Origin of the sequence: Lactobacillus sp. ESL0677 (genome assembly GCF_029392875.1) — a bacterium.
GTDB lineage: Bacteria > Bacillota > Bacilli > Lactobacillales > Lactobacillaceae > Lactobacillus.
The window spans coordinates 692,058-922,743 of record NZ_CP113946.1; the positions used below are offsets into that span (position 1 = coordinate 692,058).

202 protein-coding genes, 3 tRNA genes, 1 other RNA gene and 1 pseudogene (2 of these 207 only partly in view) are annotated in these 230,686 nt (G+C 37.8%); 175 read left to right on the forward strand and 32 right to left on the reverse strand.

Annotated elements, in window-relative coordinates; all coding sequences use genetic code 11:
• The 10 genes from asp1 to OZX76_RS03460 all read left to right on the forward strand — a co-directional run.
• On the forward strand, window positions 1-967 hold the 3' portion of the coding sequence (gene asp1, locus OZX76_RS03415) for an accessory Sec system glycosyltransferase Asp1 (protein ID WP_277180964.1). It extends 530 nt beyond the left edge of the window; only the last 967 of its 1,497 coding nucleotides appear in the window; the start codon falls outside the window, past its left edge; its stop codon occupies window positions 965-967.
• The gene (gene asp2 / locus OZX76_RS03420; protein WP_277180966.1) at window positions 964-2,514 is read left to right on the forward strand and encodes an accessory Sec system protein Asp2; all 1,551 of its coding nucleotides are present in this window, start codon (window positions 964-966) and stop codon (window positions 2,512-2,514) included. The genes asp1 and asp2 overlap by 4 nt, the downstream gene beginning before the upstream one ends.
• Before the next feature lie 603 nt (window positions 2,515-3,117).
• Entirely contained in the window at window positions 3,118-6,747 is a 3,630-nt protein-coding gene (locus OZX76_RS03425) for a pectate lyase-like adhesive domain-containing protein (RefSeq protein WP_277180968.1), read from the forward strand.
• Between the two features lie 626 nt (window positions 6,748-7,373).
• Complete coding sequence (locus OZX76_RS03430; RefSeq protein ID WP_277180970.1) at window positions 7,374-18,341, forward strand: SLAP domain-containing protein; 10,968 nt, start codon at window positions 7,374-7,376, stop codon at window positions 18,339-18,341.
• Window positions 18,342-18,467: 126 nt separating this feature from the next.
• On the forward strand, window positions 18,468-18,734 hold the full coding sequence (locus tag OZX76_RS03435; protein ID WP_277180972.1) for a hypothetical protein: 267 nt from the start codon (window positions 18,468-18,470) through the stop codon (window positions 18,732-18,734).
• Window positions 18,728-19,099 carry a type II toxin-antitoxin system PemK/MazF family toxin gene (locus tag OZX76_RS03440; protein WP_277180974.1) on the forward strand — a complete coding sequence of 124 codons (372 nt, stop codon included), beginning with the start codon at window positions 18,728-18,730 and terminating at the stop codon, window positions 19,097-19,099. The genes OZX76_RS03435 and OZX76_RS03440 overlap by 7 nt, the downstream gene beginning before the upstream one ends.
• Before the next feature lie 432 nt (window positions 19,100-19,531).
• Window positions 19,532-21,295: an oligopeptide ABC transporter substrate-binding protein gene (locus OZX76_RS03445; protein ID WP_277180975.1), complete on the forward strand. Its 1,764-nt coding sequence runs from the start codon at window positions 19,532-19,534 to the stop codon at window positions 21,293-21,295.
• A 50-nt stretch (window positions 21,296-21,345) separates the two neighbouring features.
• Window positions 21,346-22,530, forward strand: coding sequence for an amidohydrolase family protein (locus OZX76_RS03450; protein WP_277180977.1), 1,185 nt, complete (start codon window positions 21,346-21,348; stop codon window positions 22,528-22,530).
• A 195-nt stretch (window positions 22,531-22,725) separates the two neighbouring features.
• Complete coding sequence (locus OZX76_RS03455) at window positions 22,726-24,135, forward strand: DHA2 family efflux MFS transporter permease subunit (protein WP_277180979.1); 1,410 nt, start codon at window positions 22,726-22,728, stop codon at window positions 24,133-24,135.
• Between the two features lie 3 nt (window positions 24,136-24,138).
• Window positions 24,139-24,558 carry a MarR family winged helix-turn-helix transcriptional regulator gene (locus tag OZX76_RS03460; RefSeq protein ID WP_277134012.1) on the forward strand — a complete coding sequence of 140 codons (420 nt, stop codon included), beginning with the start codon at window positions 24,139-24,141 and terminating at the stop codon, window positions 24,556-24,558.
• 48 nt (window positions 24,559-24,606) lie between these two features.
• Here the strand turns inward: OZX76_RS03460 and OZX76_RS03465 are convergent, their stop codons facing one another.
• Entirely contained in the window at window positions 24,607-25,188 is a 582-nt protein-coding gene (locus OZX76_RS03465; RefSeq protein ID WP_277180981.1) for a TetR/AcrR family transcriptional regulator, read from the reverse strand.
• A gap of 11 nt (window positions 25,189-25,199) precedes the next feature.
• Complete coding sequence (locus OZX76_RS03470) at window positions 25,200-26,525, reverse strand: ABC transporter permease (protein WP_277180983.1); 1,326 nt, start codon at window positions 26,523-26,525, stop codon at window positions 25,200-25,202.
• 147 nt (window positions 26,526-26,672) lie between these two features.
• Between OZX76_RS03470 and OZX76_RS03475 the strand changes: the two genes are divergently transcribed.
• The 5 genes from OZX76_RS03475 (at window position 26,673) to OZX76_RS03495 (ending at window position 38,691) form a co-directional block, all read left to right on the forward strand.
• Window positions 26,673-27,899 (forward strand): ArgE/DapE family deacylase, encoded by a 1,227-nt coding sequence (locus OZX76_RS03475; RefSeq protein WP_277180985.1) that lies wholly within the window; start codon window positions 26,673-26,675, stop codon window positions 27,897-27,899.
• A 130-nt stretch (window positions 27,900-28,029) separates the two neighbouring features.
• Window positions 28,030-28,773, forward strand: coding sequence for a threonine/serine exporter family protein (locus OZX76_RS03480; RefSeq protein ID WP_277180986.1), 744 nt, complete (start codon window positions 28,030-28,032; stop codon window positions 28,771-28,773).
• An 18-nt stretch (window positions 28,774-28,791) separates the two neighbouring features.
• Entirely contained in the window at window positions 28,792-29,229 is a 438-nt protein-coding gene (locus tag OZX76_RS03485) for a threonine/serine exporter family protein (protein WP_277134021.1), read from the forward strand.
• Between the two features lie 351 nt (window positions 29,230-29,580).
• A complete protein-coding gene (locus tag OZX76_RS03490; protein WP_277180989.1) occupies window positions 29,581-38,331 on the forward strand; it encodes a Rib/alpha-like domain-containing protein in 8,751 nt (2,916 codons plus the stop codon).
• Window positions 38,332-38,544: 213 nt separating this feature from the next.
• On the forward strand, window positions 38,545-38,691 hold the full coding sequence (locus tag OZX76_RS03495) for a VanZ family protein (protein ID WP_277181485.1): 147 nt from the start codon (window positions 38,545-38,547) through the stop codon (window positions 38,689-38,691).
• A 95-nt stretch (window positions 38,692-38,786) separates the two neighbouring features.
• Here the strand turns inward: OZX76_RS03495 and OZX76_RS03500 are convergent, their stop codons facing one another.
• Window positions 38,787-39,440, reverse strand: coding sequence for an NAD(P)H-binding protein (locus tag OZX76_RS03500; RefSeq protein WP_277180991.1), 654 nt, complete (start codon window positions 39,438-39,440; stop codon window positions 38,787-38,789).
• A 104-nt stretch (window positions 39,441-39,544) separates the two neighbouring features.
• Window positions 39,545-39,970 (reverse strand): YjdF family protein, encoded by a 426-nt coding sequence (locus OZX76_RS03505; RefSeq protein WP_277180992.1) that lies wholly within the window; start codon window positions 39,968-39,970, stop codon window positions 39,545-39,547.
• Window positions 39,971-40,189: 219 nt separating this feature from the next.
• Between OZX76_RS03505 and OZX76_RS03510 the strand changes: the two genes are divergently transcribed.
• The 7 genes from OZX76_RS03510 (at window position 40,190) to OZX76_RS03540 (ending at window position 46,250) form a co-directional block, all read left to right on the forward strand.
• Complete coding sequence (locus tag OZX76_RS03510; protein WP_277180994.1) at window positions 40,190-40,426, forward strand: hypothetical protein; 237 nt, start codon at window positions 40,190-40,192, stop codon at window positions 40,424-40,426.
• Window positions 40,427-40,563: 137 nt separating this feature from the next.
• Complete coding sequence (locus OZX76_RS03515; protein ID WP_277180996.1) at window positions 40,564-40,935, forward strand: cupredoxin domain-containing protein; 372 nt, start codon at window positions 40,564-40,566, stop codon at window positions 40,933-40,935.
• Between the two features lie 10 nt (window positions 40,936-40,945).
• Window positions 40,946-42,850 carry a copper-translocating P-type ATPase gene (locus OZX76_RS03520; RefSeq protein WP_277180998.1) on the forward strand — a complete coding sequence of 635 codons (1,905 nt, stop codon included), beginning with the start codon at window positions 40,946-40,948 and terminating at the stop codon, window positions 42,848-42,850.
• Window positions 42,851-42,980: 130 nt separating this feature from the next.
• Window positions 42,981-43,178, forward strand: a complete 198-nt coding sequence (locus tag OZX76_RS03525; RefSeq protein ID WP_277181000.1) for a hypothetical protein — start codon at window positions 42,981-42,983, stop codon at window positions 43,176-43,178.
• Complete coding sequence (locus OZX76_RS03530; protein ID WP_277181002.1) at window positions 43,175-43,768, forward strand: zeta toxin family protein; 594 nt, start codon at window positions 43,175-43,177, stop codon at window positions 43,766-43,768. The genes OZX76_RS03525 and OZX76_RS03530 overlap by 4 nt, the downstream gene beginning before the upstream one ends.
• 241 nt (window positions 43,769-44,009) lie before the next feature.
• The gene (locus OZX76_RS03535; RefSeq protein WP_277181004.1) at window positions 44,010-45,383 is read left to right on the forward strand and encodes a glycoside hydrolase family 1 protein; all 1,374 of its coding nucleotides are present in this window, start codon (window positions 44,010-44,012) and stop codon (window positions 45,381-45,383) included.
• A gap of 9 nt (window positions 45,384-45,392) precedes the next feature.
• Window positions 45,393-46,250 carry an ROK family protein gene (locus tag OZX76_RS03540; RefSeq protein WP_277181006.1) on the forward strand — a complete coding sequence of 286 codons (858 nt, stop codon included), beginning with the start codon at window positions 45,393-45,395 and terminating at the stop codon, window positions 46,248-46,250.
• A gap of 56 nt (window positions 46,251-46,306) precedes the next feature.
• On the opposite strand, the gene manA (OZX76_RS03545) is transcribed toward OZX76_RS03540, so the two are convergent.
• Window positions 46,307-47,272, reverse strand: coding sequence for a mannose-6-phosphate isomerase, class I (manA, locus tag OZX76_RS03545; RefSeq protein WP_277181008.1), 966 nt, complete (start codon window positions 47,270-47,272; stop codon window positions 46,307-46,309).
• A gap of 239 nt (window positions 47,273-47,511) precedes the next feature.
• On the opposite strand from manA (OZX76_RS03545), the gene OZX76_RS03550 reads away from it, so the two are divergent.
• The 7 genes and pseudogenes from OZX76_RS03550 to scrK all read left to right on the forward strand — a co-directional run.
• Entirely contained in the window at window positions 47,512-47,961 is a 450-nt protein-coding gene (locus OZX76_RS03550) for a fructose PTS transporter subunit IIA (RefSeq protein WP_277181010.1), read from the forward strand.
• Window positions 47,962-47,963: 2 nt separating this feature from the next.
• The gene (locus OZX76_RS03555) at window positions 47,964-48,287 is read left to right on the forward strand and encodes a PTS fructose transporter subunit IIB (RefSeq protein WP_277181012.1); all 324 of its coding nucleotides are present in this window, start codon (window positions 47,964-47,966) and stop codon (window positions 48,285-48,287) included.
• Window positions 48,287-49,387: a PTS fructose transporter subunit IIC gene (locus tag OZX76_RS03560; protein ID WP_277181014.1), complete on the forward strand. Its 1,101-nt coding sequence runs from the start codon at window positions 48,287-48,289 to the stop codon at window positions 49,385-49,387. Before OZX76_RS03555 ends, OZX76_RS03560 begins: the two co-directional genes overlap by 1 nt.
• 79 nt (window positions 49,388-49,466) lie before the next feature.
• Complete coding sequence (locus OZX76_RS03565; RefSeq protein ID WP_277181016.1) at window positions 49,467-52,136, forward strand: glycoside hydrolase family 38 C-terminal domain-containing protein; 2,670 nt, start codon at window positions 49,467-49,469, stop codon at window positions 52,134-52,136.
• Window positions 52,137-52,145: 9 nt separating this feature from the next.
• Window positions 52,146-54,767 carry an alpha-mannosidase gene (locus OZX76_RS03570; RefSeq protein WP_277181018.1) on the forward strand — a complete coding sequence of 874 codons (2,622 nt, stop codon included), beginning with the start codon at window positions 52,146-52,148 and terminating at the stop codon, window positions 54,765-54,767.
• 41 nt (window positions 54,768-54,808) lie between these two features.
• Window positions 54,809-56,734, forward strand: a complete 1,926-nt coding sequence (locus OZX76_RS03575; protein WP_277181020.1) for a PTS sugar transporter subunit IIA — start codon at window positions 54,809-54,811, stop codon at window positions 56,732-56,734.
• A gap of 15 nt (window positions 56,735-56,749) precedes the next feature.
• Window positions 56,750-57,613 (forward strand): annotated as a pseudogene (scrK, locus tag OZX76_RS03580) (fructokinase ScrK); the annotation flags it as partial.
• Between the two features lie 56 nt (window positions 57,614-57,669).
• Here the strand turns inward: scrK and OZX76_RS03585 are convergent.
• Complete coding sequence (locus OZX76_RS03585) at window positions 57,670-58,515, reverse strand: LysR family transcriptional regulator (RefSeq protein ID WP_277181022.1); 846 nt, start codon at window positions 58,513-58,515, stop codon at window positions 57,670-57,672.
• 117 nt (window positions 58,516-58,632) lie between these two features.
• Here OZX76_RS03585 and OZX76_RS03590 point away from each other — a divergent pair, with 117 nt between their 5' ends.
• From OZX76_RS03590 to OZX76_RS03650, 13 genes are all read left to right on the forward strand, one after another.
• Window positions 58,633-60,099: an FAD-dependent oxidoreductase gene (locus OZX76_RS03590; RefSeq protein WP_277181024.1), complete on the forward strand. Its 1,467-nt coding sequence runs from the start codon at window positions 58,633-58,635 to the stop codon at window positions 60,097-60,099.
• 196 nt (window positions 60,100-60,295) lie between these two features.
• Window positions 60,296-60,727, forward strand: coding sequence for a PTS sugar transporter subunit IIA (locus OZX76_RS03595; protein ID WP_277181026.1), 432 nt, complete (start codon window positions 60,296-60,298; stop codon window positions 60,725-60,727).
• Window positions 60,711-61,184 carry a PTS sugar transporter subunit IIB gene (locus tag OZX76_RS03600; protein ID WP_277181028.1) on the forward strand — a complete coding sequence of 158 codons (474 nt, stop codon included), beginning with the start codon at window positions 60,711-60,713 and terminating at the stop codon, window positions 61,182-61,184. The genes OZX76_RS03595 and OZX76_RS03600 overlap by 17 nt, the downstream gene beginning before the upstream one ends.
• On the forward strand, window positions 61,181-61,957 hold the full coding sequence (locus OZX76_RS03605; RefSeq protein WP_277181030.1) for a PTS sugar transporter subunit IIC: 777 nt from the start codon (window positions 61,181-61,183) through the stop codon (window positions 61,955-61,957). The genes OZX76_RS03600 and OZX76_RS03605 overlap by 4 nt, the downstream gene beginning before the upstream one ends.
• The gene (locus tag OZX76_RS03610; protein ID WP_277181032.1) at window positions 61,954-62,769 is read left to right on the forward strand and encodes a PTS system mannose/fructose/sorbose family transporter subunit IID; all 816 of its coding nucleotides are present in this window, start codon (window positions 61,954-61,956) and stop codon (window positions 62,767-62,769) included. The genes OZX76_RS03605 and OZX76_RS03610 overlap by 4 nt, the downstream gene beginning before the upstream one ends.
• A 5-nt stretch (window positions 62,770-62,774) precedes the next feature.
• Window positions 62,775-63,824 (forward strand): tyrosine-protein phosphatase, encoded by a 1,050-nt coding sequence (locus tag OZX76_RS03615; protein ID WP_277181034.1) that lies wholly within the window; start codon window positions 62,775-62,777, stop codon window positions 63,822-63,824.
• 13 nt (window positions 63,825-63,837) lie between these two features.
• Window positions 63,838-65,742 (forward strand): HTH domain-containing protein, encoded by a 1,905-nt coding sequence (locus OZX76_RS03620; RefSeq protein WP_277181036.1) that lies wholly within the window; start codon window positions 63,838-63,840, stop codon window positions 65,740-65,742.
• 20 nt (window positions 65,743-65,762) lie between these two features.
• Complete coding sequence (locus tag OZX76_RS03625; RefSeq protein ID WP_277181038.1) at window positions 65,763-66,560, forward strand: ChbG/HpnK family deacetylase; 798 nt, start codon at window positions 65,763-65,765, stop codon at window positions 66,558-66,560.
• Window positions 66,561-66,897: 337 nt separating this feature from the next.
• Window positions 66,898-67,293 carry an MFS transporter gene (locus OZX76_RS03630; protein ID WP_277181487.1) on the forward strand — a complete coding sequence of 132 codons (396 nt, stop codon included), beginning with the start codon at window positions 66,898-66,900 and terminating at the stop codon, window positions 67,291-67,293.
• A gap of 119 nt (window positions 67,294-67,412) precedes the next feature.
• A complete protein-coding gene (locus tag OZX76_RS03635; RefSeq protein WP_277181040.1) occupies window positions 67,413-68,018 on the forward strand; it encodes a permease in 606 nt (201 codons plus the stop codon).
• 350 nt (window positions 68,019-68,368) lie between these two features.
• The gene (locus OZX76_RS03640; protein WP_277181043.1) at window positions 68,369-69,337 is read left to right on the forward strand and encodes an ABC transporter substrate-binding protein; all 969 of its coding nucleotides are present in this window, start codon (window positions 68,369-68,371) and stop codon (window positions 69,335-69,337) included.
• 27 nt (window positions 69,338-69,364) lie between these two features.
• Window positions 69,365-70,282: an ABC transporter permease gene (locus tag OZX76_RS03645; RefSeq protein WP_277181044.1), complete on the forward strand. Its 918-nt coding sequence runs from the start codon at window positions 69,365-69,367 to the stop codon at window positions 70,280-70,282.
• Window positions 70,260-71,063 (forward strand): ABC transporter ATP-binding protein, encoded by an 804-nt coding sequence (locus OZX76_RS03650; protein ID WP_277181046.1) that lies wholly within the window; start codon window positions 70,260-70,262, stop codon window positions 71,061-71,063. Before OZX76_RS03645 ends, OZX76_RS03650 begins: the two co-directional genes overlap by 23 nt.
• A 232-nt stretch (window positions 71,064-71,295) precedes the next feature.
• Here the strand turns inward: OZX76_RS03650 and OZX76_RS03655 are convergent, their stop codons facing one another.
• The 8 genes from OZX76_RS03655 to OZX76_RS03690 form a co-directional block, all read right to left on the reverse strand.
• Window positions 71,296-71,742, reverse strand: a complete 447-nt coding sequence (locus tag OZX76_RS03655; RefSeq protein WP_277181048.1) for a GNAT family N-acetyltransferase — start codon at window positions 71,740-71,742, stop codon at window positions 71,296-71,298.
• A gap of 2 nt (window positions 71,743-71,744) precedes the next feature.
• Window positions 71,745-72,464, reverse strand: a complete 720-nt coding sequence (locus tag OZX76_RS03660; RefSeq protein ID WP_277181050.1) for an antibiotic transporter permease — start codon at window positions 72,462-72,464, stop codon at window positions 71,745-71,747.
• A complete protein-coding gene (locus OZX76_RS03665) occupies window positions 72,464-73,195 on the reverse strand; it encodes an ABC transporter permease (protein ID WP_277181052.1) in 732 nt (243 codons plus the stop codon). The genes OZX76_RS03660 and OZX76_RS03665 overlap by 1 nt, the downstream gene beginning before the upstream one ends.
• Window position 73,196: 1 nt before the next feature.
• Window positions 73,197-73,961 (reverse strand): ABC transporter ATP-binding protein, encoded by a 765-nt coding sequence (locus OZX76_RS03670; RefSeq protein ID WP_277181054.1) that lies wholly within the window; start codon window positions 73,959-73,961, stop codon window positions 73,197-73,199.
• A gap of 287 nt (window positions 73,962-74,248) precedes the next feature.
• A complete protein-coding gene (locus OZX76_RS03675; protein WP_277181057.1) occupies window positions 74,249-77,029 on the reverse strand; it encodes an ABC transporter permease in 2,781 nt (926 codons plus the stop codon).
• Between the two features lie 15 nt (window positions 77,030-77,044).
• Window positions 77,045-77,746: an ABC transporter ATP-binding protein gene (locus OZX76_RS03680; RefSeq protein WP_277181059.1), complete on the reverse strand. Its 702-nt coding sequence runs from the start codon at window positions 77,744-77,746 to the stop codon at window positions 77,045-77,047.
• 28 nt (window positions 77,747-77,774) lie between these two features.
• The gene (locus OZX76_RS03685; protein ID WP_277181061.1) at window positions 77,775-78,587 is read right to left on the reverse strand and encodes a Cof-type HAD-IIB family hydrolase; all 813 of its coding nucleotides are present in this window, start codon (window positions 78,585-78,587) and stop codon (window positions 77,775-77,777) included.
• Between the two features lie 130 nt (window positions 78,588-78,717).
• Window positions 78,718-80,367, reverse strand: coding sequence for an amino acid permease (locus OZX76_RS03690; RefSeq protein WP_277181063.1), 1,650 nt, complete (start codon window positions 80,365-80,367; stop codon window positions 78,718-78,720).
• A gap of 227 nt (window positions 80,368-80,594) precedes the next feature.
• Between OZX76_RS03690 and OZX76_RS03695 the strand changes: the two genes are divergently transcribed.
• From OZX76_RS03695 to OZX76_RS03760, 14 genes are all read left to right on the forward strand, one after another.
• Window positions 80,595-81,323: a YebC/PmpR family DNA-binding transcriptional regulator gene (locus tag OZX76_RS03695; protein WP_277134054.1), complete on the forward strand. Its 729-nt coding sequence runs from the start codon at window positions 80,595-80,597 to the stop codon at window positions 81,321-81,323.
• A gap of 115 nt (window positions 81,324-81,438) precedes the next feature.
• Window positions 81,439-82,413 carry a competence type IV pilus ATPase ComGA gene (comGA, locus tag OZX76_RS03700; RefSeq protein WP_277181065.1) on the forward strand — a complete coding sequence of 325 codons (975 nt, stop codon included), beginning with the start codon at window positions 81,439-81,441 and terminating at the stop codon, window positions 82,411-82,413.
• The gene (locus tag OZX76_RS03705; RefSeq protein WP_277181488.1) at window positions 82,391-83,383 is read left to right on the forward strand and encodes a type II secretion system F family protein; all 993 of its coding nucleotides are present in this window, start codon (window positions 82,391-82,393) and stop codon (window positions 83,381-83,383) included. Before comGA ends, OZX76_RS03705 begins: the two co-directional genes overlap by 23 nt.
• Window positions 83,384-83,393: 10 nt before the next feature.
• On the forward strand, window positions 83,394-83,741 hold the full coding sequence (gene comGC, locus OZX76_RS03710; RefSeq protein WP_277134058.1) for a competence type IV pilus major pilin ComGC: 348 nt from the start codon (window positions 83,394-83,396) through the stop codon (window positions 83,739-83,741).
• Window positions 83,725-84,153 carry a prepilin-type N-terminal cleavage/methylation domain-containing protein gene (locus OZX76_RS03715; RefSeq protein WP_277181067.1) on the forward strand — a complete coding sequence of 143 codons (429 nt, stop codon included), beginning with the start codon at window positions 83,725-83,727 and terminating at the stop codon, window positions 84,151-84,153. Before comGC ends, OZX76_RS03715 begins: the two co-directional genes overlap by 17 nt.
• Window positions 84,143-84,421, forward strand: coding sequence for a hypothetical protein (locus tag OZX76_RS03720; protein ID WP_277181069.1), 279 nt, complete (start codon window positions 84,143-84,145; stop codon window positions 84,419-84,421). The genes OZX76_RS03715 and OZX76_RS03720 overlap by 11 nt, the downstream gene beginning before the upstream one ends.
• Window positions 84,405-84,908, forward strand: a complete 504-nt coding sequence (locus OZX76_RS03725) for a ComGF family competence protein (RefSeq protein WP_277181071.1) — start codon at window positions 84,405-84,407, stop codon at window positions 84,906-84,908. Before OZX76_RS03720 ends, OZX76_RS03725 begins: the two co-directional genes overlap by 17 nt.
• 185 nt (window positions 84,909-85,093) lie before the next feature.
• Window positions 85,094-86,098, forward strand: a complete 1,005-nt coding sequence (locus tag OZX76_RS03730; RefSeq protein ID WP_277181073.1) for a class I SAM-dependent methyltransferase — start codon at window positions 85,094-85,096, stop codon at window positions 86,096-86,098.
• 42 nt (window positions 86,099-86,140) lie between these two features.
• Window positions 86,141-87,325 (forward strand): acetate kinase, encoded by a 1,185-nt coding sequence (locus OZX76_RS03735; protein WP_277181075.1) that lies wholly within the window; start codon window positions 86,141-86,143, stop codon window positions 87,323-87,325.
• Window positions 87,326-87,384: 59 nt separating this feature from the next.
• Window positions 87,385-87,752: a transfer-messenger RNA gene (gene ssrA, locus OZX76_RS03740) on the forward strand.
• A 327-nt stretch (window positions 87,753-88,079) separates the two neighbouring features.
• Window positions 88,080-89,048 (forward strand): mannose-6-phosphate isomerase, class I, encoded by a 969-nt coding sequence (gene manA, locus OZX76_RS03745; RefSeq protein WP_277181077.1) that lies wholly within the window; start codon window positions 88,080-88,082, stop codon window positions 89,046-89,048.
• A 27-nt stretch (window positions 89,049-89,075) separates the two neighbouring features.
• Window positions 89,076-89,471, forward strand: a complete 396-nt coding sequence (locus OZX76_RS03750) for a hypothetical protein (RefSeq protein ID WP_277181079.1) — start codon at window positions 89,076-89,078, stop codon at window positions 89,469-89,471.
• Entirely contained in the window at window positions 89,468-90,199 is a 732-nt protein-coding gene (locus OZX76_RS03755; protein WP_277181081.1) for a response regulator transcription factor, read from the forward strand. Before OZX76_RS03750 ends, OZX76_RS03755 begins: the two co-directional genes overlap by 4 nt.
• Entirely contained in the window at window positions 90,196-91,647 is a 1,452-nt protein-coding gene (locus OZX76_RS03760; RefSeq protein WP_277181083.1) for a HAMP domain-containing sensor histidine kinase, read from the forward strand. Before OZX76_RS03755 ends, OZX76_RS03760 begins: the two co-directional genes overlap by 4 nt.
• Before the next feature lie 47 nt (window positions 91,648-91,694).
• Here the strand turns inward: OZX76_RS03760 and OZX76_RS03765 are convergent, their stop codons facing one another.
• Window positions 91,695-92,555, reverse strand: coding sequence for an SPFH domain-containing protein (locus OZX76_RS03765; protein ID WP_277181085.1), 861 nt, complete (start codon window positions 92,553-92,555; stop codon window positions 91,695-91,697).
• 38 nt (window positions 92,556-92,593) lie between these two features.
• On the reverse strand, window positions 92,594-94,786 hold the full coding sequence (locus OZX76_RS03770; protein WP_277181087.1) for an LTA synthase family protein: 2,193 nt from the start codon (window positions 94,784-94,786) through the stop codon (window positions 92,594-92,596).
• 142 nt (window positions 94,787-94,928) lie between these two features.
• Between OZX76_RS03770 and OZX76_RS03775 the strand changes: the two genes are divergently transcribed.
• From OZX76_RS03775 to OZX76_RS03795, 5 genes are all read left to right on the forward strand, one after another.
• Window positions 94,929-95,552 carry a VanZ family protein gene (locus OZX76_RS03775; protein WP_277181089.1) on the forward strand — a complete coding sequence of 208 codons (624 nt, stop codon included), beginning with the start codon at window positions 94,929-94,931 and terminating at the stop codon, window positions 95,550-95,552.
• 82 nt (window positions 95,553-95,634) lie between these two features.
• Window positions 95,635-96,978 carry a glucose-6-phosphate isomerase gene (locus OZX76_RS03780; RefSeq protein ID WP_277181091.1) on the forward strand — a complete coding sequence of 448 codons (1,344 nt, stop codon included), beginning with the start codon at window positions 95,635-95,637 and terminating at the stop codon, window positions 96,976-96,978.
• 108 nt (window positions 96,979-97,086) lie between these two features.
• Window positions 97,087-97,617, forward strand: coding sequence for an ECF transporter S component (locus tag OZX76_RS03785; RefSeq protein ID WP_277181093.1), 531 nt, complete (start codon window positions 97,087-97,089; stop codon window positions 97,615-97,617).
• A 102-nt stretch (window positions 97,618-97,719) separates the two neighbouring features.
• Window positions 97,720-99,111, forward strand: coding sequence for an MFS transporter (locus OZX76_RS03790; protein ID WP_277181095.1), 1,392 nt, complete (start codon window positions 97,720-97,722; stop codon window positions 99,109-99,111).
• Window positions 99,112-99,335: 224 nt separating this feature from the next.
• Window positions 99,336-99,521 carry a hypothetical protein gene (locus OZX76_RS03795; protein WP_277181097.1) on the forward strand — a complete coding sequence of 62 codons (186 nt, stop codon included), beginning with the start codon at window positions 99,336-99,338 and terminating at the stop codon, window positions 99,519-99,521.
• 47 nt (window positions 99,522-99,568) lie between these two features.
• Here the strand turns inward: OZX76_RS03795 and OZX76_RS03800 are convergent, their stop codons facing one another.
• Window positions 99,569-100,579 (reverse strand): serine hydrolase domain-containing protein, encoded by a 1,011-nt coding sequence (locus tag OZX76_RS03800; protein ID WP_277181099.1) that lies wholly within the window; start codon window positions 100,577-100,579, stop codon window positions 99,569-99,571.
• A 99-nt stretch (window positions 100,580-100,678) separates the two neighbouring features.
• Between OZX76_RS03800 and OZX76_RS03805 the strand changes: the two genes are divergently transcribed.
• Window positions 100,679-100,750 (forward strand) — tRNA-Glu (locus tag OZX76_RS03805).
• Window positions 100,751-100,759: 9 nt separating this feature from the next.
• Window positions 100,760-100,831 (forward strand) — tRNA-Gln (locus OZX76_RS03810).
• Window positions 100,832-100,918: 87 nt separating this feature from the next.
• On the opposite strand, the gene OZX76_RS03815 is transcribed toward OZX76_RS03810, so the two are convergent.
• The 8 genes from OZX76_RS03815 to OZX76_RS03850 all read right to left on the reverse strand — a co-directional run bounded on the left by OZX76_RS03815 (window position 100,919) and on the right by OZX76_RS03850 (window position 107,235).
• On the reverse strand, window positions 100,919-102,013 hold the full coding sequence (locus OZX76_RS03815) for a tyrosine-type recombinase/integrase (protein WP_277181101.1): 1,095 nt from the start codon (window positions 102,011-102,013) through the stop codon (window positions 100,919-100,921).
• A gap of 288 nt (window positions 102,014-102,301) precedes the next feature.
• A complete protein-coding gene (locus OZX76_RS03820; RefSeq protein WP_277181103.1) occupies window positions 102,302-103,654 on the reverse strand; it encodes a hypothetical protein in 1,353 nt (450 codons plus the stop codon).
• Window positions 103,655-103,855: 201 nt separating this feature from the next.
• On the reverse strand, window positions 103,856-104,155 hold the full coding sequence (locus OZX76_RS03825; RefSeq protein WP_277181105.1) for a hypothetical protein: 300 nt from the start codon (window positions 104,153-104,155) through the stop codon (window positions 103,856-103,858).
• Between the two features lie 13 nt (window positions 104,156-104,168).
• Entirely contained in the window at window positions 104,169-104,864 is a 696-nt protein-coding gene (locus OZX76_RS03830; RefSeq protein WP_277181107.1) for a hypothetical protein, read from the reverse strand.
• 35 nt (window positions 104,865-104,899) lie between these two features.
• A complete protein-coding gene (locus OZX76_RS03835; RefSeq protein ID WP_277181109.1) occupies window positions 104,900-105,550 on the reverse strand; it encodes a hypothetical protein in 651 nt (216 codons plus the stop codon).
• An 88-nt stretch (window positions 105,551-105,638) separates the two neighbouring features.
• Entirely contained in the window at window positions 105,639-106,046 is a 408-nt protein-coding gene (locus tag OZX76_RS03840) for a M48 family metalloprotease (RefSeq protein WP_277181111.1), read from the reverse strand.
• A 4-nt stretch (window positions 106,047-106,050) separates the two neighbouring features.
• Entirely contained in the window at window positions 106,051-106,392 is a 342-nt protein-coding gene (locus OZX76_RS03845) for a helix-turn-helix transcriptional regulator (RefSeq protein ID WP_277181113.1), read from the reverse strand.
• Window positions 106,393-106,806: 414 nt separating this feature from the next.
• A complete protein-coding gene (locus OZX76_RS03850; RefSeq protein WP_277181115.1) occupies window positions 106,807-107,235 on the reverse strand; it encodes a hypothetical protein in 429 nt (142 codons plus the stop codon).
• Window positions 107,236-107,317: 82 nt separating this feature from the next.
• On the opposite strand from OZX76_RS03850, the gene OZX76_RS03855 reads away from it, so the two are divergent.
• The 59 genes from OZX76_RS03855 (at window position 107,318) to OZX76_RS04145 (ending at window position 144,183) form a co-directional block, all read left to right on the forward strand.
• Window positions 107,318-107,521, forward strand: a complete 204-nt coding sequence (locus tag OZX76_RS03855) for a helix-turn-helix transcriptional regulator (RefSeq protein WP_122025102.1) — start codon at window positions 107,318-107,320, stop codon at window positions 107,519-107,521.
• Window positions 107,522-107,536: 15 nt separating this feature from the next.
• On the forward strand, window positions 107,537-108,262 hold the full coding sequence (locus OZX76_RS03860; RefSeq protein ID WP_277181117.1) for a phage antirepressor KilAC domain-containing protein: 726 nt from the start codon (window positions 107,537-107,539) through the stop codon (window positions 108,260-108,262).
• Between the two features lie 143 nt (window positions 108,263-108,405).
• The gene (locus tag OZX76_RS03865; protein WP_277181119.1) at window positions 108,406-108,549 is read left to right on the forward strand and encodes a hypothetical protein; all 144 of its coding nucleotides are present in this window, start codon (window positions 108,406-108,408) and stop codon (window positions 108,547-108,549) included.
• Between the two features lie 15 nt (window positions 108,550-108,564).
• Window positions 108,565-108,864, forward strand: a complete 300-nt coding sequence (locus tag OZX76_RS03870) for a DUF771 domain-containing protein (protein ID WP_277181121.1) — start codon at window positions 108,565-108,567, stop codon at window positions 108,862-108,864.
• Between the two features lie 6 nt (window positions 108,865-108,870).
• Window positions 108,871-109,029, forward strand: coding sequence for a hypothetical protein (locus OZX76_RS03875; RefSeq protein ID WP_277181123.1), 159 nt, complete (start codon window positions 108,871-108,873; stop codon window positions 109,027-109,029).
• Between the two features lie 71 nt (window positions 109,030-109,100).
• Window positions 109,101-109,454, forward strand: a complete 354-nt coding sequence (locus tag OZX76_RS03880) for a hypothetical protein (RefSeq protein ID WP_277181126.1) — start codon at window positions 109,101-109,103, stop codon at window positions 109,452-109,454.
• Between the two features lies 1 nt (window position 109,455).
• Entirely contained in the window at window positions 109,456-109,686 is a 231-nt protein-coding gene (locus OZX76_RS03885; protein WP_277181127.1) for a hypothetical protein, read from the forward strand.
• Complete coding sequence (locus OZX76_RS03890) at window positions 109,679-109,936, forward strand: hypothetical protein (protein WP_277181129.1); 258 nt, start codon at window positions 109,679-109,681, stop codon at window positions 109,934-109,936. The genes OZX76_RS03885 and OZX76_RS03890 overlap by 8 nt, the downstream gene beginning before the upstream one ends.
• A 1-nt stretch (window position 109,937) precedes the next feature.
• The gene (locus OZX76_RS03895) at window positions 109,938-110,600 is read left to right on the forward strand and encodes an AAA family ATPase (RefSeq protein WP_277181132.1); all 663 of its coding nucleotides are present in this window, start codon (window positions 109,938-109,940) and stop codon (window positions 110,598-110,600) included.
• Window positions 110,593-111,939, forward strand: a complete 1,347-nt coding sequence (locus tag OZX76_RS03900) for a DEAD/DEAH box helicase family protein (protein WP_277181135.1) — start codon at window positions 110,593-110,595, stop codon at window positions 111,937-111,939. Before OZX76_RS03895 ends, OZX76_RS03900 begins: the two co-directional genes overlap by 8 nt.
• 11 nt (window positions 111,940-111,950) lie before the next feature.
• Window positions 111,951-112,484, forward strand: a complete 534-nt coding sequence (locus tag OZX76_RS03905; RefSeq protein ID WP_277181137.1) for a DUF669 domain-containing protein — start codon at window positions 111,951-111,953, stop codon at window positions 112,482-112,484.
• 3 nt (window positions 112,485-112,487) lie between these two features.
• The gene (locus OZX76_RS03910; RefSeq protein WP_277181139.1) at window positions 112,488-114,845 is read left to right on the forward strand and encodes a phage/plasmid primase, P4 family; all 2,358 of its coding nucleotides are present in this window, start codon (window positions 112,488-112,490) and stop codon (window positions 114,843-114,845) included.
• 363 nt (window positions 114,846-115,208) lie between these two features.
• On the forward strand, window positions 115,209-115,370 hold the full coding sequence (locus OZX76_RS03915; RefSeq protein ID WP_277181141.1) for a hypothetical protein: 162 nt from the start codon (window positions 115,209-115,211) through the stop codon (window positions 115,368-115,370).
• A gap of 4 nt (window positions 115,371-115,374) precedes the next feature.
• Window positions 115,375-115,635, forward strand: a complete 261-nt coding sequence (locus OZX76_RS03920; protein ID WP_277181142.1) for a hypothetical protein — start codon at window positions 115,375-115,377, stop codon at window positions 115,633-115,635.
• Complete coding sequence (locus OZX76_RS03925) at window positions 115,622-116,062, forward strand: helix-turn-helix transcriptional regulator (RefSeq protein WP_277181144.1); 441 nt, start codon at window positions 115,622-115,624, stop codon at window positions 116,060-116,062. The genes OZX76_RS03920 and OZX76_RS03925 overlap by 14 nt, the downstream gene beginning before the upstream one ends.
• Window positions 116,055-116,231, forward strand: coding sequence for a hypothetical protein (locus OZX76_RS03930; RefSeq protein WP_277181146.1), 177 nt, complete (start codon window positions 116,055-116,057; stop codon window positions 116,229-116,231). Before OZX76_RS03925 ends, OZX76_RS03930 begins: the two co-directional genes overlap by 8 nt.
• Window positions 116,232-116,233: 2 nt before the next feature.
• Entirely contained in the window at window positions 116,234-116,635 is a 402-nt protein-coding gene (locus OZX76_RS03935; RefSeq protein ID WP_277181148.1) for a hypothetical protein, read from the forward strand.
• Window positions 116,628-117,008, forward strand: a complete 381-nt coding sequence (locus OZX76_RS03940; protein WP_277181150.1) for a VRR-NUC domain-containing protein — start codon at window positions 116,628-116,630, stop codon at window positions 117,006-117,008. The genes OZX76_RS03935 and OZX76_RS03940 overlap by 8 nt, the downstream gene beginning before the upstream one ends.
• Window positions 116,998-117,186 (forward strand): hypothetical protein, encoded by a 189-nt coding sequence (locus tag OZX76_RS03945; RefSeq protein WP_277181152.1) that lies wholly within the window; start codon window positions 116,998-117,000, stop codon window positions 117,184-117,186. The genes OZX76_RS03940 and OZX76_RS03945 overlap by 11 nt, the downstream gene beginning before the upstream one ends.
• The gene (locus OZX76_RS03950) at window positions 117,170-117,664 is read left to right on the forward strand and encodes a hypothetical protein (protein ID WP_277181155.1); all 495 of its coding nucleotides are present in this window, start codon (window positions 117,170-117,172) and stop codon (window positions 117,662-117,664) included. Before OZX76_RS03945 ends, OZX76_RS03950 begins: the two co-directional genes overlap by 17 nt.
• A gap of 16 nt (window positions 117,665-117,680) precedes the next feature.
• On the forward strand, window positions 117,681-118,178 hold the full coding sequence (locus OZX76_RS03955; protein WP_277181157.1) for an ArpU family phage packaging/lysis transcriptional regulator: 498 nt from the start codon (window positions 117,681-117,683) through the stop codon (window positions 118,176-118,178).
• A gap of 144 nt (window positions 118,179-118,322) precedes the next feature.
• Window positions 118,323-118,396, forward strand: a tRNA-Gly gene (locus OZX76_RS03960).
• Between the two features lie 59 nt (window positions 118,397-118,455).
• The gene (locus OZX76_RS03965; protein WP_277181159.1) at window positions 118,456-118,725 is read left to right on the forward strand and encodes a hypothetical protein; all 270 of its coding nucleotides are present in this window, start codon (window positions 118,456-118,458) and stop codon (window positions 118,723-118,725) included.
• A gap of 2 nt (window positions 118,726-118,727) precedes the next feature.
• Entirely contained in the window at window positions 118,728-119,105 is a 378-nt protein-coding gene (locus tag OZX76_RS03970) for a hypothetical protein (RefSeq protein WP_277181161.1), read from the forward strand.
• Between the two features lie 33 nt (window positions 119,106-119,138).
• Entirely contained in the window at window positions 119,139-119,582 is a 444-nt protein-coding gene (locus OZX76_RS03975) for a terminase small subunit (protein ID WP_277181163.1), read from the forward strand.
• Complete coding sequence (locus OZX76_RS03980; RefSeq protein ID WP_277181165.1) at window positions 119,572-120,822, forward strand: PBSX family phage terminase large subunit; 1,251 nt, start codon at window positions 119,572-119,574, stop codon at window positions 120,820-120,822. Before OZX76_RS03975 ends, OZX76_RS03980 begins: the two co-directional genes overlap by 11 nt.
• Window positions 120,813-122,246, forward strand: a complete 1,434-nt coding sequence (locus OZX76_RS03985; protein ID WP_277181167.1) for a phage portal protein — start codon at window positions 120,813-120,815, stop codon at window positions 122,244-122,246. The genes OZX76_RS03980 and OZX76_RS03985 overlap by 10 nt, the downstream gene beginning before the upstream one ends.
• Entirely contained in the window at window positions 122,227-123,636 is a 1,410-nt protein-coding gene (locus OZX76_RS03990) for a minor capsid protein (RefSeq protein ID WP_277181169.1), read from the forward strand. The genes OZX76_RS03985 and OZX76_RS03990 overlap by 20 nt, the downstream gene beginning before the upstream one ends.
• 12 nt (window positions 123,637-123,648) lie before the next feature.
• Window positions 123,649-123,858: a hypothetical protein gene (locus OZX76_RS03995; RefSeq protein ID WP_277181172.1), complete on the forward strand. Its 210-nt coding sequence runs from the start codon at window positions 123,649-123,651 to the stop codon at window positions 123,856-123,858.
• A gap of 9 nt (window positions 123,859-123,867) precedes the next feature.
• The gene (locus tag OZX76_RS04000) at window positions 123,868-124,143 is read left to right on the forward strand and encodes a hypothetical protein (RefSeq protein ID WP_277181174.1); all 276 of its coding nucleotides are present in this window, start codon (window positions 123,868-123,870) and stop codon (window positions 124,141-124,143) included.
• Between the two features lie 115 nt (window positions 124,144-124,258).
• A complete protein-coding gene (locus OZX76_RS04005) occupies window positions 124,259-124,825 on the forward strand; it encodes a phage scaffolding protein (protein ID WP_277181177.1) in 567 nt (188 codons plus the stop codon).
• Window positions 124,812-125,816 (forward strand): capsid protein, encoded by a 1,005-nt coding sequence (locus tag OZX76_RS04010; protein ID WP_277181179.1) that lies wholly within the window; start codon window positions 124,812-124,814, stop codon window positions 125,814-125,816. The genes OZX76_RS04005 and OZX76_RS04010 overlap by 14 nt, the downstream gene beginning before the upstream one ends.
• A 3-nt stretch (window positions 125,817-125,819) precedes the next feature.
• A complete protein-coding gene (locus OZX76_RS04015) occupies window positions 125,820-126,215 on the forward strand; it encodes a hypothetical protein (RefSeq protein ID WP_277181181.1) in 396 nt (131 codons plus the stop codon).
• Window positions 126,212-126,574, forward strand: a complete 363-nt coding sequence (locus OZX76_RS04020) for a hypothetical protein (protein WP_277181183.1) — start codon at window positions 126,212-126,214, stop codon at window positions 126,572-126,574. Before OZX76_RS04015 ends, OZX76_RS04020 begins: the two co-directional genes overlap by 4 nt.
• Entirely contained in the window at window positions 126,571-126,972 is a 402-nt protein-coding gene (locus OZX76_RS04025; RefSeq protein ID WP_277181185.1) for an HK97 gp10 family phage protein, read from the forward strand. The genes OZX76_RS04020 and OZX76_RS04025 overlap by 4 nt, the downstream gene beginning before the upstream one ends.
• A complete protein-coding gene (locus OZX76_RS04030) occupies window positions 126,969-127,379 on the forward strand; it encodes a DUF6838 family protein (protein WP_277181187.1) in 411 nt (136 codons plus the stop codon). The genes OZX76_RS04025 and OZX76_RS04030 overlap by 4 nt, the downstream gene beginning before the upstream one ends.
• Window positions 127,360-127,569: a hypothetical protein gene (locus OZX76_RS04035; RefSeq protein WP_277181189.1), complete on the forward strand. Its 210-nt coding sequence runs from the start codon at window positions 127,360-127,362 to the stop codon at window positions 127,567-127,569. The genes OZX76_RS04030 and OZX76_RS04035 overlap by 20 nt, the downstream gene beginning before the upstream one ends.
• Complete coding sequence (locus OZX76_RS04040; RefSeq protein ID WP_277181191.1) at window positions 127,570-128,934, forward strand: phage tail sheath family protein; 1,365 nt, start codon at window positions 127,570-127,572, stop codon at window positions 128,932-128,934.
• A gap of 10 nt (window positions 128,935-128,944) precedes the next feature.
• Window positions 128,945-129,421 (forward strand): phage tail tube protein, encoded by a 477-nt coding sequence (locus OZX76_RS04045; protein WP_277132479.1) that lies wholly within the window; start codon window positions 128,945-128,947, stop codon window positions 129,419-129,421.
• Window positions 129,422-129,432: 11 nt separating this feature from the next.
• Window positions 129,433-129,846: a hypothetical protein gene (locus tag OZX76_RS04050; protein WP_277181194.1), complete on the forward strand. Its 414-nt coding sequence runs from the start codon at window positions 129,433-129,435 to the stop codon at window positions 129,844-129,846.
• Between the two features lie 230 nt (window positions 129,847-130,076).
• On the forward strand, window positions 130,077-133,142 hold the full coding sequence (locus OZX76_RS04055; protein ID WP_277181196.1) for a tape measure protein: 3,066 nt from the start codon (window positions 130,077-130,079) through the stop codon (window positions 133,140-133,142).
• Window positions 133,142-133,834 carry a hypothetical protein gene (locus OZX76_RS04060; RefSeq protein ID WP_277134341.1) on the forward strand — a complete coding sequence of 231 codons (693 nt, stop codon included), beginning with the start codon at window positions 133,142-133,144 and terminating at the stop codon, window positions 133,832-133,834. The genes OZX76_RS04055 and OZX76_RS04060 overlap by 1 nt, the downstream gene beginning before the upstream one ends.
• The gene (locus OZX76_RS04065; RefSeq protein ID WP_277134342.1) at window positions 133,831-134,859 is read left to right on the forward strand and encodes a late control protein D; all 1,029 of its coding nucleotides are present in this window, start codon (window positions 133,831-133,833) and stop codon (window positions 134,857-134,859) included. The genes OZX76_RS04060 and OZX76_RS04065 overlap by 4 nt, the downstream gene beginning before the upstream one ends.
• Complete coding sequence (locus OZX76_RS04070) at window positions 134,832-135,212, forward strand: DUF2577 domain-containing protein (protein ID WP_277134344.1); 381 nt, start codon at window positions 134,832-134,834, stop codon at window positions 135,210-135,212. The genes OZX76_RS04065 and OZX76_RS04070 overlap by 28 nt, the downstream gene beginning before the upstream one ends.
• Window positions 135,213-135,324: 112 nt before the next feature.
• Window positions 135,325-135,675 (forward strand): DUF2634 domain-containing protein, encoded by a 351-nt coding sequence (locus OZX76_RS04075; RefSeq protein WP_277181490.1) that lies wholly within the window; start codon window positions 135,325-135,327, stop codon window positions 135,673-135,675.
• On the forward strand, window positions 135,662-136,810 hold the full coding sequence (locus OZX76_RS04080) for a baseplate J/gp47 family protein (RefSeq protein WP_277181198.1): 1,149 nt from the start codon (window positions 135,662-135,664) through the stop codon (window positions 136,808-136,810). The genes OZX76_RS04075 and OZX76_RS04080 overlap by 14 nt, the downstream gene beginning before the upstream one ends.
• A complete protein-coding gene (locus tag OZX76_RS04085; RefSeq protein WP_277181201.1) occupies window positions 136,803-137,354 on the forward strand; it encodes a putative phage tail protein in 552 nt (183 codons plus the stop codon). Before OZX76_RS04080 ends, OZX76_RS04085 begins: the two co-directional genes overlap by 8 nt.
• Window positions 137,355-137,369: 15 nt before the next feature.
• The gene (locus OZX76_RS04090; RefSeq protein WP_277181203.1) at window positions 137,370-139,358 is read left to right on the forward strand and encodes a hypothetical protein; all 1,989 of its coding nucleotides are present in this window, start codon (window positions 137,370-137,372) and stop codon (window positions 139,356-139,358) included.
• An 11-nt stretch (window positions 139,359-139,369) separates the two neighbouring features.
• A complete protein-coding gene (locus OZX76_RS04095) occupies window positions 139,370-139,756 on the forward strand; it encodes a hypothetical protein (RefSeq protein WP_277181205.1) in 387 nt (128 codons plus the stop codon).
• Window positions 139,750-140,097 (forward strand): hypothetical protein, encoded by a 348-nt coding sequence (locus tag OZX76_RS04100; RefSeq protein ID WP_277181207.1) that lies wholly within the window; start codon window positions 139,750-139,752, stop codon window positions 140,095-140,097. Before OZX76_RS04095 ends, OZX76_RS04100 begins: the two co-directional genes overlap by 7 nt.
• A 70-nt stretch (window positions 140,098-140,167) precedes the next feature.
• Entirely contained in the window at window positions 140,168-140,431 is a 264-nt protein-coding gene (locus OZX76_RS04105) for an AbrB/MazE/SpoVT family DNA-binding domain-containing protein (protein WP_277132499.1), read from the forward strand.
• A complete protein-coding gene (locus OZX76_RS04110) occupies window positions 140,431-140,763 on the forward strand; it encodes a type II toxin-antitoxin system PemK/MazF family toxin (RefSeq protein ID WP_277181209.1) in 333 nt (110 codons plus the stop codon). The genes OZX76_RS04105 and OZX76_RS04110 overlap by 1 nt, the downstream gene beginning before the upstream one ends.
• A gap of 93 nt (window positions 140,764-140,856) precedes the next feature.
• A complete protein-coding gene (locus OZX76_RS04115; protein WP_277181211.1) occupies window positions 140,857-141,225 on the forward strand; it encodes a hypothetical protein in 369 nt (122 codons plus the stop codon).
• Window positions 141,225-141,407 carry an XkdX family protein gene (locus tag OZX76_RS04120; RefSeq protein WP_277132503.1) on the forward strand — a complete coding sequence of 61 codons (183 nt, stop codon included), beginning with the start codon at window positions 141,225-141,227 and terminating at the stop codon, window positions 141,405-141,407. Before OZX76_RS04115 ends, OZX76_RS04120 begins: the two co-directional genes overlap by 1 nt.
• An 11-nt stretch (window positions 141,408-141,418) precedes the next feature.
• Entirely contained in the window at window positions 141,419-141,778 is a 360-nt protein-coding gene (locus OZX76_RS04125; protein WP_277181213.1) for a hypothetical protein, read from the forward strand.
• Window positions 141,779-141,790: 12 nt separating this feature from the next.
• Complete coding sequence (locus OZX76_RS04130; protein WP_277181215.1) at window positions 141,791-142,096, forward strand: phage holin, LLH family; 306 nt, start codon at window positions 141,791-141,793, stop codon at window positions 142,094-142,096.
• Window positions 142,096-142,641, forward strand: a complete 546-nt coding sequence (locus OZX76_RS04135; RefSeq protein ID WP_277181218.1) for an N-acetylmuramoyl-L-alanine amidase — start codon at window positions 142,096-142,098, stop codon at window positions 142,639-142,641. Before OZX76_RS04130 ends, OZX76_RS04135 begins: the two co-directional genes overlap by 1 nt.
• A gap of 125 nt (window positions 142,642-142,766) precedes the next feature.
• Window positions 142,767-143,105, forward strand: a complete 339-nt coding sequence (locus tag OZX76_RS04140; protein WP_277181220.1) for a hypothetical protein — start codon at window positions 142,767-142,769, stop codon at window positions 143,103-143,105.
• The gene (locus tag OZX76_RS04145) at window positions 143,098-144,183 is read left to right on the forward strand and encodes a HigA family addiction module antitoxin (RefSeq protein ID WP_277129830.1); all 1,086 of its coding nucleotides are present in this window, start codon (window positions 143,098-143,100) and stop codon (window positions 144,181-144,183) included. The genes OZX76_RS04140 and OZX76_RS04145 overlap by 8 nt, the downstream gene beginning before the upstream one ends.
• A gap of 63 nt (window positions 144,184-144,246) precedes the next feature.
• Here the strand turns inward: OZX76_RS04145 and OZX76_RS04150 are convergent, their stop codons facing one another.
• Both OZX76_RS04150 and OZX76_RS04155 read right to left on the reverse strand, forming a co-directional pair.
• Window positions 144,247-144,996 carry a hypothetical protein gene (locus OZX76_RS04150; RefSeq protein WP_277181222.1) on the reverse strand — a complete coding sequence of 250 codons (750 nt, stop codon included), beginning with the start codon at window positions 144,994-144,996 and terminating at the stop codon, window positions 144,247-144,249.
• Window positions 144,997-145,753: 757 nt separating this feature from the next.
• The gene (locus OZX76_RS04155) at window positions 145,754-147,106 is read right to left on the reverse strand and encodes a Mur ligase family protein (protein WP_277181224.1); all 1,353 of its coding nucleotides are present in this window, start codon (window positions 147,104-147,106) and stop codon (window positions 145,754-145,756) included.
• A 145-nt stretch (window positions 147,107-147,251) separates the two neighbouring features.
• Here OZX76_RS04155 and OZX76_RS04160 point away from each other — a divergent pair, with 145 nt between their 5' ends.
• From OZX76_RS04160 to OZX76_RS04245, 18 genes are all read left to right on the forward strand, one after another.
• The gene (locus OZX76_RS04160) at window positions 147,252-147,863 is read left to right on the forward strand and encodes a thymidine kinase (protein ID WP_277132518.1); all 612 of its coding nucleotides are present in this window, start codon (window positions 147,252-147,254) and stop codon (window positions 147,861-147,863) included.
• A gap of 6 nt (window positions 147,864-147,869) precedes the next feature.
• A complete protein-coding gene (prfA, locus tag OZX76_RS04165) occupies window positions 147,870-148,958 on the forward strand; it encodes a peptide chain release factor 1 (protein ID WP_277181227.1) in 1,089 nt (362 codons plus the stop codon).
• Entirely contained in the window at window positions 148,951-149,799 is an 849-nt protein-coding gene (gene prmC / locus OZX76_RS04170; protein WP_277181229.1) for a peptide chain release factor N(5)-glutamine methyltransferase, read from the forward strand. Before prfA ends, prmC begins: the two co-directional genes overlap by 8 nt.
• Complete coding sequence (locus OZX76_RS04175) at window positions 149,800-150,804, forward strand: L-threonylcarbamoyladenylate synthase (RefSeq protein WP_277181232.1); 1,005 nt, start codon at window positions 149,800-149,802, stop codon at window positions 150,802-150,804. It abuts the gene before it with no gap.
• Window positions 150,805-150,889: 85 nt separating this feature from the next.
• Window positions 150,890-151,519 carry a uracil phosphoribosyltransferase gene (upp, locus tag OZX76_RS04180; protein ID WP_277181235.1) on the forward strand — a complete coding sequence of 210 codons (630 nt, stop codon included), beginning with the start codon at window positions 150,890-150,892 and terminating at the stop codon, window positions 151,517-151,519.
• A gap of 119 nt (window positions 151,520-151,638) precedes the next feature.
• Complete coding sequence (gene atpB, locus OZX76_RS04185) at window positions 151,639-152,352, forward strand: F0F1 ATP synthase subunit A (protein ID WP_277181237.1); 714 nt, start codon at window positions 151,639-151,641, stop codon at window positions 152,350-152,352.
• A gap of 19 nt (window positions 152,353-152,371) precedes the next feature.
• Complete coding sequence (atpE, locus tag OZX76_RS04190) at window positions 152,372-152,596, forward strand: F0F1 ATP synthase subunit C (RefSeq protein WP_277132528.1); 225 nt, start codon at window positions 152,372-152,374, stop codon at window positions 152,594-152,596.
• Between the two features lie 44 nt (window positions 152,597-152,640).
• Window positions 152,641-153,150, forward strand: coding sequence for a F0F1 ATP synthase subunit B (gene atpF, locus OZX76_RS04195; RefSeq protein WP_277181239.1), 510 nt, complete (start codon window positions 152,641-152,643; stop codon window positions 153,148-153,150).
• Window positions 153,150-153,698 (forward strand): ATP synthase F1 subunit delta, encoded by a 549-nt coding sequence (gene atpH / locus OZX76_RS04200; protein ID WP_277181241.1) that lies wholly within the window; start codon window positions 153,150-153,152, stop codon window positions 153,696-153,698. The genes atpF and atpH overlap by 1 nt, the downstream gene beginning before the upstream one ends.
• A gap of 14 nt (window positions 153,699-153,712) precedes the next feature.
• Entirely contained in the window at window positions 153,713-155,224 is a 1,512-nt protein-coding gene (gene atpA, locus OZX76_RS04205) for a F0F1 ATP synthase subunit alpha (RefSeq protein WP_277181243.1), read from the forward strand.
• Between the two features lie 10 nt (window positions 155,225-155,234).
• On the forward strand, window positions 155,235-156,197 hold the full coding sequence (locus tag OZX76_RS04210; protein ID WP_277181245.1) for a F0F1 ATP synthase subunit gamma: 963 nt from the start codon (window positions 155,235-155,237) through the stop codon (window positions 156,195-156,197).
• Between the two features lie 23 nt (window positions 156,198-156,220).
• Window positions 156,221-157,660 carry a F0F1 ATP synthase subunit beta gene (gene atpD, locus OZX76_RS04215; RefSeq protein WP_277132537.1) on the forward strand — a complete coding sequence of 480 codons (1,440 nt, stop codon included), beginning with the start codon at window positions 156,221-156,223 and terminating at the stop codon, window positions 157,658-157,660.
• Between the two features lie 11 nt (window positions 157,661-157,671).
• Window positions 157,672-158,109 (forward strand): F0F1 ATP synthase subunit epsilon, encoded by a 438-nt coding sequence (locus OZX76_RS04220; RefSeq protein ID WP_277181247.1) that lies wholly within the window; start codon window positions 157,672-157,674, stop codon window positions 158,107-158,109.
• 70 nt (window positions 158,110-158,179) lie between these two features.
• Entirely contained in the window at window positions 158,180-158,410 is a 231-nt protein-coding gene (locus OZX76_RS04225; RefSeq protein ID WP_277132539.1) for a DUF1146 family protein, read from the forward strand.
• An 82-nt stretch (window positions 158,411-158,492) separates the two neighbouring features.
• Complete coding sequence (locus OZX76_RS04230; RefSeq protein WP_277132540.1) at window positions 158,493-159,482, forward strand: rod shape-determining protein; 990 nt, start codon at window positions 158,493-158,495, stop codon at window positions 159,480-159,482.
• Between the two features lie 18 nt (window positions 159,483-159,500).
• The gene (yidD, locus tag OZX76_RS04235; RefSeq protein WP_277132542.1) at window positions 159,501-159,794 is read left to right on the forward strand and encodes a membrane protein insertion efficiency factor YidD; all 294 of its coding nucleotides are present in this window, start codon (window positions 159,501-159,503) and stop codon (window positions 159,792-159,794) included.
• An 8-nt stretch (window positions 159,795-159,802) separates the two neighbouring features.
• Entirely contained in the window at window positions 159,803-160,030 is a 228-nt protein-coding gene (locus tag OZX76_RS04240; RefSeq protein ID WP_277181249.1) for a DUF2969 domain-containing protein, read from the forward strand.
• A gap of 12 nt (window positions 160,031-160,042) precedes the next feature.
• On the forward strand, window positions 160,043-161,236 hold the full coding sequence (locus OZX76_RS04245; RefSeq protein WP_277181252.1) for an FtsW/RodA/SpoVE family cell cycle protein: 1,194 nt from the start codon (window positions 160,043-160,045) through the stop codon (window positions 161,234-161,236).
• A gap of 65 nt (window positions 161,237-161,301) precedes the next feature.
• Here the strand turns inward: OZX76_RS04245 and OZX76_RS04250 are convergent, their stop codons facing one another.
• Window positions 161,302-161,763 carry a universal stress protein gene (locus tag OZX76_RS04250; RefSeq protein WP_277132548.1) on the reverse strand — a complete coding sequence of 154 codons (462 nt, stop codon included), beginning with the start codon at window positions 161,761-161,763 and terminating at the stop codon, window positions 161,302-161,304.
• Window positions 161,764-163,115: 1,352 nt separating this feature from the next.
• On the opposite strand from OZX76_RS04250, the gene OZX76_RS04255 reads away from it, so the two are divergent.
• Complete coding sequence (locus tag OZX76_RS04255) at window positions 163,116-179,384, forward strand: SLAP domain-containing protein (RefSeq protein WP_277181254.1); 16,269 nt, start codon at window positions 163,116-163,118, stop codon at window positions 179,382-179,384.
• A 799-nt stretch (window positions 179,385-180,183) separates the two neighbouring features.
• The gene (locus OZX76_RS04260; RefSeq protein WP_277181257.1) at window positions 180,184-194,235 is read left to right on the forward strand and encodes an SLAP domain-containing protein; all 14,052 of its coding nucleotides are present in this window, start codon (window positions 180,184-180,186) and stop codon (window positions 194,233-194,235) included.
• A 60-nt stretch (window positions 194,236-194,295) separates the two neighbouring features.
• Here the strand turns inward: OZX76_RS04260 and OZX76_RS04265 are convergent, their stop codons facing one another.
• The 3 genes from OZX76_RS04265 to rpsD all read right to left on the reverse strand — a co-directional run bounded on the left by OZX76_RS04265 (window position 194,296) and on the right by rpsD (window position 196,744).
• Entirely contained in the window at window positions 194,296-195,597 is a 1,302-nt protein-coding gene (locus OZX76_RS04265) for a replication-associated recombination protein A (RefSeq protein ID WP_277181259.1), read from the reverse strand.
• Window positions 195,597-196,061: a YueI family protein gene (locus OZX76_RS04270; protein ID WP_277181261.1), complete on the reverse strand. Its 465-nt coding sequence runs from the start codon at window positions 196,059-196,061 to the stop codon at window positions 195,597-195,599. The genes OZX76_RS04265 and OZX76_RS04270 overlap by 1 nt, the downstream gene beginning before the upstream one ends.
• A 71-nt stretch (window positions 196,062-196,132) precedes the next feature.
• The gene (gene rpsD / locus OZX76_RS04275) at window positions 196,133-196,744 is read right to left on the reverse strand and encodes a 30S ribosomal protein S4 (protein WP_277181264.1); all 612 of its coding nucleotides are present in this window, start codon (window positions 196,742-196,744) and stop codon (window positions 196,133-196,135) included.
• Window positions 196,745-197,087: 343 nt separating this feature from the next.
• Between rpsD and ezrA the strand changes: the two genes are divergently transcribed.
• From ezrA to mreD, 10 genes are all read left to right on the forward strand, one after another.
• Window positions 197,088-198,803, forward strand: coding sequence for a septation ring formation regulator EzrA (gene ezrA / locus OZX76_RS04280; RefSeq protein WP_277181267.1), 1,716 nt, complete (start codon window positions 197,088-197,090; stop codon window positions 198,801-198,803).
• Window positions 198,804-198,943: 140 nt separating this feature from the next.
• Window positions 198,944-200,101, forward strand: coding sequence for a cysteine desulfurase family protein (locus tag OZX76_RS04285; RefSeq protein WP_277181269.1), 1,158 nt, complete (start codon window positions 198,944-198,946; stop codon window positions 200,099-200,101).
• A gap of 3 nt (window positions 200,102-200,104) precedes the next feature.
• Window positions 200,105-201,322 (forward strand): tRNA uracil 4-sulfurtransferase ThiI, encoded by a 1,218-nt coding sequence (gene thiI / locus OZX76_RS04290; protein WP_277132563.1) that lies wholly within the window; start codon window positions 200,105-200,107, stop codon window positions 201,320-201,322.
• Between the two features lie 272 nt (window positions 201,323-201,594).
• Window positions 201,595-204,234, forward strand: coding sequence for a valine--tRNA ligase (locus tag OZX76_RS04295; protein ID WP_277181271.1), 2,640 nt, complete (start codon window positions 201,595-201,597; stop codon window positions 204,232-204,234).
• 1 nt (window position 204,235) lies between these two features.
• The gene (locus OZX76_RS04300) at window positions 204,236-205,513 is read left to right on the forward strand and encodes a folylpolyglutamate synthase/dihydrofolate synthase family protein (protein ID WP_277181273.1); all 1,278 of its coding nucleotides are present in this window, start codon (window positions 204,236-204,238) and stop codon (window positions 205,511-205,513) included.
• Window positions 205,494-206,174, forward strand: coding sequence for an HAD family phosphatase (locus OZX76_RS04305; RefSeq protein WP_277181275.1), 681 nt, complete (start codon window positions 205,494-205,496; stop codon window positions 206,172-206,174). The genes OZX76_RS04300 and OZX76_RS04305 overlap by 20 nt, the downstream gene beginning before the upstream one ends.
• A gap of 35 nt (window positions 206,175-206,209) precedes the next feature.
• Window positions 206,210-206,833, forward strand: coding sequence for a JAB domain-containing protein (locus OZX76_RS04310; RefSeq protein WP_277181277.1), 624 nt, complete (start codon window positions 206,210-206,212; stop codon window positions 206,831-206,833).
• Between the two features lie 97 nt (window positions 206,834-206,930).
• Window positions 206,931-207,935, forward strand: coding sequence for a rod shape-determining protein (locus OZX76_RS04315; RefSeq protein ID WP_277144893.1), 1,005 nt, complete (start codon window positions 206,931-206,933; stop codon window positions 207,933-207,935).
• Between the two features lie 49 nt (window positions 207,936-207,984).
• Window positions 207,985-208,836 (forward strand): rod shape-determining protein MreC, encoded by an 852-nt coding sequence (gene mreC / locus OZX76_RS04320; protein WP_277181279.1) that lies wholly within the window; start codon window positions 207,985-207,987, stop codon window positions 208,834-208,836.
• A complete protein-coding gene (mreD, locus tag OZX76_RS04325; protein ID WP_277181281.1) occupies window positions 208,836-209,369 on the forward strand; it encodes a rod shape-determining protein MreD in 534 nt (177 codons plus the stop codon). The genes mreC and mreD overlap by 1 nt, the downstream gene beginning before the upstream one ends.
• 32 nt (window positions 209,370-209,401) lie before the next feature.
• Here the strand turns inward: mreD and OZX76_RS04330 are convergent, their stop codons facing one another.
• Window positions 209,402-209,539, reverse strand: coding sequence for a DUF4044 domain-containing protein (locus tag OZX76_RS04330; protein WP_277132575.1), 138 nt, complete (start codon window positions 209,537-209,539; stop codon window positions 209,402-209,404).
• A gap of 92 nt (window positions 209,540-209,631) precedes the next feature.
• On the opposite strand from OZX76_RS04330, the gene OZX76_RS04335 reads away from it, so the two are divergent.
• From OZX76_RS04335 to mnmA, 23 genes are all read left to right on the forward strand, one after another.
• Entirely contained in the window at window positions 209,632-209,958 is a 327-nt protein-coding gene (locus OZX76_RS04335; RefSeq protein WP_277132576.1) for a DUF3397 domain-containing protein, read from the forward strand.
• 171 nt (window positions 209,959-210,129) lie between these two features.
• A complete protein-coding gene (gene mraZ / locus OZX76_RS04340; protein ID WP_277132578.1) occupies window positions 210,130-210,561 on the forward strand; it encodes a division/cell wall cluster transcriptional repressor MraZ in 432 nt (143 codons plus the stop codon).
• A gap of 3 nt (window positions 210,562-210,564) precedes the next feature.
• Window positions 210,565-211,512, forward strand: coding sequence for a 16S rRNA (cytosine(1402)-N(4))-methyltransferase RsmH (rsmH, locus tag OZX76_RS04345; protein ID WP_277132580.1), 948 nt, complete (start codon window positions 210,565-210,567; stop codon window positions 211,510-211,512).
• A gap of 12 nt (window positions 211,513-211,524) precedes the next feature.
• Window positions 211,525-211,887: a cell division protein FtsL gene (ftsL, locus tag OZX76_RS04350; RefSeq protein WP_277132582.1), complete on the forward strand. Its 363-nt coding sequence runs from the start codon at window positions 211,525-211,527 to the stop codon at window positions 211,885-211,887.
• Window positions 211,887-214,052 carry a penicillin-binding protein gene (locus OZX76_RS04355; protein WP_277132583.1) on the forward strand — a complete coding sequence of 722 codons (2,166 nt, stop codon included), beginning with the start codon at window positions 211,887-211,889 and terminating at the stop codon, window positions 214,050-214,052. Before ftsL ends, OZX76_RS04355 begins: the two co-directional genes overlap by 1 nt.
• Before the next feature lie 7 nt (window positions 214,053-214,059).
• On the forward strand, window positions 214,060-215,022 hold the full coding sequence (gene mraY / locus OZX76_RS04360; protein WP_277132585.1) for a phospho-N-acetylmuramoyl-pentapeptide-transferase: 963 nt from the start codon (window positions 214,060-214,062) through the stop codon (window positions 215,020-215,022).
• 10 nt (window positions 215,023-215,032) lie between these two features.
• Window positions 215,033-216,412 carry a UDP-N-acetylmuramoyl-L-alanine--D-glutamate ligase gene (gene murD / locus OZX76_RS04365; RefSeq protein ID WP_277132587.1) on the forward strand — a complete coding sequence of 460 codons (1,380 nt, stop codon included), beginning with the start codon at window positions 215,033-215,035 and terminating at the stop codon, window positions 216,410-216,412.
• 1 nt (window position 216,413) lies between these two features.
• Entirely contained in the window at window positions 216,414-217,520 is a 1,107-nt protein-coding gene (murG, locus tag OZX76_RS04370) for an undecaprenyldiphospho-muramoylpentapeptide beta-N-acetylglucosaminyltransferase (protein ID WP_277132589.1), read from the forward strand.
• 21 nt (window positions 217,521-217,541) lie between these two features.
• Complete coding sequence (locus OZX76_RS04375; RefSeq protein ID WP_277132592.1) at window positions 217,542-218,396, forward strand: FtsQ-type POTRA domain-containing protein; 855 nt, start codon at window positions 217,542-217,544, stop codon at window positions 218,394-218,396.
• Between the two features lie 56 nt (window positions 218,397-218,452).
• Window positions 218,453-219,814, forward strand: coding sequence for a cell division protein FtsA (gene ftsA, locus OZX76_RS04380; RefSeq protein WP_277181284.1), 1,362 nt, complete (start codon window positions 218,453-218,455; stop codon window positions 219,812-219,814).
• A 15-nt stretch (window positions 219,815-219,829) separates the two neighbouring features.
• Complete coding sequence (gene ftsZ / locus OZX76_RS04385) at window positions 219,830-221,152, forward strand: cell division protein FtsZ (RefSeq protein WP_277181285.1); 1,323 nt, start codon at window positions 219,830-219,832, stop codon at window positions 221,150-221,152.
• A gap of 15 nt (window positions 221,153-221,167) precedes the next feature.
• Complete coding sequence (sepF, locus tag OZX76_RS04390) at window positions 221,168-221,608, forward strand: cell division protein SepF (protein WP_277181287.1); 441 nt, start codon at window positions 221,168-221,170, stop codon at window positions 221,606-221,608.
• Window positions 221,608-221,913, forward strand: coding sequence for a YggT family protein (locus tag OZX76_RS04395; RefSeq protein ID WP_277181289.1), 306 nt, complete (start codon window positions 221,608-221,610; stop codon window positions 221,911-221,913). Before sepF ends, OZX76_RS04395 begins: the two co-directional genes overlap by 1 nt.
• Entirely contained in the window at window positions 221,910-222,719 is an 810-nt protein-coding gene (locus OZX76_RS04400) for a YlmH/Sll1252 family protein (RefSeq protein WP_277181291.1), read from the forward strand. The genes OZX76_RS04395 and OZX76_RS04400 overlap by 4 nt, the downstream gene beginning before the upstream one ends.
• Window positions 222,686-223,462 (forward strand): DivIVA domain-containing protein, encoded by a 777-nt coding sequence (locus OZX76_RS04405; RefSeq protein ID WP_277181293.1) that lies wholly within the window; start codon window positions 222,686-222,688, stop codon window positions 223,460-223,462. The genes OZX76_RS04400 and OZX76_RS04405 overlap by 34 nt, the downstream gene beginning before the upstream one ends.
• Window positions 223,463-223,688: 226 nt before the next feature.
• The gene (ileS, locus tag OZX76_RS04410; RefSeq protein WP_277181296.1) at window positions 223,689-226,478 is read left to right on the forward strand and encodes an isoleucine--tRNA ligase; all 2,790 of its coding nucleotides are present in this window, start codon (window positions 223,689-223,691) and stop codon (window positions 226,476-226,478) included.
• Window positions 226,478-226,699 (forward strand): cold shock domain-containing protein, encoded by a 222-nt coding sequence (locus tag OZX76_RS04415; protein WP_277144928.1) that lies wholly within the window; start codon window positions 226,478-226,480, stop codon window positions 226,697-226,699. Before ileS ends, OZX76_RS04415 begins: the two co-directional genes overlap by 1 nt.
• Window positions 226,700-227,263, forward strand: coding sequence for an NUDIX hydrolase (locus tag OZX76_RS04420; RefSeq protein ID WP_277181298.1), 564 nt, complete (start codon window positions 226,700-226,702; stop codon window positions 227,261-227,263). It abuts the gene before it with no gap.
• Between the two features lies 1 nt (window position 227,264).
• On the forward strand, window positions 227,265-227,615 hold the full coding sequence (locus tag OZX76_RS04425) for a hypothetical protein (protein ID WP_277181299.1): 351 nt from the start codon (window positions 227,265-227,267) through the stop codon (window positions 227,613-227,615).
• Between the two features lie 26 nt (window positions 227,616-227,641).
• Window positions 227,642-228,337 (forward strand): 5'-methylthioadenosine/adenosylhomocysteine nucleosidase, encoded by a 696-nt coding sequence (locus OZX76_RS04430; RefSeq protein ID WP_277181301.1) that lies wholly within the window; start codon window positions 227,642-227,644, stop codon window positions 228,335-228,337.
• Window positions 228,338-229,486, forward strand: coding sequence for a cysteine desulfurase family protein (locus OZX76_RS04435; protein WP_277181304.1), 1,149 nt, complete (start codon window positions 228,338-228,340; stop codon window positions 229,484-229,486).
• A gap of 48 nt (window positions 229,487-229,534) precedes the next feature.
• Window positions 229,535-229,876 (forward strand): DUF1831 domain-containing protein, encoded by a 342-nt coding sequence (locus tag OZX76_RS04440; RefSeq protein ID WP_277144938.1) that lies wholly within the window; start codon window positions 229,535-229,537, stop codon window positions 229,874-229,876.
• Window positions 229,877-229,882: 6 nt separating this feature from the next.
• On the forward strand, window positions 229,883-230,686 hold the 5' portion of the coding sequence (gene mnmA, locus OZX76_RS04445) for a tRNA 2-thiouridine(34) synthase MnmA (RefSeq protein ID WP_277181306.1). It continues 321 nt past the right edge of the window; 804 of the gene's 1,125 nt are visible here — the first part of the coding sequence; its start codon is at window positions 229,883-229,885; its stop codon lies off the right edge, out of view.

Genomic DNA, 230,686 nt, shown 5'->3' on the forward strand with positions numbered 1-230,686 from the left:
TTGGCAGCAACGATCGCGCTTTCAAAAATCTAATTATACTGATTTGGCAGAAGTTGAATATGAGTTTGCACTGCCTCATTTAACCGGTAAGCAGCAAGTATTAATTGAGCCAAGTAAGGAAAGCCTTGATTTTCGTCATTTTTTATTGCAAGCTCAGGTTTATTATTACTTTACGAATGATACTCAAGTTGTTGATATCGATTGCCAAAATCTAATGCGTGATGACCAATGCTTGTTTCAAAATGAGACATTGGCACAAATTTTTATAAATAAAATTAAGCAAAATGGCATTGATTTTGTTCCTGTTTGGCAGGTCATTCCACCATACTTTAGCGATTTTTCTTTAGGAACTAGTATGGAACAGGAGCAGCAAATTATTTATTGGCATATTGGGCAAATTAATAGTGATGACTTGATGCAATATTTCAACCAATTAATTGACTTGTTAAAGGAAAATAAAGATTTAAAAATAATGGCAGATGCAACTTATCAGTCCGCAGCATTACTTAAAAATATTTCGGCAAAGTTTATTGCAGAGTTTAAAGAAAAGGTCAGTAAGCTAGATGATACAGCTTCGTTAGATGAAATTAATGCAAACGACTTTGATGTTGATCAAATGGATGCACTTAATCGTTTTTCCTGTCCTGAAAATTTAACTCATGATCAAAAGCTGCAGGTACTAGGACAATCGCATATTTTTGTTGATACTGATCCGTTAACAGACTATACTTTGCAACTTGAGGCAGTCAAAGTCGGCATACCACAAATTGTTTATCAAAGTAATGACTTAGTTAAAGAGGGCAAGAATGGTTTCTTAATTAAGGACAAAGCAATCAGGGAACCAGCAGATGTTTTTTTGACTAATCTGGATAAATGGAATATTGCAGTTGTTGAAGATGTCCGTTTAATTCAACATTTGTCGCTTAAAGCGATTATTAATAAATGGAAGAGGGTACTTCAGGGATGAGTAGAAAGACATATCTTATTCATAGCGGTGAGCAACCAATAGAAAATTTTGATGATTCCTTATCAAAATGTACTTATATGTGGGCTGATCCAGTTAATTTGAATAAGCATAAGTTGGCTCCAGTTTTTAAAAATAATATTTTTAATCATGACTACTTATTTACTTACTTCTTTCTTGATAAAACTTCACCTTGGTTAAAAGATGTGAAGCTGTTAATGCAATTGCCAGCGTATAGAGTTCTTTATAGTGAAGATGCTGATGTACCAGCAAGTATCTTACAAGTTTTGCAGTTGCGCGGGGCCTTTAAAATTAAGCAGACCAACTTAGCTGCTACTATTAATAATTATTTTTTTAATACTGATTTTGGGTACCGAGTAAGTATTGATCAGTTTGAAATTGCTCCAGCATTGCAAAACCGAATTACTTATTACGGTGACAGCTATTTTAATGTTGAAGCAAATTTTGATGATCAGTGGCATTATTTAAGTAAGATGGCGTATAGTGTATCGGTAGTCAAGCGGCATGTCACTACATTAACTGTAGAGATGCAAACAACAGGTAGTGCAGAATTAAAGGTTGAAGTTAAGTGCTTTAATTCCAATAATCAATTAATAAAGACAATTGTCAAAAGTGGTGCAGAACTAAAAGCTGATAACGGGACGGTTATTGTAACTGGAATTGAAGAGTCGTTCTTTTATAGTATCTATTATTACGTGCGCGGACAGGGAAACGTAAAAATTGGTACTTTACATCAGCGTCGTTCACGTGGTAAATATGGTTTTTTGGAGCTAGGCGGTAAGTCACTTGTTGATCGCAATGGACTTAATGGTGAAATCGGTTATTTGTTTAATCCTGGTAATATGCAGCCACCACTTACAGTTTATTTTGCTGGGTGGCATTCTGCTGAAGCTTTTGAAGCGCGAGCAATGTTGCATTCTAAGGGTGTACCATATTTGTTAATTACAGATTTACGTGTTGAGGGAGGTACTTTTTATCTTGGCGATGCAGCTATTGAAAATAAGATTATAACGGTAGTTAAAGATTGTTTGGCTAAACTTCATTTTAAGCCTGGAGATCTTATTTTGTCTGGTATGTCAATGGGAACATATGCATCATTGTATTATGGTGCTTTACTAAGCCCTGGAGATATTATCATTGCTAAGCCATTATTTAACTTAGGAACTGTTGCTGAAAACCTAAGAATTAACCGGCCAAATGAGTTTTATTGCGCAACAGATATGGTATTAATGCTTGAGGGAGATGACGATCATGCCTCTTGTCAGAAAGTAGACAATATCATGTGGCAAAGGCTTCAAGAGGGTAATTTTAGTAAGACAGATTTTGTTCTAGGATATATGCGTAATGACGATTATGATCGATATGCCTATACTGAGTTGCAAGGTTTTTTACAAAAATATTATCCAGATCGTCATGTGATTTCTAAAGGGTATTATGGCCGACATAATGATGACAGTGCAACGATTGCTGCTTGGTTTGAGCAACAGTTATTCCATGTTTTAAAAAATAAATATGGTCAAAAGTTTTAAGATTTAACTATGTAAAGCAGCTCTTTGACAAACATCCTATAAGAATGCTGTTGATGAAGATAATTAGCGAATTAGATGCACTTTAAGCAGTGATGCTTAAAGTGTTTTTCTTTTAGTACAGCATTTTTGGCTTCTAAGTCAATTTTGGCAACTGCATTTGAAAAATTGCGATGACTATAAGTTGGGCGTTGAATTTGCTTAATTCTGCAATCAAGGTTTTGGAAAGTTTGAGACGAAGTTATGGCCTCTTTTTTGTACAAAAATATCCTGTTAAGGAATACTACCCATCAACAGGGTAAAGGGTACAGACACTTTTTAATATCAGAATAGTATACAATTTATTTTCATGATTTAAGGAAAAATTGATTTTAAAAAAGGTCGAAAGGAGGAAAGTTTGTTATTAATTTTTTGGCTAGATAATAGAGCTTAGATATGATAAAAAATTTACCTATTATAAATTTGTCGTTATTTTACATAATTGTTATTTTAAAATTCAGTTTAGTATTTGTGAATATATTTACATTGAAGATTAAATACTTTAAAATTCGCTTATGTATAAAGTGCGAAGTATGTTGCTGAAGGCGATATACGGAAAGGAAAATTATGGTAGGTAAGAATAATTTTGCTAAAAGAATTAGGCAAGACGAGTCACAAGCAAAACGTGAACGCTTTTCCATTAGAAAGTTAAGTGTTGGTGTGGTATCGGTGTTATTAGGAGTGACTTTTTTAGGGCTGAACAATCAATCGGCGAAGGCTGATACAATTGCCGCTCCAACTCAGGATAAGGAAGAAACAACTAATAATCCGCAAAAGTCGGCTGAGCCGACTAAGAAGGAAAATCTTTCTACTTATAAGGGGCTGAAGGGATTTTTTAGTGATAAAAAGTCAGCTAAGTCCAGCAGTGTAGATCAGACTAAAACTACAGTAAAGCAGCCAGCAACCATACAGGACACTACAAACCAAGTCAAAGCAGCTGATGCAACGTCAACTGAAACGGCGACAGCGTCATCTACTGTACCTGCTGCAACTGAACAAAATTCGGCACCAGTTGTGACAGCTAATCAATCGGTAACGCCATCAACTTCAACTAAGCAGCCATCAGTAAGTGCGGACAAGGCCAGTCAGACCGTCAATCAGCCAGCAATCGCATCAACCCAAACAACTGCTGAACCACAACCTGAGCCACAACTAGCAGGATTGGCTCGTCAGGTAACAACTTGGCAAGAGTTTGTTAGTGCGATTCAAGATGCAAATGTTAGTGAGATCGATCTTGAAAATAATATTGCGTCCAATGTCACAGGTGGTAAAACTAACCTTAATTTTCCTGAACGACAATTATTAATCCAGTCGGATCCGACAAAGAACCAACGCTTCATCCTTGACTTGCATTATTCTGGTCCACGGCCAGATGATAGCTTGACTGATACTGCCAATCGGGGAACTACTGATTTAACTTATCGTAATCTAGATATTTATTCACAAAGTTTTTATGGTCTTGATAATTCGGTTGATGGCACATCGACGCCATGTAAGTTAACACTTGATAATGTTAATTTTGTTGGTTCGCAAGTTACTTATAGTGGTCAGTACTCCGATATTTATATTAAGGGTACGGTTAATGGGGATGCTGTTCAGTCGTATGTCAGTCCAATTGATGGTAAGAGTTATAGTTGTGATGGTGGTGGCCAGCAATTATTTGAGTTGTATCAGCCAGGACAAAATTTGATTTTTACTAAGGATTGTAAGTTCGTGGGTTCGACAAGTGACGGTAATGTGCTCGAGCTTGACAATGGAGTCGATGATAATGGTGGTCCTAACGGAAGAAGTCGGACGAATAACATTCTAATTGACAGTGGTGCAGATGTTACCCTGAATCCACGTAAAGATGATGGTAATAATGGCGATAATGCTCAACATAGTAACAAAGCTAGTGGAATTGCAATTATTAATGGTATTGGTACCGTAACAGTCAATAAGCGAGCTCAATTAACGATTAATGTGGGCACGGATGATTATACTGGAGGCTTGGATAAACGCAGAGCCGCAGCCATTATGATGACTAGTCAAAGCGGAAATAAAGCTAAGCTGATTGACAATGGTACGATTAACATCAATACTAACGGTGATATTAGTCAAAGTGCGGGCGGTTCAACGAAAGCAGGCACATTAATTTATGACCAGGGGAGTTTAACTATTGGCCCTGGTGCTGCTTTGAATGTCTTTGGCAAAAATATGCAGGACTATTCAGGTACGTTAATTTATATCACTGGTAAAGCTGACCTAAACAACGGAACGTTAGATATTGAGCTGCAGAATGATCCGAATCATCCTGATAATTCTGGTTATGGTGCTGGTAATAAGAAAATAATCTTGGTTGATGTTGCCAGCAGTGATGCTTTGACGGTTAATAACCCGCAAAAGTTGGTGTTAAACGCTTCTAATAATAAAGTTCCTGGTACAAGTATTATTGGTGATAGCGAAATCGACATTAAGAATGTGCGGCAGGTATTTAACTTTGATAAGCTTAACCCAATTACACTGCCACCATTTCATATCTTAAATGTACAGAAAAAGTCCGTCGGCAACCTGCAAACAATTGGCGTTAATAAGATTTCGGTTTTAAATGGAAATCAGACTATTTCAGATGATGCAATCAAAGCTATTAAGGGCTTAGTCGCTGATCCAAATAATGCGGCAATTGTGCAAATTTTGCAGAAAGCCTTTAAGACAGACGATATTGTGTCATACTTGCAAGATTCGCAAACTAAAAATATCATGCTTGATACTATTTTTAGTCAAGTAATTAGTAATGCGTTTTCTGACCAGGGAAATCCGGGTTACAACAATATCATGATGGTATCTCCTAACCAAGGAGGATTCTTGGATATTGAAGATGACAATGGCGTATTAGGACAGGCATCATATCACCAAAATGCGGATGGCTCAATTACAGTTACAGGTAAGGTAGATAACTTTAACGCTGATACAGATGGTCCAATACAGCCAAACAATGCCTTCAGTAAGCTGATGACTTGTGGGATGTATCCTTACGTAAAGGCGCAAATTAGGGGCTTGCCGAATATCTATACTAACGGTCAAGTCACAGATCCATATAATTTAACCAATGATGTTAATGGCGATTTGGGCCATGTATACAGTGCTATGGCTAATCCAGACGGTAAGTTTAGTATTACTTTCCCAGTTGACACGCCGGGTATTCACAGTGGCGCCGCAATTGACTTAACGCCAGAGGCCAACTTTATTGGCTTTAATCCTGAAATTGCAGGTAAATCAGCAACGGTCTATATTGGCAATATTATGGGTTTGGACCAGATGAAGCTGACTACGGAAAAAGAGCTGGATAGTGGCTTGGAAGCTGCAAATGCTCGCGTTAAGGCTTCAGGATTAAGTGTCGATGACCAGCAGCCATTCTTGACTAAGATAAAGACGGCACATGATGATGCAGTTTACTATATTGACAAGGCAACCGACTTTGATACAGTTAATTATTATCGCGGGAACGCACTTGATAGCTTTAACCATGAATCAGCCAAGTCTGAGCTGAAAGCTTATGGTCAAAATTGTGTTAATACGCTTAACATTACTGATGCGGCTACAAAAGCGCAGATTGATGCTCAAGTAGTTAACGGGAATGGTTATATTGACAGTAAGTTTGGCTCTAATCGGGTTGAAAATCGGGATGATTATACACCAACTAATCAGGCTCGGGATTTTTATACTGAACAAATATTGAATGTCTGCAAGTCCTGGCTGAATAGCTTGCTAAAAGATCAAGCAAGTAGTGCCAAGGCTGGACTTGATCAACATTCTGAACTGACTAATGTTCAGCAGCTAAAAGATCAGATTGATAGTATGGCCGATATGGTTAGTCACGGTGTGGTCTTAGCTGCAGACCTTGATAAATTGAACGCGGCATATCAAGATGCTAAAAGTAAGATCAATACCCTTGTAACGCAGCAACTAAGTGGAGTTCTGCAACAAGAGGCATTGGAAAATGTTAAAAATAAATGGCTTAGTTCCAGAGCAGCGTTGATGAAGCTGACTAAGCTAACAATTACCCGACAATCAGCTTATCGTGCTGAATTAAATGGTGAATTGTCTAAGGCAGCTGCGGCAATTAGCGCAGCAACTGACCTAGCTAATAGCTATCAAAATTTTGCAACTAAAGCAGATGCAATTGTGGCCGCAGCAACTGCAGAGAATAATCAATAATTATCAGAATAAAGTATCCTAAGTTATTTTAAAAAGTGACTTAGGATACTTTTTATTTAATACGATATATAAATATTATAATTTATGAGTATTTATATATAATTTACAAATATATTTAATCATATATTATATTGATAATTAACTGGAAGGTGAAAATCTTAAGATATCGTTAAGTTTAATAAAAGTAATGATATTTTTGCTACTTTTTTAAATTATTGCTGATTATTTTTATTAATTATAAGCAATAAGGTTATTTAATTAGAATCGTGTGTTTATTGACTTGCCCCTGAATTCTATTAAATAAATAACCAGTATATATAAATCGCTAAGTGTAATTTGGTTATTATTACTAACAATTATTGTGTAAAAAGTACCATTGAATTTATAGAAATAATTATTATAATAGTTACAACTAAGCCGCTAGTATTGCGACTTGTATAGTATAAAAAGTGTGTGTTAGAAAAGAACTACTATTAGTTATTAGTAGTAAGTGTAATTTTATTGTTATTCAAGATAGCAATGTAAATTGCTTTCTCAGGTCTAGTTGGAGTTAATCGAATTTAGCGCCAAGTAACGGGTAACCGTCATGAAATCTGAGTTATCTATTATTAAGTTAGGTGTATAAGATGGTAAATTCAGATCAAAACAAAAAGTTAGAGAAAGAGTTAACAAAAAAGAAAAAAATAGAAAGGATGCGGTCGCTAGAGCGTAATTTGTTAGCTGCGAGTACAGCCGGAATTGGCGGTATTTTAGGCGGCTTATTGAATTCGCCGCAAGTAGCTCATGCGGCAACTAATGTGCCGAAGGTTAAAACAACAAATTATGAACATTTGCTCGTTAATGCTAATTCAGCAGTAATTCCTGCTTCTCAGAGTGCCAGTGCAGCCGATTATGAGCAGACTACGCAGGGCAATTCGACTAGTACGGCAGAAGCACTTAGTCAAACACAATCTAAGGTAATACCTAAACAATCATCTAGTACAAACATAAAGTCATCTGTTGATAGTCAAAAAGAACCGCAGAGTTCAACAGTAGTTAAATCACAGTCTACTGCCAGTGCAGCATCGACTACTGAATCAGCATCAACAAGTGCGACCAGTCAGGCGAGCCATGTTAAACCGCAATTGCAACAATCGCAGACAACTAAAGAGACGACTTTAGCGCCAAATTCATTGGTTAACTTGCAAGATAATTTTGATGCTAATTCAGAAGCTAACTCGATTGCCAATGATTTTAACAATACTAGTGCCAATCATTCATCGTTAACTGATTATGTGTCACAGTCAGAATCTAAGAGTTGGGCCAGTAACAATCATGATTCGTCTGGTTCAGCCAGTTTACATGAAAAAGGCTCACAAGCTGCGTCACTTGCTAATTCGTATGCCAGCAGCTTAGCATCTATGCAAGATTCAAAAGTGAATGGCGACGATGATGATACTTTTAATAGTTTAATCATCGGTGGCGGCTCCGATAATGCTTCCAATAATTCAGCCATTGCTTCCAATAATATTTCTGTTGCTAATAGTGACAGCGCGATGCTGCAGTCTTATATCGCTAATAGTCAATCCCGCTCAGCTAGTGTAGCTAGTGACCATGCTCAAAGCTTTGCCAATAGCATATACGCTTCAAGCAATCTTAGCTTGCTTAGCAGTCAAAGTCTTAGCTTGTCTGCTTACAAGAATAGAAGTTTTAATGATTCAAATTCTCAAAGTAAGGTAATTAGTCAGGCTGAAAGTAAGTCGGCATCGCTAGTAAGTGAAAGCAGCAGTGCTAATTCAGTAAGTACTGCTAACAGTGAGTCTACTAGCACCTGGTTTGCTTCTACAAGTAAGCAAGTAACAGATGAGAGTAATGCTGCATCACTGGCAAGTGCTAAAGACAGCAATGACACGTCGCTTGTTACTTCACAGATTAATTCATTTTCAGTGAGTTTATGGCAAAGACAATCTGCTGATATGAGTTTATCGAACTCGGCAGCAACTTCAGCGATTATTAGTATGAAGGCTGATATTATCAGAATGAGCAAGTCAATTAGTGTCAGCAACTCACTGAAAGACTCGCAATTGACTAGCTTGAGTCATGTTTCGCTTAATGCTTCTGAAAGTTTGTCAGATAGTATTATTGCTAGTTTGAGTGCATCGGAAGTTACCAGTAAAAATTATTCTTCAACGGTTTCACGTTACTTAAATCTAAGTAAGAGTAATTCTTCAATGCATGAAGCAGTTTCAAATGAAAATTCGAATTATGAAGCAAGCGCCTCAGCGCAAAATTCTTTATCGATCAGTGCAAGTTTGTCAGCTTCTCAAAGTAAGTTGAATGCAATTTCTAATATTAATTCACAAAGCCTAGCAGCAAGCTCGCAGGCTTCAAGTGCAGCGCTTTCTGCATTAAATCAGAGTGTAGCCGACTATAATTCGGCATCATTATCGGCCTCACGTTATATTGCTTCGGCAAGTGAGTCAGCAAGTAATAATAGTGACAGTATGAACCCTAGCATGACTTCGGAAACCAGTCGACTCAATTCCTCATTGATATCGCAAGGACAGCAGCTTTCAGCTAGTGTTCAGAATTCACTGTCTGAAGCTGGTAGCTTATCTGATGCCGCAACGCACTCAGAGATTGAAAGTCTACTGGTTGATAATTCACAAATGAGTCAGTCAAGTTCGGCTAGCTCACTGTCATTAAGTCAAAGCAAGAGCCAGTCAGCAGTTGACAGTGCAAGTATTAGCAGATCTCTTAGTGATAGTACTAGTAAAGTAATTGCTGACAGTAAGAGCGAGAGTTTTAGTACTTCAATTAGCAAGAGTAATTCAATCGCTGCCAGTGCGAGTGAGAGTTTTAGTACCTCAATTAGCAATAGTAATAATTCTGCCAGTTTGAGCAATTCCACTAGCAAATCAACTGCTGATAGCTTGAGTGACAGTACTTCTGAGAGTTTACAAAATTCGTTTTCATCGGCAATTAATGCTTCTGGTAATTCGAATGCCAAGGATAGCTTGAGTTATAGTGCATCACTAAGCAAGAGTAATTCAATCGTTGCCAGTGTAAGTGAAAGTTTTAGCGCTTCGATTAGCACGAGCAACAATTCTGCAAGTACAAGTACTTCTACAAGTCAAAGTACTAGTAAGTCAGCTGCAGACAGTGCGAGCGAAAGCTTTAGCGCATCACTAAGCAAGAGCAATTCAATCGTTGCCAGTGCAAGTGAGAGTTTTAGTACCTCAATTAGCAATAGTAATAATTCTGCCAGTTTGAGCAATTCCACTAGCCAAAGCATGAGTAAATCTATTGCGGACAGTGCGAGTGAAAGCCTTAGCGCATCAATTAGTCAGAGTAATTCGACAGCAATCAGCCAAAGTGACAGTACTTCTGAGAGTTTACAAAATTCATTTTCATCGGCAATTAATGCTTCTGGTAATTCGAATGCTAAGGATAGTTTGAGTTATAGTGCATCACTAAGTAACAGTAACTCAATCGTTGCTAGTGCAAGTGAAAGCTTCAGCACTTCAATCAGCAACAGTAATATTTCTGCAAGCACAAGTACTTCGATCAGCCAAAGTGATAGTAAATCTATTGCGGACAGTGCGAGCGAAAGCTTTAGCGCATCACTAAGCAAGAGTAATTCAATCGTTGCCAGTGCAAGTGAGAGTTTTAGTACCTCAATTAGCAAGAGTAACAGTTCTGCCAGTTTGAGTACTTCAGCTAGCCAAAGCACTAGTAAATCTATTGCGGACAGTCAGAGTGAAAGCCTTAGCGCATCACTAAGCACGAGTAATTCAATTATTGCTAGTACAAGTGAAAGCTTTAGTGCTTCAATCAGCAACAGTAATATTTCTGCAAGCATAAGTACTTCGACCAGTCAAAGTACTAGTAAGTCAGCTGCAGACAGTACGAGCGAGAGTTTCAGCGCTTCAATTAGCAAGAGTAACAGTTCGGTTAGTTTGAGCAATTCCACTAGCAAATCAATTGCTGATAGCTTGAGTGAAAGCATTTCAACAAGTGTACAAAACTCAATTGAATCGGCAATTAATGCTTCTGGTAATTCAAATGCTAAGGATAGTTTGAGCTATAGTGCATCACTAAGTAACAGTAACTCAATCGTTGCCAGTACGAGTGAAAGCTTCAGTGCTTCAATCAGCAACAGTAATATTTCTGCAAGTATAAGTACTTCGACCAGCCAAAGTGATAGTAAATCTATTGCGGACAGTGAGAGTAAGAGCTTCAGTGCATCATTAAGTACGAGCAACAATTCTGCAAGTGTAAGTACTTCGACCAGCCAAAGTACTAGCAAGTCAGCCGCAGACAGTGCGAGTGAAAGCTTTAGTACCTCAATTAGCAAGAGTAATTCAATTATTGTTAGTGCAAGTGAGAGTTTCAGTACTTCAATCAGCAACAGCAATATTTCTGCAAGTGCAAGTACTTCGACCAGCCAAAGTGATAGTAAATCAGAAGCTAATAGCTTGAGTGTCAGCAACAGTGCATCATTAAGTACGAGCAACAATTCTGCAAGTGTAAGTACCTTCACAAGTCAAAGTGCTAGTAAGTCAGCTGCAGACAGTCAGAGTGAAAGCTTTAGCACATCAATTAGCAAGAGTAATTCAATCGTTGCCAGTGAGAGTGAGAGTTTCAGTGCTTCAATCAGCAACAGCAATATTTCTGCAAGTGCAAGTACTTCGACCAGCCAAAGTGATAGTAAATCTATTGCGGACAGTGAGAGTAAGAGCTTCAGTACTTCAATCAGCAACAGTAATAATTCTGCAAGTGCAAGTACTTCGACCAGCCAAAGTGATAGTAAATCAGAAGCTGACAGTGAAAGTGTTAGTCATAGTGCTTTGATTAGTGGTAGTAACAGTTCCGCTAGTTTAAGTACCTCAAACAGTCAAAGCGAGAGCAAATCTATTGCAGATAGTGCGAGTGAAAGCTTTAGTACCTCAATTAGCAAGAGTAATTCAATCGTTGCCAGTGCGAGCGAGAGTTTCAGTACCTCGATTAGCGGCAGTAACAGTTCCGCCAGTTTAAGTACCTCAAACAGTCAAAGCAATAGTAAGTTGGCTGCAGATAGTGAAAGCCAGAGCATCTCTACGAGTTTACAAAGTTCATATTCATCAGCAATTAGCGCCTCGGGCAATTCAAATTCATCCGCAAGTTTGAGTAATAGTTTAAGCAACTCAGGGGTAATTAGTCAGAGTGAAAGTTATAGTAATTCAATTAGTGACAGTAATTCAGCTGCAGAAAGTGCTAGTCAAAGTTATAGCACGTCATTAAGTAATAGTAATTCTGTGGTGGTTAGCGCGAGCGAAAGTTACAGTAAATCTATTAGTGCTAGTGATTATATCGCAAGCACTAGCCAGTCAACAAGTCAGAGTCAAAGTCGCTCAAAGGCCGAGAGTGCCAGTCAGAGCTACAGTAATTCTGTTAACAATAGCTCTTATTCAGCTAGTCTAAGTGCTTCTGCGAGTGAAAGGGACAGTCAGTCTGCCGCTATCAGCGCAAGTGAGAGTTACAGTAATTCGTTGAATAACAGTAATATTTCTGCTAGCCAAAGTATTTCAACAAGTCAACGTGATAGTAAGTCAACTGCTGATAGTAGTAGTCAGAGTTACAGTACATCATTAAGTGAAAGCAACTCTACAGCGGTTAGTGCCAGCCAGAGTTTCAGCGCTTCAATCAGCAACAGTAATAGTTCTGCCAGTCAAAGCATCTCAAAGAGCCAAAGTGATAGTAAGTCAATTGCTGATAGTAGCAGTCAAAGCTACAGCACATCACTAAGTAACAGTAACTCAGCAGCAGTTAGCCAAAGTGACAGTATTTCTAAGAGTCTGCAAAACTCATTTGCATCAGCAATTAGTGCGTCAGGCAACTCTACTGCATCAGAAAGCTTGAGTAACAGCTTAAGTAACTCAAAGGCAGCTAGCCAAAGTGAAAGCTTCAGTAATTCCATCAGTGCTAGTGACTATGTGGCAAGTACGAGTCGCTCAACCAGCGAGAGTCGCAGCAAGTCACAAGCTGATAGTAATAGTGAAAGCTATAGTAACTCACTTAACAACAGTTCTTACTCGGCAAGTTTAAGTGCTTCAGCTAGCCAGCGAGACAGTCAGTCAACAGTAATTAGCGCAAGTGAGAGTTACAGTAATTCGTTGAATAACAGTAATATCTCTGCCAGCCAAAGCACTTCAACTAGCCAAAAAGATAGTCAGTCGACTGCTGATAGTAGTAGTCAGAGTTACAGTACATCATTAAGTGAAAGCAACTCTACAGCAGTTAGTCAAAGTAAAAGCTTCAGTAACTCAATTAGTATGAGCGATTATATTGCAAGCACGAGTCATTCAGCCAGCGAAAGTCGTAGCAAGTCACAAGCAGACAGCATTAGTGAGAGTAATAGTAATTCACTTAACAACAGTTCATACTCGGCAAGTTTAAGTGCTTCAGCTAGTCAGCGAGACAGTCAATCGTTGGTCAACAGCATTAGCGAAAGTTACAGTAAATCATTGAATGATAGCAGTACCTCAGCCAGCTTAAGTGTTTCTGTTAGTCAAAAAGACAGTCAGTCAGCTGCAGCTAGTGCTAGTCAGAGTTACAGTACATCATTAAGTGAAAGCAACTCTGTAGTAGTTAGTGCCAGTCAAAGTTATAGTACGTCACTAAGTAACAGTGATAGTTCCGCAAGCCAAAGCACTTCAGCTAGTCAAAAAGACAGTCAATCAGCTGCCGATAGCGCCAGTCAAAGCTACAGCACGTCACTAAGTAACAGTAACTCAGCAGTAGTTAGCCAGAGTGAAAGCTTCAGTAATTCCATCAGTACTAGTGACTATGTGGCAAGTATGAGTCATTCAGCCAGCCAAAGTCGCAGTAAGTCGCAGGCAGATAGCATTAGTGAGAGTAATAGTAACTCACTTAACAACAGCTCTTACTCGGCAAGTTTAAGTGCTTCAGCTAGCCAAAGTGATAGTAAATCAATCGCTGCTAGTGCGAGTCAAAGCTATAGTATGTCACTAAGTGACAGTGATAGTTTTGCCAGCCGAAGTACTTCAAAGAGTCAAAGTGATAGTAAATCTATTGCTGATAGTGCGAGTCAGAGTTTCAGTACATCATTAAGTGAAAGCAACTCTACAACAGTTAGCGCGAGTCAAAGCTACAGTACATCACTAAGCAATAGTAACTCAGCAGCAGTTAGCCAAAGTGACAGTATTTCTAAGAGCTTGCAAGATTCATTTGCATCAGCAATTAGTGCGTCAGGCAACTCTACTGCATCAGAAAGCTTGAGCAATAGTTTGAGTAACTCAAAAGCAGCTAGCCAGAGTGAAAGCTTCAGTAACTCAATTAGCATGAGCGATTATATTGCAAGTACGAGTCGCTCAACCAGCGAGAGTCGCAGCAAGTCACAAGCAGACAGTATTAGTGAGAGTAACAGTAACTCACTTAACAACAGTTCATACTCGGCAAGTTTAAGTGCTTCAGCTAGCCAGCGAGACAGTCAATCGTTGGTCAACAGCATTAGCGAAAGTTATAGTAATTCATTGAATAATAGTTCATACTCAGCCAGCTTAAGTGCTTCAGCTAGTCAAAGAGACAGTCAATCTGTCGCCGATAGTACCAGCCAGAGTTTCAGTGCATCATTGAGTAAGAGCAATTCTGCAGCAGCTAGTGCGAGTGAAAGTTACAGTGCTTCAATCAGCAATAGTAATAGTTTTGCAAGCCAAAGTACCTCAAGGAGCCAAAGTGATAGTAAGTCAATTGCTGATAGCACTAGTCAAAGTTTCAGCACATCATTGAGTGAGAGTAATTCTGCAGCCGCAAGCCAAAGTGAAAGCTTCAGTAATTCACTTAGTGCAAGCGATTATATTGCAAGTACGAGTCGCTCAACCAGTGAAAGTCGCAGTAAATCGCAAGCAGACAGCATCAGTGAGAGTAATAGTAATTCACTTAACAACAGCTCATATTCGGCAAGCTTAAGTGCTTCAGCTAGTCAGCGAGACAGCCAGTCAACAGTAATTAGCACTAGCGAAAGCTACAGTAATTCGTTGAATAACAGTAGTACCTCTGCCAGTCAAAGCACTTCAGCTAGTCAAAAAGATAGCCAGTCAGCTGCTGATAGTACGAGTCAAAGCTACAGCACATCACTAAGCAACAGTAACTTAGTGGTAGTTAGCCAGAGTGAGAGCTTCAGTACTTCAATTAGTGCCAGTGATTATGTGGCAAATACGAGCCGCTCAACCAGTGAGAGTCGCAGCAAGTCACAAGTAGACAGTATTAGTGAGAGTAATAGTAATTCACTCAACAACAGTTCTTACTCGGCAAGTTTAAGTGCTTCAGCTAGCCAGAGAGACAGTCAATCGTTAGCAAGTAGTGAGAGTCAGAGCTATAGCACATCAATCAATAATAGTAATGCATCGGCAAGTTTGAGTACCTCAGCTAGCCAGCGGGATAGCCAGTCAGCTGCTGATAGTGGCAGCCAGAGTTATAGCACATCACTGAGTGCAAGCAATTCTGCCGCAGCTAGTGCCAGCCAAAGTTATAGTACGTCATTAAGTGAAAGTAATAGTTCTGCAAGTCAAAGTACCTCAAAGAGCCAAAGTGATAGTAAGTCAATCGCTGATAGCGCCAGTCAAAGTTACAGCACATCACTAAGTAACAGTAACTCAGCAGCAGTTAGCCAAAGTGACAGTATTTCTAAGAGCTTGCAAAACTCATTTGCATCAGCAATTAGTGCATCAAGCAACTCTACTGCATCAGAAAGCTTGAGCAATAGTTTGAGTAACTCAAAGGCAGTAAGCCAAAGTGAAAGCTTCAGTAATTCCATCAGTACTAGTGACTATGTGGCAAGTACGAGTCGCTCAACCAGCGAGAGTCGCAGCAAGTCACAAGCAGACAGTATTAGTGAGAGTAACAGTAACTCACTTAACAACAGTTCATACTCGGCAAGTTTAAGTGCTTCAGCTAGCCAGCGAGATAGTCAATCGTTAGCAAGTAGTGAGAGTCAGAGTTACAGCACATCACTAAGCAACAGTAACTCAGCAGTAGTTAGCCAGAGTGAAAGCTTCAGTAATTCCATCAGTGCTAGTGACTATGTGGCAAGTCTGAGTCATTCAGCCAGCGAAAGTCGTAGCAAGTCACAAGCAGACAGCATTAGTGAGAGTATTAGTAATTCACTTAACAACAGTTCATACTCGGCAAGTTTAAGTGCTTCAGCTAGCCAGCGGGATAGTCAGTCGTTAGTAAGTAGTGAGAGTCAGAGCTATAGCACATCAATTAATAATAGTAATGCATCGGCAAGTTTAAGTACTTCAGTTAGTCAAAGCGATAGTAAATCAATCGCTGATAGTAGCAGCCAAAGCTATAGTAATTCGTTGAGCGTAAGCGCATCTGTAGCTACTTTAAGTAGCTTGAGTATGAGCAGATCATTAAGTGAGAGTAATTCAATAGTTGTCAGCCAAAGTGAAAGCTTTAGTACCTCGATTAGCATGAGTGATTATGCAGCAAACACTAGTCGCTCAACTAGTGAAAGTCGTAGCAAATCACAAGCAGATAGTAATAGTGAAAGCTATAGTAACTCACTCAACAACAGTTCTTACTCAGCCAGCTTAAGTGCATCGGCAAGCCAGCGAGACAGTCAATCAAAGGCAATAAGTGCCAGCGAGAGCTATAGTGCGTCACTGAGTGCCAGTGATTATCTTGCAAGTACAAGCCGTTCAACTAGTGAAAGCCGTAGTAAATCGCAAGCAGATAGTGCTAGTGAAAGCTATCGTAAATCATTGAGTGATAGCAACTATATTGCTAGTTTAAGTAGATCTACCAGCCAACTAGCTGCTAACAGCATCAGCGAGAGTTACAGTAGATCGTTAAGTGAAAGTGATTCAGTAGCAAGTGCAGCAAGTTTGAGCTATAGCAAGTCGCTAAGCTTAAGTAATTCGATTGTTGTTAGCCAAAGTGAAAGCTTCAGTACCTCGATTAGTAACAGTGACTATCAGGCAAGTACAAGTCGCTCAACGAGCACCAGCCGTAGTAAATCGCAAGCTGATAGTAATAGTGAAAGCTATAGCAACTCACTCAACAATAGCTCATATTCAGCCAGCTTAAGTGCATCGGCAAGTCAGCGAGACAGTCAATCAAAGGCAATAAGTGCCAGTGAGAGTTACAGTAGATCGTTAAGTGCCAGTGGTTCTGTAGCAAATGATGCAAGTTTGAGCTATAGCAAGTCACTAAGCTTAAGTAATTCAATTGTTGTTAGTCAAAGTGAAAGCTTTAGTACCTCAATCAGTAACAGTGATTGGTCTGCATCTCTGAGTCGGTCAGATAGTCAGAGTGAAGGTAAGTCAATGGCTGATAGCTTCAGTCGCAGTTTTAGTACTTCAACTAGTGAGAGCACATCAATTGCTAATAGTACTAGTGAAAGTTACAGTAATTCAGTCAATAACAGTTCATATTACGCAAGTTTGAGCACTTCAGTAAGTGAGCGGGACAGCAAGTTCGCGGCCGATAGAGCTAGTGAAAGTTACAGCACATCGCTCAGTCTCAGCAACTCAATCGTTGTTAGTGCCAGCGAAAGCTTTAGCATTTCAATTAGTGACAGTAATAATTCGGCAAGTCGCAGCATGAGTCGCAGCAATTCACTTGTAGATAGTGCTAGTGAAAGCTTCAGCACTTCAATTAGTGATAGCAACAGTTCGGCAAGTCGCAGCATGAGTCGCAGCAATTCACTTGTAGATAGTGCCAGCGAAAGCTTCAGCACTTCAATTAGTGATAGCAACAGTTCGGCAAGTCGCAGCACTTCAACTAGTCAAAGTGAGAGTACTTCGGTAGTTGTCAGCACCAGTATTAGCACTAGTGCCTCAATCAGCAATAGTTCTAGTGCAGCCAGCATAAGCATGAGTAACAGTAAGTCGACCTCAATTGTTGCCAGTCAGAGTGAAAGCACCTCAATTAGCAAGAGCAAGTCGATTGCTAATGACTGGGATAACAATGGCGGTGGTGGTAACTATGTACCATCTAATACACCATCTGCTTCAAACTCGGCTTCTACATCAACTTCGGGTGCTGCAGATAATAACGCGATAATTAAGAAGCTGCGTCACAATGCCTATGTTTACGATAAGAATGGCAGCCGAGTAAGCAATCTTGTTATTGCAATTGACACACAGGTTAAGACTTACGGCGATAAGCAATTAATAAACGGTCGTTACTACTATTACATCGGTGATGATCATTATGTAGTTGCGCGCAACTTCGTTGGCTTTGAAGGTAAACTGCGGCACAACGCTTATGTTTATAATTCAAAGGGTAAGCGAGTTGGCAAGACTGTCTTGAAGCGTGGCAAGAAGATGAAGGCCTATGAGACAATTTATATCAATGGTCGCAAGTTCTATAACACGAAGCACGGCAGATATATTGCAGCCGGCAACTTCAAGGGTAGTGAATTACGCTTAAAGCATAATGCCTATGTTTATGACAAGAATGGCCATCGTCTCAGTGATAAAAAGCTGGGCAAGGGCCAAAAGATTAAGATTTACAGTACCAAAATAATTAAGGGCAAGAAGTATTACCATACACGTCATGATCGCTACATTTTGGCCGCAAATTTTAAAAAGTTAAAACTATAAAACACAGCAAATAAAGGCTAAAAGATTATTACCCACAAAAAGTTTACACTAATACAAGAACTGTTTTTATTTACGAGAGTATTAACAGGTGTTAACATGTATTTAACTTTATTAGGAGGTAAAACAATGATACAGGCAAATAATTTAAAAACCCGAAAACAAGGACATTCAGTTTCAATTACTATTCCAGCAAAAGCAAACGTTAGTGTGGATGAGTATTATAGCTTTGAGCAAGACGAGAATGGAAGATTAATTTACACCCCTATAAAAAAACAAAATAACTTTTGGGATGAAGTTGAAATGACACCTCAAGACGTTGAAAGAGATATTAAAGACTTAGGCTTTGACCCTTCTGACCAGAGTGAGCGTTTAGGAGAAAAAATAGAATGGTAAATTCTTTTCCAAAACAAGGCGACTTGGTTTTTATGGATGCCGAACCACATAGTGGTAGTGAAATTGGTGGACATTTGCCTGAGAAGGGCAATATTCGCAGACCATTTCTGATATTAAGCCGTGATTCTTACAATTCTAAAACGGGAAGAGTTTATGCAATGGCAATTTCCCATGTTCATAGAGAAGGTATTTCTTGGCGACGCCGCTTCGTTGATTTCGATAGTAAGATAAATGGTGATTTGATTTTAAATCAGGTACCAATGTATTCGTATCATTCACGCCATGGAGAAATAGTTGGTCAATGTAAGGATCGAAAACTGATGGAAGAGTTATGTAAAATTGTTTCAAGTATTTTCGATTTATGATTATGTTTAAATGTAAAATATAGATAGGAGGGCGATAGCTATTTTAGCTATTGTCTTTCTTTTTTTGCTTAATTGGCTTAATAGCTAAAAGATTATTACCCATAAAAAGTTTACACTAATAATATTGAAATATGAGTTGACTATACGTTAAAATTTTGTTAATATGTTAAATATAAATTAGATAAAAGGAGATGGCTCTAATGAAAAATACAAATATTATTAAGAAAATTGCTGTTAGAGCTATTTCTGCATTAAAATCATTAGCCTTGTTGTTGAACATAAAGGACTTGACCTAGATAATTACTAAAAATTGGTAATTGATTGTAGTTAAGCCCTTATTCGCGTTCTAATGAATGGGGTTGAACTACAAGATGAAAACCTTATTCATTAAGTTGAATGAGGCTTTTTTTATTGGTAATGAGAGGTACAAGAATGAATTTTCAATTTAAGAAGTTAATGCAGTCAGCCGCAGTTATTGGTACAGCAGCGATTGGGTTGACTGCTTGCGGCGGTAATAACAATAACACGAAGGTTAGTGAAAAGTTTCCAATTAAAACACCGGTTAAAAAAGTGAAACAGGGTGGAACGCTTAAAATTGCGGAGGAGACAGATACACCCTTTACCGGGATTTTTTCTAACGAAATTAAAAATACTGCTGTTGATAATGATATTGCTAGTCCTGGTAATGAAAGCTTGTTTGATACTGACGATCATTACAAGTTTAATGATAAAGGTCCAGCTACGATTCGCTTAGATAGGAAAAACAATACGGCAATAATTAATGTTAAGAAAGGCGTTAAGTGGTCTGATGGCAAGCAGGTGGTAGCTAAGGATATTGAGTACGCATACGAGATTTTGGCTAACAAGGGTACACAATCGCAGAATTATTCCAATTCCTTTGAAAATATTAAGGGCATGAAAGCTTATCATGAAGGCCAAGCTAAGACAATTACTGGGATTGAAATGCCTGATGGTGAAAAGGGGCGTCGGGTAATAATTCATTTTGACGAATTGAAGCCGGGAATGGAATATTCAGGCAACAACTTTTTCTGGGAAACAGCTGAACCATACCATTATCTAAAGGATGTACCGTTTGATAAATTACAGTCATCTGACAAGATTAGAAAATCCCCGTTATATTTTGGGCCGTTTAAGTTAAAGAAAATCGTTCGTGGTCAGTCAGTTACTTGGGTACCGAATAAATACTATTGGCGAGGTCGACCAAAACTGGACAAAATTGAAATTTCAGTTTTAGCTACTAATTCTGCTTCTCAGGCTATTAAGAGCAAGGTTTATGATGTTGCACAAGTAATTAATTCGCAATGGGAACAAGTTAAAAACACTAAGGGTGTCAATTTTGTTGCTAAAGTTCCATTAGGCTACAACTTTATCGGTTTTAAGGTCGGTAAATGGGATGCACAAAAGAATAAAAACATTATGGATCCCCATGCCAAAATGAATAATAAGGCTTTAAGACAGGCAATTGGCTATGCAATGAATACTGATGAAGTTTACCAGCACTATACTCATGGCTTAAGTTTTAGAGTTCCAACGTTAATTCCCGCACAGTTTGGCGATGTATTTGATAAAAACGCGCGTGGTTATTCCTACAATTTGAAAAAAGCTAATGAGTTGCTGGATCAGGCTGGCTATAAAAAGAAGGGTAAGTGGCGGGTCCAACCTAATGGTAAGCCGTTAACAATTCGCTATATGGCAAGGCAAACTGACCCAACTCAGGAGCCAATCCAGCAAAATTACCTGCAGCAGTGGCATAAGATTGGCTTAAACGTTAAATTAATCGGAAATCGTCTGACAGAATTTAATTCCTATGTAACTAAGCTTGAGGGCGACAGCCATGACTTTGATATGTGTGAGATTGGCTGGCATCTGGATAGTGAGGCATCGCCAAGCAGTCTTTACTCCGATAATTCTCCTAAGAATTACACCCGTTTTGTTACCAAAAAGAATAATGAACTGCTGGCGGCAATTGATTCGCAGAAGGCCTTTAACCATAAATATCGGGTACAAAAATTCCATGAATGGCAAGAATATATGAATGATGAGGCATATGCAATCCCAGAGTTTAATTCGTACTCTGTTTTTGCCGTTAATGATAAGGTGACCGGATATTCGCTTAAGCCAGCAGATAATAATAATGACCACCAATTATGGTACAAGGTCGGCTTCATAAAATAAGGATATGATGATTTTTAATAATCGGAAAAGTAAGAAGGAGAACATTTAAAATGACACAAACTGTATATCAAAACATGAACCTTTATGATGGTGAAGAAGAAAAAGTTACAAGTAATAGTTACTTTGTTGTCGATGACGAAACAGGCAAGATTATGGCAATGGGAACTGGTTCTGCACCTGCTGGTGACAAGGTGGTGGACCTAGAAGGCAAGTTCGTGATGCCAGGGTTGATTAATTGTCATACGCACATTAACAATAGTTCAACTGCGTATGATGGCGATCCAACTGCCAATGTTGTCGAGACGACTGTCCGTGCAGTGCAGCACCTGCATGATTTTCTTAAGTCTGGCGTAACCTATATTCGTGAATGTGGGTCTACTTATGATATTGATATTACACTAGCGCGAATGATTGAAGAAGGTAAGATTACCAAGACACCCGAGATTATGCCGTCAGGGATGGCTTACTCAATGACTGGTGGTCACGGCGACTCACCGCATTTTGCTCATCTGGTAGACTCTCCTGATGAGATGCGCAAGGCTGTACGTCAAGGTTTGAAGAAGGGTGCTAAGAATATTAAGGTTATGGCCACAGGTGGTGTAATGACCAAGAACGACTTTATGGATGATCCGCAATTAAGTGTTGCTGAAATGCGTGCAGCAGTCGAGGAGGCTCACCATAAGGGCTTGATTGTTGCGGCTCATGCAGAGGGCAATGTTGGGATTGGTAATGCAATTAAGGCTGGGGTAGATTCAATTGAGCACGGCTTTTATGTTGATGATGACCAAATTGACATGATGCTTAAGCAAGGTACCTATTTGACAGCCACTGTGGTTGCCGATTGGGCCTTTCCTACTTATGCGGTAGGAATAATGCCGGATTGGGAAGTAAAGAAGGCTAGTGATGCCCTAGACGACTTGCGTAAGAATATTACGCACGCTAAAAATCGCGGCGTTAAGATTACTTTGGGTACTGACGCGGGAACACCATTTAATGATTACTTCCAAACGCCAACTGAATTGCAATTGCTAACAGAACAAGGCTTCACTAATTATGAAGCCTTACAAACCAGTGTTCATTCCGCACAATTGATGAAGATTGATGATGAGTATGGTACTTTAGCAATCGGCAAGTATGCTGACTTTCTGGTTTTGGATGAAAATCCGTTGACTGATGTTAAGGCTGTGGCCCAAAAGGACAAGGCAGTCTATAAGAAGGGACAACGAGCATATTAATTATTAAAATTTTAGGCAGCAACAAGTTTAGATGCTTGTTGCTGCTTTTAATTTGGCCGATTTACTTGCCAAAGTCTGCTTATAAAGATTGGAAACGATTACTTTTATAGAACCCTTTGCATTTGATGAAAAATTGTTATAACATAGCTATTTGTAATAGTTAGCAAGCTAACTATTTTATTTAGGAGGAATTAGATGCAAAGAAAATTAGACGCAAAATTAATCTTATCAATTCTTGCAGCAGGCCTGATGTCCTTTTCAGGTGTGTTAATTGAAACGGCAGGTAACATTACCTTTCCTGTTTTAATGAGAGAGTTTAACGTAAATATGGCAACGGTGCAGTGGATGACGACAGGTTATCTTTTGATTGCTGCAATTATTATGCCGCTGTCAGCTTATTTAAAGAAGAATTTTAGTTCTAAAAAATTATTCGTGACAGCCGCAATCTTATTTATTATCGGGTTACTGATTGATTCATTGACCACAAAGTCGATGGGCTTTATCTTTTTAGTAGTTGGTCGGATTGTGCAGGGTGCCGGCGCTGGGATTGCACTACCGTTGATGTTTAACATTATTTTGGAAAGAACGCCACTTGATAAAGTTGGTCTCTTGATGGGCATCGGCACAATGATTACGGCGGTAGCCCCAGCCTTAGGGCCAACGTTTGGCGGTCTAGTTGTTAATACCCTCAGCTGGCGGTATATTTTCATCCTGATTATTCCGGTAATGATTATTTCCTTTATCATGGGTGTTCTGTGCATCACCAAGGATCCATATCCTTTAAGTCATACCAAGCTTGATTGGTCAGGTTTTATTGAAATTGCCCTAACTTTTGTTGGCCTAATTTTAGCTTTCAGTAATTTATCAGGGATTTTAGTACGGCCACTAGAATTTGTTGTGCCGCTAGTTATCGGTTTGATTGCCCTAGTTGTGTTTATTGAGCACTCACTTAAGGTAAAAGAGCCACTGCTAAATATTCGCTTACTGAAGAACAGCAAATTTACTGCTGGCATTATTGCCTACTTTATTTTCCAAGTTAATACAGTTGGACTGTCGTTTATTTTGCCGAATTACTTGCAAATTGTAAATGGTGTTTCAGCAATGGTTGCAGGGTTGCTACTTTTGCCGGGTGGTGCTATTGGTGCAATTGCATCACCAGTCAGTGGACGGATGCTTGATAATTATGGCCCCAGAAAGCCAATTATGACTGGTGCTTGCTTTGAACTATTGGGCAGCATTATGTTTTGTCTGTTCGCCCAACGTTTTACAGGTGTTAACGTTTTGATTTCTTACTTAGTAATTATGACAGGAACTGGTTTAATTATGGGTGATACTATGACTTCATCTTTGAACCTGCTTACTAAGGAAGAAAATGCTGATGGTAATGGCTTGTTCAACATGGTGCAGCAATTTTCCGGAGCCGTTGGGACGTCAATTGTTTCTGCTATCATGCAATTTGTTCAGCAAATAAGTTCAAAAACAGCGACGGCTGGCAAGCTGATTGATGGTGCTCAAGTTGGGCTAATTTTCTTATTAATTTTGGTTGTGATTGGCGTATACTTATTACATAAAGCAACAAAAAAGGACAATTTAAGTGAGAATTAACTAATGAAGAGAAATTTTGGTTTAGCTTTGCAGCGAGCACAAAATACCTTTAATCGCAATGTTGATCGTTATGCGCGGACGATTGGTCTAACAGGTACGCAAATGGTGATTATTCAGTTTTTAAGTGCGGTACCTAAGGAACAGAAGGTTTATCAAAGAGATATTGAGCATGAATTTAATATTCGCAAGTCGACGGCAACTAATATTTTGAAGTTGCTGGAGCAAAAAGATTTAATTGCTAAAAAAGCCGACGCGCATGATAGTCGCCTAAAGGAAATTATGTTAACCACAAAGGCAATTGGAATTAAGCGAGATGCGGCTGCTTATGTTAAACGTTCAGAAGCAAGTGTTGAACGCATTTTAGGTAAAAAATTGTGTGCTGAGGTAACACAAGCTTTGCTTAAGCTAGATCAAGAATTATAATTATGTAAAAAAGGCACACAGCCGAAACGCTGTGTGCCTTTTTGATTGCTAATTTCTTAAATGACTAGTAAAAACTTTGATGTTTTTAGTCAAATAATCTTGATCAGAAATTTGAAAATTGGGTCCTGAGTAAGCTAATTTAAAGACGCTGTGACCAAAGTTAAGCAGTAAAAAGTTATTGACTTCAACCGCAATGTTGATATTATCCGCAATCTCACCGTGTTGGTGCATCTTTTCAAATAATTTGGTATATAAGTTACGTTGCAGTGTGATTAGCTGTCCAATTGCTTCCATTAGTTCAGGAAATTGTCGATTTTCACGTAAAGCAATTAAGAAAATACCCTTATGTTGCTCAATGAAATATTGGTAAATACTGACAACACGTTGAATATCTTTTTCGGAATTGCCGGTCAAAGTAAAGTCGTGACTAACTTTGGTAATTTCATTGGTATATTGCATAATTAATGACCTTAAAATACCTTTTTTGTCGGTAAAGTGACGAAAAATCGTGCTTTCATTAATCCCTGCCTCTTGGGCAATTTTACGAGTAGTCGTACCCTTATAACCGTAAATTCCGGCTAATTTGGCGAATGCTGCAATAATTTTTTGGTCAACGTCACTCTTACTCATGCTGATCGCTTCTAACTAATTTCTTCAAACTTTAACATTGGTTGTTTTTTCATTATTGTAACAATTATTAGACTTATTAGTAAAGTGATTATATAAATTGCTGCAAGACCAAGGACGGCAGTTGTAATGCTTGGTCCACCATAAAAGTTGGTATAATCACCTAGAATGCCGTAATAAAGTGGGATAATATAGTGGATTGCTTTAAAGAATGGGTTCATCGTGACTACTGGCATCATGCCAGCACCAGCGACAATTTGTAACATTGTAATAATGACGTTAATAACTGCGCCGATCTGTCCTAGTAAGAAATAGAAAATTCCGGTAAAGTTAAAACTGGCACAGACTAAGAGAAAATGTACAAGCCACAAGTTCATAAAGTTAGTGGTTGGCACATTGACAAATTTCATGGTAATAAAGGATGTAATTAGAGTTGAAAATGCTGCCACTAAAATGTAGGTGATTTCCAAGTTAATGAATGATTTGAAACGGCCAATTTCTTTAGCGAATTTGGCGTAAGTACCATATAGGGTTAATGAGGCCATCATGGTACCGAGATAGAGTGCTAAAATAGCGAAAAATGGTGCCATAGCATAATTAATTCCTGTTGGTAATTTATGTTGGCGGTGTAGTTGCTCACTTACAGCTTCTTTAGTTGGTTTTGCCTGAGCTTTCGCTTGAGCAATAATTTGTTTTTCTTGTTGTTGGGCTTTTTTGCGAGTTGCTAGCTTTTGCCCCGCGACTTTTTGCTTTAATTGAGCAGTAAGCTTTGGTTGCATAGCAGCTGGACTAGTGGCAATTTGTTGTTTAGCTTGGGCTATTTCAAGTTGTGCTTGCTGCTCTTGCTTGAGCAAGTTACGCTTGAGCGTTTTTAATTTTGGTGCAGCGATTTGTATTACTGCCTTTTGGGTACTAATTTTTTTGTTTAACGAAGCAGCAACAGATTGAGCCGTTGATTTCATCGCAGCGGTGACCGTTGACTGGTTAGAATCATTGATGTAGAAATGCAGTTGAGCCGAACGATTTTGACTGGCTTTTTTAGCAAAATCTCGAGGAATATCAATAATTAGGTAGGTAGTTCTCTGGTCGAGATCAGTTTTTGCTTGGCTTAAATTTTTAGTTTCATTAATCGTATCAAAAGGTAAATTCTTTTTTAATTGGCGAGCGATTGTCTTACTGTGTGTATCTTGATTAACAATCGTGATTGGCAATTTATCAACGTTAGTTGGCATGGCGTGATAGCCAAAAAAGTAAATGGCAAAGACCAAAATACCATAGAGTAGGGTAACTAAAGTCGCAAGTAGTGGTCCGCGACTAGTAATAAATTTTTTGAATTTCATTATAAAAATCTCTCTTTCTAAATTGTATTTGTTGATAGTAACATGATTTTTATCAGCGTGCAAGTACTTGCTTGCAAAATTGGTTAAATATGCTTTAATAAAAAAGTAAGTTATAATTAAGTAATAAACTTACAGGAGGTATTTATCATGGAACAAGAACAAAAGATGCAAATTTTGCAAGACTTAGTAGCTTTGCATTCCGTTAACGGGGATGAGTTACCAGTTGCCAAGTATCTAAAGAAATTGCTTGATCAAGCAGGGATTAAAAATAAGATTTTACCATTAAAAGATGATGCTAATCGGGCTAACTTGGTAGCTGAATTGGGAACAGGTAAGCCAATTTTGGTTGTTTCTGGTCACATGGACACGGTTGACGTTAACAAAGATAATTGGCAGACTGATCCATTCAAGGTTACTAAAAAAGGTGACAAGCTATATGGCCGTGGGACAACTGATATGAAGGCTGGTCTTGCCGCAATGGTGATTGCTATGGTGGAATTAAAAGAGAGCGGTGCAGAAATTCCTGGGACCATTCGACTTTTAGCAACTGCGGGTGAAGAAGTTGGTCAACCAGGTGCTGAGGAATTGCAAAAGCAAGGCTATGTTGATGATGCCGATGCTCTACTGATTGGTGAGCCATCTGGTTTGTTTAGAACGGTTTTTGCTAATAAGGGTGAATTGGATCTGACGATTTCTTCAGAAGGTAAAACTGCTCACAGTTCAATGCCATTCTTGGGTAATAATGCTGTTGAACATTTACTTAATGTCTTAGATGCGATTAAGAAGCGGATTAAGGAATTAACTGCTGGTGTTAAGAATGACGTCTTGGGTGAAACCGTCTTTAACATTGATACGATTAAGGGTGGAAACCAAGTGAATGCCATTCCTAATCATGCCGAAGCTGAACTTAACTTGCGGACAATTCCAGAATTAGCTAACCCGAAGATCTTGCAAGAGTTCCAAGCAGTAATTGATAATTACAATAATTCAACTAATGGTCACATCAAGATGAGTGTTGACATGGATATTATTCCAATTATTGGTGACCGTGATTCTAAATTATTGCAGGTTGTCCAAGCTGCTGGTCAATCTTATGTGGCTAAGCAGGAAGTGCCAAAAGAGCAGTTAGCCTTGATGCAAAAAGAAGCCCAAATGGCTAATACTGAATACCATGAAGGTGGCTTTTTAACTGAAGGTGTGTCTGGCGGGACTGATGGTTCCAAATTCTTGATTAACCACCCAACTGGCTTTGCATACTTAATGTATGGGCCGGGTAGTGATACACCGCACCAAGATAATGAATATGTTTCTGAACAAATGTATTTGGATTTCGTGGATATTTACAAGCAGATTTTTACTAATTACGGTAAATAATGATTATTAAACAGTACAGGCAGTTGCTTGGACTGCTTTTTTTGTCTAAATCTTAAGAAAGTTAATCGTTTGGGTTGGATTATGCTGTAAAAACAGTAGTGGTCTGTTACACTGCTATATGGTGATGAAAATGGAAAATAAGGCGATTGACGTTGGCGTTTTAGCCGCAAAAATTTTAATCGAATCTGGCTCAGAAATGTGGCGTGTGGAAGATACTACTAAACGAATTATTGATCATGCCGCTAGTAGTAATGCTGAAGCCTTTACTAGCCTGACAGGTGTGCTAGTTAGCTTAAAGAACGCGTCGTATACGCGGTTTATTCAAATTGAAAAGCGTGGCATTAACATGTTGCGGATTAACGGGGTAAACCGGCTTTCACGGCAGTATACTGCTGATAAAATTACATTAGATGAGCTTGAAGCGGGGTTAATTAAAGTTCAAAATGAAAAGCCACAATTTCCTATCTGGGTTCAGACACTTGCTGCGGGATTTGAAGGTGCCTTTTTTATGTTTATTTTCACGCAAACGTATGATTGGCGTGATTTCCCGTTAGCATTTGTTGCTGGTGCTTTGGGTTATTATGTGACGCTGTTTTTGTCGTCGCGTGTGCGCATTCGTTTTATTAGTGAATTTTTTGGTGCGTTAGCAATTGGCTTGTGTACAGTAATTGGCGTTCATTTTCATTTAGGTTTTAACGTGCAGAATATTATTATTGGGGCAATCATGCCGCCGGTGCCGGGGATTCCAATGATTATTTCGGTGCGTGACATTTTTGAAGGTAACTTACTCTCAGGGCTTGAACGCATGATGGAATGTTTAATCACGTTGAGCGCTTTGGCGTTTGGCATAGGTGTTGTGCTGCATTACATGTAGCGGAAAGGACAAACAATAATGACTTTTTATCATTTTATAATTCAAGTTCTTTTCAGCTATTTAGGAACGGTAATGTTTGATCTTTTTATCAATTTACCCAAAAAGGCGCTTAACATTTCAGGTGCAATTGGCTGTGTGGGCTGGCTCGTGTATTGGTTTATCTATGAATTTGGTCTGGGGGCAATTTTAGCGAATTTTATCGCTGCCTTTGTCGTTGGCAGTTTAGGAATTATTTTTGCTGTTAAAAAGAAGATGCCTAGTACGATGTTTGTTAGTGGGTTAGTGCCGCTCGTCCCCGGGGCTAGCGGTTATCAGGCCTTGGCAGCGATGATTGGTCACTCGCCAATGGTTGCCGTACAAAAAACAATTCATGTTGGGATGGTTGCTGGGGCAATTGCTTTGGGTTACGTTTTTTCTCAAGTAGTTGTAGAACTAATGCATCAAAAAAAGCGCTAAGTAATTTTGTTTACAAAAAAGATGATTGTATATTATTAATTTATTTTAATAGAAAATATTAATTTTTGTAATTTTTAAAATAATTGTTAATTATTAAAAAAATAAGCATTATTTCGGTTAGAAGTAATGCTTATTTTTTGTTCTGTACTTAGAGCCTCAAGGAATCTTTTGAATGTTATTTTTTATCTAACTAAATACATGTGAGAGTTGGAATAAGGGTAATATTACTGTTGTCTAATTTTGTTATATATGAGCATAGTGTTTGTATAAAGCTGATTTAGGGTCTACTATTAGTTTTGTAAGCACTATCAGATAGAAACTAGATTTTCTAATAAATAAGAGGGTAGAAATATGCTGGGAAAAAATAATTTCAAAGAAAGACTAAGAAAAACAGAGATGCAGGCCAAAAAGGATCGCTTCTCAATACGGAAATTAACTGTGGGAACAGCTTCTGTATTACTTGGTTTTAGCTTTATGGCGATGAGCAGCCAAACTACTAAAGCAGATGTGATTTCTTCGAAGTCTGAAACTGAAGTTCAAACAAACAAAGATATTACTACTACTTCGGAAGACAAGCAGGATACTAAGCAAAACTTAGCTACTTATTCAGGCTTGAGCTCGTTTTTAAAGAGCAGTGATACTAAAGAAAATGAGCAAAAACCGACTGAGTCAGCACAGACCACGCCGACAGCTAAACCAGCTGAAACTGATACTTCGACTGCTCAAGCAACAGCTAACAAGGAGCCAGCAACTACTGATACGGCTGCACAACCGGTACAGTCTGACGCGGCAACAGCTAAGCCTGTTGTTACAACTCCAACTAAAATAAAGCCAGCTGCTCAAGGTGATGACACAGATGCGGCCACCTGGGAAGACTTTACAAATGCTTTGAAAGATGAAAATATTACAACGATTAATCTGACGGCTGATATTACAGCAACAGATAATAATCAAAAATATACGATTACAACTGATAAAGTGATTAATGGGGCTAGCCATACTTTAAATATTGGCTCAAATATTATTCAGGATGATTACTATCAATATGGGATAACTTTTAACGACTTAAAGTTAATGGGAATGAAGCCGAATGATGATCCGGCATTATTTAACTTTTATGGTTACGACAACAATAAGGCGGTCACATTAAATAATGTTGAAAGTGATAATGTTAGTTACGATGCCTTAATTAATTTTATAAATAACGTTACTTTGAATTACAACACAGATGGCAATATCTTTAGTGATTATGCGGAACCAACTGCTAATGATGGTTCAAACGTCAAAATTAATTTTGCACCGACTGTTGAAACATCTTCCAGTTTTATCTGCGATATTTTTATCATTCAAGATAACGCAACTGTTAATGCTGAAATTGCCAACACTAATAGTGCGTTGCGGGGAACAGGAACAATTGATGATGGTCGAATTGAAGTTGGGGCTAATTCAACGTTTAATCTGACAATCGATCCCACGGTTAACTTTCTTTATCGCGTTGATGAGGGCATTCCACCGTTAGACTTGAAGCTATATGAAGGCTCTACCACAATTATTAAAAATAATGCTTCTGATAATGGCGTTAATCCAGGAGAAGATAATCAATTAAATTTAGTTGCTGATACACCAAAATTATTTGAGTTAATTAGCAGTGGCGGTGATGTCAATAACTTTAACTTCCCAATGACCGATATTTCGGGTGCTAAGATGGGGATGATCACTGATCATTACAAGTGGATTATCCAAGATTCAGATAATGCTAACATTATTGATCCTAATTTGACAGATAAGCAAATGAAAATCTTGGCTAACCCAACTTTGCCAGAGAATATTCTGCTGGAAGGTAAGGCCGACAAGACTTTTCAAGATTTAAGTACTAAAGATGATTTCCAAACGGTTATTCAAAGTCAAGGCGGCTTTAATGGGTCGGCTGGATTTGCCTTAGGAACAGACCTCTATGATGGCTGGAAGAAGACTGATGCCGGCCGCTACAATATTTCTAGTAATAAAATTTCCATCCACCAAGGCCAAACAAGTGCAGTTGGTGGTGCCCAAGATAAGTTAAATGCTGTTGATGGCAAAGATAATACTGCGACCACGATTGCTAGTTTGCTAGAGCTTGATGATAGTATTAGTTCCGGTAACAAGACGATTACAGGAGTTGCTTGGGTGCCAAATATGGCGATGGATAGTCAAGGCAATTTAACTAGCGGCGGTCTCATTAAAGATGATGCTGGTAATTTAGCTGAAAGCATTAATCCAGTTGGTCCAGAAGATAATCAGTTGGGCAATGCCGTCATTCGGGTAACTTATGGCGATGGCACAACAGATGATATTCCGGTAACTTTAGATGTGGTTACTGCTATATCTTCTGGTGATGTGCAGCAGGTTGCACACGGCGAGCTGCCAACTGCCACTCAAGCTGAGGATGCCGTGGCTTTTGACGGGGATGCTAGCAACTTAGACCCAACTTATGAATGGTATAAGGCAGATGGTTCAGGACCGTTAGAGGTCAGTGACTTGACCCCAGGAGCAATTAATGACGTTAAAGTCTTGGTAACTTATCATCATCGTGATGGCCAAGCTGATGGTACGCAGTTGGTAGATGCTAAAGTGGCAATGGGCGATACACAGGCCAACTCATCTGGAGTTACTGCTGGAACCGGTCCAGTTGTGGTCCATGCTGCTGATATTCCTAGCGAAAATGATCCGCTTGTACCTGATTTTACCGATAAAACTAAGTGGAGTTCATACCTAGCTGGTGACTTAACTAATGTTACTAGTGTTAACTGGGATGATGAGACTGATGTTGCAAGCATTATTAACGGCACAACTGGTGAAAAGACTGGAAAGCTGCGTTTAACATTTAGTGACGGTTCAACTAAGGAAATTGATGATATACGAGTTAACGTGCTTGGCGGTGAAAAAGACACTACTAAGACAACTACAACACCAAATGGGCTTGTTCCTTCAGTTGACCAGGCTAAAGATGCACTTAAAGACGCCGCAGATTTAACTACTAATTTAAATGATGCTGGTTACGACGTTGATTATTCTTGGGCAAAAGATGACCAGGGTACGCCAATGGACAATGGTTATGTTACTTATAGCGAGCAGCAGCCAAATAAGACAGTTCCAGGTTATGTTGTTTTAACTTATTACAAGAAGGGAGCAGAACATACCCCTGAAAATGTTGACGGTAAGCAAATTATTCCCGTTGATGTCACAATTAATAAACAAGAAACCAATTTATATCACGCCCAATTAGCTGGCTCTGGTCAAGATTCTCAAGGAGTTGCGGTAGCCAAAGGGACAACTTTAGATGCTAAAGATGCTATTCATAAGCCAGAAGATTTCCCAGCAGATGCAAAATTTGAGTGGGAAAGCCCAGTTGACACTTCAACAACTGGTGATAAGCAAGCCTGGGTTGCTGTAACTTATTCAGATGATTCGACTGACCGCATTCCCGTTTTAGTTAATGTTTATGATACGGCTTCAACTGAGTATCCGAAAGCTAAGACACAGACAGCTGACTTAAACGGTACTGTCCCTGATGCCAAGGCTTCAATTGTAAATAGTGCTGACTTCCCAAGTGATACTACATATGAATGGGCTAATGAGCCTGACTTAAGTAAGGAAGGTTCTGCTATTGGCACGGTTAAAGTTACTTATCCGGATGGCTCTAGTGACTACGTTATTGTCCCAGTAATTGTGGGTAATGCTAACCCAACGCAGGAGAATGACCCACAAGGTCAAAGAACCGATATTGCTTATGGTGCTGGTAAGACTGCATCGTACGATGATGCTAAAGCCGCAATTAGTAATGCAGACAGTATGCCGCAAGGTACAACTTATAGTTGGCAAACAGCCCCAGTAGTCAATGATTTGAATAAATTAGGTGTTCAGGCAGCTGTTGTTCAGGTCACTTATCCAGATGGCACATCGAACAATGTCCCAGTAGTTGTGGACGTTGTTAGCGATGCCCATTCGGCATCACGACCGCGGGCTAAGAATGTTTGCTTAAATGTTGGAGATGCAATTCCTAATGCTAAGGATGCCGTAATTAATAGCGCTGATTTAACTAATGCCACTAGCTTTGAATACGAAACGACACCTTCAAGTGCTAATGCTGGTGTTACGCAAACAATGATTAAGGTGACCTATGCTGATGGCTCAACTGATGAGGTCCCAACGCAAATTATCGTTGATGCCCCGACAACTGAAACCTCAACTGAGGCCGAGAAAAATAATCCCCACGTTAAAACGGTGCGGACTAATGTTAACAGTAACGTTGATGCGTCTAGTGTAATTGATAACTTTACGGAATTAAATGGTAATCCGAAAGCGGAATGGGTTGATCCTGACTTTGGTAAAAATGCCACCAAGACTGCAGGCTTGAAACAGTCGCAAGTTAAGCTGACTTTTGATGATGGTTCAACTAAAATTGTGACAGGCTATATTCGGGTAATTTCTGATGGTGAAAAGCATACCGATTCAGTTACTGGTAAGACAGTTACTAAGAAGATTGGTGCCGCAATTACCGCTGCTGAAATGGTAAATGATTTGCCAAGTGATGCCGAAGCTACATTTGCATCAACAGTTAATATTAAAGATGGTAAAGTAGAAAATCCGGGTACATACATTGAAACTATTCATATTAAGTTCCATGACGGCACTGAAAAGGATGTTTCATCGGTCTTAACAGTGCCAAGACAGAGTTCACAAATTAACTTTGTGCAGAACCACCGGGTTGTCTTACACGTTGCTAACGTAGGTAGTGATGTGTCACAAGCGCCAGATGAATTTAAAGATCCAAGTTCATTCTTAGGTAATACTGAAGACGCTAATATCGCTAAGATTGAGTGGGCAACAGATGGTTTTCCTAACGTAAGCGAAGCAAATGAACAAACCAAAGCTAAGATTAAGATTACCTTTAAGGATGGTACGTCAGTTACTGAGAGTATCAATGTTAAGGTAATTGGTGCAAGAAAGGCTGACACTCCAACTACCATTACAGCTGGTGATAATAGCAAGTTGGATGAAGGCCGGGCTAAGTCAGCCTTGAACCCTACAGATGTGATGGCAATTGATTACAAGTTCCCTGGTGCTAAATTTAGTTGGGCCGCAAATGCAGATGGTACAGGTGATGTTGATATTAGTAATGCCGGAGAGCAACACCCATATGTTATTATCAGTTATGATGATGGCACTAAAGAAGCTGTTCAGGTTGACTTAACAGTTAACGAGAAGCCGACAGCAGGTGCTACTTATAAGCCAGAAGCAACTAGTGGTTCTGTCACAACACACATGACAACTAATGGTGTTACAATGCCACCAGAATTTAATGATCCGTCAAAGATGGATGGCTTTATGCAAATCCCTGGTGTTGATGACCTTAGCAGTGTTGTTGATCACTTAACTTGGGCTAATGATGCCCCAACAACTGCTGGTGATAGTCAACAGTTCCAAGTAATTGCGCACTACAAAGATAATTCAGTCAGTGATCCGTTCACAATTAACGTTAATGTGTTAAGTGCCAAGAAGACAGACACACCAACGACGATTGCGGCAGGTGATAAATTAACGGGTGTTATTGCGGAAGCAGCTTTGGCCCCAGCAGAAAATGCTAATATTAAAGCTAAATATCCTAATGTTAAGTATAGATGGGCAACTAGTGCCGATGGTTCAGGAACCGTTGATACAAGTAAAGTTGGCAGTTCACAACCTTACGTTGTTGTTGACTACGGCGACGGCACCATTCAGACTGTTCAAGTTGACTTAACTATTAAATCACAAGCTGATGCCAATACTGGCAATATTGATGCAACTCAAGCTGCAACTATTACAACTCACTTAGCTAATGGTCTGCACAGTGAAGTTAAGGTTCCTGAATTTACTGATCCAGCTTGGATTAAGGACAACATTAAGCTCAATGATGGCAGCGATGATTCGAGTGCCAAGATTGATCATTTGAGCTGGGAAGGCGCGCAACCAGATACGATTGGTGATGGCCAGTCACTTAACGTTGTTGCTCATTACAAGGATGGCTCAACTAGTGCACCATTTAAATTGCCAGTTAATGTAATTGGTGCTGAGAAGAAGACTGATAAGCCAACAACTGTTAAAGTTGGCAGCGAACCTGGTGAAGCAGAAGCCAAGAACGCTTTGATTCTGGAACAAGTTCAGAAGATAGACGCTCAATATCAAAATGTTAAGTATTCATTTGCTAAAAATAGTGATGGTACTGGTAAAGTCGATACAAGTACTCCAGGTACTAGTTCAGCCTATGTTGTAGTTGATTATGGTGATGGTACCAAGCAAACTGTGAAGATAGACCTGAAGGTTGACAATGAACGTGATGCTGATAAAAATAATCCAGTTGCAGCAACTGTCAACGCAACTGAGCCAATTAAAGCGCACCTAATTCATGATTATGGTACTGGTAACCCGATTACCAAGTATCCAGCTGGCTTTACTGATCAAGCTAAGATGAAGAGGATTATTACTGGTATTAATGATTGGAACCAAGTAGATTACTTAACTTGGGCAGCTGCGTCACCAGATAAACCGGGTGAAAATCAAGATGTTAAGGTAATGGTTCACTACAAAGACGGTTCAGTTAGTGACCCAATAACTGTTAAAGCTAATATTTATGGTGTTCAACACTTAGATGTTGCTGGTGTAACGACCCCTGCAGAAGTTACGGAAGGCGAGCAACCGACTGCTGACCAGGCAATGGAAGTTTTAGGTCAGAAAGACTTAGTTAATAAGATTAAAGAGCAATATCCAAATGCTAAGTTTGGCTGGGCTAACAAGCCAGATGGTACTGGAACTCTTGATACAAGTAAACCTGGGCAAAGGGATGCCTATGTTGTAATTGATTATGGCGATGACAGCAAGCAAGTACTGAAGGTTCCACTAACTGTAAATCCAAAGACGCCAACTGGAGATAACCATACGCCAGAAAAGACGGATGGTTCTGTCACAACGCACTTAACGACTACCGGTGTTGCAACGCCTACTGAGTTTAATGATCCTACAAAATTCAATGACTTTATGCAGATTTCTGGTGGTGGCGATCCAGCTGACCTAATTGATCATGTAGATTGGGCTGACGGTACAGGACCAACAGCAGTTGGTGATAATCAACAAATTGAAGTTATCGCTCATTATAAGGATGGTACAAATAGTAAGCCGTTTAAGATTAATGTCAACGTCCTTGATGCACGCAAGAGTGATAAGCCGACAACAGTCTGCAAGGATAGCACTCCAGATGCAAACGTGGCAAAGAGTGCGCTAAACGATGATGACGTTCAGAAGATAGTCGAGAAATATCCAAATGTCACGTATTCATTGGCAGGAAACAGTGATGGTACAGGTACAGTTGACACAAGTACTCCGGGTAAGAAGAATGCCTTTGTAGTAATTGATTATGGTGATGGCACGAAGCAAATTGTACCAGTTGAACTGAATGTTGCTGGTAGTACTATGGCTGATGATAATCATCCAGTTAAAGCACCTGTCAACACAACTACTCCGATTTTGACACACCTAGTTCATGATTCTGGCACTGGCAATCCAGTCGCTATGGAACCGGCTAGCTTTAGAGATCCAGAAGCTATGAAGAATATTATTACAGGTGTTGATTGGGACAAGGTAAAGAACTTAAGTTGGTCTGATAAAGTTCCAAATAAACCGGGTGACGGTCAAGATGTTGAAGTTGTCGTTCACTACAAAGACGGTTCAGTTAGCAAGCCAATAACAGTTAAAGCTAATATTGTTGGTTCCGAACACTCTGATGTCACAGGTAGCACTACTTCTCCTGCAGAAGTAGCACCTGGTAAACAGCCAACTGAAGACCAAGCTAAGAATGCTTTAGGTCAAGGCGTAGCCGATAGGATTTTGAAAGAATATCCAGACGCTAAGTTTAGTTGGGCAAGTAAGTCAGATGGTACAGGTACACTTGATACAAGTAACCATGGGCAGAAGGATGCTTATGTAGTTATTAAGTATGGTGACGGCACTAAGCAAGTCGTGAAGGTGCCACTAAACGTTACGAATAATGGCTCTAGCAACAATAACGGTTCATCATCAAGTAACGATTCGCAGCCTGTTGGTGGCAGCGTTACAATTCCGCAAGGTAAAGACTTGAGTAATGATACTGAATATGCCGAACAAGCAATCGGTAACTCAGCAAGTTTGCCAGCAGGTACCACTTACAAGTGGCAAGAAGTTCCAGACACATCAGTTGCTGGTAAGACGCTTTCTGCTTCGGTATTGGTAACCTTGCCTGATGGCACAAAGCTAGTTGTTCCAGTTTCAGTCACTATTGGTACTAAGAAGGGCGAAACCGTAACTTTGCACCACAATGCATACCTCTACAACGAGGCAGGTCAACGGATTAACGAATTAGTCTATAAGACAGGTTCAGTTGTTCCAGTATATGGTATCAAGACGATTGATGGCAGAGACTTCTACATCTTGGATGATAACCACTACTTAGCTACTGGCAATGTCTTGAGTACTAAGCAAAAGTTGACTCACAATGCCTATGTTTATAACCAATATGGCACGCGGGTTACTAAGAAGGTATTCAAGCGCGGCAAGACAGTTAAGACTTACGGTGAACCAATTAATATTCGGGGTAAGAAGTACTACAAGCTTGATAATGGTTACTTCTTGAGAGCCACAAACTTTAAGAAGCCAAAGCGTGATTTAACACCAGTCCAAGCAATTGTCGCAGATCCAACTAAGGATCGGGTAATGCACAACTCTTACTTGTACAATGAGAATGGTAAGCGCGCTAATGGCATTATCCTGAATGCTGGCACGCGGGTTAAGATTGACCAGACGGTGCACAGTATTGCTGGTAGAAACTTCTATAAGACTGATAAGGGTTACTACATTGCAGTTGAAAATATCACGGGCACCAAGGTAAGCTTGAAGCATAATGCGTATGCCTATAATAGATATGGCAGTCGCGTTAACAAGAAGACCTTGAAGCGTGGCAAGAAGATTACTGTTTATGGTGATCCAGTCAAGTTGCACGGTGCTTCATACTACATTGTTGGTAACAAGACTTATGTTAAAACCGCTAATTTTTAGATAAATTAGTGTAAATAAAAAAACTGTTTGATGAAAATCAAGCAGTTTTTTTGTTGGTATTGTAATTAATATTAATTTTACATGGACGAGAATAAACATTTCTAATATATTAAGTAAAAGGTACAAAGGAAGATTAAAGGTGACGAGATGTTTAACGCTAAATATACCAAGCTTTAGAACAATCTTGGATTAATGTTTTTAAGCTAGTTATTAATTGAGAGTACACAATTAACTCTAAGTTTTTTCTATCTTGGAAATAGAATTTTTGATATTAACGACCTGTTATTGAACACGTTGGGCTCTTTGCTTGGCTTCGCCTTCTTTAAACTTTGCAACAAAATATTCAAACCTATATTTTGAAAAATAACTATAAACATTCAAAAAGTGCCCCTAATTGCCGACTTGACGTCTAACAATTATGGAGCACTTTTAAATTTGGCTAAAATAAATTTAGTCTAGCCATTAGCAACAGTAAAGCGTTCCTGATGGTGCTTAGGAGTTAAAATTTCTTGAACTAAAGCCGTAGCCATTGTACCGGCAGTAGTAACTGATTCGCCTTGCTCGTTATACAGCAGCTCATCTTTGCCAGTAAGAATTTTAGCAGCTTTTTCTCCAGGGAGGAATAGATTAGCTGGCGAGATATCGAACCAATTAACATTATCGACGTTTTGCAGGAATTGGTACTCAAAGTATTGGTTCTTTGGGGTGTTGCGCCAAGGTTTAGTTGACTCGTCCTGTTCAATATCTTGCAAAACGCGGTGATGGTCAGCACCGGTAATTAAGCTGCCGGCACCAAGAATAAAGGCCAATCGCGGACTAGTAGTTTCTCTGAATAAACGAATTAAATGAGCAGCTAAATCAGTGTGGCGATATGCTTGTGCTGGGGCCGTTGAAAAGGCATCAACAATCACATCACAGTCACCGAAATCATCTTTGGTTAGCGTGAAGGCATCTTGAGCGACAGTTTGAATACTGGGCACTTCAGCCTTTAACTTGGCCAGCTTATCAGTTGAACGACCATTAGCAATAATTTTAAGATTGTTTTTAGCTGCTTCTTTGACAAAAGCGGAGCCTGCCATACCAGTTGCTCCAATTACAAATACTTTCATAATTTTCCTCCATACTTACTTAAAACTTCATCTAATGAAGTTTGTAATTCCTTCTTTAGCACCGATTATCTGCCATTAAAATCTGCTCCTTTACTGTTAACTAATTAATGACCTTTATGTTTTTCTAGTTTCTTCTTTTGCCGTAATTTAAACTTCTCTTGCGCAACTTGGGCTTTTTGCCGCCGATTGGCTGTTTTCTTAGATAATTTAAATTGCTCCAGTTGTCTTTGTAAAGCAATTTGAGCTTTAGTGCCGAGACCGCCATTTTTAATTGCCTTTTTGGCTAAGCGTTGCCGTCTTTTAGGATTAATTCTTTTGGTTTTAACCTCTAATTCAGGACTATCTTGCCGAAAAAATTTGATTTCATGCCAGTGATTAATAATCAGCGAATAAATTCGGGTAGTCTTGGGTTCAGAAGTCCCCAGATTGACTTTGGCAACTTCATAACTTGTGCCAACACGGCGCTCAAAGATAGCTTGATAAAATGGCGCTTCAAAGATGATGGTTAAAGAACTATAAACAATTGACATAATGTCATCCTCCTTAAAATTTAAGAAAGATGGACAACCAAGGAGGCAGGTTACTGATGATCGCATGCGACCACGTCCGGACTACCAGCCGAACTGTGTTTTTACTTTCTGATATTAATATAGCATAAACTGCTCTAGAGAAGCGCAAAAACCTTGCACTAACGCCATTTTTTGCTTAGAATGATTTCTTGCAGTATAACTTGGAGGGAAAGGATTAGGATGGAAGAATTTAAAATGAATGAACAATTAATTTCGATAAACTTGGACAGCAGTGCACTTACTAAGGCACAATTAAGAATTGATAAATTAGGTTTGTCACTAGCTGAATATTTGAATTTGGTTTTGACTAACGTACCTACTAGTCGCACGCAGCTCAAGCATATTCTGTCTGAAGTTGGCAGCCAACCAGCAGATCGATCGTTGGCAATGTGGCTTAATCGCGTTGATGCAGACTAAAGATTTACTCGTTAATTAAATTTAGCGAGTATTTTTTTACCCAAAAAGCGTTAATGTTTACAAATGTAAATTTAGGATATATACTAATTATAGTTTACAAATGTAGACATTAAAATGAATTTAACGAGGTAAATAACATGACTAAAATTATTATTTTTCTGATTGGTATTGCTTTAATAGGCTTTATTGCATGGTGGTTCTTTGGTCAACATCAAGTCCAGGCGGAACAAGCCGTAGTTAACGATGACCAACAAAATGTGGACATCGAAGTCAAGGGAGGTTACTCGCCTGAACGTGTTGTCCTTAAAAAAGGTGTGCCTGCAACTTTAAAGTTTAAGCGCACGGATGCATCAACTTGTCTTGATCATGTTATTTTTTCTGACTTGGGCATTGACCAAAAATTGCCTCAGGGTCAGGTTAAGGAAGTAAAGATTGATACAACTAAGCCCGGTGTTTATGATTGGGCATGTGGTATGAATATGTTCCATGGTCAAGTGATTGTTAAGTAGGAGCTACTAAATGAAAATTACGACGCGCTTTTGGACAGCACTAGTTCTATCCTTACCAATGCTAGCAGAAATGGTGCTTCATCCATTTACTGGCTGGATGCTTCCTGGCGGTGAATGGACCATGTTAATTTTGACAACCTTTGTGATGTTAATTTCGGCGAAACCATTCATTAGCAGTGCATGGGCATCATTTAAAAAGCATCATGCCAATATGGACACGCTCGTTGCATTGGGGACACTAACTGCTTATATTTACAGCATTTATGCCATGTCCAAGCACTTGCCAGTTTTCTTTGAAAGTGCAGCGTTTGTAATTACTTTTGTATTGCTCGGGCAAGTTTTGGAAGCAAAAATGCGCAGCAATGCGTCAGATGCTATTGGCAAGTTGGCTAATTTGCAGGCAAAGGATGCACTGGTTAAACGTGCTGGCAAGTTTATCAGTGTGCCAATCGCGGAAGTGGTGGCAGGCGATTTAATCCAAGTTAAGCCGGGGCAAAAGGTGCCAGTTGATGGTGTCATTGTTTCTGGTACTTCAAGTGTTGATGAGTCGATGGTCACAGGCGAAAGTATGCCAGCAAGTAAGAAGCCCGGCGATCAAGTTGTTGGTGCGACGATTAATCAGAATGGTACTTTTGAATTTAAAGCGCAAAAGGTTGGGCGTGACACGATGTTGGCACAAATTGTGGCCATCGTTAAAAAGGCACAAAATAGTCACGCACCAATCCAAAACTTAACTGACCGTGTTGCCGATATTTTTGTTCCCACGGTTTTAATCATTGCAATTGCTACCTTTTTGGTCTGGTTTCTTTTGCTTGGTAAAAGTGCAGGAACTGCCTTAGTTTTTGCAGTGTCAGTATTAGTCATTGCTTGTCCGTGTGCGCTTGGGTTGGCCACGCCGACAGCCTTAATGGTGGGGACAGGTTTAGGTGCCAAAAAGGGTATTTTAATTAAAAATGGTGAAGTGCTGGAAGCCGCAAATAACTTGAATACAATTGTCTTTGACAAGACGGGAACAATTACAGCAGGGCATCCTCAAGTAACTGATGTTGTTGGTGATAAGCAGGTTTTAGCAGTTGCGGCTAGTTTAGAAAAGTTATCGGAACACCCGTTAGCGTCAGCGGTTTTGCAAGCTGCTAAAAAAACGCAGGTTCATTTGCAAACTGTCAGCAACTTTCGGGCAATTGAAGGTCAGGGTGTAACTGGCATGATTGATGGCAAAGAAGCATTTGTTGGTAGCCCAGCAAGTGCGACTGCTGGCACAATCTCGAATGAATTAACAAAGCAGATTGCGACGTTTGAGCAAGAAGCAAAAACAGTTGTAGTCGTTGGCTTAGTTGGTAAAATTATTGGCCTAGTTGCTATTCAAGATGTACCTAAGAAAAATAGCAGCAAGGCAATTGCGCAACTTAAGTCAGCAAGATTAAAGACGGTCATGTTGACGGGGGATAATGCACAAGTGGCTCATGCAATCGCCCAGCAGGTAGGAATTGATAAAGTAATTGCCGGTGTGTTACCAACAGGTAAGGCAGCTGCAATTCAAAAATTGCAGCAAACTGATAAGGTTGCCTTTGTTGGTGACGGGATTAATGATGCCCCCGCATTAACTCAAGCTGATGTCGGGATTGCAATGGGTTCCGGCACAGATGTCGCAATTGATGCTGGTGGCATTGTTTTAGTAAAAAACGACCTGATGGATGTTGTTCGTGCGTTAAGATTAAGTCGTAAGACTTTTAACCGCATTAAACTTAATTTGTTCTGGGCATTTATTTATAATGTTCTGGGAATTCCAATTGCGGCGGGCTTGTTTGCAGGCGTTGGCTTAGTACTTAGCCCCGAGTTAGCGGGACTTGCGATGGCCTTTAGCTCATTGTCCGTAGTCACTAGTTCGGTCTTACTAGGAAAAGCAAAAATTTAGTTAAGTGCTTTTTTGATTGAATTTGTTTTAGTTAGATTGTGATAATTATTAAGGTTAAAAACTAAGTTTAAGGAAACCTTGTGATAAAATTAATTCCGTAAACGTTGATTTATAATTCGGGGATACTTCAATGAAAAAAAGCAAAATGAACTTTAAAGAAACTAACGATTTAGATAAAAAAATTGTCAAATTAAATGAAGATGAAATAATAGAACGTATGGCAGAATCAACTAACCCAGAAGATAAGAATTTTTGGAATACTATTTATAACAGAGCATTACAGTTACGACAACAAAAAGTAATTAATACGAAAGAATTTATAAGATGAGCTTAGATTTGTACATGTATGCAGGAATTAATGGTGCAGGGAAATCATCATTATATAGTTCTTCGACAAGTGCTGAAATTAAGAAAAGCAAACGGGCTAATGCTGATGAAATTGCAAAGGATAATAATTGGGATTGGCATGACCAATCCAAAAATTTTAAGGCAATGAGGTTGGAAGTTGAAAATATCTTTTCATTTATTGAAAATAAGCAGAGTTTTAATATGGAAACAACCTTTGCTTCTTCTAAAAAGTCATATTTGAATATTCTTAATAAGGCAAAAAAGCAAGGCTTTACTACTCATCTTCTTTATGTTGGACTTAGCGATCCAGAGCTAGCTAAGAAAAGAGTTCATGCTAGGGTAGCTAAGGGTGGACATGGAATACCAGATGAAATAGTTGAAAAGCGTTATCCAAAGTCTTTAAAAACTTTAGATCAGGTTATATCATGTTTTGATACCGTTGATATTTATGATAATACCAACAGATATAAGCTTATTTATAGTAGAAATGGTAATAGAATCAATTTTACAAGCCATTCAGTATTGTGGGCAAAAGATATAATCATTAAAGACGAAAGTAGATATAAGTAGGTTGGTAGAATTGATACTGACTAAATGAAAGAATTAGGAAAGGCAAAGATTTAATCGTGTGAAAGGGCACTTAACGTGGTAGTTAGGTGCCTTTTTTATTGATAAAATTACACAGCTTAATTGTGCCAATGCATGATTAAGATAAAAAATTTCCAAGTTAGTTGGAAAAAATATATCTTTACACTCAATATGTGATTTCTATAGTTATTATTAATGGTTTATATAATTAAAGGAGATCAATATGTGTAAAAAAATGATGCCTAAGGAGTTTTTATGGGGAAATTCCACGTCTAGTATGCAAACAGAAGGAGCAACTAAAGAGGGTGGTAAAGGTGCTTCTGTCTATGATACTTATGAAGCAACACCAAACAGTTCTGATTGGAATGTCGCAATCGATGAGTATCATCGATATCCAGAAGATATTGCATTAATGGCAAACCAAGGTATGAATTGCTATCGCTTTCAAATTTCTTGGAGTAGGGTGAATCCTACTGGTGATGGAGGATTCAATGAAGAAGGAATAAAATTCTATTCTGATTTAATAGATGAACTATTAGATCATCATATTCAGCCAATGATTTGTCTGTATCATTTTGATATGCCATTAAACCTAGCTAAAAAATATAACGGATTTATTAATCGTCATGTTCTTGAGGCTTTTATCGAATATGGTAAAAAAATGATAGATTTATTTAGTGATCGAGTTAAGTATTGGATTACCTTTAATGAACAAAACTTATATTTTACACCAGAAGCTTTTAAGTATTCTGGCTATTTAAATGGCCTCCAAACGTTATCAGAGCTGTATACAATAGCACATCATGTAATGACTGCACATGCTGAATTAGCCAATTATCTGCATCATAATAGTGATGCAAAAATAGGTGGTATGTTGGCCTATAGTGAAGTTTATCCGGCAAATTCACAACCGCTGGATGTGTTATATGCAAGGCAAATAGACGAATTCCTAAATAAAAATCTTTTAGATGCATTTGTTTATGGTACATACTCTAGTGAGGTTATAAACTTCGTTAAAATACATAATTTAAAAGTTGATTATACTCAAAATGATTTAAATGTTATTAGTAAAATGAGCAGTGACTTCATTGCTTTCAGTTATTATCAAAGTACAACAATTAGTAGCGCGGTTGTTCCTCAAGGTACAGCACCTAACTATTATTTGCAGTATGGTCAAAAAGAAAATACTTTTTTGCACGTTAATGAATGGGGCTGGAGCATCGATCCTTTAGGCTTTAGAGATATTTTGGATAAAACATATAATCAATATCATGTGCCAATGTTTCCAATTGAAAATGGTATTGGTGTTAGAGAAAAGTATTGTAATCAAGAGATTCAAGATGATTACAGGATAAAATATCATCGTGTTCACATACAAGCGCTAAAAGATGCAATGTTCAATGATGGTGTCCTAGTTTTAGGATACTTAGGCTGGGGTCTGATCGATATTCCAAGTTCTTCAGGTAACATGGATAAACGATACGGCATGGTTTATGTTAATCGAACAAACCATGACTTAAAAGATCTTAAACGCATTCCTAAGAAAAGCTATTGGTGGTTTAAAAACGTAATTGAAAGTAATGGGGCAAATTTATAGAGGTAAAAAATGAAACTTGCAGCTTTTGATATTGGTGGAACTTCTGTAAAAACTGGTATTTTTGAAAATAATAAAATAGGTAAACTGGATAATTTTCCGGTTCCTCCAAATTTTTTAGAATTAATTGCGCATATGCATTCTGTTATTGATAACACTAAAGTAGATGGCATTGCTATTAGCTCCCCAGGAAATGTGGATAGTAAAAATAGAATAATTAGGGGAGTTAGTGCCGTACCTTACTTACATCATCGACCTATTTTTGACGAACTTGAAAATGAGTTTAAGCTTCCAGTAGCAATTGAAAACGATGCTAACTGTGCTGGGATTTGTGAAATGAGAATAGGTAATGGTAGACCCTACAAAAATGTAGTCTTTGTAGTCGTAGGCACGGGAGTTGGTGGTTCTATTTTTATTAATCGCCAAATTTATAAAGGTTCACATTTGTTCGGTGGTGAATTTGGACAAATGAAAGTAAAATCTGGTCAAACATTAAGCTTTACTGGAACGATAGTTAATGCAGTTAGGCTGTATCGAAAAAAATCAGGTCAACCGTGTCTTGATGGGCAAAATCTCTTTGCTTTAGCCGCTTCTGGAGATTCTATTGCTAAAAATATTATTGATTCTGTTTATGATAATTTGGCTATATCGTTATACAATTTACAAGTATCATTTGACTTTGAAGCAATTATAATTGGCGGAGGAATCTCAGCTAGACCTGAATTTTGTCTACAAATAAGTAAACGTATTAAGAATAAGCTAGATGAGTGGGGAGCATTAGAAATTATGCCTAAAATTATAGCTTGTAAATATCATAATGCTGCAAACTTATATGGAGCATGCTTTAACTATATGGACCAAATAAAATAATTTAAAAACATGTAATACAAAAATAACGTTAGCTTTCTAAACTAACGTTATTTTTATTATTCATCAACTGGAGCTGAAATAATTAATTGCATATCACCCTTAAACCTGAATTCTTTTATACCATTCGGAATAATAAAATTACTACCTAAGTGTAGTTGATAGTTATTTTTTTCAGTTAATAGTTCGCCATCTCCTTTGATGACTGAAAGTAATAAGTAGGGATGATTATTGAGTCCTGTTTTCCAAGTGCCATTCAATGAGATTTGCCATAAGTAAAAGTGTGGTGACAAAGGCGGCTTAACTAAAGTTTTTACTTTGGCATCTGGAGTTACTTGAACTTGTACGTCAACTTTTGGATCTACATGGGGAACAGTTGTAACTTCAAGTGATTTTTGAGTGTGTAACTCTCTTGGCTTTCCAGTATTTTTATCAATCCGGTCATAGTCATATAACCGATAAGTAACATCGCTGGATTGTTGAGTTTCAATTACTAGGATACCTTTAGTTAATGCATGTATGGTTCCTGCAGGAACGTAGAAGAAGTCACCAGCTTTTACAGGAACTTTGCGCAATAAGTGCTTCCACTCACCATTTTTAACCATTAGTTCTAGTTCCTGTTTTGTTTTTGCAGTATGACCATAAATTAAATATGAGTCTGGGTCGGCTTGTAAGACATACCAGCTTTCAGTTTTACCACTATCATGTTCGACTCTTGCTGCATAATCATCATCAGGGTGGACCTGAACAGAAAGATTATCTTCTGCATCTAAGAATTTGACTAAAAGTGGAAATTCTTTTGCTTTTGGTTTTCCAAAGATGTTTGGATGATCTTTATAAAGTTCTCTTAAGCTTAACCCGGCATATTTAGTATTAACGACTGTTGACGCATCGTTTTGATAGCCGGAAATAATCCATGCCTCACCAACCTTACCTTGAGGAATATTGTAATTGAAAATGGTATTTAGTTTTCTTCCACCCCATATTTTGTTTCTAAAATATGGTTTAAAAAAAATCGGTTCCATAATTATACCTTTACCTTTCTTAATAATAATTTGAATATAAAAGATTTTGTGATTCTTTTCAATTAGGATTAGTTTGTGTTATTAAGCATAATTGCGGTAAGAGAGCCACTTTTAAGCAATTAAATATTAAATTTCCAACTTAAATGGAAATAGTTGGTAATTACAGTAATTGGTTTAAATAATAATATATTTAGTGTAAAGGTTTTCAATAATTCTTAAGAACGGAAGTGAGAAAGTAAATGAAATTTAATGCGAATGACGTATTTCTTGGAATAAATGCCAAAAGTGTTAATTCCTTTTTAGAAAAAGCTTCTGAGGCAGCTCAAAGTGTTGGCTATACTGATAATGCCAAAGAGTTAACTCAAAGTTTTTTAAATAGAGAAAAAGAATTTTCAACTGGTTTAGAGGATGGCTTCGCCATTCCACATGCTAAAACAAATGTCGTCAAAAAGTCAGGATTTTTATATTTTAGATTAAGTGAACCGCTAGATTGGGAAACTTATGATGATAAACCAGTTACAGATGTGTTTACTTTAATGGTACCTCCAGAAAATGCAGGTAATGAACATTTAAAGATGTTAGCAAATTTGTCAACTGCTTTGTTGGAAAATGATTTTAAAACTGGACTTAGAAAATTGAATTCTAAGGAAGAAATTGCTGACTTTATTAATAAACAGATAGGAGCATAAAAATGAACGTAGTAGGAGTTTCTGCTTGTCCAGCCGGAATGGCCCATACACCAATGGCTGCAAAAGCATTAGAAAAAGCAGGTAAAGAACTTGGATGGAACGTCAGAATTGAGCAACAGGGAATGATGGGACCGGTTAACCCAATTACTCAAGAAGAAGCAGACGCTGCAGATTATGTCTTAATTGCATCAGATCAAAAAATTACTAGTATGGAACGCTTTGAAGGAAAAACTATTATACGAGTTGATATTAATACTTGTATCAAAGCACCAAAAGCAGTTTTGAAGAAGTGTGCTGCTGCAGTTGCTAAGAAGGAGGGTAAATAATGAAGAAACTACTGAAGGAATGGGAAGGAGCTATTATGAGTGGGATCTCATATATGATCCCAACCGTTATTGGTGGTGCCTTAGTCGTTGGGGTTCCACAATTAATAGGAATGTGTTTTGGTTATGGTGACTTATCAAAATTTGCTAAAACAAATGATTTTTTCCATTATTTATATCAAATTAATCAAGTAGGTTGGATTGGTATCGGTTTAGTCAACTTAGTTATTGGTGGTTATATTGCTTATGCTTTAGGTGATAAACCTGCTTTAGCTGGTGGTTTTATTGGTGGTCAATTAGCAACTAATAATCAATTGGGATTTATTGGTGCAATCGTTGCTGGTTTGATAGCAGGATATGTTGCACGTTGGTGTCGTAAAATCAATGTGCCTGATAAATGGAATTCTGCAATTGAATTAATTGTAATGCCACTTTTGACTGTAGGTTCTGTTGCACTTTTTGTCGGTGTAATCTTAACCCCACCTCTTGCTTGGATTAATAACGGTTTAACATCTTGGGTTAAGTTTATGGTTAACCAAAAGACTAATGCTGTATTACTAGCTGCAATTATGGGCGGCATGATTGGCTTTGACCTTGGTGGTCCAGTTAATAAAGCTGCTTGGGGTGTAGGTAATTTCTTCTTCCTAGAAGGAGTTTATCAACCATGTTTGTACACTAACATTGCAATTTGTGCGATTCCTCTTGGTTACGCAATCATGAGTTTTGTGTGGCCAAAAAGCAGATTTTCTGATGAATTATTAGAAATGGGTCATAACAACTTGATAATGGGTACTTTTGGTATTACAGAAGGTGCTATCCCATTTATGATGAAGGCGCCACAATTAATTTTTGTTAATGTTATTGGTGGTGCTCTAGGATCGGCAACCGGTGCCTTCTTAGGAGTTAAATCACATATTCCTCCACTAGGTGGGTTACCTGGTATTTTAACTGCAGATAATATTGTTGCATACCTGGCTGGTATCTTTGTCTGTGCTCTGTTTATCGCTGTTGTAGCTCCTTTAGTTGCTAAATTCACGAATGATGATAATGCAAACGGTGAAGAAGATATTAATGATGATGATATTGAATTAAATATTCAATAGTAAATAAGTGACAAAAAACTATAGTCCAGAAATCAAATTTAAATTTCCAACTATAGTTTTTTTATTTTAGGAGCAGGGCATGGTCAAGCAAGTTTTTGTTGTCCCACATACACACTGGGATCGAGAGTGGTTTTTTACATCTTCAAAAGCAAAAGTATATTTAATGAAAGACTTAAAAGATGTAATTGATAAATTAGAAGAATCTAGTCAATATGGATCATTTTTATTAGATGGTCAATCTTCTTTAATTGAAGATTATCTTGCATGGCGACCAGAAGATAAAACCAAAGTACAACAATTAGTAAAAGAAAAGAAATTGTTTTTAGGTCCATGGTATACCCAAACTGATCAGTACCTCGTTTCTGCTGAGAGTATTGTTAATAATCTTAGAATTGGGATGAAGGAATGTGAAAAGTTGGGCGGCTATATGGATATTGCATATGTACCTGATTCTTTTGGTCAAGAATCTAGTATGCCGCAAATTTATCGCGAACTTGGGATAAAAAATGCTGTATTGTATCGCGGCTTTTCAAGTGATACTGCTAAAAATTCGGAATTTATTTGGCAAGGTGAAGATGGGTCAACAGTTAATGTTTATCGAATGGCATGTGGCTACTTTATTGGTGGAGTTGTTGATGAGTCTAAATTGACTACGTTAATGGATGAAGAACCATTTAAAACGGTAGTAAGTCAAGCTACTACAAATAATGTTTTGTTTCCAAATGGCTCTGATATGGCACCAATCAGATTCGACTTGCCTGAATTTATTGCTAAATTAAATCAATCAAACCTAGGTCGCTTTAATTTTAAAGTAAGCTCTCTTGAAGACTATATAAAAGAGGTTAATCAGGATAAACCTAAATTAGCTGTTTTAACAGGAGAACAAGATTTAGGAAAGGATATGCGAGTCCATAAATCAATTTATTCTTCGCGTTCAGATTTGAAAAAATTAAATACAAAGTTACAACATTATTTAAGTAATGTGATGGAACCAGTATTAATGATGGGTAGCTATTTTGGCTTAAGCTATCCCATTGCAACTGTTCATCAGATTTGGAAGTTAATGTTTGAAAATTCTGCTCATGATTCAATGGGAAATTGTGTGTCTGATACAGTCAATGAAGATATTAATATGAGATATAAGCAAGTGAAAGATATTGCTACAAGTCTAGTTGACGTTACTTTGAGACAAATTTCTACAAAAATAAATGACGAGGGACACAAGATAACTTTAACTGCTTTTAATACGTTACCGTATAAACGCTCTTGTGTATTAAATAAGACAATCTATGTACCTAGTCGTGATTTTAACTTGGAAGATAAAGATGGAAAACAAATCAAGTTTCAAATCAATACGATTAGTGATGTAACAACGGAAGTTAAGGGCGCAACAATTCAGCTTGACCCGAGTAAAAAGATATATTTACCAGAAAAAGTTTTTAAAGTAAATATTGATCTACTTCTAAAAAATATACCTGCCTTTGGCTACAAAGAATATTTCTTAATTCCTGCTAAAAAAGCTAATCAAGAACCAGTTTCTGATACCAATGGCAGAGAAATAGAGAATCAATTTTATAAAATTAATGTTAATTTGGATGGTTCTTTGAATATTTTAGATAAGGAAAATGGTCATCTTTATCGTAATCAAGGAATTCTAGAAGAAAATGGTGATGGTGGAGATTCATATAACTATTCACCGGCTAAAAAAGATTTAATTATTTATTCAACTAATCAAAGAAATAATGTTTATGTGAAACAAGGGATGCTAAAAAAGACCATTCAGATAAAATTTGAATTTAATGTACCAAGCGATTTGACTAAACGTGCGCAAGGGATTACTGATTCACTAATGCCAGTTATCCTTGAAGTTAGTTTAGATAAATTATCTAAAATTATTAACTTTAAAATTAATATCGATAATCATTATGCTAAAAGTCATCGTTTATGTATTGATTTTGATAGTGATATTGTCACTAATACAAGTATTGCGGATATTCAATTTGGTAGTATTAAACGACCTTTGATTAAAGAAAAAGAATTAGCCAATTGGCAAAAAGATCCAAGTAAATGGCAAGAAAAGCCAATATCTATTAACACCATGCAAAGCTATGTTGCACTTTCTCAAAGAGATCGGTTAATGGCGATAATTGCTAATGGAGTCCGTGAATATGAATGTATAGGACGAGACTATAGCACCATTCGTTTAACAGTTTTTAGAACTTATGGAATGTTAGGCAAAAAGGATTTAATTTATCGTCCTGGACGTGCTTCTGGGGATGATACTGTGGCAACATCTGCAGCTCAGCTGAATAAGAATCTTTCATTCGATTTTGGCTTGATTTTAGGTCATGTTGATTTTGATAAAAGTAATTTAGCTAATGAAGTAAAAGAGTTCGAAACTCCAATTCAGATTTATGAATATTCAGAATTCTTAAATGGACGTTTAATATTTCCTTTTAATCCAGTTTCAAGAAATTATGATCCACTTTTTAGTTTATTTGAAATAAAAGGTGAATTGACGGTAAGTACAATTGAAAAAGCACAAAATCGTCCAGGATATGCCATTCGATTATTTAATTCAACTTATCATGATGTTTTAGAACAAATCAAATTTAAGAAACAACTTAAAGTTGTGCAATTAGTTAATTTAAAAGAAGAAAAAATTACAGATTTAGAAGTAAAAGAATGTAGGGCACGATTACCTAAAATAGGACATTCTAAGTTTTTAACAGTTTACTTTGAATTATAGGAGATAATTATGGTTAAAGCATATTTTGTAAATCATACTCATTGGGATCGAGAATGGTATTTTACTACTCAAGATGCTCAAGTATTAAGTGATCAATTATTTACGCAGGTTTTGGATGAACTAGAAGATCATCCTGAAGCTAATTTTACTTTGGATGGGCAGATGTCAATTGTAGATGATTACGTTGAAATACATCCCGAAGCCAAAGAGAGAATCCATCGACTAGTTAATCGTAAGCAACTGTTTATTGGTCCATGGTATACACAAACTGATGCAATGACACCGAGCGCAGAGTCAATACTTCGAAATATTATTATTGGTATTCTAGATGCTAGAGAAAATTTTGGTGAGCCAATGATGCTTGGTTATTTGCCGGATACTTTTGGATTTAATGCTAATTTACCAATGTTACTTAATCAAGTAGGAATTCATGATTTTTTGTCTTGGCGTGGTACTAATTTCAAGCGACAAACAAAATCAGTTTATTTTAAATGGAAAGCTTTAGGAGGTAAAGCAGTATTTGCTGCTAACTTCCCTTTGGGCTACTATACAGGTCAAATTGATCTAAAATCTAAACAAAATTTGAAAGAATTTGTAAAGAATCGCTTGGACAAGGGAATTGAATTTGAGGCTAATCATGGAGATAATCAAGAGGTTTTAATTCCTTCTGGGATTGACCAAATGAATATTATTCATGATATTTCTAAAACTTTAAATAAGGTAAATGAGTATTCTGATAATGATGTTGTAATTAGTAATTATCCTGAATTTATGGCTACATTAAGAAATAAAAAATTGCCTGAATATCAAGGTGAGTTACGTTATCCAACTTATTCTAGAATTCATCGTACAATTACTTCAGTACGTTCACGCAATAAACGCAAGAACTTCCAACTTGAACAAATGGTTACTAAACGATTAGAACCTTTAATGGTGATTGCTAAGTATGCGCAAATTCCTATTTCTAATGGAATTGTAGTAAAGCTCTGGAAATTGTTATTTGACTTGCAGCCACATGACACAATGGGTGGTAGTGTTACTGATAATGTTGCAGTTGATATTAATCAACGTTTTAAGCAAGCCTTTGAGATTGCTGAAGGCGTGGAGAATTACATTAAGAAGCGGCTAGCACAAAGAATTGGTCTGACAGATCACGATGTAATCGTATTTAATACTGATCCGTATAAATTTAGTGGTCGTAAGATTGTAGAAATTATTAGTCGAACAGACCAAATCAAGTTTCCTAACAAATATCATGCAGTAATTATTAAAAAAGAAAAAGTACCAACAAGACCTCATATTATGCAGCTAACACCAAATGGCTTTGAGTTTAAAGATGAGCCAGGTTACTTTAAATTACAGATTAGTTTGCAAATGGATATGCAAGGACTAGGTTATCAAGTAGTTCATTTTGAGGATAGTACGAGTATATTATCAACGTTAGAAAATAACACTGGCAACACGATTACAAATAAAGATGTAAGTTTGTCATTTATAGACGGAAAGTTTACATTAACGGCTAATGGTAATTCTTTTGATGATGTAATTAGTATCTATGATCAAGCAAATGATGGGGATACTTATGATTATTCACCATTAGCAGGTGATGAAGAAAAGAGATTACCTTGGAATGGCACTGTTCAAAAATTTAATTGTGATGATATTGAACAGTTACAACTTATTGGAGTTTGGCAAGTACCATATTCACTTGATGATCGAAAATCGGGTTCAAATCAAAAATTAGTGTCAGTTAACTACAATTTGATTCTTTCTTTGACTAACAACACAGATGTTGTTTCAGCCAAGCTGAAGATTGATAACCAGGCATTGTCACATCGCTTAAGACTTAGAATTAAAACGGGAATCACTAGTGATTATGCGCATGCACAAATTCAAGGTGGCTTTAGGAAAACTAAGAATGAAGCAATTTCTGATAATTGGAACGATGAGTTTGTTGAAAAACCAGTAAATATTTATATCTTTGACCGTTTAGTAGGGCTTAGAGATAAGGAAAAAGGATTATATTTCCTTGGTACTGGACAGAAAGAATACGAAAAAGTTGATGATTGTTTATTTATTACATTGATAGCGACAACAGGCCAATTAGGGAAGCCTAATCTTTTATGGCGACCAGGAAGAGCATCTGGTGATACCACTTCTGTGGGTCATATTATGATGCCAACTCCAATGGCTCAAGAATTAGGCGAAAACGAATTTAATTTTGGTATTTACGCGCCTAGTAAAAAAGATACTAGTGAGGAAAGATTAACAGAAATCATAAGAAAATGGTATTCAACAGCTGTTAGTTATCAAAAGCAGGAATACAACTTATTTGTTAATCGTTTAGATAATAAGCTGTGGGATATAGAGTTTGATAAGAATCTTTCAAAGCTAAAACTGAATGAATCTTGGCTAAATATTAAAGATAATCTAGAAGTTTCTGCTTTATATGCATCGTATACGGCTAAGGATAATCTGGTTTTACGATTGTCTAATTTAACTAATCAAACAGTTGATGTTTCTTATTTGAAGGAACAAGGCTTTAGAGTGGTTAATGGTCTAGAAGAAGCAATTAAGCAGGATTTTTCAGTACCGCCTTATGATATGTTGACAATTATGAAACATATTTAAAGCAATAGTAAAGTTTTATGGGACAAGGTAAGTGTGTATGCATGAAATTATCTTATAAACGTCTCAGCGATATTCTTAGTGTTTTACTTAGGAATACTACCAATAAATATCTTTCAGCATCTTATATTGCTAAAAAATTTAATGTTAGTACAAGAACAATTAGATCAGATATTAACGAACTAAATAAGGAATTAGTTGACTTTGACGTGGAAATCAAAAATAAACGTGGAGCTGGTTTTTATATTAAAAATCTAGATTCTGAAAAACGTTCAAAGCTATTAGATATTGTTCATAATAATGTACCGGCTACTAATTTTGTTGAAAGAATTAATGAAGTAGAACAATTTTTGTTAGTTAACAATCGTTCTAACTTACTAGATTTAACTACTAACTTATTTATTAGCGATAATACTTTTTTTGCCTATCTTGTAACGATAAAGAAAGATTTTGAGGACTTTAATTTAAAGATAAGTAGGAAGGGCGATGTCTTTAGTGTTATTGGTACAGAAGCTGCAAAACGTAATTTTATTATTTCAAAATTAGTTAATAAGAAATCAAATTCATATATCATTGATTTTACAAAACAAGAAAGAGCAATTTTTAAGAATGTAGACTTAGAAAAACTTAAAAACCTGATACATGGTTTTTTACGGCATTATAGTTATCGTATTCCAGATATGAATACCAAAAATATTATTTTACATACTGCATTGACTATCTCTAGGGATAAAATGGGATTTCATTTAGAGGCAGCAGCAAAAGTTAAAGTTAAAAAAGTTGTCTTGTTGACTTTACAGAAATTAATTTCACAAATTGAAGCAAGTTTTTCTGTGTCTTTTAATGAATACGAAAAGAAAGATTTAATTTATCATTTTGCAATGAATTACCCTGAATGTATGGAGATAGATGAAAATACTCAGAAGGGAATAAAAGATAGCGTTGATACCTTTTTACTTAATATAAAAAAAGAATTCGCTGTTGATTTAACAAAAGATACTGAATTACATATAAATCTAATACAGCATTTAAGTAATTTGGTTAAAATCAAGGATTCTAATGGTAGTCGTAAAAATCCTTTACTAAGTGTGATTTTGTCAACTTTTCCGTATGCTTATGAGATTACGGCTTATGCAACACCAATTTTAGAACGTCAGCTGGATTTAAAGCTAAATGATGATGAAATATCATTTATCACACTTCATATTGGTGCGGCAATTGAGCGACAAGATAAAATTTCAACGAAAAAAAGAGTTGCTTTGATTTGCGGTACTGGTGTCTCTACAGCGGCATTGGTTAGAGCAAAACTACAAGCTCAATTTTCATCATTTTTGGAAATTACAGGTACTTATACTTACGATGAGTACTTAGAAGGTAATGCTTTAGGAAATGACTTTTTGATTTCAACAATACCAATTAATGATTCAAAAATTCCAGTAGTTCAAATCGACCTGACTAACTTTCATAATGATATTATCCAATTATCTGATTATTTAAAGTCACTAATTAATCCGTATCGAGCTATTGATAAGTTGTTTGATGAGGAAAATATTTATCTTATTGATCATGTAGTGACCAAAGAGCAGTTGCTTAATATGCTAATCAAGCAATTGGAAAGTAAAAAGATAGTAACAAAAGATTATCTTTCTAAAGTGTATGAGAGAGAAAAGATGTATTCAACTGCTATTGGTGGAAAAATTGCAGTTCCACATTCATTAGGATATGCTACTAATATTTCGAAGGTATCTTTTGCCAGATTGAGTAAACCGATTAAGTGGGATGATAAGAATGAAGTTAAGTATGTGTTTCTACTTGCAATAGCTCGAAAAGATTATCTAAGTGTACAGAAATTATTTGATTTTATTGTAGATTTACAAACTAATTCTACGTTTCGGCAAATAATAGATAAAAGTAATAAATCACAAGATATTAAAGAAGCGTTTAGTTCTTTAATAAAGTCAAGCTATTAATAAAAAGAGGGAAAAATATTATTTGGTTCAATTGAAGCAGGCGGTACTAAATTTGTTTGTGCTGTTGGCAATGAAAATTATCAGGTTAAAGATTCAATTACGATACCGACTACTGGTCCACAAGAGACGCTAAATAATGTAAAAGACTATTTTAGTCAATTTAATCTTGACGCATTAAGTATTGCCTCATTTGGTCCAATTGAAATTAGGAAAAATGCAGTTAATTATGACTATATCACAACCACTCCTAAAAAAGGTTGGGAAAACACTAATATTGTTGGGAGTCTTAGTGAAAAAATAAAAGTTCCAACTTTCTTTACTACTGACGTTAATGGCTCGGCTTATGGTGAATATGTTATGTCTAAATTATTCAATGAGGACATTGATTCTTTGGTATATTACACAATAGGTACTGGAGTCGGTGGTGGAGCAATTATTAATGGAAATATTGTTGGAACATTGGGACATCCGGAAATGGGTCATGTATTAGTTAAACGACATCCAGACGATTTAGATTTTGCAGGTATTTGTCCATATCATAAAGATTGTTTAGAAGGATTAGTTTCAGGACCAACCTTTGAAGCTAGGCTAGGTAAAAAAGGAGCAGATGTGCCACTAACTGAACCCATTTGGAATATTATTAGTTACTACATAGCTCAAGCTACTTTACAAGCTACATTAATTTTAAGACCAGATAAAATTGTTTTTGGCGGCGGTGTAACTAGCGAAGAATTATTGAAAAAAGTTAGACTAGATTTTGAAGAAATGTTGAATGATTATGTTAAAGTTCCACCTCTGAAACATTATATTACAGTGCCTGAAGTGACGGGCAACGGTTCAGCTACAGTAGGTAATTTTGCCTTAGCAAGAAAGTTATTACTAAGTGAAATTTATTTCTATCAAAAGAACGATGTATTTCTCAACATCGTTCTTTTTTATTGTTTACTTTTTAGATATTTTTTAATTTTATTGTAAAGTGATGAATTTTCTCTACGAATATAAAAACCATAGCTAGCTTTCATTGGCCAGTCAATATTTTTCTTAATGTAAGGTGCACATAGATCAGCAATTGATTTAGGTACTAATAAATAATAATTATTAAATTGACATTTATTGATTTGTGCTCGATCTAAAATCATGTAGGTTTTTAAGGAAATATCATATTTAGACTGCATTATTAGATTTTTGAATAATTGCATGTCATTGGTTACATTTGAAGCGGGAATTGCAACAGTTTTATGATTTAAGTCTTTAAGGGTGATTACTTCGTTAGACTTTAATGAATCTTGAGCAGGAATAGTTAGTACATAAGGTACTGATGTAACTTTTAAAAAGGAAAATCCTTGCTTTTCAATCGGTTCTTTACTATAGAGCATTTCAAGTAAATCAATATTATTAGGTATGTGATTATAATCTAGAACTTCTTTGAAAACTAATTTTGTGTCTGAAGAAAAAATAGTATTGCTAATTGCTTTTAAAAGCTTTTGCTTATTCAGATATCCTGAGCCTACTACTATTTGGAGATGAAAAGCTGCTAATTTTTTCTCAATACTAGTACACAGCTGAACAATTTTGTGAGCTTCGGCTAAAAATACTTTGCCTGCTTCAGTTAAACGAACACCATGAGAAGTTCTGCTAAACAATTTTAAGCCAAGCCTGTTTTCAAGATTATTAATTTGTTGTGCAACAGCAGCTTTTGAGATATATAAGTTTTTGGCAGCTTGTGAAAAACTACTGGTTTGGGCGACTTCAATAAAAGTATCTATTTCGTGATTATACATACAAAAATCTTCTTTGCGTAAAGTATAACCTATTCGCTGTAGGTACTCAATCAATTCTTCAGTAATAAATAAAGCGCATAAAATAAATACGTGAATAAAAACACGAGGAGGATAATTATGGATTTTGATATTGTTGTAGTTGGTGCAGGTGCCTCAGGGATTAGTAGTGCTTTAAGTGCTGCTCAAAGCGGTGCTAAGGTTGCTTTACTAGAAAAGGGTGAAAAATATGGTGGTGCTGGAATGTTTGGAGCACAAGGCCTATTTGCAGTTGGTAGTAAGGAACAGCTTAAACGCGGTGAGGAATATACTATTAAAGATGCATATAATGAAATCATGAATTATACGCACCATTCATCTAATGCTCGTATGGTTAAAGCAATTTTAAGAGAATCAGCATCTACGATTGACTGGATGAAAGAAAATGGCCTTGATAGTGAGTTAGTTACGAATACTCAGGAAGTGCATCAAGAACATCCTAGAACTTACCATCAATTTATTGACAAGTTTAATGGCTTTAAGAGGATTATTGACAATTTCATCAAGTCTGGTGGCATTCTCATGACAAATACTAGTGGGCAAGAATTGATTCAGCAAGATGGCAGGATTATTGGAATTAAAATTGTTAAGAATAATAAAGAAGAAATTTTAAATACTAAAGCAGTTATTTTGGCTGACGGCGGTTTTGTTGGTAATGATGCCGAAGTTAAGCAATATGCTAAGATTGATAGTCAAAAAATGTATTCAATGGGCGAGCGTAAGGCTGTTGGCGATGGTTTACGCATGCTTAAGGAAGTTGGTGGTGTTAATAATTATAAGAGAATTTTTGAAAACCATGCAGCTACTGTATATTCAGAGAATAATCCTAAGTGGCATAACAATACGATCTTTACATTGACAAATTTACCTAGTTTATGGATTGATGCCGAAGGCAAGAGATTTACTAATGAGGACATTGTTTATGACTTTGCTCTTTGGGGTGATACAGTTTATCAAGCAGGCGGTTGTTATTACTTTTTACTTGATCAGAAGTTAGTTGACTATTTAAAGTTGCATTCACTCGATTGGACTGATTCATTTGAAAGAACATTTAGACTACTTGATGGTCAGAAAATGACGTATCAAGTTGGTCCATTCCCACAAATTGACAGTGATTTGCAGGAAGCTATTACTGAAGGAGTAGGGGTTAAGGCGTCAGATCTTGTTGAGTTAGCCAAAAAGATTGATGTTGAGCCAGCTACTCTGAAAAATAGTGTAACTAGATATAATCAATTAGTTAAAAAGGGTGAAGATACTGATTTTTATAAAGACAGTAAATTTATGGATGTTGCTGTTGAACAAGGCCCATTTTATGCAATTCGTTCTAATTCTACGACACTCGGTACTGTTGGTGGCGCCTTGGTCAATGAAAGCTTCCAAGCATTGACTAGTAATAGAAAAGTTATTCCAGGCGTATATGTAGTTGGAAACAATGCAGGTGGTCTTTTTGATTCTTCTTATCCAACAATAGAAGGATTAAGTAATGCATTTGCGTGGAATTCAGGAAGAATTGCTGGTCTTGTTGCAGCCCAGTCTATTAAGAAATAATTGATTAATTAGGATAATAAAGTAGGTAGAGTAAATAGCTCTATCTATTTTTATTTATAATATTTTTAATATTATATAGCTTTAATGCACTATTAATGGTGCAAAAGTAATGGTAGAAAGCGCTTGCTAGATATAATAAACTGATTTCTAAGCAAATGCTTAATTTAATATTTATTTTTAAAGGAAGATGATGCGAATGGAAAAGCAAGTTGCACTATTCATTATGACACATGGTAACTTTGGTAAAGCTGCATTAGAAAGTGCGGAGTTAATAGTAGGAAAGCAGACAAATTGTGCTGAGCAGAGCGTTTTTTTAGTTGATAATGTTGATGAACTAAAAAAACAAGTATTGGAAAAGATTAAAACCTTGGATACTGATAAAGGACTGCTTATTTTAACTGATATTGTTGGTGGCACACCAACTAATCTAGCGAGTACATTACTAACAGATGATAATGTTCTGTTAGCATCAGGTTTAAATTTACCAGTTTTATTAGAAGTTTTAATGAACAGAGATAAAGATTTGCAATCATTAAAAGCAATAATTTTAAAAACTTATTCTAACGGGATGACCATTAGAACTTATCAAGATTTACAGGAGGATGATGAAGATGAGTATAGTCTTTAGTCGAATTGATGATCGTTTAATTCATGGTCAGGTAGTGACAACTTGGTCAAATACATACAATATAGAACAAATAATTGTTTTAAATGATAAAGTTGCTAATGATCAAACGCAAAAAAATATTTTAAAGATGGCAGCACCAGCTGGAATTAAGGTACAAACATTTCCAATTAAAAAATTTGGCCAGATTATTAAAACAAATAAAATTACTAGACGAACTATGTTGATCTTTACTACTAGTGAAGATGTACTTACTGCTGTTGATGCTGGAATACCAGTTAAAGAATTAAATGTTGGTGGCATGCGTTATCAGCCAGGGAGAGAAAAGATAACTAAAGCAGTCGCAGTAACGCCAGACGAAAAGGAAGCTTTTAAGCAATTAATTGCTAAAGGAGTAAAGATTACAATTCAAATGGTTCCAAATGACGAAAAGATTGATTTAGAGGAGGTTATCAAATGATTCAAGCACTTTTAGTTGCGTTATGGGCAGGAATTTGTGCTGTTGATGATGAGACAACCCAAATGTTACGCCGCCCGCTGATGGTTGCACCAATGGTGGGAATAATTATGGGTGATTTAAGAACATCTTTATTAATAGGTTCAACTCTAGAAGTTATGTGGATGGGTGTAGGTAATGTCGGTGCTTACGCCGCTCCAGATATGATTTCAGGAACAGCTATTGGGACTGCATTAGGAATTATGTCGGGTGGAACGGCCACAGCAGTTGCTTTAGCAATTCCAACTTCATTATTAGCACAACAGTTATTGGTTCTTTATCGTTCCGCAATGGTTGCAATTAATCCTTATGCTGACAGGATAGCTGAATCTGGGGACTTTTCAAGAGTATCTCATTTGCAATACATTCCTATGATCTGTTTGTTTTTGGTTCGTGCAATTCCAACTTTCATTGCTATTTATGCAGGTGCAGGTGCGATTACAAAGATTGTTGCGGCTCTTCCTAAACCAATAATGACCGGATTAACAGTTGCAGGTTCAATTATACCTGCAGTTGGAATCGGCTTATTGATGCTAATGATGGTTAAAAAAGACAACTTATGGGCTTTCTTAATTGCTGGCTTTGCTCTTGCTGTTTATTTAAAACTTTCAATTTTAGCAATCACATTAATTTCTTTACCAATTGCTGTTTTGTTTGATATGGCTTCTCAAAAAGAAGAATCCAATCAAAAAGCAACTACAGAATCAGATTCAGAAGAAGAGGAGTATGACCTATGAGTGACGAACACAAAATTACTAAAAAAGACCTAAATAAAGTATTTTGGCATGTTCAAACTTTAAATATCACTGCCAACTATCAATCAATGCAAGCCCCAGGCTTCTTATACTGTATGGTTCCTATACTAAAGAAACTTTACGGTGATAAACCAAAAGAATTACGGGTTAAAGCAATGAAACGTCACCTGGAATTTTTTAATAGCCATGTTAATTCCGATGCACTAATTTTAGGGATTACAGCTGCTGTTGAAGAAACAACAAGTGAAGATGAAAAAGAAACAGTAACTAGTATTAAAACAGGATTAATGGGACCGTTAGCTGGTTTGGGAGACAGTATTCTTAAGTTTACCTGGTTACCAATTTGTGGAAGTATTGGTGCTTCACTTGGTCTAACCGGAAATATTCTGGGCCCAATCTTAATGTTTTTACTTTATAACATTGTAAACATAACAACTAAGTATTATGGAATCCAATGGGGTTATTCAAAGGGAATGGATTTAATCAATGGTTCCCAAGGAAATGTATTGCAACGTGTAGCTAATATGGCAAATGTTGTTGGTTTGATGGTAGTTGGTGCATTAATTGCGACAGTCGTTAAAGTAAAAGTTGTTGCTAAAATTACAGCTGGTAAAGACGTGATATCTTTGCAAAGTATGTTTGATAAAATACTTCCAGGTTTATTTAGTTTGTTAGTAACTATTGGTGTTTACTTTATTTTAAAGAAAACAAATGGTAAGCATGCACCTTTGATTATCATTTCAATTATGGTAATTTCGGTTATCTTATCTGTTTTAGGAATTATTGGTGCTTAAATATAATGAATAATAAAAAGTATACTGTCGTTCAAAAACAAAAAGGTCATTTCCACTTTAAAAATTTAACAGCTACTTCTAAAGAACAGGTTACAGTTTTCTTATTAGAAACTCCAGATGATAATAATCCTAAAATACTTGGAACACAAAATGGGCCTGAATTTGAAATTAAGCTTGATCTAGAAAATAAGCGACCATATTTTAGAGTTGATACTATAAATCAAAGTTATATTATTGCTGAAAGGACACTTCCAGTAGATGGAATGAATAATTTTCGTGATTTAGGTGGTTATTTGACTAATGACGGCAGATCTGTCAAATGGGGAAGACTTTACCGTTCTGATCAAATTTATAATGCAACTTCAGAGGGCTTAGAATATTTACGTCAGTTGAATATTGGAACAATTATCGATTACCGTAGCAATAGTGAAGTTAGAAAATATCCTAATAAAAGTATAACTTCTCAAGTTAAGACATATCAGTTAGATCCTTCTTCTGATGCGGCAGAATTATCTGCTCAAATGCAATCGTCAAAAGAAAATGAAGATATTAATTTAATTAATGAAATTATTCAGCAAAGAAAAAAAGGAACCCTGACTGACCATAGTAAGGTGGTTGTGGACGAGTATCGTGCATTTGTAACTAATCCTAAAGCGCAACAGTCCTATGGTACAATGCTTAAAGTAATCGCTAATTCTACCTATGCAGCAATTGATCAACATTGTCGAGGTGGTAAAGATAGGACTGGTTATGGTGTCATGCTAGTTCTAGGCGTTTTAGGTGTGGATACTGAAGATATTTTAGAAGACTATTTAATTACTGGTCAGAATCGTCAGGAACGTAATCGCATAAAAATGGTAGGTTATCGTAAATTAACAAGTGATCCTTTTGTTTTAGATTATTTATACTCATTTATTGATACACAATCTAAATTTCTAGAGGCATCGATTAATGAAATTCTTACGAAGTATGATTCTATTGCAGATTATGCTTTGAATGAATTGCATATTTCACGAGATGAGATTCAAAAAATGCGAGATACGTATTTAGAATAATTAAAGAAAAACTATGAAACTAACAACAAAACTATCATTTTTAAATGCAAATTCACGCTTAACAAGCTTATTTTTATTATTATTTCGAACAGAAAATTATGTTACTAGTAATGAAATTAGTAAGATGTTAGCAATCTCGGTCAGAACAGTTAAACATGATATTAAATTGTTGCGTCAAGAACTAGCAGGCACAGAAATAGAGCTGATTTCTAAGCCTTCACGTGGTTATAGATTGATGTTTGATCAGCCAGACGATCGCTTGGCTATTAAAGAATATTTGGAAATCCATCCAACTAATTATGTAGAAACTTATTTTGATAGACGTGTAAATTATATTTTGCGACGCTTATTATCAACTGAGAACTACATTACAATTTCTCAATTGAAGCAAGAACTTGCAGTATCGCTTAATATTTCTAAAGAAATTAAGCGGGTTAAAGAAATTCTAAATAAGTATAATCTAAAATTAAATTCGCGTTCTCATTATGGAATGAAAATTATTGGTGCTAATTTTCGAAAGATTATGCTAACTGTTAGAATGTATCGATATTTTGATAAAAATGTTGCAATTAACTTTGGTATCAAATCTTATAATAATTGCTTTTTATGTTCAGTAACAGAAAAGAGGCAGATAAGATTAACGCTTTTTCGAACGATAAAAAATTATCGTGTTGTCTTTTCTGATATTGATGCAGAACGTTTTATAATTTACTTGTTGTACTTTCGTAATACTCAAAGTAATTCTTTAAATTTACCTAATTTGAAGTTTTGTTATCGTCAAACTGAGGAATATCAAGTGGTTTTTGAATTAGTAGATAAGTTAAAAAGTAAATTCAACGGCTTTGATTTTTCTCCAGAAATCATTGAATTTCTAACTTATATTGCAATTTTAAGCACTGACTTATATCGAATGGCTGACTGTACAAAAGAAAATTATGGGTGCTTGGTAGATATTGCAGAAAGAAATCGTAATTACATTTTGACTGAAATATCTGAATACTTGTGCATTAATGTTTTTGATGATTATGATAATTTGCGAGACTTGTTAAAAATAATGATTCCAATTAGCTTGAAAATATTATTAGAGGTATCTGATGGGATAGACTTGCGATATCAAGACTTAAATAATAATCAGAATTATCAAGTTTTACGTTTCTTTTTGCAAAAAATATTTGTTGATTTTTACGAAAAATATCATTACGAATTTTCTTCCAAAGAACAAGAATTAATTTTGGAAGTATTTGTAATGATGATAGAGAGAATTTCATTAGATCCACAAAAGTTGCGAATAGCCATTATTGCTATTGATGGTCGCCTAGCTACGCAACATCTAAAAATAACACTTCTCTCTCATTTTTCTAATCATATAGAGAAAATAACGACAAAAATGTTATATGAGTTAGATTCAACCAATAACTCACAATATGATTTGTATTTGTGCTCGCAATATGGGAAAAATTTAGCAATTCCTAATACACCTTCACCGCTATATTATATTGATGAAACTTTAGATGAAGTTAACTATCTTAATTCACTTAATAAAATTTTTATTGAGGATTTTCAGTATAGTAAGAAATTACCAAATATTTCTCTAAAATCACTTACAAATAACGAATATGAAATTTTGAATGAACCAGAGTTATTGCAAAATCATTTTAAAATATATTTGCGCAATAATTTGTGTTTGTATTTAAATTTCAAGTCTACTAAAGAAAATATTACGGTTTATAAGGTCTGTAATAAAACTAAAAGTAAAAATATTGATTTTACAGTTGCAATTTCATTAGCGATTAATGGTGATTTTCAAAAGTTAAAAATGATTTTTAATGTGATTAATAATTTGAAGATTAATGTAGACAGTTTGTCTACTTTAGAAGATGGGATTATTAGTTATAGTAGTTTGTTCTTTCAACGTTAAATAAAGAAAAAGGTGATTTTATGGTAAAAAAAGTTATTATCAATGCTGATGATTTTGGTATGTCGGAGGCTTTTAACTATGGTGCAATTAAGGCATACAATGAAGGAATTGTTTCTTCAACTTCAATAATGATTAATCAGGAAGCTGTGCCACACGCCGTGTCATTACTAAAACAAGCTCCAGGTCTTTATGTTGGTCTTCATGTAAATTTGACTACAGGTTCACCGGTTTCAGATCCAGCAGAAATTCCTAATTTGGTTAATCCTGATGGTAGTTTTATTGGCTCAGCAAAATTTAAAACACATGAAGCAATTTTTTCCTATAAGGATGTTTATACCGAAACTGAAGCTCAAATACAAAAGTTTCGGCAAGTATTTGGCTTTTATCCTTCCCATATTGAACCTCATTCGGCAATGGATGATAATTCAATTGGAGCATTGATAGCATTGGCAAATAAGTATCAGCTGCATTATGGCGAAGTTCCATATCAAGGTCACTTTGTTCAATCTAGTTCTGAAAAATATTGGCAAGTAGAGTCTGTTTTAAGATTGGATCCTGATTATATGAATTTGTTAAATCGGGGAGTAGGAGTTTCGGACTTTATTTCAGATCGCTTTGGAGTGATTAAAAACCATGATAATGGCTTAATAACAGAATTTCATTTTCATCCTGGATATGTTGACCAATATGTACTGCAACATTCTGGACTTACATTGGCACGAACTAAAGATTTAGCAACTTTATGCTCTAATACCCTTAAGGGATGGATTCAGGATAATGATATTCAATTAGTTAGTTTTGGTGATTTAAAAAAGTAGCTACTTATGATTGTTAGTAATCAATATTAGAATAAAGCAAAGATTTAATCATGTAAAAACGGTATTTAATGTAGTAGTTAAGTGCCGTTTTTTGATTGAATTTCCGCTATAAACTATATGCTATAATTATTAAATGTAGCTGAAATTATTCAAACTATTTAAATTAATAATTTAATTTAAAAGCAATAAAAACAAGGCTTTATATTTGCTCAACCTATATATCCTAGTTAAAAGTTTCAAAGATCAAAAAATGAAAAAATATAAGAACATCTATTAATTAATAAATATTTTATACAATAGTGGGGTTCCGATTTGGAGTGGCACCATCTATTTGTTCATGCATCAGGTTGGCTATTCATATGGCCAAATTAATTTGTATTTGGCACTCTTTTGGATAATAACTTTTGTTGCAGAAATCCCATCAGGTTATACGGCAGATCATTTTGGCTATTTGCATACAATTCAATTTAGTGCAATTATCAGAGCAATTGGTTTAATTATACTGACTGTGCCGTTTTCAAATATTACAATCCTTGTTGCCAGTGGGATTTTAACAGCCTTAGGTGATTCTCTGCAATCTGGGACGATGACATCGTGGATTGCAAATAAGGCTAAAAAGGAAAATAAAGCGGCTGAACTTGGCGATATCTATTCAAATTATCGAATATTAGCAACGCCAATAAGTATGATAGTTGGCTTTATAGGTGCCAATTGGTTAGGCAACGTTAATTAGCATATCCATTAGTTGCTGGTCCTTTGCTTCTGATAATGACAGCCCTGATACTAACTTTCATACTTAAATATGATAATAAAAATATTACTGAAACTAGCGCAGACCTGAAAAGACTTAATTTGATAACAGATGTTAAAAGTGTGGTAAAAAATGAAGCGGACACCTTTAAACTGATTTTGCTATTTTTGCCAATAGATTTTATTACTTATAGTCCCTATACCCAGTGGCAGCTATATTTTCAGCGTGGGCACAAAATCAATACCGGCTTTATACTGGTGGCAATCAATCTAGTTGGTATCTTGGCATCTTTTGTTTATAAAAAATTAAATAAAAGAAAAATCAGTCAATTTACAATAATTATCTTTGTTGCTTTTTTGGCAGCGGTGATGATTATTTTATCAATTACATTGACCAGCTTATACTATCTTTCCATTCTGTTTTTCCTGTTACATATTGCATTTTATGATATTAGGTTAATTGCTCAAGATACTATTTTGCAATTAAAAATTAGCACAGAGACAAGCAGGGCAACAATTATTTCGGTTAATAATGCACTAGAAGCTGCGGTTTATGTAGTTATTTTAGCCATCAATGGTTATATTTTTGATCACTTTGATATTGGAGTTGCATGGGGCGTGTTAGCTATCACTGGGACGGTTCTATTTTTAATAGCACTAATTATCTATCATCAAGGCTGCAAGCAAAACTATAATAATTTAAAGTAACAAAATCATTTCCATTTGTTGTTGACTTATTTTAAAAAACATCTTATAATTTTTTCATTGAGAGTTGGAGGTAATTCTGATGATTAGTAGAAATTGTCTAAAATTACATTTGAATACTCGTAGCTACTTTAGCTTCTTTAGATAGCGTTTGGATTCATCTAGTTGGATTCAAGCGGAACGCAAGTTTGAATCTATCTATGATGGCTAAAGCAGTTTGATTGCAATTAGTCACATGATTTCTAAGTGGCTAATTGCAACATTAAATTTAAAATGAATTTTTTAAATACCCACTTAGGAATTAAGTGGGTATTTTTTATTAAAATATTTTTAAATATTATGGAGGAAAAATAATGCATATTAAAAAAATAATTGCTGGAATTAGTTTGGTAAGTTTATTACTTTTAGGTGGTTGCAGCAGTAATAAGACTGGTAAAAGCGCAACAGTTAAACATGTTGGCGTTTTACAAGTTGTTCAACACCCATCACTTGATGAAGCATACAAGGGCTTTAAGGAAGGCCTAAAGGACGGCGGTTACGTTGAAGGTAAAAATTTAAAAATTGATTATCAAAACGCGCAAAATAGTCAAGATAATTTAAAGAGTATGAGTGACAAATTGGTTAATGAAAAATCTGATCTCGTACTGGGAATTGCCACACCAGCTGCCCAAAGCTTAGCTAATACAACGCAAAATATACCAATTGTTGTTACGGCTGTAACTGACTTAAAAGCTGCTAAGTTAGTCAATTCAAATGAAAAACCTGGTAAAAATGTCACGGGGACTACCGATATGGTTTCAATTGATAAGCAAATCAAATTATTATTGTCAATTGTTCCTAAAGCAAAGACAATCGGTATTATGTACAATGCTGGCGAGGCCAATTCAAAAATCCAAGCCGATTTAGCAATTGCCGCATTAAAGAAGGCTGGGGTCAAGGTCATAGTTAAAACAGCTAATACAACTAACGATGTGCAACAAGTAACAGAAACTTTAGCTGATAAAGTTCAAGGAATATATGTTCCAACTGATAATACTTTTGCTTCTGCAGCTTCACTGATTGGTAAAGTCGTGAAGGAAAAGAAAATCCCGTTAGTAGCTGGTGCAACTGAGCAGGTTAAAAATGGTGGTCTTGCCTCAATCGGAATCGATTATGAATCATTAGGAAGACAAACGGGTAAAATGGCTGCTAAAATTTTGTCGGGTAAGGCAAAACCTCAAGATATGCCTGTTGAAAAGGCTACTAATTTAAAGTTAGTGGTCAATAAGAAGATGGCTAAGGCTTTAGGAATTGATCCAAAATCGATTAAGGCACCTAAATAGTATAGAAAGGCAAGTGGATAAGTAAATATGATGAATACTTTTTGGGATTTATTTCTTTCGGCAACTTCGCAAGGATTGCTTTGGTCCTTGATGGCAATTGGGGTTTACCTGACCTTCAGGATTCTTGACTTAGCAGATATGACTGCTGAAGGCAGTTTTCCTTTAGGTGGTGCAATTACCACAATGTGCTTAATTAACGGTGTTAACCCAATTTTAGCAACACTTGCTGCTTTTGGCGGTGGCATGGTTGCTGGTCTAGTCACCGGCATTTTAAATACCAAGCTAAAGATTCCGGCTCTTTTAGCAGGGATTGTCACGATGACTGGTCTATACTCGATAACTTCACGAGTAATGCTCAACGCTGCCAATGTTTCGCTTCTGGGCAAGGCAACTATTTTCACTATGGCACAAAACTTGGGCCTGTCTCACAACAACGCTGTCATTGTTACGGGGCTAATTATTTCGTTATTAGTAATTGGACTGCTAGTAATATTTTTTAGAACTGAAATCGGCTTGGCGATGCGGGCAACTGGCGATAATCCCGAAATGAGTGCTGCTAACGGCATTAAGACACAAAATATGAAAATCTGGGGTTACATGATTTCTAATGGCTGCATTGCTCTTTCAGGCGCACTGTTAGCCCAAAACAATGGCTTTGCTGACCTTAATTCTGGAGTTGGTACACTTGTTGTTGGACTAGCTTCGATTATTATTGCTGAAGTATTAATTCGTAATTTAGCAATTGGTGGGAGAATGCTGACATTGGTCATTGGTGCAATCGTTTATCGCTTAATTTTAGCCTTGGTTTTCCAAATGAACGTTGAACCTTCGGATGCTAAACTCGCTTCAGCTTTAGTATTAATTGTGTGTTTGGCACTGCCTAATTTTAAATTATCGCGCAAAAATAAAGGGGAGAATAAAAATGTCTCAAGTACTGAAAATTAAAAATTTACATCAAACCTTTGAACGAGGAACAGTCAATGAAAATCGCGTGTTGCGTGGAGTTAACCTTGAATTAGAAGCCGGCGATTTTGTAACAATTATCGGCAGCAATGGCGCGGGAAAATCAACGTTACTCAATTGCATTGCGGGAACTTTACCCATTCAAGAAGGGCAAATTATTTTAAATGGTACCGATATTAGTAAGTTACCCGTTACTAAGCGTGCCAAAAACATTAGTCGCGTCTTTCAGGATCCTAAGATGGGAACAGCTGTCAGATTAACAGTTGAAGAAAATCTGGCTTTAGCAATGAAGCGCGGGCAACATCGCGGCTTTCGTGCAGGTGTTAAAAGACAGGATCGGCAGTTTTTCAAGCAGCAACTTTCCCAACTTGATTTAAATTTAGAAAACCGCTTAGATGCCGAAATCGGGTTACTGTCTGGTGGTCAAAGGCAAGCAATTACGCTATTAATGGCAACTTTGCAACGACCAGATTTAATTTTACTTGATGAACATACGGCTGCTCTTGATCCGCGAACCTCGATTACGGTAATGCAATTAACTGAAAAATTAATCAGTAAGCAAAAGTTAACGGCATTCATGGTTACGCATAATATGGAAGATGCTATTCGCTATGGCAATCGGCTTATCATGCTTCATCAGGGTCGCGTGGCATTAAATCTTGCTGGAGAAGAAAAGAAAAAGATGACAGTGCCCAAGCTGATGGAACTATTCCAAAAGCACGTTGGTTCAGAGTTAAAAGATGATGCAATCCTGCTTGCTTAATTAGTTGTCAATAAAAGTATTCATAAAATTTGCTTAATTAAAAAAAGGCCTTTGCTAATTGCTGTGCAACACAGCTTTTAGTCAAAGACCTTTTTTGATTATTGGATTTGCCTAGTTTCAGGCATTATTATCATTTTATGCGAGAAAAGGATTCTTGATAATTTTTTCTAGCATAAAAATCAATCCTTATTTGTTTTATACCTTTAGCGCATATTTAAATGGCAGACTATTTTCAATTGAGCTTACTTGGTAATTTTTTTGAAAAGCGTTTTTGGGTTTTATCAAATGAATAACCGATTTTAGCATAAAATTGATGTGCGCTAGTTCGACTAGTACTTGAGTTTAAGCGAATTGCTGTAATTTGCTTTTCTTTGGCATATTCTTCAATTGTGGTCATTAGTGCGGTGCCGATGCCGCGGTGCTGTGCAGCACTATTTACGGCTAACGCCATAATGTTGAGCATGGGGTCAAGGTAAGTTTCTTGATAAAGTTCCGCGTGAACATAGCCTGTGATTTTACCTGTGTGAGCATCTTCTGCCACCAAAATTAAATGGTGGGGATCAGCGAGCAAGTGTTGCATGTTGGTTTTCGTCTTAATTAGCGGATAGTTATATCCAAGCTGGTCGCAATTTATTTTCTGAATAGCTGCACTGTCTGTTATTTTTGCATGTCGAATCATTGTTAGTACCGGTGTCCTTTAGTTTGCCGAATTTGTTTAAGCTGAATGAGATAGGCAATTAAGCCGATAAACAACCAAATAATAATTGTGAAATAACTTGCTGTGAGGTTACCTTGACCAGTTTTAATTAAGTTAACTGGCCCGTAAAAGGGAAATAGCACAGCAATTTTCGCAAGCCAAGCTGGGTAAGCTGTAATAATTACCAAAATGCCGGAGACAAGCTCAATTAAGGAACTAAACAGATTTTGAGCAAAATATGGGTCATTCATCTGCCACGAAATTGTCCAAGCAGTAAAGCCTAAAATAATGCCATTAGTGCAAAGCAATGGTAATAGTGTTAAGGCACGAGCGATAATCGTTAACGGTGCACCAAAGCAGAAGGCAAGAAAGAGGTTAATTATTGCTAGTAAATAGCCAACGATCAAGGCTACGATTGCTTTACTGAGCCAATAGCGCGGACTAAAGGGACGTTTAGTAATCATTTCAAAATCGATGCACAAATTTGCATCTTTAACCAGTAGCTCATTCATTGTTTGCAAGGATAGTCGTGCAGCATCTATTGCAATCGATGCAATGCCAACACTCCAATTAAACCTTCCCGTATATTGCGTTGTAATTAAGACTAGCAATAAGAGGTCGATTAACGGCGTTAAGAAAAAGTAAACTAATTTTGTACGCCAGTTATTTAAGAAAGATAGTGAAGAAAATTGGGTAGCAATCATTAGAGAATCTTCAGAGCTCCTTTCTTTCTAGCCAAAAAGTTGACTTTTCTGACAACAACATTAATTAAAAGCAGCCATAGACCTAGACTAACGCCGTACGACAACCAGTTGAAAGTAACTTGTCTAGTCAATGTTGCAATTGGTGCGGTAATTGGAATTAGCCATTGTGAAAAATTAGTTATGGGTTCTAGAATTTTGCTATTGCCAAATAAGCCGGCTAACAGAAGGATTGGTGTTCCGATTAATGTTTCGTAGACCATTGCATCGGCTGTTAGTGTTAAAAATGAAGCAATTAGCATTCCCATGATAGCCGCGCCAAGCCATAATAGAAAAATAATCAAGATTAGTTGCAAATTAACATTGCCGGTAGCAACGCCAAGTATTTTGGCTAATAAAAAGCTGAGTGGAAAGGCACACAGACCGTAGGCAGAAGCGGGTAATAGGAGTGTGATTAGGGATGCACGCTCATCGAATTGATTATTCAATAAATAAGGTAGTGTTCCCTTATATTTTTCAAAACTGATGCAGCCAGCGACTGTTGTACATGATGACCACATTCCAAAAATACCACTTTGCAACCATAACATGGAATTATCCAAGTTGTGATTGGCGTAGGCAATGGTGTACTGCATTAAAAAAATCGCGGTAGTACTGGTAATTGTCAACCAAACAAAGTATTGGTCAGACAGATAATCTTTAGCGTGAAAGAGGAATAAACGAATAAAACGCATGTTACTTCCTCCTTAACTGTGGTGCTAAGGCTAAGTAAGATTCCTCTAGTGTTGCTGGTCTGTCAATGTGACTGACTTTTGACAAGTTAACAATATCGTTAACACTGCCAGTGGCAAAGACTTTACCACCGCCAAGTAAAACAATGTGGTCAGCCAAGGTCTCAACCTCGCTCATTGTATGGCTAGTTAGTAAAATACTAATCCCGCTATTTGCCAAATATTTAATTGTGTCACGAATGCTCTTAGCAATTTCAACATCAAGCCCACTTGTTGGTTCATCAAGTAAGAGTAAATTAGGTTGACCTAAAAGTGCTCGGGCGATATGTAATCTCTGGGTCATCCCTTTTGAAAATGTTCCTGCCTTTTTGTCAGCCACATTCGCTAAGTCTACAATTTCTAGAACGCGTTTAATTTCATCTTTTTGCTGGCGATAGGAGATCTTGGCTAAATCGGCAAAGAAAGCCAGGTTTTGTCTAGCAGTTGCGTTGCGATAAAAGCCCAATTCGCCACCAAAAGAAACGCCCATTCGTGGTCGTCTTTTTGCAGTAGTAATTTCTTGGCCATTAATAAATATCTGCCCAGAAGTAGGAATTAAATAGCCGCCAATAATTGATACGGTGGTGGTTTTGCCAGCACCATTAGGTCCTAAGAGCGAAACAATTTCGCCTTTAGCAATTGTGAAAGAAACGTCAACAAGTGCGTCAAACGACTGTTGTCCGTTTTGATAAATCTTTTTTAAGTGTTTAACTGATAATATATTTTCCAAAAAATTATTCTCCGTCAATTAAGTTGTAATTTGATCAATCACTAAAAAGGAAGGTGTGATTATTGATCGGATGATTACAGGTTAATTTGAAGAACAAATTGATGTAACATTAAGTCTATGAGAAAAATTATAACATAGATTTATTTTTGTGCTAGATCTTTTTAATAAATAAGGAGAATATCATGACCTCATTTAAGTATTTACAGCACGTAACGATTGGCAAAGTGAAAACAAATCAGCCAATTAAAAAAAGAAGGATTTCTTATTTCAGAAATCCTTCTTTTAGTTTAATCAACAGACTTTAGAGCTGCCAGCATGTCAAGATTTTTCAATTTATGATTAACAATAAAACCGAGTGCAATCGTAATTACCCCAACTACGCCTAACGGCCAAAGAAAGCTATCGACAGACAGGGCAGGATTGAACATGACATTAGCTGGCGGTACAACATAGAGGATGTATTGGTAAAGTAGGTCGCCTGTCAAGTAGCCGACCAAAATTCCGATACAAGTCAGCAATATTGTCTCGCGATAGATGTACATTGTAACTTCATTATCATAAAAGCCAAGGACTTTAATAGTGGAAAGTTCACGAATCCGTTCAGCAATATTAATATTAGTTAAATTATACAAAATTACGATTGCGAGCAATCCCGCTACAATTATCAAGACAAGCATAATCATATTGAGCGATTGAACGACGACATCAAGTTCCTGACTGATTGCAGTGTTTTGAACGACGCCACTCACACCATTTAATTTCATAAACTTAGCGGCCATGTTGCGAGTATTTTGACGTGAGCCATTTTTGAGAATAACAAGGTTGGCATTGGACTTAAACTGCCTGCCAAAGATATTTTGATAAACCGTCGGCGTCATTAATGCAAAGTGCCCCATATACATTTCTGTAATTGCGGCGACTTTCATTGTGCGCTGGTGATTATCTTGGTCGGTCAAGGTAATATGCTCGCCAGGTTTGACTCCTAATAAGCTAGCAAGTCGCTCTGAAATCACAATCCCTTGATTAGTTAATGAGATTGGCCGTTTAGTTCGGCGCTGGTCTAAATGCAAATACTGGTGAAATTGTTTTTTATCTTGCGGCACAATCATTGTGATGTCTTGTGTGTCACCGTTTTTGCCAGCAATTTTAGTCAAGGACTGATAGTAGATTGGCATTTCTTGTCTAACGCTGTCAGTTTTGAGCTGGTGATTTAACGCTGTTTTTTCACTAGCGGAAATCGGCGATTGTTGAGCAACAATCAAGTTGTAGTGGATGAGGTCATTAAATTGGCGATCATTCATGTTGCTGATTGAGTTTTTAACGGCAAAACCAGTAAAGAGTAGAGTAGCAGAGCCACAAACACCGAAGATAGTCATGAGCATGCGCTTTTTATACCGAAAAATGTTGCGTGCAGTGACTTTATGGGTGAAATTGAGATGCTGCCAAATAAACGGGATTTTTTCTAATAAAATTTTAGAGCCGGCAACAGGTGGTTTAGGCAACAAGAGCGCTGCTGGCTTTTCCTTGAATTCAGTTCTAGCAGTTAAGTATGCTGGCAAAACCGAACTGATCCAGGCAAGCAGAAGCGCGATTAGACTGATTTGCCAGTAAAAGTGCTCTTCAATCGGCGGTAAAGTTAGTGACTGGTAATAAGCATGGTAAACAATTTGCGGCATTAATGTATGTCCCAAATAGACACCAGCAATTGTCCCGAGCGTTCCTGCAAGAAAACCATACAGAATAAATTTGTTAATAATGACGTAATCGTCATAGCCAAGAGCCTTCATGGTACCAGAGTTGATTCGTTCCTCGTCAATGAACCGATTCATCGTTGTGAAGGTAACTAGTGCGGCAACAAAATACAAGAAAATAGGAAAGACTTTGGCAAGGTCTTCAACCACTTGTGCTACTGTGCTGTAGACAAGGTCGCCTTCGCCGCCAGGGATTTCGCGCCGATTATAAACGTGGTAGGTAGGTGCTGGTAATTTATCGAGCAATTTTTGCGATTGCTTAATTTGACGCTCACCAGCTGCTAGTTTGCTTTTGGCTTGGGCAGCAGCGTGAGCTAACTGCTGCTCTTTTTTCCGTAATAGTTGTGCCTTAGTAGTTGATTCTTGTTTAGCTGCAGCTAATTGTGCTTGCTGAGCAGGCGTAGGGGCGCTAATTTGGCTAGCTTGAGCTGTAAGTTGTGCTTGCCGCAATTGTAGTTCATTTTTAGCAGTAATTAAATTTTGTCTTCCAGTTTGAATTTTGGCCTTAGCAGCCGTGATTTTAGCAGTTTGCGCCTTTAATTTTTGTTGAGCTGCAGTAACAATTCTTCGCTTGCGTTTAGGAGCTTCAGTCTTTAGCGTGTGTTCAAGTGTGCGCTTATGGTCGTTAAGACGAGTGGCATAAAGCTTACCATAGGAGTCAAGTCCGCGCAGGTTGCGATAAGTTAAATTAGCCGTTGTGTAGATGCTTTGGTCAAAATCAGCGGGCAAAATAACAGCGTATCCCTTTAACTCACCAGTACCGCTATTGCTTTGACCAAGATTGACATTAGATAATATTTGGCTAGAGCGAACGAACCCAACAATCTTAAATTGGTGCCGCCGTAACATTTTTGTACCTAAGAGACTCTTTTTTTCGGTAAAAGCAATTGTCTGACCCAATTTGTACCGTTTTTGAAAATGAGCGGCAACGGCAATTTCATTGTTAGCTCGTGGCAAACGACCAGAGCGCAGTTCGTAGCGACCAACCTTTTGCGGCTTTGAAAAAATACGCCAGCTTTCGTGGCTATTTTTCAACACAGCGTCCGTCATGTAGCCGAATTCGACAGTTTGGCTGCCAGCAGCATGCCGGATTTTCTGAGTATCTTGTTTGTCTAAGCCATAATTGCTGATAACTGTTAAGTCCGGTGTCTTTAGCGTTTGGGCATAATGATTCCCTGTGTCGCGCATGTCAGGTCCTGTAACCATCAAGCCTACAAGGGCAAAAGCGCCAATCATCATTAAGCCAAAAATTGATAAAAATTGTCCTTTAGTATGCTTAATTGACTGCCAAAAATCTTGCCAAACAACTTTGTTCATCGTGATGCGCCTTCTTTACCATTTAACATTGGCGATTGCTTCAGGATGGGGATTTTGCTCAATTTGTGTGACTTGACCATCATGAAAGTGAATCACACGGTCAGCAATTGGCGCAATGGTGCTGTTATGTGTGACAATGATTACCGTAGCACCTTTTTCCCGGCTCATATTGGCGATGATTTGTAAGACACTCTTTCCAGTTTCATAATCTAGGGCACCAGTTGGCTCGTCGCAGAGCAAAATCTTGGGGTTCTTAGCGATTGCGCGGGCAATTGCGACTCGTTGCTGCTCTCCGCCCGACAGTTCAGCCGGAAAATTATTAATGCGCTTTTGCAAACCAACATCAATTAGTGTCTGTACCGGATCTAATGCGTCCTTAACAATTTCTGAAGCAAGTTCCACATTTTCTTTGGCTGTCAAATTTTGAATCAGATTATAAAATTGAAAAACAAAGCCAATATCGTTTCTGCGGTAAGTGGTTAATTGCCGTTTGTTATACTTAGCGATATCTTGACCATCAATGATGACGTCGCCGCTAGTGTTGGTATCCATCCCACCCAAAATATTAAGAATGGTCGACTTACCGGCACCAGATGCCCCTAAAATAATCGCGAGTTCACCTTGTTCAACAGAAAAACTAACATCATTATTGGCCAATACTTCTGTGTCACCAGTTTGATATTTTTTAAAATTATGTCTTACCTCAATGTAGCTCATGTAAATTTACTCCTTGAAAGAACAAAATTTATTTTAAATATTCTTCTAAAACCTGCAGTACACCCATATCATTATTGCTTGGAGCTTCGTACTTGGCAATTTTCTTTAGCTTGGGATTGCCATTTTTCATTGCGTAACCAAAGCCGGCGAGTTCAATCATCTCCTTGTCATTCATGCCATCACCGAAGGCAATTAGTTCCTCTGGTTTAACGTTGAAATAACGCAGAAAATATTTGATGCCTTGTCCTTTGTTAACGCGATTAGGCATCACGTCAATATTATCAAAGCCACTTGTTGTGCAGTGGATTCGCTCGCTGCTGTTTTGGTTAAATCTGGCTTCAAGTTCACTGGCTAAGTTTGCATCGCAATTAAGGGTAAGTTTAGTCAGATTGTCGCTAGTTGGCAAGTCTGTTAAGTCCGCAACTTCAATGACATTTGGATAGAAAAAATGCATTGAACTTTTGAATTTTGCGGAAGCCTGCTTGCTAAGATAAGAACGTTCAAGTCCGCTAGCGGTAATTTCGGTTGCTGGGTAATTTTGTTGGATAAAACTGATTAATTTAATACCTGCTTGATAAGTAAAAACGTGCCGTAAAATAATATTGTTATCCTGTGTCAAAATGGAGCCATTGTCAGCAACAATATCAATTCGGTCTAAAAAGCCATAAAAGTCTTTTTGCAAGCGAGATAATGGTCGCCCGCTGGAAGCGATGAAGTGGATATGATGCTTGCGCAATTCGGTTAGGATTTTATCAAAACGTTGGTGGTCAAACGTCTTTTCGTCATTTACAAAGGTACCGTCCATGTCAACGGCAACGGCCTTAAAAGGAATCTCTTTCATGTTCTTCTCCTTAATTATGTCTTAAAGTTATTATATAGTAGTTACGATAATATTTTAATTGATATTGACCATTCTTTTGTAAATAAAAACAGCCCCACGTTTATTGTGAGGCTATTTTTAAAATATTTAATTAATCTTGGACATTATTTGGTTTTTTTCTGCCAACTAACCAGCAAAGTAGAACTGCTAAGATGGCTTCAATCACAATAATGATAATGTTTAAGCCTAATTTTAATTGACCCAAATTCATCATGCCAATGTTGTGACCGCCAAGGTAGAGATCAAGAATGATTGAGCCGATAATCAGGACAAACATTGTAATCCATTGATTGCGGCTGAAGGCAATGCCATATTCTTCTTCGCGACGTCTAATACTTGGCAAAATTACGCCTAGCCCGATTAAGACAACAATTGCGACAATATTAATGATTAATTCATACCACCAATAACTGCTGAACTGTTTAACGTCTAGCGGGGCAATTCCTAAAACAGTTGCAACAGCTGTAACTATTAATAGGAAGAATCCTGCAAGATAAGCTAGTTTATCATTTTTGATAAAGACATAGTCAGACGAAAATTTCTTAGAGTTCTTTCTAATTCGCATGAAGGAATAGAAAATCCAGCAGGTAACACCTGGTGAGATGATACCGTTGAGGTTTAATAACCAATTAAAAATGTCATTCATGTTAGGTAAGAAAATACCAAGTAACATGATGAAAGCTGACAAGGCAACAGTTAAGATATAGCCGTTGATTGGCAAACCGTTTTTGTTCTTTTTGCGTAAGAACTTCGGCATGTACTTGTCACCGGTATCAGAAATCAACATTCTGGTCATGGCGTCTAGTAAAACGGCTAAAAGAGCAGCGTTATAAAAGACAGATGTCCAAGACCACAAGTAGAGTAGACCTTTGCCAAGACCATATTGTCTACCAACCATGTCGAAGACGTAGTATTCACCGTTCATCTTCAGGTCATTTGGAATATGATTGGCATTGAAGTAAATACCAAGAGCAAATGAACCAAAGACAGTTAAGAAGATGGTCATAATTGCTAGAGCAATCATTGCTTTAGGAAAGTCAGATTTTGGCTTCTTCATTTTAGTAACGTATGGCGCAACTAATTCACAACCGTTGAGGGCATAGATTAACATGGCAATGGTAGTCCAGTAATGCATGTCAAACTTAGGAATAAGTGAGTGCCAAGTGAAGTTGGTGGTTGCCATGTGACCGCCAGATTTGCTTAGTCCAACAAAGGCTAAAAAGACAAACATGAAGGTCATAATTAACATCATGCCACCGCCAATTGTTGATAATACTTCCATTGATCTTGAGAAGTAGTGTTCAACAATAATGAAGATAATGAACATGGCAAAAGTCATCAGAGCAAAGTTCTTGTTTGAAATTTGGTCCTGAAACTTGCCGGAGCCAGTGACGGCCCAGCCAATGTCGACGATAATTGTGTTAGCTGAATCAACCGCATATGGAATTGAGGCTGCCCAGTATGTCCAAGCGGTAAAGTAGCCCAAAAATTCGCCGTCTGTTCCGCGGACCCATGATGATAGTCCCCCACCTTCCTTATTAAAGACTGATCCTAACTGACCAACCATTAAAGAATATGGAATCACGTAAAAAATACACATGATAATCCATGAAGTGACAACAGGCATTCCCTGATTTTGGAAGTTGTACATGATGTCGTCTAAGCCGATAACAGTACAAAAAGCCATCAGAGTTAATACCGGCCACGAAATATATTTCTTGTTTGAACCTATTTCATCCACTGAGATTATCTCCTTTAAAAATAATTAACGTGTTCTATTTTACCATTATTACGATGTCTGACTAGTCCCAAAATAAAGATATTTAGTTAGAATAATCTTAAAATAATTTAATTTGAGAATAATTTTGGTAAAAAGTTAGCTGAAATTGCTGCTAGTATTGAATTTTGTGCTGCTGTGAGTTAAGATTATTATCGTTAATAACTACAAATAAAGAAAGAAGGATTCTTATGTCAGGACATTCAAAATGGCACAATATTCAAGGCCGCAAGAATGCGCAAGACGCTAAGAGAGGTAAAATTTTCCAAAAACTATCTCGTGAGATATATATGGCTGCAAAGAATGGTGGTCCTGACCCCTCAGGGAATCCTAACTTGCGGATGGTAATGGATAAAGCTCGTGCTAACAACATGCCTAAGACTAACATTGACCGTGCACTCAAAAAGGCTGAAGGAAATTCAGACGAGCACTACGATGAGATTACTTATGAAGGCTATGCACCTGGCGGTGTTGCTGTTTTTGTTGAAGCTTTGACTGATAACAAGAACCGGACAGCTTCTTCAGTTCGTGTTGCTTTTACGCGTAATGGTGGTTCACTTGGTGCTACTGGTTCAGTTGCTTATATGTTTGACCGTAAGGGTTACATTGCAATTGACCGGACAACAACTGATGCTGATGAAGACCAAATGTTACTTGACGTAATGGATGCTGGTGGCGATGACTTGCAAACTAGCGATGAAGTTTACGAGATTTACACTGATCCTAAGCAGTTAGCACAAGTTCGTGACGCTTTAGAAAAGGCTGGCTATAAGCTTGCTAACGCTGAGTTAACGATGATTCCTGAGAATACTACACCAGTACCAGAAGACAAGAAGGAACAATTTGCTAACCTTGTTGACGCCTTAGAAGACGATGACGATGTGCAAAATGTTTACACTGCCGCTGCTGATGAAGATTAGGTTTAATATAAAATAACGATTAATCACTCAATTTTTTGAGTGATTTTTTATTTATAAAAAATTTTTCACCTCTTTTGCGTATGTACTTGTAGAGCACAGGCAAAGGAGGCTTTTTATGCGGATTAAGGAAACGGTTAACTCGTTAATTGAAGAAGCAATTGCTGAACACGCTAGCGACATATTCTTCTTGGTACATGATGAGCAAATGGTGGTTAACTTACGGACAATTACTGGGATTAGTCAAAGAGCGGTATTTACGTTAAATGAAGGAAAAGAAATTATCAACTTTCTCAAATATGGCGCGCAAATGGATATTGCTGAACATCGTAGGCCGCAGGTTGGGGCATTGACATATGATTACCATCAAGAAAAGTATTATCTGCGTTTATCGAGCATTGGCGATTTTACCGGTTGTGAAACGCTTGTGTTACGGATTATTTATCAAGTGCAGTCGGGCCAGTATTTTTTGCCTAAGCAAATTGAAAAATTAACGCAGTTAGCTAAACGGCGCGGCTTAATTGTCACAAGTGGACCCACTGGCTCTGGTAAAACCACGACGATGTATAAGTTGGCGCAAGCTGTTGGGCAGGAAAAAATGGTGATGACAATTGAGGATCCAGTTGAAATCCACCAAGCATCATTTTTACAAACTCAGGTTAATGATGAAGCTGAAATTAGTTATGCGCGATTACTAGAAGCAGCTTTGCGTCATCGTCCGGATATATTAATTATTGGTGAAATTCGAAATGCCCAAACGGCACGGTTAGCAGTTGATGCTGCGCTAAGCGGACACCTCGTGCTAGCGACTGTCCATGCTAAGAGTACACTGCAAACAATTTCACGATTAGAGAGCTTGCAAATTAATCAAAATGAGCTAAGTAACTGTTTAACAGCCGTTTCTTACCAACGACTCTTGCCAACAGCAAACGGCTTTTCATGCTTACTCGATATTGCCAGTGGACAAGACTTGCAGGATAGTATTGAGCAAACTCAACGAGGAAATTTTGTTAAGTGGACGGATAATTTAGCAGAACTGAAACAGCGAGGTGAAATTAGTGCGCCAATCTATGAACAATTTCAAGAAGGGTAAGTTGACGGGCCAAGAGCAGCTAGCCTTTCTTGATTATTTACAAAATAGCCTGGCCAATGGCTTTTCTCTTAGCACCAGTTTGGAATTAATGCCGATATTATGGTCAAAACGTAAGAAAATGCTAACAGGGTTAAGCAAAAGAATGACTTTGGGCGCCAATTTAGGTCAGGAAATGTGGCAACTGGGTTTTAGTAAAACAGTTGCTACACAAGTTGAATTAGCAATGCAGCAAGGAAATTTGCTTGATTGCTTATCACAGCTAGCTACGCTGAATCGCTTGAAAAATGAACAAGTTAAGAAGCTGAAAACGGAAATGTCATATCCAGTGGTGTTAGTCGTAATGATGGTTGCATTGCTTGTTTTTATGCAGACCTTTGTATCAAGTCAGTTTTCGTCTTCTAACGAGCATACAGGTGACGTCTTGCTGGTAGGCATACTGGGGTTAGGTCTGCTATTTCTCTACTATTTCACGCAAGTCCTAACTCTTTTACGTAAGCAAGATTACCATTCACTAAAAAAACTAGCGCATTACCCAATTATTGGTGCAACAGTCAAAGTGTATGTCAAATATCTTTTAGTTTATGATATTGGCTTATTGGTTGCGAGTGGATTTTCCTTGCAAAAGATGTGTCAGTATGCAGCTAATCAGGAAAAAGGGTCACTGCAGCAGTATCTTGGTGCTAAGGTAAACCGAAAGTTAGCCAAGGGCAAGAGTTTGCAGGAGATTATTAAGCAGGAATTATTTTTGCCAGATGAATTAGTAATTTTGCTTGAGACGGGATCAACTAAGGGCGATTTAGGTAATCGCTGTTTACTACTCGGACAAACATTATTTACAGATTTAACTAGTAAAATTGAAAAATTAATCGTTAATGTTCAACCAGTTTGCTTTATTTTGATTGGATTGTGCATTATCGGGATGTATTTAAAGTTGTTGCTGCCAATGTATGCCATGATGCAGCAGATTTAAGGAGATTATGATGAAGAAAAAGTTTAAACAATATTTATTAAAGATTTTAGCTAAAAGTCGGAAGGCACAAGGCTTTACATTGATTGAAATGGTCGTGGTTATTGCCATTATTGTATTGCTGCTCTTGATTATTGCACCTAACTTGACCAAGCAAAAACAGAGTGCGGCTGATCGTACCGAAGACGCCTTTAAGACAACCTTGCAAACGCAGGCCGATCTTTATGAAGAGGACAAGGACCGTAAGGGTAAAGATATTACTTTCCAAAATATGTTTGAAGATGGTTATTTGACCAAAAATCAACTTGATAAGTCCAAAAATTATACGGTAAATAATGGTGTGGTTGAAAAAGGCAATTAAAGTTAAATTTTCTGGCTTTACATTAGTAGAAATGATTGTGTGCTTAGTGATTGCACTCAGCTTAGTGATGCTTGGAACTGTCGAAATTTCCGCATATCGCCAGCAGCTAGTTCTCAATAATACTACTAAAGAAATTAAAAGTTCTATTGAGCAAGCGGCGCGGTTCAGTACGATTAAACATGAGTCAGTTACAATAATATATCAGCCGGATACAAAGATACTTACTTTTAAAGGGCGTGGCTTTTCTCAAAATATCCAAATCGCTTCAACAATTACTATCTATGGTCTTAAGAGTACAATGCTGATTACAAACGATGGAATACTAGCACCCAAAACTATTACTATTGATGATGGTCAACATTCACAAAAAATAAAGTTACAAATGCTTTGGGGGCGAGCAATTGAAGAATAAATTTCGATTAAAGGGCTTTTTACTGGCAGAAAGTGTGGTGGCACTTGTTTTAGCAGTAATGGGTGTTACTCTAATTGCGTTAATCGTTAGCAGCAGTATGGTAAATGAGCACCAAATCGAGTTAAAGACAGACCGAACTTATGCTTGGCATGTGCTGAAAGAAAGCAATTTAGATAAGATTACTGTTCATGATCGTGTTTATCAACCTCTAGGAGCAAAAAGCGTCTATGATACAACAGACAAGAAAACTTATGAAATTAAGAACTAAGGGCTTTATGTTGGCCGAAGCTATGTTTGCCGTTTTTATAACTTTATTGGTTGTTTTAATGTTGCAAAATTTGTTAAAAAGCATGACTTTAGCCAACAAAGTTGAGCATCATACCGACGATGTAGTTTTTTCTTATGTGCAATTCAACCGCTTTTTACATGATAGTCATACTAAATTGGCCTATGTTGATGTCGCTGCTTCCACGACAAAAAAGGCAAAAATTGTAAAAGTAGACCAAGATAATAATGAAAATATTTATTGGTTAACTTTTTATAAAAATATGATTCGGGCAACAACTATCGAAGGTGGACATATGCCACTTTTATTGAATATTAGTAATGCGAAGTTTGTGACCCACTCACAGCAGCTGAAGATTATGGTGACAGAAGATGATGGCCGCCAGTCTGAATTATATTTTAAATTAGCCAAGCAGCCGGAAAAGAAGGCAAAAAATGAACAAGCTAAAAAAGCAAAAAGTAAAAGCTAGTGCGTTACTTAGCAGTGTTTTGGTATTAATTACCTGTCTATTGTTCCTGCAATTTTATCAGGAAGTTTACCGTTTCAGTATGGAAAGCGACTTGCTATTAATTGAATATCTAGTCAACAATTGATTTGCTTGCACCGATAACCTGCTTTCTATTAAAATGGTAAGGAAGATAAGGGGAATTAAGCATGGATAAAATTGAAGAACTTTTTAATAAATTTTTGGACTGTGTTAAGTGTCTGCAGGATAGCTTAAATGTTACTTTTGGTGAGGCTTTAACCGAAACTTTTGATAATCTTGAAACAGGTAAGATTAAGGTTGAAATGGGTGCCCCAGATAAGGATACGGTTGCTAAGTTAAGTCAAAAATATGCTGCACTGGATTATGATCATTTAGCGCAGAAGGATAAGGTACAAATTTTTACTTACCTAGTCCTTAAAGCAATCAATGAAGACGAATTAGACGTCAATCAAATGCCGACACCACCAGCTATTGCCACAATTATTGCAATGTTGATGAAGAAGTTGCTGCCGGCAGACAAGGACTTGACAATTGTTGATCCAGCAGTTGGTACTGGTAGTTTGCTTTATGAAGTCGTTAACCAACTGAAAATGGCTAACCATTCTAAGCTAAATTATAAGCTAGCTGGAATTGATAACGACGAGGAAGTGCTGAACTTCGCTGATGTTGGCGCTCATTTAAATGGGATTAAGATTGACTTGTATTGCCAGGATGCTCTTAGTCCTTGGCTACTTGAAAGTCCAGAAGCAGTAGTTAGTGATTTGCCAATTGGTTATTATCCAATTGATGATAATGCAGCTAATTTTGCAACAAAGGCTGAAAAAGGACATTCATTTGCACATCTTTTGTTTATTGAGCAAATTATTAAAAATCTGCAGCCTGGAGGCTATGCCTTTTTGGTTGTACCCAAATCAATACTTTCTGGTAAAGTTGGGGCTGACTTTATGCCGTGGCTAGCTGAAAAGGTCTTCTTGCGGGCGATTGTTGAGCTACCGGACAACATGTTTCAGAATAAATTTAACCAAAAATCAGTTTTGGTATTTCAAAATCACGGCACTGGTATTAGTAGCAGTGAGGTTTTGCTCACAAAGTTAGACTCAATTAAGAAGCAAGAGGAGCTAATTAAGCTTAATGTTAAGCTAAATGAGTGGTATACTAATAACATTCATTAATTTGTGAAAATACAAAGTTACATGTATGGAGGAATTTTATTTATGAAAAAAGTTTTAGCAATCAACTCAGGTAGCTCTTCTTTTAAGTATAAGTTATTTGCTTTACCAGAAGAAAAGGTATTAGCAGAAGGCCTTGCTGACCGTGTTGGGATTGATGGCTCATCATTTGAAATCAAATTAGCCAACGGTGAAAAACACAAGGAAGAAGTAGCTATTCCCGATCAAGAAACAGCCGTTAACCTGTTGCTTAAAGCATTGGAAGATTACAAAGTTATCTCTGATTTAAGTGAAATTGCTGGTGTTGGTCACCGTGTTGTTGCTGGTGGGGAAGAATTCTCAGATTCAGTAATCGTTGACAAGGACAAATTACAAGCAATTTATGACTTAAAAGAATATGCACCATTGCATAATCCAGCTGAAGGTAAGGGAATTGAAGCATTTATGAAATTGCTTCCGGAAGTACCAGAAGTTGCTGTTTTTGATACTTCATTCCACCAAACTTTGGATCCAGTACACTACATGTACTCGATTCCTTATAAGTATTATCAAGAATACGGTGTACGTAAGTACGGTGCTCACGGTACTTCAGTTCGTTATATTGTTGGTCGTGCTGCTGAAATGCTTGGCAGAGATGCCAAAGATTTGAAGATGGTAGTTTGCCACCTAGGTTCAGGTGCATCAATTACTGCTGTTAAGAACGGCAAGTCTTACGACACTTCAATGGGCTTCACACCACTTGCAGGTATCACAATGGGTACACGTTCAGGTGATGTTGATCCTTCAGTTTTGCAATACATTATGAACAAAGACAACATTGATATTAACCAAATGATTAGTATTTTGAATGACAAGTCAGGATTACTTGGTATTTCTGAAATTTCTTCAGATATGCGTGACTTGGAAGACAATGCTGACAAGAAGGCTAACTTAGCTCGTGAAATCTTTGTTGACCGTGTAATTCAATACGTTGGTTCATACGTTGCTGAAATGGGTGGCGTTGATGCGATTGTCTTCACTGCTGGTGTTGGTGAACACGACAGCAGCGTTCGTGAAAATGTTATGAAGGCTTTTGAATTTATCGGTTTGGACCCAGACTTTGAAGCTAACAAGTCTAATGGTGAGAAGTTTATTTCTAAAGACGGCTCAAAGGTTAAGGCAATGATTATCCCAACTGACGAAGAATTGATGATTGAACGTGATGTTGTTCGTTTAGCTCATTTGAACTAATTAATTGAACTTTTTAATCGTTTGTTGATGTGAATTATGCTATAATTAGAGAGTCTCAAGGGGATGTTTTGGGATTCGACAGGCGTAGATTCGCATTGACTGCGATTTGTAGGTCACGTCTACATTAAAACGTCACAGAACTTTAACTGCAAATAAAGAAAATTCTTACGCATTAGCTGCTTAATTTAGCACTTATGCCTTGCCTAACATTGGATTACTCACGTCTAGTAGTAGGTATCAAATTAGTGAGTTACGTTTAACTACCTCATCTGAATAGTTAAAAAGAGTCCTAAACAGGTTAGCTAGTCCATCCTAGCTCTGTTATATGGCGTTTTGGACTAGTGAAGTTCAAGTAATATAACTATGATCGTAGAGGTCAGTGACGGAATGCGTTTGGACAGGGGTTCAATTCCCCTCATCTCCACTGTATAGATAAGAAGCCTTGATTTATCAAGGCTTCTTTTAGTTTTGATGGTAATTTTACATGATTAAATATTTGAAGTCCTGATTGAACTAATGGTTTCTTTTCTGTTGGAGTTGTTAATGTGGCCGTAAATGTCCGTTGTCATTTCAATTGTTTCGTGTCCCATTAACATCTGAACTGTTTTTGGCTTAACTTAATGATATTGGTTAATTTGGATGGTGTTTTACATTTACACATGAAAATCTATATAATAAGTCACATAATAAAGATTTAATAAAAATATTCCTTTTTTATCCGATAAAAGTTTAAACTAAACATGAGGTGATTAGAGTGGAACCAATATTTTTAACACCGTATTTCAGACCGAAAATCTGGGGTGGGAGAAAACTACAGACAATTTTTAATTATGATATTCCAGCTGGCAAGGTAGGCGAAGCATGGATTATTTCTGGATATAAAGATGATGCGTCGCTGGTTAGTCAAGGCCCATTGAAGGGGCAAACTTTGCGGCAAGTATATCATGAACATCCGGACTTATTTGGCAATCCTAAGGAAAAAGAGTTTCCATTATTAGTTAAATTTTTAGATGCTAATGATAACTTGTCAGTGCAAGTTCATCCTGATGATGAATATGCTAGAAAAGTGGAGAATGACAGTGGCAAGACCGAGAGCTGGTACGTTTTACAAGCTGATCCAGATTCATATTTAATTTATGGTCATACTGCTAAGACGCGTGATGAATTAGCCGATATGATTCATCAGGGGCAATGGGACAGGCTCTTACGTAAGGTGCCGGTCAAGGCTGGCGACTTTTTCTATGTTCCAGCGGGAACAATTCACGCTTTAACTAAAGGAATTATGGTAATTGAAACCCAGCAATCTAGCGATGTTACTTACCGGCTGTATGATTATGACCGAGTTGATGAAAAGACGGGCAAGCAACGTGAGCTGCACACACAGAAGTCGATTGATGTTACCACAGTGCCACATGTTGATCCAAAAATTGACGTTAAAGTAACTAGCGAGCAGGGAGCTACTATTAAAACTTTAGTTGAGCCGCCATTATCGCCACATTTTTATTTATGGCAAATTGATTTAGATGGTCAGTGGCAAACTAGCTTGAACGGTCACCCTTACCTGTTAGTTTCGGTTATTAAAGGAGCGGGACAACTGCAAGTTGGCGCTCAGGCTTATACGCTAAAGGTTGGTACTAATTTCATTATTCCTAATCAGATGAAAGACTTCTCGTTCATTGGTAAAATGAAAATGGTAATGTCTGCTCCTGCTAAGCAGAATTAAAATTCATTAAAAAGGAAAATAAGAAGTATGATTTATATTGCTTGCGGTGCAATTTTACTTGTCGTCGGACTTATCTGGTTAATTAAACCAGCCAAAAAGGCTAATCCATTATATGGTTATTTGTCATACTTAGCGCACGTCAATCGAAGTAGCTTTGCTTTTGCTCAGAAAAAGGCGAGTGGATATTTTGCCTTTTTTGGCTCGCTGCAACTACTAATTGGAATTGGCATTCACCTGTTAAAGTGGGATCGGTATTTTTTAATCTGGCTATTGACATTTTACTTCTTTATTTTGTTTCCAATTGTTGCGACCGAAAAAAGTTTGAAACGGTTTTTAATTAAACGCAATGAGTTGCCACCAGATTATATTGATCCAGATAAAGTCAAGCACGAAAGAACTAAAGGATTTAGGGATCGAAAATGAAATTAAAAATTTTGATGGTTGAAGATGATAGTTCTGTCGCTGAAATGATGGGAATGTTTTTTGCTAAAGAAGGCTGGACAGAAGATGTTGCTGTTGATGGTGTGCAGGCTGTTGAAATGTTTAAAGAACACGCTGATGAATACGACTTGATTACTTTGGATCTCAATTTGCCTAAAAAGGATGGTATTCAGGTTGCTAAGGAGATACGTGCGCTTTCGCCAATAGTGCCGATGATTATGTTAACGGCTCGTGATAGTGAGGCTGATCAGATTTTGGGATTGGGTGTCGGTGCCGATGATTATGTGTCTAAACCCTTTAGTCCGCTGGCATTAATTGCGCGGATTAAGGCATTGCACCGTCGAATTATGATTGAAGATAATCAAAGTCATCCTAAATTAGCTAAGCGAACGAGCGATTATGATGTTAATACCAAACATATCAAAATTTCCAAGGCACGTCGCGAGGTTTTATTTGATGATAAAAAGGTGGTCAATATTACGCCCAAGGAATTTGACTTGCTTTATACAATGGCACAAAAACCCAAGCAAGTTTTTTCACGGGGACAGTTGCTTGAAGCTGTCTGGGGCTATGACTATTTTGGCGAAGAACGAACTGTCGATGCTCATATTAAGAAATTGCGGCAAAAATTGGAAAAGGTTGGTGCTGATGTAATTCAAACTGTGTGGGGTGTTGGCTATAAGTTTGATGATGAGCAGGTTAAGAAATGAAGCTAATCTATCAACACTTACTTAGTTTTTTGCTAATTATTGTGACGACGGTATCAATCATTGGCTATGCCGAGATTAAATCGGTAACAGCCCAATCCTATGAGCAGAATTATCGGCGCATGGATGATTACGCTTCATCACTGGGGGAATTAGTTGCTAATGACCAAAAGAATGGCACCATCATGCTCAACTCGGAATTTTTGGATCAATTGCAGTTTGTATTACGCGGTGATGATCTCCACCTACATATTTTTAACAGTCAGGGGATGCAAATTTACCCTAAAAGTCGACGTTTGCTCCGCTTAAAAGGAAATGTTTTTGCCGCGTTAAGCCACGGTGAAGAAATTCACATTAGAAATAATAATGAAGAAAAATCGTATTTGTGTCATACGAAAAATTCGTATACGGGTGTGATTGTTCCGTGGATGAGAGGGCATAAGATTGTTGGCGCAATTTGGTTGGGTTCGCTTGTCAAAGATGTTGAGCGGCCAATTGACACAGCCAAGCGTAATTTAATTAATGCTTTAATTATCGCCTTATTTGTCGGGCTAATCATGAGCGCCATCCTGAGTTATTATTCAACTAATAAGATTAACCGTCTTTCACGCGCTATCAAAAAAGTGCGCTCTGGTAATTTTGACGTGCAGATTAAGCAGAAGGGCAATGATGAGATTGATCAGTTAGCTGCTAGCTTTAATAAGATGGTGCGGGCGTTAAAAGAATATAATCAAGAAGTCAAGTCACAGGAAAAGCGCCGCGACCAATTTATGGCTGATGCAGCTCATGAAATGCGCACGCCGTTGACAACAATCAATGGCATTCTTGAAGGATTACAGTATGATGCCATCCCAGAAGAGTCTAAACCCAAGTCAATTGACTTAATGCGTCGGGAAACTAAGCGTCTAATTCGCTTAGTTAATGAAAATTTGGATTACGAAAAGATTCGCAATAATCAAATTAATTTAAGTAAAACGCAATTTAATGCTAGCAAGGTTTTAGAAGATGTCATCATTCAATTAAAGCAAAATGCCGATAAGGCTAACGATCAGCTCAAGATAGAGGTACCATCTGAACTGCCGATTTATGCCGATCGTGACCGGTTAACCCAAATTGTTGTTAATTTGGTACAAAATGCAATTCAGTTTACTACCAATGGTCACATTTTGCTTAGTGGTCGCAGAATTACTCACGGAACGAAAATCACGGTCAAGGATGACGGGATTGGGATGAACAAGGAGCAAATGAAGTATATCTTTGAGCGCTTCTTTAAAGCTGATCCGTCACGTGCTCGGTTGGGAACGGGTGAGTCAGGGTTAGGACTAGCAATTGTTTCTTCTCTTGTTAAGCAGCATGGCGGCAAGGTTTCAGTAACTTCCGAAATGGGTCAGGGAGCGCAATTTACGATTACAATTTATGATCAAGGTTATGAACAATATTTAACTAAATAATAGATTAAAAAAGAGAACTTCAAAATGAAGTTCTCTTTTTGTCATAGTTACTTTTCTTCGGCTTGATGCCAAACTTTAGCAGCAGCTGGTAAATTACCCAAATTGGTTATTTCATCCTTGTTGACAACAATTAAATTATCAGGACCAGCAGCCAACTTATTGAAGCTGTCTAGACTTTGATTTCTAAAGTAGCCTTCGCTAGCGTCTGCCAAACTAGCTTGCAGTTGGTTAATTCGATATGCTTCAGCGTCAGCCTTAGTTTTAATTGCTTGGGCATTAGCCTTAGCCGTTGCAATTAGAGCATCGTTTTTAGCTTTAGTTGTCAGTTCAATATTTTTGGCTTCACCTTCAGCCTTTTCAATTGCGGCAATCTTTTCACGGTCAGCCGTTAGTTGCTTGTCCATGGCTTTTTGAATTTCAGGACTTGGCAGTAGTTCATCAATATTGACCCGGACAACGCGAATACCATAAATATCCGTTAAATCGCCAATGGCTTCTGCTAATTGAGTATTAATTTTACTTGTTGAACCTAGGGCCTCGTTTAAGTCCATCCGTCCAATAATGTCACGCAAATGCCCACGAATTAATTCAACCATAGATTTAACTGAATCGGTGTTGTTATAGAAGTACTTGTAAGAATCAGTTACCAGATAGTTTAAGGTTAGGCTAGTTGTAATTTCGGCATTATCTTTAGTAATGATCGAATATTTGGAAATTTCGGCGGGGAACATCGCCAAAGAAACGCGCCGCATCTTTTGAATAAAGGGAATAATGAAAACAAACCCTGCTTTAACGGTTTTAGAATACTTGCCTAAAGTTTCAATTAAACCCTCGTTATTTTGCGGAACAACGCGGCAGCCTGCAATAAAAAACACAATTAGTAAGATAATAATAATTATCAATTTCATTTTGAATTTTTCCTTTCTTAACTGAATAGCGATAATTATTAATTATATGCTTTTTTCTTATTTTTACTAGATTTGGTTTTCTTTTCGGTAAGGTGGTTGCCGCGAACAGATTCAGGAATGGTAGTGATTTCGTCTTCGTGCCCTTTGAGTTCTGGGGCATCAGTTTTGTAAAGTTTAGTTGTTGAGCCGTGGTGTAAATTAATCAGAGCCGTCGACTTTTTCTTTAACTTATTTTCGATTTTTTCCATTTGTTGAAAATTGGTCAGGTAATCAAATTGATTAGGGTTAACTGGCTTAAAGCCTTGCGGAGTATAGAACCGCAATAAATTATGGTTATTTAACAAGTCAGAATATTTTAGAGATTGTTTAGCCTTTTTGGCAAGTCTGGCAATTTCGACTTTTTCTTGCTTGGTAAAGTTGATGATTTGCTTGCCGGTTTTGCGGTCATAAACAAGGCCCTTTTTACCCTTGGCGCCAATAATCACGTATTTTTTACTAATAATCGTACCATTACGAAAGACAATCCAAGGCTTGTAATGTCGAGATAAAAGGTCGCTGCCGAATTGTACGTAGTGCTTGTTGCTGATCCCTAGGAGGTGCATTAATGTCGGCAAAACGTCGATTTCACCAGCAACTTCGTGGTTAATTTTACCTTTTAAATTAGGAGCATGAATCATAAAGGGAACACGCTGCATTTGGGCATCATTGTAACTGCTCCAAGTATCAGAACTTTCGCCGACAATGGGTGCTAGAGTTTGGTTTTCGGAGTTAGTTAAGCCATAATGGTCGCCATAAATAACTACCATTGTGTTCTTAGCTAAGCCAGATTTTTTCAGATAGGCAAAAAATTCTCGTACCGATTCATCTAAGTAATGAGCCGTTTCAAAGTAATTGTTGATAGTCTTATCGCTGGTGTCAGTTGTTTGAAAATTGGGATCGAGGTCCTGCTCATCCATTGAAAACGGCGTGTGGTTGGTTACAGTGATGAACTTGGTGTAGAAAGGCTGTTGCATCCGCTCTAAATATTTGATACTTTCAGCAAAAAGCAGCTTATCTTTAACACCGTATTCTTTTTTATCATCCTTATTACTACTGAAATAATTCTGGTCGAAGAAATAATTATAGCCTAGGTTCTTATAGACGTCATCACGATTCCAAAAAGTACCGACATTACCGTGAAAGACGGCAGAAGTATAGTTGCCGTGCTTGCGCAAAATTTGCGGTGCAGCCTGAAAGGTGTTTGAACCGCCAAGGGCCGTAAAAAGCGACCCGTCAGAAATCCCATACGTACCAGTTTCCAGCATATTTTCTGCATCACTAGTGCGACCAATACCCACTTGATGGTAAAAATTGTCAAAGCTGATGGTGTGCTTGTTATGGTAAATTGAATTAAGAAACGGGGTGACTTCCTTACCGTTGACCTTTAACCCAATTAAAAACTGTTGGAAGCTTTCCAAGTGAATTACGATGACGTTTTTACCTTTTTCTTTACCAAAATAGTTGGCATTAGCTGGTATCTTATTTTGCTTGGTAAAATTAAGGATTTTATTTAAATCGGCAGCGTTGGCATTACGGTTGACCTGCTCTGTTTGTTCATTTTTAATGCCGTCATAAATGGTGTAGGTGTCAAGCCCCAGATATTTCACAACGTAGGCACGATCAAAGGTATTTCTTAAGAGGCGCGGCCTAGATGATTCGGCCAGAAAAATATTTAATGTCAAAACAAAAAAGCCGAATGAGGTAATGGTAAACGGCGTTAGGAGCCCATAAGACTTTTGATCGATTTTTAATTTATGTGTTATTAAAAGTGCAATGACCAGAATTAAATCCAGCCACAATAGAATATCCGTCGGCTGCAATAATGAAACGGCACTTTTGCCCAAGCCGGGCGCTACTTTACCGGCATTAGTAATAGTTTTAACCGTAATAAAATCAGAAAATTCTCGATAATAGAGGATATTAGCAAATAGTAGACTGGTATTAGCAAAATCCATGAGCAGCATGACACAATAGGAAACAATCGGTTGGGGAAAATAAAAACCGATACTCAAGAGCAAAATCGCCGTGCCTAGAGGACTAAGCCACATGATGATGTGCTGGTATGGGTCAGATATTCCCAGATTGAAGTCATGATATGCCGCAAAGATGTACTTTAGGACAAATAGCAAGATGAGCAGAACAAAAAAGTCTGTCCGGGATTGCATGAAGTTTGCTAGATTCTTTTTTTTCAAAACGAACGCTCCTTTAACAATGATTTTAAAGGATTAATAAGCGTGAGACAATCTTTTAGCGATTATTAGTCTTTTTTTAAGATTTGTATACGTAAAAATGAGTATAATTTAGATAAACTATATTTTTAGGAATTGATTAAGCATGATTTTTTTAGGACCGCTATATAACATAATTGCGCAAAACTTCGCTACCAAAATTAACCATTTTGCGTTAATTAAGCTGACGATGTTGGCAATTGATAAAACTATTTTATATTTTTTATTATTTGTCGTTATCCGCTTATTTTGGTTAATGGTAATTAGGCGCAGGCGCTCAATCAAGTCCGAGGCTAGTGTGTGGATGTTTGCATTTTATCTGATTTTAGTATTGATGCTCACAACTTTTCGCAACACGTATTTTCCGTGGCAGCTAACCTTTTATTTTAACCGACCATTAACCGAAATCAACCTGGTATTTTTAAAGGAAACATGGAAATTATTGTATGCTCAGAGTCGGCTCGACTTTTTCTATAATTCATTTGGTAATGTGTTGTGTTTTGTGCCTTTTGGCTTTTTAACGCCGCTTGTTTTTTCAAAAAAGCAAACTTTTAAAAGAGTGCTTGTAGCTGGGATGCTTTTTTCAATTCTAATTGAAGGAATGCAATTTTTGCTTGAAACTGGTGTTAGTGATATTGACGACGTCTTTTTTAATAGTTGTGGTGCTGCCACTGGATATTTACTTTACTGGATGTTCGAGTCTGTGCGTAATAAGTTGCCAAAACATTAAAGAAATCACTGGAATTTACAAAATAAGATTGATAGAATATTCTTGTGAAATAAATATTTTGTTTAGTTAAGGAAGCGTACCTATGAGTTTAATTAAATTTGACAGCACTAAATTGACGCCATTTGTTCATGAAAATGAACTTAGTGAGATGCAAGCATTGGTTAATGCTGCTGCTCAGGAATTAAAGGATGGCACCGGTGCAGGAAATGATTTCTTGGGCTGGATTGATTTGCCTGTTGATTATGATAAAGATGAATTTAGCCGGATTAAGAAGGCGGCTAAGAAAATCCAAGGCGATTCTGATGTTTTGATTTGTATTGGAATTGGTGGCTCCTATCTTGGTGCTCAAGCTGCTGTTGAGTTCTTAAACGGCGCATTTTACGGCAAGGGTAAAGATAAGTATCCAACCATTGTTTTTTGCGGTAATTCACTTTCAGGATCATATTTACATGATTTAATGATTTGGCTTGGTGACAAGGACTTTAGTGTTAACGTTATTTCTAAATCAGGAACAACCACTGAGGCTGCAGTTGCCTTTAGAATTTTTAAAGATAAATTAATTAAGAAGTACGGTAAAGAAGAAGCCCAGAACCGGATTTATGCCACAACTGATCGCGCTAAGGGTGCATTAAAGACTGAGGCTGACGCAGAAGGTTATGAAGAATTTGTTGTACCTGATGATATTGGTGGCCGTTACAGCGTCTTGTCAGCCGTTGGTTTATTGCCAATTGCTGCTTCAGGTGCCGATATTGACCAATTGATGCAAGGTGCAGCTGATGCTCGCAGAGATTACCAAGATACTGATGTAACTAAAGCTACACCATATCAATATGCTGCTTTACGCAATATTTTGTACAGAAAAGGTTACACTACTGAAATTGTTGAAAACTATGAACCAACTCTGAGAATGTTTGGTGAGTGGTGTAAACAATTAATGGGTGAATCTGAAGGTAAGGACAATAAGGGAATTTGGCCATCAAGCGCTAACTTCTCAACTGACTTGCACTCGCTTGGACAATACATTCAAGAAGGTTTGCGTAATTTGTTTGAAACAGTTATTCGCGTTGAAAACCCAACTAATGATGTTGAAATTCCTACTGATGACCGTAACTTGGACCAACTTAACTTTTTAGCTGGCAAGAGTTTGAATTATGTTAACGAACGCGCATATGAGGGTGTAGTCTTGGCTCATACTGATGGAGGTGTGCCGGTAATGACAGTTAACATTCCTGATCAAACGGAACATACACTTGGTTATTTAATTTACTTCTTTGAACTTGCAATTGCGCTTTCTGGTTATCTAAATGGAATTAATCCGTTTAACCAACCAGGAGTTGAGGAATACAAACGCAATATGTTTGGTTTGCTTAACAAGCCGGGCTATGAAGAATTGCATGATGACTTGACTGCACGCTTCAATAAATAAATTAAAGAGACTTTACTTTTAACTATAATTGGCTTTTAATTAAACAAACATTAAAATGCTTAATCATTTTTTTAATAATGAATTATAATTGTTTTGGAGTATTTAATTATGGCAGATAATAGTAAAAGTAAATTAACACTTGGGCAATTGGTCTTTTTGGCATTGTTGACTGCCCTGAACGTTGTTTTAAGCCGAATATTAATTATTCCAATTCCAGCAACTCATGGTAATATCAATTTTTGCGATGCCGGAATTTTCTTGGCAGCAATCGCGCTAGGACCAGCTGCAGGATTATTAGTTGGTGGTTTATCCGGTTTTTTACTTGATTTACTTTCAGGATATGCACAGTTCATGCTCTTTTCATTCGTTATTCACGGGCTAGAGGGACTGCTTGTGGGTCTGTTAGTAAGAAAAGTAGCACAAGATAGTCGCAAGTGCTTCCGATATATTTTGGTACTTGTGGTTGGCGTGGTTGTGATGGTTGGAGGATATTATTTGACCAACTGGATTTTGTATTCGACAGCAGCCGGAGTTTTAGGACTCTTGACTGATACCATTCAAGGAATAGCAGGTGCTATTGTTGCTCTTATCTTGTTACCAACTTTACAAAAAGTTTTACTAAGATATTGGCGATTGTAGTTTAATAATCTGGTTATTTAATCTAATTGCTTTTTAAGTAGTTAGAGAAAGGGCAAAAGCATGGAGATGCTTTTGCCCTTTTTATAATAAGGAGATGTTTTAATGGAGAGAAATATAGTAACACCAAAGCATGTTGGGGCGATTATTAGTTGTGCATTAATGGCCTTTGTTTCAATTTTGACAGAAACGAGTTTAAACGTAACTTTTCCAACGATGATGAAGCAATTTCATATTGGTCTAGGTTTAGTGCAGTGGACTACTACTGGCTACTTGTTAGCGATTGCGATCATTATGGTTTCAAGTTCGTATTTAAATGACCGTTTTTCAGCTAAACAGCTATTTTTAACGGCAGCGATTAGCTTTATTGTAGGGTCGTTTGTTGCAGGGGCAGCCACTAACTTTTGGGTGCTGCTTGCTGGACGCTTGATTTCATCACTTGGCGCAGGACTGTCAATACCATTGATGTTTAATTTAGTAGTTGAACTAATTCCGCAAAATAAGTGGGGCTTTTATATGGGGATTACTGGTCTTGTAGTTATTTTAGCCCCGTCTCTTGGACCAACCTTTGGTGGAACTATCGTTTATTTCTATGGTTGGCCGTTAATCTTTGTGATTGCAGCAATAATCGGCTTAATAATTTTTATTTTAGGCTTGTTTGTGGTTGAACAATATCATGAGAAAAAGCAACCGCAATTTGATTGGCGCAGTTATATTATTATTGCTGCAGCGATGATTATGTTTAGTTTGACTTTTAATCAAATTGGTCAAGGATTGACTAATATTTGGTTTTGGCTTGGAATGCTGTTAGTTGCTGTTCTAGTTTGGCTGTTTGTAAAGTCAGTTAAGAATAGTCAAAAGCGACTGCTTAATCTAGCAGTTTTTAAAAACAAGGCATTTATTTGTGCATTAATTTCATATTTATTATTACAGTTTATTAATATTGGTACTAGCTTTGCACTACCAAATTATGTTCAGATTGTTAATCATTCGAGTTCATTAATTGGTGGCCTGATTTTACTGCCGGGATGTATCTTGAGTGGTGTGCTCAATCCTTGGTTTGGTCATATTTATGACCAAAAAGGAGCTAAACTACCGCTTTTAACTGGAGCTATCTTGTGCATGATAGCCTGTGTTTTGTTTGCAATGTTTAGTTTGAAAATTTCGACAATGATGATTGTTATTTTCTACGGCATAATGATTATTGGTCGGCAGTTAGCTTTTAATAATACGATGGCAGAAGCTTCTAAATTGCAACCGGACGAGCTGCACACTGATGCAACTGCAGTCTGTCAGACAGGTCAACAGTATGCTGGATCACTCGGGACAACTGTCATGGCAACGATTATCTCTGCTTGGCAAAAGAAACCGGGTAATTATGCACTAATGACGGCAAAGGGTAGTCAAATTGCATTTATTGTATTGATTATTGCAAGTATTATTATTCTATGTAGCTATCTAAGAATGTTTAAGCTAGAACAGCAAAATATTAATTAAATAACAATTAATAGAAATTGATAATTTCATATTAATAATTTTAGGGGGAAATAAAATATTTTAGTGTATGCTTACAGCTGTAAACATTTGATAACAATAATGATTATCGGCGCAAAATTATATTTAATTATCAAATCATAATTAAAAAACAAGAAAATCGCTTTCAATTACGGCGAAAATGGGTATAATTGAACTGGTTGGTTAAGTAAAAGGAGTTTTTTAACATGATGTGTGATAATCTAGTTATCAAAATTATTAACGTAATCGTATTTGGGCTTGCAGCATACTATACCTTTACCCCAAATGGGATGATGTGGGCAATGTACTGGATGGCCGGTGGCATGCTGTTTGATGCTGTTGTTGACCTGATTTGGCACTTTATTCCTAATAAAAAAGATTGTTCAAAATAATTAATAATATAAAACAAGGCTACCTGATTATGACGGGTAGCCTTGTTTTATTTATCATTTTCAATTAAAAAACTGCGAATTATTTTTTCTCGCATTGTTAGAAAAATTTGATTGTGACCAGACGGATGAACGCGATTAGTTAGCAAAATTAAGCCAGATTTTTTAACTCGGTCAAGTAAGATTAAGGTTCCAGTGTAACCAGTATGAAGAATTAGAGGGTAGTGATTTTCAGGATCAAATCGCAAGTCCCAGCCCCAAGATCGCGGTTTTAATCCTGCTGGGTTTTTATTTTCAAAAAGTTGGCTGACAACATCTTGGTCGAAAGGTAAAATATTGGGGTCAAGGCCAAGGTAGCCTTTACTAATTTTAATCAAGTCTGCCATTGAAGAAAACAATCCAGCAGAGCCACAGTCACTGCCTAACTGTCGTGCTTTGGGGTCGTGAGGGACGCCTTGAAGGACTTTTCCATTAAGTAGGGCAGTTGGAACGCAATCAGCGATAACGGGCTTAAAAGTCGTTTCTGTAAGCCCAGCGGGCGCAAAAACTTCTGTAGTAGCAACTTCTTGGACAGGTTTACCATAAATTTGCTTAATTACCAGCCCTAATAAAATGAAGTTGGTGTCTGCATAGCGCATCTTATGCTCAAATTCATCGGTGACAGGTAAATGGATAATTGCATCAAGTAGTTCATCGTGATTTAGCTCATCACGATGATCAATCCAGCCGCGAATGCCGCTAGTATGGGTGAGAAGATGAAATAGACGCACACGCCGGTCACTAAACTCGGGGATAAACTCGTGTAACGGTTCAGAAAAGTTAAGTTTGCCTTCAGCGTATAATTTTAGTAAAATGTTTTCAGTAGCAAGAACTTTGGTCAAACTGGCCAAGTCATACTCCGCGAACGGACTAAGCTGACTAACTTGAGGATAGATCGTGGCAAAGCCCACTGTTGAGGTGAAAGTTTGTTTATTTTTAATTAAGACGTAATTAACGCCCGGCACGATCCGTTCGGAAACCATTGATTCTATAAGGTTTTGGGTAGTTGAGTAATCAATCATGAATGTCTATCCTTTTAAAAAATTTATCTTATTAATTATTATAACTAAAAATCTCTTGACAAGAACAACTTTTACAAGCATAATAATTAATGTTGATTTTGCCCGTTGGTCAAATGGTTAAGACGCCACTCTCTCAAGGTGGAGTTACGAGTTCAATTCTCGTACGGGTGATTTTATCAATGGGATATAGCCAAATGGTAAGGCACAGGTTTCTGGTTCCTGCATGTTTCGGTTCGAGCCCGGATATCCCAATAAGAATGGCTTAACAGCAAGGCTTTCAGAGGTCGAAAAGCTGATTTGCCCATCACTTGCCCATCAGGCAATTGGAAAAATAAAAAGCTAGATGAATAAATCATCTAGCTTTTTTTCTATTTCTTTGTCACTTTTTCTTTTATCTTCATCAATGTAATAGGCGTAAACATTTAAAGTCATTGATAAATTTTTGTGGCCTAATCTTTTTGAGATAGCCATCCAATCTACATTTTTATGATGCAGAATGGCAACATGAACGTGGCGCAAACTATGGATTGTAAAATCTTTTTTAGTTAGATTAGCATGCTTCATAATTACTTGCAATTTGCTATTGATCGTTCGATTGGCAGGAGGTAAGCCAGTATCTTTTTCTTTAAAAATATAGTCGTCTTGATTATCTGTTTTGATTTCCTGCAATAATTCAATCAATTTGGAATTAATTCTGACTGTGCGGTACGAAGAAGTATTTTTAGTAGGTCCCAATTCTTTGATGTCACTATTATAAGAATGATGAATTGCGATAGTGTGTTTTTTGGCGTCTAAATTATGCCATTTAAGACCGCTGATCTCGCCAACACGTGCACCAGTTAGAATAATTGCAATGATAATGTAAGTGGAAGGAACAGCAGGGTCTCTGTCATCCAGAGCAGTCTTTAATAATTTTTGCGCTTCGGCATAGGACAAAAAGACTGGTTTGCGCGTATTCGCGTCATTTCCGTTGATATTGACGCCTTGAGTAAAGTCTAGTGTAATTATGCCATCGGCAATTGCATTCTTCACACAGGCTCTAAATTGGCGATTGAGTAGCCTTACCGTTGTAGTCGAATGTGTCTTACAAACATCATTGATAAATTGTTGCCAGTGAATTCGCTTGATTTTTTTAATTTTGGTGTCTTTAAAATATTCGTGAATAATTTTATCGTTGGTTACATAGCGTTTTTGCGTTTCATGTCTAATATGCGGCTTTTTAAAAGTGGTCCACCACTCATGAAAGTAATCAGCAAAAGCAGGGTCGTTTTCAATGTCCACACCTTGCGTATGAAGGTATTGCTGTTTAATGGAATATTGCTCAGCTTCAACCTTAGTTTTGAAGCCGCCTTTTTCTGTTTGATGAAGTTTACCGTTGGCATCGCGCCAGCTAATTCTAGCTGACCATGATTTGCCACGTTTTCTTACTGCCATTTTAAAAGCACCTCCAATTGTGCTAGAATATTTTTGAGCGCACAAATAGCGTAATATTCGATTAATCCTTAAAGAATAAAGTTTGGCGATGGAATTCTTTAGGGATTTTTAAATTGGACAATTATTATTGACAACTAATATTTTTTCATCAATAATTCTCTTAGAATTAATTAGAAAGGAGAAAAAATATGAAAACTTTTCAAAAAGTTTGGGGTTATATAGTATTAGCCTCTTTCGTTAAATTAGTTTCTGCATTATTCGAACTGATTTTTAATGCTAAAACTAATGTTATTTTTCTGATCCTTTTTCTTCTTTCTTTACTTCTTGTTCGGATACATCCTCTGAAGGGATCAAATTATCCTTTTGGCTTTCAAATTGAATTGAAACTCCCGGATTTTCATTTGAAAGTTTAAAATCTTTTTGTAATTTGTTTTTATCAACATTCTGAGCATCTTCAGAAATGTTGATATTTTTCTTTTCGACCTTATTTGTAAATCTCTTATTTATTTTTTTAGTTTTTTCATCTTTATCCATTGAATTACTAATTGACTTAATAATTTTATCTTTAAGCTTAATGGATTCTTCACTGTTTGAATTAAGCTTGTTTACCGAATCAGCATTCATATTGTTGATTCTTGCCTGTTTTTCTTCAAGATCAAGCTTTCTTTCTCGTTTTCCGTCTTTAGAAAAATATTTAAATAGTCCTTGGAATCTTCCTTCAAATCCCATGTTAGAATACTTAACATCACCAAACAAGCAACTCCAAATTATAGGAATTAACCACCAATGCTGTTCAACGAATAATATTATTTGTCCTGGTGATTGAACATATTGTTTTTGAAAGACTTTATCTAAATCGTCTCCCAAAATTTCTTTAAGGGTTAATTGATATTCTAGCCATGAACTTGAACTAATCTTATCTTTTGTGTTTACTCCAATTCTTGCATAAGTTTTTTCTTTATAGCGATATATAGGTGCTATATATGGATTTAATTCATTTCCGTACTTAGTAATGTTGAAAATACTTTGATGAGCACTTTCTATCCATGATAATTTATCAGGAAATTTATTTTTAGGTAATTCTTTTATCCATAAAACTCTGCGTTTTAATTTAAAAGGTGATATAGCATAGTTTGATTCACCATTTTCATCTAAATCTTCAATATGATCTATTTCGTTTTCAAAACAATTAGATACTATAGTACCTATTAAAAATTTTTTAGCTCGATTATAGGGAACAACTATAAAATCTCCAATATTCATGTCTTCTACAAAGTGGTAAACTATACCAGATCTATATGCACTCCGTTTTAATTCGGAAGCTTGCTCTTTTTTTCGAGTTTTATCTGACATTTTTTCAGATTGAATGCGTTTGTTAAATCGTTCTAAAGCATTTTCTTGAAAAAGCTGTTTGTATCGATCTCTTAAAGCATCATTCGAACTACGTAATGTTTGTGGAATATCTAATAAAGTACTTAGCAATATTGAATTTGCATCAACTGCAATATAATTGTTTAATTTAAAATCATCATAATACTCAGCTCTACTATTAGCTCTAACAAACCAATACTTAGTATCACTAGGTATATCTAATATGTCATACTCATAATTAATTTTTCCATTTTTATCCTTTGAAACCATTTATGTTTTCTCTTCCATGTAAATCATAAAATCTTCTAATCCCTTGATATAAAAGCAATTTTTCTCTTCCATGTAAATCACGATTAGTAATATTTATAAAATATATTTACTTTTGATAATAATTATTTATTCAATGTTACTTTTCAATCGATTAATAGTTATGTTTTCCAGACGGACTATTAATCGATTTTTTGTTTGTAATTATTTATTTTTCAACAGTTTAATTATTTCTTCGTTTTGCTTTCTCAATTGATCATTTTGCTTAATTAAAAGCCAATTTTGCTCAACCATGCCTGTTAATAAAACATATATATTTCTAGGAACATCCGCATTTGAACTAAATGCAGGCAATCCGTACATATTGCTTAATTGACGTTTGATTCGTTTTAATTGAGGCAAATTATCTGTTTCAATATCTTCAAGGCTAAGCGTATTTAACCAGTCTTGCAATTTTTGCTCTTTTTGCTTATCTTTTTCTTCTTTCGATTTGAACAATCCCATAATTTTCTCCTACTTAATCGAAGTTGTACCACTTATATTTGTGGCTGTTCCATAACTTTGAATGGCCAACGGCTCTTTTTCCAAAATAGAAAAATAAACCTGCACCTTGGTTCTGCTCTTCTTGAGTGTAATCATCTTTAACAGTTGCAAGTGTAGCTCCTATAACACCTTGTACCTTTTCAGCGACAGCACTTTTACTTTCATTATCTAGTTCAATGAAGTCAGTATTCACTTGGACATTAGCCCTGTCTGAGTTGTCTTGCCCAGTATATTTAATTGAGTTAATAAAAGGTGAGTAGTTATATCGCTTATCACCTTTGGCAAAGAAATTTTGATCTTCTCTAAGGCTCTTTTTAAGGTATTTATTAACTTTAGCATTAAATTTTTTCTGTTTATCGGCAGCTTTATTTTCTTTCTGCTGTTGCTCGGCTTGTTCCTTTTCAATATTATCTGAATTATCTTTTGTTTTTGTTTCTTCAGTTTGATTATTTGAAGATGTATCAGATGGACTGATAAGATCGTAAATTCCTGCTATTGGTCCAAATAAAAATGCAATTCCAAAATAACCACAAACTATTATTCTAAGCCAGCTATAATGGCGTGGTATTCCCTCTTCATGTTTCTTCCAAGTATCGAATGCCGGATATAGCAGGTACGCAGCGATTCCCCAAAATATAACAAGCATAAATATACGTATTATTATTTTCATATTTTCTCCTCCTAAAATAAAATTCCTTTAATATTTTAGTTTTTGATTAATTTTATTTTAGGAACATCACTGGTTATAATTTCGCCTTTAGTTAATTCAGCGGACAATTTAGAAACTTGCCCATATGATTTTTGGGGATGCTTAGCCAAAATTTCATTAATGTCATCGTCTGCATTGTCAGAAAATATATTACCTGTACCACGTGTTGCTTTGATAATGTAGTCACCAGGCTCAATATCTTTACCAACCGTCCAGCTTCCAGCTGTTAATGTAGTTCTAAATGTTCTTTGATCTGAAGTAGGTGTTAATTTAGTAGATTCAATACCATCGAGTTTTATTTTTTCACCCTTAATTAAGTCAGTTGTGTAAGAGGGTAATCTCATCCATGTATCATCTTCGGTTGTACCTAATATAACGTTAATATCACGGTCATTAGGGCTATGTGATGAAAACAAGTTGCCATTACCTGACATGGCTTTAATTATGTAACGTCCAGGTTTGATTTCTTTCCCTACTTTGTGACTGCCAGCTGTGAGGGTTACTGCTTTTGCAGTATTTTTTTCAACAACCGTTTTTTTAGCTGTTTGAGTACTACTAGATTTACTATTTTCATTACTTGAACAGCCAGCTAAAGTCATTACTGCTAGTCCTGTAATTGCGATTGATATTAATTTTTTATTGTTCATAGTGGTTTCCTCCTAAAATTATAAAAATACACAATACAAATATAATTTTAGCAAAAATTAATTATTAATAATACCGCTTACTTTGAAATTAAAATAATAAATCATCATTGTTTTTAAATAATTCAATAACATCACCGTACATTCTTGTTGGAATACCATAAGCTTGCATAAATTGACCTGGTTCTTGGTAACAATCATATTGCTTAGTCGCATAATCAAAGATTAAATTAAGTGAGTAAAGATCGGCGTGTCGTTCTTTGGACGTAAGCGTGGTACCACAATAACTGGAAATACCTAGGTCACCGTCCACTAAATGACCGATTTCATGACCAATAATGAAAGGCAGTTCAGTTTTATTTCTCCAATTTGTATTAATGATAATCAGCTGTTTAGATTTATCAGCTAAAGACCTATAGTCCTCGTCTTCACAGAGTTGAGCGACGCCGAAGCCTTGATCAAGGGCAAAATTTAGTAAATATTGTATTAAATCATTCACTTATCTACCTCTTTCTGCCATGTTGAATATCAGAATCCATTAAATTTTTTATGATGTCTAGATAATCTTCTGGAATAGGGCGACCACGATATGATAGTAATTCATCATTTTCAATGTCCACAGCATGGTGATCCTTCGAAACAGGCGAGGGGTCATCCGTATTGCCTAGCAGGTAATCTGTAGATGTATGGAGAACTTTGGCAACAGCAGCAAGGCTATCTGTAGTTGGTGTTTGATCTTTCCATCTATAAATTGCGTTAATGCCTAATCCTGCCTTTTGAGAAACTGTTTGCAGGTTCCAACCATATTTTTTAGAAAGTTTTTTAATCCGCTCAACAAGCGTCATAATAGAATTTCCTCCAATTTAAGCAGATAAATTTAATCATAAACCGTAAAAATATCTTTACATTTTTATCGAGTAGGGTTATATTTATCTCATCAAGTAATTGAGCAAGAAAAAACTAGCCTATCAATTCAGTAACTTTGGCGAGTGAAGATTGATATAGCACTGTTTCTTTGCTTATTTGTTATGACTACATATTACGGCAAACCGTAATTTTAGTCAAGAACTTGATTAATTTTATACCGTTTATTTTGCATAAAGGAGGTGAGAAATTGAATGAAATAGCACAGGAATGTGGATTTGTAACTTATACAATTGTACTAATTATAACAATTTTGAACTTGTGTAATTTTAGACACACTAAAATTAGTAAGTATTTATTATGTGTAAATATTGTTTTATGTACATTCTTTATAGTTATAACAGGATTGATATTGTTGCACTATTTATAGCATTGATGATTTTTTGAGTTTCATCATTCGTTAACCAACTTGTTGTATTTACTTTTTGGATTGTAGACATAAGATCTGTAACAATTTTGACTTTGTCATGGCTTAGAACTGATAAAACTTTGCCACAATCTGATAAAGCCTGAGCTTGATTTTTACCATTCATTGAACCTGCGAAAATATTAATTGAACTTAAAAAATTTGATATTAATTTTTGCTTTTGATCTTGAAGATTTTGTTCACGTTTGAGTTCTTCGTTTTCACGAGCAAAATCTTCTTTAGATAATTCAATTTCTTTAATTGTCTGGTTGTCACGTTTGTTATTAGTAATTGCTGAATAAGCGGAAATTATTGCAACGGCATAACTAATAAATTGTCCGATTAATATCCAATTCATACTAGTCACCCCCTCTCTGCTAATGATTATCTCATTAATAGAAAGGAGCTATATATAAATTTTTAGAAAGGAAGTGAAAATTATGGTCGAAGAAGAACTAGAAAGAGCTACTGAAAATTTAGAAATCAAATTCAAAATAGCTCTGATTAAGCGTCACATGACACACAAGGAATTAAGTGAATTGATTGGTACTAGTCAAGCACAGGTTTCTCGTGCATTGAAAGGTGATAACATGCCTAGCTCTAAGAAAATTAGAACCAAGGCTGCCAAAATCTTAGGAATTTAGAAAGAAGGAAATGCAATGCAGGAATTAATAAAAGTGCAGGTTGAAGGTGACCAACAATTAGTTAGTGCTAGAGATTTGCACAAAGGATTAGAAATTAAGAAAAGGTTTAGCGCTTGGGTTGAACAAAACTTTAAAGACTTCGAAGAATATGTTGATTTTACAAGCGTACCTACAAGTACGGTTGTTGGAAACGGCGCCGTTAAGCCACTTGTTGATTATGCCTTAACAATCGATATGGCAAAACAGCTTTGTTTATTAAGTCGAACAGAAAAGGGCAAGCAGTACCGCAAATATCTGATTGAAGTTGAGAAGAAGTGGAATGATCCTGATGCAGTAATTGCTCGTGGATATAAAGCAGCACTAGAAAAGACGAAAACTTTAGAACTCGAAAATAAGCAGATGAAACCTAAGGCACTTTTCGCTGATGCAGTATCTACTAGCAAATCAACAATCGATGTTGGGCAAATGGCTAAAATACTTCGTGGAAGTGGCTTGAATATTGGCAGAGATCGTTTCTACGCTTGGCTTCGTGACAATGGCTTTGTTATTAAAACTAAAGGTAGGTCATGGAATTCACCAACGCAAAAAGCCCTAGATATGAATGTGCTACGGCTTAGCGAGAAGATTTCTGATAATCCAGACGGCAGTGTAACTATCAATACAAAAACGGTTGTTACTGGTAGAGGACAGATTTATTTCGTAAATAAATTAGTAAATAACGAGCAGCTGGAGCTGGTGTAAAAAATGAGTAAGTGCTTAGGCGAAGTTTTAACAGATGGAACATTGAACAAAATGACTGAGTCAGAGCGTAAAGAGTTTTGGACTTCATACAATGATTTAGTTGGTTTTGCCAATAGATTTGTTAAAGAAAGGAAACAGCTAAAATGAGTGAACATAAATTTACTGAAAGAATAAGTATTGATGCTGACGATGCTTTCATCATTCTTGATGAATTAATCAGCAAGTTAAAAGAAGCAAATGAAGAGATTTCGAAATTAAAATCTAATTTAAGTGATTTGAAAAGTTAGGAGGTAGTGATAGTAATGCAAATCCCAATTACTAAAGAAGAACGTAAAGCTGAATTTAAGGAATTCGCTCAAGAATTCCATTTAGTTCCAGAAAATTCATTGACGGGAAGAACAATAAGTATTGAAAACTTTGCTAAAAAATATTGCAACCCGCACGGTAAAGATTGGGTTAAAACGAATATTTTGTACAAATTCGAGCCTGAGTGGTGTCCAGATATTCATCCGGGAGTGGGTCATGGCTTTACTATTTTTGAAAAGCCAGCTGCTGAATGGATGGAGGAGCATAGAAAGGAAATAAATTGGAACACGAGGTGAAAGGAGATGAAACGATGGAACGAATTAGTAAATCGATTTTTGGGAACCGATTTAAGCGTAAGGCAAACAAACTGGTGGACTATTCTGTTAGTCCCTGCATTAGCAGCATTAGTGACTTATCTGGCAACTTGTCCGAGCGTTTACGTAAAAGAGATTGGCATGTAAACAAAAAGTCCGCAGTCACTGGTACTGACTGTGGACTCAGAAATATTAACTATTCAGGAGAATTATAGCACATGGAAGTAAAAGATGCAGCAGGTCAGCGATTAGCAGCAAGATGGCTGCGAGAAGAAAGATATTTCGAAGATAGTCGTGGCGAGGATTGTTGGACTGCAGAGGACTGGTCAGGTGAAAACTGTAAGATTGGTGAAGGCTGTGATTACGAAACTTTTCAAGAGTTTGTAATTGCCCAGCTTTACGTTGCAATGAATACCAATACGACTAAGGAGTTTATGGAAAAATCGGGTTATGAAAATGACCCTAAAGAGATGTTATCAGACCTGCTTTGCGAAGATGATGATGACGACTGGTATCAAGATAAAGCAGAAGAAATATCTGATTCAGGATTGACGTATATGGGGGATTTATAAAATGGAAGAAAAGCGAATTTTAAAAGCATCTAATGGTAAGTCGATTAACTTTGTTGAAAATACAATTTATTTTGATGGAGGTAATGCAGAGCCTTTTACTAAGACGGAATTATTTAAAAAGCGATTATCCTGTGCTGATTTTAATGCTGTTAATTACTTTTTTAGTGCAAATGAAATAAAACAAAAGATTTGGGACATGGCAAATCCTGTGGAGGATACGAACAATGAATGATTTTAAGAATTGGCTAGACACTACTGAAACGGCAATCAGCGTTTGGCCAGATGAGTTAGTGGCTGCTGCTTTAAAAGAAAATAAAACCTATGCCTCAGCTAAAAGATGGCTGGAAAAACAGAAGCCAAGTCTTGATGGCAATTTCACGGCATCACCTAGTGAAGCATTCAGACAGAATGTCGTGAAGGCAATGTTTGAGCAAGCAATTAAGAATGTTACCCAGTTAGCTATGGGGCAGGAGGTAAGTTAAGATGCCGGCGATTAATTGGGAGAAACAGAAGACGAAGAAATATCGGTATCTGGTTTATGGCATACCAGGAGTTGGTAAAACGACTCTCAGTAGCTTCATGAAGGGCAAGACTTACATGCTGTCGCTGGACCAATCATTTTATCGCATCAAATTTTGGCAAGGTAAGAAAGATATTTGGGTCATTGACCCAGACAAACCGATTGAAGATTTGCAGGATTTCGTTAGTGAGTTCGATCCGAGTAAATACGACAACCTGATTATTGATAACATGAGCAATTTTCAAAAATTATGGTTTGCCGAGAAAGCTAGGGAAACCAAGAATGGGCTAGACAATAAAATGTCTGACTACGGCGAGATTAATAATTACACCATCAGATTTATTTCTAAGGTATTCACTTGGGACTTAAATATCTTGGTTACAGCTTGGGAAAAGCGTGACAAAGTAACTGATACTAACGGTCAAGAATTCGAGCAATATGCGCCTGATTTTAGACCTGGTCCCAGAGATTTTTTAATGGGTAACTGTGATGTGGTTGCTAGAATGACGCAGAAACCAAAAACAGGTGAGCGAGGTTTGATTATGCAGTCAGATCCTGGCACCTATGCCAAGAACCGTTTGGACAATCGCCCCGGTTGTAAGGCAGAAGAATTCTTCAATGTTTAAGCTATTTGATTATCAACAGAATTTAGTTAATCAGGCTCGTAACTCACTGGCAAAGGGCAATAATGGCGTACTGATTGTTTCGCCGCCTGGTTCTGGTAAATCTATCGTAATTGCAGAAATCGCCAGGCTGACCGTTAAAAAAGGCGGACAGGTATTATTCTTCGTTCACCGAAAAGAGTTAGCCCAGCAGATTAAGCAAACATTCATCAAGCAGGGTGTTGATATATCACATTGCACGATTGATACAGTTATGCGGGTCAAGAACCGTTTAAAAATACTGCCGAGACCGACGCTGATTATCGTTGACGAGGGACATCATAGTCGGGCTAAGAGTTATCAAGCAATCTTTGATTACTTCTCTAAGGTACCAAGATTGGGCTTCACGGCAACGCCGTGGCGATTATCTGGTCAAGGTTTCGATGATATTTATTCAGATATGGTTGAAGGGCCAACAGTTGACTGGCTGATTAAGCATAAACATTTAGCACCGTACGTGATGTATGGCAAGCCGTTAGGAAATCTAAACAAATTAAAGGTCGGTTCAACTGGTGACTACACCAGTAAATCGGTTGAGGAATTTGAAAAGTCAGTCATTCATGGTGACATTGTTAAATCCTGGCAAAAATTTGCCCAAGATGGAAAAACAATTGTTTACAGTTTTAGCATTAATTTTTCAAAACAAGTGGCTGAAGAATTTAACAAGGCTGGTATTTCAGCAATTCACGTTGATTCTAAGACACCCACAATTAAGAGAGAGAAGATCATGGCTGACTTTAAGACTGGAAAAATCAAGGTGTTATGCAATGTTGATTTAGTTTCTGAAGGTTTTGACGTTCCAGATTGCAGCTGTGTAGTGATGCTGAGGCCGACAAAATCGCTGGTGTTGTATTTGCAGCAATCAATGCGAGCGATGCGGTATCAGCCGAATAAAAAGGCTGTAATTATTGACCAAGTAAGCAATTTTGCTGAGTTTGGTTTACCCGATGATGACCGAGAATGGAATTTGCAAGGCCATAGCAACCGGCAGACGCAAGAAAATACGGTCATGATTAAGGAATGTCCGCAGTGTTATGCAGTAATTAAGGCTGGTTCAGTCAGATGTCCGTACTGCGATTATGATTTTTCTGAAGAAATCGAGCGGGCGAGAAAGATTGAAGTTGAGAAGCAGGAAAAATTAGAGCGAATTAAGCGAAATAACGAGTTTGAAGTTAACTATATTCTGACTAAGAAAGTTAGTGAGCTTAACACGTTGGAAGAATTGAAAGAATATCGCAAAGCTAAGGGCTATAAGGCAGGTTGGCTCTGGCACATAGCAAAGCAAAAAGGATTATTAAATTAAGGAGATTAACGATGGGATTTTTTAGTGTTGATTATTCAAAAGCAGGAGAAGAAAAGCAATTACTTCCAGAAGGTGACTACGAAATGGGAACTCATAGTGTGACGATGGATGCTTCAAAAAGTGGTCATCAATGTATGAAATTTGAATTTATTGTTCGCAAAGATTTGGACAAAGTTAAGGAGTTAGCTAAGACCAATGCAAAATGTCATGGTCGGCATTACTGGGCCAATGTCTGGACTGAAAAAGATGAAAATGGTGAGCCTACAGGGCACTTTAAAGATGAAGATTTAAACAGTATTGCTAAAGCCTATGGCATTCCAGAAGGTACTGAAATTAAATCAGAAGATCAGTTTATGGAGATGTTAATTGGTAAGCCGGTTAGAATTCATGTCATTGTTGGTCAAAATAAGTTTCAAGGAAAAGTAACTGATCAAAATAGTACATTTACCAATTCATGGAAGCCAACAAAATATCCGTTGCAAAAAGACCCGTTCGCAGGTACAGGCGACACGATTGACGTTAACGATGATAACTTACCGTTTTAGCCTATGGAATTTAATTACGCAAATATCCCGAAAGAACTTCGGGACTTAAAACAGTGGGGCGACTTCGAATTACGTTATGTGGAAGCCCGTCATAAAAATACCAAGATACCGATTAATCCGTTTGATGGCACTAACGGCAAATCAAATGATCCGGCAACCTGGTCAGATTTTAAAACTGCTTATCAATCGTTATCTAATATTTCCAGAGCAAAAGGTCTAGCATTCTACTTTACTGGTGGCTATGTGGGCTTGGACATTGACAATATTGAGGACGATTTAGAAACCTGGTCCCAGGGTAACCGTGACGAAAATAATCTGATTGTTAAGTTTCAAAAATTAACTCACAACACCTATATGGAAGTAAGTCAATCAGGCAAAGGTATTCATGCCATCTTCAAGGGCAAGATACCTGGCAGACATCGACGCAAAGGTCACTTTGAAATGTATCAATCAGGCAGGTTCTTTGCTTTAACTGGTAATACGATTGGTAAACCTAACCCAATTATTCAAACGTTATCTGACAAGGATATGCGGGTGCTGTATGAAACAATCTTTGGCCCCGATAAGGTAAGTCCGCAGCTTACTAATTCCAGCGGCTCAGTCGATTTATCGGTCAGCGAGATTATTTCTAAGGCTGAATCAAATAGCCGTTCTGGTGAACGATTTACACTTTTTATGAATGGTGGCTGGGATAAATTTTATCTGTCACATTCCGAAGCTGACATGGCATTTGCCAATGATTTAGCATTCTGGACTGGTAGAGATTTCAAGAAAATGGATACCATTTTCCGAAACAGCTCATTAATTAGAGATAAATGGGACCGTAAGACAGGTTCAAGTACCTATGGTGCGATTACGCTGCAAAAGGCGATTGATGATTGCACAAATGTTTACGGTGGCTCTGATTCTGTTGATACTAATGATTCAAGGTTTGCTTGGAATAAAAAATCAGTTAAACCAAAACAGCAGCGCAGCCTTGACGATATGGGCATGGCCGACCGTTTTATCGATATGTATGGTCACGACCGTTTTCGCTACTTAACCGGTGATAAAAAGTGGTTCTATTACGATAACAATGTTTGGCGATCAGATGGTTCGGGTATGTTAGGTAAGGCAATTGATGTGGCAGTCGACTCACTGAAAAAGGAACGACCACAGATTCCAGCTGGCACTGATGACAAAGTCCAAAAATCAATCTTGCGTGAATGGCAAAAATTCAAACATCATGAACGGCTTAGTAAAGGCCATAGTGATTTAACAACCATGCTCAAGCATCGCTTAACTGTTACTCATGAAGACTGGGACCATGATGATTATTATCTGAATACACCGTCAGGTTATGTTGATCTACGGGACGGCAAATTGCATGACCATCAGCCCGAATTAATGTTCAGCCATATCACCAGTGTTGAGTTTACGGACAACATCGACTGCCCTGAATGGATTGATTTTTTAGACCAGATATTCCAAGGCGACAAGGCTCTGATGTATTACGTACAAAAAGCCCTGGGGTATTCGTTAATCGGAACTACCAGGGAGCAAATTATGTTCATTCTATTTGGTAATGGGCGCAACGGTAAATCAGTGTTTCTGAATACAATCCAATACATTTTGGGCAGCTATGTCAAAACGATGGATGTATCAGCAATTATGAGTAAACAGATTAATTCAGGTCCAACGCCTGAATTGGCTAGATTACAGACTGCCAGAATGGTTATCACGTCCGAAGCAAATGAGGGTAATCGCTTAAACGAAGGCTTAGTTAAGCAAATGACTGGTGGCGACACTATTGCAGCTAGATTTAATTACGGTGATGTGTTCGAATTTAAGCCCAAGTTTACACTTCTTATGGCGACTAATCATAAACCAATTATTCGTGGTACTGATATGGGTATTTGGCGCAGGTTAGCATTAATTCCATTCAATTATACGGTACCGAAAAATCAAGTTGACCCCAACCTTGAAAGTAAGTTGAGAGCAGAGAGTCGGGGAATATTGAACTGGATGGTTGAAGGTACAATTCTTTATTTAGTTGGAGGATTAAAACAACCGCAGGCTGTAATTGACGCTTCAGCAGAATATCGCAGTGAGATGGATGTCTTAGCCGCATTTATTCAGGAACAATGTGAAACTGGCGATGACTATCATGAAAAATCAACAGTATTGTTTGAAGCTTATGTTGAGTGGGCCAAAGGGACGAATAACTACTCAAGAATGTCGAACAATAAATTTGGTCGTGAGATGAGTAACCGATTTAAGAAAATACGAAATAGGCAAGGAATTGAATATTTAGGCATCAGATTAAAGAAGGATTCAAGATTTTCTTGGAATGAAAAGACAATGCAAGGAACAATTTATTAATGTGTGTAGGATTGGTGCATGATTTGTGTATGATTTTCAAGTAATCATACATCAATAAAAGTCAGCAGTAGCAAGGGCTTGCAGATTAGTGTGTAGGATATGTATATTTTTTCTTCTAAAGAATAAAAATAAAAAAGAAATAAAAATATATATAAAAGTAAGGGAAAACTACACAAATCCTACACAGAACGTACCGTAAATCTTTGTGGGAGTAAGTCGTGTAGGACTTTTGAAACCTACACAGATCCTACACAAACCTACACCCAATTCTTAAATCAAAAAACAGACGATTTTTAAATTAAGACAGTTAAAATCGCTTTGTTAAATCAAAAAAACAGCATTTTTTAAATTAAGGAGATAAATATGGCATTAGATAATCGTTTACAAGCAGCTAAACAACAAATTCAAACAATTAATGATTTAGCAGATAAACAGAAATTGAGGTTGGATAAGATAGTTGCTCAGCAAACCGCTGATGATACTTCACTTAAATTAACAATTTCAATCGGATATAGAAAGGATTAATCACATGAACGGCAAAACTTTAGAATTTAATGGCGATATTAAGGATTTCAAAACTAAGGACGGAACAGTAACGATTTCGCTTACTGCTTCGGCTGAAAATATTTCATTAGATGAACTAAATGAAATAGCGCAAGGTGTAGGCTTGAAAGTCAACCTTGAAGCTAGACAGCAGGAACTAATCAATGATTCCGAAGATGAAGAAGCCGATGGACAGACTAAGTTAGAAATAGTTAGTGATGAGGATGATAGCGATGAACAGGATTAGAGAACTGCGCTTAAAGCGCAAGCTGACACTAGATGATGTTGAGAAAATGACAGGTATAAACTGTGGGACATTTAATAATTATGAGAGTGAAAAAACACATCCAAAAGAAACTGTTTGGCTTAAATTAGCTCAATTTTTCAGAGTGTCTGTGCCGTATATCAAAGGTAAAGACCGAGAAGCTGTTGAAACTTTAAAGGAATTAAACATGAAAGAAGCTACTAATAAGAAAACTTATCGAAAAACCAATGGTGAGTATCTTGAAATTGTGCCGCTTTATGTCGACACAGAATTGTTTTATGGAATTTTAAATTTGAATAAGCAAGAAGTCGTTGAGGCTTTTACTAGTTTAAAAGCCGCAGAAAATGTATGTCAGCGGTACGAATCCGTAAAACTGGGTATCTATTTAATGGAGAAGAATAATGGATAAAAAGGTAATTACTAAACTTAACGAATTACAAAATAAAGCGATTGTAGCTGGTACTAATATGGAACTTAGCGAGAATGCTAATGCGTATCAATTATTAAGCGATTTGGTATCTGATGTTGTTGATGATACGAATGAAATTTTAGGCTTATTAAATAAGGATGAGGCATAGCAATGACTGAAGAAAAAAGAATATTCAGTAGAAATGGCGTTTGTTTATATTTTAAAAAGGAATATCCATATTTTGGACCCAGTGAAAAACCTGAGCCAATAAGTTACCGTACTTTAGATAACATTGTTAGTGATCAATTAGATGATGATTTTAAATATTATATTGAAGCAATGGGCGGTGTTGATTGGTTATGGAAGCAGTTCAAACCTGTACCTGAAAAGAAATGGTATGTAAAAGTACCGCATACTTACCCAAGTTCTTGGTATCAAATAGGACAGTCTACAAATTCTACATTTATTGTTACGAATTTAGAATGTAGAGATAATGATTCATTTAAATTTACCGATGAAGAAATTAAATATTACGGCTTACAAGATTGCGAGAAGGTGCCAGCTGATGACTGATGTTATTAAGCAGGCTTACGAGCAAGGCATTATCACTAAAGCAACAACAGAGCATGACATACAGAACAATATTCGCAAACTGTTTTCATTCTGTGGGTTCCTTACTTTTCGCGCAAATGTTGGCAAGGTTTTAATGCAAAATGGTCGGTGGTTTGATACTGGTTTGCCAAAAGGATTTCCCGATTTATTCGGATATGACAATCTGAATAAGCCATTCTTTATTGAGGTGAAAAATGCAATGGGCAAGCCTAGACCTGATCAGATTCGGTTTCATAAAATGCTTACTGAACGTGGCATTTGTCATGGAATTGCTCGCAGTCCTGAAGAAGCAATTGCAATAGTGAAAGGAGACCTGATTGGGTATGGATACTAATTCGATAGTCCGCTTAAATGATGGCAGGACATCTTATCACGTTAAGGAAACAATGAAGCAAATTATGGGTAAACTGTCTGATACGAAATTTATTAAGCTGACCGACCAGGCTCTCGGTCCAGTGTTAGTCAATGTTTCCAATATTATTTCGGTGACTAATTATGATAATTCCTTATGACCTAATTCATGAAATTGAAGCTAAATACGGCACCTTGGCTATTCCTGATAGTGAGCCGTTAATGATTAAATTGCATCGCGTGACAGGTGCTAAAGTTCGTAAGCAACGCAATCCTAGAAAAGTCTGCCCGTATAAATATAAATCGCATTATTATGATGACCAAATAATTCAATTGGTCAAAGATGGCTATTCGATTGGCGAAACAGCAAGCATAACTGGACATGCACGACAGACAGTTAATCTGATAATTGACCACTATCATTTGAAGCTTAAACAGCCATTTATTTGCCAATATCAAAGCGTCTATTTATCTAGTCTGTCGAATCTTGCCTATTGGGGAATCAAAGCACGTTCAACTGAATCTGCTAAACGCAGGACACATGGCGAAATTATGGTTAAGAAATTCCACTGGTGTGATATTCCAATCGGTGGCAAGTACATGATAAACGGCAATGATACAGAAATTTTTGTAAAGTGACGAAAGGATTGAGCATGTGGAGAATTTAGATTTAGGCTTGAATATTAATCAAAAAGAAACAGCCAATCGAGTACGTATCTTTTTTAAGTATACTTTCCCTAATTATTTAATTAAGGCTGGGTTACATCGTACTGACTTGAAAAGTCCACAGCTTGATCCAACAGGTATAGCAGTTCATGGCCGAAATAGTGCTGAAATAAGAATGGCCCAAATTTTTGATATGCAGGATAAATGTAAAGCTGTTTATCAAGCAATAGATCATTGCTCAGATAGTCAAAATCAGCCTTTTAGAACGATTTTAAAAGCTTTATATATAGATGAATTAAAAGATTGGCAAGTGGCTGACAAGGTAAAATATAGTGATTCTCGCTATGGAGATTTAAAGCGCTATGCGTGTTGCCAGTTTGCCGATACTATTGAAACTTGGAAGGTTATTTATGATGTAGATATACCTGACCTAAAAATTGTAAATCGGTGCAATATCGGTGCAGAATCGGGGTCAAGTCGGGGTTAATAGGTGCTATATTAGTACTGTCGAAAGATTGGGTAGCGGAAAATATCTGGCTTTTCGACGCCAGTTTTAACGGAGCATTTCCTCCAGTATATTGGTTAGCGGTGACGGTCTCTTATATAGGTTCGATTCCTATAACCGCTGTTTGCTAGAGTATCTCAGTCGGTAAAGCAAAGAGGTAACCAAACCTTATGTCGCTGGTTCGAGTCCAGCCTCTAGCATAATTCTTAATAGCTATGGACGGTTTAATCATCCGTCTTTTTGTTTGGAGGAAAGCAATATGAAATACAGAAAGAAGCCAGTAGTTGTTGAAGCAATCAGATTTTTTGATACAACGGAATCGATGTTAGCTTTGAATGACGAATTAGGTCTTGACCCAGTTAGAGTCAGTTATAAAGATCCGAAGCATCCTGTGTTAAAGATTGAAACGCTGGAAGGTATGATGATTGCTAATGTGGGTGATTACATCATTAAAGGTGTAAATGGCGAGTTTTATCCGTGTAAACCTGACATTTTTAATAAGACATATGAACCAGCGGAGGAAAGTTAAACATGGGAAAAGTAACAATTAAACTTAAAAATAATATGGAGGAATTTACGTGTAATTCAGCAACAAGTATAGAACTTATTAATAATTTTTTGGTTGTTAATTATTATGATGATCAAGAAAATCGTACAACGATGTTTGCAGCTGATGAAGTGAAAAAATGCGATGCACCACAAGATTGTATTATCTTTAAAAATGCTACAAAAGTAGTAGAAAAGATGATAAATGAAATTAAAAAATGTGTAGCAAGTGATTTTGATAGATTCGATAAAGAAACAAGCAAGACCATGACAGATCGTGACAAAGAATTTCAAAAAATGAGTAAGGAAAATGCTGCTTTTTCTAAGAAAATCAAAGAAAGCATAGACAAATATTTAGAATAATTAGCAAATTAGCTTGAAAGGAGATGATAAATATTGAGTTTAACTGCTAAACAAAAGAGATTTGCCGAAGAGTATATTATTTCGGGAAACGCTACGGACGCAGCGAGAAAAGCTGGCTATTCGAAAAAAACTGCCTATTCAATTGGACAACAAAACTTGAAGAAAGTTGAAATTTCGACATACCTGCAAAAATTGCAGAAGAAAGTTTCTGGCGATAAAGTTGCTGATCAGCAAGAGATACTTGAGTATTTGTCATCTGTCATGCGAGGCGAACAAACAGAAGATGTAGCAACTGCTAAAGGTATTTACAAAGATGTTCCGGTTGAAGCAAGAGATAGGATTAAGGCTGCAGAACTGCTGGGTAAGCGTTCAGCAATGTGGACAGAGAAGCGTGAGGTTAATGCGAATATAGCAAGTCCAGTAAAGATTATTGACGATGTACCAGACGAAGAAAAGAGCGAAGACGATGACAGTTAGACTAACGAAGCTAATTGCACCGTCTTTTTATTCAGTCTATCAAGATGTAAAACATCATCGCTATGCTAATTATTGGTTGAAAGGGGGACGAGGTAGTACCAAGTCCTCTTTTGTTTCCATCGTAATTATCTTGGGCATGATGCAAGACCCAGAAGCAAATGCAGTAGTTATTCGTAAAGTTGCGGCAACGTTGCGTGATTCGGTGTTTGACCAATATCTGTGGGCAATTGACAAGCTAGGCGTTGCTGATTATTGGGCAAGCTCAACGAGTCCAATGCAGCTAACATACTTACCAACAGGTCAGCAGATTAGATTCAAAGGTGCAGACAAACCGCAAAAGATTAAGTCACAGAAGTTCAGACACGGTTACACAAAATTTAAGCACTTTGAAGAAATATCGGACTTCAAGGGCATGGAAGAAATACGTAACATTAATCAGTCACTTAACAGAGGTGGCAGCGGTATTGTTACGTTTAGCAGCTATAACCCACCAGCTAGTCAGCGTAATTGGGTCAACGAAGCAACAGAACAGCAAAGTTTACGAAAAGATACATTAGTACATTCGTCTGATTACCGCTCAGTCCCGCAAGAATGGCTTGGTAAAGAGTTTATTGCTGACGCTGAACAGCTCAAACATGATAATGAAAAAGCCTATCAGCACGAATATTTGGGTGAAGTAACTGGTACAGGTGCGGAGGTATTTGACAATCTTACTATCCGAGTTATTACGCAGGAAGAACGTGCTAACTTTGATGACTTTTATCACGGCATGGACTTTGGTTATGCTAAGGACCCAACAGCATATCTGGATATTGCCTATGAGCCAAATAGACGGCGAATATTCTTACTAGATGAAATTTACCAAACTCACATGTTGAGTCGTGAAGCCGTCGTAAAGATTAAGCCACTAAATCCAAAGAATGAGATGATTTCGGCTGATTCGGCTTCACCGGACATTATTGGAGAACTGCGCGACTTAGGCTTAAACGTTGTTGGCGTGAAAAAAGGATCAGGCAGTCGTGAGTTTACTTATAAATGGCTGCAAGACCTGTCTGAGATTGTAATCGACCCTAGGACATGTCCCAACGCAGCGAGGGAGTTTCAAGGCTACGAATACAAAAAAGATGGCATGGGTAATTTTATTGAGAAGTATCCGGATGGTGATGACCACACGATTGATGCGGTCAGATATGGTATGAGAACAGCAATGAAGAGAGGAGGTTATGTACCTTGGAAATAAAGGCAGTACAAGAATTAATATTGGGCACTGCAAAGGAACGAGCCAGTTTTACTGCAGACTATGAGAAATCGTTACGCTATTACAAGACTCAGAATGATATTACTAACAAAAATAGTGGCAAGTCTGAGATGAATAAAGACGGCAAGGACAAACCGCTAAGGCACGCAGATAACCGCGTTAGTTCAAACTTTCATCAGCTGTTGGTTAATCAAGAAGCGGGTTATGTGGCCACAGTTGCACCGCAGATTGATGTGGGCAGTCAGGCTGACAGTGATAAAGTTAGTGCTGTGCTAGGCGACAACTTTAATTTGACACTCAATCAGCTAGTTATCGATGCAGCAAATGCCGGTATTGCATGGTTGCATTATTGGATTGATGAAGACGGCAATTTCAGGTATGGTGTGATTGAGCCTAGTCAGATAACACCAATTTGGTCAACTGAACTTAATCGCAAATTACTGGCAGTTCTTCGCAGCTATAGACAGCTAGATCCTGATACAGGTAAATACTTTAATATTCATGAGTATTGGACAGATAAAGAATGCCAGATATATAGAGAAGTTGATAATGCTAATCCATTCAAATTAGAACCGTACAATTGTTTTACTAGCTATGATATGACAGCGGGCTATGAAACTGGTCAGAGCAATGTTTATAAGCATGGTCTAGGACGTGTTCCGTTTATTGCTTTCCCTAAAAATAAGTACCAACAGCCTGATTTACTGAAATATAAGGGCTTAATTGATGCTTACGATGACATTTACAATGGTTTCCTGAACGATTTGGACGATGTCCAGCAAGTAATATTAGTTCTGACTAACTTTGGTAAGGCTGACTTAGATCAGTTTATGGCTGATTTACGAAAGCACAGTGCTATAAAGTTTGAAAATGATGGTTTGGGTGACAAGTCTGGCGTTGATAAGCTGACGATTGATATACCAACAGAAGCTCGAGATGATGCACTGAAAATCACTCGTGAAGACATATTCCTTTATGGTCAAGGAGTTGACCCTAGCAAGTTTGAATCAACTAATGCGAGTGGTGTAGCTATCAAAATGTTGTATTCACATTTGGAAATGAAAGCAGCTAATACTGAGACACATTTCAGAGATGCAATTAACGAATTAGTTAGGGCAATCATGAACTATCTGAATTTATCTAATCCAGAAGGGCGTAAAATCACGCAGACATGGACGAGAACACAGGTTGAAGATGATTTAACACAAGCGCAAACAATTGCTCAGCTGGCAAATTACACCAGTAAGGAAGCAATTGCAAAGAACAATCCGTTAGTTGATGATTGGCAGCAAGAACTGAAAGACCAGAAGCAAGATATTGCTGCAGGTGATCCATATGCTAGTGATGATGAGCATGATAAGCCTGGTAAGTTAAACGGTGGTCCAGATGACGACAAGGAAGACTAGAAATTACTGGAAGAACCGACAGCTTGAGCTAAAGCAACGTCAGTTGGACAATGCTACGGATTATGAAGCTGCATTGCGCAGTCGCATGAAAATGCTGTTTAATGAAATCCAAAAGGAAACTGACAAGTTCCTGACACGTTATGCAGCGAACAATGACATTGATGTACCTAGTGCAAGAAAGTTATTAGCTCACGTCAACACTACTAACTGGCAAATGACACTCAAGGAATTTGAGGAGAAAGCCAAGGCAGGTGGCTTTAATAAAGAGTTAGATAATGAGTACTTTAAGAGTAGAATTGCTCGTTTACAGGACATTAACAAGCAGCTGCAGGAGTTAGGTAGTAAGTTTGTGGACAAAGAGTTTGACAATATGGAGAACGCGTTAGCAAATCAGTTTCAAGATACCTATCTGCAACAGAATTACAATTGGCAGGACTCACACAATGGCTTCAGCGTTGACTTTACGCATTTCAATGAAACGCAACTAAAACAAATTGCTAATCAGCCCTGGCAAGGCAGTAACTTTTCTAAGAGAATTTGGAAGAATTACCATGATGTTTTGCCTAACCAACTGACAGACGCTTTGCTAAGAGGAACATTGCTTGGTTATTCTGCTGATCGAGTTACAAGAATGCTCAAAGATCGATTTGCTGATGTTACGAACAATCAGATTCATCGGTTAGTTGTTACGGAAATGGGACACGCTGCTGAGAACGCAACAGCTGAGTTTTATGAAGATTCGAAAATTGAACAGTACGAATATATGGCCACACTTGAGTCGCATACCTGCGAGCAGTGTGGTTATTTAGATGGCAAGATTTTTAATGTTAAGGATAGAATTGACGGTGAGAATTACCCGTTAATACATCCATACTGCCGCTGCACAACTGTACCTTATGACGATACCCTGCCAGACATTGAGACACGTTGGATGCGTGACCCAGAAACTGGCAAAGGTAAGCTAGTTGACAATATGAGCTTCGGTGAATGGAAGAAGCAGTATGTTGACAACATAGATATTAAGATTGAAAATCATGCAGTAAGAATGGAACCAAAGAAAAGTGGTAAATATGAATGGAAAGAACTTAATGCTGAGGCGTATAATAAGCATGTAAAAGATACATCAGAATTTAATAATTATGTTAAAGGACGAAAAAATCCAGTAAGTGAATTAACAATATCAGCTGAACAAGCGCAAGAATTAATCGACAAGTACGGACATGAGCCTAATTCTAAAAATAGAGGCGCATTTAAGTTTAAGTCTGATAATTATATTGGGTATTGGGCTGATGTTGATGGTAATAAGCATCCTACGAAGAATGGTCGTATTTCATGCAGTAAAAAGCATGGTGCTCACATTACTCCACAAAGGCCAGATTATTTAAAATAAGGGAGGCTAGTTATGAAGATTGATGGTATGAGTTTTATTGATATTCTTAATAATTTCAGAGCTAGAAACGTTGACTTCAAATTTAAAGACGGTACTGAAAGGACGATATTTGTTAATGAAATTGAAAATGAAGAAGACGATCAACCTGGAACAATTTTTATGGCAGATGATCCTAAAGATGACGTATGGCTATCTGATGTAGTTAGTGCAAAAGCTGTATAGGAGGAAATTATGAGAGATGAAATAGCTCGTGTTTTATTAGAAAGTTTTAATAAATATGATGAAAATATGGAGATGCCGAGTGGCAAAGAATTAAACGAATTATTTGATTCAATTAATGTACCGTATAATAAGACAGTTTATGTGCTAAAAGATTTACAGAATAAAGGCTATGTTGATAGTCAAGCTTTTGAAATTAATAGCATGCTAGAAATCGTTGTTAATAATATGCATCGATCGTTGCTCACAGAAAATGGACAAGCATATTTAAAGGAATTATCAAAATAGATTGTAGCAGGATTAACTCCCTGCTTTTTGTTTGCCCTGAGCATGGCGTAAAAAGGCTTATTTTTTATACCCTTGCGAGAAGTCAACTCGTAAAAAGATGTTAAAGGAGCAGAAAATGAAAAGAGAAGATTTAGAAAAGTTAGGTTTGAGTGGAGATGTGATTGACAAGGTCATAATCATGCATGGTGAAGATGTTAATGCAATTAAGGCTAAGTCTACTGAACTTGAGGAAACCAATAAATCATTGACTGAGCAGATTACTAATCGTGACAAGGACTTGAAAAAGCTGCAGAAACAAGTCAAGGATAACGATGACGTTTCTAGTCAATTAAAGGATTTGCAAGACAAGTACAAACAGGACACAGCCAAGCTTAATGACCAGTTAAGTCAGACTAAGTTAAACAATGCAATTGACCAGTCTTTGACGCAAAGTAAAGTACGCAATACTAAGGCTGCCAAAGCATTACTTAATATGGATAACATCAAGCTTGATGAGCAGGACAATTTGATTGGCTTAGATGAACAGGTAAAAGAGCTTAAGCAGTCTGATGCTTATTTGTTTGATGAGGGCAGTAAGCAGCCATACACACCTGCAAATGGCCAGCCAACTGGTAATAATGAAACTCAAACTATGACAAATATATTTACGAAAGGATTGGTAAATAACAATGACAACAATTAATTTTGCTGAGCAATATCAGCAAGCAATTCAAGACTCGTTCTACAATATGGACGGTGTTTTATATTCAAGAGATCTGTGGAACTCACCATCAAATTCAATGATTAAATTCGATGGCGCAAAGCACATTAAACTGCCTAAGCTGACCATTCTCTCTGGGCGAAAGGATCGGCAACGGAGGACAATTACAGGTTTTAGCACCAACTATTCAAACGACTGGGAAAGTTACGAATTAACTAATGAACGTTATTGGCAAACGCTTGTAGATCCACTTGATGTTGATGAAACTAACTATGTTGTTTCGATTGCTAACATTACTAAGCAATTTAATTTAACACAAAAGATGCCAGAACAAGACAGATTTATGTTTAGCCGTCTATATAGTCAAAAGAATGACTTAGATGGTGGCAAGGGCATTACTACTGATTCACTCGATGAAAACAACATTCTTGAAGCATTTGACAATATGATGCTGGACTTTGATGAGGCACGTATACCAGCTCAAAACAGAGTGCTTTATATCACGCCTAAAATTAATGCGATTTTAAAGCGAGCTGTTGCGAAAAATCGTAACATGTCAATTGATGCCAATAACCCGCAAAGAACGGTTTACAGTATTGATTCTGTCAAGATTGTGATTGTCCCAGCTGACTTAATGCAAACAGCATTTGATTTTAGCGATGGTTCCAAGACAATTGATGATTCTAAGCAAATTGATATGTTCTTAATTTACAATGGTATCCAAATTGCACCTGAGAAATATTCATTTGCTGGTTTTGACGCGCCAAGTGCAGCTAATTCAGGCAATTACTTGTACTATGAAGAGTCATATAATGATGTTCTTCTATTACAAACTAAGGCAGCTGGAATTGAGTTTGTTGTTTCTGATAAGCCTACAGCTTCTGCTTCGTCAGCTCCGCAAACTGAAGATGTTGGACCAGAGCAAGATGCACCAGTAAGTAAGGCGACCAAATCTACAAAGTCTAGTAAATAGCTAATGGACTACAAAAACTATTCGAAATACGATGACGTAGTTAAGAAGACTGAACTACTGCTACCCAATAGTGACAATAATTCAAGCTATGAAAGTATCGTTGATTTTACAGTTGAGAAGGCGATCAATGATGTTGCTAATTACTGCAATACACCGATTGATGAGTTGCCAGCAGAGTTATGCAGCACAATTGTTAGTTTAACCGTGCAATTGCTTGATACACATGGCTGGCTTAAGGGCCAGCAAAGTGATAGCAATATAAGCTCAATTACTGAAGGTGATGTTTCTGTAACGTTTAAGCAATCTAGCGAAGTTTATAAGAATTTGCAGACTGTTAATACAATAAGCGATGATTTTCGCTCGATATTAAACAAATTTAGGAGGTTACCAAAGCAATGAATATATTTGGCGGACTGACCAGAGCAGCACCATTGCTTTGGCATGACAGAGCAACGATTACTGGCAAGCGAGCAATTAAGCATGGCGCTATTACTGATAGTGAAACCGTGACGATTGTTTCTGATGAACCATGCAAAGTTATCTTAAAAGGACAGAAAGCCAGCACACAGTCGTTTTTTGGTACTGACGAATATGATGCAGAATTGCTGATTAGAACAGGAATTGATATTCCAGCAGGTAGCCGCATCAGTGTAACTGATATAAATGGCAAAGTTGTCCAGTATAAACGAGCAGGCAAAGGCTATACTGGTTATGCCAGTCATCAAGAACTAGCAATGGTGAGGGATGAGAAAGCATGAGTTTGGGAACGGTTGATGACAGCGAGTTTAAGGCATTTACTGACAAGATTACGAATGCCGTAAATAGTGGTCAGTTAAAGCAAGCGATTGGTGAGAGTGCTGGTCGAATTGGTCAGCAGTCACTCAAGCAGTTCAAAGCTAATACGCCGGTTGATACTGGTAACTTGCGTCGATCTTGGCAGGTTGATGGTCCGCACTATGATGGCACAGGTTGGGGCATTAAACTTAGCAACAATGCTGAATACTCGTCTTTTGTTGAGAACGGTCACCGAACCCGTGGTGGTGGTAGTTGGGTACCGGGGCAATTTTTTATGGAGAAGTCCAAAACGCAAATTGAAAGCCAATTACCATTCTTAATTACGCCATTGTTAGTTAAGTTTAGGAACCTATTATCATGACAATTACAGAGCGCATAGCAAACGAAATAGCAGTAATCTTTCCAGATGCAGTAATTTATACAGAAAACCAAGACAGCAACTTTCAGGAGCCGTCTTTTTTTATCCAGAAAATTCTAACTGCAACTACACCACTGCTATTTGAGAATCAAGACCGAAAATATCACTACCAGATAGTGTATTTTCCTAATCCTGACCACCCAAATGCAGATATGGAGCGTGTGGAAGATAAGCTGCTAGACGATTTTACGCAATTAAACAATTTTGCCAGTATTCATAATCGTGAATTTGACATTGATACAGCTAACACTGTACTAGAAGTTAAATTCGAAGTATGGACATGGGCAATTAAGCAAGATAGAACGATTAAGCAAAGAAAGGTAGATGTGAATGGCAGAGTCAAAGACTGAGACAGTGCAGGAAAAGCCGTTTAGCGCTGTTACCAAGCCAGAAAACAGGTTTACAAAGAAAGCTATTCTTAACAGCAACCTGTTTGCAACTGTTGAAAAGGACATTTTACGAACCGTTTTAAACGATAGTAAGACATACACAGTTGAAGAATTACAAGCAGCAATTAAGAAATTTAAAGGAGGAATTTAAATGGCAGGCGGAACATGGAAAACGCAGAATAAGCGACGTCCTGGAGCATATATTAATGTTAAAGGCGTTGCTCAACCAACTTCTGATTCTAATTTAGGTAGAACACTATTATTAAGTAATGCGCAACTAAATTGGGGTAAGAAAGGCATTATTGAATTACACAACGATAGTAATTTCAAGGAGCTATTGGGAACAACAATTGATGATCCAAAACTTATGGCATTGAAACAGGTACTAAAGGGGGCTGAAACAGTCCTCTTTTTAAATACCAATGATGGCGTACGGGCAAGTGTGTCTGACCCAGCACTACCTTGGAAGTTCGAAGCAACTTATCCGGGTACTAAGGGCAATGATATTAGCATTTCAGTTGAAAAAGACCCGAATAATACAACCAACATTACAGTTACTACGTTATTCGGCACTGAAATCATTGATGAACAAACAATTACAACGACAACAGGTAATAATTTACTAGCTAACGATTATGTGACGCCAACAATGACCGAGCAAGATAACGGTCAAGCAAAACTAGAAGCAATTAGTGCAGCAGGCAGTTATCAATTAAAAGATGGGACGACGACACCGGATAAAACCGAAGACTTAATGTCTGACGCAATGGAAACTGAAAATTATGCCGTTGTCACCACAGCTGGCTATCCAGAAGACAGTAATATTCATGCACTACTGGTTACGACAGTTAAACGGCTACGTGACACCGAAGGTATGAAGATTCGTGGGATAATCCCAGCAAGTTCCAGCATCAATCAAGCTAATTATGAAGGAATTTCTGTTGTCGCTAACGGCTTAACTTTGAATGACGGTACAGACTTATCTGTCACTAATGCAACAGGATATTTTGCTGGACTGTCCAGTTCAGTTGATGGTTCAGCTTCACTAACTTATACCGAGGTTGAAGATGCCATTAGTGCTAACCCAAGACTGAATAACGATAAGACCATTGCCGCATTAAACGCTGGTCAAATTGTCTTTACTACCAGACCTGGGCAGCGAGTAGTGATTGAGCAAGATATTAATTCACTAACTAAATTTACGAAAGACAAGCCAAAGTCATTCAGCAAGAATAAGGTTTTGCGAGTATTAGACGAAATTGCGACTGACACTGAACAAGTCTTTGAACAGAGCTATTTAGGAAAAGTTGGCAATAATGCCGCTGGTCGTGACTTGTTCAAAGCTAATCGAGTTAGTTATTTACAAGGTTTGAATGACAGTAACGTAATTCAAGACTTTAGTGCAACTGACATTACGGTTAATCCCGGTGAAGACAGTGATGCCGTTGTTGTCGATTTGGCAGTCAAGCCTGTGGACGCAATGGAGAAACTGTACGTCACAATTAATGTAGGATAGGAGGAATAATATGCCTTTAGAAGCAAGTGATTTTTTAAATGGTAGAAACGCAATTTCGACCAAAGAAGCGACTGTAACATTAACGATTAGTGGTCAAGTCTATAAGATGATTGAGTGCAACGAGTTTACAGCCAAATTGGAAAAGAAAAAGGAAGATATTCAAACACTAGGTACGCACTGGAAGCGGAAGAAGACTACTTCCATTGAAGGAACTGGAACGTTGAGTGGCTACTTGATTAACTCTAATTGGATTAAGCAAGCAATGCCATACGTTCAGAATGGTCGTGACTTGTACTTTGACATTACTTTAACAATTGAAGACAAGACAACTGATTGGGGTAAACAAGTTGTTCAACTCAATAACGTTAACCTTGACACAATTCCGATTGCCGATTTCAAAGCAGACGATGGTGTGATGGAAGTTAAATCTGACTTCTCGTTTGAAGGATTTAGCTTAATTAATGAATTTAATGGTAGTTTAGCTTAAGGAGAATAAAAATGACTGAAAATATCAATGACTTTTTAATGAAGAATGTAGAAAATCCCGTTAAAACGGAAAACGTTAAATTTAAACGTTTTAAATCGCCGTTTAAAATTAAGTCACTATTGGCTGAAGATGTAACAAGGTTACGTAATCAGGCGACTAAACAAGAATTAAACAGTAAGACGCATCAGTATGAGGCTCAGACTGACCAAAACAAATTCACTGACTTAATTGTCGAAGCAAGTGTTGTCTCGCCAGATCTTCACAATGCAGAACTGATGAAAAGCTATAGTGTAGTTGATGGCGATGCGGCTAAATTACTGCAAAGAATGTTAACTATTGGTGAATATAGTGAACTCGCTGACCATATTATGAAGATTTCGGGAATTGAAGATTCCGAAGCCGTTATTAATACAGCAAAAAACTAATTGAGAACTCAGTTGGCGACTTTGGCGCTTATCATTACGTACTTAATGAATACCACTGGACACCAAAGCAATGGACAGAATTAAGCGCAAGAGAGCAGTCATTAATTATTGCGTCAATTGAAGTTAGACAGAAACATGAGGAAGAAGAAATAAAGAAAATGGAAAGGGAGAGCAAGGTCTAGTGATTAGGTCTTGCCCCTTTTTTGTTATTGCAAGAAAGGAGGTTTTAGATGGGAGTAATTGAAACAACTATCAGGTTGAATGACGCTTTTAGTGGAACGCTAAGAAAGCTTGAATCGGGGCTTAGTGCTGGAACGAATGGCTTTGACAGGCTAAAGGGTGCCTTGAGCGGTGGCAACATGTTTGGCAATGCTACTAAGCAATCCAATGGCTTTTTTAAGTCAATGGTTGGTGCACAGGTTGTCGGTAGTACGATTAGCAAAGGCATGGCAATGGCTGGTAGCGGTATTCGTAGTATGGTTGGCGAATTAAATGAGTCAACGGTAGCTTGGGATACTTTCGATGGCAATATGCGTCAGATTGGTAAGACGCCAGCACAAATTGCTGGTGCTAGAGCTTCGATGCAACAGTTTGCTCAAGCAACCATTTATTCATCTAGTGATATGGCTTCAACATATAGTCAGTTAGCCGCAATTGGTACAAAAAATACTGGACAACTGGTTAAAGGTTTTGCTGGATTAGCTGCTTCGGCTACTGATCCAAAGCAAGCAATGAAGACCTTGTCAGAACAAGCCACTCAAATGGCAGCTAAGCCAATGGTTCAGTGGCAAGATTTAAAGCTAATGATGGAACAGGCACCGGCAGGGATGTCAGCAGTTGCCAAGAAAATGCACATGACAACAGCGCAGTTGATTGCTAATTCTCAAGGCAAGAATAGTTCATTAAAATCTGCTGACTTGCTCAAAGCAATTGCTGAAGTCGGAACAAATGCAAACTTTAGTAAAATGGCAACACAGTATAAGACTGTAGGTCAAGCAGCAGACGGTTTAAGAGAAACTTTGGCTAATAAACTGCAGCCGCAGTTCAAGAAATTCAGTCAAATTGGTATTGACGCAATTAGCAAATTATCTGACAAATTAAGTGATATGAATTTTGATAGTCTTGCAGACAAGGCTTTAAATGTATTCGATAGAATTAAGTCGGCTTTCAGTGACGTGACTAAAGGATTTGAAATGTCGGGTGCAGGAATAGAAATTGAAAAAACGCTGCAAGACATAGGAAGCATTATTACTGACATTATGACCAAAGCTTCATCTGGGGGAAATAATAATTTCTTTACTCAACTTGGTAGTTTCGCAGGTAGTGTAGTAAGTGGAGCTGCTAATGCAATAGATGGAATAGCTAGAGCATTAGGACAAATGAATCCTGCTACACTTGAAGCTTTAGGTGCCGCTTTTATTATTTTAAAAAGTGGTATGAAAGGGCTTGTATTTACAGCAGTTGTTGCAGGATTACGTAGTATTGGACGGCTGAGTCCAGGCCAAATACAACAAGTTGCTAAAGCAATCGAAGTTCTTGCAGGAGCCTTAATTACATTTAAAGCTGTAAAGGGAATAGCAAATACTGTATTTTTGACAGTAAATGCAATATCAAAAATTACAGAAATTGTTTCTGCTATTGGACCAGAAATTATAGGTGCAATTAGTGCAGCAGCAGGACCAATTGCGATAGTATTAGCAGTCATAACTGCCGTAATAGCTATTGCAGTGTGGTCGTGGCAAAATAATTTCTTGGGATTTCGAAGCTTTATTTCAGGTATTTTTAATAATCTTGGAACAATTTTTGAACCATTTAGACAAGCTATCGGAACTTTGAGTAATGCTTTAAGCCCTGTAGGCTCATTATTAGGTGGTGTTGGTAGAATCATAGCTGGTGTCGTTGTTGTTGCACTGTACTCTTTAGCAATGGCAATAGCGATTGTGGTAGATGCCATTACAATTTTAATAGATGATGTTGCGATCATAATTTTTGCCTTTAGAGCACTTATTGATGTGATTAATATTGTTCTTCAAGCGTTTAGAGATTTGGTTACTTTCAATTGGAGCTTTAGTAATGCCAAAAATGCAATTAATGATTTAAAATCCGATTTAGGCAGTATTGGTAGTACATTTGGCAAAGTTGGAGATATTGCTAATAATGGTGCAACAGCTAATGTCATGAATGTGTTAGATAATTTAGACAGTAAAGCTAAAACAACTAGTTCTGATATGAATAATATTAAAATGCCTAACATCGCTCAGAGCAATGCTTCAATCATGAATATGGGCAATGTAACTGGTAATAAATTAGCTTTAAATAAGAAGGTCAAAGTTGGCTATACATTTGATACTGATCCAATCAGAAAGTTTCAAAATGGAGCTAAAATTCCGGTTAAGGCAGATACTTCTAAATTAAATAGTACACAACAGGTAGTTCAATCTAAACTTGGCAGTAAACCAATTAAAATGAAAGTTGCTACTTCTAAGGTGCCAACGCCAAAAGCTCCTAAAATGAAAACAATTCATACTAAAGTTGCCAAACCTAAAATACCAACACCTAAAGCACCTAAGCTAAAGACGTTACATGTTAAAGTCGCAAGACCAGTTATTCCACAACCTAAAATGCCGAAGTTGAGAAATATCCCTGCTCCTCATGTAGGCAGACCGTCAATGGCAGGTTCAGTTTCTGCAGTCAGATCTGGTATGAATCAGGCTGTTACCGCAGTTAGAAGTGGCGGTAATCGAATGGTTGCCGCTGTTCAATCGGCTATTTCAAGAGCTGCTGCCGTTGCTAGAAGTGGTGCAGGTGCTATGCGGTCAGCTGGCGTTATGATTGGCGCTGGGCTTGCAGCTGGTATGCGTTCCGAAGTTGGAGCAGTAGCCGCTGCAGCCAATGCATTAGTTGCACAAGCTAATCGAGCAGCACGTGCGAAAGCACAAATTCACTCACCATCACGGCTGTTTGCTGAGGTTGGTAGTTTTATCGGTCAAGGTATGGCTTTAGGAATGAATAAGACGGCTAGTTTAGTTGGTGCTGCAGGAGCTGGATTAATTGATGCCGCCAATACCGGTGGCACTGTGGGTGTTAATTATGCAAATTCTGGTTCAATAACACCAGCGAGTTTGGCACGTAGCCAGGTATTTTCTAATCGCAGCAGTAACAGCAATAGCCAAGTTGTAACGATTGCTAAAGGTGCCATTGTTGTTAATGGCTCAGACAAGCCACAACAGACGGCTGATGACATAATGACAGCAATTGAGAATCGTATGGTTGAAATTGATAATAGGAGGCTTTAATGGACAATGATGATAAGTTTGCCGTTTACATAACCAACTATGCTGATAACTCAACAATTGAATTGCCACTTAATCCGAGTGACCTAAAAATCAAGTATGAGTCTGATGATAAGACACAAACGGTAATTAACTTGGGTGAGATTAATCAGTTGGGCCCACTGAAGCTTAGCACGATCGAAATTGCGAGTACCTTCCCTAAAGACGATCATTTTGTTTCAACAACAGATTTTCACGAACCGACCTACTATATCGATTGGCTGGAGGAAATTCAGAAGAGTAAAGGTCGAGTGCAGCTAGTAGTCGCTTCTACTGAACTAAGTAGGACAATGACGATTGCTAGCTTTGAGCCAGGTTTCAAAGACGGTTATGATGGCGAGTATATTTACACCTTGGAGTTAAAAGACTATCGGAAAGCAACGTATAAGAAAGTTAAAAAGAAGAAGAAAAAGCGCAAGTCTGGTCATAAGAAGAACCGTAATAGCCCTGCTAAGAAAATTGGTCGTGGCTCAACTGTGATTGTGAATGGCCGCTTGCACTTAGATAGTGATGGCCGTGGCCCAGGAGCTTATGAGAAGAATGCCAAACGTAAGATAACCAACATAGCAACGGGTCACAAGTACCCAATTCATGTTTCAACGTTATCAGGTGGCGCTCGTGGTTGGGTTAAGAAAGGTGATGTGAAGCGAGCATGATAACCTTTTTTCAAATTTGGTCACGAGATAAAAAGAAAGGCTACGATGTTAAAAACATTGTCGCTAATCTGAAATGGGTAACTGATTTGAATTTTTCGGCTGGTCAGCTTAATTTTGATTTAGTTTATCAGGGCAAGACTTATCTACCAGCACTTGGCAGCATTGTTAAGTTTTACTGGGATCATCATAAGGTCTTTTATGGTTATGTGTTTAATGCCAAGCTAAAACATGATAAGACAGTCAGTGTCGTAGCGTATGACAAGACGCGATACTTGAAGAATCAAGATTCTATTGTCTGGAAGACAGGAACAATTGCTGATCGTTTTACTAACGTATGCAAGCGTGCCGGCATCAATCATAAAGTTATTAATAAGCCTAAACATAAGGTAGCTGCGGAAGTGTGTGATGGCAAGTCGTATTTTGACATGCTTAAATCTGCAATATCTAAGACACTGCGAGCAACAGGGCACATGTACTTCATTTACGCTAATTACTCAAGGGTTGAATTATGTCGAGCGCCTCGTAAGAAGCTGAAACTGATTTTGGATCCTGATTCTGGCATGACTAGCTTCACTTTTTCTAAAGACATCGATAACACGGCAAACGTGGTTAAGATTATTCAGAAAAATGTTAAGAAGTCTAAGTCGAAAACAGCTACTGCTTCAGGTGATGATCCTTCTAAGACTAGCTTTAAGGCAGTAACTAAGAAAATGCCGAGCGTTAAGCGTTGGGGCAAATTACAGATTACGCAGAATAAGAAGTCGAAAGCTAATCATGCGCAAATGGTTAAGCAAGCTAAAAATGTCTTAAAGCAAAAGGATTTAGCTAATAAGACATTGACTGTTGATTGCATTGGCAACCTTGATTTGGTGGCTGGCAATTCAGTTGAAGTAAAAATTGTAGGTTATAAGACAATCAAGAATTGCGGGATTCTAAAGGCAACGCATAATTTTAGCACTGATTATAATTGCAGTTTAGAAATGAAGGTGATGGCATCATGGCTGGTGAACGACTCTACAGAATGATGCACGAGAGAGGCGGCTCAGACAATGAGTATTGTGATATTGTTTATGGCACGGTTGATTCAGTTGACCCACTAAAAGTGCAACTGGCTAACGACATGATTCTGACCGATGATTTTATCGTTCTGGGCAAAAATATTGGCAAGATTGTGCTGAATGGCAGAGTTAAAGTCTATGCTCACAGCGACAAGGTTGGCAATGCGTCAGGTAATCGTCCTGAATTGATTGAAAAGGTCAGATATGAGCTTGATAACAGTTTGAAAAAGGATGATAAGGTGACCATGATTCGTATGGATGGTGGCCAGCAATTCTACTTGTTTGAACGTGAACCCAAGAAGCCGCTAAAGCTTGAATAGGAGGTGATAAGTCGTGGACGATGATGGTGTGATTATTGATGAAGATGATGACCTAGATACAGTTGACGAAGATCAAGATAATGATGAAGAAGTTGAGGAGGATCAACCGACACTGACTTTTCAAATCAAGAATGGCCGCATACGTAACAAGGTTGATGGATTACCTGCGATGGTGCAGGCGGTGTGGAAAATTCTGAAAACTGAACGCTTTGTCTATCCAATTTATAGTGACCAGTATGGCAACGACTTACCAGACCTTTTTGGCAAGTCGTTTTCTTATGCGCGAGTTGAAATCAAGCGAATGCTGGAAGAAGCATTACTTGATGATGACCGAGTAACCGAAGTAACGATTGACAGCATTGAGCAGTCAGACAGCACTACGTTATCCGTGACTGGGACTTGCACCACAATTTATGGCGATGTGCCAATAGAAAGTGAAGTGAAGATAAGTGACACCAGATGATTTAGCAGCGGAATTCGAGGAACACGATGTTGATTTTTATATAGAAGAAATGCTAGACGAAGTGCCAGATGACATTGATAAGCGTGAAGGTTCCGTTATTTATGATGCGATTGCTCCTGCAGCTTTGGTTATGGCACAGGAGAATCAACGTATGGCCATGATTATCAAGGAGACATATGTGAGAACAGCTGAAGGCGAATTCTTGGATTATCGAGCGGCTGAACGAGGGACGGCTCGATATGCGGCGACACAAACTGAAGTTAAAGCGAAGATTACTGATAATGATGGCAATGGACTAACAAATGTACAGGTAGGCGACCAATTCGCAAGTATTGGTGAAACGCCTATTTTTTATACCGTTACGCAAATTTATGATGACTTAACGGTTGCAATGACAGCTGACGACCCTGGGACAACACCCAATGGCTATCTGGGGCAGATTTTACCGGTTACGCCAAATGACGAGTTGTCCTGGGCAGAAATTATTGAAATCATTGCACCAGCTCGTGATGAAGAAACTGATGACCACTTACGAGCAAGACTGCTAGGTTCAGATGATTGGATTGCCTACGGTGGCAATATTGCGGACTACCTAGCAATGACCAGCAAGATTACCGAGGTAGGAGCAACACAGGTTTATCCAGTATGGAACGGCGCAGGAACAGTTAAGCTGGTCATTCTGAATAACGATTTAATGCCGGCTAATCAGGATTTAATTACTAAGGTCAAAAATGTGATTGACCCAACTGATAGTGAGGCCCAAGGTTATGGTTTAGCACCAATTGATCATAATGTAACCGTAACTGCACCCACAGCCTTGACCGTCGATATTGCGACAAATATACAGATTGACAGTCAACACAGTGCAGATGCAGTGAAACAGCAAATTAACGACCAATTGACCGAGTATTTTAAAAACTTGCGAGCAAGCTGGAATTTAATTGATCCGAAAACTGGTCGTGGTTATGCCATGATGATTTACCGGTCAAAAATACTGTCGCAAATTATGCAGATTGAAGGCGTGATGAACGCAACAATCCCTAACTTAAATGGTGCTGACAGTGATATTAAATTGGTGTTTGATAATAGCACTTCGCAATTGCCAATCTTAGGGACGGTGACACTAAATGAGTAATGATTTAATGGCTTACTTGCCAGATTATTACCAGGACGTGTACGAAATGCAAGCTATTATGCATGCACACGGGCAAGTCTTAGATGAATTTGAGAGTAAACAAATTCGAACGCTGCTCAATCAATTTGTGACACAAACCGATAGTAAGGGTATTGCAGTATTTGAAAATCAGGTTGGTGTGCAGCCAAGTCCTGGCGATGATTTGGCTACCAGACAGAATAGAGTGCTGATGCACTTACTGCCACCTAGACCGATAACGATTAAGTATTTGCGAGAACTGTTTAACACTTTAAAAATACCAGTTAACATCACGATTGATTATGGGCAACGGAATGCCATTGTTGAAGGCAATAGTAGCAGCATTACTGATACGCAAATTGATAATATCCGTTATATTTTGAACGTTTATCTGCCAGCTAATATGGTTTATGAAATCAAGATTGCTTTAAAGCAAGTATTGATTGGTAATGACTTGTTTATTGGCATTGGTATGAAGTCAAAAGTAACAGCAATAATTGATGCAAATGTATCGCAGATTTTTTAAAGGAAGTGATAAATATTGTCAAAATATAATAAGACAGTTCTGACGAATGCTGGGATTGATCTAGCCAAGAAAGTTAACGCTGGGCAGACTAAATTCAGCATTACTAAAGCAGCAACTAGTAGTGAAAACTTGTCTGATAAAAGCATTGCCGCCTTGCAGAATATGACTGAGTTGCCCAGTGTTATGCAATACGGTGTAATTACTGATGTTGAAGACTCGGCATTAGATAAAGATACTGTTATCGGCATGGACTTGAAGTTCAATAACAAAGAATTGGCACATGGTTACAGCGTCAATGCGATTGGTTTGTATGCTAAAGAAGATGGCGGCAGCGAATTTTTGTATGCCATTGCCACAGCTGTTGATCCGGAGCATATGCCTGACTTTAACAACAAGGCAATGTTCCAATTCAACGTAACTATGTATGTGGTAGTTGGGCAGTCTAGTAATGTAACGATTAATGTTACTGAAGAAGGTGTGGCCACTAAACAGGACTTAGCGGCAGTTGAAGCCGAAGTAGGCAAGAAAGCAAACTCAACTGACGTTACCAATCAAATCAATCAAGCTAAGGGTGAAGCTGAAAAATATGCTTACGACCAAGCTAAAATTAATGATGATAACTTTAAAGGCTTAAAGCAGCGAGTTGATACTGACGAAACGACTAAGGCTAATAAAGCCGATGTTTATAATAAGCAAGAAATTGATGATAAGGTTGCTGCAGCAGGTAAAGTTAAGTCAGTAAATCATAATGAGCCAGATAAAAATGGCAATATTGATATTGATACTGGTGTAACTAGCTTTAATGGCAATAAAGGTAATGTTCTTGGTATTAGTGATATTAAAGTTAATGGTTATGATGTTAAAGCTAATGGGGCTAACAATGGTTCTGTTAACTTTAATTATTTTCTCAATGGGCGCAATTTTGCTACTACTGTGAATGGTATCGATGCTACACAAGATGGCAACATCACAATACCTGTGGGTGACACTATTGATACTGCTCAAGTTGATGGACATACGGTTAAGCACTTGCTAGAGAATTTCGTAAGACTTTGGGGCGGTGATGCGCAACGTGAACCTGTAATTAATGGCAAAAGTCAACATTTCTTCGATCAAGTAGAATGGATTGGACGTGTTTTAACCAATAGCGGCTTCTTTGCTAATGGGAATGATGCTTACACTTTTCCAATTAGAAAAAATGATGGCAGCTACTCAAATGAACAGCTAGCTACTGCACTGAAGTTGATTAGCGAATATGCTTATTCGAATAAAGCATATGCTGATAGTGCTGCAGATAAGGCTAAAAATGATGCAGAGACTTATGCTGAAACCAAATTAAAAGATAAAATTAGTTCAGTATTTGTCAATGGTAACAAAGTAGAGCCTGATCCTGAAAGTGCTGTTAATTTGAGCTCTGTTACCAGCTTTAATGGTAAAACTGGTGATTTGCAAATTCCGCTCTATGCGTCAAACTTGCTTGAAAATACTTCGGTCAGCCTACAGGCTATTGGTATTAATGGTCGAATTGGCACCAATCGAATTTCTGTAAACAACGGTGAAGTATATTCAGCTAAAGCCTACGTTGACGCGACCAATAGTGATACAGATGTTTATTTATCATTTTGGCTTTACACTGAGAATGGTGCTCCAGTAAGAACTACATCTGAAAATACTGTTAAGGCTGGGCAATCAGGTTGGATAAGTACGGATTATACAGTTCATGATTATAATGGAACGCCAATTATCGCCATTGAATTGCATACGCATGGCAATAATTCAAATGTATCATTTGCTAAAGTAGCCAAGTGGCAAGATGATACTACACCGCCTGATATGACATGGCTTCCCGCTCCTGTTGACATAGCGACTATGCAAGATATAAAGATTTTGCAGGGACGTGTAACTGCATTGGAAACTCGTGAGTACACTCATGATGCTGGAAGTGATGCTGACGCGTTAACATACTCACAAGCACACCCTAGCGTGATTGTTTTTGGCGACTAGAAAGGGATATTATGGCAATAACATATAATGGCAAAGAGCACGAACATTTTTATTTAAATGGTGAAAAATTTGAAAAATCATTACGAGACATGATTGGAAAAACTATAAGTGTTAAAGATGGAACCTGGCTTTCTTATCAGATAGCTTATGATTATTTTAATAATTCTTTTACAGCATATGGCGATCAGACTGCCACAATAGAAGGCATTACTAAAGTGAAAAGTAAAATATATTTTATAACTGAATTAGATATTAGATACTGGAATGATGGAGATGATTCAGAATTTAAAATATGTACAGTTGACCCTAATACTGTAAAAATAATTTCGGGGGGGGTAAAAGCCTTAGCTATCAGCCTTCTTAGACATTTATTCAGCATGGAGGTGGTTCCATGCTGACTTACAATGGTAAACAATACGACCATTTTTGCTATGGGGGACAAACGTGGCTTAGCGCCAATTATTTTCCAAAAAAATTCAGATTTGGTAAAAATCCAGGGAAAGAGTGTCAAACATACACTGTTAATGATAATGGCATCTTAGAAGCTAATAACTCTGTTGAGTGGGCAGTTTGCGATCGATCAGGCTTTCCAGTTATGGAAGCTTGGGTTGACAATATAATTACTAAAAATGGAGAAGATTATGCTTTAGTAAAGGTAGCTACACAAAAAATAGGTAGCTGGATAAGTGTGGAATCATACATTAAAATATCGGATTTTGGCGGTGCAACACCGCTATGATTTAGTAGTTGCTTTTTACTTACCTTTTAAGTAAAATGTAAAAAGTAAGATGTAAAAGCGAGGAAAAATTATGACAGAGCAAACTTTAAAATTATCAAGTAAAGGACAGGTTGTTATTCCAGTAGCAATAAGACGTAAACTGGGATTGCAAGGCGGCGATGAATTATCAATTAGTGTTAGTAATAACGAACTAATTATTAAAAAGTTACCAACAGCACTAGAATGGGCTGACTTGATTAAAGATATTCCAACCGAAAGAGTTGATATTGATAAAAATGGACATTATGATGCCAAAAAGTCACCTGATTTTCATGATTGGATGGTTAATGGCTAATGCAGCCAATGGAGTTATACATCGCCAATGTACCTTTTGACGAACAAAATGGTGGTAAAGTGCGACCAGCTTTGGTGTTAGCTGTTAAGAAAAAATATGTAATAGTGTTTAAAATTACAAGTCAATATCAAAATAAATCAAGTAAGATTAAAAAATTATATTATCCGATAAAGCAATGGCAGGAAGCAGGACTTAAAAAGCAATCCTATGTTGATACACATAAGAATTATGAGATTACTAAAGAAGCAGTTTTCAGTCGACGTCCGATTGGAAAATTAAGTTCTATCGATATTATCGGATTAAGTAAATTTATTAGAAAGCAAGCAATTTAGCAAAAGAGCTAAGTTGCTTTTTTATATAGAAAGGCAAATTTAAAAATGACAGAAGAAGCAAAAACATATATCTATTACAGAAGTGACAATCAAGTGTCGTATGCAATTGATAGAGAGGAACAACCTTTTGGTGATTATATCCCTTATCCTTTTGTGGCTGAGGCACCAGACCCGTCTATTAAATCTCCTAAGTACGACTGGAATAAGCGTGAGTGGTTTGAGTTTGCACCTGATGCTCAAGGACAGCTAATTAATCAGCTGTCAGCGGATGTTAAAAGCGTCAAGACTGACACCCAAGCAATTAAGAATGATAAGACAACAATTGATCAGACACTCACCTCGCTTCAATCAGGTCAAACAACGATTGGTCAACAAGTTGGCAATGTTGTTGACATGGTCTCACAGATGATGGCAGCTATGGCAGGGACGCCCACAACAGATACTGGAAAGGAAGCTGAATAATGTTTAATTTGAAACAATTTGCACCAATGATGGAAAAAGTATATCAATCACTTTATAATTCAAAGATTTACGATAAAGCTAAAATTGCTTCGTTTGTAGCACTGGGCACGATTGACGCTGCAGCGTATAAACGAATTACAGGGGAAGATTATTCAGAAGCATCTACTGAAAATAGTAAGTAGGTGCTATTTTATTGGACTGGAATAATTTGTGGGATTGGTTAAGTAGGCTAGGTATCATAACTTGGGTATCTGGCTTATGGCACCGTCACCGTAAGAAAGTGGCGGCAGAAAAGGAATTATTGGAGCAGGTACCGAAAATAAAGCAAAGCGTTGATGAGCTGACTAGATTGGTTACTCAGTTAAAAGCTGGTGAAGTTGAAGATTTGCATGTTGAGCTTGATGAACTATGTCATGTGATTATTAAGCAGGGCAATTCAAATCGCGAGCAATTCACTAGGTTAAATCAAATTTACGAAGTTTATCATGCGTTAGGCGGTAATGGTTTAGGGACAAAATTATATGAGGAAGCTAAGGAACTTCCAACGATTTAAAGGAGTTTAATTATGATTAAAATTATGTTTGACACAGTGTATGCTGTGTTATTTTTATTGGCTGTTTTAGTTGGATTTTATGCTACTAAGCACGTAGCTAAGAATAAAGCAATGTTGTTCATCGAAGACTTAGCTACGGCATTTGTCCATCAGGCTGAAACTACTGACCTTCATGGACAAGATAAAATGAGTAACGTACTAAATAGCGTTGAAGCTGTATTAGAAAAAAATCATATCAAAGTAGACCCAATTATTGAGTCAGCTATTAAAGCATTTGCAGAACAAGAAGTAGCTAAAATGAATGAAGGCAAGAAATAATGAAACGAAATTATAAATACGCACTTGGTGCTAATGAAGGTAGTTCACAAGTTGCTCAACGTAGGTTTATCGTAGCTCACTCTACTGCCACACCTAATGGCGAAGCATGGGCGGTAGCACATAATATGAAAACTGGCATCAATACTAGTCAGACCTATGTTCACTTGATTGTTGATGACAAACATATCTATGCAGTTGGCGAAATTGGTTATGTAGCCTGGGGTGCAGGAACGCCAGCAAATAATCTATCACCAGTTCAAATCGAGCTCTGTGAATTTACTAATCACAGGCGAGCAATGAAAGCCTATAAACATTATGTTAACTGGCTCAGGTGGGCTGCAAAGAAGTATGGCATTCCATTGACATTAGATGACAATGGCTACAAAGGCATTAAGACACATAGTTGGTTAGTTCAGCATGGGTACAGTAATACAAATCATACTGATCCTTGGGGATATTTAAATAAACTGGGTATTACTAAAACAAGATTCGCTAAAGACTTAAAGAAGGGTTTTAGTGGATTAAACATTAAATTAACTAAATAAAAAGAAAAGAGGCCGTCTGTAGAGTTTAATTGCTCTATGGGCGGTCCTTTTTGCATGTTTATTGACAAACTTAAGCTTAATTATTACAATGAAATTACCTAAAAGGTAATTTCATGGAGGAAAGCATGGAGATTATTTATAAGAATGATAAAGTGAAAAAGCAGTGTACGTCACTACGACAGGCTAAAAAAGATTTTTCTGATAAAGTAGCGAAGAAGCTTTTAGGAAAAATTAATTTTATTACTAGCGCTGAAAACTTGGCATCGATTATAAATTATCAACCATTTAATTTTCATGCTTTAAGAGGAAACCTTGAAGGATATTATGCAATGGATATTGATGGACGTCGAAGTCAGTATAGACTTATAGCTTGCTTTGATGAATACAGCAAAGAACAAGTTTTTACAGAATCACAGATAATAACGATAATCGAGATAACGGAGGTAAGTAAGCATTATGAGTAATGAAACAGAATATAAAGACCTAATTGCTTTTCATCCGGGGTCTTACATTGAAGAAATTGTGGAAGATTTAAATATCACACAGGCGGAATTTGCCGATCGCCTTGAGGTGTCGGCTAAGACTGTCAGTAAATTAATTAATGGTGAAACTGCAATAACTTCAAAAATTGCTAATAAATTAGCAAAGTTAACAGGAATTTCAATGAAGACTTGGTTAAGTTTACAAACAAATTATGAAGTGAAGTTAGCTGAAATCGAAAATCAAAGAAATGCAGATGAAAAACGTGCATGTGATCTGATTGATTTTTCTTACTTTAAAAAATACGGTTATGCAGATAAAAGTAAAAAACGTTATAGTAAAAGCGAAAAAATTCAGATTTTAAGAAGATCACTTAAAACTTCAAATTTGTCACAATTATTTGAATTTAATCCATTAGTTAGTTATCGCAGAGCAGATTTTAGTGAAAAATCGATTGTATGTTCAAACGTTATGTTAGAACTAGCGACAATGGATGCAAGAAATAAAACTAACAATAAATATGAAAAGGTAAAACTCGAAAAAGCTTTACCGATTATTAGAAAGATGACTCTACAAAAAACTAAAGTATTTTATCCTAGACTAAAACAACTTTTGTTAGATTGTGGTATTGTACTAGAAGCATTTCCAAATTTAAAAAATGCTAGTTTGAATGGTGCAACTAAAAAATTTAAAAATGGTAGCATACTCTTATTAATTACGGATAGAAATAAAAATTCTGATATATTTTGGTTTTCTCTTATTCATGAACTAGGACATATTTATTACGAAGACTTTTATTCTGATTATGAGGACAAAGAAAAATATCAGGAAAAAGAAAAGAAAGCAGACAGATTTGCTGAAAACTTTTTAATACCACAAGAAAGTTATAAAGAGTTTGTAAAAAAGCATAATTTTGATTTTGATGCTATTCAAAGTTTTGCTAAGAAGGTAAAAATAAATTTAGGTATTGTCATAGGTCGATTACAATCTGATAAATATTTAAAATATAATCAATATAGCAACTTAAAATCAAAATATAAAATTTCATTGCAACAAAATTAAATACGAAAAGACCGCTCTGGAGATTAATTTCTCTGGGGTGGTCTTTTTTGCTTATATATATTTTTAACTAGTACTATTATTTAGATTCTTGGTTGCCACATATACATATAATTCTATGGCATCTATTAACTTCTTTTCATATTCATCAAGAATTCTTTCATTATTACCATACCAAGATAAATAATCATATTTAGATTCAGGTTCATCTTGTCTTATTCCCAAACTACTAAGACCTTCCTCTATATTATCTATTAAAGCAATTAATATTACTTCTTTTCCATAATTTTGGTCTGTGTTTTGTAAAGTCAATAATGTTCTATCATTTACTTTTTTTGCTTCTTCTGCATCCTTTCGTCCTTTAATAACATAATCATTTACTAAATTTGGATTTTTTAAAAAAGGATATCTGAATTCTAGAGGAATATTTAATTCTGAATTTGGATCTGAATAGTATCCTTTTTGAATAAAATTAGATTTTAATTCAATTAATCTATGTAGCGTTTTATTATATAAAGATGAATTATGAGCTATACTGTCAATATCATTTGTTTTATGTTTATTAAAACTTACATAATTAGAAACTTCACGTTCATAATATTGAGAATCAACTTTAAGTGCATCTACAATTAACTTATTTAGCCACTCCTTTTGCTGTATTTTCTTATTATCTTTTTTGTCTTCATTTCTTTTTCGTTTATCTAGAAAATAACTTGACAAGAAAGCAAAAAAAGCTCCAAAAAATGATGAAACTAGATTTATTATTCCATTAGGAATGCTCTTAAAAAAATTAGAAATATTATTAAAAAAATCCATTTTATCTTCTCTAATCAAATTTATTTATTTCTGTATATACAGTTTTCTTTATTATCAAAAATCAATATTCATTTTCAAAGTAAATTGTACTACAAATTTTAATATCCATTTTTAAGCAAAACAACTAATTAGTTATTATACATAATGAAGTAATTTTTTAGAAGCATCAAAATTCCATCGGAGAAAAAATCGAGGACTAAATTTTGGCACCTTTTATTTTTACTGGTATATAAGCAGTTATAGCTTATACTTTTGCCCATCAATTTGCCCATCAGAGATAAAATTCTTAAAGTTTCTTAAAAACGTATTTCCCGTTAAATCAACGTTTTACGTTCTTAAAAACCTTTAAAAATGCTTAGTTTTCTTCGGTTCGAGCCCGGATATCCCAATAATTATGATTTGTCTTAGTTTCAATTAGCCATAAGCATTGATACTAGGGCATTTTTATTTTCTACGATTTTTTGAAATTAACTGAAAAAGCATAAATCGGTGCAAAATTTTTATTTTCGGTAATTATGCTAGCTTGCTTTTTCTTGTACCAATTAATCTTATCGTTTAAGATTTGCGGGTGATGTTGTGGTTGTTCATGACGGGACAAAACATGGGTATGGTGCTGCTAAGGATGTCACTTGGCAATTACGACATGATCAACGCAATGGCTTGACCGGTTGCTAATGATGAATATAACAAGTTGCCATAAATTTATTTTAAATAAAAAATGCAGTTCTTCATATAAGAGAGCTGCATTTTTTGATTATTACATACCAGCTTTAATGATTTTCTTTTCAGCCATTGTTTTACGCAAGGCGAGAAGGGCAGTATAGGTTGATAAAATATAAACTTTTTTAGTTGGCAATTTAGCAATTTGCGCAATTAAGTCGTCATTATTTTCAGCTACAGTCATGTTATCAGGGTTAAAGCCGGCAACTTCTAACCTAAAGTGCATGTCTTTACGACGCAAGCCGCCAATAATAACATGCCTAATCTGCTCACAATTTAGGTCTTCGAACTGGCCATCCCAAATCCAAGAGGTGTCAATCCCATCAGCATGGTTGGCATTAAGCAGAGCAACCAGTGAATAATCTTCAGGCTCCGTGTTTAACATGTGGAGCACCTCGTCAAGGCCCACCGGATTTTTAACTAAAATCAGGTCGATGTCCTTACCAGCATAATTAATTAATTCCTGCCGACCAAAGACGCGTTTGTTTTTGGCAAATGATTGTGCGACCTCATCGTCGCTTAGACCAAATTCACGAGCAACAGAATATGCAGCCAGCGCATTATAAATGTTGTAAGTCCCACCAATGTTAATTATATAATCCTTAGCCCCCATTTGAAATGCCAGTTGATTGGGCGTTTGTTTAATAATTTTGTTAACCTGATATTTTAATTCAGGCCGTTTGTAGCCGCAATGTGGACAGAAAAAGTCACCTAGGTTAGCATAGATGCGCTCATGAAAGTGAATAACATGGTCGCACTTAGGACATAAGACGCCATCTGTGTTCACTGGAGCCTTAGTATCGCTATTTTTTTGCTCAGAATCCAAATTAAATCCGTAGAATACTTTTTTATTAGGTAAGTCAACTGATGAAAAAATGCTAGCATCACCATTGGCAATAATTGTTGCTTCAGGAGCCAGCTTAATGCCATCTATGATTTTGGCATAAGTGGTGTAAATTTCGCCATATCTGTCCATTTGGTCGCGAAAAATGTTGGTTAACACATAATAACTAGGGTGAACTAATTCGGTAACCATTTTGACATTGGCTTCATCAACCTCTAAGACCGCGATTTTGCGCGTCACCTTTTTTGGCTTATGGGCCAAGAATGCTGTAACAATTCCTTGCTCCATATTTGAGCCTGATGGATTAGTTAAAATATCGCCATACTTTTGCTTTAATGCGGTCACAATTAGAGATGTCGTCATTGTCTTGCCGTTAGTCCCAGTCACAATGACCGTTTCATAATCCCGTGCTAAAGCCTTTAACACCTGCGGATCAATTTTCATTGCTAACTTGCCGGGGAAACTGGTGCCGCCTTTTAATACATTATGAAGAAACCAATAGCTTGATTTACCAGCTACCTTGGCAATTTTTGATTTTAGATTCATGTTTATCCCTCACTTTAAAATCATTATAACTATAGCATAGCGCCGAGTTGAAAACGAGTTTTCACGACAATTTACCTGCACATAATTTGATTTTCATCTATACTAGTTAAGTTAGGTTAATTTAATTTAAACAAAGGAGCAAAAAATGGCACAATTATTTTTTCACTATGGCGCGATGAGTAGTGGTAAAACAATTGAAATTCTTAAAGATACGCATAACTATGAGGCCCAGGGGCGAAAGATTGCATTGATGACCAGCGGTGTTGATAATCGCAGTGGTGTTGGCACAGTTGCTTCAAGAATTGGTCTGCACCGAGATGCAGTTCCGATTGAGCCAGAGACGAATATTTTTGAGTATATCAAAAAACTAAACGCTGAGGATAAAAAACGCGGCGATGGTTCGATTGCTTGTGTTTTTATTGATGAGGCGCAATTTTTAGAGCGGCACCATGTCTTAGAATGTGCCAGAATTGTTGATGAACTTAAGATTCCGGTAATGACTTTTGGACTTAAGAATGATTTTCAGAATAAATTATTTGAGGGTAGTAAAAACCTCTTGATTTTTGCAGATAAAATTAAGGAAATCAAAACAATTTGCCACTATTGCGGCCGTAAGGCTACAATGAACTTACGGATTCACGATGGTCAACCTGTTTATGAGGGTGAGCAAGTGCAAATTGGTGGCGATGAAAGTTATTATCCAGTTTGCCGGTTTCATTATTTTCACCCGGGAAAGCTTAGAACAAGAGAGGAATAGATAAATATGGACAAAGTTATGGCACAGCTTGAAGGGTTAGTAGCTCATTATGAAGAGCTTCAAGAAATGATGGCCGACCCAGAAGTCATCAGTGATACCAAGCGCTACATGGAAATTTCAAAAGAAGAGGCAGATTTGCGCGATGTTGTGCAAAAATACCAAAAATATAAGGCAGATAAGCAAGAGATTGCTGATAATAAGGAAATTATTTCAAGCGAAAGTGACAGCGACCTAGTTGACATGGCTAAGGAAGAAAATCACGATCTTGAACAAGAAATCGGTGAATTAGAAGACCAAATTAAAATATTAATGCTGCCAAAAGACCCTAACGATGATAAGGATATTATCATGGAAATTCGTGGTGCTGCTGGTGGGGATGAAGCCTCACTATTTGCCGGTGACTTGCTCAGAATGTATGAGAAATATGCTGAACGGCAGAATTGGCAGGTATCAATAGTTGATAGTGAACCAACAGAAGTAGGCGGCTATAAGCGGATCGCTATTATGATTACCGGTGATAAGGTTTATTCTAAGCTCAAGTACGAAAATGGTGCGCACCGAGTACAACGGGTACCAGTAACTGAATCACAAGGTCGGGTTCATACGTCAACTGCGACTGTTGCGGTTATGCCTGAATACGAGCAAGTAGATTTGGACCTTGATCCTAAGGATATTCGGGTTGATGTTTATCGTTCAAGTGGTGCCGGTGGCCAGCACATTAACAAGACTTCTAGTGCTGTTCGAATGACGCACTTGCCAACTGGGATTGTTGTTGCTATGCAGGATCAACGTAGTCAGCAGCAGAACCGGGAAAAGGCGATGCAAATTCTGAAGTCGCGGGTTTATGACTATTATGAAAGCCAAAATCGTAACCAATATGATGCTAAAAGAAAGAACGCTGTTGGTACTGGGGACCGTTCAGAACGGATTCGGACGTACAATTACCCGCAAAACCGGGTAACTGACCATCGAATTGGTTTTACTTTAAATAAGCTTGACCGAGTAATGAACGGTGAATTGGATGAAATTATCGATGCTTTAATTTTATATAACCAAACTAAGCAATTAGAGGAGCTGGCTGATCAAAATGCCTAAAATTACAATACTGCGAGATTTACAAATTTGGTCTGTTGAAACTGCACCGGATGCGAGGCCTGAAGATGTGGAATACTTGCTGGCAGAAAGATTAAATTTAACGCCCAGTGAGTATGCCTTAAAGCATGATTTACAATTAACGCCTGAGCAATTGAAGCAAGCACAAAAAGATGTTAATAAACTAGCTAAGGGGATATCGCCGCAATATATTTTGGGCTATGCCTGGTTTTACGGCTATAAAATTATGGTTCAACATGGGGTTTTGATTCCGCGGTTTGAAACTGAAGAACTAGTTAATTGGGCGCTAGCTCATTTACAGTCAGGCGACAAGGTTTTGGATTTAGGAACTGGGTCTGGTTGTATCACGGTCGTTTTAGCTAAAGAAGCTGCAAGCAAGGGAATTACTGACCTAGATTTATACGCTTCAGATGTTACCGATGCTGCTTTGCGAACTAGCGAGGAAAACTTTGTCACTTATGACCTTGATGTGACGACGCGTAAAGCTAATGTTTTAATTGGCCTAGAGAAGTTTGATGTGATTATTTCTAATCCGCCTTATATTAAGGAAACAGAAAAAAATCTTATGGACCAAAATGTCTTGCAAAATGAACCTAAAGAAGCATTATTTGGCGGTAAGACTGGCTTGGAATTTTACCAAAAATTTGCCAAACAAGTTCGGGAGCATTTAAATAGTCATGGTGAGTTCTTCCTGGAGTACGGCTTTAGTGAAAAGGAGCAGTTAAGTGAATTATTTGCTAAGGAATTGCCGGACTTTACGGTTGAGTTTAAAAACGACATGGCAGGTAAGCCACGCATGGTTTATGGAAAGTGGAACAAGTAGATGGAAACGAAAATTTTTTCAGAAGGACAAATTGATGATGCAGTTAAATTGCTGGCTGCAGGTGAATTAGTCGCTTTTCCAACGGAAACGGTTTATGGACTAGGAGCAATTGCCACTAACGAAAAGTCGGTCAAAGGTGTTTATGCAGCTAAGGGTCGGCCGAGTGATAATCCATTAATTGTGACGGTTTCAGACGCTGAAATGATGGCAAGATATGCTAAAGAAGTGCCAGAACGGGCAAAAAAGTTAATTAAACACTTCTGGCCAGGCCCATTAACATTGTTGCTCTTTGTTAAACCTGACAGCTTACCTAGCGCTGTTACTGGCGGTCTTGATACAGTTGCCTTTCGTTGCCCCGATGACAAGCTGACCCATGACTTAATTGCCAAGTTGGGTTATCCAATTGTGGGGCCGTCAGCCAATACATCAACTAAGCCTAGTCCAACAACTGCACAACATGTATATCATGATCTTAAGGGTAAAATTGCTGGTATCATTGATGGCGGAGAGACAAGAGTAGGTCTGGAATCGACGATTATTGACTTATCAGTTAAAACTCCGATTGTTTTGCGTCCCGGCGAGATTACTCCGGAAGAGCTAAGTGCAGTTTTAGGAGAAAAGGTACTGATTAACACCGGCAAGGTTTCTGATCAAGATGTACCAAAGGCACCAGGGATGAAGTACCGGCATTATGCGCCTGCTGCTCCTGTAATGGTGGTTGATGATGCTAAAGACTTTGCGCAGATTAATTTTGATAAAACAACGGGGGTTATGGCTCTTGATGCTGAGTTAGCAAAAATTTCTGCGCCAGAAGAAAATAAATTTAGCTTGGGGCAAGATTTAACTGATGCTGATCATAATTTGTTTAGCGGCTTACGTTATTTTGACGATAAAAAGGACATCAAACAGATTTTTGTCCAAGGCTTCAGTGGTAGTGAAGAAACTTTAGCTTATATGAATAGACTAAATAAGGCCGCTGCTGGTCACCATTATCAAGTGAATTAAAAAATTCCCAGCAAAGGACTTTAAACCCGTTGCCGTTTTGATTAAAATACTTGTTAAGTATAATTTATATTTTTAGGAGGAAATTATGGGCAAGTTTACAGTTTTGGATCACCCATTGATTCAGCACAAGTTAACCATTATCAGACGTAAGGAAACGAGTTCTAACGAATTTCGCCGAATTGTCGGTGAAATTGGCGGTCTTATGACCTATGAAATCACCAGAGATTTGCCACTGAAGGATGTTGAGATTGAAACACCAATTGGCAAAACTACGCAGAAAGAAATTGCCGGTAAAAAGATGACGATTGTGCCAATCCTACGTGCTGGTATTGGGATGCTTAACGGTGTAATGGAAATGATTCCGTCAGCTAAAGTTGGCGTTATTGGGATGTATCGTGATGAAGAAACTTTGAAGCCACATGAATATTTCTGTAAGATGCCAAAAGATATTGCAGAACGTGAATGTTTGGTTGTTGACCCAATGCTTGCTACTGGTGGTTCGGCTAACATGGCTATTGGTGCTTTGAAAAAGCGCGGCGTTACGGATATTAAGCTAGCTGTATTAGTTGCTGCACCAGAAGGTGTTAAGGCAATTCAAGAAGAAAATCCAGATGTTGATATTTACGCTGCTGCTGAAGATGATAAATTACTGCCAAATGGCTACATTTTCCCAGGTCTTGGAGATGCTGGTGACCGGTTATTTGGAACTAAATAGTTTTGCATTTGGCAAATTAATTTTAGAATTCGCTTACAATTTTTCACAAAATTAATGTTTGGTGTTAATATTGTATGAGTGTTCGATAATTGAGCACAGGAAGGGAGGTCCGCGAAGTAATGGAGAAATCATTTGTTTTTAAATTCTTGGGCTTAAACTTTGATCTCACTGGGATCATTGGCTCAACTTTAATGGCAGCAGTGGTTTTATTTGTCTGTATTTGGCTTTCACGTAAAGTTGAAATGAAACCAAACAAAAAGCAAAATGTGCTAGAATATCTGCTTGAATTCACTAATAACATTGTTAAAGATAATGTTGAGGATGTTGATGCGCAGAATCACTTGTCACTTTATGCTTTTGTATTGTTTCTTTTCATCTGGTTTATGAACATGCTTGGCTTGTTCATGGAAGTCAAAGCTGGCGACTACATGTTTGTTAAGTCGCCAACAGCCGACCCAGTGACGACAATGTCGTTTGCAATGATGACCTTGCTTCTATCATTCACGTTTGGAATGCAAAAGTTCGGCGTTGGTGGATATTGGCGCAATTACGCTGCACCAGTTGGTTTTTTGTTCCCAATCAATATGATTGAGGAAATTACTAACTTTTTGACGTTGTCCTTGCGTTTATACGGGAATATCTATGCTGGTGAAGTTTTGTTAACGTTAATTGGAAATAGTTTAGCTCCAAGCTTTGGTATTTCTACGTTAATTTTAGCTGCGCCGCTTGCAATGATTTGGCAAGGTTTCTCTGTCTTCATTGGCTCTATCCAGGCATATGTTTTCGTAACTTTGTCAATGGTTTACATTGGAAAAAAGGTTACAAAGGAATAATTTTTTTGGAGGTTAAAATATGTCACAAGCTTTTAAATATTTAGCTGCAGCACTTGCAGCAGGAATCGCTGCTCTAGCTGCTTCTTGGGGTAACGGTAAAGTTATTACTAAGACAATTGAAAGCATGGCTCGTCAACCAGAAAGTGCTGGTAATTTAAGATCAACAATGTTTATCGGTGTTGGTTTGATTGAAGCCGTTCCTATTTTGGCGGTCGTTGTTGCGTTCCTGATTCTCTTCCTTTAATTTTTACTAAAAGATTTAGGTTGAAAAAGAGAGAAGGGCAGTAAATGACATTTCAAACTTTATTTGCAGCCTCAGGTCATATTTATCTTGGTAATACCATTTGGTATTTAATTGTTTTTGCAATTTTGCTTGTTTTGGTTAAGCATTATGCTTGGGGACCAGTTTCCGACATGATGGAAAAACGGCGCCAAAAGGTAATTAATGATTTGGATTCAGCTGCAAGCGATCGTAAAAAAGCTGAAATTTTAGCTAATGAGCGTGAAGCTGCCTTGAAGAATTCAAGACAAGAGGCAACTCAGATTCTCTCTGATGCAAAGGCTAATGCGCAAAAGACAAGCAGCAAAATTGTGGCTGATGCTAATAATGATGCTGCTTCAATTCACGATAAAGCTAAGGCTGATGCTGCTCAAGCAAAAGTTGATGCTTTGAATGAAGCACGTGGTCAAGTTGCAGATATTTCTGTAGCAATTGCTGAAAAGGTAATTACCAAGAATTTATCTGCTGCTGATCAAAAAGACTTAGTCGATCAATTCATTAAGGGGCTGAATGAATAATGGCCTTAAGTAGAGAAGAAATAGCTGCACGTTACGGAACAGCATTGTTCAGCTACGCACAGGATATGAATTCTTTGGATGCTGTTCATGCGGATTTACAGGAGTTAGCGCAAGCTGTTTCTGCTAATCCACAGATCTTGAGTGTTTTTAGCGATCCGATTTTTAATAGCGATGAAAAAAGGGCTTCACTTGCGGTGATTGAGAAAGATTTCAACGCCGTGGTACAGAACTTTTTAAATTTTCTACTAGAATATGATCGTTTTGCGGATTTACTTGATATTATTGATCGTTTTAACGATTTATATGATCAAAAAAACAAGATTACATCGGGGACTGCAATTACGGCAGTCAAGCTTGATGATGCGCAATTAGCTGCTTTAAGTAAAAGCTATGCGCAAAAGTACGGCTTAAAGGATGTTCGACTCGAAAATAAAGTAGATGAGAGTATCTTGGGCGGTGTAGTTTTACGCATTGGTGACCGTTTAATTGACGGTTCCGTTAAAAACAAGCTGAAGAAGATCCGCGTTCAGTTAATAAATAAAGATTAAAAGAGGTGAAACCATTGAGCATTAAAGCAGAAGAAATTAGCTCTTTAATCAAGCAGCAACTTGAGCACTATGATGATAAGCTCGATATTAATGAAGTCGGGGTTGTAACATACATAGGTGATGGTATCGCCCGGGCTCATGGACTAAACAATGTTTTGGCTAATGAGCTGTTAGAATTTGACAATGGTTCTTATGGGATTGCTCAAAACCTTGAAGCCAATGATGTTGGTATTATCATTTTGGGTAATTTTGATAACATTCGTGAAGGTGACCAGGTTAAAAGAACCGGTCAAATCATGCGTGTTCCAGTTGGTGACGCATTAATCGGTCGAGTTGTTAATCCATTGGGTCAACCCGTTGACGGTTTAGGTGAAATCAAGACGGACAAGACGCGACCAATCGAATCAAATGCCCCAGGTGTTATGCAGAGACAATCTGTTAACCAACCATTGCAAACGGGTATTAAAGCGATTGATGCATTGGTACCAATCGGTCGTGGTCAGCGTGAGTTAATCATTGGTGACCGTAAAACCGGTAAAACTAGTTTGGCAATTGACACAATCTTGAATCAAAAAGGGCAAAATGTTATTTGTATTTATGTCTTCATTGGTCAAAAAGAGTCAACTGTTAGAACTGAAGTAGAAACTTTAAAACGTTTCGGCGCAATGGATTATACTATTGTCGTCGAAGCTGGACCTAGTGAACCAGCACCAATGCTGTATATTGCACCTTATGCTGGTACCGCGATGGGTGAGGAATTTATGTACAACGGTAAGGATGTTTTGGTTGTCTTTGACGATCTATCCAAACAAGCTGTTGCTTACCGTGAACTCTCCTTGCTTCTCCGTCGTCCGCCTGGTCGTGAAGCATATCCTGGTGATGTTTTCTATTTGCATTCACGTTTGCTTGAACGTAGTGCTAAGTTGAGTGATGAATTAGGTGGCGGTTCAATGACTGCATTGCCATTCATTCAAACTGAAGCCGGTGATATTTCCGCATATATTCCAACTAATGTTATTTCAATTACCGACGGTCAGATTTTCTTGCAAAGTGATTTATTCTTTGCCGGAACTAGACCAGCGATTGATGCCGGAAACTCAGTTTCTCGTGTTGGTGGTAGTGCGCAGATTAAAGCGATGAAGAAGGTGGCTGGTACTTTACGTACTGATTTAGCTGCTTTCCACGAATTAGAAAGTTTTGCTCAATTTGGTAGTGACTTGGATCAAGCGACTCAAGCTAAGTTAAACCGTGGTCGTCGGGTTGTTGAAGTTTTGAAGCAACCTTTGCATGATCCGATTCCGGTTGAGAAGCAAGTCTTAATTCTTTATGCCTTAACGCATGGTTATTTGGATTCAATTCCAGTTGAAGATATTGCGCGGTTTGAAAAGGAAATGTATGACAACTTTGATAGTTCTCATGCTGATCTTTTGAAGCAGATTCGCGAAACTGGTGAATTACCAGATGAAAAAGAATTACAAGCTGCAATTAGCAAATTCGCTGATAGTTTTTCACCAAGTAATAAATAGGAGGTAGCTTATGCCTGCATCTTTACTTGAGTTGAAGAAAAAAATTGCTTCAGTTAAGCAAACTGGTAAAATTACGGAAGCCATGAGAATGGTTTCTGCATCAAAGTTAAATCAAACCGAAAAACGTGATCAAGGTTATACAATTTATAACGATCATGTCCGGCAAACTTTGTCGCGGCTGATGAGTAGACAAGTCGTTAACCATTTACATAAAGAAATGATAAGCGCTGACGAGGATAATATCAGCAAGATTGATTACGAAAATGTATTTGGTCTTGGAATTGTCTCCAATATGGTGCAAGAGCGCAAGAAAATTAAGTCAACTGGTTATTTGGTAATAACTGGTGACCGTGGACTTGTTGGCTCTTATAACAGTGCTGTCATTAAAAATATGATGGGTTTAATTGAAGATTCTAAAGCTGACAACAAGGATATTAAAATTTTGGCTGTTGGGTCAGTTGGTGCAGACTTTTTCAAGAAAAACAACCTTAATGTTGTTTATGAAAATGATGCTATCACTGACGTACCAACTTTTGATGAAGTTTTACCGATTGTTTCAACCGCAATTAAAATGTATTTGAATGGCGTTTATGATGAGTTGTACGTCTGCTACACGCACCATATTAACTCGCTGTCATCTGCATTTCGGGTTGAAAAAATGCTACCAATCGTTGATATTGATATTGGCGTTAAGGAAGCTGAAGTACATAAAGATTTAGAATATGATATTGAGCCCAACATTAATACTGTCTTGTCGACTTTAGTACCACAATATGCGCGTTCAACAATTTATGGTGCCATTTTGGACGCCAAAACTGCTGAGCATGCAAGTTCAATGACGGCAATGCAGAGTGCGACAGATAATGTTAATGACTTGGTATCGAGTTTAACTACTAAATTAAACCGTGCAAGACAAGCTGAAATCACCACTGAAATTACTGAAATTGTCAGTGGTGCCGAAGCTTTGAAATAAATAGAGAAAAGGAGGTAGATGTTTTGAGCGAAGGTGAAGTTGTTCAAGTAATCGGCCCAGTTGTCGATGTTAAATTTCCACTTGATAAAAACCTACCTGATATTAACAACGCATTACGCGTAGTCATATCAGAAGATACTTCTGTTGTCCTTGAAGTTACACTTGAGCTTGGTGATGGTGTTTTAAGAACTATTGCCATGGAATCTACTAATGGTCTCAGACGCGGGATGAAGGTTGAAGACACTGGCGGTCCAATTTCAGTACCAGTTGGTAATGATACTTTGGGTCGTGTGTTCAACGTTCTGGGCAGTCCAATTGATAATGGTCCTGAATTTAGTAAGGATCATCCGCGCAAGAGCATCCACAGGGAAGCTCCTAAGTATGCAGAACTGACAACTAGTCAGGAAATTCTTGAAACAGGAATTAAAGTTATTGACTTGCTCGAGCCTTATGTTCGAGGAGGTAAAGTTGGTCTGTTTGGTGGTGCCGGTGTTGGTAAAACCACGATCATTCAGGAGTTAATTCACAATATTGCGCAAGAGCATGGTGGTATTTCCGTGTTTACCGGTGTTGGTGAAAGAACTCGTGAAGGTAATGACCTTTACTTTGAAATGAAGGCCTCAGGCGTTTTAAGTAAAACTGCCATGGTCTTTGGTCAGATGAATGAGCCGCCTGGTGCCAGAATGCGGGTTGCCTTAACCGGTTTGACCTTAGCTGAGTACTTCAGAGATGTTGAAGGGCAAGATGTTTTGCTCTTCATCGATAACATTTTCCGATTCACTCAGGCTGGTTCAGAAGTTTCCGCTTTGCTTGGTCGGATGCCTAGTGCCGTTGGTTACCAGCCAACATTGGCAACAGAAATGGGTCAATTGCAGGAAAGAATCACTTCAACAACGAAGGGTTCAATTACTTCAATTCAAGCCGTTTACGTGCCAGCCGATGACTATACCGACCCAGCACCTGCTACGACGTTTGCTCACTTGGATGCTACTACCAACTTGGAACGTAGCTTAGTTGAGCAAGGTATTTATCCAGCAGTTGACCCACTTGAATCAACTTCTAGTGCTTTGGATCCGGAAATTGTTGGTAAGGAACACTACGAAGTTGCAACTGGCGTACAGCATATTTTGCAACGTTACCACGAATTGCAGGATATTATTTCCGTTTTGGGTATGGACGAGTTGTCCGATGAAGAAAAAGTAATCGTTAGTCGGGCTCGGAAGATACAGTTCTTCTTATCGCAAAACTTCTTTGTTGCCGAGCAATTTACTGGTGTTCCTGGTTCATACGTTCCAATTAAGGATACAATCAAGGGCTTTAAGATGATTTTAGATGGGCATCTTGATGATTTACCTGAAGATGCTTTCCGTAGTGTTGGCCCAATCGAAGATGTCCTTAAAAAGGCACAAAAGATGGGTGTTACAGCTAGTGACCCAGCTGCAAAAGCATTATTAGAAAAGTAGGGTGATGTCAAATGGCAGATCCAGAGAAACTTTTTTTGGTAAATATTGTTACTCCTGATGGCGTGATCTACTCGCATCATTCTAGTATTGTGGAAATGCGGGCAATTGATGGTCAGCGTTCAGTTATGTACAATCACTTGCCGATATTAACTCCACTCACAATTGGTGAAGTTAAGGTTAAGCGAAGTAAGGAAATGAACCAGGCAGTCAATCATATTGCTGTAAGTGGTGGCTATTTTGAGTTTTCAGATAACGTTGCTACAATCATTGCCGATAGTGCTGAACGTGCCAAGAACATTGATGTGTCACGGGCACAAGCTGCTCGTGATCGAGCACAAAAGTACATGGCAGAAGCAAAAGCTCAGCATGATCAACGTTCATTACAGAGAGCTCAGATTGCATTAAGACGAGCTGTAAACCGGATTAGTGTTTACAATTCTAATAATTAGTAATACGAGTTTTAAGCGGATGCACGAGAGTGCATCCGCTTTTTGTTAATAATAGAATGCGAGAAATGGAATGTTTCAACTTGGAGTGCACGCGTTAATCAGCATTGTAATCTATTTGATTACGATTGGATTGTCTTTTCAAATTATGAAAAGCATCAAAATTGAAAAAATTGTCCGTAAGGGTAAAATCTTCGAGGCACAATTATTGCTGATTTTTGCAGCAATCGGACTTGGCTTTTTAGTTGGCGATTTCTTTGTAACCTTAATTGATACGTCATTGCAATTAAGCAATTTCTTTTAAGACTTAGTAAAAAGGTTAAAGTCAAAGGAAAAGCTGTTTTCTTTATGGTAAAATGAACAATGAATATTTATGGAGGATTATCGTGGCACGAGATATAGGAATCGATTTAGGGACAGCCAATGTGCTTATCAACGTCTCCGGCAAGGGGATTGTATTAAATGAGCCATCAGTAGTTGCTGTCAACACAAGTACAAATAAAGTGGTAGCAGTAGGAACCGAAGCATACAAGATGGTTGGTCGGACTCCGGGCAACATTCGGGTTATTCGTCCGCTCAAAAATGGCGTAATCGCTGACTTTGACATTACTGAGGCGATGTTGTCGTACTTTATTGAAAAGTTAAACGTAAAAGGCTTTATGTCCAAGCCAAATATTTTGATTTGTGCACCAACTGGTGTAACTTCAATTGAACAGAAAGCAATTATTCAGGCAGCAGAAAAATCTGGTGGCGGTAAAGTTTACCTTGATTTTGAGCCAAAAGTTGCTGCTGTCGGTGCTGGTCTAGATATTTTTAAGCCTCAAGGTAATATTGTGATTGATATTGGTGGGGGAACCACTGATATTGCAGTCTTATCAATGGGCGAAATTGTTACCAGCCAATCTTTGCGTTATGCTGGTGACCACATGAACCAAGCAGTTGTTTCTTACATTAAGAATAAGCACAATTTGCTAATTGGTTCACGCACGGCTGAACAAATTAAGATTGAAATTGGTAGTGCATTTGAACCGGACAAGGAAGAAACCATTACAGTGCGTGGCCGGGATATGGTAGATGGCTTACCTAAGCAGGTAACTGTTTCTGCACCTGAAATTCAAGAAGCTTTGCATGATGGTCTGATGACAATTATTGCTTCAACTAAGGAAGTCTTGGAAAAGACGCCACCAGAGTTGTCCGCTGATATAATTGATCGCGGAATTATGCTTACTGGTGGCGGCGCACTGCTTAAGAACATCGATAAGCTAATTTCGTATTATTTGAAAGTTCCTGTTTTAACAGCTGACCATCCATTAGAAGCAGTTGCCTTGGGAACAGGTACATTACTTAAAAATATCGAAAAGCACCAACGTCATTAATTCGCGGGGGAAATTGACTTGCGTAAGATTTTGATTTTTTTAGTTAAAATTTATCAGAAACTGATTTCACCAATTTTGCCGCCAACATGTCGGTATTATCCAACTTGTTCAACCTATATGATTGACGCTCTTAGAAAGCATGGACCGTTGTTAGGACTAATAATGGGAATTTGCCGTATTTTGCGTTGCAATCCATTTGTTCGTGGCGGTGTTGATCCAGTTCCCGATAAGTTTACTATTTTCCGTAATCCTCACCCTGAGAAGTATGAGGATGAGATTATTGCAAGAAAATTTCACCCAAATGTGAAGTAGGAGATAAAATGTCAAAAAAACCAGAAAATATTAATATTGAAATTAATGAAGTCAAGGATAAAGAGATCCCGACTTGGGAAGTGGTTATCCCGAATAAAAAGTCAATTGGCTTAATTGAAAAGATTGATGGCCGCTATCGTGCCACTACTGGCAAAACTAGCAATGTTTTATACGCAAAGACGCTTGAAAGTAGTGTCAATGACTTATTATCATACTTTGCGTTACATGAAAAATAGATGTGATCATTAATGGTAAAAGTAGAAAATGAAACGGATTTGTTTGATCGAATTGCATGGAATGTGGTTGTTCCGGTTATCCTGCTAGCATTAATTGGTTTGTATTCGATTTATTTTGCAGCAGTTGACGATCCTAGTCACATGGGTAGTCCGATGAAAGCAGTGGTTATGCAAGGGTTATGGTATGTCATCTCTCTTGCCATTGTTGTTTTTGTCATGCAATTTGATGCAGAGCAACTGTTGCGTGTTGCGCCGTATATTTACGGCTTTGGGATTATCTTACTAATAGCTGTCCTGTTTTTCTATAATCGTAGTGTGGCAGGAGATACTGGTGCTAAGAGCTGGTTTAAATTAGGACCGATTTCGTTTCAACCATCAGAAGTCATGAAGCCGGCATTTATCTTAATGCTGGCACGAGTTGTCCATGAGCATAACAAAAAATTTGCGCATACAATTAAGAATGATTGGTTACTGATTGGTAAAATGGTCGGATGGTTATTGCCAGTTGCAATTCTGTTGAAATTGCAAAATGACTTCGGAACTATGCTGGTCTTCATTGCCATTGTTGGCGGTGTTGCACTAGTTTCGGGTATTTCGTGGAAAATTATTGCACCAATGTTTGCAGCTGTATGTATTTTAGCTGCAAGTGTGATTTTTATGGTAACGACAGAGGGCGGCCAGGCTTTTCTGAGTCACTTCTTCCAGGCATACCAGTTTAAACGGATTATGTCTTGGCTGAATCCGGCAACTGACACCTCCAAGGGGGCTTATCAATTATGGCAAAGTATGCAGGCTATCGGCTCAGGACAGCTGTTTGGTAACGGCTTTGGCAAATTGAGTGTCTATGTTCCCGTTCGCGGCTCAGACATGGTTTATTCTGTTATTGGTGAATCATTTGGCTTTGTCGGCAGTGTTGCAGTCATTCTGCTCTATTTGTACTTAATTGTTCAAATGGTTAAGATTACCTTTGATACGCGGAATGCTTTTTATTCTTATGTATCCACAGGGGTTATCATGATGATTTTGTTTCACGTTTTTGAAAATGTGGGCATGAGCATTGATTTGTTGCCGCTGACGGGGATTCCATTACCGTTTATTTCACAAGGTGGGTCAGCCTTGATTGGTAATATGATTGGTATTGGGATGATTTTATCCATGAAATTTCATAATAAAGATTACATGTTTAGCCAAGCTGGCGACTTTTAAAATTTATAACAATCAAAAAAGTGCATTTACCTCAGGGTAAATGCACTTTTTTGTATTAACAATAATTATTTGGTTAAAGCTGAATTTTCTCTTGAACGGCAAATCAGAACGTCACAGTTGGTTGTTCTGGTAACATATTCAGTTACACTGCCGATTAGCAGACGTTCAACGGCATTAAGTCCAGTAGAACCAAGGACGATTAGATCAACATGATGTTTTTTAGGAAATTCATGAGCAATAATTGCTTTTGGCGACCCGAACTCAATTGAAAAATGAACTTCCTGTACACCTGCTTGTTTAGCGTTTTTGTAGTATTGTTCCATTTTTTCTTTTGCGTCATTGGAAACTTGTTCAATCATCTCGGAGTCAAAGCTCGAGACATTTTGAAATGATCGCGTATCAATTACGTGCAAAATTTCTAGTATTGCGTCATTGCGGATAGCAGCCGAAACTGCTTTTTTAAAGGCTAAGTCAGCCTCTTTAGAACCATCCACGGCGACTTGAATGTGGTGATATTGTTTCATCATTAGAACACCTCTTTCACTATCTATTTTACCAAATTTTGGTTAGTTATTCATTCTTTTGATTAATTAATAGACTAAAAATCAAAATTGTGAGCGAACTGAAAATTAAAGTAATTAAATTTAGATAGCGATTTCTTTGCAATAATAGGAAAATACCCAAAATCGTTTCAATAAAAAGCAGTATTGCCGTCCAGCGCATAATTGTCTTGAAATTGTTTGTGCCTTTGCTGTTATAGATTAGGAATTGACCGTCTTGACAGTGCCATAAGTAGAGGGAAGTTATCAGTAAAATTAGAAGATAAATTCCCATGATAATTTTAATAGCCATAAAAACTCCACAAAAAAACGGCTTAACAACCGTTTTGTAAAATCTCAAAATAAATCCGAGTTGACAAAACAAAGCATAATGACGCTTGTTGAACCCGCAGTGTTCAAAAATTGAGTAGTAGCGCAGCGAATATGGATCCTATTCTATGATAGTTTTCCGATTCGGTAGTTATTTACTTACTCGCACGTCTTTAGTTTGATCGGTCAACTTTAATACATTTAAGCTTGTTGATCAACTCAGATTAACTATTATACTACCCAAGATCATTAGGATTGTCAAGAGTTTAAGCCAATTGATAATCGCGGTTATAAGAATCTGGATTGCAATAAAATTAAATAATATAAAATGCAAAATATAACTAGTTATTATTTTGATATTTTTTGATATTATTCAATTTATCTAATACTATATAACAAATTAAAAGCTTTTTGATGAAAAAATGATAAATTTTACTTTTTAGACTAATAGCTTAATATATTAGTGTTTATTGTACAAATATGCAGACATAAATTAATTACAGTACATTTATATCAATTATAATATATATTAATTTATAAAATATAAAATATAGTGAAAATATAAATTATATTTTATGATAAAAGGGACTGATTTAAAGCTGATATTGTCAATATGTATACGACTAGTATGGCTTTATTAGCAATATTGGTAAGGCTGCTAATGATTAAAGCTTAAGTATCTAATTGTCTTGAAACAGCTATAAATAAAAATTTAAGTTAGCAAATACATGTAATAGTTATTACTGCAAATCAATTGGCACAAGTAATTGCATAAACTATAGGTATTTTAACGTAAAGATTTTGATCAATGTTATGTTATTTTAAATACTATACATCCTAATCTTATTGCATTATTAAAAAATAATTTGATTTACATGTAAATAATTTTAATGAACATATGTAAGTAAATGTTATTTATATTATAACTATAAATTTTGAAGATTATATTTACATTTTTATAATTATGAAATACAATAGTACGCGTATAACTTTAATCAAAAGGAGATATTATGTTGGGAAAAAATAATTTCAACGAACGATTAAGAAAGATGGAAATGCAAGCTAAGCAGGATCGTTTTTCAATACGTAAACTAAGTATTGGTGCAGCTTCTGTGCTGCTTGGCTTTACTTTCTTTGGTATAAATAGCCAAAGTGTCCAAGCAGATACAGTTACGCCTGCTAAGGAAGTCGAGACAGCAAATAACCAAAATGTTGCGTCGTCAGATAAGCAGACGCTGCTGCCAACACGTGATGCCATTAAGACAGCTAGTGGCAATAAACAGCAAGCTAAAAAGGCTAATAATGGTAGTCAAAAGCTTGATACTTATGCCAAATTGAGTAAGTTTTTGCGGGATAGTGATGGCGCTACTGTAAGTGCTAGTGACGGTAATGTTACTAAGCCAACAGCTACACCTAGTGATGCTGTAAAACCTGCTACTAGTTCAGCAGTGACACCAGCACAAAAACCAGCAGACGCTAAGCCTGCTGGTGATATTACTGGTAGTAATAGCGTAAATACTGCTGATACTGCAAGTGGTATTGCTGCTAATAATAATGCTACAGCTCCAGCTGACACCAACAAGCCAGCGGATGATAAATTGCCGGCTAACACTGATATTACAGCAACATCTGCTAAGCCAGGTCAAAAACCAGTTACTACTAATCCAGCCGCTACAGGAGTATCCATCACTAATGGTGACAAACCGACTGCTCCAGATCAGGACGACAAGAAAAAGCAATTGGCTGACGCACAAGATGGTCAAACTGCTTATGTTAGTAGCTGGAAAGATTTGCTGAATGCCTTTAGCAATACGCAAATTACTAAAATTGAAATTATGCAGGATATTGTTAATGATGCTAATGCTACGGGCGATCAACCAGTTACGTTGTCAGGTGATCGTAGTTTAACGATTGAATCTAATCCAGCTGATAATAAGCGCTACATAATTGATTTTAAAAATTCACGTGTTTCTTCAGGTAATAAAGGTAGTCAGGGGCATCTCACTTTATCTTATGATAACTTAACTTTGTACTGTGCAAGTGATTATGGCGTAGCAGATTCATATTTTAATGTATCAACATTTAACTTTACAGATGTTGACTTCCACGGTAATCAGATGGTATATGCTGGTAATAACGATACTGATATTCATTTCTTCGGTCATAATACTGCTGAAACTGTTCCAATGCCTTATACAAGTCAAGTAGATGGCACTAAAGTTAATGGTGATGGTGAAGACCAGCAGTTATTTGAATTTCAAGGTAACAGTAACCAATCTTTAACTTTTGAAAAGGGTAGTACTTTTGTAGGAACAACCACTTACGGCAACGTAATTGAAATGCATGGTACTAATAGTAAAGTAACTTTAGAGCAAGGTGCCCAAGTTACTTTAAATCCAGCTGCTAATGCTGATGGTTCTAAAGGTGGTAATTCTGCTCAAAATACCACTAAGGCAGCCGGTATTTATATGACGGCTAAAGGCCAAGTATTAATTAACGAAGATGCTAACCTTAATATTAATGTAGGACAGACAAATGAGAATGCAGCTAAGCCTAATATTACTGATGTGCAATTAAGTGATCAATTTACAGGTAAAGTGGATTATCATGAAGCTGCAGCTATTATCTTATCTGACGCAGCGGCTACAATTACTGTTCAAGATGGTGGTGCCATTAACGTTAAAACCAATGGTGATGTTAGTGATAATGGTTCTGGTAAAGCTAGTGTTGTAGTTTATGATGGTGGTAATATTCAAGTTAATTCACATGGAGCTTTGAATATAACTGGCACTAATATGCAAAAATATGCCGGTACCTTACTGTACATTGCTGGTCAAGCCGATTTGGAAAACGGAACGCTTAATCTTTCATTGGAAGGCGAAGGTGCTCAAGGTTCAGGAACTGGTGCCAGTACTTTAGTTGACCTTGATTCTTCGAAGGGTGTTTTAACTGTTAATAACCCACAAAGCCTGATACTAGATGCTCATGCGAATAAGGCAGCCAGTATCATTGGTAATAGTGATATTAAGATCATGAATGTCCGTCAGGTTTTTGATTTTCCAGGTTTGCCGCAAATTATTTTGCCACCGTTTCATATTTTAGATGTTAAAAAGACGACTGGTAATAAAGCAACTATTGGTGTTAACAGGATGGAACTGCTTAACGGTACAACGCCATTAACACATGATATGATTACCGGCCTTGTAAATGATATTAGCACCGATCCAACTCTTGCTGGATTAGGAAGTGTGTTAGGAAGCGCATTGGGTGGCCAAGACCCAACGGCTTTATTAACCAGTCTAGCGGGGATTTCTTTTGATGAAATTTTCCCAGCTATTATTCAAAATGCCTTCTCTAACCCAGATAATCCAGGGTACAACTACATTCACATGATTCCAGCCAATCCATCCGGATTTTTGGGAATTCAAGATGCTAAAGTAACTGTTAATAAAGATGGTTCTAGAACAATCTCGGGTTCAATTACTGGCTATGACAAGACAAAAGATGGTCCAAAGAGTGACACGGTCTTTAATAAATTAGTTGATGGTGGAACAGATGCTTATGTTATTGCTAAGTTCAATAGTACTGGCTCAACTTTAGATGGTCAAACTTGGAAGAGTCCATATCAAGTTGATAAGCCAACCAAAACGGGAGAATTTAGCTCACCTTATGCAAGTACAGATCTGGTTGGTAATCCGCAGACTTTACCTGCAGGCTTAAAGATTGATGGTACTAAGCAAACTTTAACCGTACCAAAAAATGGTATGAAATTTAATGGTACAAATGTACCCGGAAATGCAGTTCTTGATTTTAAGAATCATGCTGTTTTATTAGGTGGCAATAAAGTAGCTAGTTTACCTGCTAATTTAGCTTGGCCGCTACCAGATGGTATGGGTTCATTAACATTACCGTTTGATTTACCGTTTGTGACCCCAGTATCAACAAATGACCCTAAAGAAACTTTATCAACTGAATTTGCAGCTAAAGTTAATGGTGACAATACGTTTAGCTTTACAATTCCAACAGATGTATTTAATAAACTAATGGCTGGAGCACAATTAGAATTAACACCAGAAGCCAACTTTGTTGGGTATGCTAATGATGCTCAACCATACAGTGTCGATCTGTTGAAGAAGTCGTTTAAAGATACAGTTGATGATGAAAGAAAGCAACTGGATCAAGCATATCAAGATGCATTAAATATTTTAGCTGATTCTGGTCTTGATCCTGATGGTACTTATAGGAATGAGATTGATCAAGCTTATCATGCTGCTATTGCAGGTGGTACAGATGATACCAATCCAAATCCAGACAAAACAAATTCTATTTATGGTGTAACTGATGATAATAGCGATGCAGCGATTAATGACGTTATTAACCGAGCTCAAAGTGCAATTGATACTATGTATCATAACGCATATGATGGTAAACTTGATAAGTTTGTTAGTGATCATAAGTTAACTGATAATTCGTTAACTAATACTATTAATGCAGAAAAGAATAAAATTAATGCAGCAACTGGTAAAGATGCAATTAATAAAGCAGAACAAGATGCCGAAACTGCTCTAACCGCAGCAGGTAATATAGCTCAAAACAAAGCTAAAGCTAAAGAAGATATTCAAAAATATATTGCAGCAGCAAAGACTGACTTGGGTAAAGCAGGTGTTGATACTACTAACTTTATAAGTGCAGATTCCGGCTTTACTGATAATGATATTAATACTGCACTTGCTACGATAGCAGCTGATGGCTCTAATAAGGACACGGTTGTTAATAGTATTAAGCAAAAGGTTTTTGCTAAATATAACTTAAGCTTGCCGAATGCGATTACAAATTATGCTGGCAATAAGGGTAAGGAGTTAACCGGTTTAACATTACCTGCTGGTTCTACTTACCAAAGTGACATTAATAATGCTAAGAGTGATGTTGCTAAGGGCTTAACCTTTAAAGGCGACGGTAGCGAATTTACTGGTAGTACTAATGTTGCTAATGCTAAGACGGCAATTGACTTAACTGTTGCTAAGGCCAATGCTGCTTCTGAAGTGCAAAAGTATGCTAGCAGTGTTGTAAATAATTACCCAAGTTGTGGAACTGCTATTAATAAAGTTAATAATACCTATCAGGCTACGATTAAGGGTGAAACTACCATTGCAGATTTGCAGGATACTACTCATGCTAATGCTAACGCTGATAACCATGACCAAATTTCAGATGTTAAAAATGGTATCGCAGCAATCGATCAAGCAATTCAGACTTATAAAGATGGTTTGAAGAAGCATATTACTGTTCAAATCAATGGTGGAACTGATAATGACGGTAAGACTTATGATAGTTTACGGCATAATATTTCACTTCTGGAAGGTAAGTTTAATAGTCTAGGTCTTGGAACAGATCTTGATATTATTAATGGCATTAAGAAGCTTAATAATAATTTAGATCAGGCAGCTTCAATTGCTGGTGATCAGACTGATTCTAAAGCAACAGCTACGATTGATAAGGCGACTAAGGAAGGTGATACTGCTACTGCTGGTACTGCCTTAGGTGAACAGAAGAAAGCACAAGATTTACTTGATCAAACGTTGAAGTATTACAATGCGCTGAATAAGCTGGTTAATTATACGAACACTCAAGCTTCAAAGAAACCAGCTGCTAAGCCTGATATTGTCAATGCTGCTAAAGAAGCCGCTAAGAATATCTTTAACGCAACAGACACTGATGCCAATGGTAATGGTCCAATCGAAGCTGCCGAACAAGATGGTGAAAAAGCTATTGATGACATTATTAAGTACTCTGCTGCTAGTGATGCCATTGAGAACGCGGCTACTCAAGCACATACTCGTGTAAATAATTCACACGCAACGGTAGCGCAAAAGGCACAATACAACAAGGAAATTGATGATGCTAAGACTGCTGCCTTGAATACGAAACCTGATAAAGGCGATAAGAACTCAATTTACGGTTCTGATAAGCAGGACTTTATCAATAATCGTCAACAGCGTGTCCTAAATAGATTTAATAAGGCTGCTGCTAAAGCTGAGGTTGCAGGTTTTGCTGAAGATGCTAAAGCTGTTTTAGGTGCTAAAGCTGACACTGCTATTGATGCGGCTAGAGATAATGCAACAGCAGATAAAGGGACAATTGACAATGTATCAGATGCGGGAACGACTGCCCCTGATACGTCTAGTCAAGTTCAAGATGCCGAAAATGCTGCTAAATTAGCCATCTTGGCTGCCCTTAAGGATCAGGCTAATGCTAAATTAAGTGATAAGGAAACTGAAGTTGGCAATAAGCTTGATGCCCTTAGCGACAATTTGACTCCTGATCAGATTGCCAGTGGCAAGAGTAAGGCGCACGACTTTGTAACTAATGCCAATGGTACTGGTGCAACAGATCATATTAATGCTGATGAAAGCACAGCAAATGCTGCTGTAACTAATGCTCAAGATCAAGCTGCTAAGGATGCGGCCTTAGCTAATGGTATCAGTAGTATTAAGACTGATTTAAATAATGGTCTGACTAACCTAAATGGTGTTGTAACTGATGCTACTAATAAAGCTAACCGTGCGGCTGCAATTGCTGCAGTTAATGCTGAACATCAGAATGTTGTTGATGCTCTTAATGATAAGACCAAGTATCCTGACTTAACTGATGAACACCGTAAGCAATTGATTGCTAATGCTAATACAGCTTGGACTAATGGTTTGAGTAATTTAGCAACTTGTGATGATGATCAAGTTGATGCGCAAAAGAGTCAAGCAATTAAAAATCTTGACGATATTTTGACTGATGCTGATTCACTAAATAGCACTGATAAAACAGATACTGAAAATGCGCTTAATACTGCTAAACAAACCGCTAAACAAAATTTAGATGATGCTAAGACAGCTGCCGAAAATAAGGTTAATGGTTTTACGGATGCTCAAGTTAGTCCAACTGATAAGACAGACCTGATTAGCCAGATTGAGCATGATTATCAGACAGCTTTAGGCAATATTAATGCTGCTAAGACTCCTGCTGAGGCCAATACTGCTGAGCAAACTGGTGCAACCAACATGGCACAAGACGCCAACAAGGCTGACTTAATTGCTGCTAAGCAAGATGCTATTAATAAATTAAATGCTGCCCAAATTGCAGATAACAAGGTAGTTGATGATGCTCTTGCTGATGGTAAGATTACACAACAGCAGCATGATGACATGATCAGTGAGATTGACAGCTACCATACGCAAGGTACAACGGCTATTAAGAATGAAACCGATAAGAGTAAGCTTGATACTGATGCCAATAAGTACATCGACTTAATGAACGGTGTCACTACTGATATTGATAATCTTACTTTGGCTAATAATAAAAATGATGCAATTACTCAATTGCAAACTGCAGCCAACAAGGCTAAAGAGCACATTGATGGTTTAACTGACCTTGGTACTGATGAGAAGAACGTCTTAAAGGATAAAGTTGAAACTGACTTTGGCAATGCCAAAGATGCAGTTAACTCTGCTACAAGTATTAACGATGTTACTTCAGCTTTAAATACTGGTAACTCTAATATTCAAGCTGATCAAACTGCTGCTGATGTGCAAAATGCCAAGAATGCTGCTAACAAGAAGCTTGATCAGAAGCTAAAAGATGATAATGCTGCGATAGACGCCTTGACGAACTTGGATTCAACAAGCAAGGATGCTTTAAAGCAGAAGATCAAGCAAGCTCATGATGATGCGCAAGGTAAAGTTAACGATTCTGCTAACACTGACTTAGATAATATTGCTCAAGCTGCAACTGACGGCTGCGATAATATGGATAAAGTTGTTGACAGTGCCCAAGGTCTGGATCAAGTTAAGCAAAATGATAAAGCTGATTTAGACCAAGCTGCGCAGGAGGCTAATGATCGGATTGATAAATCTGACTTAGATGATCAGTCCAAGGCTGATGCTCATAAAGCAATCAACGATGCACGCGATCATGCTAAACAGGAAATCGACAAGCCCGAGACAGATACAATTGATAAGGCCAACAAGGCTGAAAGTGATGGGTTAGATGCTATCGCTACTGCTGAAGCTAATGCTAATAGTTCATATCTTGCAGGATTGAAAGATCAGGCCGATAAGGACATTGATGCTGCCTGTGATGCTGCTAATACAGTGTTAGACAATGAATGGACTACTCTGAGTGATCAAGAAAAGACTGATTCTACTACAGCTGCTGCCTTTGATACGGCTCATAAAGCAATCGAAGCAGCTAGAACTAATCGCAAGAACCAAGTTACAGCTGCTAAAGATAAGACAGCCATTGATAATGCGGTTAACGGTGCTAATATTGATGTTAACAACGCCAAAAAGCCAGCCTTACTCGCTTCAGCTAAGATTAAAGGTAAGGACAAGATTACCCAATATGGTGAAGACGCCAAAGATAAGTTGCCTAATCCTGATAGTACCGGTGGTGCTGCTAAGATCGATAAACTTGTTAGTGATGCTGTTAATGAAATTAACAATGATGATCAAACTCCTGATGATGTAACTAAGACGATTAATGACTACAAAGATAAGATTGATAAGATTAATTCGGCTGCTTCAGCTACTAATGCTAGTGAGATTAGCGCTGCTCAACAAGAAGCAATTGTCGCACTTGATCATAAGTTAAACGGTAATGGCAAGGATCAGGGTGTTCTTGACCAAATTGACGCTTTAAAGGATCACCTGACTTCTGATCAATTGAATGACTTTGAGCAACAAGCACAAAGTGCACACGACGATGCTGTTGATGCGGTTAATGGCGATGCAACTGTTGCTGCTATAGAGGGCGATCGTGATGCCGGTTTAACTAATATTCAAGAAGCTTTAGATGACGCTAAGTTGCAGGCAGCTAAGAATGATGCTGATAAGAAATTAGATCAAGCTGCGCAAAATGCTATTGACCAGATTAACAAGATTCCAGACGATAAGTTGTCACAGCATGACAAGCAAACTGCCATTGACAACATTAACCATGCAATTTCTAAAGATCCGAACGGTGGTAAGTATCAGATTAACAATGCAAAAGATCAGAATGCCATTAATAGTATTGTTAGTGATACTGAAGACACGATTATTAATATCGTTAGTGGTGCAAACGATACCGCTCATACTGCTGCTGTTAATGACGCTAAGAGTAAACTTGAAGCATTAGCGCAAAAGATTAAGGACAGAATCAGTGATGATCTTGCTGCGGGTAAGTTAAGTCAAACCCAAGCTAATGGCGCTGACGGTAAAGGTGGTCTTAATAAGCAAGTTGATGATGCGTTAAGTGATGCTGAAGGTAAGATTGATGCTGCTAAAGATCATGTTGCCATTGATGCTGCTGAAGCAGCTGGTGAAACAGCATTGAATGCTATTAATGATGATGTTACTAAGGATGAAGCCCAGAAGGCTGACCTTGATAAGGTTGCAGCTGAAGTTCAAAAGGCAAATGATGCAGCTAAGGAATATATTGATAAGCATCCAAATATGACCCCTGAACAACAGCAACAAGTTTATAACCAAATTAATAGCATTAAGAATGAAGCTAATAGCAACATTAATCATGATCGTAGTGACGCTGATGACCCGATTGGTAAGATGGATCAAGATGCTACTGACGGCGTCAATAAGCTATCTAACTTATTAACTAATTGGGATAATAAAGAGCAAGCCATTGAGAAGTTAAAGCAACATGCTAGTGATGTTAAGAATGGTAACGATGGCACTAATGGTCGTCCTAAGTACGAACCTATCTCAAAGGATAATCCAGATTTCGCTAACTTAACCGATAGTGATATTGCTAATGCCCAAGCTGCTGTTCATGATGCACAGCGTCAAGGTGAAAACACAATCTTTGGTTTGGATACTTCTAAGAATGACTTAGATCAAACCGAAAAAGATTGTGAAACTGCGATTGATAATGCTTTATTACCGTATAAGCTCTTAAATGAGAAGAATAAGCAAACAGCGGCACTTAATGATTATGCAAAACAGCAAGAAGATGCTATTGATAAGCTTGTCCAAAGTGAAGATAATCCAAATGGTTTAACGCCAGAAGAAATTGCTGATTATAAGCAGCAAATTGAAACAGCTCGGCAAAATGCTGCAACTAATATTAATGATGTATCACTACCAGATAATCCAGTGTCAGCTGATTACGATACTGGTAAAACTAATGTTGCTGCTGCGGAATCTGATGGTGAAAAAGCAATTGACCAAATTTTGAATAATGCCAAGTTAGATTCTAAGAAGCGGCAAGACCTTGCTGATATTCAAACTGCTGCAAATGAAGCTAAAACCCATGATGGTGTGGATCAGGCTGCTATTGATAAACTTGTTAGTGACGCAACGACTGCAATTAATGACGCAACGGATACAACTGGTCCGAATTCGCCAGATGGTATTAAAGATACTACTAAAGACAAGATTCAGAACTTGGTTGATCAAGCTGCAATTGGCGGTCACAAGAGTGATGCTGCCAAGAAGTTAAAACAGGAAAAAGAAGCTGCCGAAGCAATCATTGATCGTTCACAATTAACAACTGAACAAAAGAAGGCTGCAAAGCAGAAGATCAAAGAATTTTATGATAATGCTAATGATCAGTTAGCTAATATCCCAACTGAGGATGCCAATGGTAACAAATTACCTACATCTGTACAGGAAAAACTAGCTGATGCAATTCAACAGAAATTTAACGATTGGGTTAATGGGGATATTCTTTCTGAGAATGCTAATAATAATTATCCGTGGTTTGCTAATGAAGCTGATAATGCTCTGAATGGTACAGACGGCGTTGAAGGGCTGGATGGTCAATTAGACGCTCTTGGCCTATCAGAAACTCAGAAGTCTAAGTATAAGGACTTAATTGCTACAGTTAATGACAGTATTGCTAAACTTGATAAATCTAAAGATGGTCATGCTACTTCAATTGCAGATGCAACTAACACTTATGATGCTGGTTTAACTGCTTTGAACAAACTCAAGGCAATTAAAGAAGTTGAAAATGCTCAAGCCGTTGCTAATAATGCAATTGATACTAATAACAATTTGACTCCTGATCAAAAGAAACCATATCAGGATCAGGTAGATAAGGATGCCCAGACCGCAATCAACAATATCTTAGGTGTTACACCAAACGATAGCGATACAATTGGTAATCAGCACAAGATTGATGCTGCTAAAGGCGATGTCATTAATGATATGAATACCGTTACAGGTAATGCTAATGCTGCTGGTGCTGGTGCTCTTGCTGATGCTAAGAACAAGGCTAAGCAAAAGCTTGATAATGCTTATGAAGCCGCTAAACAAAAATTGGGTAGTGCTTATCAGCAAGGAGGAACACTTGATCAAGCTCATGATCATGAAGTTGCGGTATTAAATGGTTTATCGCTTGACGGTTTGAAGAATGTTGATGATGGCATTAAGAATATTGACAAGGCTGCCGTAGACGATGCTGCTTCTTATGCAAATGATCAGATTGATAAAGGGAATTTACCTGCCAAGGCAGATCATACACTGTACACTGATGCTGAAAAGCAAGCCTTAAAGGACCAAGTGGCTAAGGAGCAGGCAACTGGTAAGAACAACATTGATCACTCAACTGTAAATGCTGATGAATCAATTGAAGCTTCTTTAGCTGTTACTGATGATACGAACGCTAGTGGTGCTCGGAATAATGCTATTGATAAGATTGGTAACGACTACAAAGATATCAGTACTATTAACGGTATTTTGGATGATGACCCAACAGTTCAACGTGATCGTGCTAAAGCGCAAGCAGAAAAAGATTTAGCAACTATTTATCAAGCAGCTAAAGATAAGTTGCCTAAAGGTGCGGATACTAGTGCTCTTGATGCGGCTTTTAATAACAATAAGACAGTTACGGGTTCAACTCCTGAAGAGATTAAGCATAATGCCGAAAAGGCACAACGTGAAATTGCCAAGGGTGCTGTTCAAGCTGCTGCTCAAGCTGCTAGAGATAGTATTGGTGCTTTGAAACATGACGACAATACACCTTACACTGATGCTGAAAAGCAAGTTTTGAATGCATTAATTACTCAAGATGTAAATAAGGCAAATAGTGAAATCGCTAATGCGGCAAAAGATAAAGAAGGTATTGGTCAAACTGAGGCTGAGCAGGCAACGGGTGATGGTTCAGTTAGTGGCATCTTGAACGATAATTTAGCAATTATTGCTAGTGATGCCACAGGATCAACTGATGCTGCGCAAACTGATATTAGTAATGATCCTGCAGTTCAAAAAGAACGGGCTAAGAAGCAAGCAGAAAAAGACTTGCAAACTGTTTATGATGCAGCAGTTAATAAGCTGAAAGAACAATATGGTCCTAATGCTGACACTACTGAAGTGGACAAGGCCCTTAACAACCATGCACCAATTGATGGTGATAGTGTTGAAGCTATTAAAGAAGCTGCACAAAAAGCCGAACAAGCAATTGCTCATGGTGCTGTAACTGATGGAGTAACTAACGGTAAGAACAAGATTAAAGATTTGAAGCATGAAGACGGTAGTTCATATACAGAAGCTGAACAGAATGCTTTGAATAATTTACTTGACCAAGATGCCATAACAGCTAATGAAACTATTAACCATGCTGCCGCTGATTTAAGTGGTATTTCAGTCAGTGATGCTCAGAATTCAACTAATGGTTCAATAGTTAGCGGTGCTTTAAACAATGGCTTGAATACAATTGCTAATGATTCCACAGGATCAACTGAGGCTGATCATAATGCTATTAGTAATGATTCTGCAGTTCAAAAAGAACGGGCTAAGGCTAAATTACAGGCAGATTATGATAAGGCTGTTCAAGAATTGCATGATAAGTTTGGTAAAGATGCTGATACTTCAAAGATTGATGCTGCTAACACTGCTGCACAAGCTGCAATTGATAAATTAGGTAATAATTCAAAGCCTACTGAGATTGCTGAAGCTGAACAGGCTGGTGAAGTAGGCATTTCTAAAGGTCTTGTTCAAGATGCGCAAACTGCAGCTAATAAGCTAATTGCTAACATTAAGCATCAGGATACACAGAAGCCATACACTACTAATGAACAAACTGCTTTAACTAACGCTGTTCAAGATGTAGTTAATAAAGCTAATGGTACTGATAGTAATAAAGGTTCATTAGACTCTACTACTGATATTGATAAGACTCGTAAGGATGTTCTGCAAAATATTCTTGATATCGTAACTGATGGTACTGATAAGAACCAAGCTGCTTTAAACAATGATCAAAATGTTAAACATGATCGTGAATTGCAAGCAGCTAAAGACCAAGCTGAAAAAGACTTGCAAACTGTTTATGATGCAGCTAAGGTTAACCTACCTGATGGTGCTGATAGGACTAACTTAGATAATGCTTTCAACAACCATACACCGATTGATGGTGATAGTGTTGCTGCTATTAAAGAAGCTGCACGAAAAGCCGAACAAGCAATTGCAAAGGGTGCTGTCAAAGATGCCGCTATTGCTGCCAAGAATAATATTAAGAACTTGAAGCATAAAGATGGTTCATCATATACTGCTGACGAGCAAGCAGCTTTGAACAAGTTAATTGATCAAAATGTTGCTAATGCAAATGGTGCCAATGATAAACCGGGTACAATTGATGCCACAAATGCTAATCCAAGTGACTTAACTGAATTGCAAGCATTAAAATCTAAAGATAATGCAATTGTCAGTGGTGCTTTGAATAATGCTTTGAATACGATTGCCGCAAATGGCTCTGGTAATTCAGATGCAGATCAAACAGTATTAAATACTGATTCAGATCTTGTATCTGCCGCTAAAGAACAGGCTAAGCAAAATGTTGCCCAAGCTGGTAAAGATGCAGCAGCCGCCGTTGATAACCTAACTAATCATAAGGATGGCACGCCATACACTGATGCCGAAAAGCAAGCGATTAAGGATGCAATCCAACATGAAGTTGATAAGGCAAATAGTTCTGATAATGGTTCAATTGATCACGCTAATACAGTTGACGGTGTTGACACTGCTAAACAAGATGCAGTTGATGCAATCAACAAGATCAGAGATGATAGTGACAACAATAATGAAGATGCGTTAGCGCCAATTGTTAACAACAATACTGCCGTTCAACAAGAACGTCATGATAAGCAGGTAGCACGTGATAATATTACAGCTGCAGCTGATAAAGCGCGTCATGATTTGGGTGTTGCTAAGGGCAGTGACGAAGCAGTGAAGATCGATCAAGCAGAGCAAGATGCTTTGGATGCAGTTAATAAAGTAACTGATGGCAAATATACTGCTGCCGAAAATTCAGGTTTAGCTAATGTGGTTGACGCCGAAAAAGACACAGCTAAAGATAAGTTAGATACTGAAGAAACTGCAGCTGCGGAAGCAATTCAACATACTTCTGGTTTAAGTCAAATTGAAAAAGACGAAGCAATTGCTAATGCTAAACATAAATTAGATGCAGCTAAAGATGCAATTGATAAAGTTTCTAGTGCTGATACTGATGATAAGAATGTCAGTGGCAAACAAGATGCTATCCAAAATGCTTATAATACGGGTAAGGATGGTATCGACGAGGTATCAAGTGATACTGATAACTTGAGTAAGGCTAAAGAACAGGCTAAGCAAAATGTTGCCCAAGCTGGTAAAGATGCAGCAGCAGCTATTGACAAACTAACTAATCATAAGGATGGCACGCCGTATACTGATGCCGAAAAGCAAGCCATCAAGGATGCAATCCAACATGAAGTCGATAAGGCTAACAATGAAGGCAATACAATCGACGGAGCTGATAGTATTGGTGCAGTTGATACTGCCAAGCAAGCAGCGCTTGATGCAATCAACAAGATCAAAAATGATAGTAACAACAATGATGAAGCTGCTTTAGCACCAATTGTTAATGGTGATTCAGCCGTTCAACAAGAACGTCATGATAAACAAGCAGCACGTGATAATATTACAGCAGCAGCTGATAAAGCGCGTCACGATTTAGGTGTTGCTAAGGGCAGTGACGAAGCAGCGAAGATTGATCAGGCAGAGCAAGATGCTTTGGATGCAGTTAACAAGGTAACTGATGGTAAGTACACTGCTGCCGAAAATTCTGGTTTAGCTAATGTGGTTGATGCAGAAAAAGACACAGCTAAAGATAAGTTGGGCAGTGACTCGGCCGCCCTTGATGCAATTGCAAGTAGTGATACTAACCATGAAAATGTTAATGGTAAACAAGATGCAATTAAGGATGCTTACAATGCTGGTAAATTGGCTGCTGAAAAGAAGGCAGCTGAAGACAGATTAAAAGCAGCTTATAAAGCAGCTAAAGACAGACTTGGCAATGATGCCGATATATCTGCTTTGGATAGAAGTTATCAGGACGCACTTAACAACTTGCAAGGCGATTCTGCCGATGAACTTAACAAGTCAGAGCTGGCTGGTGAACGTTCTATTGGTAAAGGTGCCGTACAAAGTGCTTACGATACAGCAGCGAAGAAGATCGACCAAATGTGGCCTGATGATAATTCACAAACTGCTAAAGATAAGAAAAAGGCATTATTAGTTGCCGCACAAGATTTGCTTGACGATGCTAATGAAACCGATAATGGCACAATTGATCAAGCTCATCATTCAACTGGAGTTAGTGATGCTCGTAATGATGCTATTGATAAGATTAAGGATTTGCATTCTGACAAAGATACAATCAATAACGTAGTTGACAATGATAAAGTGGTTCAAATCGACAAGGCCCATGATACTGCTGTTGCTAACGGTGCTGATCAAAACAAGGTACAACAAATTCGTGATGATACTGCTGAACAAATTAAGCATGACTTGCAAAACGGTGACCACGAAGCTGCTAAACAACATGAATTAGCTGGTGAAAAAGAAATTGCCAAGTTAACTGTTCAAGGAGCAGCTGACAGAGTTAAGGATAAAATTGACCATTTGACCAACAAGCCAGATGGTACACCGTATACTGATGCTGAAAAACAAGCTTTGAAGGATAAGGTTGATCAAGCAATTGATGATATTGTTAATAATGCAAATGGTTCTACTGGTAAACCAGGCACTATTGATCAGGCAGAGAATAAGACAGATGTCACCACTGCTGAACAAAATGCTATTCAAGAAATTACTAACTCTATTTCAGATAGTAATTTAGCTGATATTATCAACAAGGATTCAGAAGTTGCTAAAGATAATGCCGATAAAGCGATTGACGATGCAGTTACTGCAGCCAATACAGCAATTGACAACAACAAAAATTGGAGTAAGGATCAAAAAGACAAGCTGAAGAATCGCGTTAAGCAAGATGCCCAAAAGGGTAAAGATAAGATTAAGAATGATTCTGATATTAGTACAATTAATCGTGATCGCGATGACACTATTAATCAAATCAAGAATGATTACACTGATTCTGCAATCATTAATTCAATTATTGGTAGTAATGATTCAGGGTCTTCAATTGCAATGCCGATTCCACCAACACAGCCAACTGAAGATGTTACTTTGATGCACAATGCTTACTTATATGATGAAAATGGTAAACGTTGCAATAAGGTTGATCTGAAAGCAGGTTCTGTGGTTACGATTTCTGGCAAGCAAAAGATTGGCGACAAGGATTACTTCGTTGTTATTGATAAGGGTGCTAATGACAAAAAGTACTACATAGTATCTACTAATGTTAATAGCGTTAATGCCGAGTTAACTCATAATGCTTATGTTTATAACAAGTATGGTCAAAGAATTAAGAAGTTACATGACTTGAAGAAGGGCAAGACAATCCAAACTTACGGTGGTGCAATCACAATTCGTGGACAGAAGTTCTATATCATTGGCAAGGGTGAATTGGTTAAGGCTGCTAATGTTGCTGAAGCCAGTGTAATCACAACTACTGAGGTAGAAGCAACTACTAGTGACCAGACAACTGCTGCAACTGAAAAGAAGATCATGCACAACGCCTATCTTTATGATCAAGATGGTAAACGTGCCAATGGCTTGATTTTCAATGAAGGCACAGTGATTACTACGACAGGTACTAAGTTAATTAACGGTGTAGTTTATTACGTACTTGATGATGGTTTGTATGTCAAGGCAGCAAATGTTAATGCCAAGAAGATGAAATTGAAGCACAATGCTTATGTTTATAGTCAATATGGCGACCGTAAAGGTAAGACAGTGCTGAAGAAGCATAAGTTGGTTAAGACTTATGGTGATCCAGTTTCGATTCATGGTAAGAAATATTACATTACTGCTAAAGGAAAATATGTTAAGGAAGCTAACTTCATTAAGAAGTAATTAGCTTGAATAAATAAAAATGTCTCAAATTGTTAGAAATAACAGTTTGAGGCATTTTTTGTATGCAGTTGTAATCTAATAATTATCTAGGTTTCTACATTTTAAGTAAATTTTTCTAAAACTAACAATTAATTAGTTATAGTTAATAACTTTAAAATTTATAATATTGTCCTATTATTACAAGTTACCTTTACTAAGGAGTCAATTTAAATATATTACATTAACTAGAATTTTAAAATTTACTTACATAAAATCATTAACTATGTTATATCAGCAATTTTTACTTGGCTAAGTAAAAATTTTAAAATAAATAACTATGCAAATTATACATATTATTTATATGTTTAATTATAATGAAAATAATAATAAATATAATCCAAATAATTGCTGGATTTTATCTGATTTCTTAATTGAAATAGACTACTACCTAGTCATAAAATTATGATTAATTATAATTTTAAAGTTATTACAATATTTTGGCAATTAGTAGTGTTATAAGCAAAATGATTAACAATAAAAATAAGCTGCCAATTATTTTTTATTGATAAAATGCTGTTATATAGGCGTTCTTAGCTTTTGAACAATAATTTGAAAGTTGGAGCTATGATATTTTTGCATAAATGAAGAAGTTGATTTTTTATAATAAAAATCATGTTTTGCTAATTGCTAACTATTAATTTGCACATTTGTAACTATTATTTATATATAAAATAATATAATTAATAATGTATTATATTTGAAATTATCTAGCTATGATTTACAATGGTACATGTTCAATTTTATGTAACAAGGAGTATTTATGTTAGGAAAAAATAATTTTAACGAAAGATTACGAAAGATGGAAATGCAAGCTAAGCAGGACCATTTTTCAATCCGTAAATTAAGTATTGGTGCTGCCTCGGTATTGCTTGGCTTTACTTTCTTTGGCTTAAATAGCCAAAGTGTACAAGCAGATACATTGACTTCACAACCTCAAGTAAAAGAAGCAACTCCTAATACATCTACAGGTAATAAGTTACTGACGGATAAGCAAGTAACGTTGGCTAAAAATACTGCCCCAACTACTACGCAGCAGTCAGCAGAAAAAACTACTAAAAGTACACAAAAACTGGATACTTATACCAAATTAAGTAAGTTTTTACGTGATTCAAATGTTGCAACTGTTACGGCTAGCGCTGGTAATGTAACAGAGTCAAGTAAGCCAAGTACTGTTAATACCGCTGCATCAGCAACTGCTGCAAGCGTTAAACCTGAGCAAAAGCCAATAGATAATCAACCTACTGATATTACTAACAGTGTAGCAGTCACACCTACTACTACTGATAAACCGGTGGCTGCCAAGCCTGAGCAAAAACCAGCTGTTGCTGCTGCAAGCACAGTAGATATTGCAACGCCAGGACAAGCCATATCTACTAATAAGCCAGTCACAGTTGATCCTGATGGGCAGCCGATTGTACAAGATGGAGTAGCAGCTTATAATGGTTTGTCTGAACTTACGAGTGAAGAAAAACAAGCTGGTAAGGTTTTGCATAATTATGATACGACTAATGATTCGACAGTTTATATTGGTAATTGGGATGACTATGTAAAGGCGTTAGCTAATCCTAATATTCATAATATTGAGCTTATTAATAATATTAATGCCCCAACTAATAATGCTGATCATCCTATTGCCACAGCACAGCGGCAACTAGTCATTGAATCTAGTAATAAAGATGGTAAGATGCCTGAAGGTGGATATATCATTAACTATAAAGGGTATGATTCGCGTAACAATAGTAAAGGGGCTAATGGTACATTAGATGTAACTTACCGGAACTTACGACTATATTCACAGACATACTTGGGCTTATGGAATACTGTTGATGGTGGGATGGTTGGTAATTTTCCTAAGAAAATTACTTTAGAAAATATTACTTACCAAGGGGCCCAGATTATTTATGCAGGTAACTATACGGAAGTACATATTAAAGGCAAAGTTGATGTGGCTTCAGTACCAACTTATGTTTCACCACTTGATAATTTAACTTATAAGTCACAAGAAAATAGTCAACAAGTTTTTGAATTATCACATCAAGGTGACAGCTTAATTTTTGAAGCGGGATCACAATTTACAGGAACTTCTTCACGTGATAACGTTATCGAAATGAATAACGGATCAAGTGGTACAACAGCTTGGAAAGACCCACAAGGTATAGTTCATCAGCTAGATAATGAGTCCAAGATTGTTCTGTCAGGTGCTAACGGTGACTTGCCAGCAGCTCAAGTAACTTTAAATCCTCGGGGAGTTTCAGCAGTTAGTAATGCAAGTCCGTCAGCAACAGGTATGGCTGCGGCAATTAATATTTCTGGTGATAATACTGTTGGGGAGGTTAATATTGAAAATGGTGCTACATTAACAATTAATAACACACCTGCTGTTAACACTAGCATTAAAGATAATGGTTCCGCAGCTGCAATCATGTTAGTCTCACCTAAGGTTAATATGAATGTGCAGGGAACAATTGACATTAAGACTAATAGTAATATTAATACTGTTTCAAAAGATAATGGTGTTCCTAAAGCAGGCTATTTAGTTTACGATGGTGGTAATTTAACGATTAGACGTGGTGGAGTAATTGATATTGCCGGATCGCAAATGGGTACTTATTCCGGAACTTTACTTTACATTGGACAAAAAGCTTATCTAGATAACGGTTCAATAAATATTCATCTAGATGGAGATAATACTGTTGATGGTGCCGGAACTGGTGCAATTATCTTAGTTGACGTTTCTAATTCAGGATCGTTAACGGTTGATAACCCTGAAAGTTTGATTTTAAATGCGTCTAATAATACTAATCCTGGCACCAGTATTATCGGTGATAGTGAAATTGATATTACTAACATTCGGCAACAGTTTGATTTTAGTAAAATAATTCCCGGCTTCCCTAAAATAACTTTACCGCCATTTCATGTTTTACGAGTTAAGAAAACAAACGGCTCTATCAGTGTAGTTCAAGATGATAAAACGAAAAAGTTGGGAATCGAAGTCTTAAATGGTAAGTCCCATATTGACGATGCCCATATTAAGAAGCTTACTGATGCTTTAAAAGGAGAGCCAACAGTTGCCGTAGTTCTTGCTAAAGCCTTGGGACAGGATGTTCCAACTAATCCAACGCAATTAACACCAGATATAGTTAATAGCATTGTTGCAGGAGTCAAAACTGCCTTAGAAAATATGAAAGCGGTTAGTTTTGACCAAGTTTTTGCGCAAATTATCACTCAGGCATTTTCAGATCCTACTAACCCTGGTTATAACAACATTACAATGTTACCAGCTAACCAAAAGGGATTCTTGGATATCGCAGATGATGATGGTAATTTAGGTAAAGCCTCATACCACCAAAATGATGATGGCTCGATGACAGTTAGTGGTAAGGTTGTTAACTTCAGTAATTATGCGGTAGATGAACCAGATAACTTATTCAATGATGTAATGCCAACAGGAACTAATGCTTACGTTGCCGTAAGTGTTAATGGTGGTAATTATTATCAAGATGACAAGAATCAAGTAGCCGATCCTTACCAGTATACTGATGACGGTGAGGATGGTGTAACCAACGATTTGCCGCACACTTATGTAGTTATGGCTAACATGGATGCTAAGAGTCCAAAGTATGGTACTTTTAGTTTTACTTTACCAGCAGATGCCTATCATAAGGGGGATCAACTGCAAATTGTTCCTGAAGCCAACTTTATTAGTTATGATCCTAATGATCCTGCAGGTACACACCAAACGGTGGGATTAAATAATGGGATTCTAACTACAGAAGAAAAGCAGGATCAGGCAGCCAATACTGTTATGCAAGCAGCTAACGCAGCAGTGAGTCAAGTCCAAGCTGCGGCAGCAGCTGATCCGGATAAATCACCAGCACATCAGCAAAAGTATACAGACTATGAAGCAGCCATTAATGCGGCAGCTAACGTGGCTACTGCTAAACCGACACTGGCAGATGGTACGGCTAATCCTAATTACGATGCAGCAAAATCTGTCTATGGTGCAACTGATTTTGCCATAATCAACCAAGCTAGAGATAGAGCTAAAAACAGCATTAATACGGCGACTAACCAAGCACAAGCTTATAGTGCTGTTCAGCAATACTTACAAGCTGGCAAGGACGACTTAGCTAAGCTCGGTCTAACTACTGGTTTTCCAAGTGAAAAATTAGTTGAGCAAATCAATGATGAAATTGCTTCGGTTAAAGCTGATGGTTCTAACAAGGATAGTGTTGAAACTGACCTTAAGAATCAGATACTTGACGAATATCAAACTGAAGTTAAAAATTCACTAACTTCATACGGCCCAAGTGATGCAGATTTAAGTAAGTTGAATTTGCCGGATCAAGCCTATGTTGCTTCTATTGATAAGTTACGAAATCCTGATAATATTGCGCAACAATTAGCAAGTACACCATCAACAGGTACTACTGCCGATTTCCAAGGTAGTCAGTTGATTAATAAGAACAAGACTGCAATTGATTTAGCAGCAGCTCAGGCACAGGCTACCTCAGAGTTAAATAATTATGCGCAAGCACAAGCTGGCGCTTATCCTGATTTTGCCACGGCAATTAGTCAAGCACAAAATAATTATCAAACAGTTATCAATAATGAAACTACTCTTAATAATTTACAAGATGCTAAAGGCAGTAACGCTAATGCAACTAACCGAGATCAAGTTACGGATGTTAAGAATGGGATGGCCGCTGTTGATCAGGTAATTACAAGTTACAAGTCCAATTTAAAGCAACACTTGCAACAGCAACTTACCGGTGGTACCGAAGGTACTACCACTTATCCTAACTTGACTGATGAAATTAATGATTTACAGGGTTATTTGAATGGTACAGGGATAGGTACTAACCTTGATATTTTAGCTGGAATTAAGCGGCTTAAGCAAGAACTTAGTGATGCCACTGAAATTGCTGCTAATGGTGGCGCGATTGATAGTGCTGCTACAGGACAAGATACTGCTAAACAAAACCAAACAGCTCAAGCTTTAATTGACGATGTTACTAAGCGGATCGCAGCTCTTAATAAGTTAAAGGCTGCTGCTGATCAAGCTAAGCACGATGCACCAAAGCAAACACCAGCTATTAATGAAGCATTAGCTCAAGCTGCTAAAGATGTCTTTGCTGCTGCTAATGATACTAATGGTAAAACACCAATTGAAACTGCAGCTAATCAGGGAGTAACTGCAATTAATAATACTGTTAAATATAGTCAAGCAGAAGATACAATTGATAAAGCCTATGATGCTGCTAAGCAAAAAATTCAAAGTTCTGGCTTGAATGCTGCTGCTCAGAAACCATATTTAGATGATCTGAATGCAGCATATCATGCAGCAACGGACAAGAACAGTAAGAATTCAATTTTTAATACAACAAATCCTGCTTACATTATTAACAGACAAAATGCAGCACTTAATAAGTTTAATAGTGCTGCAGCTAAGGCAGAAGTTGCTAACTATGCTAACCAAGTAAAGCATGATTTAGAGATCACAGGTTCTAATGCTGATATTGATCAGGCATTAGCTGCAGCTAATAATCCTAATTCTGGTACCCTTGATCAAGCCGCAGCAAATAGCACTGGTAACTCGACTGATATTACGGATAACGCTACGGGTATTACTCAGGCAGCTGCTGCAGCTAAGGCCAAAATTTTAGCTGCAGCTAAGCGAGTTGCTAAACAACAATTAGTTGATAAGGAAAACGCTGTTGAGGCAGCATTAGATAACCTTTCAACTTTGAAGGATCCGGAATTAAGCAAGGCTAAACAACAAGCTAAGGATGTGATTAGTAAGGGTGATGGCACCGGTGCCCAAGAAAAAGTAGACGCAGCAACAGATGAAAGTACTGTAGCGTCTGCATATCAAGACGGTATTGCGGCACTTAATAATATACTTAGTCAACAAACAGATGCAGATAATCGTGCGCAAGCTATTCAGGCCGTTAAGGACGAGCAAAGTAAAGCTATTGCTGATTTAGCACAGACTACTGGCAAATATGCTGATTTAACGCCTGAACATCGTCAAGATTTAGTTAATGCGGTTAATACTGCTGCAGCAGCAGGAATAACTGCAATTAATAATGCAGCCAATGATCAGGTTGAAACAAACAAAAATACTGCAATTAATAATATTAATAAGGTTTTAGCTAATGCTGCAACAGAAAATAAAAATGATAAGCAGGATAAGGATACTGCAATTAATAATGCGCGTAATGATGCCCTTAGCAATTTAAAGGACGCTTATGTTGCTGCACAAAATGCAGTTAATTCATTCCCTGCGGATCAAGTAAGTTCTACTAAAAAGAATAAGATTTTAGCTAAGATTGATCAGGATTATAAGGCCGCACAAAATGCAATTAATACTGCAACAAATAAAGATGATATTACTAGTGCAGAAGAATCAGGTGCGTCGGCTATTAACGCTGATGCTAAGGCGGCTGAACTTGAAGCAGCTAAGGCAATTGCTATTACTTCTTTGAATAATGAACAAGCTAAGGATACTAAGACGGTTGATGATGCTCTTGCTGCTAATAAAATTACGCAGCACCAACATGATCAGATGATTGATCAAATTAATAATTATCATGATACTGGCGTTAATGATATTAATAGTGATGCAACAACTACTACCGATCAAATTAACAAGTACTGTGGCACCTCTATTGATGCTATGTCGGGTGTAGCGATTGGTGTTAATAATACGGCTTTGGCTAACGCTAAGGATCAAGCTAAGCAAGATCTTAAGGCACTTGCTAGTCAAGTTAAGCAACATATTAATGATTTGGCCAGTCTAGGATCCGATGAAAAGAATAGCCAATTAGCGCAAGTTGATGCTGCATTGGCAGCAGCTACAAGTGCTGTTGATGGTGTTAATAGCACTAATGATATTAATACAGCTTATAACGAAGGTAAAAGTAATATTTTATCTGTTCAGTCAGCAGCTGATTTGCAGAATGCCAAAAATGCAGGTAAACAAAAATTAGATAATCAGCAAGCAACGGTTAATAATGCAATTGATGCGTTAACTAGCTTGGATGAAGCAAGTAAGGCTGCTCTAAAGCAAAGTGTTCAACAAGCGTATGACGCTGCCCTTAATAAAGTAAACAATCCTAGTCCAGCAAGTCCAACTCAAGTTGCTAAGGATACCGATGCTGGCTACAATGCCATGCAGTCAATTTTAGATAATGCACAGGGGCTTGATATTGTTAAGCAAAATGATAAAACAGCTCTAGATAATGCTGCTCAAGAAGCTAACGATCGGATTGATCAATCTGATTTAACTACAGAACAAAAAGCTGCTGCTCATGAGGCAATTAATCAAGCACGTGATGCTGCTAAGAATGAGGTTGATAAGGCAACTATCGATACAATTGCTAAGGTACATGCTGCTAAGCAAACAGGAATAGACAATATTACGGCAGCAGAAAATAAAGCCAACAGTAAATATCTCGCTGACTTAAAACAACAGGCTGATCAGAAAATTGATGCCGCTTGTGATACTGCTAAACAAGATTTAGCAACTGAATTTAATGATTTAACTCCTGATGAACAAGCAGAAGCTAAGCCAGCTTTTGATGCAGCTAATGCGGCAATTGAAACCGCACGGACTCAAGGTAAACAGGCAGTTGCGGCTTCTAATAATAAACAGGAAATTGATGCGGCAACTAATACCGCTGTCACGACGGTTCAAACTGCTGAAACTCCAGCATATTTGGTTTCAGCTCAAGTTAAAGGCAAGCATACGATTAAAGATTATGGTGACCAAATTAAGGGTGAGTTACCTAATCCTGATAGTACTGATGGTGCAGCAGCAATTGCTGACTTAGTAAATAATGCAATTGCTGAAATTACTACCACTGATAAAACACCTACTGACGTAAAGAATACTGTCAAAAAATATCAAGATAAGATTGATGGGATTAAGGCAACAGCTGATTCAACCCATAAAGATGAAATTGCTAAAGCTAAAGATGCTGCTTATACTGCTTTAGAACATAAGTTAAATGGCGATGGCACTAATAAGGGAACACTTGATGAGCTTGAGGGCTTAAAGGATCAATTAACTGGCAGTCAATTAGCCGCTTATGAACAACAAATCAAGAATATCCTTGATACTACACAAGATAATGTTAAGGGTGATGCTGATATTCCGTCCATTAATCGTGATCGTGATAATGGTCTTGATAATATTCAACAAGCATTAAATGATGCCAAATTGCAGGCTGCCAAGAATGCTGCTAATAAGCAATTAAGTCAAGATGCCCAAAATGCAATTAAGCAAATTAACGGTATGTCTAACTTAACTAACAAGCAAAAGCAGGACGCAATTGACAAGATTAATAATGCGATTGCTAAAGATAAAGCTAGTGGTAGTGAATATCAAATTAATGCTGCCCAAGATAAGAATACGATTGATGGCATTGTCACAAGTACTGAACAAGCAATCAACGGCATTGTTAATAATGCATCAAATACTGATTTCACTACTGCTCAACAAGCAGCTAAAGATAGTTTAGCCGCAGAAGCTGACAAGCTTAAAAATAGGGTTAAGGATGACTTGGCTGCTAAACCGCAGAAATTAAGTCAGACACAAGCTGCTGATTTAACTACACAGATTACTAATGCGTTAAATACTGCAGAAGGTAAAATTGATAAGGCAACGAGTCAGTCTGAAATTAACCAAGCTGAAGCTGCTGGTGAAACTGCCTTGGCAACAGTAGGTGATAATATTGATAAAGATGAAGCACAACAATCAAATTTAGAACAGATCAATGCTGCTGTTAATGCTGCTAAGGATAAGGCTGAAGCCTATCTTGCTGAACACTCGAATATGACAGAGGAACAAAAGCAACATGTTTATAATCAGCTAGCTGCGATTAGTAATGCTGCTAATGAAAGTATTAATCATCATCGTGAAGATAACAATGATGCAATTGCAAGTATGAATCAGTCAGCTATAGATGGTATTAACCAATTAAACAATTTAATGAGTAATTGGGATGCTAAAGAACAGGCTGTGCAGAAATTGAAGGGCCATGCTCAGTCGGCTAAGGATACAGTAGTAACTAGTAATCCAGATTATGCGACCTTGACACCTACACAAATTGCTGCAGCGCAAAATGCCATTCATGAAGCACAACATCAAGGTGAGAATACAATCTTTGGTTTGGATACTTCTAAGAATAAGCTTGATTCTGCTGAACAAGATAGTGAAGTTGCAATTGATAATGCTTTATTGCCATATAAGTTACTAAGCAAACAAAATCAAGAGACTAGTGCCCTTAATCAACATGCTAAGAAGCAGTTGGCAGCTCTTGAAAGTTTGGCGCAAAGTCCCGATAATCCAGAAGGTTTAACGCCTGAAGAACTAGCATCTTATCAACAGCAAATCGAACAAGCCCAAAATGCTGCTGCTGAAAGTATTGGTCAAGTAAGCTTGCCAACTCCGGCTGGTGCGGCTGATTATGAGACAGGTAAAAATAAGGTTGATCAAGCTGAAACCGCTGGTGAGACTGCAATTGATCAAATTATTAATAGTGCTAAACAGGGTGCTAAGAAGCGGCAAGAAATTGCAGCGGTTCAACAGGCAGCTCAACAAGCTGACCAAGTAAATGGTGTTGATCAAGCTGCCGTTGCAGCAATTGTAAATGCAGCTACAACAGCAATTAATGCTACCTCAGATACGACAGGAGCTAATGCACCTGAAGGAATTAAGGAAAATGCCGTTGCAGCAATTAATAAGCTGGTTGATCAAGCTAAAATTAATAGTTCTCAACATGATACGACTAAGTCATTAGACCAAGCAAAAGCAGATGCTGAAGCAATTATTAATCGTTCACAATTAACTGCTGAACAAAAGGCTGCTGCTAAAGAAAAGATGGCTAGTCTTTATGATAATGCTCAAAAGCAACTAATTGCTGCTAATAAAGATCAAAATGGTCAAGTTCTTCCAGCAGATGCTTATCAGGCAGCAGCTAAGCAAATTGTTGCTGGTTACCAAAAGTTGGTCGATCGAGTTCTTAATGAAAATAGTGATACTTCGTATCCGTGGTTTAACAATGAAGCTACTAATGCTTATAACGATTTGAATGGTAAATGGCAAGGGATTGAGCAAGGATTAACTGCTGCAGAGCAAGATAAATATCAAGACTTAATTAATACTGTCAATGATAGCTTGGCTAAACTTGATAAGACGCAAACAGGTCATAACAATACAATTAAGGATGCAACAGAAACTTATGATGCTGGACTAACTGCTTTTAATAAGTTGCAGGCTATTAAAGACATCGAAGCTGCTCAAGCAGCCGCTAATGCAGCGATTGCTGAAAATTCAAGTTTAAATGCTGCTCAAAAGCAACCATATCAAGAACAAGTTAATACTAATGCCCAAACAGCTATTAACAATATTCTCGGAGTAACCCCAAGTTCTAATGATACGGTGGGTAACCAAGATAAGATTGTAGCAGCTGAAGGCAATGTTATGAATGATCTTAATACGATTGTCAATGGTGCTAAAGATGAAGCAGCTGGTCACCTAGTTGATGCTAAAACAGCGCTCAAAGCTAAGCTGGATGCTGCTTATGCAGCAGCTAAAGCCAAGTTAGGAACAGCTTACATGCCCGGCAGTGAATTAGATCAAGTGCATGAACATGAAGTTGAGCAGCTTAATGGATTGTCATTAGCTGGACTTAATGATCCTAAAACGGCTGAACAGGCAATTAAGAATATTAACAAGGCTGCCGTTGTCGAAGCAGCTGCTTATGCTAATGATCAGATTGATCATTTAAAGCACGAAGATGGCTCAGATTATACTTCAGATGAGAAGGCTGCATTGAAAGCTGCAGTTAATGGTGAAGTCACTAAGGCTAACGATGATACTCAGGGTACAATTTCTACTGGTACTACTATTCCAGATACGGTTACAACTGCACGTAACGACGCTATTGATCAAATAGGTAAAGATTATACTGATCCAGATGTGATTAACCAGATCTTGAATAATAATGAACAAGTTCAAGTTGACCGTGCAAAAGCACAGGCGCAAGCAGATATAGCTGCTGCTTATGAAGCAGCTCAGGCTAACTTACCTGATGGTGCTGATACGACTAACTTAGATAATGCGTACCTTAACCATAAGATAGTAATTGGCAATAGTGTTGCTGCTATTAAAGAAGCTGCACGAAAAGCCGAACAAGCAATTGCTCAGGGTGCTGTGCAAGATGCTGCTCTAGCGGCTAAGAATGAGATTAAGAATTTAAAGCATGAAGATGGTTCAGCTTATACTGATCATGAACAAGCAGCTTTGAATAACTTAATTGATAGTAATATGCACGATGCTGCTCAAGCGATTGCAGCAGCCCAAGCTAACCCAAGCAGTATGACAGCTCTGCAAGCTTCTAAGACGAAAGATGGTTCGATTGTCAGTGGTGCATTAAACAATGCCTTAAATGTCATTAGTGCTAATGGTACTGGTAATTCAAATGCTGATAAAGCAGCTTTGAATAGTGATCCTGCTGTTTTAGCTGATGCTAAAGACAAGGCTAAGAAAGATATTGCCCAAGCTGGTAAAGATGCAGCAGCTGCAGTTGATCAGCTGACTAATCATCAAGATGGGACACCTTACACTGATGCTGAAAAGCAGGCAATTAAGGATGCAATTCAAGAGGAAGTTGCTAAGGCTAATGGAACTAAGGCTGATCAGGGCACTATTGATAATGCTAATTCAGTACCTGATGTCAATACTGCTAAGCAAAACGCCCTTGATCCTATTAATAAGATTAAGGATGCATGTACGAATAATAATGGTAGTGTTCTGGATCCAATTATTAGTGCTAATGAAGTTGTTCAACAAGAACAAAAGAATAAGCAAGCTGCCCAAACAGCTGTCACTGCAGCTGCTAATAAGGCTCGTCAAGACATGGGCGTTGCTAAGGGTAGTGATGAAGCTAAGGCAATTGACCAAGCAGAGCAAGCTGCCTTGAATACAATCAATCAGGTAACAGATGGCAAGTATAATGATGCAGAAAATACTGGCTTAGCTGGTATAGTTGATTCCGAAAAGCAAACAGCTCAAGCACAATTAGCCGCAGCAGAGAATGTCGTTGAAAGTGCGATTGCTCAGGATACTGGCTTGAGCACGGCTGATAAGGCAGCAGCTAAGCAAAGTGCACAGGCAGCTTTACAAGCAGCAGTGGCCTTAGTTAATCAAGTAGAAAGTACTGATACAACGGGGGCAACCGTAAATGCTAAGCAAGATGAGTTGAAGAATGCTTATAATTCAGCTAAATCACAATTTACACAAGTTACTACTAATGCTGGTAATTTAAGTAATATTAAGCAAGCTGCTAAAGCTCGGCTACAAGCAGCTCACGATGCAGCGATTGCTAATGGAGTAGCTAAGACAGCTGCTGATAGAGTTCAAGCAGCTGCTAACAATATGATTGATCAGGCACAAGACGAAGCAGGAATCAATCGAGCTGAAGTTAATGGTGAAAAAGAATTAGCTAAGTTAGAAGTTCAAGCGGCAGCTGATGCAGCTAATGATAAGATCGACCATTTGAAGCATGAAGATGGCAGTAATTACACTGAACATGAAAAGCAGGCCTTAAAGGATAAAGTTAAACAAGATCAAACTGCTGCCGAAGCCGCTATTGATGCGAGTGAGACAGTGGCTGAATTAGGACAGTCCAAGAATGATGGCATTAAGCAAATTAATCAAGATAGTGCTAATTTAGAAACAGTTAATAATATTCTTGATCATAATAAGCAAGTACAACTTGATCGGGCACTGACTACCGCTAAGAATAAGTTGCAGTCAGCCTACAATTCTGCTAAGAATAAATTAGGTAAAGATGCTGATACCACTAAGCTTGATGCTGCTTACCAAACTGCTCTTACTAATTTACAAGCAGATTCACTAACTGATCTTAAGCAAACAGAACTAAATGGTGAGAAGACTATTGCTAAAGGTGCTGTTGCGAGTGCCTATGATACAGCAGCTCAAAAGATTGCCCAAATGTGGCCGAATGACGATTCACAAACGGCTAAAGATAAGAAGCAAGCTTTGTTGAATGCAATTTCAGCTTTACTGCGTGATACCAATTTCCCTACTAGTGGTAGCATTGATCAGGCAGATGAATCAGGAGCTATTTCGAGTGCTCGTGATACTGCTATTAATATGATTAATGAGTTAAATGGTAATCAAGATAAAGTTACTGATATTATTAATCATGACCAAGTAGTACAAATTGACCAAGTGTGTGATCAGGCTGTTGCTAATGGTGCTGATCAAGATAAGGTTCAACAAATTCGCGATGAAACTACTGATAAAATTAAGCAAGCTTTGCAAAATGGTGACCATGAAGCAGCTCAAAAGTATGAACTAGCGGGTGAAAAAGAAATTGCTAAACTTGAAGTTCAAGCAGCAGCTGATCAGGCTAAGGATAAAATTGATCATTTGACAACCAAGCCAGATGGTAAACCTTATACTGAAGCCGAAAAGAATGCATTGAAGAATAAAGTTATTCAAGAAATTGCGCAAGCTGAGACTACCGGTGATACTAAGATTGATGATGATCAGACTGATACGTCTGACAAGGTTAATCTAGCTAAACAGGAAGCAATTGCTCAAATCAATCAGGTGCTTGCTGGAGATCATTTAACTGCAATTGTTAATAATAGTATTGCTGTTGCTAAAGATAATGCTAATCAAGCAATTGCAGCAGCCGTTGCAGCAGCAAATGCAGCAATTGATGCTAATAAGAATTGGAGTGAAGTTGAGAAGCAAGAACTAAAAGATCGCATTAAGCAAGATGCCGAAAAGGGTCAAGCTAAGATTAAGACGGATCAAGATATTATTACTATTAATCATGATCGTGATACGACTATTAATCAGATTAAGCAGGATTACACGGATCAAGCAACGATTATTAGTATTATTGGCACTAATTCATCTACCGCACCAATAATTAATACTTTGCCAGCTGCTAATAAGGTAACTTTAATGCACAATGCTTATCTTTATGATGAAAATGGTAACCGTGCCAACAAGATTGACTTGAAGGCTGGCTCAGTAGTCACGACTTATGGTAAGCAAAAGATTAATGGTACAGAGTACTTCGTCTTGATTGACAAGGGTGCTAATAACAAGAAGTATTACGTGGTAAGCACGAATATAACTAGTGTGCACAAGACTTTGACGCATAATGCCTATGTCTACAATAAGTATGGTCAAAGAATTAAGTCTCGTCATGCATTGAAGAAGGGCACGACAATTGCTACATTCGGAAGTGCTGTTACTATTGAAGGCCGCAAGTACTACATCACTGGTGAAAACAAGTACGTGAGAGTAACTAACTTTGCTAGTGATTCGACAGCTGCAACTAAGACGGTTAAGACACAAGCGACAGTTGCTCCAATTAGTGACAAGCCTGATGCTCCAGTTGAAAAGAAGATTATGCATAATGCATATCTTTATAATGAACAAGGTGTTCTGACTACTGGATTGATCTTTAATGCTGGTTCAGTAATTACCACGACTGGCACTAAGTCAATTGATGGCGAAATTTATTACGGACTTGAAGACGGCTTGTATGTCAAGGCTGCTAATATTGATGCCAAGAAGTTAAAATTGAAGCACAATGCTTACATTTACGGCCAATATGGTAATCGTAAAGGTAAAAAGGTGCTTAAGAAGTCTAAGTCAGTTAAGACTTACGGCAATGCAATTTCTGTTCAAGGTAAAAAATATTATATTACAGCCAAAGGAAAATTAGTTAAGAAAGCTAACTTCAACAAGAAGTAAACTTTAGATAAGAAAATGCCCCAAATTGTTAAAATGACAATTTGGGGCATTTTTTGTTATTTAGTTTTTAAGGCCGTCTTCCTGCATTTGGTGCAGAATTTGGTATTGCTCCTTGAGGGCTTTTTCGATTTTAGAATTACCTTTAGGAGCAAAGTATTGCTTGCCCACCAGTTTATCAGGTAAATATTGTTGCGCAATCCAGTCATTAGGGTAGGCATGAGGATAAGTATAACCTGTGCCGTGGCCTAACTTCTTGGCACCAGAATAGTGGGCGTCTTTAAGATCGGCTGGGATTGCGCCAATGTCATTCTTGCGAACGTCGTTAAGGGCCGCATCAATTGCCGACATTGCACTGTTGCTCTTAGGTGAGAGAGCCAGCTCAATTACGGCGCTAGCTAAGGGAATCCGCGCTTCGGGGAAGCCTAGACTTTGAGCGGCTTGAATAGCAATGATTGCATGTTGCGCCGCTGCGGGATTGGCTAAGCCAATGTCCTCATAGGCAATAACACTTAGGCGGCGACAGATCGAGACCAAATCACCTGATTCAATTAATCGTGCCAAGTAGTGCAGGGCTGCATCAGTGTCAGAACCGCGAATTGACTTCTGAAAGGCTGAGACAAGATCATAATGGCCATCGCCATTAGCGTCAAAGTTCTGACTGCGCATCTGGATAGAGTCAGCCATCTCTTGCTGAGTAATGGTGAAGTTGGTGTCTTCTTTTCCGGCGGCAATTAGCTCTTGCTTGGTTGACCTAACAGCCAGCTCCAAGCCATTTAAGGTTGCTCGCAAATCGCCGTTACCTTTTTGAATTAGCAATTTTTCGGCATCATCTGTCAATTTTACTTGGTAGTCACCCAGACCATTTTCCTTATCAGTTAAGGCCCGGTTAATCGCCTGGGCGACATCATTTTCAGCTAATGGCTTCAGCTCGAAAATTTGACAGCGGGAGCGAATGGCGGGGGAGATCGAAATATAAGGATTTTCAGTTGTTGCTCCAATCAGAATAATTTGCCCAGATTCAAGCAGTGGCAGAAGATAATCCTGTTTGGTTTTGTCTAAACGGTGAATCTCGTCTAATAACAAAATTACGGTGCCGCTCATTTTGCCTTCAGCGGCTACTTGTTCCAGCTGCTTTTTACTATCCGTTGCGGCATTTAACTTCCGAAAGGCATACTTGGTTGAGCCAGCAATCGCGCTGGCAATGCTGGTTTTACCAATTCCCGGTGGCCCATAAAGGATCATCGAGGAGAGCAACTTGGCTTCAACCATTCGGCGAATAATCTTTCCGGGACCGATTAAGTGCTGCTGGCCGACAACTTGATCAAGATTTTGCGGACGCATGCGGTAAGCTAACGGCTTCATTAATTGCCTCCATGAAAGAGCCGGTGCCAGAAGCCAGACTTCTTTGGCGTCTGACCTAATTCTATCTTCGGCATTTCTTGTGGATAAACTTGCCCAATCTCAACGCGCGTCTTGTTGATGGCGGTCTTGGCGACAACAAGAACGGCGGTGTCTTGAGCACCGGTTCGAGCAGTATCGTTATTAACTAAGGTGAAGGGAATATTATACTGCCCGCATTTAGCTTCGATTTGATCTAAAAATTCACCGGTTAAATTGCCATTAATTAGGATTGAGTAATCACGATAATCGGCAAAATGGTCTAAAAAAGTTGCAGTCAATTCTGGCTTTTCAACTTCAGTATTGTCCATTCTGACTAACACGCGCTCACGTAGTGATCCTAAGAAGCGCCGGCGCTCGTCAGGCTTAGTTTGTGGGGTAATTCCTTTAGCAGCATTTTCAACGCGAGTATTTAAATCTTCTGTCATGGCTGAAAATTTCCTTTCTTGGGTAGCAAAAACCCCTCTCCAAAGTGGAAAGGGGCATGCCAATGTAGAAATTAAAGTAACTTGTTGTAGTATTCAACAACTAGGGCTTCGTTAATCTCTGGTTCCATTTCATCACGTTCAGGAAGACGTACAAGAGTACCTTCCAACTTGTTGTCATCAAATGAAACAAATGATGGACGAGTTACGACTGCTTCAAGAGCATCCTTAACTTGTTGTAAGTTCTTTGACTTTTCCTTCAAGCCAACAGTTTGACCAACTTTGACTTCGTATGAAGGAATGTCAACGCGCTTGCCATCAACAGTGATGTGACCGTGGTTAACTAATTGTCTAGCTTGTTGTCTGGTAGTAGCTAAGCCTAAACGGTAAACAACGCTGTCCAAACGACGCTCTAACAAGATCATAAAGTTAGTACCGTGTTCACCTTCACGGATCTTACCGGCTTGAGTAAACAGAGTTCTAAATTGACGTTCGTTTAAACCATACATCCAACGAAGCTTTTGCTTTTCGTGCAATTGCTCGCCGTATTCTGATAAACGACCACGTGAGTTAGGACCGTGTTGACCAGGAGCATAGTTACGACGACTAATTTCCTTGCCAGTACCTGAAAGTGAGATACCTAATCTTCTTGAGCGTTTCCAACTTGGACCTGTATATCTTGACATAAAATCCTCCAATAAAATCTGATAACAGTTTCTGGAGTAAAATATCACACATAAGTTCAACATTCGTGCATCTTAATTTTCATTTTCGCCTGTTGCAGCGTCGGTTACTCGTTCACTAAAACGTATTAAGATGTTGACGTTCTTGTCACTTATAGCTGCAAATATTTTACACGAAATTAATTATATCGGTGTTAAGGCGCTAAAGCAAGGGAAAAGACAATTTTAACCACTTTTGTGCTTAAAAAGGGATATTTTCATAATTAAATTGCAGCTATCTTTAAAACCAGGCCCCACAGCAAGTAAGAAATTTGCTATAATAAAGGGTAGTTTTGGAGGAGAAATTATGTCACCAACCCAATCTCTAATCGTAGTAATTGCAGTTATGCTTATCTTAATTGTTGTTGCCTTTATGCTCTACATTAATCGCCGGCAATTACGGGCAATTTTGGAGTTAGACGATTTAATTACTAAAATCGAAAAAATGCATTTAAAGCAGGACATTGATCGGTTAAATAAGATGGATCTTGCCGGCGAGAGCCTGACCACTTTAACAACTTGGCGCAAGAGCTATGAGGAAGCAACGAGCAAGAAAATTCCGCAGGTACAAAAATTGCTGGAACAGGCAGCTGACGAGAATGTTCACTATCGCTTGTTTAAGTCGCACCAAAATATTAAACAGGCTCAGGAGATCATGAAGCAGACCTTTGATGATGCCAAGAATACCAAGGATGTTTTTACAGAATTACTTGAATCTAACCGCGAAAATCAGGTGCAGTATGATGCCTTAATCAAGGTTTATCATGAATTGCGCAAGAATGTTTTGGCTGATTCGTTTGATTATGGCACGGCAATTGATCAGATCGAAAATGACTTGTCGAACTTAGAGAATGACTTCGCTGAAGCCAAGAATTTGTCAGCGCAGGGCGATCAAGTTGAGGCTAAACGGATTTTGTCCAAGATCAAGGCATCTTTGGCGACAATGCAGCAAGAACTGCCGCAAATTAAGAAGGATCGCCATGAGCTAGACTCTGTCTTTCAAGATCAGCTGCAGGAATTATCGGATTCTTATAAAAAGATGATTGCCGATAAGTACTACATTACTGAAATCGATGTTTTAGGTAAGATTAAAGAGATTCGCGGACAGATTACTGAAGCAGGGCAATTTTTGACAGAATTAAAATTGACAGAATTGTCTAACTATATTAAGGAAATCAAAAAGGAGATTGCTGCCCTCTATGATGTTCTAGCTAAAGAATACAAGGCGCGGCCATTTGTTGAAGAAAACCAAGATAAAATTCAGCGTTTATTAGCACGTGAACAGGTAGAGTCTAAGAATTTGGTTGCAAAATTACGCCACATTGATGAGAGCTATGAACTGACACACGGCGAGTTAGCTAAGAGTCGGCAGCTGGAACAGGAAGTCAACGACATGAACCGGCAATACACGGTTGACACCCAAAATGTGGCTGATGGCAAAGGTGTATTTTCTGCGATTAAGGATTCGTGGCTGGGGATGCTGGAGCGTTTGCGCGAGATTGGTGAGCAGCAAAAGCAGATGGCGCAGGATGTCGATGGTCTGTATGATTCCGAGAATGTGGCGAACGACTCAATCAACCGCTTTAAGCAAGAAGTATCTCTTGTGTACCGGCGTTTAGAGCGCAAAAAGTTGCCGGGAAATCCTGATACCTTTGTTCAAATGTACACCTTGGTAATCAACGAGATTGGTCATGTTGCCAAGGAATTAGGTGAAGTTAGAATTAACATGGAAAAGATTTCTAACGAGTTAATTCAAATTTCTGACGACGTTGAGCGGTTGAAGCGTGAAGCCGACGACATCATTAATTCTGCAGATTTAGTTGAGTTGACCTTGCAGTACTCCAACAAGTATTCTGACAATGACGGAATTAAGCGAGCGCAAAAGAAGACGATGCAGCTTTACAGTCAGGACTACAATTATAAGGAAGCTTTGGACACGATTGCGACGGCAATTGAGAAGGCTGAACCTGGCTCATATCAGCGGTTAGAGAATTTATACTATTCTGATAAAAAGAATGAATAAAATTTAAAAACAGTTTTAGGGTGATCCTAGAATTGTTTTTTACTTTAAAATAATTATTAATTGAAGCAAAACTATATTTAAGTTACAATTTATAAGTTGAAGAAGTGGCTCAGTGGGCCTTTTTGAGGGGAGTAAAGTCTGTGATTTATTTTGACAATAGTGCGACAACTAAGATTGATCCGGCAGTGTTAGCTACTTATGATCAAGTTGCACAAAACATTTGGGGGAATCCGTCTAGTTTACATAAAATGGGCGACCGTGCATTTCAATTATTGACGAGTTCGCGCAAGCAAATTGCCAGTTTGCTAGGTACTAAGCAAGATGAAATTTTCTTTACTTCTGGTGGAACTGAATCCAATAATTTGGCAATTAAGGGAACGGCAATTCAGAAACGTGAATTTGGTAAGCACATCATTACTTCAAGTGTGGAACATGCTTCTGTCGCCAACGCGTTTAATGCCTTAGAGAACTTGGGCTATCGGGTTACACGGCTTCCGGTTGATAAAGAAGGTCGCGTGAATGTTAATGATTTGCGCAATGCGATTGATACGGACACAACCCTAGTTTCAATTATGGGTGTCAACAATGAAATTGGGACAATCCAACCGATTGAGGCCATCAGTGATTTGCTAACCAACTACCCAACAATTCAATTCCACGTTGATAATGTTCAGGCTCTTGGAAAGCACATTTGGCCGCGGGTATTTACTCCGCGCGTTGACTTGTCGAGCTTATCAGCACACAAGTTCCATGCACCACGTGGTATTGGTATTTTATACAAAAAGGAAGGCAAGATGCTGTCACCGTTGCATGATGGTGGTGGTCAAGAAAAAGGTTTGCGATCTGGTACGGAAAACTTACCGGCAATTGCGGCAATGGCGAAGGCTGTGCGATTACTTCTGACTGACGAAGCCGCTAAAGCTGACCGCGAAGCCGCAATTAAGCAAAAAATTGTTAATTATTTGCAAGATAAGCCGGGAATCAAAATCTTCTCGCCAGTTAGTGCTGACTTTACGCCACATATTTTGTGTTTTGCACTTGAAGGGATTCGGGGAGAGACCTTGGTGCACACGCTAGAAGAGCACGACATTTATACGTCAACAACTTCTGCCTGTGCTTCAACTAAGACTGATGAAGCCAGCACCTTGGTGTCAATGCACGTTGACGACAAAATTGCAACTAGCGCAATTCGGCTAAGCTTTGATGAGAGCAATACAATAGAAGAAGCTGATGAATTTATCGCTGTCTTTGATAAGATTTACCAGCATTTTGCTAAAATTAATCATTTGGGAGAATAATTAATGGAATATACGGAAATTATGGTTCGTTACGGCGAGCTATCGACAAAAGGAAAGAACAGAAAGGATTTCATTGGCAAGCTTGCTGGTAACGTAACTAAGGTGTTGCGTAATTTTCCAGAAGTTGAAATTCACCCGCGACATGACCGGATGCATATTGTACTTAATGGGGCACCATTTGCTGAAATCGACCAGCGTTTGAAAAAAGTGTTTGGTATTCAGACTTATTCGCCGACAATTAAGATTGAAAAAACGCTGCAGGCAATTGAAGAAACGTCGTTGGCACTGATGAAGAAAACTTTTAAAAAGGGCATGACCTTTAAAGTTAATACTAAACGCAGTGATCATCATTTTGCTTACGATACAAACGAATTAAACTCACTTGTTGGTGATTATTTATTTGAAAACATGACCGACTTAAAGGTAGAAATGAAGCACCCAGACCTTGTTCTGCGAATTGAAGTTCGTCAAGATGCGATTTATATTTCTAACCAATTATTACACGGTGCTGGCGGGATGCCTGTTGGTACCGGTGGTCGTGCTGTTATGATGCTTTCAGGTGGGATTGACTCACCAGTTGCGTCATACTTAGCACTCAAGCGCGGCGTTGATATTGAAATGGTTCACTTCTTTAGTCCGCCATATACTACAGAAAAAGCTCTAAACAAGGCAAAGGAATTAACCGGGATTTTGGCAAATTATGCTGGTCGCATTAATTTTATTGCCGTTCCGTTTGCGGAAATTCAGGAAACAATCAAGGAAAAAGTGCCGGAAGGATATTTGATGACGGTTCAACGGCGGTTTATGCTGCGTCTAGCTGATAAAATTCGGGCTAAGAGAAATGAATTGGCAATTTTCAATGGCGAATCCGTTGGTCAAGTTGCTTCACAAACCTTGGAGTCAATGCTGGCAATTAATGATGTGACGACAACTCCTGTTGTGCGGCCAGTTGCGACAATGGACAAGACCGAAATTATTCGTTTGGCTGAAGAAATTGGCACCTTTGATTTATCTATCAAGCCATTTGAAGATTGTTGTACAATTTTTGCGCCGCCACGGCCTAAGACCAAGCCAAAAGTTGACAAGGCGCGTGAATATGAAGCACGCCTTGATGTTGACGGCTTGATTGAACGCGCTCTTGCAGGGATCAAGGTTACGGCAATTTATCCGAATGACAAGTTTTTAGCTGATAAAGCTGAAGAAGATGCTGCATTACTATAAAAACGTGCTATAATAACTAGCAAAGCAATAACTAAGAGGTATTAACTTTATAGACAGAGAAAGGCTAAAATGGTGCGAGGCCGAGAGTTAATTGGTAGCTTGGTTTTTAACTGATTGACTGAACTAATAGTAAGTTGATCCGGCAGAATTCGCCGTTATCACGATGCAAGAGAAGCAATAAAATGCTTAACTTAGGTGGTACCGCGGTTAGTAAATCGTCCTAGATCCAAAATCTAGGGCGATTTTTTTATTATCAGAAAGAAGGAAATTATATGACAGATTTGGCTCCAAAATATGATCACAAGGAAGTTGAGGATGGTCGTTACCAAACTTGGCTTGATGAGGATTTATTTAAGCCTTCAGGCGATAAAAAGGCACACCCATATTCAATTGTTATTCCGCCGCCAAATGTTACGGGAAAATTGCACTTGGGACACGCTTGGGACACAGCAATTCAAGATACATTGATTCGCTTTAAGCGGATGCAGGGCTATGACACGTTGTATTTGCCAGGAATGGACCATGCGGGAATTGCAACGCAGGCAAAAGTTGAAGCCAAGTTGCGTAAGCAAGGTAAAGATCGTCACCAAATGGGACGTGAAGCCTTTGTCAAGCAAGTCTGGGATTGGAAGGACGAATACGCCAACATTATCAAGGGGCAATGGGCCAAAATGGGTCTGTCACTTGATTACTCCCGTGAACGTTTTACTTTAGATGAAGGTTTATCTAAGGCTGTTCGCCGCGTTTTTGTTCAATTATATAACGAGGGCTTAATCTACCGCGGGCAATATATTATTAACTGGGATCCAGCTTTACAAACTGCTTTGAGTGATATTGAAGTTATCCACCAGGATGACAAGGGTGCTTTTTATCATATTAAGTATCCGTTCGCTGATGGCTCGGGCTTTGTTGAAATTGCAACGACGCGGCCTGAGACCATGTTTGGTGATACTGCAGTTGCGGTTGCTCCTGGGGATGAACGTTACAAGGACTTAGTTGGTAAAGAACTGATTTTGCCGCTTGTTGGCCGCCATATTCCGATTATTGAAGATCAACACGTTGACCCAGACTTTGGGACTGGTTTAGTAAAGATTACGCCAGCTCATGATCCGAACGACTTTGCCACTGGTAATCGCCATAACTTAAAACGGATTAACGTCATGAATGATGACGGTACGATGAACGAGGAATGTGGCAAATATGCTGGCATGGATCGCTTTGACTGCCGTAAGCAATTAGTCGCAGACTTAAAAGAACAAGGTTACTTGATTAAAGTTAAGCCAATTGTTCACTCCGTTGGTCACTCAGAACGTTCTGGTGTTCAAGTTGAACCTCGTTTGTCAACCCAATGGTTTGTTAAGATGAAGCCGTTAGCTGATAAAGTGTTGGCTAACCAAAAGACTGATGGCCGGGTTAACTTTGTTCCTGAACGATTTGAACAAACACTTGAACATTGGATGGAAAATGTTCATGATTGGGTAATTTCTCGGCAATTATGGTGGGGTCACCGGATTCCAGCTTGGTACAATAAGAAGACCGGTGAAATGTACGTTGGCGAAGAAGCACCTAAGGATGCTGAAAACTGGCGGCAAGACCCTGATGTTTTGGATACTTGGTTTTCAAGTGCCTTGTGGCCATTTTCAACGATGGGTTGGCCTGATGAAGACGCACCAGACTTTAAGCGCTATTTCCCAACTAATGCACTAGTTACTGGTTACGACATTATCTTCTTCTGGGTTTCACGGATGATCTTCCAAAGTTTGCACTTTACGAATGAGCGTCCGTTTAAAGACGTTGTTTTGCACGGCTTAATTCGTGATGAGCAAGGTCGAAAGATGAGTAAATCATTGGGCAACGGGGTTGACCCAATGGATGTTGTTAACGAATATGGTGCCGATGCTTTACGCTGGTTCTTGTTGAACGGTACAGCTCCGGGTCAAGATACTCGTTACAATCCAAAGAAGTTGGCTGCAGCTTGGAACTTTATCAACAAGATTTGGAACGCTTCAAGATTTGTAATCATGAACTTGCCAGAAGACGCCAAGCCAGCTCACATGCCTGATACCAGCAAGTTTGACTTAGCTGATAGCTGGATCTTTGACCGGTTGAACCACACAGTGAGCGAAGTTGTGCGTTTATTTGATGAATACAAATTTGGTGAGGCAGGCCGCGAGGCTTATAACTTTATCTGGAATGACTTCTGCGACTGGTATATTGAAATTTCTAAGGTTGCCTTAAACGGTGATGACGCGGAATTGAAGGCAAGAAAGCAGGATAACTTAATCTGGATTCTTGATCAAATTTTGCGGTTATTGCACCCAATTATGCCATTTGTAACCGAAAAATTATGGTTGTCAATGCCGCATACTGGCAAGTCAATTATGGTTGCTAAGTACCCAGAAGCTCACAGTGAATTCGTTAATGAACAAGCTTCACGTGACATGACGTTCTTAATTGATGTAATTAAGGCAGTCCGGAATATCCGCATGGAAGTTAATGCACCAATGTCATCACCAATTGATATTATGATTCAACTTGATGATGCCGCAAATGAACGGATTTTGACCGACAACGAGGATTACGTTAAGAACTTCTTGCACCCAAAGAAGTTGGAAATTGCCACAGAAATGACTGCGCCAAAATTAGCTAAAACAGCAGTTATTTCCGGTGCGCAAATTTTTGTTCCGTTAGCTGAATTGGTTAACATTGATGATGAACTTAAGCGGATGGCAAAAGAAGAACAAGACCTTGAGGCAGAAGTTGCTCGTTCAACTAAGAAGTTAGCTAACCAAGGCTTCGTTGCTCATGCACCAGCAGCAGTTATTGACAAGGAAAAGGCCAAGAAGGCTGACTATGAAAGTCAATTGGCTGGTATTCGTCAACGAATTCAAGATTTGAAAGAGAGTAAATAATGTGATTTTTACCAAAGCGCAAGATGTGGTATCTTATTTATATTCATTATCCAAATTTCATGCAAAAGGTGACCTGACTTTTATTAAGCGGGTCTTAGCAGAATTGGATAATCCTCAAGATAAAGTTAAGATGCTTCACGTTACGGGCACCAATGGTAAAGGTTCTACTTCGTATTATTTAAGTAATTTATTGCAAAAGGCTGGTCAAAAGACTGGCCTTTTTGTCTCACCGTACGTTTTTGCGTTTGGTGAGCGGATCCAATTAGATGGTCAAAATATTAGCGATCCTGATTTGGTAGCAACTGCTAACCAAATTGAACAGGCTTTACAAAAAATCAGGCAAACAGACCCTGAATTTGGCTTAGTTACTTTTGAATATGAAGCAGTCATGGCTTTTATCTATTTTGCCCAAAAAAAGTGTGACTATGCAGTGATTGAGGTGGGCATCGGTGGTACGCATGATTCCACAAACGTAATTAGTCCTGAGGTTAGTGTCATTACAACCATTGGCCTTGACCATGAAAAAATTATTGGCCCCACAATCCAAGATATTGCTCGGGAAAAGAGCGGCATCATTAAATATCGGCGGCCAATAGTTTTAGGCAACGTACCACAGACAGTTTTACCGATTATTAAAGAAAAAGCTGAGCAGGAACAGGCTCCCGTATTTCAATTAGGTAATGACTTTACGGTAAAAAGAGCCTTGCAAACAAGTTATCGGGATGAAAGAAGAACAGTGACTTTTGCCATTAGACCCGAAGTTGAGGGTTATGATCTTGCTGTTGCGATTCGCGCCTTTAGTACCCTTAATTTGCCGCTCAGTGATGAAAAGATTGAGGAAGCGATTAATCACACGGTAATTCCGGGTCGTTATCAGATTTTGCAGGATCAACCGCTAATTATTTTAGATGGGGCACATAATATCCAAGCAATGCAAAATTTGCTCAATTTTGTTCACGACCAGCAGGCAAGACGCCGCGGCAAAGTACGGGTGCTAATCACAATGATGAAAGACAAGGATTTAACAGAAGTCTTTTCGCTATTTCAAGAGTCAGATCAAATCGAACTGACGACAATTGCTTATCCGCGAGCTGCTAAAAGGGTAGATTTTCCCTCTATAGTGCAAGCAAAGTATCCGTATGATGCAAGCTGGCAAGTTGCCTTTACGCAGTTAAAGCAAGATAGTCAGCCAAATGATATACTGCTAGTAACGGGGTCATTTTACCTTGTCGGAGAAGTTTTGCAATTGGAGGCCACAAATGCACGTTCAAGGCATTGATGAAGAAATCAAGGGAATACTGTTTGACATGGATGGGCTGCTCGTTAATTCCGAGAATTTATACTGGCAGGCTAATATTCAGGCTTCAAAAGAAGCTCATTTGGGTACGCCCGATGATACTTATTTGAAGCTAGTTGGTTCGACAACCAAGGAAATGCGTTCGTTTTATGAGCGATATTTTAAAACTGAAGAAGAACGTATACGCTTTATTGAGCGAACCAACGAATTGGTGGAGCAGTGGATTGCGGCAGGTAAGCTTGAGCTTAGGCCCGGTGTCCAGCAGGCACTCGATAAATTTTATAGCCTTGATTTGCCCCTAGCCATTGTTTCCAGTAATTATGAAAAGGGCATTGAACAGGAAATGTGGGCGACTGGCATTCGAAATTACTTTCAGTTTCATTTAAATTATGATGATGTAAAAGAGCATCACCTAAAGGCTAAACCAGCGCCAGACATTTATCTATGGGCTGCACAAAAAATAAATATTCCTAAGCAAAATTTACTGGTCTTTGAGGATTCCTCAACTGGAGTCGCTGCAGCTGCTAACGCCGGACTTAAGTGTGTAATGATTCCGGATTTGTTGCCACCAACTGACCAGGACCAAAAAAATGCGGCATTAATTTGTCATGATTTTAATGAATTCCTAAAAAGAATTAAGTGATTTTTGCGTAATAAATAGTGAAGGGAGTGATTTGAATGGAAATCATCAAGTCCAATCACTATTTAGTAAACACCGATATTGAATTATTAGGAAACTTATTTAATCAACTGCGAGCACATGGCATCAGCGACTTAACAAAGGTCGAAGCAAAATTAGCACAATTGCAAATTGCTAGCTTTAATGACCTAGTTAAACATTTTTCGGGTCCCAATTGTGATTCGCAGCTAGCAGTTGTTGGTGAAGAATTAATTGACCGTTTGCGGACTGCAGTTCCCGATCGTGAAGCTGTCCTGACTTCAAGTAATGAAGTTGGCACATATTTAGCTGACAAACTAGCTGGTCATAAACAAGAAGAATTATGGGCAATCTATATTGATAATAGTAACCATATTATTGCCGAAAAGTGCTTGTTTAAGGGGACAATTGATAAGTCGGTTGCTCATCCGCGGGAAATTTTCCGTTGGGCCTTGATTTATGCGTGTGCAGGGATATTTGTTGTTCATAATCATCCTAGTGGCCACTTGACTCCATCGCAGAGTGATCTTAAGCTAACCCGTATGCTTAAAGGGGCTGCAGATATGTTACAGATTGATTTTTTAGATCATTTTATTGTTGGCAAAAACCAATTTTTAAGTATGCGTGAGCACGAATTGTTTTAAAATCATCTTAAACTTGCTGCGGAATTCTTTTTTAAACAGTGCTTTGTGCTATAATTATTCAAGATTTAAAGACTGCAATAATTAAGGAGAGATTTTTGTGTTTGGATTTGGAGCAAAAAATATTGGTATCGATTTAGGAACGGCCAATACACTTGTTTATATGGAAGGTAAGGGGATTGTCCTTAGAGAACCTTCTGTTGTAGCAAAGAACACCCGCACTGGTAAAGTGATCGCAGTTGGTTCAGAAGCCAGAGAAATGATTGGGAGAACACCCGCTACGATCGTTGCAATTAGGCCGATGAAAGACGGCGTAATTGCTGATTATGATACAACTGCATCAATGCTAAAGTATTTTATTGATAAGACTGTTGGTAACTCGAAGCCATCGGCAATGATTTGTGTACCATCAGGCGTCACTGAAGTAGAAAAGCGTGCGGTTATTGATGCTGCACGTGTTGCTGGTTCTCGCGAAGCTTATGTTATTGAAGAACCATTTGCTGCAGCAATCGGTGCTGGTCTTCCAGTAATGGATCCAACTGGTTCAATGGTTGTTGATATTGGTGGTGGTACAACTGATGTTGCCACGATTTCACTTGGTGGGATTGTTTCATCAACTTCTATTCGTCAAGCCGGAGATAAGTTTAATTCCGCAATTGTTAATTACGTTCATTCTAACTTTAATTTGTTGATTGGGGAAAGAACTGCTGAAGATATTAAGATTCAGATTGGTTCTGCTTCAGTTGAAAAGGCAAAGGATATTGAATCCGTAAATATTCGCGGGCGTGACTTAGTAACTGGTTTGCCGAAGTCAGTTGATGTTAAAGCAGTTGATGTTGCTAAGGCAATTCAAGATGTCGTTCAAGATATTATTATTGCGATTAAAGAAACTTTAGAACAAACTTCTCCTGAAATTGCAGCCGATGTAATTGATCATGGTATTGTGTTAACTGGTGGTGGTGCTTTGCTTAAGAATCTTCCAGATGTTATTTCGGAAGCTACTAAAGTGCCAGTATTTATCGCACAAGATCCACTTGACTGTGTCGCAATTGGTACCGGTGAGTCACTTAAAAATATTGAATTAATGCGTAGAAGTCGCAAATAATACTGAGGCCGGCTGTTTTTGCCGGCTTTTCTTTTAGGAACAATCCCATATGAAAAAATTTCTACAGAACAAAAAATTATTAACGGTATGTGTTGTTATTATTGTCATTTTTTCTGTGTTGGGGACCAGTGTTCATTTGCGCAATAAACGTAATACGCCGCTAATCATTCAGAGCTTAGGCAATGATGTTGTCGCAGTCGGCACAAGAGTGGTTGATTTTCCAATCAGTTTTGTGTCTGGCGGCCTCAGCACCGTTAATGAACTGCTGAATACACAGAATGAAAATAATTATTTAAAGAGCAAAGTAACTGATTTACAGCAAACCAAAGCTCGTAATGAAACCTTGGAAGCCGAGAACAAGCAATTAAAGTCAGCTTTAAAGATTAAGGCAACACTATCTGATTACGACCTGATTAATGCATCAGTTATTTCACGTTCACCTGATAGTTGGACGGACTTATTGGTAATTAATAAGGGAACCACTTCTGGTTTACGTAAAAACATGGCCGTGATGAGCGGTGGTGGTGTCATTGGTAGGATTGTCGAAGTTAGTGCTGCATCATCTAAAGTTGAATTAATTACAACTAGCGATAAGGCTGCTAACCGGTTTGCAGTTGAAGCAACAGCGACAAATGGTAAGAAGGTTCATGGAATTATTACTGTAATTGGTAATAGTACACTGGCCTTCACACAAGCCCTTGATAGCAACAAGTTAAAGCAGGGAACGCAAATTTATACCAGCGGCATGGGTGGTAATTCGCCTAAAGGATTGCTTGTTGGCTCGATTGCGCGGACAACTCATGATTCCTTTGGCTTATCGGATTTAATTAAAATTAATCCAGCAGGTGAACTGAATGATCCATCTGTCGTAACAGTTATCAGGAGAAAGGTGGAAGACTAATGCGGTCTTTACGCAAGTTTATTTTGGCTTTTGTCTTGTATGTCGCTTTGGTACTTGATGGCAGTTTGGCACTCTTTTTGCATCAATTTATGGCGCTGGGGAATGCAGCATGCTTAATTATGCCAATTGGAATAATGTTAATTGCCTTATTTGATGATTTAAATAATAAGGAGATTTGGTTAGCCATCGGGGCTGGTATTGTCGCCGATATTTATTTCTTCGGAATTATTGGTGCTTATACGGTTATTTTGCCAATCGTAACGTGGCTGTTGCAGAAGTCAGCGCGGTTTCTTCCGGAAGTATTCTGGGCAAGAATACTAGCTGTTTTACTGGCCATTGTTATTGTGTGCTGCTACAACTGGTTAATCTTGAGCGTTGTTGGCATAATTGATGTTCCAATTAAGGCAATGCTAGTTAGTTTATTGCCAACATTGGCTTGGTCGTTGGTCTTTGCAATTTTATCGTATCCAATTTGGGGGCGGCTAGCTAGTAGTCATCCATTTATGGTTAACTTAGATAATTATCAACACTAAAAAAGCGCGAGAATTTTCTCACGCTTTTATTTTTAACCAAATGTACCGTTATTAACTAATACCATTGCTACTTGAGCAATAATTGCCGCTAAAGTGATGAATGCCATCAGCCATGCCATCACGATAGTTAACTTTTGAAATCCTGATTTCTTTTTCTTTCTCCGTGCCATTAATTGACCTCCTTGTTTGAACAATATTTTATTCTTATTAGGAGTTTTTTTCAATTGCGTAGTAAGATAAAATAAGTAATGGAGGAATTATCATGCTATTTGTCTTTTTATTACCACTTGTCGGCCTCGTTCTAGCGTTTTTGCTCAATAAATTTTGGCCAAAGGCAAAATTTCGTGGTTATGACGTCTTGCCTTTCTTTTTAATCTGGGCTTGTTACTTAATCACAGCTGTCGAAAGAAGACCTGATTTTTTGCCCTATGGCTTTTTTGTCTTCTTCTTCTTAGTAATTATCGTTGCTGTCAGTGATGCAATCAAAAATAAAAATATTTCACTTGGCAAAACGTTGTATCGGCTGTGGAACTATTTAACGGTTTGTTCTATTTTTTGGTACATTGGCTTATTGGTGATGATGATCTAATCCCCACTGTTTTTATAAAATAATCTGTCAAGAAAAAGGCTAAAACTCAACTGAATTTGGCCTTTTTTTACTTAAAAATAATTTAATCATTAAATAAAGTACCTTTTTTAGGGAAACTGTGGTAGAAAGTGGTGAAATGTGGTAAATTATTCATTGGAAGGGGGCTAAACCATGTTCATGGGCGAATATCACCACAATCTTGACAGCAAAGGGCGGTTAATTATCCCTGCTCGTTTGCGAGAACAGATTGGTGATAAGATGGTATTTACCCGCGGAATGGAAGGCTGTATTTTCGGCTATACCACCGAGGCATGGCAGAAAATTGAAGCTAAGTTAGCGCAACTTCCGTTGACTAAGAGAAACGCGCGTAGTTTTACGCGTTTGTTTTACTCTGGTGCGATGGAATGCGAATTCGACAAGCAGGGGCGCGTCAATCTGACCACAACATTGAAGAAGCATGCTAACCTGACAAAAGAATGTGTCATTATTGGGGTTTCTGACCGAATTGAAATTTGGGCTAAGGAGCGTTGGGAAAGCTTCAGTGATGAAGCAAACGAAAACTATGATGACATTGCTGAAGATTTGGACGATATTGAACTATAAATTATGGAATTCAAACACACCAGTGTACTCTTACACGAAACAATAGATAATTTAAAACCAAAAAACGATGGTCTATACGTAGATGCTACTTTTGGCGGTGGTGGACACGCAAGATATTTGTTAAGTAAGCTTGAACGAGGAACATTGATTGGTTTTGACCAAGATGAATACGCAATAAAATCGGCTAAGTTGAACTTTGCTGATTTATTGCAGGCTGACAGTAATCCTAAGTTAGAGTTAGTTCATGACAATTTTAGTCATTTGCAGAAGAATCTGGTTGAGCTAGGTTATACAGATGGCATTGACGGAATTTACTATGATTTGGGCGTTTCTTCACCTCAGTTTGATCAGGCAGGACGTGGCTTTTCGTACCGCTTTGATGCTCGGTTAGATATGAGGATGGATCAAAGCCAGACTCTTGATGCTTATCAATTAGTGAACAACTCAAGTCAAAAGGACTTGGCAGCTATTTTGTACAAATATGGCGATGAAAAGTTTTCACGTCAAATTGCCCGTAAAATCGTTGAAAGAAGGCAGATTAAGCCAGTTGAAACGACGTTTGAACTGGTTGATCTGATTAAGGAAGCAATTCCTGCATATGCAAGACGAACGGGAGGACATCCAGCGAAGAAAACTTTTCAGGCACTGCGAGTGGCTGTTAATCATGAGCTTGATGTCCTTAGAGAATCTCTTGAGGAAGCTATCGAACTTTTACGACCTAATGGTAGAATTAGCGTGATTACCTTTCAGTCTGACGAAGACAAGATTGTTAAGAATATCTTCAAAAAGTATTCTGAGGTTGAGGTGCCACGTGGGATGCCAATGATACCAGACAGTATGAGGCCAATGCTTCGTTTGGTTAATCGTAAACCGATTGTTGCTTCTGCTGAAGAGTTAGATAACAATAATCGCTCACACAGTGCAAAATTGCGAGTTGCGGAAAAATTGTAAAGAGGAAAAAAGATGGCTGATAATTTAGCGAGAAAAATAGAGTTTAATCCTAATAAGCAAACGGAAACCGAAACTCATCAGCGATTGGTTCTTGACCATCGTCGCGTTACTTGGTCTGCTTTCGAAAAATCTTTGCTTGTATTAGGAGCCTTAATAACTTTGGGTTTAATGACCCTGTTAGTTTCTTCTAGTATTTCTGCTACTTCAGCTCAGCATGAACTCACCAACGTGGAACAGTCTGTTGCTAAAAAACAGAGTCAAGTTAGTGACTTACATCAAGAAATAGGTGAGTTAACCTCAAGTGCGCGCATGAATAAGATTGCCCGCAGCAAAGGGTTAACTTTAATTGAAAAGAATATTAGGACTATTCACTAATGAAAAGACGCATTAGTAATTTAAATGTACAAAAATCCAAAGCACACAGCTACCGCTTCACAGTAGGGAGATTTCTCCAAGTAGCTGTAGCTTTGGTTTTTCTTGTATTTACAGGTAGATTTTTATATATTGGTATCTCTCAGAAAGTTAGTGGTGAGAATTTAAGCCAGCGCACGGAGCAACTTTATAAGCGCAATGAGGTGCTGAAGGCTAATCGTGGGACAATTTATGACCGTAACGGCTTGGTAGTTGCTCAGGACTCACATTTATATACTGTGTATGCCATCTTGGATAAATCTTCCATCAATTATCACAATAAACCTGAATATGTGGTTAATAAAGAAGAAACTGCTGAGAAATTAGCTAAGGTCTTGCCACTTTCAGCAGATAAAATTTTGCATTACTTAAATCCTGCTCGTACGGCCTTTCAAGTACAGTTTGGAGCTACTGGTAGTAATTTAACTAAAGAAGAAAAAAGTAAAATTGAGCAGATGAAGTTGCCGGGGATTAAGTTCTTTGAAACGCCTGCACGATTATATCCGAACGGCAACTTCGCCTCACACGTTGTTGGGATTGCCACGCCTGAATATAATAAGAAAGCAAATTCGGAAAATTTGACGGGTACAATGGGACTAGAAGCTTGGTATGATAAGCTCTTGACGGGTAAAGATGGTTACCGTATTTCATCAGTTGATGCATCTAACTATCAAACGCCCAATAACACACAGAATTATCAAGCTCCCAAAAATGGTGATAACCTTTATCTAACAATTGATTCGCAACTGCAAGATTATTTGGAAAATCGGCTAACCTATGTGCAAAGGACCTATAACCCAGTTTCGATGACGGCAGTTGTTGAAGATATGAAAACGGGTAAGGTACTGGCAGCGTCTCAGAGACCAACGTTTAATCCGCAGACTAAAAAGGGGATGTCCAAGTCGTATCGGGATATTTTAGTTCAGGATGTCTATGAACCCGGCTCTGTTTTTAAAGTCTTAACTTTGTCGGCTTCAGTTAATAGTGGTAATTTCCATCCAAATCAATATTATAATTCTGGCTCGGTCACTGTTAGTGGCTCGACAATTCATGACTGGCAGACTTCTGGATGGGGCAGTATTCCGTTTTCCCAGGCTTTTCCGCGATCAAGTAATACCGGTTTTGTTCATATTGAGCAGCAGATGGGCGCTAAGACTTGGCGTAAATACTTGCGCAAGTTTCATATTGGTAAAAAAACTGGCGTCACCTTGCCCGGAGAGCAAGTGGGACTGCTAGCTTTCAAGTCGCCGATTGATCAAGCAGTAACTAGTTTTGGTCAGGGTGTTAACGTTAATGTTATGCAAATGATACAGGCGTTTAGCAGCTTGGCCAATGATGGTCAGATGGTTAAGCCGCAGTTTGTCGAAAAAGTAACGGATCCCGATGGCAAAACAATTACTGGCTATCAAATTAAAAATGTTGGCCAGCCGGTATATTCTGCAGCGACGGCGCAAACAGTTTTGGCTAATATGCGGCGCGTCTTGAATAAGCGCATTGGTACGGGTTATGCCTATAAGATGAGCAACGCAAGTATTGCCGTTAAAACAGGAACGGCCCAGATTGCTAATCCTAAAGGCGGTGGCTACTTAAAAGGAGACAGCAACTATGTCTTTTCAGTGGTTGGTGTAACTCCAGCTAAGCACCCGCGTTACTGCATTTATATCACCATGAAGCAGCCACGACGGATGGTAAAGCCAGCAGAAACTATTCTGTCATCAATTTTCAAGCCAATGATGAGACAAACCATTTTAATGGCAAAAAACGCTCAAGATGATTCGACTGTCGTCAAAGTTCCTAATTTAAAGGGTTTAACTTATTCTGCCGCTGAGCAAAAAGTGCAACAGATTGGGTTACGAATTGTTAAGATTGGCACAGGTAATAAAATTATCTCTCAGTCGTATGCTAGGGGGCAAAAAAAGCAGTCAGGTCAGCGAATGTTTGTTTTGACTTCTGGTAAGATTATCTGCCCAGATATGAAAAACTGGACACTTGATGACTTGCATCAATTTGCAGACCTAACTGGTGTTAAGCTGAAAGTTGTCGGCAGCGGCGTTGTCAAGCGGCAAAGCATACCACCAAAGACCAAACTTAAGTCAAAGACCAAAATTGTAATTAATTTAAAGGAGTAAACACAATATGCTCATTATTAGCATCATTGCATTAGTTAGTTCATTAGTTTTAACGGCAATCTTTTTGCCGTGGATGATTATTTTTATGCGTTCGCATCATGAGGGGCAAGAAATTCGTGATGAGGGACCCAAATGGCACCAAAAAAAGTCTGGCACCCCAACAATGGGTGGTGTTATTTTCGTTTTAGCAGCAGCGATTTCCTCTGTATGGGTTTCTGCTTGGCAGCATAATATTAACAAAACCATTTGGATTTTGGTGATTAGTCTTCTGGGATACGGGATTATCGGCTTTCTGGATGATGGGATTAAGCTCTTTTATAAACGGAATTTAGGTTTACGAGCTTGGCAAAAGTTATTACTGCAAATTTTGATTGCAGTAGTTATTGTGGGAATTGCGATCACTGACAACTTTAAATTTAATTTGTTTATCCCATTCTTTGGCGTAATTAGTAGTGTGCTTTTGTTTACGCTGTTTATCATTTTTTGGTTAGTTGGGTTCTCAAATGCAGTTAATCTTTCAGATGGCCTTGATGGCCTAGCAACAGGTCTTTCAATTGTCGCCTACGGAACATATGCTTATTTGGCTTTTAAGCAAAATAACTTTGCTATTTTAATTTTTTGTATGAGCGTGATTGGCGGTTTAATTTCGTTCTTCATTTTTAATCATAAGCCTGCTAAAATCTTTATGGGTGATGCTGGGTCACTTGCTTTAGGTGGGGGACTTGCAGCCGTCAGCGTCTTCTTAAATCGGCCGTGGTCACTGCTTTTAATCGGTATTGTGTTTGTATGTGAAACTGCAAGTGTTATTTTACAGGTGATTTCATTTCAAACAACTGGCAAGCGGATTTTTAAGATGACACCAATCCACCATCATTTTGAAATGCTGGGCTGGTCGGAATGGAAGGTTGATATTGTCTTCTGGTTAGTTGGATTGATTGGTAGTATGTTGTATTTAGTAATCTGGGGTTAAGATAGTAAAAATGAAACAGATTGACACTTATAAGAATAAGAATATTTTGGTTTTAGGGCTGGGAAAGAGCGGTTTTGCAGTAAGTACGTTATTGCTTAAACTTGGTGCAAAGCTGACTTTGAATGATAAGGCCGATTTAACGCAAAATGAACACGCACAGGAATTGGAGAAGATGGGAGTTCGGGTAATTGGCGGACACCATCCAACCGAATTATTTGACCAAGAACACTTTGATTATTTGGTTAAAAATCCGGGTATTCCTTACGAAAACCCAATGGTGCAAAAGGCAACTGAATTAAAAGTGCCAATTATTACCGAGCCTGAAATTGCATTAAGCGTTAGTGAAGCACCGTACGTTTGTGTTACTGGATCAAATGGTAAAACAACAACTGTGATGTTAACACAACAAATTTTGGATAATCATTTGGCTAAAAGTGGCCATCATGCCTATGCTGTAGGTAATATTGGTGTTCCGATTTCTAAAGTAGTCACTACGGCAACTAAGAATGATATTCTTGTAGTTGAAATTTCTAGCTTCCAATTACTGGGAGTAACCGATATTAATCCGCGAGTTGCAGCAATCGTTGATATTTATCATAATGTTCACCTCGATTATCATAAAACTTTTGCCAATTACGTTAATGCCAAGTTGAACGTGACAAGAACTCAGTCTGCAGATAATTACTTTATTGCTAACCTGGATCAAAAAGAGATTTTGACTCAAGAACAAGCTGCTACAAAAGCTCGAATTCAAACTTTCTCAGAAACTGATCGAACTGCTGATTATTTTATTGCGGATGGCTATTTGCAAAGTCAATCAGAAAAGATTATTAAAACTAGTGCAATGAAATTGCCGGGGATTCACAATCAACAAAATGCCTTAGTTGCAATTGCGATTAGTAAGTTGATGGGAGCAGATGACGAAGATATTCAAGCGGTTCTAACTACTTTTACTGGTGCAAAGCACCGTTTGCAATATGTTATGACCCTTGATAACCGTAAAATTTACAATGATTCCAAGTCAACTAATATTGAAGCAGCAACTGTAGCAATTCCATCATTTACTGAGCCTGAAGTGTTAATTGCTGGTGGTCTTGACCGTGGCTTTACCTTTGATTCCTTAGTGCCGCTATTTAAAAAGCACGTTAAAGCAATCGTGCTTTATGGTGAAACGCGCTATTTATTGGCTGATGCTGCTCGTAAAGCTGGAATTAAGCAAATTGTAATTGAAAACACGTTGCAAGAAGCAGTGCCTAAGGCATACGAACTGACTGCTGCTGGAGATGTTTTGTTGTTTTCACCTGCATGTGCTTCATGGGATCAGTTTAAGACCTTTGAAGATCGTGGTAATTACTTTGTAAAGTTTGTTAAGGATTTAAAGACAAAATAAAATGAGAATTATTTTTACTGGTGGTGGCACTGGCGGCCATATTTATCCAATTATGGCAATTATTGAGCGCTTAAAACAGCGGCAATTGGCGACAAATGATGAAATCTTGTTTGTCGGTACTAAACGTGGCTTGGAATCTAAAATTGTTCCAGCAGCTGGAGTTAAGTTTACAACTATTGAAATTCAGGGTTTTAACCGCAAGCATTTGTTAAAAAATTTCAGTACCATTAATATGTTTGTTAAGGCAACTAAATCTGCTAAAAAGATTTTACAGGAATTTAAGCCGGATATTGTCTTGGGAACTGGTGGTTATGTTAGTGGCGCAATTGTCTATGAAGCTGCCAAGATGGGCATTCCGACAATGATTCACGAATCAAATTCGGTCGTCGGCGTTGCCAACAAGTTTTTAGGGCATTATGTGGACAAGATTTGTTACACCTTTGATGATGCCGCTAACCAATTTTCAGAAAAGAAAAAACTGGTTAAAACAGGCAATCCGCGTTCACAACAAGTTTTAGGTTTGAATGAGAGACATATTAATTTAGAAGCTGAATGGAACTTTAATCCTAAAATTCCAACTGTGCTTGTGTTTGGCGGCTCACGTGGTGCTTTGGCAATTAATCGGGTGATGTTGCAGTCGATATTAAAACTGAAAAATAAACCATATCAAATTGTTTGGGCAACGGGCAATTTGTATTATGATAAAGTGCAGGAGAAGCTGCAGGGAATCGATTATGGTACTAACATTAAAATCTTGCCGTATATCAAGGATATGCCTGCAGTATTACCTGAAATGACTTGTGTGATTTCACGTTCTGGTGCTACCAGTATTGCGGAATTTACCGCATTGGGTGTTCCCGCAATTTTAATCCCTAGTCCTAATGTAACTCATAATCACCAAATGAAAAATGCAACTGATTTAGAAAAAGCGGGTGCGGCATTAGTAATTGCAGAAAAGGATTTAAATCCTAATAGTTTCATTTCTTCAATCGATCATATTTTACTTGACACAAAATATGCAAATGAAATGAGCAAATCATCTAAGCAATTAGGCGTACCTGATGCTTCTGATCAGGTAATCAAAGTGATGCAAGCAATTGCTAAATAATAGGTAAGGGAGGCGAAGCGGATGTCAAAAAAACGGGTAACCAAGATTGATCCTAACGAAAAATTAGCACATTATCTGGATCATCGGGCTGACCAAAACAGGCATCAGCACCATAAAAATAAGGTTTCTGCCTCGCTTAATCACTTACACAGTGAGCGTAAATCAGCATTAGTTAGACGCTTAGGCTTGATTATTGGTATTGCTTTGGTGGCAATTATTGGTTTAGGTTATTATATTTCTCCTCTAGCTGATGTTAGAAGTGTTCAGGTTCAAGGCAGTGATGACTTACCAGTTAAAGAAGTGGTTGCAACATCAGGAATTAAGGCTAGTGGTAAGGTTTGTGATTATCTACTTAAACAGTCGGTAATTAGTCAAAAGTTAGCCAATAAATATACAGAAGTTAAAAATGCTCGGATTACGATCCAAAATTTTAATCACCTAATTATCCATATCAATGAATTTAAAACAATTAGTTATATTAAAACGGATAATAGGTACCGTAAAATTCTTTCACATGGTAAACTAGGTACAAGGCTCTTACCATGGAACATGGTGGATCATGATAAGCCGATTTTTGTAGGTTATAGTCATAAAGTTTCTTTAAAACAGGATCTTTCGTTATTTAATAGTTTACCCGACGATTTTCAGGAACAAATTAAGTTATTAAGTGGTAATACTAGACGTAAATCTCAGGTTATTTTTGTAATGAAGGATGGCAATGTAATTACCGGCAATATTTCTACTCTCAAAGATAAAATAAAGTACTATAATAAAATCAAATCTAAAGTAAAGAAGAATAGTTTAATTGATTTAGAAGTAGGGGTTTTTAGTAGACCGCTAACAGCAAGTGAGAAGAAGGCTTATGGCATATCGTAAACTTGATTAGCATTTTATTAAGAATTTACTAGTTGAGCATCGATGGGGGGTTAATTTTGGACAATTCAAATTTATTAGTAGGCCTTGATATAGGTACTACAAGCGTGAAGGCAGTAGTCGCCGATTCCGGTAAAGTGATTGGCGCGGTTGCAATTCCTAACAAGGGGATGCGGCATGGTAATATCGTTGATATTGATGAGACAGCAAGTGCGATTAGTCGTGCACTGAAAGAAATTGCCGATAAGACAAATGCGCGGATTTATAGCGTGGTTACGGGAATTCCTGTAGGCCTTTTGCAACTTGAAACAGCCAGTGATCTGATTAATGTTAGTGATAATGGTCAAGAAGTTGGTAATAGCGACGTTAAGCGTGTTTTACGGGCTGCAGTCAAATCTGCAGTTAAAAATGAACGGGAGCCAATAGCGTTTTTACCGAGTCGATTTTTAATTGATGGAAAAACCGAAGTTGATGACCCCCGGAAGATGATTGCGCATTCCCTTGCAGTTCAAGGAATTTTGCTGACGGCTCCAGCTAGTCCATTGCATAATATTAAAAAAGCAATTGAACGTGCTGGCTACCAGAACAATTTCTTTGTGCCAACCCCTCTGGCTATTGCAAGTGTTGCTCTTGACGAAAGTGAACGTACTTTTGGATCAATTATCCTTGACTTAGGCGGCGGTGTGACTACCGCGACTGTTATTCATGACGGTCAAATTAAGTATGCAAACATTGATTTTGAAGGCGGCAGTGATATTAGCAATGATATTTCGGTTGTCCTTAGTACTTCCAAAAAGGATGCAGAGCAGATTAAACTCGATTATGGCTATGCTGATCCGGAATTAGCTTCAGAAAAAGACAAGTTTGCAGTTAACAGTGTTGGCACTGATGGTCAGCAAATGGTTGATGAGGTGTACTTGAGTAATATTATTAACGCTCGTTTAATGCAAACAATTGGGCGAATTGGTAAAGGTTTAGCTAAGCATGATGCATTAAAATTACCGGGTGGGATTATTATCACCGGTGGTAACAGTTTGCTTCAAGGAATTGATAACATCGTTGCTAATACTTTAAAGGTGAAAACACGGATTTATCAGCCTGATCAGATTGGTATGCGCAATCCTGTATATTCTGCAGCCTATGGTATTGTTAACTACTCGTATAAAATGTCTGATATTGATTTTTTGGTTATCAGTGCAATTTATGGTAAGAGTCTCGTTGGTCAAACTGACGATGAGCCCAAGCGGGAGAATGTAAAAAAATCGCAAAGACCGACGACTGCTAGTGAAACCAAAGTAAAAGAAGAATATAATAGACATGAGTTGCGAAAACAAGATAAAACAGCGCAGCACAAACAAACAAATAATAATCAAAATAAAAATAAAGGCATTAAGAACTTCTTGAAAAAGTTCTTTGATTAAAGGTGGTTAATTTAGATGGATTTTACGTTCGATTCAGACGACAATAAAAATGCTGTCATCAAAGTAATTGGTGTCGGCGGTGCAGGTGGCAACGCTGTCAATCGAATGATTGATGATGGCGTGCAAGGAGTTTCCTTTGTTGCTGCAAACACAGATGTTCAGGCGCTTAACAGTAATAAAGCAGAAACCAAAATTCAGTTAGGGCCTAAATTGACTAGAGGACTGGGTGCTGGCTCGCATCCAGAAGTTGGTCAAAAGGCAGCTGAAGAAAGTGAACAAACAATTGAGGATGCCCTTAAAGGTGCTGATATGATCTTTATCACTGCCGGAATGGGTGGTGGTACCGGTACTGGTGCCGCTCCAATTGTTGCTAAGATTGCCCGTGAAACTGGCGCTTTGACTGTTGGGGTAGTAACCCGCCCATTCACTTTTGAAGGCCCTAAACGTTCTAAGAACGCAACTGAAGGTATTGCTCAATTAAAGCAATATGTTGATACATTAGTTATTATCGCTAATAATCGCTTACTTGAAATGGTTGATAAAAAGACACCAATGATGGATGCCTTTAAAGAAGCCGACAATGTCTTAAAGCAGGGCGTTCAGGGTATTTCTGATTTGATTACCTCAACTGACTATGTTAACTTGGACTTCGCTGACGTTAAGACAGTGATGGCTAACCAAGGTGCTGCTTTGATGGGAATTGGCCGTGCTAGTGGCGAAAACAGAACGGTTGAAGCTACTAAATTAGCAATTTCCTCACCACTACTTGAAGTTTCGATTGATGGTGCTAAGCAAGTATTGTTAAACATTACTGGTGGTCCAGACTTAACATTGTTTGAAGCTCAGGATGCTTCCGAAATTGTATCTAAGGCAGCTGGCGACGATGTTAACATTATCTTTGGTACATCGATTAACCCTAACTTGGGTGATGAAGTTGTCGTAACTGTAATTGCAACTGGAATTAGTTCTCAAGCTGAAGAAGAAGCTTCTAAGCAGCTTCCAGGTCGCAGTCATCAAGTTAAACCACAACAGCAGGTAAGTGATGTTACTCGTGAAAAGGCAAAACTGCAAAACCAACAAGTAAATCGTGAACAGGCTGCAGAACAAACACAGGTTAAATCTGCCCCAAAACATGAACCGATGGTTGATCCAACTAGTGTTTGGGGATTGAATAATGACAGTCACGAAACAAGACGATCAACACCAAATATTAGCCAAAATGATGGTTTTGATTCATTTGATGATGATGATCAGAGCAGTATTTCACAAATTGAAACTAGTGCCCAAGATGATGATACTGATGATATTCCATTTTTTAGGCACCGTAGTGAGAACTAATAGGAGGCAAAAGAATTGGCTTTTAGTAAAATAGGTAAATTTTTCGGCATTTCTGATGAAGACGATGACATGCTTGATGGTGAAGAATATCTTGATGATCAAGAAATTGGCAACGACACTATTCCAGCCAATACGATTGATCATGATAAGGTGGTTTCGATTAAGTCAGGGATGAATGCTGCTAAAAGTAAAATTGTCCTCTATGAGCCACGAGTTTATTCTGATGCTAAGGATGTCGCCCAAAATTTGCTGAATAACAAGGCAGTAATCATTAATTTTAGTAGAATGGAAGATACATCTGCTAGACGAATTGTTGATTTTATCACAGGAACGGTATATGCTCTTAATGGTGAAATTCAACGCATTGGTGATAAAATATTTTTAGCAACACCGCCTAAGTTTGTCACTAATGGGAAAATTAGTGAATTAGTTGATAAGAAAGATAACTTAAGTTAATGCTCACAATAATTTCTTATATTTTAAGTGTAATCAACTGGCTGATTTGGCTTTACAGCATCATTATGGTGATTGATGCAATCATGAGTTGGGTACCGTTCTTACGGGATTCAGCTGTTGGTAGAATTCTTAATCGCATAATTGATCCTTACCTGAATATTTTTCGTAAGGGGCCAGTTCAAAGATTATCTTACGCAACTGGGTTAGATTTGTCTTTCCTATTAGGATTATTAGTTCTTTATTTCGTGCAGGATTACGCTCTTAATTGGTTAGCTAACATTCTCTTTCGGGTGCTAGGCTTATGATGAAAAGACAGGCAAGCAGCTTTTACCCACACTTTGATTCGGAAGAAAAGTCGACTGTTGACAAAATGGTCGGCTTTTTTAATCAAGTTATTTTTAAGCACGAGGCAATTCTAACGAACTTTTTAGATCCAGCACAAAGGGATATTTTAAAAACGGTCACTGGTGGTGACTTGTTGGTGCAGGAATTTGGTGGTTACACCGATGCGGAGAAAAAGCGCGTTTATTTAAGTGAAGATTGGGTCAATTTAATGCCTGCAGATTATCAGGTAACGGCTTGTGAAATTCATTATCCTAGTAAATTTACCCAGTTAACTCATAGTTCAATTTTAGGAACATTGGCTAATTCTGGTGTTGAGACAGATAGTTTTGGGGATATTATTACTGATGGCGCTGGTAAATGGCAGTTTTTTGTAAAAAGTGAACTGCTCGACTTTTTTACGCAGCAGATTGACCGCATTGGGCGCACGCAGGTTAAGGTACGTTCAGTTTCACCAAAAGAAATTTTAGTGCCAGAAGATGATAGTCAAATTGTTTCGCTAATTGTTGCTTCGCTTAGAATTGACGCGGTTTTAGCTGGTATTAGTAAGAATAGTCGGGGGCAATTAAAAGACGCAATTAATGCTAATTTGGTAAAATTAAATTGGCATGGAGTGAAGGATTCTAATATAATAGTAAAAGTAGGTGATGTTCTCAGCTTAAGGCACTTTGGAAGAAGTCAAGTTATGGACATTACAACAACTAAAAAAGGTAAATATAGGGTGGTGCTAAAACTGTGGCAGACAAAAAAACACAAGCAAAAAGATTAACGCCAATGGACATTCATAATCAAGAATTTAAAAAGCGTGGACTTAACGGTTATGATCGCCGAGAAGTCGACAGTTTTTTAGATCAGGTTGTTGATGATTATGGTGATGCTTTAGATCAAACGGTTGATTTAAAAAATAATATTATTAGCTTAAAGGATCAAGTTGCAAACTTGCAAACGCAGATTGACCAATATCAGCAGACTAAAGAGGAGGCTGAGCAGGCAGTTGTTCGTGCGCAAGAGCAAGCACAAAAAATTATTCAAAATGCTACGCAACAGGCAGCAATTAATACTGATTATGAAAAGCAGCAGCAAAGAACCATTAATAATGATTATGAACGGCTAAAGAAAGAGATAGCTGGTTATCGCAATCATCTTCAAGATTTGTTGCAAACAGCGATTGATAATTTAAGTGACGAAAAATGGCAAAAGGCGCTTGATAAATATTTTTCAACGGAGCGCTTTTACCCGCCAGATGGCTCAGAACCAATAACTTTGGTCGATGATGACGAAGATATGGAAGACGATGAAGAGCTAGATGAGCTTGACAATGATGATGAAGATGACGTAAACTTTGAGGAAGACATTGAAGAGGATCAGGATCTAGATGATTCGGACCAACCACAGCCAATGACTGGTGATAGTCCGAGTCATGAAACTGTTAATCCGCAAACGTCTAATTTATCAGATAATGGATCTGGACCAACAATTGTTTTTCCAGATGATTATAAAGATCATAATTAATAATAGACCGGCAGTAAAACTTGCAGGCAATTCAGCGAATTAGCGTTGGTGGGAGGCTAATGTAAGAGCTTAATAGTTGATCAGCTGCCTTATTTGGTCTATTTACGTCGATTGTACGATACGCAATACATAAGTGGAGCTTAGCAGCTCAATTTAGGTGGTACCACGATGATAAACCTCGCCCTAATTTAGGACGAGGTCTTTTTTTACAGAAAGGAATCTAACAATGAGAGTAAAAGATACACTCAACTTGGGTAAGACGAAATTTAAGATGCGGGGAAATCTTCCAGTTCGCGAAGCTCAATGGCAGAAAGAATGGGAAGAAAATAAATTATATGAACAAAGATTGAAGTTAAATGAGGGCAAACCTCGCTTTGACTTACACGATGGTCCTCCATTTGCCAATGGTAATATTCACATGGGTCACGCAATGAACAAGGTTTCGAAAGATATTATTGTTCGTTATAAGAATATGGACGGCTATTATGCACCATACGTTCCAGGTTGGGATACTCATGGGTTGCCAATTGAACAACAATTAGCTAAGCAGGGAATCGACCGCAAAACAATGGATCGGGCAGAATACCGTAAACTTTGTGAAGAATTTGCTAGAAAAGAAATTAAAAAGCAAATGGAAGACTTTAAGCGTCTAGGAGTTATGGGTGATTGGGATCACCCATATATTACGCTGCAGCCTGAATATGAAGCCGAAGAAATTCGCGTCTTTGGTAAAATGTACGAAAAAGGTTACATTTACAAGGGCAAGAAGCCAGTTTACTGGTCACCATCAAGTGAATCCACCTTGGCTGAAGCCGAAGTTGAATATCACGATATTAAATCACCAGCAATTTACGTTGCTTTTCCTGTTAAAGATGGTAAAGGTATTTTAGCTGAAAAAGATACGTATTTTGTAATTTGGACAACTACGCCATGGACAATTCCTTCAAACTTAGGGATTATTGTTAATCCTAAATTTGATTATTCCGTTGTTCAGGTTGGTGCTAAGCGTTATGTTATTGGTACCGATCGCTTAGAAGCGGTTGCTAAAGACCTAGGATGGGAAGACTACAAGGTTGTACAGCACATGCAGGGTACTGAAATGGAATACATGGTAGCTAAGCACCCACTGTATGACCAAGACTCCTTGTTGATGAATGCACTTTATGTTACTGCCAGTGATGGTACCGGACTAGTTCATAGTGCGCCTGGTTTTGGTGAAGATGACTATAATGTTGGTCAAAAATATGGCTTACCAGTGTTTAGCCCAATGGATAACAAGGGCTGCTTCACTTCAGAAATTCCTGATCCTGATTTGGTAGGGATGTTCTATGATGACGCTAATAAAGTTGTTAGTGAAAAGCTGAAGAAATCTGGTAATTTACTTAAGTTAAGTTTCTTTACGCACTCATATCCACACGACTGGCGGACTAAGAAGCCGGTTATTTATCGGGCAACAACTCAATGGTTTGCTTCAATTAAAAAGTGTCGTGAACAAATCCTTGAACAAATTGATCAAGTCAACTTCACACCTTCTTGGGGTAAGTTACGTTTGCACAATATGATTAAGGACCGTGGTGACTGGGTAATTTCACGTCAACGGGCGTGGGGCGTGCCATTGCCAATTTTCTACGCTGAAGATGATACACCAATTGTTACTCCAGAAACGATTGAGCATATCGCCCAAATCTTTGCCAAGGAAGGTTCAAATGCTTGGTACACGCACACTGCTAAGGAATTGCTTCCAGAGGGATTTACTTCAGAACATTCACCAAATGGCGAATTCAGAAAAGAAACTGACATTCTGGATGTTTGGTTTGATTCTGGGTCATCACATCAAGCAGTTATGGCTCACCGTAAAGATTTGCGTTTCCCAGCTGACCTTTACCTTGAAGGTAGTGACCAATATCGTGGTTGGTTTAACTCAAGTTTAATTACAGCTGTTGCAGCAACTGGTCAAGCTCCTTACAAGGAAATTTTATCGCAAGGATTTGTTCTTGATGATAAAGGCCATAAGATGTCGAAGTCTTTGGGTAACGTTATTTCTCCAAATGATGTAATTAAGCAAATGGGGGCCGAAATTATTCGCCTGTGGGTTGCTTCAGTTGATACAACTTCTGATGTTGCTGTTTCTCAAGATATTTTGCGTCAAACTTCTGAAAGTTACCGTAAAATTAGAAACACATTTCGTTACATGCTTGCCAACACTAGCGACTTTGATCCAAGTAATAACCGTGTAGCCTACAAGGATATGAATTCAATTGACCAATACATGGAAGTTAGATTGAATGACTTGGTTAAGGAATGTCTTGACAGTTACGATAGATATGACTTTAATAATGTTTATAAAAAGGTCTTTGCCTTTATTTCTAATGATTTGTCAGCTTTTTATCTGGACTTTGCCAAGGATGTTTTGTACATTGAGAGTGAAGATGGTCTTGCAAGAAGATCAATGCAAACAGTGATTTATGATGCTGCCGTTAAATTGGCTAAAATTTTAACGCCGATTTTGCCACACACAATGGAAGAAATCTGGTCATTCTTAAAAGAGCCGGAAAACTACATTCAACTTGCAAATATGCCAGAAGTTGAGGACTTTGCTAACCGTGAAGAATTGCTCGATAACTGGAAACACTTTATGCATCTGCGCGATGATGTTTTAAAGGCATTGGAAGAAGCACGGGATAGAAAGTTAATTGGTAAGTCATTTGAAGCTGCCGTTACTATTTACCCAACTGAAGAAACTAAAACGGTTCTTAATGAATTGAATGCTAATTTCAGACAGATTCTGATTGTTTCTAAGTTGACAGTTGCCGATGGCGAAGCACCAGATGCAGCTGAACAACTGCCAAATGCGGCGATTGTTGTTGAACATGCAGCAGGAGAAGTTTGTCCACGTTGCCGGATGATTAAGACAGATATTGGTAGCGATACTGATCTGCCTTTGCTCTGTGCACGGTGTGCAGCGATTGTTAAAGAAGACCATCCTGAAGCAGTTCAAGAAGGATTAGAAGAATAATGCGCTTAGGAACAGTAAAACAATTTGATCATGACAGCAGTTTTGGCTTTATTGAGGATGACGAAAACCATAAGTCGTACTTTGTATTTTATACAGCGATTAAAGAGGAGGGCTATCGCCGTCTTCAAGTCGGTCAAAAGGTTAAGTACCAACTTGCGCAAGGTAAAAATGGGTTACAATGTGTCAATGTATATTTAGCTGATACGCAAGAAAGTGAGTAAATGGATTTAATAGAAACTGAAATTTCTTCAAAGCAAATTTTTAAGGGGCGAATTGTCGATCTTGCTGTTAGAACAATTAAATTGCCTAATGGTGCTAGTGCAACTCGCGAAGTAGTCAATCATCAACCAGCTGCAGCTGTGATTGCGGTTAATAGCAAGCAAGAAATGTTGCTGGTTGAACAATGGCGTGAACCAATTAAAGAATTGACGTTGGAGATTCCAGCTGGGTTAATCGATGAAACTGACGCAAGTCCACTTGATGCGATGAAGCGTGAACTCAACGAAGAGGGCGGCTATCGTGCTGATTATTGGGAAAAAGTTGCTGAATTTTATTCATCACCCGGTTTTACTAATGAAAAATTGCATTTATTTTATTGTGATACATTAACTAAGTTAACCGACAAACGGCCGCTTGATATGGACGAATTTTTAACCAGTCATTGGTATAATTTAGCTGATTTAAAGCAGTTGTCTGCTCAAGGTAAAATTGTTGATGCTAAAACCTTGTATGCAATGAGCGTGTGGGAAAACATGCTGCTAACAGGTGAAAAAGCAAAGGAATAATATGACTGAGAAACGATCCGATTACCGCAAACAAATTAAACGTAAAAAGAATAGTGGCCTTTTACATACAATTAAGTCAGCTTTTGATGATAGCGATGAAGCAGTTGATGTTAATCCTGACTTTATGCGTGAATCTGAAGAAAAAGAGCAAGTAGCGCCAAAAGCTGCTGCAAGATCTAAACGTAAAAGGCAGCATCACGCTACTCGTGAATCTAGTGTGCGAACTAATGCGAAAACGGGCAAAAAGCAGGATACTGACAAGGCCCTGTTTTTAAAGAAAAAGCTGAATCGAGCAATTTTGATTGTAATTGTTTTAATTGTTCTGGTATTATTGGCATTGTTTCATTTATAAAGATAAATTTTTATTTGAGGATTAAGATGAAGATAGCAATTATTGTCCCAATGGCAATTGAGGCAGAATATTATCGTAAAAACTTTCACTCAGGTAACAAGGAAATGTTCGGATCAACCGTATTCGAGCATTTTTGCGTTAAAGACAATGATATTTACTTGGGCTTGAGTGGAATTGGCAAGGTGCAAGCGGCAATGAACTTGTCTAGCTTATTAAGCAAGGTTGAGATTGATTTAATTTTGATGACGGGGACTGCCGGGTCATTGGCTGCTGATGTTCACAGAGAAGACTTGCTGCTAGCTGATTCGTTCACCTATCATGATGCGCATAATACCCTAGCTGGTGATTATGTTGAAGGTCAAATTCCGGGAGAACCAGCAGAATTTAAGCTGGATTCTGTTGCTAGAAACAACTTTAAACACTTCCTGACGGAGGAAAATGTGCCATTTAAAGAAGGATTGATCGTTACTGGTGATGCTTTTATTGGCTCCGATGTTCAAAAAGAGACGATTAAACATAATTTCCCTAAAGCCTTGGCTGTGGAAATGGAAGGCGCTGCTTTTGCGCAAGTTGCTTACCACTTTAATAAGCCGCTGATTGCTTTACGGGCAATTTCTGATAATGGTAATGACGATGCTAATGAAGATTTTGACAAGTTTGCCCAAAAAGTTGGTGCTAAAGCCGCTGAACTGATTTGTGCTTATTTAAAGAAGATGAATTAAATGCAAGAAATTTATTTAGATAATGCCGCGACCACGCCAATGTCACCGCAAGTGATTGATGTCATGACCAGTGAAATGAAGAACGACTTTGGTAATGCATCAAGTACTTACGAATTGGGCCGTAAGGCGCGACACGCAATTGATCATGCGCGCAGTCAAATTGCAGCAGCAATTAATGCCGATGATAATGAAATTATTTTTACTTCCGGTGGCTCGGAGAGTAATAATACTGCTATTTTTGGCGTTGCCCACAGTCGCAAAGAAATTGGTAGGCAAATTATCACGACTAAAATTGAGCATCCGTCAGTTTTGAATCCGATGCGTCAGTTAGAGCGCGAGGGTTACGAAGTGACATACCTCGATGTTGATGAGAACGGTCATATTTCACTTGACGATCTCAAAAGCGCCTTGACACCAGCAACGATTTTAGTATCAGTCATGGCTGTCAATAATGAAGTTGGTAGTATTAATCCGCTGGCAGAGATCGGCGCCATTGTCGCAGATAGCAATGCCTATTTTCATGTTGATGCAGTTCAGGGTCTTGGTAATATTGACCTTGATGTTAAGAAAATGCAGATTGACTTGTTATCAACGTCAGCTCATAAAATTAATGGACCTAAGTTTTTAGGCTTTTTATACGAAAATAAGCAAATTAATTTACCACCCCTAGTTTTAGGTGGTGAGCAGGAAACCAAACGTCGGGCTGGTACTGAAAATGTGCCGGGAATTGCTGGCTTTGGTGAGGCTGTTAGTGAAATTGCCGCAATTGACAAAGCAGCTTTGCAGGCCAAGTATTCGCATTGGCAAGAGATGATTTTGCAGGCACTTGACGAGAGTAATGTCCAGTATGAAGTTAATGGCGGCCGCGGCGAGCACGTATCACATCATGTTCTTAATCTGCATATCATTGGTGTCAGCACGACGATTTTACAAGCAAACCTTGATTTGGCAGGCTTTGCCGTCTCTGGTGGTTCTGCTTGTACCGCTGGTTCACTTGAGCCTTCGCATGTTTTGATGGCTTGTTTTGGTAAAAAGTCTCCGCGAGTTAATGAGTCAATCCGAATTTCTTTTGGGCGGTATAATACGGACGAGGAAGTAGTTGCTTTTGCGCAAGAATTATGTAAAATTGCCCATAAGGTACAAAAGTGATTGCTTTTTCTAGCAAGTTAACTTATTATAAGTAAGTGAGGTAAAATTATGGCAAATACAGTTATAATTAATGGCGACCAGCGTAAATTTACACTAAGTCCCGATTTAAAACTTTATGCGTTGATTGATGCCGGTTTTGTCAAAACCGTTAAGGGCAATTTCAATTATGAACATCCACTTTATAATGATTCTCCTTATGATGCACCAACTAAACTTAAAATGACAATTAACAAGGACATGACGCGGTTAACAATGGTGGTAACCGATCGCAGTGGCCTGCAAAAGGTAAATATTTTTAAGAACAAGCAATTAGCACAAACTGTAGAACTGTTAGACTATATTTTAAAAGATCTCGAAGAACGTAAAATTATTGTTCCAGTAAAGGATTGATGAAAGTTGACTGAAAAGAAGACAAGAGTCGTTGTCGGCATGAGTGGCGGCGTTGATTCATCTGTGTCTGCTCTTTTATTGAAGGAGCAGGGCTATGATGTGATTGGCGTCTTTATGAAAAACTGGGATGACACTGACGATGCCGGTGTTTGTACAGTAACTGAAGATTACGATGATGTTAAAAAAGTAGCAGATCAAATTGGCATTCCATATTATTCAATTAATTTTGAAAAAGAATATTGGCACCGTGTATTTGAGTACTTTTTAAGTGAATATAAAAAGGGTAGAACACCTAATCCAGACATTATGTGTAATAGTCAAATCAAATTCAAATCATTTTTGGAATTTGCATTGAACTTAGATGCCGATTATATTGCAATGGGTCATTATGCTAAAACCGTCACGGACGAAAACGGCGTTACTCATATGATGCGGCCAAAAGACGGCAATAAGGACCAAACTTACTTCTTAAGTCAACTTAGTCAAGAACAAATTAACAAGGTGATTTTTCCGTTAGCTAATTTGACAAAACCGCAGGTACGCGAAATCGCAATTAAGGCAGGATTAGCAACTGCTAAAAAGAAGGATTCGACCGGGATTTGTTTTATTGGTGAACGTAATTTTCGCAAATTCTTAAGCGAATTTTTGCCAGCCAAGTCAGGTAAGATGGTTACCGCAGATGGCAAGGTTGTTGGCGAGCATGCCGGCTTAATGTATTACACAATCGGTCAGCGCTCTGGCTTAGGTCTTGGCTCAACTAAGGAGTCAACTGATCCGTGGTTTGTTGTTGGTAAGGATTTAGCAAAGAAT

Excerpts from the sequence above, each read along its gene's own strand:
- asp2 (WP_277180966.1), top strand. The coding sequence starts at position 964 with ATGAGTAGAAAGACATATCTTATTCATAGCGGTGAGCAACCAATAGAA.
- OZX76_RS03425 (WP_277180968.1), top strand. The coding sequence starts at position 3,118 with ATGGTAGGTAAGAATAATTTTGCTAAAAGAATTAGGCAAGACGAGTCA.
- OZX76_RS03430 (WP_277180970.1), top strand. The coding sequence starts at position 7,374 with ATGGTAAATTCAGATCAAAACAAAAAGTTAGAGAAAGAGTTAACAAAA.
- OZX76_RS03435 (WP_277180972.1), top strand. The coding sequence starts at position 18,468 with ATGATACAGGCAAATAATTTAAAAACCCGAAAACAAGGACATTCAGTT.
- OZX76_RS03440 (WP_277180974.1), top strand. The coding sequence starts at position 18,728 with ATGGTAAATTCTTTTCCAAAACAAGGCGACTTGGTTTTTATGGATGCC.
- OZX76_RS03445 (WP_277180975.1), top strand. The coding sequence starts at position 19,532 with ATGAATTTTCAATTTAAGAAGTTAATGCAGTCAGCCGCAGTTATTGGT.
- OZX76_RS03450 (WP_277180977.1), top strand. The coding sequence starts at position 21,346 with ATGACACAAACTGTATATCAAAACATGAACCTTTATGATGGTGAAGAA.
- OZX76_RS03455 (WP_277180979.1), top strand. The coding sequence starts at position 22,726 with ATGCAAAGAAAATTAGACGCAAAATTAATCTTATCAATTCTTGCAGCA.
- OZX76_RS03460 (WP_277134012.1), top strand. The coding sequence starts at position 24,139 with ATGAAGAGAAATTTTGGTTTAGCTTTGCAGCGAGCACAAAATACCTTT.
- OZX76_RS03465 (WP_277180981.1), bottom strand. The coding sequence starts at position 25,188 with ATGAGTAAGAGTGACGTTGACCAAAAAATTATTGCAGCATTCGCCAAA.
- OZX76_RS03470 (WP_277180983.1), bottom strand. The coding sequence starts at position 26,525 with ATGAAATTCAAAAAATTTATTACTAGTCGCGGACCACTACTTGCGACT.
- OZX76_RS03475 (WP_277180985.1), top strand. The coding sequence starts at position 26,673 with ATGGAACAAGAACAAAAGATGCAAATTTTGCAAGACTTAGTAGCTTTG.
- OZX76_RS03480 (WP_277180986.1), top strand. The coding sequence starts at position 28,030 with ATGGAAAATAAGGCGATTGACGTTGGCGTTTTAGCCGCAAAAATTTTA.
- OZX76_RS03485 (WP_277134021.1), top strand. The coding sequence starts at position 28,792 with ATGACTTTTTATCATTTTATAATTCAAGTTCTTTTCAGCTATTTAGGA.
- OZX76_RS03490 (WP_277180989.1), top strand. The coding sequence starts at position 29,581 with ATGCTGGGAAAAAATAATTTCAAAGAAAGACTAAGAAAAACAGAGATG.
- OZX76_RS03500 (WP_277180991.1), bottom strand. The coding sequence starts at position 39,440 with ATGAAAGTATTTGTAATTGGAGCAACTGGTATGGCAGGCTCCGCTTTT.
- OZX76_RS03505 (WP_277180992.1), bottom strand. The coding sequence starts at position 39,970 with ATGTCAATTGTTTATAGTTCTTTAACCATCATCTTTGAAGCGCCATTT.
- OZX76_RS03510 (WP_277180994.1), top strand. The coding sequence starts at position 40,190 with ATGGAAGAATTTAAAATGAATGAACAATTAATTTCGATAAACTTGGAC.
- OZX76_RS03515 (WP_277180996.1), top strand. The coding sequence starts at position 40,564 with ATGACTAAAATTATTATTTTTCTGATTGGTATTGCTTTAATAGGCTTT.
- OZX76_RS03520 (WP_277180998.1), top strand. The coding sequence starts at position 40,946 with ATGAAAATTACGACGCGCTTTTGGACAGCACTAGTTCTATCCTTACCA.
- OZX76_RS03525 (WP_277181000.1), top strand. The coding sequence starts at position 42,981 with ATGAAAAAAAGCAAAATGAACTTTAAAGAAACTAACGATTTAGATAAA.
- OZX76_RS03530 (WP_277181002.1), top strand. The coding sequence starts at position 43,175 with ATGAGCTTAGATTTGTACATGTATGCAGGAATTAATGGTGCAGGGAAA.
- OZX76_RS03535 (WP_277181004.1), top strand. The coding sequence starts at position 44,010 with ATGTGTAAAAAAATGATGCCTAAGGAGTTTTTATGGGGAAATTCCACG.
- OZX76_RS03540 (WP_277181006.1), top strand. The coding sequence starts at position 45,393 with ATGAAACTTGCAGCTTTTGATATTGGTGGAACTTCTGTAAAAACTGGT.
- manA (WP_277181008.1), bottom strand. The coding sequence starts at position 47,272 with ATGGAACCGATTTTTTTTAAACCATATTTTAGAAACAAAATATGGGGT.
- OZX76_RS03550 (WP_277181010.1), top strand. The coding sequence starts at position 47,512 with ATGAAATTTAATGCGAATGACGTATTTCTTGGAATAAATGCCAAAAGT.
- OZX76_RS03555 (WP_277181012.1), top strand. The coding sequence starts at position 47,964 with ATGAACGTAGTAGGAGTTTCTGCTTGTCCAGCCGGAATGGCCCATACA.
- OZX76_RS03560 (WP_277181014.1), top strand. The coding sequence starts at position 48,287 with ATGAAGAAACTACTGAAGGAATGGGAAGGAGCTATTATGAGTGGGATC.
- OZX76_RS03565 (WP_277181016.1), top strand. The coding sequence starts at position 49,467 with ATGGTCAAGCAAGTTTTTGTTGTCCCACATACACACTGGGATCGAGAG.
- OZX76_RS03570 (WP_277181018.1), top strand. The coding sequence starts at position 52,146 with ATGGTTAAAGCATATTTTGTAAATCATACTCATTGGGATCGAGAATGG.
- OZX76_RS03575 (WP_277181020.1), top strand. The coding sequence starts at position 54,809 with ATGAAATTATCTTATAAACGTCTCAGCGATATTCTTAGTGTTTTACTT.
- OZX76_RS03585 (WP_277181022.1), bottom strand. The coding sequence starts at position 58,515 with ATGTATAATCACGAAATAGATACTTTTATTGAAGTCGCCCAAACCAGT.
- OZX76_RS03590 (WP_277181024.1), top strand. The coding sequence starts at position 58,633 with ATGGATTTTGATATTGTTGTAGTTGGTGCAGGTGCCTCAGGGATTAGT.
- OZX76_RS03595 (WP_277181026.1), top strand. The coding sequence starts at position 60,296 with ATGGAAAAGCAAGTTGCACTATTCATTATGACACATGGTAACTTTGGT.
- OZX76_RS03600 (WP_277181028.1), top strand. The coding sequence starts at position 60,711 with ATGAGTATAGTCTTTAGTCGAATTGATGATCGTTTAATTCATGGTCAG.
- OZX76_RS03605 (WP_277181030.1), top strand. The coding sequence starts at position 61,181 with ATGATTCAAGCACTTTTAGTTGCGTTATGGGCAGGAATTTGTGCTGTT.
- OZX76_RS03610 (WP_277181032.1), top strand. The coding sequence starts at position 61,954 with ATGAGTGACGAACACAAAATTACTAAAAAAGACCTAAATAAAGTATTT.
- OZX76_RS03615 (WP_277181034.1), top strand. The coding sequence starts at position 62,775 with ATGAATAATAAAAAGTATACTGTCGTTCAAAAACAAAAAGGTCATTTC.
- OZX76_RS03620 (WP_277181036.1), top strand. The coding sequence starts at position 63,838 with ATGAAACTAACAACAAAACTATCATTTTTAAATGCAAATTCACGCTTA.
- OZX76_RS03625 (WP_277181038.1), top strand. The coding sequence starts at position 65,763 with ATGGTAAAAAAAGTTATTATCAATGCTGATGATTTTGGTATGTCGGAG.
- OZX76_RS03630 (WP_277181487.1), top strand. The coding sequence starts at position 66,898 with ATGCATCAGGTTGGCTATTCATATGGCCAAATTAATTTGTATTTGGCA.
- OZX76_RS03640 (WP_277181043.1), top strand. The coding sequence starts at position 68,369 with ATGCATATTAAAAAAATAATTGCTGGAATTAGTTTGGTAAGTTTATTA.
- OZX76_RS03645 (WP_277181044.1), top strand. The coding sequence starts at position 69,365 with ATGATGAATACTTTTTGGGATTTATTTCTTTCGGCAACTTCGCAAGGA.
- OZX76_RS03650 (WP_277181046.1), top strand. The coding sequence starts at position 70,260 with ATGTCTCAAGTACTGAAAATTAAAAATTTACATCAAACCTTTGAACGA.
- OZX76_RS03655 (WP_277181048.1), bottom strand. The coding sequence starts at position 71,742 with ATGATTCGACATGCAAAAATAACAGACAGTGCAGCTATTCAGAAAATA.
- OZX76_RS03660 (WP_277181050.1), bottom strand. The coding sequence starts at position 72,464 with ATGATTGCTACCCAATTTTCTTCACTATCTTTCTTAAATAACTGGCGT.
- OZX76_RS03665 (WP_277181052.1), bottom strand. The coding sequence starts at position 73,195 with ATGCGTTTTATTCGTTTATTCCTCTTTCACGCTAAAGATTATCTGTCT.
- OZX76_RS03675 (WP_277181057.1), bottom strand. The coding sequence starts at position 77,029 with ATGAACAAAGTTGTTTGGCAAGATTTTTGGCAGTCAATTAAGCATACT.
- OZX76_RS03680 (WP_277181059.1), bottom strand. The coding sequence starts at position 77,746 with ATGAGCTACATTGAGGTAAGACATAATTTTAAAAAATATCAAACTGGT.
- OZX76_RS03685 (WP_277181061.1), bottom strand. The coding sequence starts at position 78,587 with ATGAAAGAGATTCCTTTTAAGGCCGTTGCCGTTGACATGGACGGTACC.
- OZX76_RS03695 (WP_277134054.1), top strand. The coding sequence starts at position 80,595 with ATGTCAGGACATTCAAAATGGCACAATATTCAAGGCCGCAAGAATGCG.
- comGA (WP_277181065.1), top strand. The coding sequence starts at position 81,439 with ATGCGGATTAAGGAAACGGTTAACTCGTTAATTGAAGAAGCAATTGCT.
- OZX76_RS03705 (WP_277181488.1), top strand. The coding sequence starts at position 82,391 with ATGAACAATTTCAAGAAGGGTAAGTTGACGGGCCAAGAGCAGCTAGCC.
- comGC (WP_277134058.1), top strand. The coding sequence starts at position 83,394 with ATGAAGAAAAAGTTTAAACAATATTTATTAAAGATTTTAGCTAAAAGT.
- OZX76_RS03725 (WP_277181071.1), top strand. The coding sequence starts at position 84,405 with ATGAAATTAAGAACTAAGGGCTTTATGTTGGCCGAAGCTATGTTTGCC.
- OZX76_RS03730 (WP_277181073.1), top strand. The coding sequence starts at position 85,094 with ATGGATAAAATTGAAGAACTTTTTAATAAATTTTTGGACTGTGTTAAG.
- OZX76_RS03735 (WP_277181075.1), top strand. The coding sequence starts at position 86,141 with ATGAAAAAAGTTTTAGCAATCAACTCAGGTAGCTCTTCTTTTAAGTAT.
- OZX76_RS03750 (WP_277181079.1), top strand. The coding sequence starts at position 89,076 with ATGATTTATATTGCTTGCGGTGCAATTTTACTTGTCGTCGGACTTATC.
- OZX76_RS03755 (WP_277181081.1), top strand. The coding sequence starts at position 89,468 with ATGAAATTAAAAATTTTGATGGTTGAAGATGATAGTTCTGTCGCTGAA.
- OZX76_RS03760 (WP_277181083.1), top strand. The coding sequence starts at position 90,196 with ATGAAGCTAATCTATCAACACTTACTTAGTTTTTTGCTAATTATTGTG.
- OZX76_RS03765 (WP_277181085.1), bottom strand. The coding sequence starts at position 92,555 with ATGAAATTGATAATTATTATTATCTTACTAATTGTGTTTTTTATTGCA.
- OZX76_RS03775 (WP_277181089.1), top strand. The coding sequence starts at position 94,929 with ATGATTTTTTTAGGACCGCTATATAACATAATTGCGCAAAACTTCGCT.
- OZX76_RS03780 (WP_277181091.1), top strand. The coding sequence starts at position 95,635 with ATGAGTTTAATTAAATTTGACAGCACTAAATTGACGCCATTTGTTCAT.
- OZX76_RS03785 (WP_277181093.1), top strand. The coding sequence starts at position 97,087 with ATGGCAGATAATAGTAAAAGTAAATTAACACTTGGGCAATTGGTCTTT.
- OZX76_RS03790 (WP_277181095.1), top strand. The coding sequence starts at position 97,720 with ATGGAGAGAAATATAGTAACACCAAAGCATGTTGGGGCGATTATTAGT.
- OZX76_RS03795 (WP_277181097.1), top strand. The coding sequence starts at position 99,336 with ATGATGTGTGATAATCTAGTTATCAAAATTATTAACGTAATCGTATTT.
- OZX76_RS03800 (WP_277181099.1), bottom strand. The coding sequence starts at position 100,579 with ATGATTGATTACTCAACTACCCAAAACCTTATAGAATCAATGGTTTCC.
- OZX76_RS03815 (WP_277181101.1), bottom strand. The coding sequence starts at position 102,013 with ATGGCAGTAAGAAAACGTGGCAAATCATGGTCAGCTAGAATTAGCTGG.
- OZX76_RS03820 (WP_277181103.1), bottom strand. The coding sequence starts at position 103,654 with ATGGTTTCAAAGGATAAAAATGGAAAAATTAATTATGAGTATGACATA.
- OZX76_RS03825 (WP_277181105.1), bottom strand. The coding sequence starts at position 104,155 with ATGGGATTGTTCAAATCGAAAGAAGAAAAAGATAAGCAAAAAGAGCAA.
- OZX76_RS03830 (WP_277181107.1), bottom strand. The coding sequence starts at position 104,864 with ATGAAAATAATAATACGTATATTTATGCTTGTTATATTTTGGGGAATC.
- OZX76_RS03835 (WP_277181109.1), bottom strand. The coding sequence starts at position 105,550 with ATGAACAATAAAAAATTAATATCAATCGCAATTACAGGACTAGCAGTA.
- OZX76_RS03845 (WP_277181113.1), bottom strand. The coding sequence starts at position 106,392 with ATGACGCTTGTTGAGCGGATTAAAAAACTTTCTAAAAAATATGGTTGG.
- OZX76_RS03850 (WP_277181115.1), bottom strand. The coding sequence starts at position 107,235 with ATGAATTGGATATTAATCGGACAATTTATTAGTTATGCCGTTGCAATA.
- OZX76_RS03855 (WP_122025102.1), top strand. The coding sequence starts at position 107,318 with ATGGTCGAAGAAGAACTAGAAAGAGCTACTGAAAATTTAGAAATCAAA.
- OZX76_RS03860 (WP_277181117.1), top strand. The coding sequence starts at position 107,537 with ATGCAGGAATTAATAAAAGTGCAGGTTGAAGGTGACCAACAATTAGTT.
- OZX76_RS03865 (WP_277181119.1), top strand. The coding sequence starts at position 108,406 with ATGAGTGAACATAAATTTACTGAAAGAATAAGTATTGATGCTGACGAT.
- OZX76_RS03870 (WP_277181121.1), top strand. The coding sequence starts at position 108,565 with ATGCAAATCCCAATTACTAAAGAAGAACGTAAAGCTGAATTTAAGGAA.
- OZX76_RS03875 (WP_277181123.1), top strand. The coding sequence starts at position 108,871 with ATGAAACGATGGAACGAATTAGTAAATCGATTTTTGGGAACCGATTTA.
- OZX76_RS03880 (WP_277181126.1), top strand. The coding sequence starts at position 109,101 with ATGGAAGTAAAAGATGCAGCAGGTCAGCGATTAGCAGCAAGATGGCTG.
- OZX76_RS03885 (WP_277181127.1), top strand. The coding sequence starts at position 109,456 with ATGGAAGAAAAGCGAATTTTAAAAGCATCTAATGGTAAGTCGATTAAC.
- OZX76_RS03890 (WP_277181129.1), top strand. The coding sequence starts at position 109,679 with ATGAATGATTTTAAGAATTGGCTAGACACTACTGAAACGGCAATCAGC.
- OZX76_RS03895 (WP_277181132.1), top strand. The coding sequence starts at position 109,938 with ATGCCGGCGATTAATTGGGAGAAACAGAAGACGAAGAAATATCGGTAT.
- OZX76_RS03900 (WP_277181135.1), top strand. The coding sequence starts at position 110,593 with ATGTTTAAGCTATTTGATTATCAACAGAATTTAGTTAATCAGGCTCGT.
- OZX76_RS03905 (WP_277181137.1), top strand. The coding sequence starts at position 111,951 with ATGGGATTTTTTAGTGTTGATTATTCAAAAGCAGGAGAAGAAAAGCAA.
- OZX76_RS03910 (WP_277181139.1), top strand. The coding sequence starts at position 112,488 with ATGGAATTTAATTACGCAAATATCCCGAAAGAACTTCGGGACTTAAAA.
- OZX76_RS03915 (WP_277181141.1), top strand. The coding sequence starts at position 115,209 with ATGGCATTAGATAATCGTTTACAAGCAGCTAAACAACAAATTCAAACA.
- OZX76_RS03920 (WP_277181142.1), top strand. The coding sequence starts at position 115,375 with ATGAACGGCAAAACTTTAGAATTTAATGGCGATATTAAGGATTTCAAA.
- OZX76_RS03925 (WP_277181144.1), top strand. The coding sequence starts at position 115,622 with ATGAACAGGATTAGAGAACTGCGCTTAAAGCGCAAGCTGACACTAGAT.
- OZX76_RS03930 (WP_277181146.1), top strand. The coding sequence starts at position 116,055 with ATGGATAAAAAGGTAATTACTAAACTTAACGAATTACAAAATAAAGCG.
- OZX76_RS03935 (WP_277181148.1), top strand. The coding sequence starts at position 116,234 with ATGACTGAAGAAAAAAGAATATTCAGTAGAAATGGCGTTTGTTTATAT.
- OZX76_RS03940 (WP_277181150.1), top strand. The coding sequence starts at position 116,628 with ATGACTGATGTTATTAAGCAGGCTTACGAGCAAGGCATTATCACTAAA.
- OZX76_RS03945 (WP_277181152.1), top strand. The coding sequence starts at position 116,998 with ATGGATACTAATTCGATAGTCCGCTTAAATGATGGCAGGACATCTTAT.
- OZX76_RS03950 (WP_277181155.1), top strand. The coding sequence starts at position 117,170 with ATGATAATTCCTTATGACCTAATTCATGAAATTGAAGCTAAATACGGC.
- OZX76_RS03965 (WP_277181159.1), top strand. The coding sequence starts at position 118,456 with ATGAAATACAGAAAGAAGCCAGTAGTTGTTGAAGCAATCAGATTTTTT.
- OZX76_RS03970 (WP_277181161.1), top strand. The coding sequence starts at position 118,728 with ATGGGAAAAGTAACAATTAAACTTAAAAATAATATGGAGGAATTTACG.
- OZX76_RS03980 (WP_277181165.1), top strand. The coding sequence starts at position 119,572 with ATGACAGTTAGACTAACGAAGCTAATTGCACCGTCTTTTTATTCAGTC.
- OZX76_RS03990 (WP_277181169.1), top strand. The coding sequence starts at position 122,227 with ATGACGACAAGGAAGACTAGAAATTACTGGAAGAACCGACAGCTTGAG.
- OZX76_RS03995 (WP_277181172.1), top strand. The coding sequence starts at position 123,649 with ATGAAGATTGATGGTATGAGTTTTATTGATATTCTTAATAATTTCAGA.
- OZX76_RS04000 (WP_277181174.1), top strand. The coding sequence starts at position 123,868 with ATGAGAGATGAAATAGCTCGTGTTTTATTAGAAAGTTTTAATAAATAT.
- OZX76_RS04005 (WP_277181177.1), top strand. The coding sequence starts at position 124,259 with ATGAAAAGAGAAGATTTAGAAAAGTTAGGTTTGAGTGGAGATGTGATT.
- OZX76_RS04010 (WP_277181179.1), top strand. The coding sequence starts at position 124,812 with ATGACAACAATTAATTTTGCTGAGCAATATCAGCAAGCAATTCAAGAC.
- OZX76_RS04015 (WP_277181181.1), top strand. The coding sequence starts at position 125,820 with ATGGACTACAAAAACTATTCGAAATACGATGACGTAGTTAAGAAGACT.
- OZX76_RS04020 (WP_277181183.1), top strand. The coding sequence starts at position 126,212 with ATGAATATATTTGGCGGACTGACCAGAGCAGCACCATTGCTTTGGCAT.
- OZX76_RS04025 (WP_277181185.1), top strand. The coding sequence starts at position 126,571 with ATGAGTTTGGGAACGGTTGATGACAGCGAGTTTAAGGCATTTACTGAC.
- OZX76_RS04030 (WP_277181187.1), top strand. The coding sequence starts at position 126,969 with ATGACAATTACAGAGCGCATAGCAAACGAAATAGCAGTAATCTTTCCA.
- OZX76_RS04035 (WP_277181189.1), top strand. The coding sequence starts at position 127,360 with ATGGCAGAGTCAAAGACTGAGACAGTGCAGGAAAAGCCGTTTAGCGCT.
- OZX76_RS04040 (WP_277181191.1), top strand. The coding sequence starts at position 127,570 with ATGGCAGGCGGAACATGGAAAACGCAGAATAAGCGACGTCCTGGAGCA.
- OZX76_RS04045 (WP_277132479.1), top strand. The coding sequence starts at position 128,945 with ATGCCTTTAGAAGCAAGTGATTTTTTAAATGGTAGAAACGCAATTTCG.
- OZX76_RS04050 (WP_277181194.1), top strand. The coding sequence starts at position 129,433 with ATGACTGAAAATATCAATGACTTTTTAATGAAGAATGTAGAAAATCCC.
- OZX76_RS04055 (WP_277181196.1), top strand. The coding sequence starts at position 130,077 with ATGGGAGTAATTGAAACAACTATCAGGTTGAATGACGCTTTTAGTGGA.
- OZX76_RS04060 (WP_277134341.1), top strand. The coding sequence starts at position 133,142 with ATGGACAATGATGATAAGTTTGCCGTTTACATAACCAACTATGCTGAT.
- OZX76_RS04065 (WP_277134342.1), top strand. The coding sequence starts at position 133,831 with ATGATAACCTTTTTTCAAATTTGGTCACGAGATAAAAAGAAAGGCTAC.
- OZX76_RS04070 (WP_277134344.1), top strand. The coding sequence starts at position 134,832 with ATGGCTGGTGAACGACTCTACAGAATGATGCACGAGAGAGGCGGCTCA.
- OZX76_RS04085 (WP_277181201.1), top strand. The coding sequence starts at position 136,803 with ATGAGTAATGATTTAATGGCTTACTTGCCAGATTATTACCAGGACGTG.
- OZX76_RS04095 (WP_277181205.1), top strand. The coding sequence starts at position 139,370 with ATGGCAATAACATATAATGGCAAAGAGCACGAACATTTTTATTTAAAT.
- OZX76_RS04100 (WP_277181207.1), top strand. The coding sequence starts at position 139,750 with ATGCTGACTTACAATGGTAAACAATACGACCATTTTTGCTATGGGGGA.
- OZX76_RS04105 (WP_277132499.1), top strand. The coding sequence starts at position 140,168 with ATGACAGAGCAAACTTTAAAATTATCAAGTAAAGGACAGGTTGTTATT.
- OZX76_RS04110 (WP_277181209.1), top strand. The coding sequence starts at position 140,431 with ATGCAGCCAATGGAGTTATACATCGCCAATGTACCTTTTGACGAACAA.
- OZX76_RS04120 (WP_277132503.1), top strand. The coding sequence starts at position 141,225 with ATGTTTAATTTGAAACAATTTGCACCAATGATGGAAAAAGTATATCAA.
- OZX76_RS04130 (WP_277181215.1), top strand. The coding sequence starts at position 141,791 with ATGATTAAAATTATGTTTGACACAGTGTATGCTGTGTTATTTTTATTG.
- OZX76_RS04135 (WP_277181218.1), top strand. The coding sequence starts at position 142,096 with ATGAAACGAAATTATAAATACGCACTTGGTGCTAATGAAGGTAGTTCA.
- OZX76_RS04140 (WP_277181220.1), top strand. The coding sequence starts at position 142,767 with ATGGAGATTATTTATAAGAATGATAAAGTGAAAAAGCAGTGTACGTCA.
- OZX76_RS04145 (WP_277129830.1), top strand. The coding sequence starts at position 143,098 with ATGAGTAATGAAACAGAATATAAAGACCTAATTGCTTTTCATCCGGGG.
- OZX76_RS04150 (WP_277181222.1), bottom strand. The coding sequence starts at position 144,996 with ATGGATTTTTTTAATAATATTTCTAATTTTTTTAAGAGCATTCCTAAT.
- OZX76_RS04155 (WP_277181224.1), bottom strand. The coding sequence starts at position 147,106 with ATGAATCTAAAATCAAAAATTGCCAAGGTAGCTGGTAAATCAAGCTAT.
- OZX76_RS04160 (WP_277132518.1), top strand. The coding sequence starts at position 147,252 with ATGGCACAATTATTTTTTCACTATGGCGCGATGAGTAGTGGTAAAACA.
- prfA (WP_277181227.1), top strand. The coding sequence starts at position 147,870 with ATGGACAAAGTTATGGCACAGCTTGAAGGGTTAGTAGCTCATTATGAA.
- prmC (WP_277181229.1), top strand. The coding sequence starts at position 148,951 with ATGCCTAAAATTACAATACTGCGAGATTTACAAATTTGGTCTGTTGAA.
- OZX76_RS04175 (WP_277181232.1), top strand. The coding sequence starts at position 149,800 with ATGGAAACGAAAATTTTTTCAGAAGGACAAATTGATGATGCAGTTAAA.
- upp (WP_277181235.1), top strand. The coding sequence starts at position 150,890 with ATGGGCAAGTTTACAGTTTTGGATCACCCATTGATTCAGCACAAGTTA.
- atpB (WP_277181237.1), top strand. The coding sequence starts at position 151,639 with ATGGAGAAATCATTTGTTTTTAAATTCTTGGGCTTAAACTTTGATCTC.
- atpE (WP_277132528.1), top strand. The coding sequence starts at position 152,372 with ATGTCACAAGCTTTTAAATATTTAGCTGCAGCACTTGCAGCAGGAATC.
- atpF (WP_277181239.1), top strand. The coding sequence starts at position 152,641 with ATGACATTTCAAACTTTATTTGCAGCCTCAGGTCATATTTATCTTGGT.
- atpH (WP_277181241.1), top strand. The coding sequence starts at position 153,150 with ATGGCCTTAAGTAGAGAAGAAATAGCTGCACGTTACGGAACAGCATTG.
- OZX76_RS04210 (WP_277181245.1), top strand. The coding sequence starts at position 155,235 with ATGCCTGCATCTTTACTTGAGTTGAAGAAAAAAATTGCTTCAGTTAAG.
- OZX76_RS04220 (WP_277181247.1), top strand. The coding sequence starts at position 157,672 with ATGGCAGATCCAGAGAAACTTTTTTTGGTAAATATTGTTACTCCTGAT.
- OZX76_RS04225 (WP_277132539.1), top strand. The coding sequence starts at position 158,180 with ATGTTTCAACTTGGAGTGCACGCGTTAATCAGCATTGTAATCTATTTG.
- OZX76_RS04240 (WP_277181249.1), top strand. The coding sequence starts at position 159,803 with ATGTCAAAAAAACCAGAAAATATTAATATTGAAATTAATGAAGTCAAG.
- OZX76_RS04245 (WP_277181252.1), top strand. The coding sequence starts at position 160,043 with ATGGTAAAAGTAGAAAATGAAACGGATTTGTTTGATCGAATTGCATGG.
- OZX76_RS04250 (WP_277132548.1), bottom strand. The coding sequence starts at position 161,763 with ATGATGAAACAATATCACCACATTCAAGTCGCCGTGGATGGTTCTAAA.
- OZX76_RS04255 (WP_277181254.1), top strand. The coding sequence starts at position 163,116 with ATGTTGGGAAAAAATAATTTCAACGAACGATTAAGAAAGATGGAAATG.
- OZX76_RS04260 (WP_277181257.1), top strand. The coding sequence starts at position 180,184 with ATGTTAGGAAAAAATAATTTTAACGAAAGATTACGAAAGATGGAAATG.
- OZX76_RS04265 (WP_277181259.1), bottom strand. The coding sequence starts at position 195,597 with ATGAAGCCGTTAGCTTACCGCATGCGTCCGCAAAATCTTGATCAAGTT.
- OZX76_RS04270 (WP_277181261.1), bottom strand. The coding sequence starts at position 196,061 with ATGACAGAAGATTTAAATACTCGCGTTGAAAATGCTGCTAAAGGAATT.
- rpsD (WP_277181264.1), bottom strand. The coding sequence starts at position 196,744 with ATGTCAAGATATACAGGTCCAAGTTGGAAACGCTCAAGAAGATTAGGT.
- ezrA (WP_277181267.1), top strand. The coding sequence starts at position 197,088 with ATGTCACCAACCCAATCTCTAATCGTAGTAATTGCAGTTATGCTTATC.
- thiI (WP_277132563.1), top strand. The coding sequence starts at position 200,105 with ATGGAATATACGGAAATTATGGTTCGTTACGGCGAGCTATCGACAAAA.
- OZX76_RS04295 (WP_277181271.1), top strand. The coding sequence starts at position 201,595 with ATGACAGATTTGGCTCCAAAATATGATCACAAGGAAGTTGAGGATGGT.
- OZX76_RS04305 (WP_277181275.1), top strand. The coding sequence starts at position 205,494 with ATGCACGTTCAAGGCATTGATGAAGAAATCAAGGGAATACTGTTTGAC.
- OZX76_RS04310 (WP_277181277.1), top strand. The coding sequence starts at position 206,210 with ATGGAAATCATCAAGTCCAATCACTATTTAGTAAACACCGATATTGAA.
- mreC (WP_277181279.1), top strand. The coding sequence starts at position 207,985 with ATGAAAAAATTTCTACAGAACAAAAAATTATTAACGGTATGTGTTGTT.
- mreD (WP_277181281.1), top strand. The coding sequence starts at position 208,836 with ATGCGGTCTTTACGCAAGTTTATTTTGGCTTTTGTCTTGTATGTCGCT.
- OZX76_RS04330 (WP_277132575.1), bottom strand. The coding sequence starts at position 209,539 with ATGGCACGGAGAAAGAAAAAGAAATCAGGATTTCAAAAGTTAACTATC.
- OZX76_RS04335 (WP_277132576.1), top strand. The coding sequence starts at position 209,632 with ATGCTATTTGTCTTTTTATTACCACTTGTCGGCCTCGTTCTAGCGTTT.
- mraZ (WP_277132578.1), top strand. The coding sequence starts at position 210,130 with ATGTTCATGGGCGAATATCACCACAATCTTGACAGCAAAGGGCGGTTA.
- rsmH (WP_277132580.1), top strand. The coding sequence starts at position 210,565 with ATGGAATTCAAACACACCAGTGTACTCTTACACGAAACAATAGATAAT.
- ftsL (WP_277132582.1), top strand. The coding sequence starts at position 211,525 with ATGGCTGATAATTTAGCGAGAAAAATAGAGTTTAATCCTAATAAGCAA.
- OZX76_RS04355 (WP_277132583.1), top strand. The coding sequence starts at position 211,887 with ATGAAAAGACGCATTAGTAATTTAAATGTACAAAAATCCAAAGCACAC.
- mraY (WP_277132585.1), top strand. The coding sequence starts at position 214,060 with ATGCTCATTATTAGCATCATTGCATTAGTTAGTTCATTAGTTTTAACG.
- murD (WP_277132587.1), top strand. The coding sequence starts at position 215,033 with ATGAAACAGATTGACACTTATAAGAATAAGAATATTTTGGTTTTAGGG.
- murG (WP_277132589.1), top strand. The coding sequence starts at position 216,414 with ATGAGAATTATTTTTACTGGTGGTGGCACTGGCGGCCATATTTATCCA.
- OZX76_RS04375 (WP_277132592.1), top strand. The coding sequence starts at position 217,542 with ATGTCAAAAAAACGGGTAACCAAGATTGATCCTAACGAAAAATTAGCA.
- ftsZ (WP_277181285.1), top strand. The coding sequence starts at position 219,830 with ATGGATTTTACGTTCGATTCAGACGACAATAAAAATGCTGTCATCAAA.
- OZX76_RS04395 (WP_277181289.1), top strand. The coding sequence starts at position 221,608 with ATGCTCACAATAATTTCTTATATTTTAAGTGTAATCAACTGGCTGATT.
- OZX76_RS04400 (WP_277181291.1), top strand. The coding sequence starts at position 221,910 with ATGATGAAAAGACAGGCAAGCAGCTTTTACCCACACTTTGATTCGGAA.
- ileS (WP_277181296.1), top strand. The coding sequence starts at position 223,689 with ATGAGAGTAAAAGATACACTCAACTTGGGTAAGACGAAATTTAAGATG.
- OZX76_RS04415 (WP_277144928.1), top strand. The coding sequence starts at position 226,478 with ATGCGCTTAGGAACAGTAAAACAATTTGATCATGACAGCAGTTTTGGC.
- OZX76_RS04420 (WP_277181298.1), top strand. The coding sequence starts at position 226,700 with ATGGATTTAATAGAAACTGAAATTTCTTCAAAGCAAATTTTTAAGGGG.
- OZX76_RS04425 (WP_277181299.1), top strand. The coding sequence starts at position 227,265 with ATGACTGAGAAACGATCCGATTACCGCAAACAAATTAAACGTAAAAAG.
- OZX76_RS04430 (WP_277181301.1), top strand. The coding sequence starts at position 227,642 with ATGAAGATAGCAATTATTGTCCCAATGGCAATTGAGGCAGAATATTAT.
- OZX76_RS04435 (WP_277181304.1), top strand. The coding sequence starts at position 228,338 with ATGCAAGAAATTTATTTAGATAATGCCGCGACCACGCCAATGTCACCG.
- OZX76_RS04440 (WP_277144938.1), top strand. The coding sequence starts at position 229,535 with ATGGCAAATACAGTTATAATTAATGGCGACCAGCGTAAATTTACACTA.